At 72.3% G+C, this 228,987-nt stretch carries 200 protein-coding genes, 5 tRNA genes, 1 other RNA gene, 2 pseudogenes and 1 riboswitch (2 of these 209 running past the window's edge); of the genes and pseudogenes, 125 read left to right on the forward strand and 83 right to left on the reverse strand.

What is annotated here, in order from left to right; all coding sequences use genetic code 11:
• The 5 genes from Bra3105_RS01560 to Bra3105_RS01580 form a co-directional block, all read left to right on the forward strand.
• Positions 1-87: the end of an HAD family hydrolase gene (locus Bra3105_RS01560; RefSeq protein WP_228358336.1), read on the forward strand. 759 nt of this gene lie to the left of the window's left edge; only the last 87 of its 846 coding nucleotides appear in the window; the start codon falls outside the window, past its left edge; the stop codon is at positions 85-87.
• 95 nt (positions 88-182) lie between these two features.
• Entirely contained in the window at positions 183-1,229 is a 1,047-nt protein-coding gene (locus Bra3105_RS01565; protein ID WP_267062059.1) for an FAD-dependent oxidoreductase, read from the forward strand.
• A gap of 185 nt (positions 1,230-1,414) precedes the next feature.
• Positions 1,415-2,188, forward strand: a complete 774-nt coding sequence (locus Bra3105_RS01570) for a siderophore-interacting protein (protein WP_267062061.1) — start codon at positions 1,415-1,417, stop codon at positions 2,186-2,188.
• 9 nt (positions 2,189-2,197) lie between these two features.
• Positions 2,198-2,857, forward strand: a complete 660-nt coding sequence (locus Bra3105_RS01575; protein WP_228358338.1) for a DNA-3-methyladenine glycosylase I — start codon at positions 2,198-2,200, stop codon at positions 2,855-2,857.
• Between the two features lie 236 nt (positions 2,858-3,093).
• On the forward strand, positions 3,094-4,410 hold the full coding sequence (locus Bra3105_RS01580) for an O-acetylhomoserine aminocarboxypropyltransferase/cysteine synthase family protein (RefSeq protein WP_228358339.1): 1,317 nt from the start codon (positions 3,094-3,096) through the stop codon (positions 4,408-4,410).
• Positions 4,411-4,471: 61 nt separating this feature from the next.
• On the opposite strand, the gene Bra3105_RS01585 is transcribed toward Bra3105_RS01580, so the two are convergent.
• Both Bra3105_RS01585 and Bra3105_RS01590 read right to left on the reverse strand, forming a co-directional pair.
• The gene (locus Bra3105_RS01585; RefSeq protein ID WP_152352831.1) at positions 4,472-4,684 is read right to left on the reverse strand and encodes a hypothetical protein; all 213 of its coding nucleotides are present in this window, start codon (positions 4,682-4,684) and stop codon (positions 4,472-4,474) included.
• 92 nt (positions 4,685-4,776) lie between these two features.
• Positions 4,777-6,261 (reverse strand): phytoene desaturase family protein, encoded by a 1,485-nt coding sequence (locus Bra3105_RS01590; RefSeq protein WP_228358340.1) that lies wholly within the window; start codon positions 6,259-6,261, stop codon positions 4,777-4,779.
• Positions 6,262-6,506: 245 nt separating this feature from the next.
• Between Bra3105_RS01590 and Bra3105_RS01595 the strand changes: the two genes are divergently transcribed.
• Genes Bra3105_RS01595 through Bra3105_RS01605 form a run of 3 tightly spaced genes read left to right on the forward strand, consistent with a single transcriptional unit; the run spans position 6,507 to position 8,816 of the window.
• Positions 6,507-6,962 carry a hypothetical protein gene (locus Bra3105_RS01595; RefSeq protein ID WP_200500832.1) on the forward strand — a complete coding sequence of 152 codons (456 nt, stop codon included), beginning with the start codon at positions 6,507-6,509 and terminating at the stop codon, positions 6,960-6,962.
• Positions 6,959-7,996 (forward strand): HTTM domain-containing protein, encoded by a 1,038-nt coding sequence (locus Bra3105_RS01600; protein ID WP_228358341.1) that lies wholly within the window; start codon positions 6,959-6,961, stop codon positions 7,994-7,996. Before Bra3105_RS01595 ends, Bra3105_RS01600 begins: the two co-directional genes overlap by 4 nt.
• 55 nt (positions 7,997-8,051) lie before the next feature.
• Positions 8,052-8,816, forward strand: a complete 765-nt coding sequence (locus tag Bra3105_RS01605; RefSeq protein ID WP_228358342.1) for a PIG-L deacetylase family protein — start codon at positions 8,052-8,054, stop codon at positions 8,814-8,816.
• A gap of 9 nt (positions 8,817-8,825) precedes the next feature.
• On the opposite strand, the gene metG is transcribed toward Bra3105_RS01605, so the two are convergent.
• Positions 8,826-10,619 (reverse strand): methionine--tRNA ligase, encoded by a 1,794-nt coding sequence (gene metG / locus Bra3105_RS01610; RefSeq protein WP_228358343.1) that lies wholly within the window; start codon positions 10,617-10,619, stop codon positions 8,826-8,828.
• A gap of 73 nt (positions 10,620-10,692) precedes the next feature.
• Here metG and Bra3105_RS01615 point away from each other — a divergent pair, with 73 nt between their 5' ends.
• The gene (locus Bra3105_RS01615) at positions 10,693-12,072 is read left to right on the forward strand and encodes a UTP--glucose-1-phosphate uridylyltransferase (RefSeq protein WP_228358344.1); all 1,380 of its coding nucleotides are present in this window, start codon (positions 10,693-10,695) and stop codon (positions 12,070-12,072) included.
• A gap of 209 nt (positions 12,073-12,281) precedes the next feature.
• On the opposite strand, the gene Bra3105_RS01620 is transcribed toward Bra3105_RS01615, so the two are convergent.
• Together Bra3105_RS01620 and Bra3105_RS01625 are read right to left on the reverse strand one after the other, a co-directional pair.
• Complete coding sequence (locus tag Bra3105_RS01620) at positions 12,282-13,523, reverse strand: acyltransferase family protein (RefSeq protein WP_228358345.1); 1,242 nt, start codon at positions 13,521-13,523, stop codon at positions 12,282-12,284.
• 273 nt (positions 13,524-13,796) lie between these two features.
• Positions 13,797-17,252, reverse strand: a complete 3,456-nt coding sequence (locus Bra3105_RS01625; protein ID WP_228358346.1) for a bifunctional proline dehydrogenase/L-glutamate gamma-semialdehyde dehydrogenase — start codon at positions 17,250-17,252, stop codon at positions 13,797-13,799.
• 287 nt (positions 17,253-17,539) lie between these two features.
• On the opposite strand from Bra3105_RS01625, the gene Bra3105_RS01630 reads away from it, so the two are divergent.
• Entirely contained in the window at positions 17,540-17,971 is a 432-nt protein-coding gene (locus Bra3105_RS01630; RefSeq protein ID WP_228358347.1) for a hypothetical protein, read from the forward strand.
• A gap of 199 nt (positions 17,972-18,170) precedes the next feature.
• Here the strand turns inward: Bra3105_RS01630 and Bra3105_RS01635 are convergent, their stop codons facing one another.
• Positions 18,171-18,782, reverse strand: coding sequence for a thymidine kinase (locus tag Bra3105_RS01635; RefSeq protein ID WP_228358348.1), 612 nt, complete (start codon positions 18,780-18,782; stop codon positions 18,171-18,173).
• Positions 18,783-18,861: 79 nt separating this feature from the next.
• Positions 18,862-20,109: a GNAT family N-acetyltransferase gene (locus Bra3105_RS01640; RefSeq protein ID WP_228358349.1), complete on the reverse strand. Its 1,248-nt coding sequence runs from the start codon at positions 20,107-20,109 to the stop codon at positions 18,862-18,864.
• Positions 20,110-20,305: 196 nt separating this feature from the next.
• Here Bra3105_RS01640 and Bra3105_RS01645 point away from each other — a divergent pair, with 196 nt between their 5' ends.
• The 8 genes from Bra3105_RS01645 to holA all read left to right on the forward strand — a co-directional run bounded on the left by Bra3105_RS01645 (position 20,306) and on the right by holA (position 31,675).
• Positions 20,306-21,370 carry a sugar phosphate isomerase/epimerase family protein gene (locus Bra3105_RS01645; protein ID WP_370645972.1) on the forward strand — a complete coding sequence of 355 codons (1,065 nt, stop codon included), beginning with the start codon at positions 20,306-20,308 and terminating at the stop codon, positions 21,368-21,370.
• A 165-nt stretch (positions 21,371-21,535) separates the two neighbouring features.
• Complete coding sequence (locus tag Bra3105_RS01650) at positions 21,536-22,564, forward strand: 3-oxoacyl-ACP synthase III (protein ID WP_200500821.1); 1,029 nt, start codon at positions 21,536-21,538, stop codon at positions 22,562-22,564.
• A complete protein-coding gene (locus Bra3105_RS01655) occupies positions 22,561-25,251 on the forward strand; it encodes an alpha/beta fold hydrolase (RefSeq protein WP_228358350.1) in 2,691 nt (896 codons plus the stop codon). Before Bra3105_RS01650 ends, Bra3105_RS01655 begins: the two co-directional genes overlap by 4 nt.
• Positions 25,248-26,246 carry an NAD-dependent epimerase/dehydratase family protein gene (locus Bra3105_RS01660; RefSeq protein ID WP_228358351.1) on the forward strand — a complete coding sequence of 333 codons (999 nt, stop codon included), beginning with the start codon at positions 25,248-25,250 and terminating at the stop codon, positions 26,244-26,246. Before Bra3105_RS01655 ends, Bra3105_RS01660 begins: the two co-directional genes overlap by 4 nt.
• A 10-nt stretch (positions 26,247-26,256) precedes the next feature.
• Complete coding sequence (locus Bra3105_RS01665) at positions 26,257-26,958, forward strand: vitamin K epoxide reductase family protein (protein WP_200500820.1); 702 nt, start codon at positions 26,257-26,259, stop codon at positions 26,956-26,958.
• 180 nt (positions 26,959-27,138) lie between these two features.
• Positions 27,139-28,206, forward strand: coding sequence for a ComEA family DNA-binding protein (locus Bra3105_RS01670; RefSeq protein WP_228358352.1), 1,068 nt, complete (start codon positions 27,139-27,141; stop codon positions 28,204-28,206).
• A gap of 2 nt (positions 28,207-28,208) precedes the next feature.
• The gene (locus Bra3105_RS01675; RefSeq protein WP_228358353.1) at positions 28,209-30,581 is read left to right on the forward strand and encodes a ComEC/Rec2 family competence protein; all 2,373 of its coding nucleotides are present in this window, start codon (positions 28,209-28,211) and stop codon (positions 30,579-30,581) included.
• A 107-nt stretch (positions 30,582-30,688) separates the two neighbouring features.
• Positions 30,689-31,675 (forward strand): DNA polymerase III subunit delta, encoded by a 987-nt coding sequence (gene holA / locus Bra3105_RS01680; protein WP_228358354.1) that lies wholly within the window; start codon positions 30,689-30,691, stop codon positions 31,673-31,675.
• Positions 31,676-31,738: 63 nt separating this feature from the next.
• On the opposite strand, the gene rpsT is transcribed toward holA, so the two are convergent.
• Positions 31,739-32,005, reverse strand: a complete 267-nt coding sequence (rpsT, locus tag Bra3105_RS01685) for a 30S ribosomal protein S20 (protein WP_200500816.1) — start codon at positions 32,003-32,005, stop codon at positions 31,739-31,741.
• A gap of 295 nt (positions 32,006-32,300) precedes the next feature.
• A complete protein-coding gene (locus Bra3105_RS01690; RefSeq protein WP_228358355.1) occupies positions 32,301-32,966 on the reverse strand; it encodes a type II toxin-antitoxin system PemK/MazF family toxin in 666 nt (221 codons plus the stop codon).
• Positions 32,967-33,207: 241 nt separating this feature from the next.
• On the opposite strand from Bra3105_RS01690, the gene lepA reads away from it, so the two are divergent.
• From lepA to Bra3105_RS01710, 4 genes are all read left to right on the forward strand, one after another.
• Entirely contained in the window at positions 33,208-35,094 is a 1,887-nt protein-coding gene (lepA, locus tag Bra3105_RS01695; RefSeq protein ID WP_228358356.1) for a translation elongation factor 4, read from the forward strand.
• The gene (locus tag Bra3105_RS01700) at positions 35,094-37,124 is read left to right on the forward strand and encodes a hypothetical protein (protein ID WP_228358357.1); all 2,031 of its coding nucleotides are present in this window, start codon (positions 35,094-35,096) and stop codon (positions 37,122-37,124) included. The genes lepA and Bra3105_RS01700 overlap by 1 nt, the downstream gene beginning before the upstream one ends.
• Complete coding sequence (gene hemW / locus Bra3105_RS01705) at positions 37,121-38,317, forward strand: radical SAM family heme chaperone HemW (protein WP_228358358.1); 1,197 nt, start codon at positions 37,121-37,123, stop codon at positions 38,315-38,317. The genes Bra3105_RS01700 and hemW overlap by 4 nt, the downstream gene beginning before the upstream one ends.
• An 86-nt stretch (positions 38,318-38,403) precedes the next feature.
• Entirely contained in the window at positions 38,404-38,787 is a 384-nt protein-coding gene (locus Bra3105_RS01710) for an iron chaperone (protein WP_228358359.1), read from the forward strand.
• 108 nt (positions 38,788-38,895) lie between these two features.
• Here the strand turns inward: Bra3105_RS01710 and Bra3105_RS01715 are convergent, their stop codons facing one another.
• Both Bra3105_RS01715 and Bra3105_RS01720 read right to left on the reverse strand, forming a co-directional pair.
• Complete coding sequence (locus Bra3105_RS01715; RefSeq protein WP_228358360.1) at positions 38,896-39,978, reverse strand: DUF4870 domain-containing protein; 1,083 nt, start codon at positions 39,976-39,978, stop codon at positions 38,896-38,898.
• Between the two features lie 149 nt (positions 39,979-40,127).
• Entirely contained in the window at positions 40,128-41,018 is an 891-nt protein-coding gene (locus tag Bra3105_RS01720; RefSeq protein WP_228358361.1) for a DUF3097 domain-containing protein, read from the reverse strand.
• An 82-nt stretch (positions 41,019-41,100) separates the two neighbouring features.
• On the opposite strand from Bra3105_RS01720, the gene hrcA reads away from it, so the two are divergent.
• The 3 genes from hrcA (at position 41,101) to Bra3105_RS01735 (ending at position 44,163) form a co-directional block, all read left to right on the forward strand.
• Positions 41,101-42,129 (forward strand): heat-inducible transcriptional repressor HrcA, encoded by a 1,029-nt coding sequence (gene hrcA / locus Bra3105_RS01725; protein WP_228358362.1) that lies wholly within the window; start codon positions 41,101-41,103, stop codon positions 42,127-42,129.
• 76 nt (positions 42,130-42,205) lie between these two features.
• Positions 42,206-43,336 (forward strand): molecular chaperone DnaJ, encoded by a 1,131-nt coding sequence (gene dnaJ / locus Bra3105_RS01730; RefSeq protein WP_228358363.1) that lies wholly within the window; start codon positions 42,206-42,208, stop codon positions 43,334-43,336.
• 26 nt (positions 43,337-43,362) lie between these two features.
• Positions 43,363-44,163: a 16S rRNA (uracil(1498)-N(3))-methyltransferase gene (locus Bra3105_RS01735; RefSeq protein WP_228358364.1), complete on the forward strand. Its 801-nt coding sequence runs from the start codon at positions 43,363-43,365 to the stop codon at positions 44,161-44,163.
• A 120-nt stretch (positions 44,164-44,283) separates the two neighbouring features.
• On the opposite strand, the gene Bra3105_RS01740 is transcribed toward Bra3105_RS01735, so the two are convergent.
• The gene (locus Bra3105_RS01740) at positions 44,284-44,826 is read right to left on the reverse strand and encodes an NADPH-dependent FMN reductase (protein ID WP_228358365.1); all 543 of its coding nucleotides are present in this window, start codon (positions 44,824-44,826) and stop codon (positions 44,284-44,286) included.
• Positions 44,827-44,974: 148 nt separating this feature from the next.
• On the opposite strand from Bra3105_RS01740, the gene Bra3105_RS01745 reads away from it, so the two are divergent.
• The 7 genes from Bra3105_RS01745 to Bra3105_RS01775 all read left to right on the forward strand — a co-directional run bounded on the left by Bra3105_RS01745 (position 44,975) and on the right by Bra3105_RS01775 (position 52,137).
• A complete protein-coding gene (locus Bra3105_RS01745; RefSeq protein ID WP_228359578.1) occupies positions 44,975-45,367 on the forward strand; it encodes a histidine triad nucleotide-binding protein in 393 nt (130 codons plus the stop codon).
• Positions 45,364-46,479, forward strand: a complete 1,116-nt coding sequence (locus tag Bra3105_RS01750) for a PhoH family protein (protein ID WP_228358366.1) — start codon at positions 45,364-45,366, stop codon at positions 46,477-46,479. Before Bra3105_RS01745 ends, Bra3105_RS01750 begins: the two co-directional genes overlap by 4 nt.
• A complete protein-coding gene (gene ybeY / locus Bra3105_RS01755; RefSeq protein ID WP_228358367.1) occupies positions 46,476-46,943 on the forward strand; it encodes an rRNA maturation RNase YbeY in 468 nt (155 codons plus the stop codon). Before Bra3105_RS01750 ends, ybeY begins: the two co-directional genes overlap by 4 nt.
• A complete protein-coding gene (locus Bra3105_RS01760; protein WP_228358368.1) occupies positions 46,940-48,313 on the forward strand; it encodes a hemolysin family protein in 1,374 nt (457 codons plus the stop codon). Before ybeY ends, Bra3105_RS01760 begins: the two co-directional genes overlap by 4 nt.
• Positions 48,306-49,352 carry a GTPase Era gene (gene era / locus Bra3105_RS01765; protein ID WP_228358369.1) on the forward strand — a complete coding sequence of 349 codons (1,047 nt, stop codon included), beginning with the start codon at positions 48,306-48,308 and terminating at the stop codon, positions 49,350-49,352. The genes Bra3105_RS01760 and era overlap by 8 nt, the downstream gene beginning before the upstream one ends.
• Before the next feature lie 347 nt (positions 49,353-49,699).
• Positions 49,700-51,409, forward strand: a complete 1,710-nt coding sequence (gene leuA / locus Bra3105_RS01770; RefSeq protein ID WP_228359579.1) for a 2-isopropylmalate synthase — start codon at positions 49,700-49,702, stop codon at positions 51,407-51,409.
• A 314-nt stretch (positions 51,410-51,723) separates the two neighbouring features.
• Positions 51,724-52,137, forward strand: coding sequence for a DUF1801 domain-containing protein (locus Bra3105_RS01775; RefSeq protein ID WP_228358370.1), 414 nt, complete (start codon positions 51,724-51,726; stop codon positions 52,135-52,137).
• Positions 52,138-52,164: 27 nt separating this feature from the next.
• Here the strand turns inward: Bra3105_RS01775 and Bra3105_RS01780 are convergent, their stop codons facing one another.
• A complete protein-coding gene (locus Bra3105_RS01780; RefSeq protein WP_323188838.1) occupies positions 52,165-53,298 on the reverse strand; it encodes an EamA family transporter in 1,134 nt (377 codons plus the stop codon).
• Positions 53,299-53,409: 111 nt separating this feature from the next.
• On the opposite strand from Bra3105_RS01780, the gene Bra3105_RS01785 reads away from it, so the two are divergent.
• The 4 genes from Bra3105_RS01785 (at position 53,410) to Bra3105_RS01800 (ending at position 57,041) form a co-directional block, all read left to right on the forward strand.
• Positions 53,410-54,330: a LysR family transcriptional regulator gene (locus Bra3105_RS01785; RefSeq protein ID WP_228358371.1), complete on the forward strand. Its 921-nt coding sequence runs from the start codon at positions 53,410-53,412 to the stop codon at positions 54,328-54,330.
• A gap of 112 nt (positions 54,331-54,442) precedes the next feature.
• A complete protein-coding gene (locus Bra3105_RS01790) occupies positions 54,443-55,228 on the forward strand; it encodes a methyltransferase domain-containing protein (RefSeq protein ID WP_228358372.1) in 786 nt (261 codons plus the stop codon).
• A gap of 127 nt (positions 55,229-55,355) precedes the next feature.
• Complete coding sequence (gene recO, locus Bra3105_RS01795; RefSeq protein ID WP_228358373.1) at positions 55,356-56,087, forward strand: DNA repair protein RecO; 732 nt, start codon at positions 55,356-55,358, stop codon at positions 56,085-56,087.
• A 138-nt stretch (positions 56,088-56,225) separates the two neighbouring features.
• A complete protein-coding gene (locus Bra3105_RS01800; protein WP_228359581.1) occupies positions 56,226-57,041 on the forward strand; it encodes an isoprenyl transferase in 816 nt (271 codons plus the stop codon).
• A 446-nt stretch (positions 57,042-57,487) separates the two neighbouring features.
• Here the strand turns inward: Bra3105_RS01800 and Bra3105_RS01810 are convergent, their stop codons facing one another.
• The 4 genes from Bra3105_RS01810 to Bra3105_RS01825 are packed head-to-tail and all read right to left on the reverse strand — an operon-like array spanning position 57,488 to position 60,694.
• Positions 57,488-57,904, reverse strand: a complete 417-nt coding sequence (locus Bra3105_RS01810; protein WP_228358374.1) for a Fur family transcriptional regulator — start codon at positions 57,902-57,904, stop codon at positions 57,488-57,490.
• Positions 57,905-57,924: 20 nt separating this feature from the next.
• On the reverse strand, positions 57,925-58,836 hold the full coding sequence (locus Bra3105_RS01815) for a metal ABC transporter permease (protein ID WP_228358375.1): 912 nt from the start codon (positions 58,834-58,836) through the stop codon (positions 57,925-57,927).
• Positions 58,833-59,648: a metal ABC transporter ATP-binding protein gene (locus tag Bra3105_RS01820; protein ID WP_228358376.1), complete on the reverse strand. Its 816-nt coding sequence runs from the start codon at positions 59,646-59,648 to the stop codon at positions 58,833-58,835. The genes Bra3105_RS01815 and Bra3105_RS01820 overlap by 4 nt, the downstream gene beginning before the upstream one ends.
• Complete coding sequence (locus tag Bra3105_RS01825) at positions 59,645-60,694, reverse strand: metal ABC transporter substrate-binding protein (RefSeq protein ID WP_228358377.1); 1,050 nt, start codon at positions 60,692-60,694, stop codon at positions 59,645-59,647. Before Bra3105_RS01825 ends, Bra3105_RS01820 begins: the two co-directional genes overlap by 4 nt.
• 309 nt (positions 60,695-61,003) lie before the next feature.
• Between Bra3105_RS01825 and Bra3105_RS01830 the strand changes: the two genes are divergently transcribed.
• Positions 61,004-62,395, forward strand: a complete 1,392-nt coding sequence (locus Bra3105_RS01830; protein ID WP_228358378.1) for a glycine--tRNA ligase — start codon at positions 61,004-61,006, stop codon at positions 62,393-62,395.
• On the opposite strand, the gene Bra3105_RS01835 is transcribed toward Bra3105_RS01830, so the two are convergent.
• On the reverse strand, positions 62,349-63,131 hold the full coding sequence (locus tag Bra3105_RS01835) for a potassium channel family protein (protein ID WP_228358379.1): 783 nt from the start codon (positions 63,129-63,131) through the stop codon (positions 62,349-62,351). The two genes, Bra3105_RS01830 and Bra3105_RS01835, sit on opposite strands and share 47 nt — an antisense overlap.
• A 5-nt stretch (positions 63,132-63,136) precedes the next feature.
• Positions 63,137-64,216 (reverse strand): LLM class flavin-dependent oxidoreductase, encoded by a 1,080-nt coding sequence (locus tag Bra3105_RS01840; RefSeq protein WP_228358380.1) that lies wholly within the window; start codon positions 64,214-64,216, stop codon positions 63,137-63,139.
• A gap of 178 nt (positions 64,217-64,394) precedes the next feature.
• Between Bra3105_RS01840 and dusB the strand changes: the two genes are divergently transcribed.
• From dusB to dnaG, 3 genes are read left to right on the forward strand one after another with little or no spacing between them, the layout of a single operon-like run.
• Complete coding sequence (dusB, locus tag Bra3105_RS01845; protein WP_228358381.1) at positions 64,395-65,612, forward strand: tRNA dihydrouridine synthase DusB; 1,218 nt, start codon at positions 64,395-64,397, stop codon at positions 65,610-65,612.
• A gap of 8 nt (positions 65,613-65,620) precedes the next feature.
• On the forward strand, positions 65,621-66,964 hold the full coding sequence (locus tag Bra3105_RS01850; protein WP_228358382.1) for a deoxyguanosinetriphosphate triphosphohydrolase: 1,344 nt from the start codon (positions 65,621-65,623) through the stop codon (positions 66,962-66,964).
• A gap of 57 nt (positions 66,965-67,021) precedes the next feature.
• Entirely contained in the window at positions 67,022-69,040 is a 2,019-nt protein-coding gene (dnaG, locus tag Bra3105_RS01855; protein ID WP_200500785.1) for a DNA primase, read from the forward strand.
• Between the two features lie 22 nt (positions 69,041-69,062).
• On the opposite strand, the gene Bra3105_RS01860 is transcribed toward dnaG, so the two are convergent.
• Positions 69,063-70,490, reverse strand: coding sequence for a M48 family metalloprotease (locus Bra3105_RS01860; protein WP_228358383.1), 1,428 nt, complete (start codon positions 70,488-70,490; stop codon positions 69,063-69,065).
• A gap of 223 nt (positions 70,491-70,713) precedes the next feature.
• Positions 70,714-70,787: transfer RNA gene (locus Bra3105_RS01865), tRNA-Ile, on the reverse strand.
• A 138-nt stretch (positions 70,788-70,925) separates the two neighbouring features.
• Between Bra3105_RS01865 and Bra3105_RS01870 the strand changes: the two genes are divergently transcribed.
• Complete coding sequence (locus tag Bra3105_RS01870) at positions 70,926-72,134, forward strand: NupC/NupG family nucleoside CNT transporter (RefSeq protein WP_228358384.1); 1,209 nt, start codon at positions 70,926-70,928, stop codon at positions 72,132-72,134.
• Positions 72,135-72,165: 31 nt separating this feature from the next.
• Here Bra3105_RS01870 and Bra3105_RS01875 read toward each other — a convergent pair whose 3' ends face one another.
• On the reverse strand, positions 72,166-73,395 hold the full coding sequence (locus Bra3105_RS01875; protein ID WP_407650889.1) for a M20 metallopeptidase family protein: 1,230 nt from the start codon (positions 73,393-73,395) through the stop codon (positions 72,166-72,168).
• A gap of 160 nt (positions 73,396-73,555) precedes the next feature.
• Here Bra3105_RS01875 and Bra3105_RS01880 point away from each other — a divergent pair.
• From Bra3105_RS01880 to Bra3105_RS01895, 4 genes are all read left to right on the forward strand, one after another.
• A tRNA-Asn gene (locus Bra3105_RS01880) sits at positions 73,556-73,631 on the forward strand.
• Between the two features lie 112 nt (positions 73,632-73,743).
• Positions 73,744-74,235, forward strand: a complete 492-nt coding sequence (locus Bra3105_RS01885) for an OsmC family protein (protein WP_228358385.1) — start codon at positions 73,744-73,746, stop codon at positions 74,233-74,235.
• Complete coding sequence (def, locus tag Bra3105_RS01890; protein WP_200500770.1) at positions 74,232-74,735, forward strand: peptide deformylase; 504 nt, start codon at positions 74,232-74,234, stop codon at positions 74,733-74,735. The genes Bra3105_RS01885 and def overlap by 4 nt, the downstream gene beginning before the upstream one ends.
• Positions 74,736-74,822: 87 nt before the next feature.
• A complete protein-coding gene (locus tag Bra3105_RS01895; RefSeq protein WP_200500769.1) occupies positions 74,823-75,314 on the forward strand; it encodes a DUF3145 domain-containing protein in 492 nt (163 codons plus the stop codon).
• A gap of 133 nt (positions 75,315-75,447) precedes the next feature.
• Here Bra3105_RS01895 and Bra3105_RS01900 read toward each other — a convergent pair whose 3' ends face one another.
• The 6 genes from Bra3105_RS01900 to aceE form a co-directional block, all read right to left on the reverse strand.
• Positions 75,448-76,689, reverse strand: a complete 1,242-nt coding sequence (locus Bra3105_RS01900) for a beta-ketoacyl-[acyl-carrier-protein] synthase family protein (protein WP_228358386.1) — start codon at positions 76,687-76,689, stop codon at positions 75,448-75,450.
• A 72-nt stretch (positions 76,690-76,761) separates the two neighbouring features.
• Positions 76,762-77,010: an acyl carrier protein gene (locus Bra3105_RS01905; protein WP_152352887.1), complete on the reverse strand. Its 249-nt coding sequence runs from the start codon at positions 77,008-77,010 to the stop codon at positions 76,762-76,764.
• A gap of 130 nt (positions 77,011-77,140) precedes the next feature.
• Positions 77,141-78,142 (reverse strand): beta-ketoacyl-ACP synthase III, encoded by a 1,002-nt coding sequence (locus tag Bra3105_RS01910; protein ID WP_228358387.1) that lies wholly within the window; start codon positions 78,140-78,142, stop codon positions 77,141-77,143.
• Between the two features lies 1 nt (position 78,143).
• On the reverse strand, positions 78,144-79,151 hold the full coding sequence (locus Bra3105_RS01915; protein ID WP_228358388.1) for an ACP S-malonyltransferase: 1,008 nt from the start codon (positions 79,149-79,151) through the stop codon (positions 78,144-78,146).
• A gap of 91 nt (positions 79,152-79,242) precedes the next feature.
• Complete coding sequence (locus Bra3105_RS01920) at positions 79,243-79,722, reverse strand: GntR family transcriptional regulator (protein ID WP_200500765.1); 480 nt, start codon at positions 79,720-79,722, stop codon at positions 79,243-79,245.
• Between the two features lie 17 nt (positions 79,723-79,739).
• Positions 79,740-82,487 carry a pyruvate dehydrogenase (acetyl-transferring), homodimeric type gene (gene aceE / locus Bra3105_RS01925; protein WP_228358389.1) on the reverse strand — a complete coding sequence of 916 codons (2,748 nt, stop codon included), beginning with the start codon at positions 82,485-82,487 and terminating at the stop codon, positions 79,740-79,742.
• Between the two features lie 364 nt (positions 82,488-82,851).
• Between aceE and Bra3105_RS01930 the strand changes: the two genes are divergently transcribed.
• Both Bra3105_RS01930 and Bra3105_RS01935 read left to right on the forward strand, forming a co-directional pair.
• Positions 82,852-83,271 (forward strand): DUF3052 domain-containing protein, encoded by a 420-nt coding sequence (locus Bra3105_RS01930; protein WP_227488135.1) that lies wholly within the window; start codon positions 82,852-82,854, stop codon positions 83,269-83,271.
• Between the two features lie 93 nt (positions 83,272-83,364).
• A tRNA-Val gene (locus Bra3105_RS01935) sits at positions 83,365-83,438 on the forward strand.
• Positions 83,439-83,528: 90 nt separating this feature from the next.
• Here the strand turns inward: Bra3105_RS01935 and Bra3105_RS01940 are convergent.
• From Bra3105_RS01940 to Bra3105_RS01950, 3 genes are all read right to left on the reverse strand, one after another.
• The gene (locus Bra3105_RS01940; RefSeq protein WP_228358390.1) at positions 83,529-83,738 is read right to left on the reverse strand and encodes a hypothetical protein; all 210 of its coding nucleotides are present in this window, start codon (positions 83,736-83,738) and stop codon (positions 83,529-83,531) included.
• A 344-nt stretch (positions 83,739-84,082) separates the two neighbouring features.
• Positions 84,083-84,931 (reverse strand): putative protein N(5)-glutamine methyltransferase, encoded by an 849-nt coding sequence (locus Bra3105_RS01945; protein ID WP_228358391.1) that lies wholly within the window; start codon positions 84,929-84,931, stop codon positions 84,083-84,085.
• A gap of 7 nt (positions 84,932-84,938) precedes the next feature.
• Entirely contained in the window at positions 84,939-85,169 is a 231-nt protein-coding gene (locus Bra3105_RS01950; protein WP_228358392.1) for a hypothetical protein, read from the reverse strand.
• Between the two features lie 137 nt (positions 85,170-85,306).
• Between Bra3105_RS01950 and Bra3105_RS01955 the strand changes: the two genes are divergently transcribed.
• The 4 genes from Bra3105_RS01955 to Bra3105_RS01970 are packed head-to-tail and all read left to right on the forward strand — an operon-like array spanning position 85,307 to position 88,575.
• Positions 85,307-86,593, forward strand: a complete 1,287-nt coding sequence (locus Bra3105_RS01955) for an aminotransferase class V-fold PLP-dependent enzyme (protein WP_228358393.1) — start codon at positions 85,307-85,309, stop codon at positions 86,591-86,593.
• An 11-nt stretch (positions 86,594-86,604) separates the two neighbouring features.
• Positions 86,605-87,072 (forward strand): Fe-S cluster assembly sulfur transfer protein SufU, encoded by a 468-nt coding sequence (sufU, locus tag Bra3105_RS01960; protein ID WP_228358394.1) that lies wholly within the window; start codon positions 86,605-86,607, stop codon positions 87,070-87,072.
• On the forward strand, positions 87,069-87,995 hold the full coding sequence (locus Bra3105_RS01965; RefSeq protein WP_228358395.1) for a Nif3-like dinuclear metal center hexameric protein: 927 nt from the start codon (positions 87,069-87,071) through the stop codon (positions 87,993-87,995). The genes sufU and Bra3105_RS01965 overlap by 4 nt, the downstream gene beginning before the upstream one ends.
• Positions 87,996-87,999: 4 nt before the next feature.
• The gene (locus tag Bra3105_RS01970; RefSeq protein ID WP_228358396.1) at positions 88,000-88,575 is read left to right on the forward strand and encodes an AAA family ATPase; all 576 of its coding nucleotides are present in this window, start codon (positions 88,000-88,002) and stop codon (positions 88,573-88,575) included.
• Between the two features lie 75 nt (positions 88,576-88,650).
• On the opposite strand, the gene yaaA is transcribed toward Bra3105_RS01970, so the two are convergent.
• On the reverse strand, positions 88,651-89,424 hold the full coding sequence (gene yaaA / locus Bra3105_RS01975; protein WP_228358397.1) for a peroxide stress protein YaaA: 774 nt from the start codon (positions 89,422-89,424) through the stop codon (positions 88,651-88,653).
• Between the two features lie 121 nt (positions 89,425-89,545).
• On the opposite strand from yaaA, the gene rnpB reads away from it, so the two are divergent.
• An RNA gene (rnpB, locus tag Bra3105_RS01980) (RNase P RNA component class A) lies at positions 89,546-89,923 on the forward strand.
• A gap of 56 nt (positions 89,924-89,979) precedes the next feature.
• Here the strand turns inward: rnpB and ppgK are convergent.
• Together ppgK and map are read right to left on the reverse strand one after the other, a co-directional pair.
• On the reverse strand, positions 89,980-90,768 hold the full coding sequence (gene ppgK / locus Bra3105_RS01985) for a polyphosphate--glucose phosphotransferase (RefSeq protein WP_228358398.1): 789 nt from the start codon (positions 90,766-90,768) through the stop codon (positions 89,980-89,982).
• A 171-nt stretch (positions 90,769-90,939) separates the two neighbouring features.
• Positions 90,940-91,827, reverse strand: coding sequence for a type I methionyl aminopeptidase (map, locus tag Bra3105_RS01990; RefSeq protein ID WP_200500754.1), 888 nt, complete (start codon positions 91,825-91,827; stop codon positions 90,940-90,942).
• 36 nt (positions 91,828-91,863) lie between these two features.
• On the opposite strand from map, the gene Bra3105_RS01995 reads away from it, so the two are divergent.
• Positions 91,864-92,046: an SPOR domain-containing protein gene (locus tag Bra3105_RS01995; protein WP_200500753.1), complete on the forward strand. Its 183-nt coding sequence runs from the start codon at positions 91,864-91,866 to the stop codon at positions 92,044-92,046.
• Between the two features lie 33 nt (positions 92,047-92,079).
• Here the strand turns inward: Bra3105_RS01995 and panB are convergent, their stop codons facing one another.
• Entirely contained in the window at positions 92,080-92,898 is an 819-nt protein-coding gene (panB, locus tag Bra3105_RS02000; RefSeq protein ID WP_228359583.1) for a 3-methyl-2-oxobutanoate hydroxymethyltransferase, read from the reverse strand.
• 264 nt (positions 92,899-93,162) lie between these two features.
• On the opposite strand from panB, the gene Bra3105_RS02005 reads away from it, so the two are divergent.
• The 4 genes from Bra3105_RS02005 to Bra3105_RS02020 all read left to right on the forward strand — a co-directional run bounded on the left by Bra3105_RS02005 (position 93,163) and on the right by Bra3105_RS02020 (position 99,511).
• Positions 93,163-93,819, forward strand: coding sequence for a hypothetical protein (locus Bra3105_RS02005; RefSeq protein ID WP_228358399.1), 657 nt, complete (start codon positions 93,163-93,165; stop codon positions 93,817-93,819).
• An 87-nt stretch (positions 93,820-93,906) separates the two neighbouring features.
• Positions 93,907-95,244: a glutamine synthetase family protein gene (locus Bra3105_RS02010; RefSeq protein WP_200500751.1), complete on the forward strand. Its 1,338-nt coding sequence runs from the start codon at positions 93,907-93,909 to the stop codon at positions 95,242-95,244.
• The gene (locus Bra3105_RS02015) at positions 95,241-98,378 is read left to right on the forward strand and encodes a bifunctional [glutamine synthetase] adenylyltransferase/[glutamine synthetase]-adenylyl-L-tyrosine phosphorylase (RefSeq protein WP_228358400.1); all 3,138 of its coding nucleotides are present in this window, start codon (positions 95,241-95,243) and stop codon (positions 98,376-98,378) included. The genes Bra3105_RS02010 and Bra3105_RS02015 overlap by 4 nt, the downstream gene beginning before the upstream one ends.
• A gap of 206 nt (positions 98,379-98,584) precedes the next feature.
• Positions 98,585-99,511, forward strand: a complete 927-nt coding sequence (locus tag Bra3105_RS02020) for a PD-(D/E)XK nuclease family protein (protein WP_152352904.1) — start codon at positions 98,585-98,587, stop codon at positions 99,509-99,511.
• A gap of 46 nt (positions 99,512-99,557) precedes the next feature.
• Here Bra3105_RS02020 and Bra3105_RS02025 read toward each other — a convergent pair whose 3' ends face one another.
• Complete coding sequence (locus tag Bra3105_RS02025; RefSeq protein ID WP_152352905.1) at positions 99,558-100,181, reverse strand: response regulator; 624 nt, start codon at positions 100,179-100,181, stop codon at positions 99,558-99,560.
• On the reverse strand, positions 100,178-101,449 hold the full coding sequence (locus tag Bra3105_RS02030) for a sensor histidine kinase (RefSeq protein WP_228358401.1): 1,272 nt from the start codon (positions 101,447-101,449) through the stop codon (positions 100,178-100,180). The genes Bra3105_RS02025 and Bra3105_RS02030 overlap by 4 nt, the downstream gene beginning before the upstream one ends.
• Before the next feature lie 587 nt (positions 101,450-102,036).
• Between Bra3105_RS02030 and Bra3105_RS02035 the strand changes: the two genes are divergently transcribed.
• The 3 genes and pseudogenes from Bra3105_RS02035 to Bra3105_RS02045 all read left to right on the forward strand — a co-directional run.
• Positions 102,037-103,202 (forward strand): IS3 family transposase gene (locus Bra3105_RS02035; protein ID WP_228358114.1). Its coding sequence is split into 2 segments (ribosomal slippage): positions 102,037-102,309 and positions 102,312-103,202, totalling 1,164 coding nucleotides; the frame shifts between segments, so codons are not numbered across the junction.
• Between the two features lie 111 nt (positions 103,203-103,313).
• Positions 103,314-105,029 carry a D-lactate dehydrogenase gene (gene dld / locus Bra3105_RS02040; RefSeq protein WP_013161533.1) on the forward strand — a complete coding sequence of 572 codons (1,716 nt, stop codon included), beginning with the start codon at positions 103,314-103,316 and terminating at the stop codon, positions 105,027-105,029.
• 164 nt (positions 105,030-105,193) lie between these two features.
• Positions 105,194-105,493, forward strand: a pseudogene (locus Bra3105_RS02045) (integrase core domain-containing protein); the annotation flags it as partial.
• Here Bra3105_RS02045 and Bra3105_RS02050 read toward each other — a convergent pair.
• On the reverse strand, positions 105,477-105,851 hold the full coding sequence (locus Bra3105_RS02050; protein ID WP_228358402.1) for an N-terminal phage integrase SAM-like domain-containing protein: 375 nt from the start codon (positions 105,849-105,851) through the stop codon (positions 105,477-105,479). The pseudogene Bra3105_RS02045 and the gene Bra3105_RS02050 sit on opposite strands and share 17 nt — an antisense overlap.
• A gap of 40 nt (positions 105,852-105,891) precedes the next feature.
• On the opposite strand from Bra3105_RS02050, the gene Bra3105_RS02055 reads away from it, so the two are divergent.
• A protein-coding gene (locus tag Bra3105_RS02055; protein ID WP_407650884.1) for an IS3 family transposase occupies positions 105,892-107,156 on the forward strand; the annotation gives its coding sequence in 2 pieces (ribosomal slippage) (positions 105,892-106,234 and positions 106,234-107,156; 1,266 coding nt in all).
• 333 nt (positions 107,157-107,489) lie between these two features.
• On the opposite strand, the gene glnA is transcribed toward Bra3105_RS02055, so the two are convergent.
• Positions 107,490-108,920: a type I glutamate--ammonia ligase gene (gene glnA, locus Bra3105_RS02060; protein WP_152352907.1), complete on the reverse strand. Its 1,431-nt coding sequence runs from the start codon at positions 108,918-108,920 to the stop codon at positions 107,490-107,492.
• A 328-nt stretch (positions 108,921-109,248) separates the two neighbouring features.
• On the opposite strand from glnA, the gene Bra3105_RS02065 reads away from it, so the two are divergent.
• Positions 109,249-109,683, forward strand: a complete 435-nt coding sequence (locus tag Bra3105_RS02065) for an RDD family protein (protein ID WP_200500745.1) — start codon at positions 109,249-109,251, stop codon at positions 109,681-109,683.
• A 413-nt stretch (positions 109,684-110,096) separates the two neighbouring features.
• Here the strand turns inward: Bra3105_RS02065 and Bra3105_RS02070 are convergent, their stop codons facing one another.
• From Bra3105_RS02070 to lipB, 3 genes are all read right to left on the reverse strand, one after another.
• Positions 110,097-110,831: a DUF4191 domain-containing protein gene (locus Bra3105_RS02070; RefSeq protein ID WP_228358403.1), complete on the reverse strand. Its 735-nt coding sequence runs from the start codon at positions 110,829-110,831 to the stop codon at positions 110,097-110,099.
• A gap of 20 nt (positions 110,832-110,851) precedes the next feature.
• Positions 110,852-111,874: a lipoyl synthase gene (lipA, locus tag Bra3105_RS02075; protein ID WP_200500743.1), complete on the reverse strand. Its 1,023-nt coding sequence runs from the start codon at positions 111,872-111,874 to the stop codon at positions 110,852-110,854.
• Between the two features lie 61 nt (positions 111,875-111,935).
• The gene (lipB, locus tag Bra3105_RS02080) at positions 111,936-112,634 is read right to left on the reverse strand and encodes a lipoyl(octanoyl) transferase LipB (protein WP_228358404.1); all 699 of its coding nucleotides are present in this window, start codon (positions 112,632-112,634) and stop codon (positions 111,936-111,938) included.
• 147 nt (positions 112,635-112,781) lie between these two features.
• Here lipB and Bra3105_RS02085 point away from each other — a divergent pair, with 147 nt between their 5' ends.
• A complete protein-coding gene (locus Bra3105_RS02085) occupies positions 112,782-114,263 on the forward strand; it encodes a hypothetical protein (protein WP_228358405.1) in 1,482 nt (493 codons plus the stop codon).
• 137 nt (positions 114,264-114,400) lie between these two features.
• On the opposite strand, the gene sucB is transcribed toward Bra3105_RS02085, so the two are convergent.
• The 3 genes from sucB to Bra3105_RS02100 all read right to left on the reverse strand — a co-directional run bounded on the left by sucB (position 114,401) and on the right by Bra3105_RS02100 (position 119,331).
• A complete protein-coding gene (gene sucB, locus Bra3105_RS02090) occupies positions 114,401-116,239 on the reverse strand; it encodes a 2-oxoglutarate dehydrogenase, E2 component, dihydrolipoamide succinyltransferase (RefSeq protein ID WP_228358406.1) in 1,839 nt (612 codons plus the stop codon).
• Positions 116,240-116,262: 23 nt separating this feature from the next.
• Positions 116,263-117,666, reverse strand: coding sequence for a dihydrolipoyl dehydrogenase (gene lpdA, locus Bra3105_RS02095; RefSeq protein WP_200500739.1), 1,404 nt, complete (start codon positions 117,664-117,666; stop codon positions 116,263-116,265).
• 195 nt (positions 117,667-117,861) lie between these two features.
• Positions 117,862-119,331, reverse strand: a complete 1,470-nt coding sequence (locus tag Bra3105_RS02100; protein ID WP_228358407.1) for a leucyl aminopeptidase — start codon at positions 119,329-119,331, stop codon at positions 117,862-117,864.
• A gap of 110 nt (positions 119,332-119,441) precedes the next feature.
• Between Bra3105_RS02100 and Bra3105_RS02105 the strand changes: the two genes are divergently transcribed.
• From Bra3105_RS02105 to Bra3105_RS02145, 9 genes are all read left to right on the forward strand, one after another.
• On the forward strand, positions 119,442-119,804 hold the full coding sequence (locus Bra3105_RS02105) for a hypothetical protein (RefSeq protein ID WP_228358408.1): 363 nt from the start codon (positions 119,442-119,444) through the stop codon (positions 119,802-119,804).
• Positions 119,801-120,355: a hypothetical protein gene (locus Bra3105_RS02110; RefSeq protein WP_228358409.1), complete on the forward strand. Its 555-nt coding sequence runs from the start codon at positions 119,801-119,803 to the stop codon at positions 120,353-120,355. Before Bra3105_RS02105 ends, Bra3105_RS02110 begins: the two co-directional genes overlap by 4 nt.
• Positions 120,356-120,426: 71 nt before the next feature.
• Entirely contained in the window at positions 120,427-121,524 is a 1,098-nt protein-coding gene (locus Bra3105_RS02115; protein WP_267062404.1) for a quinone-dependent dihydroorotate dehydrogenase, read from the forward strand.
• A 101-nt stretch (positions 121,525-121,625) separates the two neighbouring features.
• The gene (locus Bra3105_RS02120; protein WP_228358411.1) at positions 121,626-123,002 is read left to right on the forward strand and encodes a replication-associated recombination protein A; all 1,377 of its coding nucleotides are present in this window, start codon (positions 121,626-121,628) and stop codon (positions 123,000-123,002) included.
• A gap of 131 nt (positions 123,003-123,133) precedes the next feature.
• Positions 123,134-123,760, forward strand: a complete 627-nt coding sequence (gene rpsD / locus Bra3105_RS02125; protein WP_228358412.1) for a 30S ribosomal protein S4 — start codon at positions 123,134-123,136, stop codon at positions 123,758-123,760.
• Between the two features lie 188 nt (positions 123,761-123,948).
• Positions 123,949-126,648, forward strand: a complete 2,700-nt coding sequence (gene alaS, locus Bra3105_RS02130) for an alanine--tRNA ligase (protein ID WP_228358413.1) — start codon at positions 123,949-123,951, stop codon at positions 126,646-126,648.
• Positions 126,648-127,160 (forward strand): Holliday junction resolvase RuvX, encoded by a 513-nt coding sequence (gene ruvX, locus Bra3105_RS02135; protein ID WP_228358414.1) that lies wholly within the window; start codon positions 126,648-126,650, stop codon positions 127,158-127,160. Before alaS ends, ruvX begins: the two co-directional genes overlap by 1 nt.
• Complete coding sequence (gene mltG / locus Bra3105_RS02140) at positions 127,157-128,818, forward strand: endolytic transglycosylase MltG (protein WP_228358415.1); 1,662 nt, start codon at positions 127,157-127,159, stop codon at positions 128,816-128,818. The genes ruvX and mltG overlap by 4 nt, the downstream gene beginning before the upstream one ends.
• Positions 128,815-129,690, forward strand: coding sequence for a shikimate dehydrogenase (locus Bra3105_RS02145; RefSeq protein ID WP_228358416.1), 876 nt, complete (start codon positions 128,815-128,817; stop codon positions 129,688-129,690). The genes mltG and Bra3105_RS02145 overlap by 4 nt, the downstream gene beginning before the upstream one ends.
• Positions 129,691-129,802: 112 nt before the next feature.
• Here the strand turns inward: Bra3105_RS02145 and Bra3105_RS02150 are convergent.
• Both Bra3105_RS02150 and Bra3105_RS02155 read right to left on the reverse strand, forming a co-directional pair.
• Positions 129,803-129,888 (reverse strand) — tRNA-Leu (locus tag Bra3105_RS02150).
• A 94-nt stretch (positions 129,889-129,982) separates the two neighbouring features.
• On the reverse strand, positions 129,983-130,531 hold the full coding sequence (locus tag Bra3105_RS02155) for a hypothetical protein (protein WP_228358417.1): 549 nt from the start codon (positions 130,529-130,531) through the stop codon (positions 129,983-129,985).
• Between the two features lie 197 nt (positions 130,532-130,728).
• Here Bra3105_RS02155 and Bra3105_RS02160 point away from each other — a divergent pair, with 197 nt between their 5' ends.
• Entirely contained in the window at positions 130,729-131,193 is a 465-nt protein-coding gene (locus Bra3105_RS02160) for a tRNA (cytidine(34)-2'-O)-methyltransferase (RefSeq protein WP_228358418.1), read from the forward strand.
• Between the two features lie 20 nt (positions 131,194-131,213).
• On the opposite strand, the gene Bra3105_RS02165 is transcribed toward Bra3105_RS02160, so the two are convergent.
• Positions 131,214-131,714: a prepilin peptidase gene (locus tag Bra3105_RS02165; protein WP_228358419.1), complete on the reverse strand. Its 501-nt coding sequence runs from the start codon at positions 131,712-131,714 to the stop codon at positions 131,214-131,216.
• A 103-nt stretch (positions 131,715-131,817) separates the two neighbouring features.
• Positions 131,818-132,111 (reverse strand): DUF5703 family protein, encoded by a 294-nt coding sequence (locus Bra3105_RS02170; protein ID WP_200500727.1) that lies wholly within the window; start codon positions 132,109-132,111, stop codon positions 131,818-131,820.
• A gap of 126 nt (positions 132,112-132,237) precedes the next feature.
• Between Bra3105_RS02170 and Bra3105_RS02175 the strand changes: the two genes are divergently transcribed.
• From Bra3105_RS02175 to mshC, 3 genes are all read left to right on the forward strand, one after another.
• A complete protein-coding gene (locus Bra3105_RS02175) occupies positions 132,238-132,591 on the forward strand; it encodes a DNA primase (RefSeq protein ID WP_200500726.1) in 354 nt (117 codons plus the stop codon).
• A 148-nt stretch (positions 132,592-132,739) separates the two neighbouring features.
• On the forward strand, positions 132,740-133,618 hold the full coding sequence (locus Bra3105_RS02180; protein ID WP_228358420.1) for an undecaprenyl-diphosphate phosphatase: 879 nt from the start codon (positions 132,740-132,742) through the stop codon (positions 133,616-133,618).
• A gap of 103 nt (positions 133,619-133,721) precedes the next feature.
• Positions 133,722-135,050: a cysteine--1-D-myo-inosityl 2-amino-2-deoxy-alpha-D-glucopyranoside ligase gene (gene mshC / locus Bra3105_RS02185; RefSeq protein WP_228358421.1), complete on the forward strand. Its 1,329-nt coding sequence runs from the start codon at positions 133,722-133,724 to the stop codon at positions 135,048-135,050.
• A 13-nt stretch (positions 135,051-135,063) separates the two neighbouring features.
• Here the strand turns inward: mshC and Bra3105_RS02190 are convergent, their stop codons facing one another.
• Positions 135,064-135,870 carry a PAC2 family protein gene (locus Bra3105_RS02190; RefSeq protein WP_228358422.1) on the reverse strand — a complete coding sequence of 269 codons (807 nt, stop codon included), beginning with the start codon at positions 135,868-135,870 and terminating at the stop codon, positions 135,064-135,066.
• 131 nt (positions 135,871-136,001) lie between these two features.
• On the opposite strand from Bra3105_RS02190, the gene Bra3105_RS02195 reads away from it, so the two are divergent.
• The 16 genes from Bra3105_RS02195 to Bra3105_RS02270 all read left to right on the forward strand — a co-directional run bounded on the left by Bra3105_RS02195 (position 136,002) and on the right by Bra3105_RS02270 (position 153,078).
• Complete coding sequence (locus Bra3105_RS02195) at positions 136,002-137,153, forward strand: site-2 protease family protein (protein ID WP_228358423.1); 1,152 nt, start codon at positions 136,002-136,004, stop codon at positions 137,151-137,153.
• 17 nt (positions 137,154-137,170) lie between these two features.
• Positions 137,171-138,277: a tRNA (adenine-N1)-methyltransferase gene (locus Bra3105_RS02200; protein WP_228358424.1), complete on the forward strand. Its 1,107-nt coding sequence runs from the start codon at positions 137,171-137,173 to the stop codon at positions 138,275-138,277.
• 2 nt (positions 138,278-138,279) lie between these two features.
• Complete coding sequence (gene arc / locus Bra3105_RS02205; protein ID WP_228358425.1) at positions 138,280-139,872, forward strand: proteasome ATPase; 1,593 nt, start codon at positions 138,280-138,282, stop codon at positions 139,870-139,872.
• Entirely contained in the window at positions 139,865-141,613 is a 1,749-nt protein-coding gene (dop, locus tag Bra3105_RS02210) for a depupylase/deamidase Dop (RefSeq protein ID WP_228358426.1), read from the forward strand. The genes arc and dop overlap by 8 nt, the downstream gene beginning before the upstream one ends.
• Entirely contained in the window at positions 141,610-141,798 is a 189-nt protein-coding gene (locus Bra3105_RS02215; RefSeq protein WP_200500719.1) for a ubiquitin-like protein Pup, read from the forward strand. The genes dop and Bra3105_RS02215 overlap by 4 nt, the downstream gene beginning before the upstream one ends.
• Before the next feature lie 4 nt (positions 141,799-141,802).
• Positions 141,803-143,188 carry a Pup--protein ligase gene (gene pafA, locus Bra3105_RS02220; RefSeq protein ID WP_228358427.1) on the forward strand — a complete coding sequence of 462 codons (1,386 nt, stop codon included), beginning with the start codon at positions 141,803-141,805 and terminating at the stop codon, positions 143,186-143,188.
• Positions 143,189-143,314: 126 nt separating this feature from the next.
• Positions 143,315-144,277 (forward strand): FKBP-type peptidyl-prolyl cis-trans isomerase, encoded by a 963-nt coding sequence (locus tag Bra3105_RS02225; protein ID WP_228358428.1) that lies wholly within the window; start codon positions 143,315-143,317, stop codon positions 144,275-144,277.
• A gap of 82 nt (positions 144,278-144,359) precedes the next feature.
• Positions 144,360-144,740, forward strand: a complete 381-nt coding sequence (locus Bra3105_RS02230; protein ID WP_200500716.1) for an FKBP-type peptidyl-prolyl cis-trans isomerase — start codon at positions 144,360-144,362, stop codon at positions 144,738-144,740.
• Positions 144,741-144,747: 7 nt separating this feature from the next.
• The gene (locus tag Bra3105_RS02235) at positions 144,748-146,898 is read left to right on the forward strand and encodes a primosomal protein N' family DNA-binding protein (RefSeq protein ID WP_228358429.1); all 2,151 of its coding nucleotides are present in this window, start codon (positions 144,748-144,750) and stop codon (positions 146,896-146,898) included.
• A 25-nt stretch (positions 146,899-146,923) separates the two neighbouring features.
• Positions 146,924-147,928, forward strand: a complete 1,005-nt coding sequence (gene fmt, locus Bra3105_RS02240) for a methionyl-tRNA formyltransferase (protein ID WP_228358430.1) — start codon at positions 146,924-146,926, stop codon at positions 147,926-147,928.
• A complete protein-coding gene (locus Bra3105_RS02245) occupies positions 147,925-149,559 on the forward strand; it encodes an RsmB/NOP family class I SAM-dependent RNA methyltransferase (protein WP_228358431.1) in 1,635 nt (544 codons plus the stop codon). Before fmt ends, Bra3105_RS02245 begins: the two co-directional genes overlap by 4 nt.
• 57 nt (positions 149,560-149,616) lie before the next feature.
• Positions 149,617-150,294 carry a ribulose-phosphate 3-epimerase gene (gene rpe / locus Bra3105_RS02250; RefSeq protein ID WP_228358432.1) on the forward strand — a complete coding sequence of 226 codons (678 nt, stop codon included), beginning with the start codon at positions 149,617-149,619 and terminating at the stop codon, positions 150,292-150,294.
• Between the two features lie 121 nt (positions 150,295-150,415).
• Positions 150,416-150,544: riboswitch (FMN riboswitch) on the forward strand.
• Between the two features lie 90 nt (positions 150,545-150,634).
• Positions 150,635-151,342 carry a nicotinamide riboside transporter PnuC gene (pnuC, locus tag Bra3105_RS02255; protein WP_228358433.1) on the forward strand — a complete coding sequence of 236 codons (708 nt, stop codon included), beginning with the start codon at positions 150,635-150,637 and terminating at the stop codon, positions 151,340-151,342.
• Positions 151,343-151,422: 80 nt separating this feature from the next.
• Complete coding sequence (locus tag Bra3105_RS02260) at positions 151,423-151,686, forward strand: phosphoribosyl-ATP diphosphatase (RefSeq protein WP_152352942.1); 264 nt, start codon at positions 151,423-151,425, stop codon at positions 151,684-151,686.
• Between the two features lie 71 nt (positions 151,687-151,757).
• Positions 151,758-152,615: an ATP phosphoribosyltransferase gene (hisG, locus tag Bra3105_RS02265; protein ID WP_200500712.1), complete on the forward strand. Its 858-nt coding sequence runs from the start codon at positions 151,758-151,760 to the stop codon at positions 152,613-152,615.
• 4 nt (positions 152,616-152,619) lie between these two features.
• The gene (locus tag Bra3105_RS02270; RefSeq protein WP_228358434.1) at positions 152,620-153,078 is read left to right on the forward strand and encodes a PH domain-containing protein; all 459 of its coding nucleotides are present in this window, start codon (positions 152,620-152,622) and stop codon (positions 153,076-153,078) included.
• Between the two features lie 112 nt (positions 153,079-153,190).
• Here Bra3105_RS02270 and Bra3105_RS02275 read toward each other — a convergent pair whose 3' ends face one another.
• Positions 153,191-154,417, reverse strand: a complete 1,227-nt coding sequence (locus Bra3105_RS02275; protein ID WP_228358435.1) for a DUF3866 family protein — start codon at positions 154,415-154,417, stop codon at positions 153,191-153,193.
• Between the two features lie 37 nt (positions 154,418-154,454).
• On the opposite strand from Bra3105_RS02275, the gene Bra3105_RS02280 reads away from it, so the two are divergent.
• The 9 genes from Bra3105_RS02280 to Bra3105_RS02320 all read left to right on the forward strand — a co-directional run bounded on the left by Bra3105_RS02280 (position 154,455) and on the right by Bra3105_RS02320 (position 165,862).
• Positions 154,455-156,512, forward strand: a complete 2,058-nt coding sequence (locus Bra3105_RS02280; protein WP_228358436.1) for a WYL domain-containing transcriptional regulator — start codon at positions 154,455-154,457, stop codon at positions 156,510-156,512.
• 134 nt (positions 156,513-156,646) lie between these two features.
• Entirely contained in the window at positions 156,647-157,003 is a 357-nt protein-coding gene (gene tatA, locus Bra3105_RS02285; protein WP_200500709.1) for a Sec-independent protein translocase subunit TatA, read from the forward strand.
• 119 nt (positions 157,004-157,122) lie between these two features.
• Positions 157,123-158,064 (forward strand): twin-arginine translocase subunit TatC, encoded by a 942-nt coding sequence (tatC, locus tag Bra3105_RS02290; protein ID WP_228358437.1) that lies wholly within the window; start codon positions 157,123-157,125, stop codon positions 158,062-158,064.
• Positions 158,061-159,011, forward strand: a complete 951-nt coding sequence (locus Bra3105_RS02295) for a diacylglycerol/lipid kinase family protein (RefSeq protein WP_228358438.1) — start codon at positions 158,061-158,063, stop codon at positions 159,009-159,011. Before tatC ends, Bra3105_RS02295 begins: the two co-directional genes overlap by 4 nt.
• The gene (locus Bra3105_RS02300) at positions 159,011-161,965 is read left to right on the forward strand and encodes a DEAD/DEAH box helicase (protein WP_228358439.1); all 2,955 of its coding nucleotides are present in this window, start codon (positions 159,011-159,013) and stop codon (positions 161,963-161,965) included. The genes Bra3105_RS02295 and Bra3105_RS02300 overlap by 1 nt, the downstream gene beginning before the upstream one ends.
• 49 nt (positions 161,966-162,014) lie before the next feature.
• Entirely contained in the window at positions 162,015-162,782 is a 768-nt protein-coding gene (locus Bra3105_RS02305; protein ID WP_228358440.1) for an amidohydrolase family protein, read from the forward strand.
• Positions 162,782-164,446, forward strand: a complete 1,665-nt coding sequence (lnt, locus tag Bra3105_RS02310) for an apolipoprotein N-acyltransferase (RefSeq protein WP_228358441.1) — start codon at positions 162,782-162,784, stop codon at positions 164,444-164,446. Before Bra3105_RS02305 ends, lnt begins: the two co-directional genes overlap by 1 nt.
• Positions 164,443-165,228 carry a polyprenol monophosphomannose synthase gene (locus tag Bra3105_RS02315; protein ID WP_228358442.1) on the forward strand — a complete coding sequence of 262 codons (786 nt, stop codon included), beginning with the start codon at positions 164,443-164,445 and terminating at the stop codon, positions 165,226-165,228. The genes lnt and Bra3105_RS02315 overlap by 4 nt, the downstream gene beginning before the upstream one ends.
• A gap of 4 nt (positions 165,229-165,232) precedes the next feature.
• Positions 165,233-165,862: an FxsA family protein gene (locus Bra3105_RS02320; protein ID WP_228358443.1), complete on the forward strand. Its 630-nt coding sequence runs from the start codon at positions 165,233-165,235 to the stop codon at positions 165,860-165,862.
• A gap of 120 nt (positions 165,863-165,982) precedes the next feature.
• Here the strand turns inward: Bra3105_RS02320 and Bra3105_RS02325 are convergent, their stop codons facing one another.
• From Bra3105_RS02325 to Bra3105_RS02345, 5 genes are all read right to left on the reverse strand, one after another.
• Positions 165,983-166,333 (reverse strand): RNA polymerase-binding protein RbpA, encoded by a 351-nt coding sequence (locus Bra3105_RS02325; RefSeq protein WP_228358444.1) that lies wholly within the window; start codon positions 166,331-166,333, stop codon positions 165,983-165,985.
• Positions 166,334-166,443: 110 nt separating this feature from the next.
• Entirely contained in the window at positions 166,444-167,265 is an 822-nt protein-coding gene (locus Bra3105_RS02330; RefSeq protein WP_228358445.1) for a glycerophosphodiester phosphodiesterase family protein, read from the reverse strand.
• Positions 167,237-168,169 carry an SURF1 family cytochrome oxidase biogenesis protein gene (locus Bra3105_RS02335; RefSeq protein WP_228358446.1) on the reverse strand — a complete coding sequence of 311 codons (933 nt, stop codon included), beginning with the start codon at positions 168,167-168,169 and terminating at the stop codon, positions 167,237-167,239. The genes Bra3105_RS02330 and Bra3105_RS02335 overlap by 29 nt, the downstream gene beginning before the upstream one ends.
• A complete protein-coding gene (locus Bra3105_RS02340; RefSeq protein ID WP_228358447.1) occupies positions 168,166-168,687 on the reverse strand; it encodes a hypothetical protein in 522 nt (173 codons plus the stop codon). Before Bra3105_RS02340 ends, Bra3105_RS02335 begins: the two co-directional genes overlap by 4 nt.
• Positions 168,684-170,351, reverse strand: coding sequence for a hypothetical protein (locus Bra3105_RS02345; protein ID WP_228358448.1), 1,668 nt, complete (start codon positions 170,349-170,351; stop codon positions 168,684-168,686). The genes Bra3105_RS02340 and Bra3105_RS02345 overlap by 4 nt, the downstream gene beginning before the upstream one ends.
• 155 nt (positions 170,352-170,506) lie before the next feature.
• On the opposite strand from Bra3105_RS02345, the gene Bra3105_RS02350 reads away from it, so the two are divergent.
• Together Bra3105_RS02350 and Bra3105_RS02355 are read left to right on the forward strand one after the other, a co-directional pair.
• The gene (locus Bra3105_RS02350; protein ID WP_228358449.1) at positions 170,507-171,232 is read left to right on the forward strand and encodes a beta-ketoacyl-ACP reductase; all 726 of its coding nucleotides are present in this window, start codon (positions 170,507-170,509) and stop codon (positions 171,230-171,232) included.
• A gap of 79 nt (positions 171,233-171,311) precedes the next feature.
• Positions 171,312-171,833 (forward strand): SixA phosphatase family protein, encoded by a 522-nt coding sequence (locus tag Bra3105_RS02355; protein ID WP_200500696.1) that lies wholly within the window; start codon positions 171,312-171,314, stop codon positions 171,831-171,833.
• A 25-nt stretch (positions 171,834-171,858) separates the two neighbouring features.
• On the opposite strand, the gene serB is transcribed toward Bra3105_RS02355, so the two are convergent.
• The gene (gene serB, locus Bra3105_RS02360) at positions 171,859-172,575 is read right to left on the reverse strand and encodes a phosphoserine phosphatase SerB (protein ID WP_228358450.1); all 717 of its coding nucleotides are present in this window, start codon (positions 172,573-172,575) and stop codon (positions 171,859-171,861) included.
• 81 nt (positions 172,576-172,656) lie between these two features.
• Positions 172,657-173,895 (reverse strand): glucose-1-phosphate adenylyltransferase, encoded by a 1,239-nt coding sequence (gene glgC / locus Bra3105_RS02365; RefSeq protein ID WP_228358451.1) that lies wholly within the window; start codon positions 173,893-173,895, stop codon positions 172,657-172,659.
• Positions 173,896-174,041: 146 nt separating this feature from the next.
• Here glgC and glgA point away from each other — a divergent pair, with 146 nt between their 5' ends.
• Entirely contained in the window at positions 174,042-175,244 is a 1,203-nt protein-coding gene (glgA, locus tag Bra3105_RS02370) for a glycogen synthase (protein ID WP_228358452.1), read from the forward strand.
• Positions 175,245-175,287: 43 nt separating this feature from the next.
• Here glgA and Bra3105_RS02375 read toward each other — a convergent pair whose 3' ends face one another.
• From Bra3105_RS02375 to Bra3105_RS02385, 3 genes are read right to left on the reverse strand one after another with little or no spacing between them, the layout of a single operon-like run.
• Positions 175,288-176,094, reverse strand: a complete 807-nt coding sequence (locus Bra3105_RS02375) for an Rv1486c family protein (RefSeq protein ID WP_228358453.1) — start codon at positions 176,092-176,094, stop codon at positions 175,288-175,290.
• Positions 176,091-177,677, reverse strand: coding sequence for an RNB domain-containing ribonuclease (locus tag Bra3105_RS02380; RefSeq protein WP_228358454.1), 1,587 nt, complete (start codon positions 177,675-177,677; stop codon positions 176,091-176,093). The genes Bra3105_RS02375 and Bra3105_RS02380 overlap by 4 nt, the downstream gene beginning before the upstream one ends.
• A 43-nt stretch (positions 177,678-177,720) precedes the next feature.
• The gene (locus Bra3105_RS02385; protein ID WP_228358455.1) at positions 177,721-179,115 is read right to left on the reverse strand and encodes a cation:dicarboxylate symporter family transporter; all 1,395 of its coding nucleotides are present in this window, start codon (positions 179,113-179,115) and stop codon (positions 177,721-177,723) included.
• 196 nt (positions 179,116-179,311) lie between these two features.
• On the opposite strand from Bra3105_RS02385, the gene Bra3105_RS02390 reads away from it, so the two are divergent.
• Both Bra3105_RS02390 and Bra3105_RS02395 read left to right on the forward strand, forming a co-directional pair.
• A complete protein-coding gene (locus tag Bra3105_RS02390) occupies positions 179,312-180,103 on the forward strand; it encodes an ABC transporter ATP-binding protein (protein WP_200500690.1) in 792 nt (263 codons plus the stop codon).
• Position 180,104: 1 nt separating this feature from the next.
• The gene (locus Bra3105_RS02395) at positions 180,105-181,007 is read left to right on the forward strand and encodes a TrmH family RNA methyltransferase (protein WP_228358456.1); all 903 of its coding nucleotides are present in this window, start codon (positions 180,105-180,107) and stop codon (positions 181,005-181,007) included.
• 52 nt (positions 181,008-181,059) lie between these two features.
• Here the strand turns inward: Bra3105_RS02395 and Bra3105_RS02400 are convergent, their stop codons facing one another.
• From Bra3105_RS02400 to Bra3105_RS02415, 4 genes are all read right to left on the reverse strand, one after another.
• The gene (locus Bra3105_RS02400; protein ID WP_228358457.1) at positions 181,060-181,842 is read right to left on the reverse strand and encodes a class I SAM-dependent methyltransferase; all 783 of its coding nucleotides are present in this window, start codon (positions 181,840-181,842) and stop codon (positions 181,060-181,062) included.
• Positions 181,843-181,910: 68 nt separating this feature from the next.
• On the reverse strand, positions 181,911-182,576 hold the full coding sequence (locus Bra3105_RS02405) for a hypothetical protein (RefSeq protein ID WP_228358458.1): 666 nt from the start codon (positions 182,574-182,576) through the stop codon (positions 181,911-181,913).
• Between the two features lie 110 nt (positions 182,577-182,686).
• A complete protein-coding gene (locus tag Bra3105_RS02410) occupies positions 182,687-183,718 on the reverse strand; it encodes an NAD(P)-dependent alcohol dehydrogenase (RefSeq protein ID WP_228358459.1) in 1,032 nt (343 codons plus the stop codon).
• A 115-nt stretch (positions 183,719-183,833) separates the two neighbouring features.
• On the reverse strand, positions 183,834-185,684 hold the full coding sequence (locus Bra3105_RS02415) for an HNH endonuclease (RefSeq protein ID WP_228358460.1): 1,851 nt from the start codon (positions 185,682-185,684) through the stop codon (positions 183,834-183,836).
• A 270-nt stretch (positions 185,685-185,954) separates the two neighbouring features.
• On the opposite strand from Bra3105_RS02415, the gene Bra3105_RS02420 reads away from it, so the two are divergent.
• Genes Bra3105_RS02420 through Bra3105_RS02430 form a run of 3 tightly spaced genes read left to right on the forward strand, consistent with a single transcriptional unit; the run spans position 185,955 to position 192,517 of the window.
• Entirely contained in the window at positions 185,955-186,995 is a 1,041-nt protein-coding gene (locus Bra3105_RS02420) for a DnaE2-dependent mutagenesis accessory factor ImuA' (RefSeq protein ID WP_228358461.1), read from the forward strand.
• A complete protein-coding gene (locus Bra3105_RS02425) occupies positions 186,992-188,833 on the forward strand; it encodes a DNA polymerase Y family protein (RefSeq protein ID WP_228358462.1) in 1,842 nt (613 codons plus the stop codon). The genes Bra3105_RS02420 and Bra3105_RS02425 overlap by 4 nt, the downstream gene beginning before the upstream one ends.
• Before the next feature lie 54 nt (positions 188,834-188,887).
• On the forward strand, positions 188,888-192,517 hold the full coding sequence (locus tag Bra3105_RS02430) for an error-prone DNA polymerase (RefSeq protein ID WP_228358463.1): 3,630 nt from the start codon (positions 188,888-188,890) through the stop codon (positions 192,515-192,517).
• 53 nt (positions 192,518-192,570) lie between these two features.
• Here Bra3105_RS02430 and Bra3105_RS02435 read toward each other — a convergent pair whose 3' ends face one another.
• The gene (locus Bra3105_RS02435; protein ID WP_228358464.1) at positions 192,571-195,288 is read right to left on the reverse strand and encodes a YhgE/Pip domain-containing protein; all 2,718 of its coding nucleotides are present in this window, start codon (positions 195,286-195,288) and stop codon (positions 192,571-192,573) included.
• A complete protein-coding gene (locus Bra3105_RS02440; protein WP_228358465.1) occupies positions 195,285-198,113 on the reverse strand; it encodes an MMPL family transporter in 2,829 nt (942 codons plus the stop codon). Before Bra3105_RS02440 ends, Bra3105_RS02435 begins: the two co-directional genes overlap by 4 nt.
• A gap of 142 nt (positions 198,114-198,255) precedes the next feature.
• On the opposite strand from Bra3105_RS02440, the gene Bra3105_RS02445 reads away from it, so the two are divergent.
• The 6 genes from Bra3105_RS02445 to Bra3105_RS02470 all read left to right on the forward strand — a co-directional run bounded on the left by Bra3105_RS02445 (position 198,256) and on the right by Bra3105_RS02470 (position 204,802).
• Positions 198,256-199,047 (forward strand): TetR/AcrR family transcriptional regulator, encoded by a 792-nt coding sequence (locus Bra3105_RS02445; RefSeq protein ID WP_228358466.1) that lies wholly within the window; start codon positions 198,256-198,258, stop codon positions 199,045-199,047.
• A gap of 34 nt (positions 199,048-199,081) precedes the next feature.
• Positions 199,082-199,858 carry a queuosine precursor transporter gene (locus Bra3105_RS02450; RefSeq protein WP_228358467.1) on the forward strand — a complete coding sequence of 259 codons (777 nt, stop codon included), beginning with the start codon at positions 199,082-199,084 and terminating at the stop codon, positions 199,856-199,858.
• The gene (locus tag Bra3105_RS02455) at positions 199,855-201,162 is read left to right on the forward strand and encodes an MFS transporter (protein ID WP_228358468.1); all 1,308 of its coding nucleotides are present in this window, start codon (positions 199,855-199,857) and stop codon (positions 201,160-201,162) included. Before Bra3105_RS02450 ends, Bra3105_RS02455 begins: the two co-directional genes overlap by 4 nt.
• 83 nt (positions 201,163-201,245) lie before the next feature.
• A complete protein-coding gene (locus Bra3105_RS02460; protein WP_228358469.1) occupies positions 201,246-202,628 on the forward strand; it encodes a multidrug effflux MFS transporter in 1,383 nt (460 codons plus the stop codon).
• Between the two features lie 127 nt (positions 202,629-202,755).
• On the forward strand, positions 202,756-203,823 hold the full coding sequence (locus tag Bra3105_RS02465) for a CPBP family intramembrane glutamic endopeptidase (protein ID WP_228358470.1): 1,068 nt from the start codon (positions 202,756-202,758) through the stop codon (positions 203,821-203,823).
• A 145-nt stretch (positions 203,824-203,968) separates the two neighbouring features.
• Complete coding sequence (locus tag Bra3105_RS02470; protein WP_228358471.1) at positions 203,969-204,802, forward strand: GH25 family lysozyme; 834 nt, start codon at positions 203,969-203,971, stop codon at positions 204,800-204,802.
• Between the two features lie 64 nt (positions 204,803-204,866).
• On the opposite strand, the gene Bra3105_RS02475 is transcribed toward Bra3105_RS02470, so the two are convergent.
• The 11 genes from Bra3105_RS02475 to Bra3105_RS02525 all read right to left on the reverse strand — a co-directional run bounded on the left by Bra3105_RS02475 (position 204,867) and on the right by Bra3105_RS02525 (position 215,418).
• Positions 204,867-205,682, reverse strand: coding sequence for an endonuclease/exonuclease/phosphatase family protein (locus Bra3105_RS02475; RefSeq protein ID WP_228358472.1), 816 nt, complete (start codon positions 205,680-205,682; stop codon positions 204,867-204,869).
• Between the two features lie 179 nt (positions 205,683-205,861).
• Positions 205,862-206,455, reverse strand: a complete 594-nt coding sequence (locus tag Bra3105_RS02480; RefSeq protein WP_228358473.1) for a maltokinase N-terminal cap-like domain-containing protein — start codon at positions 206,453-206,455, stop codon at positions 205,862-205,864.
• Positions 206,456-207,439, reverse strand: a complete 984-nt coding sequence (locus tag Bra3105_RS02485) for a GNAT family N-acetyltransferase (RefSeq protein ID WP_228358474.1) — start codon at positions 207,437-207,439, stop codon at positions 206,456-206,458.
• The gene (locus tag Bra3105_RS02490; protein ID WP_228358475.1) at positions 207,436-207,741 is read right to left on the reverse strand and encodes a hypothetical protein; all 306 of its coding nucleotides are present in this window, start codon (positions 207,739-207,741) and stop codon (positions 207,436-207,438) included. The genes Bra3105_RS02485 and Bra3105_RS02490 overlap by 4 nt, the downstream gene beginning before the upstream one ends.
• Positions 207,742-207,793: 52 nt before the next feature.
• A complete protein-coding gene (locus Bra3105_RS02495; protein WP_228358476.1) occupies positions 207,794-208,456 on the reverse strand; it encodes an HAD-IA family hydrolase in 663 nt (220 codons plus the stop codon).
• Positions 208,457-208,515: 59 nt separating this feature from the next.
• Positions 208,516-209,376, reverse strand: coding sequence for an ABC transporter ATP-binding protein (locus Bra3105_RS02500; protein WP_228358477.1), 861 nt, complete (start codon positions 209,374-209,376; stop codon positions 208,516-208,518).
• A gap of 5 nt (positions 209,377-209,381) precedes the next feature.
• A complete protein-coding gene (locus tag Bra3105_RS02505; RefSeq protein ID WP_228358478.1) occupies positions 209,382-210,332 on the reverse strand; it encodes an ATP-binding cassette domain-containing protein in 951 nt (316 codons plus the stop codon).
• Complete coding sequence (locus tag Bra3105_RS02510) at positions 210,329-211,363, reverse strand: ABC transporter permease (RefSeq protein WP_200500670.1); 1,035 nt, start codon at positions 211,361-211,363, stop codon at positions 210,329-210,331. Before Bra3105_RS02510 ends, Bra3105_RS02505 begins: the two co-directional genes overlap by 4 nt.
• A 1-nt stretch (position 211,364) precedes the next feature.
• Positions 211,365-212,375 carry an ABC transporter permease gene (locus Bra3105_RS02515; protein WP_200500669.1) on the reverse strand — a complete coding sequence of 337 codons (1,011 nt, stop codon included), beginning with the start codon at positions 212,373-212,375 and terminating at the stop codon, positions 211,365-211,367.
• A gap of 9 nt (positions 212,376-212,384) precedes the next feature.
• The gene (locus Bra3105_RS02520) at positions 212,385-214,202 is read right to left on the reverse strand and encodes an ABC transporter substrate-binding protein (protein ID WP_200500668.1); all 1,818 of its coding nucleotides are present in this window, start codon (positions 214,200-214,202) and stop codon (positions 212,385-212,387) included.
• A 205-nt stretch (positions 214,203-214,407) separates the two neighbouring features.
• Positions 214,408-215,418, reverse strand: a complete 1,011-nt coding sequence (locus Bra3105_RS02525; protein WP_228358479.1) for a LacI family DNA-binding transcriptional regulator — start codon at positions 215,416-215,418, stop codon at positions 214,408-214,410.
• Between the two features lie 206 nt (positions 215,419-215,624).
• On the opposite strand from Bra3105_RS02525, the gene Bra3105_RS02530 reads away from it, so the two are divergent.
• The 7 genes from Bra3105_RS02530 (at position 215,625) to Bra3105_RS02560 (ending at position 223,091) form a co-directional block, all read left to right on the forward strand.
• A complete protein-coding gene (locus Bra3105_RS02530; RefSeq protein ID WP_228358480.1) occupies positions 215,625-216,872 on the forward strand; it encodes an MFS transporter in 1,248 nt (415 codons plus the stop codon).
• 120 nt (positions 216,873-216,992) lie between these two features.
• On the forward strand, positions 216,993-217,943 hold the full coding sequence (locus tag Bra3105_RS02535) for a PAC2 family protein (protein ID WP_228358481.1): 951 nt from the start codon (positions 216,993-216,995) through the stop codon (positions 217,941-217,943).
• A gap of 113 nt (positions 217,944-218,056) precedes the next feature.
• Entirely contained in the window at positions 218,057-218,794 is a 738-nt protein-coding gene (locus Bra3105_RS02540; RefSeq protein WP_228358482.1) for a sugar phosphate isomerase/epimerase family protein, read from the forward strand.
• 86 nt (positions 218,795-218,880) lie between these two features.
• Complete coding sequence (locus Bra3105_RS02545) at positions 218,881-220,002, forward strand: Gfo/Idh/MocA family protein (protein ID WP_228358483.1); 1,122 nt, start codon at positions 218,881-218,883, stop codon at positions 220,000-220,002.
• A gap of 77 nt (positions 220,003-220,079) precedes the next feature.
• Positions 220,080-221,246: a Gfo/Idh/MocA family protein gene (locus Bra3105_RS02550; protein ID WP_228358484.1), complete on the forward strand. Its 1,167-nt coding sequence runs from the start codon at positions 220,080-220,082 to the stop codon at positions 221,244-221,246.
• A gap of 124 nt (positions 221,247-221,370) precedes the next feature.
• On the forward strand, positions 221,371-222,372 hold the full coding sequence (locus tag Bra3105_RS02555; protein ID WP_228358485.1) for a sugar phosphate isomerase/epimerase family protein: 1,002 nt from the start codon (positions 221,371-221,373) through the stop codon (positions 222,370-222,372).
• 74 nt (positions 222,373-222,446) lie between these two features.
• Positions 222,447-223,091, forward strand: a complete 645-nt coding sequence (locus Bra3105_RS02560) for a TIGR03085 family metal-binding protein (protein WP_228358486.1) — start codon at positions 222,447-222,449, stop codon at positions 223,089-223,091.
• Positions 223,092-223,135: 44 nt separating this feature from the next.
• On the opposite strand, the gene Bra3105_RS02565 is transcribed toward Bra3105_RS02560, so the two are convergent.
• Entirely contained in the window at positions 223,136-224,176 is a 1,041-nt protein-coding gene (locus Bra3105_RS02565; RefSeq protein WP_228358487.1) for a methyltransferase, read from the reverse strand.
• A gap of 122 nt (positions 224,177-224,298) precedes the next feature.
• Between Bra3105_RS02565 and Bra3105_RS02570 the strand changes: the two genes are divergently transcribed.
• On the forward strand, positions 224,299-225,090 hold the full coding sequence (locus Bra3105_RS02570; protein WP_200500658.1) for a ParA family protein: 792 nt from the start codon (positions 224,299-224,301) through the stop codon (positions 225,088-225,090).
• A gap of 144 nt (positions 225,091-225,234) precedes the next feature.
• Here Bra3105_RS02570 and Bra3105_RS02575 read toward each other — a convergent pair whose 3' ends face one another.
• From Bra3105_RS02575 to Bra3105_RS02590, 4 genes are all read right to left on the reverse strand, one after another.
• Positions 225,235-225,816: a MerR family transcriptional regulator gene (locus Bra3105_RS02575; RefSeq protein ID WP_323188839.1), complete on the reverse strand. Its 582-nt coding sequence runs from the start codon at positions 225,814-225,816 to the stop codon at positions 225,235-225,237.
• 190 nt (positions 225,817-226,006) lie between these two features.
• Positions 226,007-226,708: a transcriptional regulator FtsR gene (ftsR, locus tag Bra3105_RS02580; protein WP_200500656.1), complete on the reverse strand. Its 702-nt coding sequence runs from the start codon at positions 226,706-226,708 to the stop codon at positions 226,007-226,009.
• 4 nt (positions 226,709-226,712) lie between these two features.
• On the reverse strand, positions 226,713-227,156 hold the full coding sequence (locus tag Bra3105_RS02585) for an FHA domain-containing protein (protein WP_323188840.1): 444 nt from the start codon (positions 227,154-227,156) through the stop codon (positions 226,713-226,715).
• A gap of 180 nt (positions 227,157-227,336) precedes the next feature.
• A complete protein-coding gene (locus tag Bra3105_RS02590) occupies positions 227,337-228,137 on the reverse strand; it encodes a class I SAM-dependent methyltransferase (protein ID WP_228358488.1) in 801 nt (266 codons plus the stop codon).
• Between the two features lie 166 nt (positions 228,138-228,303).
• Between Bra3105_RS02590 and Bra3105_RS02595 the strand changes: the two genes are divergently transcribed.
• Positions 228,304-228,377 (forward strand) — tRNA-Pro (locus Bra3105_RS02595).
• 516 nt (positions 228,378-228,893) lie between these two features.
• Positions 228,894-228,987, forward strand: a pseudogene (locus tag Bra3105_RS02600) (winged helix DNA-binding domain-containing protein); it runs 905 nt beyond the window's last position.

The raw sequence follows: 228,987 nt of genomic DNA on the forward strand, positions 1-228,987 counted from the left end.
CCCGCCGATCCGCTCGCTCGCCCCGATGCGGTGATCTCCGGGATCAGGGATCTCCCCGCCGCGCTCCGAGCACTGGCGCTCCCGTGAGCGAGCAGCCCGTCCCGTCCGACGGGCCCGTTCGGTCCGCCCCTCTCGCCCGTCCGGTTCAATCCGACGAGCCCTCCCTGCGCGAGGCGGACGTGGTGGTCATCGGCGGGGGACAGGCGGGACTCAGCGCCGGCCACCACCTGCTGCGCCGCGGCGCCGACGTGATCATGCTCGACGCCGAGGACGGGCCCGGTGGCGCCTGGCGACATCGCTGGGACTCGCTGACCATGGCGACGGTCAACCACATCGCCGACCTCCCCGACATGCCGCAGGGCACCGTCGCCGAGTCCGAGAGCGCGAACACCGCGGTCCCCGCCTACTTCGCCGAGTTCGAGCGGCGGGACTCCCTCCCGATCGAGCGGCCCGTCCGCGTGACCTCCGTGCACTCCGAGGATCCGGACGCGGGAATCGACTCCCCGCTGCGCGTCGACAGCGTGGACGGGGAGGGGAGGGCGCTCACGCCGATCCGCACGCGCGCGATCGTGAACGCGACCGGCACCTGGAGCAACCCGTTCGTCCCCTTCGTGCCGGGGATCGGCACCTTCCGCGGCCGCATGCTGCGCACCGTCGACTACCCCGGCGCCGCGGCCCTCGCCGGGCGGCGGGTCGGGATCGTCGGCGGCGGGATCAGCGCCACCGGCTTCCTCGCCGAGCTCAGCGAGGTCGCGACCACCTTCTGGTACACGCGCCGGGAGCCGGTCTTCCGCGAGGGCGGGTTCACCCCCGAGATCGAGGGCCGCGCGGCCGTCGCGATGGTCGAGGAGCGCGTGGCGCAGGGACTCGCCCCGCTCAGCGTGGTCTCCGTGACCGGACTGCCCTGGAGCCCGGCCCTCGCGGCCGCCGACGCCCGGGGAGCTCTCGCGCGCCGACCGATGTTCACGCGCGTCGTGCCCGAGGGCGTGATCGAGGCCGACGGCACCACGACGCCCCTGGACGTCCTGCTCTGGGCGACCGGCTTCCGCGCGGCCCTGGACCACCTGGCGCCGCTGCACCTGCGCGCCCCGGGCGGCGGCATCCGGATGGACGGCACCCAGGTCGCGGACGACCCTCGCATCCACCTCGTCGGCTACGGCCCCAGCTCCTCGACCATCGGCGCCAACCGCGCCGGCCGCGCCGCCGCCCGGCACCTCCTGCGCAGCTGACGTCCCGTCCGGAACCGGCCCCGATTTAACGCAAGGGACGTGTGGCGATAATCCCTCGGCCCTGCAGGGGGTCGGCGGTCTGCCGTACTGTCGGAGGCATGAGCGACGCCACAGGATCCGGGACCGCAGCACCTAACCCCAGGGACCGGGGGAAGCGGCCCCCGCGCCCCCAGGCGGTCCTCCAGGTGATCGGCAAGCAGCGGATCACGCCGAACCTGCTGCGCGTGATCGTCGGCGGAGACCAGGTCAGCGTCCTGAACGACAACGACTCGACGGACAAGTACCTCAAGCTCCTGCTCCCGCAGCCGGGCAGCGGCCTGCAGCCGCCCTACGACATGGAGGGCCTGCGCGAGACCTCGCCCGAGACCCTGCCGTCCCGCCGCACCTACACGGTGCGCTCGTGGGACCGCGAGAAGCAGCTGCTCGCGCTGGACTTCGTGCTCCACGGCGAGGGCACGATCGACGGGATCGCGGCCGCCTGGGCGGACGCCGTCCTGCCCGGCGACGTGGTCGCCGCGAACGGCGCCGGCGGCGGCTACGCCCCCGACCCGGAGACGGGCTTCCACGTGCTGATCGGCGACCACTCGGCGCTGCCCGCCATCGCCTCCGCCCTCGAGACCATGGAGCCCGCGGCCCGCGGCATCGCCCTCGTCCAGCTTGATCGCGCGGAGGACCAGCAGGACCTCGAGCACCCCGAGGGCGTCGAGCTTCGCTGGCTGATCGGCGACCGCGAGCAGCTGGTCACCGAGACCGAGGGCCTGGACCTCCCGGCCGACGGCCTCCAGGTCTTCGCCCATGGGGAGCGCGGCATCATCAAGCGGATCCGTCGGAACCTCGTCAAGGAGCGCGGCATCGACCGCTCCCTCATCTCGATCTCCGCCTACTGGGCCGCCGGCCGCGTCGAGGACCAGTTCCAGGCCGAGAAGCGCGAGCCCGTCGGCCGCATCGACGAGGACTGACCCCACCGCATGAGCGATCCGAGCGAGGACCTCGTCGTCGGCGAGGACGGCCTGGCCCGCCCCGTCTGGGCGAGCCGCCACGAGGACCTGTGCGAGTACTACGACACCGAGTGGGGCATGCCGCGGCGCACCGAGGCCGAGGTGTTCGAGCGCCTCGCGCTCGAGGGGTTCCAGTCCGGCCTCTCCTGGGCCACGATCCTGCGCCGCCGCGCCGGATTCCGCCGCGCCTTCGCGGACTTCGCCCCCGAGGCGGTCGCCCGCTTCGAGGAGGCCGACGTGGAGCGCCTGCTCGCCGACGAGGGCATCATCCGCCACCGCGGCAAGATCGAGGCGACCATCGCCAACGCCCGCGCGACCCTCGCCCTGCGCGAGGCCGAGGGGATCGGCGCCCGCGGCGAGCTGCCGCGCGGCTCGACCCTCGCCGATCTGGTCTGGAGCTACCGGCCGGGGACGAGCCCTGCGCCGCGCACCGCCGCCGAGGTGCCGACGACCTCCGCCGAGTCCCGAGCGCTCGCGAAGGAGCTCAAGGCCCGCGGATTCCGGTTCGTGGGGCCGACCACGATGTTCGCGCTCATGGAGGCGCTCGGCGTGGTCGACACCCACCTGCTGGGCTCCCACCGCCGCGGCAGCTCGGGCCTCTGGGACGAGACTGGCGCGCGTCGAGCCTGACCTGACCGGCGCGCGTCGAGCCTGACCGGCTCAACTCGAGCCTGAACCGCGCGAGACGCGAGTCCTGAGCCCCGCCCGCGCGAGACGCGAGTTCCGAGCCCGACCGCCAGGTCCGGTGCGCGGGGACCGCATGCGCGGTCATACGTGGTCACACTCCTGGGCGCCCGACCCGTGTGCGCGCGAGAGTGGCCGGGAGCGGCGTCCTCGGCCCCGTCGGCCGCTCGGGAGGAGAGGTCATGTCCACGACATCGGTGCACGCGGGCTGGGACGCGCGCGACGCCCACGGCTCGGTCGTCCCCCCGATCTATGCGACCAGCGCCTACGCCCACAGCGGCCACGCCTCTCTCAAGGCCCTCTTCGCCCGGGAGAGCGAGGGCTTCGCCTACTCCCGCTCCGGGAACCCCACCACGGCCGTGCTCGAACAGCGGATCGCCGCTCTCGAGGGCGGGATCGGCGCGATCGCCGTGGCGAGCGGGCAGGCGGCCACCACGATCGCGCTGTGCGCCCTGCTGGAGCCGGGCACCCACGTCGTGGCCTCCTCCCGCCTCTACGGCGGGACCACGGAGTTCCTCGGCGACACCCTCGTCGACCTGCAGGTGAGCTGGAGCGCCGTCGACCCCTGGAACGTCGACGCCTGGCGCGCCGCGATCCGCCCGGAGACCCGCGTCGTCCTCCTCGAGTCGATCGCCAATCCCGGGGCTGAGCTGGCCGACCTCGATGCCATCAGCGCGATCGCCCACGAGCACGGCGCGGTGGTGGTCGTCGACTCGACCCTCGCGAGCCCCGCCCTCTACCGTCCCGGCGAGCACGGGGCCGACGTGGTGGTGCACTCGGCCACCAAGTACCTCGCCGGTCACGGCACCACGATCGCCGGACTCATCGTGGACACCGGCTCCTTCGACCCGCGCCGATGTCCCGAGCGCTGGCCGCGCCTGACCACACCCAACGAGCGCTTCCACGTGACCTTCGCCGACGAGTACGAGGCCGGCGGCGCCGGACTGCTGGGCTTCGCCCGGGCCAAGTACGTCACCGACTTCGGCGCCACCCTTCCCGCCCAGAGCGCCCGCGACGTGCTCGTGGGCATCGAGACCCTCGACCTTCGCCTGGAGCGCATCAGCGCGCACGCCGAGCAGATCGCTCGTAGCCTGCAGGGCGCGGAAGGAATCGCCCGTGTGAACCATCCGTCGGCCCCCGGTCGCGCCGACGCGCACCTCGCCGCGCGCGACTTCCCACGCGGCACCTCGGGAGTGTTCTCGATCGACCTCGAGGGCGGGGAAGCAGCGGCCGCCGCCTTCTGCGATGCCCTGAGCGTCTTCACCCTCGCCGTGAACATCGGCGACGTCCGCTCCCTGGTCTGCCACCCGGCGACCACGACGCACTCGCACCTGAGCATGGAGCAGCGGGCGGCCTGCGGGGTGGGCGAGGGCACGGTGCGCCTCAGCATCGGCCTCGAGGACGTGGACGATCTGCTCTCGGACCTGCAACGGGGCCTCGCCGCCGCGCGGACGGCGCGCGACGCGGGACCGAGCGGCGCGGAACCGGGCGACGCGTAACAGGGAGATGTGGAACCGGGAGACGCAGCACCGACGGACGCGCCGGGTCGCGCCTCGGTGCTCAGCGGCGCGGGCGCTTCCCGCTCGCGAACTGCTTGACGCGCCCGAACCAGCCGCCGCCGCTCACGGCGTGCCCGACCCCGCCGCCTACCGCATGCCCTGCGGAGGCGCCGAGGATCCGGTCGTTGCAGCGCTCGCACAGCACGCGCCCCGTGAACGACCTCCGGGCGCGGCCGCGGATCACTCTCCTGCACTGTTCACATCGCTGAGCCATGCCACGAGTGTGCCCCAGTGGGGCAGATCCGTCGAACGCGCCGCGTGCCTCGACCGGTCGGCTCGCTGGGAGTGCGCAGGGTCCCCGCGCTGTCAGACGCCCGGGCCGATGTCGGGGGCCCGACGGATCCCGAAGCGCTCGTGCAGGACGCGCCGCGCGGCGAAATGGCCGTTGAGGCCATGGACCCCGGGGCCCGGAGGCGTCGCGGACGAGCACAGGAAGTGGCCGTCGTCCGAGAGCCGGTAGGGGTCCCACACCGCGCGGGGCCGCGCGATCATGCGGTACATCGTGATCGTCCCCATCGCGATGTCGCCACCGACGATCGCCCGGTCGTGCTCGCCCATGCGCGCGGCGGGGATGCCCCGCGCGGCGACGATCGTGTCGCGGAATCCGGGGGCGCTCGCCTCGATCTGCGCGATCACGGCCTCGGTGGGATCCTCCATGCCGCCGACGGGCACGTGCGCGTACGCCCAGATCGGCCGCAGACCGCCGACCTCGCGGGAGGGATCGGCGACCGCCGGATCGCTCACGAGCACCACGGGACGCTCGGGGATGCGGCCCGCGAGCACCTGGTTCTCGGCCGCGGCGATCTGCTCCCTGGTGCCGCCCAGGTGCACGGTCCCCGCGCGGCGCACGTTCGGATGCGCCCACGGGATCGGCCCGCTGGTCACCAGATCCACCTTCGCCGCCGCTCCCGCGTGCCCGAGGCCCCGCAGGCCGCGGGCGGTGCGGCGGGGGATCGTGCGGCCGAGGATCCGCGCGGCGTCGTCGGCGCTCGTGTCCAGGAGCACGGCGCGCGCGGGCGGAAGATCCGCGAGCGATCGCACGGGGCGGCCTGCGATCACGCTGCCGCCGTGGGCTCGCAGGTCCTCGAGCAGGGCGTCGGCGATGGCCTGGCTGCCGCCGACTGGGATCGGCCAGCCGCCCGCGTGCGCGAGCGCGGCCAGGAGCAGGGAGACCCCGGCGCCGGCCAGCGAGGGCAGGGGACTGATGCCGTGCGCGGCGACCCCGGTGAGCAGGGCCCGCGCCCTCTCCGTGTGCAGGGGCGCGTCCCAGGCCCGGGTGCCCTGCTGCAGCACCCGCAGCCCGTACCGGGCGCCGGCCACGAGCCCGGCGGGGGAGAGCACCTCCGAAGGGATCGAGCGCTTGTCGCCGAGAGCGAGTGCGGTGACGGCGTCGGCATGTCGGGCGAGGGGCTCGAACATGCGGCGCCACGAGGGTCCGTCGGGCCCGAGCCCCTCGACGGTGCGCTCGAGGTCGTGCCAGGCGATGCCGGCATCACCGCCCGGCAGCGGCTGGGCGTAGGAGACCTCGGGCACGATCGTGCGCACGCCGCGCGCCGCGAGGTCGAACTCGCGCAGGAACGGGCTCGCGAGCGCCATCGGGTGCACGGCCGAGCAGATGTCGTGGACGATCCCGGGGGCCAGGCCGAGGTCGAGCGTGCGGGAGCCGCCGCCCAGGGTCTCCTCGGCCTCGAGGACCTGGACGCTCAGCCCCGCACGGGCGAGGGTGACCGCCGCCGCGAGCCCGTTGGGCCCTGAGCCGACGACCACTGCGTCCAGCGAGGGGGAAGCCATGCTCGAAGCCTAGTGGTCGGGGCAGGGGCGTCGCGCGCGGACCCCGGAGGTCCAGGTCGTGGGGCGTGATCGGCGTGGGGTTCGGCCCGGCCGCGTCCGCGTTCCCTATCGTGGGCGCAATGACCGAAGATCCCGCGTCCCCTCGCGATCGGCCCACCGGGCGGAGCGCCGATCAGCACGATGATCCGGGGATCGGCCCCTCGACGGCCGGGATGCCGGAAGCCCCCGGCGGCACAGTGCCGCGTGTGCGGCGGACGCGTGTGGGGCGCATGGGCCCCGTGGGCCTCGCCTGGCGGATCCTCGCGATGGCTGCGGGACTGGCCGTGCTGACGGCCGCTCAGATCGGACACACCGACGACCTCTTCCCGTTCAGCGCGATGGCCATGTTCGCCCAGCCCCGCGACCCGGACGGCGTCGTCGACGACACCTGCCTCGAGGGCACCCGCGAGGGCAGCGACGAGGTCCTCCCGATCAGCTTCCCCGACGCCGGCATCGCGCGCTCCGACGTGGAGGGGAACCTGCGCGGGATCCGCGAGGACCCCCAGCGCCTCGCCCCGCTCGCCCGGGCCGTCGACGCCCACCACCCGGACGAGCCGCAGCTGACGAGCCTCACCGTCTGCAGCGACCGCTACCACCTGCGTTCAGGCGCGCCCGACGGGCCGCCCGAGCACGTCACCCTGGTCACCTGGGAGGCGCGATGAGCACGGCGACCTCGACGGGCGCGAGCACGCCGCCCCGCGCACGGCGAGGGACAGAACGACTGCTCGATGTCCTCGCCCCTGCGATCCCCCTCGCGCGTCTGGAGGTGATGCGCCGTCTGATCAGCGCGTTCGTCGTCTTCGACGTGCTGCTGGTCTCGAACGACGTGATCGGCCACGCGGCGAACCCCGAGTACTTCCGGCCCACGGCGCTCGCCCGCCTCCTGCACCTGCCCGCGGTGACGCCGGTGCTGGGCTGGGGACTGCTGGTGGTCATCCTCGCCTCCGGGGCTCTGGGCGCCCTGGGGCGCGCGCCGCGCGCGAGCGGAGCGGTGCTCGCCGTGAGCTTCTGGATCTGGATGCTCTACTCCCAGGGCTACGGCTACATCAGCCACGACCACGTGGCGCTCATGGTCGCCGTGGCCGTGCTGCCCACCGCCGGCATCGCGGGGGCACGGGCCGACCGGGTGGACGGGGTCGACGGGTTCGGTGGGGTCGGTGGGGCCGACGCAGGAGTGCTCTCCCGGCAGGCGGGCTGGGCGCTGCGGTGCATCCAGCTCGCCGTGGTGCTCACCTACTTCTATTCGGTGCTCGAGAAGTCGGTGATCTCCGGGTCCCCGGCGACCTGGGCGAACAGCGCAGTGTTCGCCTTCGCGTTCATCCGCCGCGGCGCCCCGTGGGTGCAGTGGATGCTGGACGTGCCCGGGCTGTTCCGTCCGGCCCAATGGGCGCTCATCGCCCTCGAGACCATCTCTCCGCTCGCGCTGTTCCTGCGGGGGAGGAAGCTCTACGCGCTGATCGGCGTCTTCCTCGTCTTCCATCTCGCGACGTTCGTGGCGCTCGGGATCCACTTCCTGCCCACGGTGGTGTGCTGGGCGGCGTTCCTGCCGCTCGAGCGGATCACGGCGCGACTGCGCCGATGGGCCGGGCGCCGTCGCGCTGCGCGAGCCGACGCTGCGCGAGCCAGCGCTGCGCGAGCCGGCGCTGGGCGCGCGGGCGCTCCGGATCCCTCCCGCGCGGGAGTCGAGCCCGAGTAGCCTCGGAGCCCGGGCGGCCCGACGCTTCGCCGCCCGTCGACCGAGGGGAGTCCTCATGCCCAGTCACCAGGCCGACCGCGCCCTGCCGACGCTTCCCGACGAGGACGTGCGCCGTGCGCTCTGCGTGGTCGCGCACCCCGACGACATGGAGTACGGGGCGTCCGCCGCGGTGCACCGCTGGACCGCGCGCGGCGTCGAGGTCACCTACCTCCTGCTCACCGCGGGGGAGGCGGGCATGGCGGAGGCACCGGAGGTCGTCGCCCCGCTGCGCGCCCGCGAGCAGCGGACCGCCTGCACGACGGTGGGCGTCGAGGATCTGCGGATCCTCGCCCATCCCGACGGCATGCTCGAGCCCTCGCTCGACCTGCGGCGCGACGTGGCCCGCACCGTCCGCGACGTGCGCCCGGACCTCGTGCTCACCACGACCTACGAGGTCGAGGCCTACGGCTCCCTGAACCAGGCGGACCACCGCGCGGCCGGGACGGCGGCGGCCGACGGCACGCGCGACGCCGCGAACCCCTGGGTGTTCCGCGAGCTCGGCCACGACGGGTATCGACCGTGGCAGGCCCGCGCCCTGATCGTCGTCGGCCACTCGCGGCCGACCCACGCGATCCCCGTCGGCCCCGACGACGCCGCGGCGTCGATCGCCTCGCTGCGCAGCCACGAGGCGTACCTCGCGCACGTCACCGGGCACCCCGCGCCCGAGGAGCTCATCCCGCGCGCCCTGCAGGAGGGCGGCGCGCAGAGCGAGGGCGGCGGGCTCGCCGTCACCGCCCGCGTCTTCGACCTGGGAGGGCTCGGAGGCTCGACGGGGCAGTGACCCGTCGGGTCAGGCCTCGGGGTCGAGCCGCTCGAGCTCCTCGTCGACGACCTTCGGGTCGAGCTTGGTGAAGATCGGCGAGGGCTTCGCGACCGGGCGACCGGTCTCGACGTCGCGGTGGCCCCATGCGGGCACGTCCGTGTAGTCGCCCGTGATGATCGCGTAGGAGGGGCCGCCGTCCAGGTCCTCGACCTCGCGGGCCTCGGGCAGCGGGGCGATCTGCCGGTCCCCGCCGAGCGCCCGCTCGACCGCGTTCGCGGAGAACGGGAGGAACGGGGCGAGCATGGTGTTGAGGTCGGTGACGGCCTGCGCAAGCACGTGGAGCACCGTGTGCAGGCGCTCCTGCTGCTCGGGGGCCTTGAGCTTGAAGGGCTCCGTCTCCGAGACGTAGCGGTTCGCCTCGCCCACCAGGCGCATGGCCTCGGCGATCGCGGCGCGCTGCCGGTGGGCCTCGATGAGGGAGCCGACGGACCGGAAGCCGCCCTCAATCTGGGACAGCAGCGCTCGGTCGACGTCCTCGAGCTCGCCCGCGGCGGGGATCTCGCCGACGTTCTTCGCGATCATCGCGGCCGTGCGGTTCACGAGGTTGCCCCAGCCGGCGACGAGCTCGTTGTTCGTGCGCGAGACGAACTCGGACCAGGTGAAGTCAGCGTCCTGGTTCTCCGGGCCCGCGGCGGAGATGAAGTAGCGCACCGCGTCGGGCTGATAGCGCTCGAGCATGTCGCGCACGTAGATGACGATGCGCTTGGAGGAGGAGAACTTCCGGCCCTCCATGGTGAGGAACTCGCTCGAGACGACCTCGGTGGGCAGGTTCAGCTTCCCGAAGCGGCCGGGCTCGCCGCCCTTGTCGCCCTCGCCGTTCTGGGCGATGAGCTCCGCCGGCCAGATCTGCGAGTGGAAGACGATGTTGTCCTTGCCCATGAAGTAGTAGGTGAGGGCCTCGGGATCGTTCCACCAGCGGCGCCACGCCTCCGGATCGTCCTGGCGCCGCGCCCATTCGATGGAGGCGGAGAGATAGCCGATCACGGCGTCGAACCACACGTAGAGGCGCTTGGTGGGCTGGTCCTCCCAGCCCGGCACCGGGATGCCCCAGTCGATGTCGCGGGTCATCGCGCGCGGCTTGATGTCCTGGAGGATGTTCTGGCTGAAGCGGATCACGTTCGGACGCCACAGACCGGTCGCCTCGCGCTCGTCGAGCCAGCGGCCGAGCTCCGCCGCGAGCGCGGGCAGGTCCAGGAACCAGTGGGTGGTCTCGATGAACTCCGGGGTCTCGCCGTTGATGCGGGAGACCGGGTCGATGAGGTCCGTCGGATCCAGCTGGTTGCCGCAGGTGTCGCACTGGTCGCCGCGCGCACCGGGCGCGCCGCAGATCGGACACGTGCCCTCGATGTAGCGGTCGGGCAGGGTGCGGCCGGTCGACGGCGAGATGGCGCCGGAGGTGGTCTGTTCGATCATGTAGCCGTTGTCGCGCACGACCTCGAACATCTCCTGCACCACCGCGTAGTGGTTGCGGGTGGTGGTGCGCGTGAACAGGTCGTAGCTGAGGCCCAGGGCGACGAGGTCATCGACGATGATCCGGTTGTTGCGGTCGGCGAGCTCGCGGGCGGTCACGCCCTCCTTGTCGGCCTCGACCAGGATCGGGGTGCCGTGCTCGTCGGTGCCGGAGACCATGAGCACGTCGTGGCCCGCCATGCGCATGAAGCGCGAGAAGACGTCGGAGGGGACGCCGAAGCCGGCGACATGACCGATGTGGCGGGGACCGTTGGCGTACGGCCAGGCGACCGCGGACAGGACTGTGCTCATGGGACGCAAGTCTACGGACACCACGCCCGCACGCGGACCGCGAACGGCCCGCGTCGACCGATACCCTGGCCACATGAGCACCCATGGCCTTTCCGCAGCCCAGCAGAAGATGCGAGACGCCGGCGTCGCCCAGACGGCGATCGACGTGTTCTCCCGCTACTACCAGCAGCTCGAGGAGGGCGTCACCGGGTCGATCCCGGAGGACACCATCTCCCCGTACCTCGACCCGCCCCGGCTCGAGGACGTCACGATCGATCCGTTCCAGGCCAAGGAGGCCTTCGACCGCCTCGCGATCATCAACCTCAACGGGGGCCTGGGCACCTCGATGGGCATGGACCGCGCGAAGTCGCTGCTGCCCGTGCGCGACGGCAGGTCCTTCCTGCAGATCATCGTCGAGCAGGTCCTGGCCGCCCGGAAGGCGACCGGCTCCCCGCTGCCGCTGCTGTTCATGGACTCCTTCCGCACTCGCGAGGACACCCTTGAGGTGCTCGAGCAGTACCCGGACCTGCCCGTGGGCGACCTCCCGCTGGACTTCCTGCAGAACAAGGAGCCCAAGCTGCGGGCCGATGACCTCGAGCCCGTCACCTGGGAGGCCGATCCCGACCTCGAGTGGTGCCCGCCGGGCCACGGCGACCTGTACACGGCGCTGCAGACCTCCGGTGTCCTGCAGAAGCTTCTGGACGCAGGCTTCAAGTACGCGTCCGTGTCGAACTCCGACAACCTCGGCACGCTCCCGAACCCCGTGCTGGCCGGCTGGTTCGCCGCCTCCGGCGCGCCCTACGCGGCCGAGCTGTGCCCGCGCACCCCCGCGGACCGCAAGGGCGGGCACCTCGCGGTGCGGAAGTCCGACGGCCGCCTCATCCTGCGCGACACCGCGCAGACGCCGGAGGAGGAGATGGACTTCTTCACCGACGAGCACCGCCACCCGTTCTTCCACACGAACAACCTGTGGATGGACCTCGAGAAGCTCGACGCGGTGCTGCGCGCCCACGACGGCGTCATGCCGCTGCCCATGATCCGCAATTCCAAGACCGTCGACCCCTCGGACAAGTCGAGCACGCCGGTCTACCAGATCGAGTCCGCGATGGGCGCCGCGATCGAGGTGTTCGAGGGCGCGAGCGCGATCGTCGTCGGCCGCGATCGCTTCCTGCCCGTCAAGGCCACGAGCGACCTGCTGCTGGTGCGCTCGGACGTCTACGACCTCGACCCCAAGAGCGCGCTCGTCCAGCAGGTGCCGTCGGCCCCGACCGTCTCCCTGGACAGTGACCACTACAAGCTGATCGGCGACTTCGACGCCCGCTTCCCGCACGGCGTGCCGTCCCTGCGCGAGGCGACCTCGCTGAGCGTGACGGGCGATCACACCTTCGGTCGTGACGTCGTCGCCCGCGGCGACGCCGTCGTCGGCCCCGAGGACCCCGCCCAGATCCCCGACGGGACCGTCCTCGGCGGCTGAGGACCTGCGGGTGGGGCCCCGCTGCGCGGGGCACCCCCTGCGGATCTGTGGATGGTCGACGCGGTCCATCGGTCATGCAGCGGCGTATGGCGGACGTCTCTGCCATATATGGCAGAGACGTCCGCCATACGCCGGTGCGCGACTGCCGCCCGGGTCGCGCCACTCCGGCGCGGGTCGGGAGGTGCGCGGCGCCGCTGCGAGCCTCGGGCTCAGCGCCGCGCCGGCCCTGCCGCGCCTGCCGCCGGCTCCCGCACGAGCCAGTGGCCGATGGGCGGCGAGGTGATCCACGAGAGCACCTTGACGATCGGTGCGCGCGAGAGGATCAGCACCAGGAGGAGCGCCCCGACCACGAGCATCACCGCGTCGAGGTTCGACGTCATCGTGTCGAACCAGCCCAGGTCGCGGGGGATCTGCAGCAGCAGCGGGTGGATCAGGTAGATCGTCAGGGACTCCACGCCCAGGGCCGTGAACCAGTGGTGGCGACGCGGGGCGACCATGATCATCGCGATCGTGAGGATCGTGCCGCAGATCAGCACGAGCACGCGCGTGACCATGCCGTAGACGTTCCCGAGATCGTTCTCGGAGAAGCTGCGGGACATCGTGAAGATGTCGTTGGAGAACATGTCGTGGGTGATCGCCGCGACCACGAGGGCGCAGGCGAAGGCCGCCGCGCCGATCGCCCGTCCCCAGCGCACGTCGCGGATCCTCGCGAGCATCTCCGGCGTGCACATGAGTCCCAGCACGAAGAACGGCAGGAAGCTCAGCACGCGGCCCCAGGTGAGGACGGTGTCCAAGTCCGCCTCGAGGGGCGCCAGCACGGAGATCGCGACCGCGAACACGAGCGGGTAGCGCAGGGAGCGCAGGATCGGCGAGAACACCCGCCAGAACGTCAGCGCGAGCAGGAACCACAGCGTCCAGGCCGGGTGCCACAGGCTCACGGTGATCGGGTTCCCGTCGAGGAGGTCGCTCTCGATCGAGTGGAAGACCTGGAAGATCAGGTACGGCAGGAGCATGCCCGTGAGCAGGCGCGAGACCTGCCGCGGCTCGTTGCGGTAGGAGCGGCAGAGGAAGCCCGAGATCGCGACGAAGGCGGGCATGTGGAACGAGTAGATCCACGTGTAGAGGATGTCGAGGTACCCGTTGTCGTTGCTCTCGATCGTGTGGCCCACGACCACGAGCGCGATGAGGATCGCGCGCGCGTTGTCCAGCAGCGGATCACGGGGCTTCTTCGCGGGCTTATCGGCCTTCGCCGGCTTCGCGGGGTCCGACGGCGCTGCGCGGGTGTCGAGCGCCGCGGGAGCGGACGTCCCGCGGGCATCGCCGTGGGCGCGGTGCGTGGGCGGGCGCCGTGGCGTGTGCGTCGGAACGGCCGGGGCACTCCCACCGGCCGGGCCCGTGCCGGCCGTCTCGGTGGGGGCTGGCTCCGCGCTCGGATCCTGCTGGCCGGCCATGCGCATGCGCCTCTCGTCGGGGGTGAACGGAACGTGACGAGGCTAGGACCGGAAGGTGACGCGCTCAAGTACCCGCGCCGCGAATGGGACGCATCGCGCCCCGCGCGCGAGGGCGCGTGTGATCAGGTCGACGGGCCGGGTCGTCGGCTGAACGGACATGTCCGACAGGCCGGTCCGACGGGTCGGTCGGACGGACCGGTCCGGCGGGCCGGTCGAACGGACCGATCCGACGGGCCGACCCGACAAGGCCGACGCGCGGCCCGTCGGCCCCCGTCAGTCGCGACCGTGGACGTACCCCTCGCCGCCGGTGACGTCGAGGGTCTCGGGGATGATGTTGCCGTAGCGGTGATCGGTCGCGCTGATGGCCTGCTCGTGCAGGAAGCTCAGCAGCTCGATCCGTCCGCTCGCGGTCACCGGGCCGCGGAACAGGGCCACCTCGACGCGGCGCGAGATCGCGCCCAGCAGGGCGTCGTCGGCCTCTCCGACCAGCCGGATCCGCAGGCGGGACTGCGCGGGGACGGCGGCGGCGAATGCGTCGGCGTCCTCCATCCGCACGGTGGTGCCCGCCGGCAGCTCCTGGGCGGCCGCGGCGCGCAGGGCGCCGGTCGCCACGGAGACCTCGATGTCGGCGCCGACGGTCGCGGCCGCGTGCAGCACGCGACGCAGCTCGACCTCCCGCGCGCCCTCGGCGGCGCGCACCACCGTGGGGATCGGCACGTAGCGCAGCACGTTGATCTCGCCGTGCAGGTCCTGCGGGTCGCGGGCGGCGAAGGTGCTGGTCCAGTGGGCCGCGTCCGAGTGCTTCGCCGTGGTCAGCCAGGTGGCCTCGTCGCGGATGGCTCCCGAGGGAGTGCGCCGGCCCTCGACGTCGGCCGCATCCATGAGGTGGATGAGGTAGTTCGGGCCGCCGGCCTTCGAGGTCTCCCCGATCGCGGAGCGCTTCCAGCCGCCGAAGGCCTGGCGCTCCACGATCGCGCCCGTGATCCCGCGGTTGACGTACAGGTTCCCGGCCTCCACGTGCTGGGTCCACCAGGCGATCTCGCCCAGGTCCAGGGAGTGCAGGCCGGCGGTGAGCCCGTACGAGGTGCCGTTCTGGATCTCGGTCGCCTCCTCGAGGGTGTCGGCGTGGACGATGCCCAGGATCGGCCCGAAGTACTCGGTGAGGTGGTACTCGGAACCCGGCGCCACGCCCTCGCGCACGCCCGGGCTCCACAGGCGGCCGGACTCGTCGAGCTGCTGCGGCTCGGCGAGCCAGCGCTCCCCGGCGCCGAGGCTGCTCAGCCCGTCGGCGAGCTTGCCGGCGGGCTCCTCGATGACCGGGCCCATCTGGGAGGTCGGGTCCGTCGGGTAGCCGACGTGCAGGCTCATCACGGCGTCGGCGAGCTGGGAGGAGAAGCGGCGGGAGCGGGCGACGGAGCCGACGGTGATCACGAGGCTCGCGGCGGAGCACTTCTGGCCGGCGTGGCCGAAGGCGCTCGCGGCGACGTCCTTCGCGGCGAGGTCGAGGTCCGCGTGGGGGGTGACGATGACGGCGTTCTTGCCGCTCGTCTCCGCCTTGATCGGCAGGTCGGGCCTCCAGGAGGCGAACAGCGCCGCCGTGTCGTACGCGCCGGTGAGGACGAGCTGGTCCACCCGCGGGTCGGTGATCAGGGCACGACCCACCTCGTCCTCGGGCACGTCGACGATCTGGACGAGGTCCCGGTCGATCCCGGCCTCGTGGACGAGGGCTCCGATGATCGCGCCGCAGCGGCGGGCCTGCGGGGCGGGCTTCATGACGACCGCGCTGCCGGTGACGAGCGCCGAGAGCACGCCGCCGGTGGGGATCGCGACCGGGAAGTTCCAGGGCGGGGTCACCAGGGTCAGGCGACGGGGCGTGAGGACCGCGTCGTCGAGCTCCTCCAGCAGTTCCGCCTGCTCGGCGTAGTAGAGGGCGAAGTCCATGGCCTCGCTGACCTCGGGATCGCCCTGCTCGAGCACCTTGCCGGTCTCGGCGGCCATCACCTCGAGGAGGTCGGCGCGGTGGGCGGCGAAGACGCGGGCGACCTCGCGGACCGCCTGCGCGCGCTCGCTCGCGCCCTTCCTCGCCCAGGTCTCCTGGGCGGCGAGGGCACGGCGGTAGACGTCGTCGACGCCCTCGCGGGTGGTCACCCGTGCCGCCTCGATCTCCTCGATGCCGATGCGGGAGCCGCGCACGCGGTGGATGATCCCGGCCGCCCACTCCTGGTTCGCGGCCGTGGACATGTCGGTGTCGGGCGTGTTGCGGAAGGCGCCGGGACGGGCGGGGATCACGGCCGAGCCGAGCGCCGGCCGCTCCCCGTGCTCCTCGGCCGCACGGTCCTGGTCGCGGTGGGTGGCCTCCGCCGGGCCCTCGATCGCGCGCGCGAGCGACGCCTCGAAGCGCGCCTGCTCCCGGGCGAACAGCTCCTCGCTGTCGTCGAGCTCGAAGACGGCCGACATGAAGTTCTCGCTCGAGGCGTTCTCCTCGAGGCGCCGCACCAGGTAGGAGACGGCCACGTCGAACTCACGGGGGGAGACCACCGGCACGTACAGGCGCATCGAGCCGACGGCCTCGCGCACCACCTGCTGCTGCCCCGGGGCCATGCCTGCGAGCATCTCGAACTCGACCTCGCCGTCGGCCCCGTCGATCCCGCGCTCGCCCATCAGCAGGTGCGCGAAGGCGACGTCGAAGAGGTTGTGCCCGGCGATGCCCAGGTGCACGGCCTCGAGGTGCTCGGGCTCGAGGGAGTCCAGGAGGATCCGCTTGTACTGGGCGTCGGACTCCTCCTTGGTGTGGAAGGGCGCCTGGTCCAGGCCGTGCAGCGAGGCGTCGACCGTCTCCAGGGCGAGGTTCGCGCCCTTGACCACGCGCACCTTGATGGGCGCGCCGCCACGGGCCACGCGGTCCTTCGCGAAGGCGCGCAGGCGCTGCATCGCGGCGAACGAGTCGGGCAGGTAGGCCTGCAGCACGATGCCCGCGCGCAGCTGCATGAGCTCGGGGCGGTCCAGGAGCTTCTCGAAGACGTCGAGCGTGAGCTCGAGGTCCCGGTACTCCTCCATGTCCATGTTCAGGAAGGTGGGGGAGTCCTGGCGCGAGGCGTCGAGGTAGAGCGGCAGGAGCGTCTCCACGACGTGGTCGACGGTCTCCTCCGCGCCCCACAGCGAGAGATGGTCGACGATCGAGGAGATCTTGATCGACACGTAGTCGACGTCGTCGCGGCCGGCCATCTCGCGCACGGAGGCCAGGCGCCGCCCGGCCTCGCGGGCGCCGAGGACGGCCTCGCCGAGGACGTTGATGTTCAGGTCGGTGCCCTCGGCGCGCAGACGGCGCACCGAACGGGCCAGGTGCGGGTCGCGCGAGTCGAGGATGAGGTGGGAGACCATGCGCCGCATGACGGCCTGCGCGGTCGGGATGACGGCATGGGGCAGCGTGGGCGCGGTGGCGCCGCCGAAGGAGATCACGCGGCGCAGCGGAGCCGGCAGGAACGACGGCGGGTCCGCGGCGAGCCGCTTGAGCTCGGAGGCGGCCGCGCGGGGATCCTCGGTGCGGATCACGCGGTCCACGAAGGCGACGGTGAAGTCCAGGCCCTTCGGATCCTTGAGGAGATCGGCCAGCAGCTGGGCGGAGCGGGGGACGGGCCGCGCTGCGGCCTCGTGGACCCAGTCCCTGACCTGCGATGCGACCTGCTCGGGCGCGATGGACGTGGTGCGGGTCCGCGTGGTCGTGGGCAACGCTGTTCTCCTGATCTGTCGACGGGACGGGACGTCTCGCTGGCGCTGGCTGAAGCTGGATGCGGGGCACGGCCCGCGGTGTCCCGGGGAACGGCGGGGAGGACGGCGGCGCAGGGCCCGCGACGGGTGCGCCGCGGTGGATGGAGGGCGACGGTGCCCTCCTGCCGTCCTCGGGTCCGTGCGCGCGCCCGAGGGACTGCCATCGTACGTCCGGTGATCGGGTGCCTGTGCCACGATGGGGCACCTGCGGCAGTGTCCGAAGCTGCCCCGACGGAAGGCAGAACACCATGAAGAAGGTCATCTTCCTGCTCGGCCTCGTGCTCGGCTTCTTCGCGGGCTCCCGCATGGGCCGCGGACCCTACGAGTCGCTCGAGTCCACCGCCCGCCAGATCGCGGACGACCCGACCGTCCAGCAGAAGGCGGCCGACGCCAAGGACTCTGCGGAAGCCCTGGCCCAGCGCGCGAAGGACCGCGCGCCCGAGGTCGCCGACTCGGTGAAGGGCGCCGCCGCGGGTGCGGCCACGGCGGTCAAGGACCGCGCGACCCACCGCGCCGACGACGCCTCGGGGGACGACGAGGGCGGCGAGAGCGCGAAGGCATCCTCCTCGGCCTCGGGCTCCGGATCGACGTCCGCGACTCCGGACAGCTCCGCGGGCAGCACCCCCGACACCACCTCGGGCGGCGACGGCGAGGTCGGCGACAAGCCCCTCAGCGCCTGAGCCCCGGCGCCGGCGCCTCTGCCGGCTGCACGAGGACCGGCGCACCTGCCGGTGGCACGACGATACGAGCGTGGCGAACCAGGATCCGCGGATCCTGGTTCGCCACGCTCGTTGCATTGCTCCGTGGCCGTGGCCGTGGCCGGGCGCCTAGGGCCCGTCGGTGCGCCGGCGTGCCTCGCCGGCGTCACCGAGGTCGCGGTCAGCCGATGACCCGGACGCCCGCGCGGGCCTGCTCCTCCATGAAGCAGGCGCCGCACAGGGACTCGTAGCGCACCTCGGCGCGGTCCTCGATCTCGACCTGGTCGCCCGCGAAGACGGGACGGCCGTCGACGGTGCGGCAGTTGAACTCCGCCTGCGAGCCGCAGCGGCACATCGTGGGCAGCTTCTTGAAGTTGTCCGCGAGCTCGAAGAGGCGCCGGCTGCCGGGGAACTCACGAGTCGTGAAGTCCGTGCGCAGCCCGTAGCAGATGACGGAGATGCCGTCGGCCTTCGCGACCAGGAACAACTGGTCGATCTGCGCCGGGGTGAGGAACTGGCACTCGTCCACGAGCACGCAGTGCAGGGGGCGCAGCCCCTCGGTGTCCGCGGTCTCGGCGATCCGCGCGCGCAGATCGTCCGCGGGGGAGCACAGCACGTCGACCCGTCGCCGGGCTCCGCCGCGGGCGATCACCCAGTCCTCGCCCTTGGTGTCGATCGCGGGCTTCACGGTGAGCGTCGCGAGACCGCGCTCGGCGTAGTTGAAGGCGGTCTTGATGAGGGTGTCGGACTTCCCGGAGTTCATCGCTCCGTACTTGAAGTGCAGCTTGGACATGGGCGGGCGGCTCCGGGACGGTCGGGAAGAGGCGGGACGACGGGAAGGCAGGGACGGTCGGGACGACGGGGCGGATGCGTCAGAACGCGTCGAGGACGCTCGGGCGCGGACCGCGAAGAAGGGTATCGAGGAACGCCTCTCCTGCGGCGTCGGCCTCCGCCTCCAGGCCCGCCCGCCGCGCATCGACGAGGCTGCGGCCGCCCGTGAGGAAGAGCGCGGCGGCGTGGACGTCGAGGCGGGCCCAGGCCTGCGGGGTCTCGTGGGCGTCGGCCGGAGGCATCGGCTCGTCGCGGGAGATCTGCTCGACGTGCACGACGCCGCCCTCCGCGCGCACGTCCCAGCACCCGTCGGCCCGACAGGCCGTCGCGGACGGCGTCCGGTCCCGGACCTCCAGGCGCACGCTCCCGGTGAGCCCCGCCGGAGCGGGGCGGTCCGCGAGGGCGCGGGCGGTGTCGACGAGGCGCATCATCACCAGCGGCACGATGTCGCCGGTGGTGCGCAGGCCACCGCCGGGCAGCACGTCCAGGATCGGGTCCTCGGCGCGCAGGCGCACGCGCGCCGCCGTGGTCACGGTCGACCAGGAGCCCAGGTGCTGCAGGAGCGCCAGCAGGTCGTTGCGGTCCCGGCCCAGGATCTCGTGGACCTCGAGGCCGGCGCCGTCGGATCCCGGGGCGATCCGGGAGAAGGAGAGATAGCCGCGATCTGCTCCGGCCTCGTCCTCCAGCAGCACGGCGCCCCAGGGCGGGGACGGGAGACCGGCGGGGAACAGCGGGGGCTCGCGGCGCAGCATCGCGTTGTCCTCGGCGGTGAGCTCCGTGTAGAGACGGCGCAGCCGCGGTATGGTCGCCTCGGTGACGGGCACCAGGCGCCGACCCGGCACGCTCCGCAGCCGCTGCAGCTCCCCGAGCGGGACGACGATGCGCTCGGTGCGCGCGACCACCTGGTAGCCGTGGCGGCGGTAGATCGCGGGGTTCGAGGGGTAGAGCATCGAGAAGGCCATGCCCTCGGCGCCGCAGCGGGCGAGGACCCCCGTGAGCAGCTCGCCGAACAGGCCGCCGCCGCGGTGCGCCGGGTGCACGGCGAGCCCGCCGATCCCACCGCACGCCGTGGTCCCGCCGCCCAGTGCGATCACGTCGCGACGGATCCTGGCGCCGGCGGCGAGCACGCCCTCCTGGCCACAGGGCCGAGCGGTCGAGTCGACGCCCAGGGGGATCTCGCCCTCCGGGAAGGGGCCGGGGACCTCCTCGACGGCCCCGCCGCCGAAGGCCTGGGCGGTCAGCCGCCGATAGGCGGGCCGGTCATCGCTGGTCAGCTCTCGCACGGACATGCACAGGAGTCTAGAGGCGGCGGACACAGCCGACGCACGGCGCAGGGGGCTTACAGTGAGGCGGTTCCCGGCATCGAGGAGCGAGAGCCCGCACGGACCCGGACGCGGCGGCCCATCGGCCGATCGACCCGCCGCGCCGACCCCGTCGGACCCCGCCCGTCGGCCGGACCCACGACGCCGCAGCACAGAAGGAGACATCGTGCCCCAGCGCTCCCGGCATTCGACACGGCACTCGACACTGCACCAGCGCGCCCCGCGCAAGCCGATCACGCGCTCCAACCAGGCGCGGGACGGGGCGAGGGACGATCTCACCCGGCGGCTCAGCGCGGGCGCCCCGCTCAGCGAGCAGGAGCCGCAGCGCAGGATCCCCGTCGGCCTCTCGACGTCCTCCGTCTTCCCCCTCGGCGTGGAGGACTGCTTCCGCCTCGCCTCCCACATCGGCTACGACGGCGTCGAGGTCATGGTCTCGGTGGACAGGGCCAGCCGGGACGCGGCGCTGCTGCGCGACTTCGCCCGCGAGTACGACCAGCCGATCCTCTCCCTGCACGCGCCCACGCTGTTCTTCCTGCAGTTCGTCTGGGGGAGGGACCCGTGGGTCAAGCTCGAGCGCACCGTGCAGATGGCGGTGGACGTGGACTGCCCGACGGTCGTCGCCCACCCGCCGTTCCGCTGGCAGGGCTCCTACGCCCGCGAGTTCGTCGAGGGCGTGAAGAACCTCGAGGCCGAGTACGGGATCGCGATCGCCGTGGAGAACATGTACCCCTGGCGGCTCGGCGTGCGCGAGGCCATGGTCTACCTTCCCGACCACGACCCGACCGACGAGGAGTACGACCACGTGACCGTGGACCTCTCCCATGCGGCGACCGCCGGGGACGACGCCCTGGCGATGGTCGACAGGCTCGGCGACCGCCTCGCCCATCTGCACCTGGCCGACGGCACCGGACGCACCACCAAGGACGAGCACCTGCCTCCCGGCGAGGGCAACCAGCCCTGCGCCGAGGTGCTGCGGCGCCTCGCGAACCGTGGCTGGGAGGGATCGGTGCTGCTCGAGATCTCCACCCGCGGCGGCCACGGACGCCCCACCCACCGCGAGGACCTGCTGCGCCAGAGCCTGCTGTTCGCCCGCTACCACCTGGGCCACCACCTCGACGAGAGGCTGCTGCGCAGCGGCCGCGGGCACCTGGACGCCGACGCGGGCGCGGAGGCCGACGGGGCGGGCTCGGAGCCGTCGGCCGACGGGCCCGGCGCGCGACTCCCCTGAACCCCGGCGCCGCGCCCAGGGCCGAGCACCGGGTGGCGTCGGACACGGCTCCCGAGCGGCCCCAGGATCAGGGTGGAAGAATGCCGCGGACGCGCCCCGCACGCCCCCTGGGCGCGGAGGCGGCGCAGAGACTGCGACGAGACGACGACTGCGAAGGTGACCGGTGTGAGCGAGAACTCGGGATTCGTCCATAGGAACACGGCGCTGCTGGCCGTCGAGGCGACCGAAGCCCAGGTGCCCGTGTCCTCCGACGAGATCGACGAGATGCTCGCGCCCGCGCGGCGCCGCCTGCGCCTGCCGCGCGGCATCCTGCAGCGCGTCGCCGGCGTCCAGGAGCGCCGCTGGTGGCGCGACACCGAGTCCGGCTGGAAGCAGGGCATCGTGCTCGCCGCCGAGCGCGCCATGTCCCGAGCGGGCATCACCCGCGACCAGGTGGGCGTGATGATCAACGCCTCCGTCTCCCGCCAGCACCTCGAGCCCGCCGTCTCGGCCTCGGTGCACGACGCCCTCGGGATGCCCCGCAGCTGCCTGAACTTCGACATCACCAACGCGTGCCTGGGCTTCGTGAACGCCATGACCGTGGCCTCCGGGATGATCGAGTCCGGCCAGGTGCAGTACGCGCTGATCGTGGGTGCGGAGGACGTCGAGGAGGTCCAGCGCGGCACCATCGGCCGGCTGAACTCCAAGGGCGCCACGCGCAACGACTTCAACAACCAGTTCGCCTCTCTCACGCTGGGCTCCGGCGCCGCAGCGGCCGTGCTCGGGAAGGCCGACGAGCACCCCGAGGGCCACCGCATCAACCTCACGCAGGCCCGCGCGGGCACCGAGCACCACGACCTGTGCATCGGCGACATGGACGACATGCGCACCGACAGCGAGGGCCTGCTGGAGAACGGGATCGAGCTGATCCTGGAGACCTGGAAGGCCGCGAACGCCGCGGGCCACGACTTCTCGAGCATCGAGCACGTGATCCCGCACCAGGTCTCCATGGTCTACACGCGCAACTTCTCGAAGATCACCGGGGTGGGCATGGACCGGATCCCGATCACCTTCCCGGAGTGGGGGAACGTCGCCGCCGAGGCCGTCCCGATGACGCTCGCGATGCATCAGGACAACATCTCCCGCGGCGAGCGGGTGCTGCTGCTGGGTGTCGGCTCCGGACTGAACACCGCGATGATGGAGGTCACCTGGTGAGCATCGAGCGTCCCCGCGGCTCCCGGGCCGTGGCCGCCCCGGAGCTGCCCGGCGTGGACCCCCGCGCCCATCGGCTCGTCGAGGCCCGCGACCACAGCGGCGAGCTGCGCTCCTGGCATCTCCTGGACTCCGCCCCGCTGCTGGCCGAGCGCGGCGTCGCCCCGCGCGGCACCCTGCTCGCCGTCCACGGGAACCCCACGTACTCGTTCCTGTACCGCTCGCTGATCCGCGAGGACATCCCCTGGCGCGTGATCGCGGTCGACCAGCTCGAGATGGGGTACTCCGAGCGCACCGGTCAGGCGCGAGGCCTGCAGGACCGCATCACCGACCTGTCCCTGCTCACCGACGCGCTCGGCGTGCGCGGCCCCGTGGTCACCGTCGGCCACGACTGGGGCGGCATCGTCTCGGTGGGCTGGGCGCTCGACAACCGCCACGACGTCATCGGCATGATCCTCACCAACACGGGGATCCACCAGGAGCTCGGGGAGTCCCTGCCGAAGGCCCTCCAGCTCGCGACCGCCCCTGCGATGCTGCCGCTCAGCACCTCGGTCACCGACGCCTTCCTCCGCACCACGGTCGCGCTCTCCAGGCCCGCCCTGCCTCGGGAGGTGCAGGAGGCCTACCTCGCGCCCTACCGCGGCCGCGCCCGGCGCCTGGGCATCGAGCAGTTCGTCGCGGACATCCCCGCGAGCGCGAACCACCCCAGCCGTGCGACGCTCGAGCGCCTGGCCGGCGGCATCACCGGCATGGACGTGCCCACGCTGATGGCCTGGGGCCCGCGCGACGTGACCTTCTCGGACCGCTACCTGCGCGATCTCATCGAGCGCGTCCCCCATGCCGACGTCCACCGCTTCGAGGGCGCCTCCCACCTGGTGTGGGAGGACGCCGACGTCGCCGGCCTCGTCGCCACCTGGCTGCGGGACACCTTCGGCGACGCCGAGCACCCGCGCGATGCGGCCGGTGCGGGCGAGGCGCTGCGCCCCGTCTCCTCCTTCGCCGAGCAGGCCCCCGAGATCCACCTCGGCGAGGCGATCACGCGCCGCGCCCAGGACCCCGCGACAGCCGACCTGCCCGCCGTGGTCGAGCTCGGCGCGCGCCCGGGCGAGAGCCGCCGCATCAGCTGGTCCCTGCTCTCCGAGCGCACCGAGGACCTGGCCGCCGGCATGCGCGCCCACGGGATCATGCCCGGGGACCGCGTGAGCGTGCTGGTCACACCGGGTGCGGACCTCACCGCCGTGCTGTACGCCTGCCTGCGCCTGGGCGCCGTCGCCGTGATCGCCGACGCGGGCCTAGGCACCGACGGGCTCACCCGCGCCGTGATCGGCTCCCACCCGGACTGGATCATCGGCATCGAGAAGGCCCTCGTCGGCGCCCGCGCGCTCGGCTGGCCCGGCCGCCGCATCAGCGTCCCGCAGCTGCCCACCGTCGACCGCGCCGCCCTCGACGTCGAGACCTCCGTCGCCGAGCTCGCCGAGGAGGGCCGCCAGATGCGGGCCCTCGGCGCCGGCATCGACGCCCCCTGGCCGGACCAGGACGCCGACGCCGCCGCGCTGTTCACCTCCGGCTCCACGGGCCCCGCCAAGGGCGCGGTGCTCACCCACCGCCAGATGGGCGCCATGTTCGCGGCCGTCGGCGACACCCTCGACCTCGAGGCCGATCGCGGCCTGGTCGCGGGTTTCGCGCCCTTCGCGCTGCTGGGCCCCGCGCTGGGCGCGCCCTCGGTCGTCCCGGACATGGACATCACCCGCCCGGGCGACCTCACCGCACCCGCCCTCGCGGCCGCGGTCGAGGCGCTCGGCGCGCCTGCCGTGTTCACCGCACCCGCCGCGCTGCGCAACATCATCGACACCGCCGACCAGCTCGACGAGACCGGGCGGGCCGCCCTCGCCCGCGTGCCGAGCTTCTTCTCCGCGGGCGCGCCGATCCCCGCCCCGCTGCTGCGCGAGCTGCGCGGCGTGATGCCCGGCGCCCGGGCGCTCACCCCCTACGGGATGACGGAGTGCCTCGCGGTCGCCGCGATCGACCTCGAGGGCATCGAGGCGGCCGGCGACGGACCCGGCGTGTGCGTCGGCACCGCCGTGCCCCGCACCGAGATCGCCATCGCCGTCATGGACGGCGAGGGCGCGACCACCGGCGAGATCACGACCGATCCCGACCGCACCGGCGAGATCCTCGTGCGCGCCCCGCACGTGCGCGACCGCTACCTCATGCTCTGGGGGACCACCGCCCGCGCCAGCCGCTTCGAGGGCTGGCACGCGACCGGCGACGTCGGCCACCTCGACCCCGCCGGCCGCCTCTGGGTCGAGGGCCGCACCGCCCACGTGCTCGCCACGGCCCAGGGCCTGGTCACCCCCGTGCGCGTCGAGTCCGCCGCCGAGTCGGTGCCCACCGTGCGCCGCGCGGGAGCCGCGGCCGTCGGACCCCGCGGCACCCAGCAGGTCGTCGTGATCCTCGAGACCCAGGACGGCTACCGCCCCGGGAAGGCCCGCACGCCGCACCCTGCGGAGACCGTCCTGCAGGAAGCGGTCCGCCAGGCCGTGGCGCAGGCGACGGGGATCGAGGTCGCGGCCGTGTTCACGACCGCGTCGCTGCCCACCGACATCCGCCACAACTCGAAGATCGACCGGGCAGCGCTCTCGGCGTGGTCCGAGGCGACGCTCCAGGGGCGGAAGGCGCCCGCGCTGTGAGCCGCCGCGTCCTGGTCACCGGCGCCTCGGGCATGCTCGGCGGCGCCGTCGCGGCCGCCCTGCGCGACCGCGGGGACGACGTCCGCGCCTTCCAGCGGCGACCCGCAGGACTGCCCGGCGTGCGGGACGTCCAGGGGTCCCTCGCCGACGCCGACGACGTGCGCCGCGCGGCCGACGGAGTCGACGCGATCGTCCACCTCGCCGCGAAGGTCTCCTTCGCGGGCCCCGAGGAGGAGTTCCGGGCCGTCAACGTGGGCGGCACCCGGCACGTCCTGGACGCGCTGCGCGCGCACGGCGGCGGGCGCCTGGTGAACATCTCCTCGCCCTCCGTCGCCCATCTCGGGACCTCCATCGTCGGCCTCGACGCGATGCCCGCGGACCCCGAGCGCGCCCGCGGCAGCTACGCCCGCACCAAGGCCGCCGCGGAGCTCGAGGCGATGGCGGCCGACGGCACGGACGACCTGCTGGTCACCTCGCTGCGCCCGCACATCGTGTGGGGCCCGGGGGACACGCAGCTCGTGGGCAGGATCGTCGACCGCGGTCGGCGCGGAACCCTGCCGATCCTCGACGACGGCATGGCCCTCATCGACACCACCTACGTGGACAACGCCGCCTCGGCGATCGTCGCGGGCCTCGACGCCATCGAGGACGTGCACGGCGAGAGCTTCGTGATCACCAACGGCGAGCCGCGCACCGTGCGCGACGTGCTCGGCGGCTTCTGCGAGGCCGCCGGCGTGCCCCGGCCCACCCGTCGGATCCCCGGCTCGCTCGCACGGCTCGCGGGGCGCGTCGTCGAGAAGGTCTGGGAGATCCGCCCCGGCGAGGACGAGCCGCCGATGACGGAGTTCCTGGCCGAGCAGATGTCCACCGCCCACTGGTTCGACCAGCGCCGCACCCGCGAGCGTCTGCGCTGGACCCCTGCGGTGAGCTTCGACGAGGGCCTCGAGCGCCTCTCGCGATGGTTCGCCGAGCACCCCGTCGTCGGCAGCGCCTGAGGAGGGCCCGATGAACGCACGATCCCGCTCCGAGAACACTCACCGCGGTGCGGCACCGCAGGACGACGAGGCCGCGCTGCGCGCCGAGGTCGAGGCCGAGCTCGCCGCCGAGCGCGCCTCCCGCCGCCGCGCCCCGGACCTGCTGGTGGGGATCGTGCTGCTGATCGGCGGAGCGCTCGGCTGGATCGCCGCGCTCGCGCTGTTCATGGACAAGATCTTCCTCAGCGCGAATCCCGACGCGCAGCTCGGCTGCGACATCAACCCCTTCATCTCCTGCGGCACCGTGATGATGACGTGGCAGGCGAGCGCCCTGGGCATCCCGAACATGGCGATCGGCCTGGGCGGCTTCGCGATCATGGGCGCGATCGGCTCCCTGCTCGTCTCCCGGGCCGCGGTGCCCCGCTGGTTCCGCTGGGCGACGCTCGGCGGGATGGTCTTCGCCTTCGCGATGGTCCACTTCCTCGCGATCTCCGCGATCTTCGTCATCCACGCCCTGTGCCCGTGGTGCCTGGTGGTCTGGGTCGTCACCGCGCCGATGTTCTTCGCCGTGCTCGCCCACACCGTCGAGACCGGCACGCTGGCAGTGCGCGGGGTCCTGGCCGCGCTGCTGCGCCGCTGGGTCGTGCTCACGCTGCTCTGGTACGCCCTGGTCGCCGTGGTCATCGTGATCGCGTTCTGGCCCCAGTGGATGGCGACCTTCGGCCTGAACTGAGGCCCAGGGACCGGGAGAGCGGCCGGATCGTCCGTCTGCACCGCCCGTGCGTTGCCCCGTTCCCCGTGGCCGACCGGTGACCGCTCGGCGGACGGCCCGCCGTTCCTCCCCAGGGCCCGGTTGTCCCCATCAGCGCATCCGACGCTGACCCGCGTCCCCGGCGGACCTAGCGTCAGCGGCATGTCGCACGCATCCCGCTCCGCCCGGACCACTGGCAGGGCACGCTCCCGGACCGACTCCCGGCGTCGCGGAGAGCGCTCGGCCCCTGCACGCCCCCGGGCCGGGCGGCATCGTCGTCGGGAGCAGGACCGAGAGCGCGAGGACGGCGGCGCGCAGGGCCAGGGCGTCCTGGAGGACGCCTGGTGGGAGCCCGAGGAGGACCTCGTCGAGGTCCGCGAGCACCGCGGCGCCGAGCGCCCGCCCTGGTGGCAGCGGATCCCGCGGCCCTCCCCGGCGGCTCTCGCAGGCGTCGCCGTGCTCGTCCTCATCGCCGGCGCCTCCATCCACCTCACGGGCCGCGGCAGCGCGGTCGCCGGCTCCGAGCAGACGGCCCCGCCCGTGGCGACATCCGCGTCCGCAGCGTCCGCGCCCCCTGACGCGACGGCCACCGCGGACGGCGAGCCCGCAGAACAGGGGGCGGCCGACGCGGCGGCGTCACCCGCACCATCCGCCACCGCCTCGCCCTCCGGGGCAGCGGCCGCTGACGGTGCCGACGCCCCCGGGGACGCGGGGGAGGGCACCGTGGTCGTCTACGTCTCGGGCGCCGTGAAGGAGCCCGGGGTGGTGGAGCTCCCGGCCGGCTCCCGCGTCGCCGACGCCCTCGAGAAGGCGGGCGGGACGGTGAAGACCGCGGACCTGACCTCCGTCAACCTCGCGCGCGTCCTCGTCGACGCCGAGCAGATCCACGTCCCCGAGGAAGGGGAGGAGCCCTCCGGGGAGGCGGCGACCGGGAGCACCGGAGGAGCGGGCACCTCCGGGGGAGGGGCCGCGTCCGGGAGCGCGGCCGACGCGGGACAGGGCAGCGGCAGCGCGGCCTCGGCCGACGGCCCAGGTGCAGGCGCCATCGACATCAACACGGCCGACGCCGACCAGCTCGACGAGCTCCCCGGAGTCGGGCCGGGCATCGCCCAGCGCATCATCGACCACCGGGAGCAGAACGGACCCTTCGCGAGCGTCGACGACCTCGCCGAGGTCTCCGGCATCGGCCCGGCGACCCTCGAGAAGATCCGTCCGCAGGCGACGGTCTGAGCGTGCTCACCCGCGCCGACCTGCGCACCGTCCCCGCCGCGGCCGTGCTCTGGACCCTCGCGGTGCTCGGCATCGCCTGCGGCATCCGGGCCGCACTCCTCCTCCTGCTCGCACTCGCCGTGCTCGCCCTGTGCGTCGCCGCCTGCCTGCGGCGCCCCGGGGCGATCACCGCCGTCGGCGCGCACCTCGTGCTCATCGGCCTCGGCGCCGCACTGCTGCTGCCCGGGGTCGATCGCCACGAGACCACGGTCCTCGCCCTCGAGGACGCCTCCGCCACTGGCCGCATCGTGGAGCTCGAGGCGGTGGCCACCGGCGACAGCCAGGAGTCCTCGAGCGCGCTCCCCGGGGCCGAGGATCGCCGCCAGGTGATGGTCCGCCTGCGTCCCGGACCCGCGCGGATCGGATCCGAGGAGGCGGCGCTGCCCGCGTCGACACGCATGCTCGTCACCGGCGGGAAGGAGCTCCTCGGCCCCGTGCACGACCACGACGTGATCCGGGTGCGGGCCCGCGTCGCCCAGACCGACGGCATCGTCATCCTCGCCGCCGCACGCGTGGACGTCCTCGAGGCGGCGCACGGCCCCGGCCAGCACGTCCGCGAGACCGCCCGCGACCTCACGGCGTCGCTGCCGGACGACGAGGCCGCCCTCTCGCGCGGGATGACCACGGGCGACACCAGCGGCATGTCCACCGAGACCGAGGAGATCATGCGCCGGGCCGGCATCTCGCACCTGGTCGCGGTCTCCGGGGCGAACATCGCACTGGTCCTCGGCGCCGTGCTCGTCCCGGCCCTGCTGCTCGGCGTCCCACGGCGCCCCCGTGTGGCGGCCGCGGCGGTCGCCGGCGCCGCATACGTGGCGCTCGTCGGGGACGAGCCGTCGGTGCTGCGCGCGGCGACGATGGCGGCGCCGCTCCTGGCCGCCCGGTTCATGGGCGTGCGCGCCTCCCCGGTCGCCTCGCTCGGCGCGGCGATCGCCCTGTGGTCCTGCCTCGACCCGGCGACGGCCGCCTCCGCCGGCTTCCTGCTCTCCGCCCTCGCGACCGCCGCGATCCTCGTGCTCGCCCCCGCCATGGCGAACGCGGCCGTGAGCATCAGCGGGGAGAGGATCCCACGCACCTGGGCACTGCTCCTCGCCGTGCCCCTCGCCGCGCAGCTCGCATGCACACCCGTGCTCGTGCTCCTCACGCCCGAGGTGTCGGTGTGGGCGGTGCCCGTGAACATGGCGGTCGCCCCGATCGTCGGCCCCGCCACGGTCATCGGGATGATCGCGACGCTCATCGGCCCCGCCGCGCCCGCTCTGGCGACCCCGCTGTGGCACCTCACCGCGGGCGGCGCGCACCTGGTCATCCTCGTGGCGCGCACGGCCGACTCCCTGCCCGGCTCCCGCATCGCCGTGCCCGACGGCGCGTGGGGTGCGGTGCTCGCGCTGCTCGCGATCGCTCTCGTCGTCGCCGGGGTGCTGGGCCACCGTTCGCGGATCGTCCGGTTCGTCCTCGCGGCGGTGCTCGTGGGCGTGCTCGCCCCGCCGCTCGCCCAGCGCCTTCCGGTCCCGGGAGTCGGCGCCGAGGACTGGCGCGTCGCCGCCTGCGCCGTCGGGCAGGGGGACGCGGTGCTGCTGCGCGAGCGCCCCGAGGACGCGGACCTCGCCCTCGGGAGCCCCGGGGACGGCGAGCCCGCGACCGTGCTCGTGGACACGGGCCCCGACTCCGATGCGCTGCGATCGTGCCTCGACCGTCTGCACATCACCCGGATCGATCTGCTCGTCCTCACGCATCCCCATGCCGACCACGTGGGCGGGATCGATGCCCTGACGGGGGAGCGGACGCCGACGGCGCAATGGGTGTGCCCTCTGCCCGAGGCGACGTCCAAGACCGTCCCCGACGTGCCGGTCACCGCCGTCGCCGCCGGCATGACGGAGACGGAGGGATCTCTCGGACTGGACGTCCTCTGGCCGGCATCGGCCGACGACGCCCGCCAGGCCTCCCACCTCGAGACCGGGGGCGAGGGAGACGACTTCAACGACTGCTCGGTCGTCGTGCGCGCCACGTGGCCGGACGGCGTGAGCTACGTGGGGCTCGGGGACCTCGAGCCCGTCGGCCAGGCGCGCCTGCTCGCCACCCGGCCCGGGCCAGCGACCATTGTGAAGACTGCCCATCACGGTTCCAAGCGACAGACGGCGGGACTCTACGACGCGCTGTCACCGCAGGTCATGCTGTTCACCGTCGGCAAGGACAACACCTTCGGCCATCCTTCGCCGCAGACCCTCTCGATCGCGGAGAGGCTCGGGGCGCGCTCCGCGCGCACGGACGTCGACGGCACCGTCCTGCTCCCCGTCGACGACCCGCTGAGTCCGCGGGGCGTCGGCCCGGCCGGATAGGATCGAGCGGGTCCGCCGGCCCGCCCCGGAGGGCAGCCTCGCGCGTCCGCCGCGGCGTGCCGCCTCCTCAGACCCCGCCCGAACCGCCGATCCCGAAGGAGCTGCCGATGGCCGACGTCGCCTGGCACAGCGTCGACCTCGCGCCCGTGGTGCTCGTCCACGGGACGGAGCCGCTGATCGCCGCACGCGCCCTCGAGCGGCTGAAGGCCCTCGCGCGCGAGAGGGATCCGGAGGTCGCGATCCACGAGATCGGCGGCGAGACCGCCGTCGCGGGCGCGCTCGCCCAGGTCACGAGCCCGTCCCTGTTCGGGGAGGGGCGCTTCGTGCTCGTGCCCGACCTGCAGTCCGCGCCCGAGTCGCTCGTCAACGAGGTCAGCAGCTACATCAAGGCCCCGGAGGACGATGTCTCCCTCGTGCTCGTCCACCGCGGCGGCAACCGCGGGAAGAAGCTCCTGGACGCCCTGAAGAAGGCCGGGGTCCAGCGCGTCGCGGCCGATCCGCTCAAGCGCGCCGGCGACAAGCAGACCTTCGTCACCGCCGAGTTCACCCGCGCCGGGCGCCGCATCCAGCCCGACGCCGCAGCCGCCCTCGTCGACGCCTTCGGCACCGACCTCTCCGAGCTCGCGGCCATCAGCCGTCAGCTCATCGAGGACACCACCCCGGAGAACGGGGAGCAGGCGGCGCCCGTCACCCTCGAGCACGTGCGCGGGGTGACGGCAGGACGCGTGGAGACCACCGCCTTCGCCGTCGCCGACGCCACCATCGCCGGACGCGAGGCCGAGGCCCTCGTGCTGCTGCAGCAGGCCCGCCTGGCCGGCGCCGACCCGGTGCCGCTCGTCGCGGCGATGGCCTCGAAGATGCGGGGCCTCGCGAAGGTCTCCACCCCCGGAGCCTCCGCGCGCAGCCTCGGCATGCCCGAGTGGATGGTCAAGAACCTCTCCCGCGACGCGCGCGGGTGGAGCGACCGCTCGCTCGCCCGCGCACTGAACGCCGTGGCCCAGGCGGACCACGAGGTCAAGGGCGCGGGGCGCGATCCCCAGTGGTCCGTGCAGCGCATGATCATCGAGATCTCACGCGCCCGTCGCACCCGCTGACCCCGCATGCACGAGGGCCCCGCACCGAACGGTGCGGGGCCCTCGTGGAAGGCAGGAGCCGTCTCAGGCGGCGACGCCGGCGACGAGCTTCGCGAGACCGGACTTGCGGTTCGCGGCCTGGTTCTTGTGGATGACGCCCTTCGAGGCGGCCTTGTCGAGCTTGCGCGAGGCGACCTGCAGCGCGGACTGCGCGGCATCCGCGTCACCGGCGGCGACGGCGGTGCGCACCTTGCGCGCGTAGGTCTTCAGCTCGCTCTTGTAGGCGCGGTTGCGCAGGCGGGCCTTCTCGTTGGTCTTGTTGCGCTTGATCTGCGACTTGATGTTTGCCACGGGACTCTTCTCTTGCTCTGGGATGTGGTGGAACGTCCGCAGCTGCAGAGGAACGGCCACGACGGGGACGGGCGGTGGGGATCGCCTGGAGACGTCGGTGCCGGGTCGCTGCCGCGGTCACGCACCCGAGACGCTCACTCCGGTCGGCCCTGACACGGCGGGCGACCGGGTGTGCGCACACCGGGCGGTATGTCACACATACAGCAGATGAGGTTACCAGCAACGGCCCTGGAATCCCGCGACCATGTGACGTGTCGCGCCCAGGTCACGCGCCCAGGTCGCGCAGGGGCCTCGGTCAGTCCGACCAGCCGTGCACGCGGCGCGCCTCGGCGACGACCGCGTCGAACCGGTCGCGGTCCACGCGTGCGCCCTCCCGGCGCACCGCGGAGGCGGGGATCCTCAGGAGACGGTCCACCCTCACCTCGGAGGGGCGGTGCTGGGAGTCCCACGAACCGGTGCCGATGTCGACCCAGGTCGCGCCGTGCTCGTCGGTGTGGGTGCCCTGCCCGCGATCGCGGGAGGTGAGCATGAGGGCGACGACCGCCTGCCCGGAGCCGTCGGCGCCGCCCACCGACGCGTCCTCGAGGGCGAGGACGAGCACCGGGCGGTCCTTGCCCTGCGCGATGTCCTCCTCGAAATGGACCCAGGCCCAGACGATCTCGCCGGGATCGGCGTCCCCGTCGGCGCTCGGCGCATAGGAGATGGCCGGGGCGGGGGAGGAGGACCGGTCGCGCAGCACCGTGTGCTCGCCGGCGGAACCGCCGGTCTGCCCGCGGGGCGTCCCGTGGGACTGCTCGGGGGACTGCCCCCGGGATCGATGACCGTCGCCGCGGGAGCCGCCGCCCTCGCCGTTGCGCAGCGCGTCCGCGGCGCTGCGCCCGAGATCGCGTGCGGCCCGGCGCACCGTGCGGGAGCGGGCGGCGCGGGTGAGGATCGAGCCGAGTCGGGAGCCGAGGGACATGCGGGTTCTCCTGTGCGGTCGGTGCGGTCGCTGCGGGGGGGGGTGCGGATCGCGCCCATCGTAGACAGCAGCCCGGCGCGGCAGGGCGGCGTGCACGAACGGAAGGGCGCGGCAGGGCCCGGGTGATGTGCGCCCCCAAGCGGCCCCTCGGCCTCGCGATCCGCGCCCGCCATGAGACCATGGCTGGTGCTGCCAGCGTGCGCCCCGGGAAGTGCCCGTCGGCGCCCCGATGAGAGGACAGATGCCGGTGACCCCGAGGATCCCCGCCGATGCCGCGAGCGACATCCAGCCCGCCTCGACGCCCTCGGAGCGCATCCGGAACTTCTGCATCATCGCGCACATCGACCACGGCAAGTCGACGCTGGCCGACCGCATGCTCCAGCTCACCGGCGTCGTCGACGAGCGGGCGATGCGCGCCCAGTACCTCGACCGGATGGACATCGAGCGCGAGCGCGGCATCACCGTGAAGAGCCAGGCCGTGCGCATGCCCTGGCAGGTCGACGGCACGAACTTCGCGCTGAACATGATCGACACCCCCGGGCACGTGGACTTCACCTACGAGGTCTCCCGCTCCCTCGCCGCCTGCGAGGGCGCGATCCTGCTGGTGGACGCGGCCCAGGGCATCGAGGCGCAGACCCTCGCGAACCTCTACCTGGCGATGGAGAACGACCTCACCATCATCCCGGTGCTCAACAAGATCGACCTCCCCGGCGCCGAGCCCGAGAAGTACGCGGCCGAGATCGGCCAGCTCGTAGGCGTCGATCCCGACGACGTGCTGCGCGTCTCCGGCAAGACCGGCGTGGGCGTGCCCGAGCTGCTCGACCACGTGGTGCGCACCCTGCCCGCCCCGACGGGCGACGCGGACGGCCCCTGCCGCGCGATGATCTTCGACTCCGTGTACGACACCTACCGGGGCGTCGTCACCTACGTGCGCGTCTTCGACGGCCGGCTCTCGGCCCGCGAGCGCATCGAGATGCTCTCGACGCGCGCCGAGCACGACCTGCTCGAGCTCGGCGTGATCTCCCCGGAGCCGATCCCCACCCAGGGCCTGGGCCCCGGCGAGGTCGGCTATCTCATCACCGGCGTGAAGGACGTGCGCCAGTCGAAGGTCGGCGACACCGTCACCTCCGCGCGCCACGGCGCCACCGAGCCCCTCGCCGGCTATTCGGATCCCAAGCCGATGGTGTTCTCGGGCCTGTTCCCGATCGACGGCTCGGACTACCCCAACCTGCGCGACGCGCTGGACAAGCTCAAGCTCAACGACGCTGCCCTGAACTACGAGCCCGAGACCTCGACGGCGCTCGGATTCGGCTTCCGCGTGGGCTTCCTGGGGCTGCTGCACCTCGAGATCATCCGCGAGCGCCTCGAGCGCGAGTTCGACCTCGACCTCATCGCGACCGCCCCGAGCGTGATCTACCACGTGACCATGGAGGACGGCACCGAGGTGGACGTGCTCAACCCCTCGGACTTCCCCGAGGGCAAGGTGCGCGAGATCCGCGAGCCGATCACCCGGGCCACGCTGCTGGCCCCTAGCGAGTTCATCGGCGCGATCATGGACCTGTGCCAGTCCAAGCGCGGCAGCCTGCTGGGCATGGACTACCTCTCGGAGGATCGCGTCGAGCTCCGCTACACGCTGCCGCTCGCCGAGATCGTCTTCGACTTCTTCGACCAGCTGAAGTCTCGGACCAAGGGCTATGCGTCCCTGGACTACGACGTCGAGGGCGAGCAGGCCGCCGATCTCGTGAAGGTCGACATGTTGCTGCAGGGAGAACCGGTCGACGCCTTCAGCGCCGTCGTGCACCGCGAGCAGGCCTACCACTACGGCGTCGAGATGGCCGGCAAGCTCAAGAACCTCATCCCTCGCCAGCAGTTCGAGGTGCCCATCCAGGCCGCCATCGGCTCCCGCATCATCGCTCGCGAGAACATCCGCGCCATGCGCAAGGACGTGCTGTCCAAGTGCTACGGCGGCGACATCTCGCGCAAGCGCAAGCTGCTGGAGAAGCAGAAGGAGGGCAAGAAGCGCATGAAGAACATCGGCTCCGTCGAAGTGCCGCAGGAGGCCTTCATCGCCGCGCTCTCCTCGGACGGCGGCGGCGACAGCGGTAGCAAGGACGCGAAGAAGAAGTGATGGCCGCGGCCCCGCAGTCCCCGGGCCGGTCCACGCCATCGTGCCCGGTCGCGGGGACCTGGGCCCTCACGGGCGCGACGGACCCGGTCCTGCTCGGCACCGGCCAGGAGGGGCACAGCCCCGCTCTCGCGAAGCGCTGGGTGCACGAGGATCCCTCGGCGCCCCCGTCGGGATTCGCCACGGCGGCAGGTGCGAAGCTCGGGATCTCCTCGGACGGCGTCTTCACCGAGACCGTCGACGGCGCGACGTCGACCGCATGGTGGGAGCTCGACGGCACCCTGCTGGACACGCCGGCCCCGAGCGAGGGCCGCGTCATCGCCGAGGGGGATGCGCTCCACCTGGTGCCCCGCGCCGGGATCGGGCGGGTCTCCTACGAGGTCGACGGAGTGCTCCACGGAGCCGACACGACCACGGTCTCCGACCGCCTCACCCTCGATCGCGACGGCACCCTCCTGCGCACGGTCTCGGTCTCCCAGGACGCGGGGGACGTGCTGGGGCGCACCTGGTACAGGTACGTACGGACGACGAGCGGGTCGCACCCGTCGGCGACCGCCGCAGCAGCGGGCTCCGACTCCGCACCGACGTCCGGGCCGCGCGAGGTGCGCGACGTCCCCGGTCTCGAGGACGGCCTGCGGCTCGAGATCCCGACCGATCTGGCCGCTGCGATCCTCGCTGACCACGCGCGGGCCGAGCGGCTGGACCGGGAGAACACCGTGGCGCGGGCGCAGGGTGCCTCCGGAGCCGCGGCATGGTCGTCGGCCGATGGAATCGCGGACCTGCGACTGCTCCTCCTGGATGCCCTCGCGCCGCAGTCGGTGCGGCAGATCAGCGGCGGCTCCGTGCGCATGAGCGACGGGAAGGTGCTGCGCGGCCCGGCCCCGTCGGCCGACGGGAGGGATGACCTCAGGCCCGCTCCGGAGCGGAGCATGCTCCCCGTGCTCAAGGATCGACTGGCCCCGCTGCTGGCCGGATGCCTGCCCCGTCCCGGTCGGCCGCGCGCAGAGATCGGATCGCTCCTGGTCGCGGATCCGGCGCGCCAGGAGGTCCGCTGGGTGCTGTTCATGGGCAGGGCGGCGGCGCTGTGGAACGAGGCGATCCGGGACGGCTTCCCATATCGTCGCTGCCTCGACCTCGCCCGCGAGCTGCGCGACATCGATCCGGAGCGGCTGCGCCGGCGCCTCCCGGCGCTGCCCGCCGTGCTGCTCGATGAGACCGTCTCCCGCGCCCACCCGGACGTCATCCTCGAGGTCGCCGCCGCCCTCGCCGCACCGACGGACGAGAGCCATCTGCGCGCGCTGTATGCCGAGGACGAGCCGGCGCCGTCCGAGGAAGCAGACAGTGCGCCTGTTTCGCCCACGCTGTGGAACGCCGTCCGCCTGGACCTTCCGGCCGATCGCGCCGCGGTCATCCGCGACCAGCAGCGCGAGGCGCTGCGCGTGGACGCCGAGCACTCGCTGCAGACGCATGTGGAGCGAGGGACCCGGTTCACGTCCCCGGAGAAGCGGGGCATCGCGAAAATGCAGACGATCTCCCTCGAGCGCAGGAACGGCGAGGCCCGCATGGGCACGCGCACGGGCCTCGTCCACCGGCTGCGCGACTGCCGGGGCCTTGCCCGGCCCGGGCGTCGCGGGTTCCGACGGCACGTGCCCCACGGATGGCCCCGGCCGGGGGAGTTCGCCGACTTCGTCCTCGAGTTCGAGGTGGCGCCGGCCCTCGCCGAGATCGCCCTCGGCCCCGCCGACGGCTCGGTCGCCGACTTCGGCTCATTGCAGGTGCTGGACCTGCGCACGGGCGAGGTGCGATGGGTGCTGTTCCTGGGCGAAGCGGCCGAGGGCTGGGAGCGTGCCGTCCGCGCGGCCATGCTCGAGGACACGGCCATCGAGCTCGGCAGGGAGCTGCAGGCCATGAGCGCGGAGGAGTTCGCACGCCGGATCCCGCCGCTCCCGATCACACTGCACGACGCCCTGACGGATCTGGAGCCCCTGCCCGGCATCGAGATCCCCGGCCGCAGCGAGGAGAATCCCGGATGAGCACCACGACAGCCTTCGCGCCCGAGGCGGACCAGACCGGGGGATCGCGCGACCTCTCGGTCTACATCCACGTGCCGTTCTGCGCGGTGCGCTGCGGATACTGCGACTTCAACACCTACACCGCGACCGAGCTGGGCGGCGGCGGGTCCCAGCGCGAGTACCCAGCCAACGCCATGCGCGAGATGGACCTGACCCTCGCGGACGACGCGGCCCACGGCATCGACTACGACCGGGTCTCCACGGTGTTCTTCGGCGGCGGCACACCCACCCTGCTTCCCGCCGACGATCTCGTCGCGATGCTCTCCCATCTGCGCTCGCTCGTGCCCTTCGCGCCGGACGTCGAGGTCACGACCGAGGCGAACCCGGACTCCGTCACCCCCGAGTCGCTGCGCACCCTGGTCGAGGGCGGCATCACCCGCGTCTCCTTCGGCATGCAGTCCGCGGTGCGCAGCGTGCTCGCGACGCTCGACCGCACGCATGATCCCGAGCGGGTCCCGCAGGCCGTCGCCTGGGCGAAGGACGCGGGGCTCTCGGTGAGCCTCGATCTGATCTACGGGACGCCGGGGGAGACCGTCGCCGACGTCGAGACGTCGGTGCGCGCGGCCCTGGCCTGCGACGTCGACCATCTCTCCGCCTACTCGCTGATCATCGAGGGGAACACGGCGATGGCCCGTCGGCTGCGCCACGGTGAGATCTCCGAGCCCGATCCGGACGACATGGCCGACAAGTACGAGCTCATCGACGACCTCACCAGCGCGCACGGACTGCAGTGGTACGAGGTCTCGAACTTCGCCCGCACCACCGCTGAGCGCTGCCGTCACAACCTCGCCTACTGGCGCGGTGCGGACTGGTGGGGGATCGGCCCCGGTGCGCACAGGCATCGGCGCGGCATGCGCGCCTGGAACGTCAAGCACCCCAGCCGTTACGCCGGCATGCTCGCCCAGGGCGTCCTGCCCGTGCAGGAGTCCGAGCAGCTGACCGAGCAGGATCGTCTCCTCGAGCGGATCATGCTCGAGCTGCGCATCGCCGACGGGCTCCCGGTCGAGGAGGTGCCCGGGCAGACCCGCGGGATGCTCGCCGTCCACCGGGATCGCGGCCACCTCGATCCCCACGCCCTCGCCGAGGGCAGGGCGGTGCTCACGCGGGAGGGCCGTCTGCTGGCCGACGCCGTCATCCGCGACCTCGTGCCCTGACGTCAGGGGCCACCAGCGCTGCGTCCTCCGGGTGCGGATGCACGGGATCCCGTGCACGGGCGCGGGGCCGGTGCCAGACTGTCCGCATGACCGCGCGCACCGAGAAGCCGAAGACCGTCGAGGAGTACTTCGCCGGGCTGGACGGTCCCGCCCTCGAGCTCGCCCAGCAGCTGCGCGAGCTCGCGCGCGAGGTCGTCCCCGAGGCGAGCGAGCAGCTGAAATGGGGCAACGTCGCCTGGGTGCACCCGCAGGGCATGATCCTGTTCGTGGTCAGCACCCACGCGAAGCACGCGAACGCGGCCTTCACGCCCAGCACCCGCGAGGCCTTCGATGCGCAGCTGGAGGACTTCGAGACCGGCAAGGGCACCGTGAAGCTCCCGTACGGGCGGCCGGCCCCGGTGGACCTGCTGCGCGAGATGATGCGCCATCGTCTCCGCGAGTACGAGGTGGACGGCGTCACCTGGAGGTAGGGCACGCCGGCACCTGCATCGTGCGGACAACGGGAGGGCCCGGGATCAAGCAGATGATCCCGGGCCCTCCCGTCGTCCGATGCGGCGACCGCTCGCGCGGCCACCCGCTCACTTCACGAGGCGGATGTTCATGGGGTAGTTCCACCACTGGCGGTCGTTCGCCTTCACGGCGCCCATGATCGCGAAGATGATGTGCAGGACCGCGGGGACGGCGACCACCACGAAGAGGAACGAGAGGATCCCCAGGGAGATCAGGGCGAGGATCCCGCACACGATCGTCAGCACGATCTCCGCGATGATCACGGCGATCGCCGCGTTCAGCGCCTCGGCCGCGTTGAAGCGGATGAAGCGGTTGCGGTCCTTGAAGACCAGGAAGATGATCAGCGGCCCGAGCCAGCCGAGCGTTCCGAAGCTGATGAGGTACCCGATCACCACGGCGAGCTGCGCGAGCATCGACCACAGCTTCACGTCGGACTCGGCCGTCGGCTGTCCGGTGAGCGGCCCCGGGTACACGCCCTTGATGTGCGGAGGGGGAGTGTTCGACCAGTCGCCCGCGGGGGTCGGGCCCGGGATCTGCTGGTAGGCGCCCTGCTGTCCGCCTGCGCCCTGCTGCCCACTCGCACCCTGCGGGTATCCGGTGTTCTGCGCGTACCCGGAGTTCTCCTGGTATCCGCCCTGCCCATCGGCGGGGTTCTGGTGAGCCGCGCCCTGGGGACCTGCCTGCCCGGAGCTCTGCGCGGACCCGCCGTGGCCGTAGCCGTAGCCGCTCTGCTCGCCGCTCGGAGGCGCGCCCGCGGCGGACGACTGGGACGCGTCACCCGCGCCGTAGGGCGATGCCTGCCCGTAGGGAGTGGCCTGCCCATAGGGGGAGGCCTGCCCATACGCAGTGGTCTGACCGTCGTCCGTCGGTCGGGGAGCGGAGAACTCGTTGTCCACGCTGAACGACCCGCCGCCGTCGACGGACGCGTGGTCCGCGACATCCGCCGTGTCCCCGGCGCCCGCCGATTCTGCACCGTCCACGGCGGCGTTCTCGGCGGATGCGCTGCCACCGGGCGCGTCCGTCCCCTCGGCACCGGGGACGCCCTCGGGTGCGGCGCCGGCCTGCGAAGGGTCGGCCGCCCACCCGGTCCGGTCCGTGCCGTCGTCCTGCGTCGGCCGATACGGGTCGACGGGTCCGTTGTTCTCGCTCATGGGATCGCTCCTCGTCCGGTTCGATCGCTCCGCAGCGCGGTCGCGCAGGCCGAGCGGGTTCACGTGCGCCACGAGCCTATCGGGCGCATCACGCCCGCGCGCGGGGGAGTTCCGCTGCGCGTCCCGGGGGAAAGCCCCCGTCGCACGGCTCAGGACTCGGTGGTCACCCAGTCGATGAGCTCCTCGATGCGTCCGGAGAGGGTGGGCTCCACGTCGGCGTAGGAGCGGACCGTCGCGAGGATCCGCTGCCAGCCCTCGGCGATGTCGGCCTGCTCGGCGTGCGGCCAGCCCAGCGCCCGCAGCGTCCCGACCTTGATGTCGGTGCCGCGGGGCACTTGGGGCCACGCCTGGAGTCCGACGCGCGCGGGGCGCACGGCCTGCCAGACGTCGACGTACGGGTGGCCGAGGATCAGCACGTTCCCGCGTGCGCCGGGAAGGTGCATGGTGTCCTCGGCAAGTCGCGTCTCCTTCGAGCCCTTGACGAGGTGGTCGACCAGCACGCCCAGGCGTCGGCCCGGGCCGGGGGCGAAGTCGCGCACGCGCTCGGCGAGGTTGTCGGCGCCGTCGAGCATCTCGACGACCACGCCCTCGATGCGCAGGTCGTGTCCCCACACCTTCTGCACCAGCTCGGCGTCGTGCTTGCCCTCGACCCAGATCCGCGAGGCGCGGGCGGTGCGGGCCTTCGCGCCCTGCACGTAGACGGAGCCGGAGGCGGAGCGCTGCCGGGCGGGAGCGGCGGCCGCGGCGCGCTGCGGCGGCACCAGGCGCACCGGCCTGCCGTCGATCATGAAGCCGGGGCCCATCGGGAAGCCGCGGCGCCGACCGCGTCCGTCCTCGAGCTCGACGACGAGCTCGCCGGCGATCTTCTCGAGGCGCACGATCGCGCCGGTGAAGCCCGTGGACGCCTCCTCGACGACGAGATCCCGCTGCGCGGGCACGTCGGCGGCCTGCGGGGCGCGGCGGTGGTGGGAGGGCGCGGGCGAGGAGAGGACGTCCTGGCCGTAGCGGTCGGGGAAGGATCGCGGTGACACGGCCGACACCGTACACCGGTGGCGAACACCTCTCGTGGAGCGGCGTCGGCGACGCGTAGGATTGGCACTCGGAAGCGAACAGTGCCAGCGCATGGGAGGTGAGCACGTGGAGGAGCGCAGGCTGCAGATCCTGGGCGCGATCGTCGAGGACTACGTCGCCACTCGCGAGCCCGTGGGCTCGAAATCCCTGCTGGACCGCCACGATCTGGGGGTCTCGGCGGCCACGGTCCGCAACGACATGTCGCTGCTCGAGGAGGAGGGGCTGATCACCCAGCCCCACACCTCCGCCGGCCGGGTCCCCACCGACAAGGGCTATCGCGCCTTCGTCGACCACGTCGCCGCGATCAAGCCGCTGTCCTCGCCGGAGAAGCGGGCGATCCGCTCCTTCCTCGACGACGCCGGCGATCTCGACGAGCTGCTGACGCGCACCGTCCGTCTGCTCGCCCAGCTCACCCACCAGGTCGCGCTCGTGCAGTACCCGGCGGTGCGGCAGGCCCGGGTGCGCCACGTCGAGCTCGTGAAGGTGGCCGACGCGCTCCTGCTCGTCGTCCTCATCACCGAGTCCGGCCAGGTCGACCAGCGCACCATCCCTCTGCTCGCAGGGCGCTCCGTCGAGTTCGACACGGACTTCTACGCGGACCTGCGCGCGCGCATGAACCAGGCCGTCGTCGGCCGCGAAGTCACCGACCTCCACGATCCGCTCGCCGAGCTCGTCACCCGCAGCCCCGCCGCGGTGCAAGAGGCGTGCCGCGAGGTCGTCGACGCCCTGCTGGGCCTCGCCGACAGCCGCACCGAGGACCGCATCATCATGGCCGGCGCCGCGAACCTCGCCCGCTCGGCCGGCGACTTCACCACGCAGGTCGAGCCGCTCCTGGACGTGCTCGAGGAGCAGCTCGTGCTGCTGCGCCTGCTGGGCTCGATGCGCGCAGAGCCCGGAGCCGTGGAGGTCCGCATCGGCCAGGAGATCCCCGAGCACGCGCTCACCCAGGCGTCCCTCGTGGGCGCCGGGTACCGTGACGGCTCGCACCTGGCGATCCTCGGCCCCACCCGGATGGACTACGTGACCGGCATCTCCACCGTCCAGGCCCTCGCGCGCTACGTCTCCCGCTTCCTGGGCTGATGCTCGTCCCCGAGATGAGGCACCCGACGCTTCCGCCCGCGCCCCACCGAACCACCGCCACAGCAAGGACCCCTTCGTGAACGACGACTACTACGAGCTGCTCGGCGTCAGCCGCGAGGCCTCGACCGACGAGATCAAGAAGGCCTACCGCAAGCTCGCCCGCACCCTGCACCCGGACGTCAACCCCGACCCCGAGGCGCAGGAGAAGTTCAAGCGGGTCTCCCAGGCCTACGAGACCCTCTCGAACCCCGACCGCCGCCGCCAGTACGACATGGGCGGCGGCCCCGGCATGGGCGGGTTCCCCGGCGGGGCGTCCTTCGACTTCTCGGACATCTTCGACATGTTCGCCGGCGCCTCGGGCATGCGCGGCCGCGGACAGGGCCCCACCCCGCGCCAGCGCCGCGGAGGCGACGTGCTGCGGCGCACCGAGGTGAGCCTGCGCGACGTCGTCTTCGGCACCGAACAGGACGTCACCTTCCGCACCGCCGTCGCCTGCGATCGCTGCCAGGGCTCCTGCTGCGAGCCCGGCACGAGCCCCACCCGCTGCACCAACTGCAGCGGCAGCGGCCACGTCCAGCGCGTCGCGCAGTCGCTGCTCGGCCAGATGGTGACGATGGCGCCGTGCCCCGTCTGCGGCGGCCACGGCGACGTCATCGAGTCCCCCTGCACCCAGTGCTCCGGCCACGGCCGCACCCCCAGCGAGCGCACCGTGACGGTGCGCATCCCCGCGGGCGTCGAGGACGGCACCCGCATCCAGCTGCGCGGAGAGGGCGAGGTCGGCGAGGCCGGAGGTCCCGCGGGCGACCTCTTCGTCGAGCTCTCCGTCGCCGAGCACGACGTCTTCGTGCGCGAGGGCTCGGACCTCGTCACCCGCCTGCGGGTCCCGATGACCGCCGCCGCGCTCGGCGCGAGCATCCCCCTGGAGACCTTCGACGGCGAGCGCACCGTGGAGATCCAGGCGGGCAGCCAGCCCGAGGAGGAGATCGTCCTCAAGGGCCTCGGCGTCACCCCGCTGCGCCGCAGCACCCGCGGCGACATCCGCGTCGAGCTCGACGTGCAGATCCCCACCCGGCTCGACGACGAGCAGCGCGAACTGCTCGAGAAGCTCGCGAGCGTCCGCGACGAGGAGAAGCCCGCCGCCACCTCCGGCCGGCGCGGATCGCACGGCATGTTCGGCAAGCTGCGCGACCGCCTCCGCGAGCGCTGAGACCCGATCCGCCGAGGAGCAACCCCGTGCCCGACACCCCCGCCGCCTTCCTGGTGCTCGACGACGCCCTCGCATCGCTCGGCGAGGGATCGCGCTACGACCTCGCGGGCGAGGAGGGCAGGCACGCGGCCAAGGTCGCGCGCATCCGCGCGGGGGAGCGGATCCTGCTGAGCGACGCGGACGGCCGTCAGGCCCGCGCCGAGGTGACCGAGGCCCGCAAGGAGGAGCTCTCCCTGTGTCTCCTCGAGGCGCCCTCGGATCCGGTCGCCCGCTCACCGCGCCTCTCCCTCGTGCAGGCGCTGGCCACCGGCGGACGCGACGAGCAGGCGATCGAGTCGGCGACCGAGCTGGGCGTCGACCGGGTGACCCCCTGGATCGCGCACCGATCGGTGTCCGTCTGGAAGGGCGAGAAGCTGCGGAAGGGCCGTGCGCGCTGGGAGAGCACCGTGCGCGCGGCCGTCAAGCAGTGCCGTCGGCGCGGCATCCCCGCGGTCGACGAGGCCCGGACCAGCGCCCAGCTCGTCGAGGATCTGCGCGAGCGCAACGCGGCGGGGGCCATGGTCCTCGTGCTGCACGAGCAGGAGTCGGTGGGTCTTATGGGACTCGCCGAGCAGCTGCGCGCCCTGCGGGCCGACGAGGTGCCTGCCGGGGTGCCTGAGATCGTGGTGGTCGTCGGGCCCGAGGGCGGGATCTCTCCGGAGGAGCTCGCGCAGCTGAAGGAGGCTGGGGCGCGATCCGTGCTGCTGGGCCCTGAGGTTCTGCGCTCCTCGACCGCCGGCCCCGCGGCCATCGCCGTGATCAGCGCACTCGTCGGCCGGTGGGGCTGAGAGCAGTGCACTGAGCGGGACAGCGAACGGAGAGGGCCCGGGACCCCTGGGGTCCCGGGCCCTCCCGGTGTTCGATGGTGCTCCGCACCAGCGCGCGTTTCCCAGCGCGCGTCGCGCGCGTCAGGCGGCCGGCTGCAGCGCCTTTTCCTCGAGGGAGGCGAGGTCCGCGGCCAGACGGGCCACCTTCTCCTCGGCGACGAACAGCTCGCCCTCGAGCGAGAGGTCCTCGCGGAAGCCCAGACCGAGCGTGTCGACGACGTCGGCGCCGACGCGGCTCATGAGGGTCTCCAGGAGGGGCAGCACCTCGTTCGCGGCGTTCCAGCCGTAGCCGATGAGCAGCAGCGGCAGGCCGCTCCACTCGCCGTAGAGGAAGTCGACGGCGTTCTTCAGGGCGCCGGGGTACGAGCCGTTGTACTGGGGGGTGAGGATTACGGCGGCATCGAGGGCGGCGATGCGCTCGCCCCAGGTCCGGCCGTGGTCGGTGGTCTTGTCGGCCCCGGACTTCGGGGACTGCGGCTCGTCGAAGGCGGGCAGCGCGACCTCGCGCAGGTCGATCAGGTCCACCTCGAAGCGGTCGTCGACCGCATCGGCGACCCAGCGCGCCACATGGTCGGCGACGCGTTTCGGGCGGGCGCTGGAGAGGATGATTCCGAGCTTGGGCATTCCGGGGACCTCACGAAAGTAGTTGACAACTGAACCAGTCGGGGACAGTCAACTCCTTGGGACCCTCGAAAGCCAGGATCATGAACCAGCTGTGGTCGACCCCACGCGCACGCCCGGTCGGCCCGTGGCCCGTAGAATCGGGACCATGATGAGCACCGAGCCCGCCAGCGCCCCGACGCCCGGGTCCGCGGCCGCGATCCGCGTCGACCCCGAGTGCGTCTTCTGCAGGATCGTCGCGGGGGAGATCCCCTCCGAGCGCGTCCACGAGGACGAGTCGGTGATCGCCTTCAAGGACCTCTCGCCGAAGGCCCCTGTCCACGTCCTCGTCGTGCCGCGCACCCACCTGCGCGACGTCCGCGAGCTCGCGTCCGAGCCGTCCCTGCTGGCCCACGTGGCCTCCGTGGCCGGCGACCTCGCCGCCGATCTCGCGGACGGCGACTTCCGCCTCGTCTTCAACACCGGCGCCCACGCCGGCCAGACCGTCTTCCACGTGCACGCGCACGTGCTCGCGGGCGGAGAGCTCGCAGAAGGAGAGATGTGAGCGACCCCGCCACTCCCGCACCGGGCCCCGAGCCCTCCGTCACCGAGAGGCACCTCTCGATCCCCGACCACCTCAGCCCCCTGCAGGTGCTCGGCGAGTCCGACAGCGCCCTGGACGCCCTCGAGGGGGCGGTCCCGGAGGCCGACATCGTCGTGCGCGGGCACCGGGTCACGCTGCGCGGCACCGCCGACGCGGTGCGCCGCGGCGAGCACATCGTGCGCTCGCTGATCCAGATCGCGCAGCAGGGCCAGACCGTCACCCCCGAGGCCGTCGGCCGCGCGGCCGCCCTCTACGGCGACGAGCGCGCCGCCGGCGAGCGCATCGACACCGTCCTCTCGCAGGCCGTGCTGTCCTCGCGCGGGCGCACGATCCGCCCCAAGACCCTGGGTCAGAAGCAGTACATCGACGCCGTCGAGAACTCGACGGTGACCTTCGGCATCGGCCCCGCCGGCACCGGCAAGACCTACCTCGCGGTCGCCGTCGCGGTGCGCATGCTCCTGAGCAAGCAGGTCGAGCGCATCATCCTCACTCGGCCCGCGGTCGAGGCGGGGGAGCGGCTCGGATTCCTCCCGGGCGGGCTCAACGAGAAGATCGACCCCTACCTGCGCCCGCTCTACGATGCCCTGCACGACATGCTCGACCCCGAGTCGATCCCGCGGCTGATGGGCGCCGGCACCATCGAGGTGGCGCCGCTGGCGTACATGCGAGGGCGTACCCTGAACGACGCCTTCATCATTCTCGACGAGGCCCAGAACACCAGCCCCGAGCAGATGAAGATGTTCCTCACGCGTCTCGGCTTCAACTCGACGATGGTCGTCACCGGCGACGTCACCCAGGTCGACCTCCCCGGCGGCCAGCCCAGCGGCCTCAAGGTCGTCGAGCAGGTCCTGCAGGGGATCGACGACATCTCCTTCTGCCGCCTCACACCGCAGGACGTCGTGCGCCACCGCCTGGTCTCCGAGATCGTCGAGGCCTACGGCCGCTGGGAGATCGGCGGCCGCGACGGGCGCGGCGGTCCCGGTGGCGCGGGCGGACGCACGAGCAGGGGCTCCTCCGGGGGCCGCGGAGGATCCGGCCAGCGCCGGCACGAGAGCAGGAGCACCGGCCGATGAGCATCGAGGTCCGCAACGAGACCACCACCCGCATCGACGAGCGCGAGTTCGTCGATCTCGCGCGCTTCGTGCTCGAGAAGATGCGGATGCACCCGCTCACCGAGCTCTCGATCCTCTTCGTGGACGAGTCGGCCATGGAGCAGCTCCACATCCAGTGGATGGATGAGCCGGGGCCGACGGACGTGCTGAGCTTCCCCATGGACGAGCTCACGCCGGGCACCGAGGACCAGGCCGCCCCCGAGGGCCTCCTCGGCGACATCGCGATCTGCCCGAGCGTCGCCGCCAAGCAGGCCGCCTCCTCCGGGCACAGCGCGGTCGAGGAGATGCTGCTGCTGGCCACGCACGGCATGCTCCATCTCATGGGCTACGACCACGCCGAGGAGGACGAGAAGAAGGTCATGTTCGACCTCCAGCGCCGTCTGCTGCTGACCTTCCTCTCCACGCGCGGCCAGGACGCCGAGTGACGGCGCTGCTCCTCGTCCTCATCCCCCTGGCCGTGCTCGGCATGGTCTGCGGCGGTCTGCTCTCCGCGGCCGACGCCGCGCTGCTGGGCACGTCCCGCGCGGCGCTCGAGCGCCACCTCGAGGAGGCCGAGGCTCCCGAGCGCGTGCGCCGCCGCGTGCTGCACCAGCACGAGGACGCCCCGCACACCCTCGCCGCGATCAGCCTGGGCCGCGTGATCTCCGAGTCGATCATGGCCGTCGCGATCACCGCGATCGTGTTCGAGACCATGGACGGCTGGGTGCTGCCCACCCTGATCTCCGTGGCGATCGCCGTCGTCGGCTCCTTCCTCGTGGTCTCGGTGTCCCCGCGCACGGTGGGACGGCGCCGGCCCGAGCGGTTCTCCACGCTGCTCTCGGGCCTGATCGGCGTGGTGCGCAGTCTCCTCGGCCCGCTCGCGCGCCTCATGATCCATGTGGGCTCGGCCTTCACGCCGGGCGGCAAGATCTCCGGCGGCCCGTACGCGACCGAGGCGGAGCTGCGCCAGTACGTGGACCGGGCCATGGAGAACGAGGAGCTCGAGGACTCCGAGCGCGACATGATCCAGGGCGTCTTCGACCTCGGGGACACGCTGGTGCGCGAGATCATGGTGCCGCGCACGGACATCGTCACGGTCACCGCGGACACCACCGCGGAGAAGGCCATGCGGCTGTTCGTCCGCTCCGGGTACTCCCGGATCCCCGTGGTCGGCGAGACGGTCGACGACCTCCAGGGCGTGCTCTACGTCAAGGACGTCATGCGCACGATCCACTCCCCGTGGGATCCCCGCCCCGAGCGGCCCGTCGCCGAGATCATGCGCGCACCGATGGTGCTGCCCGAGTTCCTCGGGGCCGACGAGGTGCTGCACGCGATGCAGACCCGCCGCGTGCACATCGCGATCCTCGTCGACGAGTACGGCGGCGTCTCCGGGATGGTCACCATCGAGGACGTCCTCGAGGAGATCGTGGGCGAGATCGCGGACGAGCACGACCGCGCCGAGCTGCGCATCGAGGAGTTCGGTGAGGGCGTGTTCCGCGTCCCGGCGCGGGAGAGCATCGGGGCCGCCGGCGAGCTCTTCGGCCTCGACATCGAGGACGAGGACGTCGACACCGTGGGCGGCCTTCTCGCCAAGGCGCTCGGGCGCATCCCGATCCTCGGCGCGGAGGCCGACGCACTGGGTCTGCACCTGGAGGCCGACCGCACCGGCGGGCGCCGCAAGCAGCTCGCGACCGTGCTCGTCAGCCGCACACCCAAGGACGAGCGCGAGGACACCCGCACCGGCGCGGTGCCCGTCGTCGCCGCGCACGAGGACGAGGGCGGCGCCGCCGCCTCCGAGGAGGAGCACCATGCCTGAGAGCGTCATCGGGAGCGGCGAGGCCGACGGGGCCGAAGGGGCCGACAGGACGGACGGGGACGACAGGACGGACGGGGCCCGCGGGCCCGGCGAGGCGGGCGGCGCCGCGGAGCATCGCGCCGGGTTCGTCGCGCTCGTCGGCCGGCCGAACGTCGGCAAGTCGACGCTCACCAACGCCCTGGTGGGGGAGAAGGTCGCGATCACCTCCTCCAAGCCGCAGACCACGCGCCGTGCGATCCGCGGCATCCTCACCCGCGAGGACGCCCAGATCATCCTCGTGGACACCCCCGGCGTGCACCGCCCGCGCACGCTGCTGGGGGAGCGCCTGAACGACCTGGTGCGCGAGACGCTCACCGAGGTCGACGTGGTGGGCTTCTGCCTACCCGCCGATCAGAAGATCGGCCCCGGCGACCGCTTCATCGCGGAGGACCTCGCCGAGATGCGCCAGGGCCGGCGCGGCCCGAAGGTGGTCGCGATCGTCACCAAGTGCGACCTGGTGCGGCCCGAGCGGATCGCCGAGCACCTCATGGACGTCGACCAGCTGCTCGACGTCGACGCGATCGTCCCGATCAGCGCCGTCACCGGACGCCAGATCGACGACCTCGTGGGCGTGATCGCCGGCCTCCTGCCGGAGAGCCCGCAGCTGTACCCCGACGGGCAGCTCACCGAGGAGAGCGACGAGGACCGCATCGCCGAGCTCATCCGCGAGGCGGCCCTCGAGGGCGTGCGCGACGAGCTCCCGCACTCGATCGCCGTGGTGGTCGAGGAGATCGCCGAGACCGATCCCGACGGCGACCCCTTCGCCGAGATCGCCCCCGGAGAGGGGCGCCTGGTGGTGCGGGCGAGCCTCTTCGTCGAGCGCGACAGCCAGAAGGGCATCATCATCGGCCGCGGCGGCTCCCGGCTGCGGGAGGTCGGCTCCCACGCACGCGCCGGCATCAATCAGCTGCTCGGCCGCACGGTGCACCTGGACCTGCGTGTGAAGGTCGCCAAGGACTGGCAGCGCGACCCTCGCCAGCTCGGGCGGCTCGGATTCTGAGACGGGGATCGGGCGCGCGGCACCGGGTGTACGGTGACTCACGTGCTGGGAACGATCCTCCTGCTTAGCCGCCGCGTCGAGGCCTGATACGCCGGGACCTCGCCGCGGCTGCTCCTCTGCCCACCCGGCGACCCGCATCAGCAGACGAAGGATCTTCCGTGAACACCACTGCGACCAGCACCTCCCAGCCCTCCGCCTCCGGCGCGAGCGCCCCGTCGGCCCCCGCTGATCCCCGCACCGACGCGCACACCGGCGAGGTTCCCCCGGTACCGGCCCGCGCCGCGACCGCCGACCCGTCGCTCCCCGTCGTCGGCTCCGACGGCGAGACGCCCCAGCAGCCCTCGGGCATGCCGATCCACAAGTACCTGCCCTTCCACGAGCAGATCCGCGCGGAGCTGCCCGATCGCACCTGGCCCGACGTGCGCATCACCCGCGCCCCGCGCTGGTGCGCGGTCGACCTGCGCGACGGCAACCAGGCGCTCATCGACCCCATGAACGCCGAGCGCAAGCTGCGGATGTTCGAGCTGCTCGTGCGCATGGGGTACAAGGAGATCGAGGTCGGGTTCCCTGCCGCGAGCCAGACCGACTTCGACTTCGTGCGCACGCTGATCGAGGAGGACCGGATCCCCGAGGACGTCTCGATCCAGGTGCTCACCCAGTCGCGCGAGCACCTCATCGAGCGCACCTACGAGGCGATCGCCGGGGCGAAGCGGGCCGTCGTCCACCTGTACAACTCGACCTCGATCGTGCAGCGCGACGTGGTCTTCCGCTCCGACGAGGACGGCGTGCTCGACATCGCCGTGCAGGGCGCCCTGCTCTGCAAGAAGTACGAGGAGACCGTCCCGGACACGCAGATCACCTACCAGTACTCGCCGGAGTCCTTCACGGGCACCGAGCTCGAGTACGCCGTGCGCGTGTGCAACGCGGTCGCCGAGATCATCAAGCCCACCCCCGAGCGCAAGATGATCGTGAACCTGCCGGCGACCGTCGAGATGGCGACCCCGAACGTCTACGCCGACTCGATCGAGTGGATGAGCCGCCACCTGGAGCCCCGCGAGGCCATCGTGCTGTCCCTGCACCCCCACAACGACCGCGGCACCGGCGTCGCCGCCGCCGAGCTCGGCTACATGGCCGGCGCCGACCGCATCGAGGGGTGCCTGTTCGGCAACGGCGAGCGCACCGGCAACGTGGACCTGGTGACCCTGGGCCTGAACCTGTTCAGCCAGGGCGTGGACCCGCAGATCGACTTCAGCGACCTCGACGAGGTGCGCCGCACCGTCGAGCACTGCAACCAGATGCGCGTGCCGGAGCGCGTCCCCTACGGCGGCGACCTCGTGTTCACGGCCTTCTCGGGCTCCCACCAGGACGCCATCAAGAAGGGCCTGGACCGGATGGGCTCCGACGCCGAGGCCGTCGGCAAGGAGATCGACGACATGGTCTGGCGGGTGCCCTACCTGCCCGTCGACCCCAAGGACATCGGCCGCTCCTACGAGGCCGTGATCCGCGTGAACTCGCAGTCCGGCAAGGGCGGCATGGCCTACCTGCTGCGCACCGAGCACGGCCTGGACCTGCCGCGACGTCTGCAGATCGAGTTCTCCGGCATCGTCCAGAACATCACCGATTCCGAGGGCGGCGAGGTCTCCGCGGCCTCTCTGTGGGACTGCTTCACCGACGAGTACCTGCCCGCGCAGGACCCGGCCCGCACCTGGGGACGCTTCGGCTTCCACGGAGTGCACCAGGAGTCGGCCGGCGAGGGCTCGGACCGCATCACCGTCGAGCTGCGCGTGGACGACCACGAGGAGACCGTCGAAGGGTACGGCAACGGCCCGCTCGACGGCTTCGTCAAGGCCCTGGCGGGCCAGGGCGTGCAGCTGCGCATCCTCGACTACGCCGAGCACGCGCTGACCGAGGGCGACGACTCCCTGGCCGCCTCGTACATCGAGTGCGAGATCGGGGAGCGGATCTTCTGGGGCGTCGGCATCGACGGCTCGATCACCCGCGCCTCGCTGCAGGCCATCGTGTCGGCGCTGAACCGGGCCGAGCGCGCGAAGGGCTGACCGGGCGCTGCATCGTGCCGTGGAAGGGGCCGACGGGGGCATTCCCGTCGGCCCCTTCGCGTCCCCTCGTGAGACGGACTTCTCGGCCCGACGTGTCCTCCACGGCCCGACGACGTGTCATCCACGGGCCGATATGTCTTCCACCGGCCGACGTGTCCTCGACGGGCCACTGGTGGGGAGCCGTGGCATATATGGCACGGTTCCCCACCCACGGCCCTTCCAAGACACCGCACTGCCGGCGCACGGCGACCGACCTCTGGCAGGCCGCCGCTCCGCGTGCCCTCCAGCTCCTGGCGTCTGAGTAGGCTCGCGCCATGGCCCACGAGGTGAAGACGCAGCCGACGCAGGAGGATCCCGTCGCCTACTGCGCACAGCTCCCGACGCCGCGCCGCCGTGAGGAGGGCGCCCGCCTGCTCGACCTGTTCGGCGAGGTGACCGGGGTGACTCCCGTCATGTGGGGCCCGAGCATGATCGGCTACGGCGAGATGGAGTACCATGGCCGCACCTCGCACGGCACTTGGTTCCGGGTCGGCTTCAGCCCCCGGAAGGCCGCGATCTCCCTGTACGGCCTGCAGGGCGATGTCGGGGCGTCGGCGCTGCTCGAGACGCTCGGCAGGCACCGACGCGGCGCGGGCTGCGTGTACGTCAACGGCCTCAAGGACATCGACGGGGACGTGCTGCGCGAGCTCGTCGCACGGGGCTGGAGCAGCGGCATCGCGGGCTGCTGACCCGGAGCGATCCGGGCCCGGCGACCGTCAGGGGCGACCGGAGGGACCGCCGACGTCGTCGGCCTCGCCCTCCTGAGGGTCGAGGACCGGGAACTGCCCGGTGATGGCCTCCGGCTCGGCGATCGCCTGCACGGACAGCGCGGCGGGATACTCGTCGGCCGGGAGCGTCTCGAGCTCGCCGTCGCTGGGCGCTGGGCGGCCTTCCGCCCGGTCCGCATCGTCCGCGCCGCGGGCCTGGGCGCGCCGGGCGGTGATCGTGGTCCCTGCGCTCGCGGCGACCACGAGCACCACGGCGAGCAGCCCGTACACGCTGGGCACCTGTGCGAGCAGGAGCAGGCCGGCGATCGTGGCGATCGCGGGCTCGAGGCTCAGCAGGATCCCGAACACGTGCCGGGGCAGTCGACGCAGCGCCGCGAGCTCGAGGGTGTAGGGGATGACCGAGGCGAGCAGGGCGGTGGCCACGGCGAGCAGCAGGAGTCCGGGGCGGGTGACGGCGGTGAGGACGCCGCCGGTACCGAGCGGGAGCAGGGCGAGCGCTCCGATCGCGAGCGCGACCGCGAGTCCGCCCTGGCCGGGGACGTGCCTGCCCACGTGCGCGCTCGCGAGCACGTAGAACCCCCAGAACACGGCGGCGATCAGCGCGAACAGGACCCCGACGGGATCGAGGGCCCCGGCACCCGCGAGGCTCTCGAGTCCGAACATTCCGATGCCCGCGAGGGCGAGCAGCACGCAGGCCAGGTCGGCGAGGCGGCGCGAGAGGATCGCGGAGAGCACGAGCGGTCCCAGGAACTCGATCGCGACCGCGGTGCCCAGCGGGATCCGCTCGATCGCCGCGTAGAAGCTTCCGTTCATCGCACCCAGGGCGAAACCGAAGGCGACTACCGCCCGCCACTGCCCGCCGCTCCAGCCGCGCACTGCGGGGCGCACGATGACCAGCAGGATGATCGCCGCGATCCCGAGGCGCAGGCACGTCACGCCCCACGAGCCGAGCGCGGGGAACAGCTGCGCGGCGAGCGCCGCCCCGAACTGCAGTGAGGTGCACGAGCCCAGGATCATGAGCACCGCGGGAGCGACGGGGGACGAGGGGGCGGGCTGCGCGGATGCGGTCGGCGCCGTGCCGGGCTGCGCAGCGGCGGTGGAGTGCACGGACGAGGAGGTCACGGATCGATTCTCCGCTCGATCTCCCGCTCGTGGAAGATCAGCAGCGCGAGGATCCGTGCGCGATATCGTGAAGCGTTGCTGAATGGTCGGTCGAAGGCTCCAGGAGACCCGATGCTCCACCTCTCCCGGCTGCGCACGCTGCACGAGCTCGCACGCCTCGGCACCGTCGGCGCGGTCGCGCGCAGCCTCTCGTACTCGCCGTCGGCCGTCTCCCAACAGCTGGCCCAGCTCGAGAAGGGGACCGGCACGAGCCTCACCGAGCAGGTGGGCAGGCGCCTCGTGCTCACCGACGCGGGACGCGTCCTCGCCGAGCACGCCGCCGTGCTCCTGGAGGGCGTCGAGCGCGCCGAGTCCGATCTCGCCGCGACCCGGCCCGCGCTCTCGGGCGTGCTGCGGGTCGCCTCGTTCCAGTCGGTGATGCTCTCGCTCATCCCGCCCGCGCTCACGGTGCTCTCGGCCGAGCATCCCGATCTGCAGATCGAGGTCCACCAGCGGGAGGTAGAGCCCGCCTACGAGGGGCTCCTCGCCCATGAGTTCGATCTGGTGCTGGGGGAGGAGTATCTCGGGCTCGACGAGCCGCACAGACCGGGCGTCCAGCGGGAGCCGCTGCTCGAGGACCCGCTCCTGCTGGCCGTCCCGTCGTCGGGCCCATGGTGCGACCCGGAAGGAATCGAGGACCTCGCCGACGCCAGTTGGACGGCGGACCCGGAGACCGTCATGCCGGGCGTCTGGGTGCGCAACCACCTGCGCGGGCTCGGCGTCGAGCCGCGCGTGCGCTTCGAGACCATCGACCTTCTCCTGCAGGCGCATCTGGTGCGCTCGGGACACGCGGTCGCGATCATCCCCGGACTCGTGGCGCGCGAGCACCTGGGGTCGGCGAGGCTCCTCGAGCTCGCCGGTGCGCCCCGTCGGCGGGTCCATACGGCGGTGCGCAGCGGCCGCCGTGATCACCCGGCCACACGGGCGCTGCGCACGGCCCTCGCGGAGGCCGCCGCCTCGCTGGATTCCGCGGTCCCGCCGAAACTCTCTTGAGATCAAGATAAAGTGGGTGTGCGCCGTGCCGCACTGCGCAGGGTCGCCCTGCACCGGACCGCACCGCACCGCACAGGCCCGCAACAGCCCCGCACCCACAGATGGAGTCCCGATGACGCCCCCAGCTCCCGTCCCGCCGCACACCTGGAGCCCCTCGCAGTACCTCGCCTTCGGCGACGAGCGCGGCCGGCCGTTCCTCGACCTCACCTCGCGCATCGGCGCGCAGGCGCCGGGCCTCGTCGTCGACCTCGGCGCCGGGCCCGCGACGCTCACCGCCCTGCTCGCCCGGCGCTGGCCCGAGGCGGAGGTGGTCGCCGTGGACTCGAGCCCCGCGATGATCGAGCTCGCCGCGACGGTCGACGGAGTGCGCGCCGAGCTCGCGGACCTCAGCACCTGGCGCGCCCCGCGGCCGGTCGACGTCCTGGTGACCAACGCCGCCCTGCAGTGGGTCCCCGGCCACCCCGACCTGCTCCCGCAGCTGATCGACCAGGTCGCCCCCGGCGGCTGGTTCGCCATGCAGGTGCCCGGCAACTTCGACGAGCCCAGCCACACGATCCGCCGCGATCTCGCCTCGCAGCATCCCTTCGCCGAGCACCTCGAGGGCATCGCGAGCCCCGCCTCCCACGACGCCGCGACCTATCTGCGCGTGCTCCAGGGAGCCGGCTGCGAGGTCGACGCCTGGGAGACGACCTACCTGCACGTCCTGCACGGCGAGGACCCGGTCTTCGAGTGGGTCAGCGGCACGGGGGCGCGGCCCACGCTGCAGGCCCTGCCTCCCGATCTGCGAGAGCGCTTCGTCGCCGCGTTCAAGGAGCGGCTGCGCGAGGCCTACCCCGACGACGGCCACGGGGTCGTGCTCCCGTTCCGCAGGATCTTCGCCGTCGCGCGCCGGGCCTGATCCTGCACCATCCGACGGGGCACGGGCCGACGAGATGCGGGCCGACGAGGCGCGCACCGACGGGGCACGGGCCGACGGGGCGCGGCGGCCGCCGCCCGTCGGCCCCCGGCGGTAGATTCGACCCATCATGCAGAAGCTCTACCGGGACGACGCGATCGTCCTGCGCACCCACCCGCTCGGCGAGGCCGACCGCATCATCACCCTGCTGACGCGACGCCACGGGAAGGTGCGCGCCGTGGCGAAGGGCGTGCGGCGCACCGGCAGCCGCTTCGGGGCGCGCCTGGAGCCCTTCACCCTCGTGGACCTGCAGCTGCACGCGGGACGGAACCTGCACACCGTCACCCAGGCCGTGACCATCGAGGGCTTCGCAGGCCCCATCGCCGCGGACTACTCGCGCTACACCGCCGCCACCGCCATGCTCGAGACCACGGACCGCCTCACCGACGACGTCGTGGATCCCTCCCAGCGCGGATTCCTGCTGCTCGTGGGGGCGATGCGGACCGTCGCCGCAGGAGCGATCCCCGCCTCGCTCGTGCTCGACTCGTTCCTGCTGCGCACCCTGGCGCTGGCCGGCTGGTCGCCCGAGCTGCGCGTGTGCGCGACCTGCGGGGCCGACGGGCCCCACCACGCCTTCGACGTCTCGGCGGGCGGCCTCGTATGCACCGCGTGCCGCCGTCCCGGCGCCGTCGCGATCCGGCAGGCGGCGATCGAGCACATGATCTTCCTCATGGCGGGCGACTGGGAGAACGTCCTGGACTCCGAGCAGACTACGCGCGAGGAGGCCAGCCGCCTGATCGCCGATACGATCACCTGGCACCTGGAGCGATCGGTCCGCTCCCTGGGGTACGTCGAGCGCTGAGGAGCAGTCGTGGCACGCAGGAGCACGCAGCGGAGGGAACGGCCCGGCGCGGAGCGCGCCGCGCGCGGTGACGCCGGACGCCGGCAGGCCGATGCCCCGCGCCGTCCCGAGGAGCCCTTCGCGCATCCCAGCGGAGCGCTGCCCCCGCAGCTGCCGCCGCAGACCATCCCCGGGCACGTCGCTGTCGTCATGGACGGCAACGGGCGCTGGGCGAACCAGCGCGGACTGCCGCGCACCGCGGGCCACGAGGCCGGAGAGGCGGCGCTGCTCGACGTTGTCGCGGGCGCCCTGCAGATCGGCGTCACCCACCTCTCGGCCTACGCATTCTCCACCGAGAACTGGAAGCGCTCCCCGGACGAGGTCCGCTTCCTCATGGGCTTCTCCCGCGACGTGCTGCGCCGCCAGCGCGACACCCTGCACTCCTGGGGGGTGCGCATCCGCTGGATCGGCCGCGAGCAGCGGCTGTGGAGCTCTGTCATCAAGGAGCTCAAGGAGGCCGAGCGACTCACCGCCGGCAACACCCGCATGACCCTGTACATGTGCGTGAACCACGGCGGCCGCGCCGAGATCGTCGACGGCATCCGCGAGGTCGCGGCGCTGGCCAGGGAGGGCCGCCTGAGCCCGCGCGCGATCACGGAGTCCTCGTTCCGCCGGTACCTCGACGACCCCGAGATGCCCGACGTCGACCTCTTCCTGCGCACGAGCGGCGAGCAGCGCACGTCGAACTTCCTGCTCTGGGAGGCCGCCTACGCGGAGCTCGTGTTCGTCCCCGAGCTGTGGCCGGACGTGGATCGCCGCGTGCTGTGGCGCGCGGTCACCGAGTACGCGCGGAGGGATCGTCGCTACGGGGGAGCGGTGGACGCTCCGACTCCCGAGGCTCCGGGGGGAGCGTCTCCCGACGCTCCGGCGCCGGGGTCTCCCGCGCCCGACGCTCGCGCGACCGGCGGCGTCTGAGCACGAGCACGACCACCATCGCGATGACGAGCGCGAGCACCAGGATCGCGACCCAGGGGCTCAGCAGGAACAGCTCGATCCAGGTGATCACGACGGCCAGTCCAATCGTCGCGTAGATGACGGCCCAGGCGAGGCCGCCGATGAGCAGTGCCGGGACGTAGCGCACCGCCGGCATGCGGGTGAGGCCGGCCGAGAGGTTCGCCGCGGTCTGGAAGCCGACGGTGAGGAAGCTCAGCGCCACGACGGGCGCGCCCCACCGGTTCACGATCGTGATCGCACGATCCACCGACGGGCTCTCGATCATCCTCGCGAGCCGCCCCCGGTGCGCGAGCCGGTGCGCACCGCGCCCCAGCAGGTACGTGCCGCCCGCGCGGCACAGCACGATCACCCAGAGCAGGCCGACGGCCGGAAGCAGCGGGAGCGAGCCGATCCAGTCGAGCACCCCGTCACGCCCCGGAGGAGGAGGCGTCGTCGGACGGGGCGCTCGAGTGCTCGGGGCACAGACCGAAGATCTCCATGGTGTGGTCGACGTCGGTGAAGCCGTGCTCGCGGGCCACACGGCGCGCCCAGTCCTCGACCTGCGGCGCCTGGAACTCGACGGTGCGCCCGCACTCCCGGCACACGAGGTGGTGATGGTGGCCGCTCTGCGCGCACTGGCGGTAGATGGACTCGCCGTCGTCGGTCACGAGCACGTCGACCTGGCCGCCGTGGGCCATGGTCTGCAGGTTCCGGTACACGGTGGCCAGGCCCACGGTCTCGCCGTCGGCCCGCATCTGCTCGTGGATCTGCTGCGCGCTGCGGAAGTCGTCCTGACGGCCGAGCGCGTCGAGGATCGCGGTGCGCTGCCTCGTGTTTCGCTGCATGCTCACCATCATCCCAGGACTCAGCGGTCCGCGGGCATCGGTTCGCTCACGCCTGAACGGCTCTCGGCCTCGGTCCGTCGTGCGCGCAGGCGCTGGACGATCGGACGCAGGATCAGGCTCACGGCGTAGCAGGCGATCGTGAGCAGCACGATCACGCCTCCGGGCGGCAGGTCCACGTAGGCGGTGAGCACGAGCCCGCCCAGCGCGCACACGACCGCGACGGCCATCGCGGTGCGCATCGTGCGGGTGAAGCCCACGACCACGCTCTGGGCGGCGGCGACCGGGACGACCATGAGGGCGGAGACCATGAGCGCGCCGACGATCCGCATCGCGAGGGTCACGGTGAGCGCCGCGATCACGGCGATGAGGATGTTCATCGCCCGCACGGGCAGGCCCGAGGCGCGCGCGAACTCCTCGTCGCCCGTCACCGTGTACAGCACGCGGCTGAGCCCGATGCCGATCACCATGACGATCACGGCGAGGACCACCGCGATCACGAGGTCGGTCGCGGTGACCGTCGCGAGCGAGCCGAAGAGGTAGCCGACGAGGCTCTGCGAGCCGCCGCCCGCGAGCTGGATGATGACGACGCCGCCCGCGATGCCGCCGTAGAAGAGGATCGCGAGGGCGACATCGCGGCTCGTGTGCCCGACCTCGCGCACGATCTCGATGACGACGGCACCGATCACGGAGGCGACGAGCGCTCCGGGTATCGCGAGCAGGTCCTGCGGGGAGGCGCTGATCCAGGCGCCGACGAGCCAGCCGACGGCCACTCCCGTGAGCGCCACGTGCCCGAGGCCGTCGCCGAGCAGCGAGAGGTTCTTCTGGACGAGGTACGTGCCCACGATCGGCGCGGTGAGGCCGATGAGCACGGCGATGATCAGCGGGTAGCGCATGATGTCGCTCGTCAGCAGGTCCCAGGGTGCGATGGTCATGGGTGGATCTCCTGTCCCAGGCACTCCTCGTGCAGCGCCTGGTGGTCGTGTCCGGGGTCGAACAGCGGGCGATCCTCGGGCGCTCCGTCGTGGACGACGCGACCTCGGTCCAGGACCACGGCGCGACGCACGTCCTCGCTCAGCGGGCCGAGCTCGTGCAGCACCACGACCACCGTGGTGCCGCGCTGGGAGAGACGGCGGAAGATCGCGGCGATCGCGTCCTGCGTCGCGACGTCGACGCCCGAGAAGGGCTCGTCGAGCACGAGCAGCTGCGGGGAGCGCACCAGGGCGCGCGCGATCATCACGCGCTGTCGCTGTCCGCCGGACATCTGGGTGATCGGCCGGTCGGCCATTCCGGAGAGGCCGACGTCCGAGAGCAGCGAGTCCACGCGCGGGTCGTGGAGCCGGGAGAACCAGCGGCCCGGCCCGAGCAGCCCGGTGGCGACGGTCTCCCGGGCGGTCGCCGGGATCGATCCGCCGCCCGCGGCGAACTGCGGGACGTAGCCGACCTTCGCATGGACCCTCCGGTCCTTCACGGGGCGGCCGAAGAGGCTGATCGTGCCGGCGCTCGCGGCCTGGACGCCGACCATCGCGCGCAGCAGCGTCGACTTGCCGGAGCCGTTCGCCCCGAGCAGGCCCACGAGCTCGCCGGCGGCGACCTCGAGGGACACGTCGTGCAGCACCGGGGCGCCGCCGAGGTCCACGTCCAGGTGCTCGACCCGGACCGCCGGGGGCGCGGCGGGGGAGGCGGACGCGGGTGGTGTGGAGGATCGGGGCGTGGGGGAGGCGGACGTGGAGGGGGCCGGCGTCATGACCAGCTCGCCACGAGCTTCGTGCAGTTCTCGCGCATGACGGCAGGGTAGTCCGCGTCCTCGGAGAGCTGGGTCTCGAGGTTGTCGAGCTCCTCGGCCTTCGCCCCCACGTTATCCGCGAGCGTCTCGGCGACCTTCGGCGACGCGGTCGTCTCGAAGAAGACCGTCGTCACGTGCTGGTCCTTGATGACCTTCTGCAGCTGCAGGAGGCGCTTGGGGGAGGGCTCGACCTCGGGATCGATCCCGGTGATGCCGATCTGCTCGAGGCCGTAGCGGTCGGCGAGGTAGGCGAAGGCGGTGTGGCTGGTGACGAAGGGCTTGTCGCCCTTCACGGCGTCGAACTCCTTCTTCAGCTCGGCGTCCAGGTCCTCGAGGGCGCTGCGGGCGCTCGCGCCGTTCTCCCGGAACGTCGAGGCATTGTCCGGATCGGCCTTCGCGAGGTGCTCGCCGATGGCCTCGGCGACCTTCCCGAGGCGCACGGGATCGTTCCAGAAGTGCGGGTCGAGGGCGCCGTGGTCGTGGCCCTCGTGTCCGCCCTCGTCGGACGCGCCCTCCTCGGACTCCTCGTCGCCGTGATCGTGCTCGTCCTCCTCGCCGCTGCCGGAGAGCATGGTGACGACGGTGGACACGTCCAGCGTGGCGTCCGAGAGGTCCTTCGAGGAGATCGCGTCGTCGAGGGAGGCCTGGAAGCCGGGGATCTGCACGATCAGCGCCGCCTCCTGGACCTGCGCGACCTGGGCGACGGAGAGCTCGAGGTCGTGGGGGTCGACGCCGGGCTGGGCGAGGCTCACCACCTCGGCGAGGTCGCCGGCCACCTGCTGCGCGGCGTAGGTGAGGCCGTAGCAGCCCGTGATGACGACGGGCTTCCCGGAGGATCCGGACGTCCCTCCGCACGCGCTCAGCGCGAGACCGGCCGCGCCGATGCCTGCGAGGCCCAGCAGCGATCGTCGCGTGGTCGTCGTCGAGCGCAGGAGTGCGGGCGCTGCGGCGGCGTCGGACGGGTGCGTGCGCGAGGGGCGGCGGGGGGAGCGGGGCGTGGCGAACATGAGAGTGATTATCAGAGTTGACCTCGTCCGAGTGCAAGCTCGCGGCGCTCGAGGAGGTGGCGGATGTGGCGCGCATCGCGCCTCGTCGGCCGACGGGGGAGCGGACCCCCGGCGGCGCGCCGGGTCGGTCCTGGCGCGCGCCGACGCCGGGCGCGTTCGTCGATATGCTGGACGCTCGTCCCGGCGCTCCGCCCGCCGTCGCGGCCCACGCCGCACCTGGATCCGTCGCACCCCTCCGCGTCCTCGCGCAGGGCCGGCCTCCAGGGCCTCCGCGGAGCGCCACCACCGCCGCATCGCAGGAGTCACACCGTGGCCAAGGCCCCCGCCAGCACCCTGGACAACGTCATCGCCCTCGCCAAGAAGCGCGGGTTCGTGTTCCCCTCGGGCGACATCTACGGCGGCACCCGCTCCGCCTGGGACTACGGTCCCCTCGGCGTCGAGCTCAAGGAGAACATCCGCAAGCAGTGGTGGCGCACCTTCGTGCAGGGCCGTGAGGACATGGTCGGCCTGGACTCGGCCATCATCCTGCCCACGCGCGTGTGGGAGGCCTCCGAGCACGTCAAGACCTTCACCGACCCGCTGGTGGAGTGCCGCAGCTGCCACAGCCGGTTCCGCGAGGACCACCTCCTCGAGGCCTTCGAAGAGAAGAAGGGCCGCGCCCCCGAGGGCGGGCTGGCCGAGGTGCCGTGCCCGAACTGCGGCACCCGCGGCGAGTACACCGAGCCGCAGCAGTTCTCGGGGCTCATGAAGACCTACCTGGGCGCCGTGGACAACGAGTCCGGGCTGCACTACCTGCGGCCCGAGACCGCGCAGGGCATCTTCGTGAACTTCCTGAACGTGGTGACCGCCGCGCGCCAGAAGCCGCCCTTCGGCATCGGCCAGGTCGGCAAGGCGTTCCGCAACGAGATCACGCCCGGCAACTTCATCTTCCGCACCCGCGAGTTCGAGCAGATGGAGATCGAGTTCTTCACCCCGCCCGAGCAGGCCCAGGAGTGGTTCGACCGCTGGGTCGAGGACTGCTGGAACTGGTTCGTGGACCTGGGCATCGACCCCGACCACATGCGCCGCTTCGACGTCCCAGAGGCGGATCGCGCCCACTACTCCGACGGCACCATCGACATCGAGTACAGCTTCGGCTTCCAGGGCGGGCAGTGGGGCGAGCTCATGGGCATCGCCAACCGCACGGACTTCGACCTGGGGCGCCACACGGAGGTCTCCGGCACGAAGATGCAGTACTTCGACCAGGCCTCGGGCGAGCGGTACACGCCGTACGTCATCGAGCCCAGCTTCGGGCTCACGCGTTCGATGATGGCCTTCCTGGTCGACGCCTATCGCGAGGACGAGGCCCCCAACACCAAGGGCGGCGTCGACACCCGGACCGTGCTGGGCCTCGACCCGCGCCTCGCGCCCGTCAAGGTCGCCGTGCTGCCGCTGTCCAAGAGCGAGGACCTGGTCCCGCGCGCCCGGGCCCTGGCCGACGAGCTGCGCCCGCTGTGGAACGTCGAGATGGACGTCTCGCAGGCGATCGGCCGCCGCTACCGCCGCCAGGACGAGATCGGCACGCCCTTCTGCATCACGGTCGACTTCGACACCGCCGAGGACCAGGCCGTGACCATCCGCGAGCGCGACTCGATGGAGCAGACCCGCGTGGCCCTCACCGATGTGAAGGGCTACCTGGCGCAGCGTCTGATCGGGGCCTGACGGAGGACCGGTCGGCGTCGGCCGGGGGCTGCGGGGCGTCGTGCCCCGTGGCCCCCGTCCCGGCGGTCGCCGGGGTGCGGACCTGGCCGATGAGCCAGCTCGCGAAGGTCGCGGTGATGACGCCGACGAGGGCGATCCCGCAGATCATGAGGCCGACGGCGATCAGCCGACCCGGCAGCGTCACCGGGGTGTAGTCGCCGTAGCCGACGGTCGTGATGGTCGCGATCGCCCACCAGAGCGAGTCGCCGATGGTCTCGATGTTCCCTCCGGGCGCGCCCCGTTCGACGTCGAGCACGCCCACGGCGGCCACCCACGTCACCAGGGAGGACGCACCGACCACGTAGGTGACCACGCGCCCGCGCACGAGGGCGCCCGCGTGCCGCTGCAGCAGCACCACCAGCGAGATGAACCGCGCCAGACGCAGCATGGCGAGGCCCGGGAAGATCACCAGCGCGAGGTCGAGCGGATGGCGCACGATCCAGCGCAGACGGTGCTGCGCGAGGACGAGGCTGACCACGTAGTCGACGGCGAAGGCCGCCCACACCACCCAGGTGATCCCGTTGAGAAGATGTCGCACGAGCCCGTCCGGCTGCGCGATCACCTGCACGGAGTAGGACGCGAGGAACAGCAGCGAGATCGAGAGCAGCGGCCAGCGCGTGGTCCGCTCCCAGCGCGCCGCCCGATCCCCGCGAGCCGTGCGCGTGCCGTGCGGGGCGTCCCCGGCTCCCGGATCCATGCGCCTCAGGCCCATGCCTGCCGCAGCGACGGCGCCACCTGCTCGGCGAAGACCGTGGTGAGCCGGCGGACCACGTCGTAGGGATGGCCGAAGGGGAGCGCGAGGATCGCCTCGTCGGCCGCCTGCAGGGCGACGTCGTCGGCGAGGAAGCGCGCAACCTCCTCGGGGGAGTCCGCGACGACGCGTCCGAAGGCGGCCGGCCGGCCGCCGATCATCGCCGTGCCCTCGCGCATCGCCGCCTGCCGCTCCCGGTCCCGCTCGATGAGGTGCGCGAAATCGTCCAGATCCGACCGGCGCGTGACCGGAAGCACCTGCCGACTCGCGGAGACGTGCCCCTCTCCGTGGCCGGATGTCCGGCTCGCGACGCGGTAGGCCTCGATCAGCTCCCTCTGCAGCTCCTCGAAGGAACGGCCCGTGCCGTCGGCCGGCTGCAGGGTCGAGACCTGTAGGCCGATCCCGAGCCGGCCCGCCCTCTCGGCGCTCGCGATCGAGCCGGCGCCGTAGGCGATGCGCGAGCGGAGGCCGGGGGCCTGCGGGCGCACGCGCAGCGGTGTGCCGGCGTCCTCGGTCTCGAAGAACTCGTCCGCGGTCGCGACCACCTCGCCGTCGACGAAGGCGAGCAGGTCCTCGAGCACCTGGTCGACCCGTGCGCGCACGTCGCCGTCGACCGGGCCGAAGGCGCGCTCGTTCACGGCGTCCTGCTTCGCGTACCCGGATCCCACGCCCAGACGCAGGCGGCCGCCGGCGAGCAGATCCGTGGTCGCGGCGTCCTCGGCGAGACGGCCCGCCTGCTCGAAGCGCAGAGGGATCAGCGCGGTGCCGAGCGCCATCGTGCGCGTGCGCTCGGCGGCGGCCGCGAGGAAGGGGAGCGGCGCGGAGAGGAAGTCCTGGAGATGACGGTGCCGGACGTATCCCGCGTCGATCCCCATGCCCTCGGCCCGCTCGAAGAGGTCGAGGCCGTCGTCGAGACCCTGGGAGCGCCCGCCCGCCGTGCGCGCGGGCTCGATGCCCGTGTGGTCGACGAAGGCGAGGAAGCCCAGACTCCGGGGCCGACGTCGATCGGGGGAGTGCGTCTGCGTGGTCATCGGTCCTCCGTGGGGGAGTCGAGTGGGGCCGCGGGTACGCGCTGCTGGTCGCTCACCTGGGGCATAGCCGCATCGTAGGCGCGCAGGCCCTCTCACGGGTCCTCCCCCTGCCCCTCCGATGCACATCACCCTTCCCGGGCCTCCCGGTGCGGCACAGGGGATGGGACAATCGGCGGTGATGACCACCCTCGACGCCCCCACCGCACCGAGCTCCCCGGCGTCCCCGTCCGCGGAGCCGCAGCGGCGCACCCTCGCCATCGGCCCGCACACCGTCGACACGCCCGTCGTGCTCGCGCCGATGGCCGGCATCACGAACATGGCCTTCCGCCTGCTGTGCCGCGAGTTCGGCGCGCTGCACTCGGAGGACGACGGCGGTCTGTTCGTCTCCGAGATGGTGACCTCTCGCGCCCTCGTCGAGGACCACGCGGAGTCATGGCGCCTGGTGACGATGGGGGAGCGCGAGACGCCGCGCTCGGTCCAGCTCTACGGCGTGGACCCGACCACCGTGCGCCGCGCGGTCGAGATGCTCGTCGAGCGCGACCGCGCCGACCACATCGACCTGAACTTCGGCTGCCCGGTGCCCAAGGTGACGCGCCGCGGCGGGGGCGGCATCCTGCCCTGGAAGACCGAGCTGTTCACGCGCATCGTCCGCGGGGCCGTCGAGGCCGCCGGGGACGTCCCGGTCACCGTGAAGACCCGCATGGGCATCGACGAGGACCATCTGACGTACCGCGACGCCGGCCTGATCGCCCAGGAGGTCGGCGCGTCCGCGATCGCGCTGCACGGGCGCACCGTCGTCCAGCACTACAGCGGCCAGGCGCACTGGGAGGCCATCGCGGACCTCAAGCAGCTGGTCACCGACATCCCCGTCCTCGGCAACGGCGACATCTGGTCGGCCGAGGACGCCCTGCGCATGGTCGAGGAGACCGGCGCCGACGGCGTCGTCGTCGGCCGCGGCTGCCAGGGCCGCCCGTGGCTGTTCGCAGACCTCGCCGCCGGCTTCGCGGGCCGTCCCGAGCGCATCCGTCCCACCCTCGGCGACGTCGCCCGCACCATGCGCCGCCACGGCGAGCTCCTCGTGGAGTTCTTCGAGGACGAGGGCCGCGGCATGCGCGACCTGCGCAAGCACGTCGCGTGGTACTTCAAGGGGTATCCCGTCGGCGGCGAGATGCGGCACCGGCTCGCGACCATGGAGTCGCTCGCCGACCTCGACGCGAAGCTCGCCGAGCTGGATCTCGACTCGCCCTACCCCGGGGCCGACGCCGAAGGGCCCCGCGGCCGCGCCGGCACCCCCAAGCGAGCGGTCTGCCCCGAGGGATGGATGGATTCCCGGGAGCTGAGCGACGAGCACCGCGCCCGCCTCCACGAGGCCGAGCTGGACACCTCGGGAGGATGAGCGCCCGCATGGAGCACCTGACGCAGCGGGGCACCTCCGCGGACTCCCCGCTGGTCGCCCTCCCGCCGGGGTACACGGCCTCCGACCAGGAGCGCTGGGGCGAGGAGCCTCCCAAGTCGCACACCCGCACGCCCTTCCAGAGGGACCGCGCGCGCGTCCTGCACTCCTCGGCGCTGCGTCGCCTCGGTGCGAAGACCCAGGTCCTGGGCGCCGGCGCCAACGACTTCGTGCGCACCCGCCTCACCCACTCCCTCGAGGTCGCCCAGGTGGGCCGCGACATCGGCGCGGCCCTCGGCTGCGATCCCGACGTGGTCGACGCCGCCTGCCTCTCGCACGATCTCGGCCACCCGCCGTTCGGCCACAACGGCGAGAAGGTGCTCGACGAGCTCGCATCCGGCATCGGCGGCTTCGAGGGCAACGCGCAGACCCTGCGCCTGCTCACGCGGCTCGAGCCCAAGCTCATCGGGGCCGACCGCCCCTTCGGGCTGAACCTCACCCGCGCCACGGTGGACGCCGCGATCAAGTACCCGTGGCGCCGCGGCGAGGGACCGGACCCCGCTTCCTCGAAGTTCGGCGTCTACCCCGATGACCAGGGCGTCTTCGACTGGGCGCGGGACGGCGCTCCGGGCATCCGCAAGTGCTCCGAGGCGCAGGTCATGGACATCAGCGACGACATCGCCTACTCGGTGCACGACATCGAGGACTCGGTCACCGGCGGCGCCCTCGACCTCGCAGTCCTGGCGGACCCGATGGAGCGCGCCGCCGCGCTGTACGTCGTCCAGGACTGGTACACGCCGACCGACCCGATCGACGTGCTCGACGCGGCCCTCGCCCGTCTCGAGGACCAGCCCTGGTGGGTGCTGCGCTACACCGGCTCGATGCGGGACGCCGCCGCGCTCAAGGACATGGCCAGCCAGCTCATCGGCCGCTTCACCCACGCCGTCGTCGAGGCGACGCGCGAGCGCCACGGAGACGGCCCGATCGCGCGCTTCGCCGGGGAGGTCGTCGTCCCCGAGGAGACGCGGCTGGAGATCTCGGTGCTCAAGGGGCTCGCGGCCGCCTACGTCATGAGCTCCGCGGCCCAGCGGCCCGTCTACACGCAGCAGGAGCAGATCCTGCGGGATCTCTACGCGCATCTCTGGAACACCGGCAGCGTGCATCTCAGCCCGATCTTCTCCGAGCTCTGGGAGGATGCCCAGGACGATGCCGGAAGGGCCCGCGTCGTCATCGACCAGATCGCCTCGTTCACCGACGTCACCGCGCGTCGCCTGCACGAGACGCTCTACCGCGGCGGCACCACGCACGTGACCGCCGCGGACACGCCGCTCCCGGGACTCGGTTCGGACCTGTAGCGGCGGGGGAGCGCCCGCAGCACCACGAGAAGGACCGAAGGAGGGGACGAGGAGCCGATGAGCCAGGGCAGGATCCGCCGCGAGGACGTCGAGAAGGTCCGGGGCACCGCACGCCTGGACGAGGTCATCGGCGAGCACGTCACCCTGCGCAGCGGGGGCATCGGCTCGATGAAGGGCCTGTGCCCCTTCCACGACGAGAAGACTCCCAGCTTCAACGTCCGTCCGCAGCTGGGCCACTGGCACTGCTTCGGCTGCGGGGAGGGCGGGGACGTCATCTCCTTCGTGCAGAAGATCGACAACCTCAGCTTCGTCGAAGCCGTGGAGATGCTCGCCGGCCGCTACGGCGTCGAGCTGCACTACGAGGACGTCGGCCGCGGAGGCGGCGATCGCCCCGACTTCGGCACCCGCCAGCGCCTGCTGGACGCCCACGCGATCGCCGAGGAGTACTTCCGCGAGCAGCTCGCGACCGCGAGCGCGCAGGTGGGTAGGCGTTTCCTCGCAGAGCGCGGCTTCGACCGCGAGGCCGCCGAGCGCTTCGGCGTCGGTTTCGCCCCGGAGGGCTGGGACAGCCTGCTGGGACATCTGCGCGGGCGCGGCTTCACCGAGCCCGAGCTCACCGCGAGCGGCCTCGTCTCCCAGGGCCAGCGCGGGGTCTACGACCGCTTCCGCGGCCGGCTCGTCTGGCCCATCCGCGACGTCACCGGCAAGACCATCGGCTTCGGCGCCCGCCGGCTGCTCGAGAGCGACCAGGGCCCCAAGTACCTCAACACGCCCGAGTCGCCGATCTACCACAAGTCCCAGGTGCTCTACGGCCTCGACCTCGCCCGCAAGGAGATCTCCTCCCAGCACCGCGTGGTCGTCGTCGAGGGATACACCGACGTCATGGCCGCGCACCTCGCGGGCGTGACCACGGCCGTCGCGAGCTGCGGCACCGCCTTCGGCGCCGACCACGTGAAGGTGGTGCGCCGCATCATGGGGGACACGAACCCCTCGGCCGGACTGCGCCTGAACGCCGACGGGCGCGGGCTCGGCGGAGAGGTCATCTTCACCTTCGACGGCGACGCCGCCGGCCAGAAGGCGGCGCTGCGCGCCTTCGAGGAGGACCAGCGCTTCGTCGCCCAGACCTTCGTGGCCGTCGAGCCCGGCGGCATGGATCCCTGCGAGCTGAGGATCGCCCAGGGCGATGCGGCGGTGCGCGATCTGGTGGACTCCCGCAAGCCGCTCTTCGAGTTCGCCATCCGCTCCGTCCTCGCCCAGGTCGACCTGGACACCGTCGAGGGCCAGGTCTCCGGCCTGCGGATGGCCGCACCGGTGATCGCCCGCATCCGCGACCGCGCCATGCGCCCCGAGTACGCTCGGCGCCTCGCCGGCTGGCTCGGGATGGACGAGCGCACGGTGCTGCGCGCGGTCCACGACGCCGCCCGCACCGCCCCGCAGCAGGGCCGGCACGCCGAGCGCCCCGGGGAGACGGCGCCGCAGGGCGGAGCCGGACAGGGCACCGGCTCTCAGGGCTCCTCGGCCGACGGGGCCCGCGCCGGCGCCGACGACGCCGCGGCCGGCATCCCGATCATGCGCCTCGCGGACGTCGTGAACCGCCGGGACCCCGTGGGCCAGGTCGAGCTGCAGTCCCTCGCCGTGATGCTGCAGGTGCCGCGGATGCTCGACGTCGAGCGCGTCGGCTCCCTGCCCGATGACTCCTTCCACGTCCCCGCCCTGCAGGGGGTGTGGGACGTGATCCTGGCGACCGGCACCCTGCTCGACGCGGTCGAGGGCACGCTCGAGGCGGCCCGCTTCATCGATCAGGTGCTCGAGATCGCGGGGGAGACGGTGCGCCCGCTCATCATCGAGATCGCCAACGTCGAGCTCCCCGCGCGCGACGAGCAGGATCTCCAGCGCCTCGCGACCTCGCTGCTCGACAGGCTCACCGAGCTCTCGATCACCCGCGAGTTCTCTGTGCTGCGCCAGCGGCTGCAGCGCACCGATGCCGGTGCGGACCCCGAGGAGTACCAGCGCATCCTCGGCCAGCTCACCGCCGCCCAGGAACGCCGACGGGCCCTGCACTCGCGGGACGAGTGAGAGCCCGAGGGGCGGGAGCCGATCAGATGACGGGCGAGGCCGTCTGCACCTCCCGCACGCTCGGCTGGCGGGCGTAGTCGACGCCGGGGAACCGCCCGAACTGGTCGGTGCGTCCCGAGGCGTGCTGCGCCTCGGCCCGCTCGAGCAGGGACAGGGCCTGATCGGGCGTCGGGTAGCGGTCGCTGAACGAGCTCCCCGCGGGCAGGACCGGCGGGTACCAGGCGCCCGCGCCGCCGCCGAACAGCCCGGGCCGGAACCACAGGTGGCCCGGTCGGGTGCGGTCGCGCAGCGCATGGGCGCGCCAGGTGTTGATCGGGTGGCTCGCCTGCCAGTTGGCGATGTGCAGCCAGAGCCCCTTCTCGGTCGCGGCGCGGTCGGCGAGCTCGTTGACGTTGACATCGGCGTTGAGGTACTTGCCGGCACCCAGCACGGCCATCACGCCCGGGGCGCCCTGCGGGCAGAAGGCGTAGCCGAAGTTGTCCGCCGTGTACTCCTGCGTGCGCGAGTAGGCGGCGCCCAGGAGGGGGATCTGCGCCAGGAGATTGCTGAACAGCAGACGGAAGTAGGACACGTGGCCCGCGGCCAGGTGACCCACCTCGTGCCCGATCACGAACCGCAGTGCCTCCGGGTCGCGGACAGCCCCGCCGACCTCGAACAGGTCCGAGTAGACGACGACGAATCGCCGGAACCCGTGACCCGAGGCGAAGGCGTTGATCAGACCGTTGCCCAGGACCACGTAGGCATCGGGCACGCGCCGCAGACCGTGGTGGGCCGCCGCCTCGGCCACCATGCGGTAGCCCTCCGGGAACTGGGTGGGCGACATCCGGATGCCTGAGGCGCGCTGCTGCGCGTACAGCAGCGCACGGGAGATCCAGAGGATGAGCGGCAGCAGCATCACGATCGCGAACAGCTGGATCACGAGCGATCCGAAGGGGCCGGTCTGCAGGTCGAGCAGGGTCGGTCCCTCGCCGCGGATCGCGTTGACGATGCTCATCACCACGAGGATCGTCCACAGCAGGTAGGCGCTCAGGGTGACGACGATGCCCACGATCAGCAGCGGGATCTCCCACGGGTGGCGGATGCCCCGCTGGCCGAGGATCCCGTGCGTCGTCGCGCCGTTGACGAGGTTGGGTGCCGACGGCCCGCCGGGCGACGCGCCGCCACCGGGACCGAAGCCCCCGCCCGACGGCGGCTCACCGGGGATGCCAGGGCCACCGGGCGTTCCCGGTCCGCCCGGGGAGCCTGGGCCACCGGTGGACCCGGGGCCGCCGGGGTACCCGGGGGAGCCGGTGCCGCCGGGGTACTCGGTGCCGCCGGGGTACCCGGGCGCTCCAGCGGAGGCCGGGCCGGCGGGATACCCGGGCGCGCCGGAACCGCCGTTGACGGACGGGTCGCCGGCGGTATCGCCGGCGGACGGCTGCCCCAGCGGGGAGGACGGGGGATACGTCATGGAGGGCTCCTCGGAGGTCGACGGTGCGATCACACGGTAGCGCTCGGAACGTTCCATGCGACATCGACCTCGGTCGATGACCCGATCAGCCGTGTGGACGACTGGACGGGTGGACGAGGGGCCCTCGCAGGGTCGGGGGCGGGTCGTCCCCGTCGTCCTCGCGAGGCACTCGCGCACTCCGGACTACCCGTAGGCGTCCGCGTCAGCATCCTCGCTGGTGAAGTAGGCCAGGCGGGGCTTGAACCCGCGACCGACGGATTATGAGTCCGCTGCTCTGACCGGCTGAGCTACTGGCCCCTGACAACGGGAGCGAGCATATCGTCTCCGCGCCGCGCGCCCGTCCACCGTCCCAGCGCCTCGATTCCTGGAATGCCGCTCCGCGCGCGGTGCGAGTAGGGTGCCTGGCGGCCACCGCCTCCCAGGGATCGGACCCTCATGCACGTCCTCGTCGGCATCGCCGGACTCATCGTCTTCCTCGCGCTCGCCTTCCTGCCCTCCCGCGACGTGGGGATGCTGAAGAAGAAGGCCCCCTACATCGGGATCATGCTCGCGCTGCAGTTCGTGCTCGGTCTGCTGATGCTCCGCACCGGCGTGGGGCAGGCGGTCATCTCCGTGATCGCCGCGGTCTTCGAGACCCTGCTCGGATATGCGCGCGAGGGCGTGAGCTTCGTGTTCGGCGGGCTCGTCGACGTAGAGGCCGACGGCAGCGGCCCCTTCATCTTCACCTCGCTCATGCCCATCATCGTGATCTCCGCGCTCATCGGCATCCTGCAGTACCTGCGGATCCTGCCGCTGGTGATCCGGGGCGTCGGCCTGGTCCTGTCGAAGGTGACGGGCCTGGGCAAGCTCGAGTCGTTCAACGCGGTCTCCTCGGCGATGATCGGGCAGTCGGAGAACCTCATCGCGATCAAGCGCATCCTGCCCACGCTGCCCGAGCACCGCCTCTACACGATCGCGGCCTCGGCGATGTCCACGGTGTCGATGTCGATCGTCGGCGCGTACATGACGATGATCGAGCCGCGGTACGTGGTCGCCGCGATCGTGCTCAACCTCTTCGGGGCCTTCATCATCGTCTCGCTCCTGAACCCCTACACGCTCACCGACGAGGAGGACGTGATCGTCGAGCCCGAGCACTCGAAGCAGTCCTTCTTCCAGGTGCTGGGGGAGTACATCACCGACGGCGGCAAGGTCGTGCTGTCGGTCGTCGCCATGCTCGTGGGCTTCGTGGCGCTGATGGCGATCCTCAACGGGATCTTCGACTCCGTCCTGGGCATCAGCTTCCAGCAGCTGCTCGGCTACGTCTTCGCGCCACTGGCCGTGCTCACGGGCGTGCCGGTCTCGGAGTCGGTGGACGTCGGCCGGCTGATGGCCACGAAGCTCATCTCCAACGAGTTCGTGGCCATGCTCTCGTTCACCGACGCGAACCCCGGCGGCAAGCTCGAGCTGTCCGCCCGGGCCACGGCCATCGCCCAGACCTTCCTCGTCTCCTTCGCGAACTTCAGCTCGATCGGCATCATCGCCGGAGCCGCGAAGTCGCTGGCTCCCGAGCAGGGCGAGACGATCGCCCGCTTCGGTCTGCGCCTCCTCTACGGCGCGACCCTGGTGTCCTTCGTGAGCGCCACGGTGGTAGGGATCATCGTCTGATCCCGACCACCGCGGAGGCCCTGTCGCCGGTTCAGGAGCCGGCGACGGCCTTCCGCAGCCGGCCGTGAGCGAGAGAGGCGAGCGCCGCCGACTGGTCGGCCAGCACCGAGTCGTCGAAGAACACCTCCGGGGAGTGGTTGACCGCGAGCTCCCCCTCGGGCAGGTCGTCCGGGGAGCACAGCAGGAACACGAAGCACCCGGGCACCTCCTGCAGCACGTAGGAGAAGTCCTCGGAGCCCATCAACGGCTGGGGCGACTCGTGCACGCGCGCCGGGCCGAAGGCCTCGCGCAGCTCCGCGACGGCGAACGCCTCCTCCGCATCGTCGTTGACCGTCGCCGGGTAGAGGATCTGCCAGTCGACCTCGGCGCGCGCTCCGTGGGCGCGGGCGATGTTCTCCGCGAACTGCCGCACGAGCTCCCCGAAGCGATCGGCGGACTCCGCCGTCATCGTGCGCACGGTCGCCCCGAGGGCGGCGGAGTCCGGGATGACGTTGATGGCCGTTCCCGCCTCGAGCGTGGTCACCGATGCCACCACGGGATCCGCGGAGGAGAAGCGTCGCGAGATCCTCGTCTGCAGGGAGCCGGCGATCTCGACGAGCGGCGCGACCGGGTCGATCGCCCGCATGGGCTGGGATCCGTGCCCTCCGGCGCCGTGCACGCGCACGCGCAGGTTCGCGGCGCCCGCCATGACCGTGCCCGCACGCGTGATGAAGGTGCCACGGGGCCCCGGGCCCACATGGATGCCGTAGGCGGCGATCGGACGCTCGCCCGCGGCCTCGAGCACTCCCTCGCGGATCATCGGCTCGGCCCCGCCGGGCCCTTCCTCGCCGGGCTGGAACATGAACACGATCCGGCCGGGGATCTCCTCGCGATGGGCGGCGAGGAGGCGGGCGGCGCCGACGAGCGCCGAGGTGTGCAGGTCGTGCCCGCAGGCGTGCATCCGACCCGTGGCGGAGGCGAAGGGGAGGCCCGTGCGCTCCTGCAGGGGGAGCGCGTCCATGTCCGCGCGCAGCAGCACGACGGGGCCGGGGCGACCTCCCTCGAGGACGGCCACGATGCTGCTGAGGGACGCGCCGGTGGTGATGCGCAGCCCCAGATCCTGCAGGGCCGCGAGCACGCGCTCCTGGGTGCGGGGGAGGTCCAGGCCCAGCTCGGGGTCCTGGTGCAGGGTGCGCCGCAGGGCGACGAGGTCCGGGAGGTGCTCGATCGCCTCCTGCGCGTAGGAGGGGATCGATGCGGGGGTTTTCTCCGAAGTGGTCACCGGCGCACGCTACGCCCGCGATCCCTGCCCGTGCACACCGTGTCGGCGTGGCCCGCTCGGCAGCCTCGGAGCGAACGTGGACTGCGTCATAATCCCCGCGTGGAGCCCCTTTCCGGGGTGCGAGTCGGGGCGTGCTTTGCTAGAGTCGTCCAGGTCGCGATCCCGCGTAGCTCAATCGGCAGAGCATTCGACTGTTAATCGAACGGTTACTGGTTCAAGTCCAGTCGCGGGAGCCAGAAGGAACAGGTCAGCCCCGGTCACGGCCGGGGCTGACCTGTTTCCTGCGCGCGGCGGGGACGGACCTCGGCGCGGAGGCGGTCACCCACCGCCGGCAGACCGGAGGCGATCATGACCAGCGTTCCCGAGGCGACGTTCCCGCTCCCCGACGAGTTCGGCGAGGGCAGCGTGTGGGTGGATCGCGTGGGCGAGCGCTCGCTCGTCGGCCGCAACCGCCGCGGGGTCGAGATCCCCATCGGCAAGGGCGAGGGCCAGGTCGATCCGGGGGAGCTGCTGAAGATCGCACTGATCGGCTGCGCGGGGATGAGCATGGACATCCCCACCTCGCGCCGGCTCGGCGAGGATTTCGCCCTGCGGCTCTGGGCCCACGGCACGTCCGACGAGGGCTCCAACCGCTACGAGGCGATCCACGAGCAGATCCAGCTGGACCTCGACGGGCTCTCGGCCGACGAGCTCCGCCGGCTCCGCGCGGTCATCGACCGATCCATCGAGGCGTCGTGCACGGTGCAGCGCACCGTGGTCCCGGGCGTCGGGGTCGACCACGAGATCCTCGGCCTGGACTCCGCTCTCGAGGACGACGAGCGCGAGGAGCAGCAGCGATGACGGTCCGGCCCATCCGCGTGATCGGCGACCCCGTGTTGCGGACGGTGTGCGATCCCGTCCGCGAGATCACCGACGGGGTACGCACTCTGGTCGCCGACCTCCTGGACACCGTGGACGACGAGGGCCGTGCCGGCGTCGCCGCCAACCAGATCGGCGTCACCCTGCGCGCCTTCTCCTGGCGCCTGGACGACGAGGAGGGCTCGCGCAGCCTCGGCTACGTCCTGAACCCCGAGATCACCGAGCTCTCCGAGGAGCTCCAGGAGGACGGGGAGGAGGGCTGCCTCTCGGTGCCCGGTCTCTGGTACCCCCGCACCCGCGCCGTCTTCGCCCGCTGCGAGGGCACGGACCTCGACGGACGCCCCGTGGTCCTCGAGGGCGAGGACATCGTCGCGCGGCTCATCCAGCACGAGGTCGGTCACCTCGACGGGCAGCTCTTCATCGACGGCCTCGAGCGTCCTGTGAAGAAGCGGGCATTGCGCGACATCCGCGAGAGGCTCTAGGCTCTACCCTGCACGACCAGGGACAGCACACCTTCTGCTGAGCGCCGATTCGTTGGGGAAGACGCATCGGACATCGGAAGGGGCGTCATGACCCAGGGTGTGCTCTTCATACACTCCGCTCCGCGAGCCCTCGCACCGCATATCGAATGGGCCGCGCAGGGGGTACTCGGCGTGCCCGCACGCCTGCGCTGGGAGGATCAGCCCGCACATCGCGGCCTCGTGCGCGCCGAGCTCGGCTGGCGCGGCCGTGAGGACACAGGCGCACGCCTCGTGAGCGCTCTGCGCAGCATGGGCGACGTGCGCTTCGAGGTGACCCAGGAGGCGACCACGCAGGCCGACGGGGCTCGCTGGAGCTTCACCCCGGACCTCGGCGCCCATCACGCCGTCACCGACCGTGCGGGCAACACCGTGCTCACCGAGGACCATCTGCGCGGATGCATGGAGCGCGCGGGCATGGACCCGCAGCGCATGCGCCACGAGATCGGGGTCGCCCTCGGCGAGCCCTGGGACGAGGATCTCGAGATCTACCGCTACGGCGGCGAGGGTGTGCCGATGCGCTGGCTCCACCGCGTGAGCTGACCGCGGCGCACAGCGCTGACCGCGGCGCCCAGCGACGCTCCCCGATGCAGGAAGGGCCCCGCACCACCTCGACGGTGGTGCGGGGCCCTTCCTCTGCGCTCCGGGGAGCCCGGGACCGTTGCGGGCCGTCGGCTCAGGAGTTCGTGAACACCACGGCGACGTCGTGGCCGCCGAAGCCGAAGGCGTTGTTCAGCACGGCGATGTCCCCCTCGGGGAGGGCCACGGGGGCGTTCTGGGCGATCTCCATCGGCGTCTCGGGGTCGAGGTTCTCGATGTTGATCGTCGGCGGAGCGAGGCGCTCGCGCAGCGCGAGCACGCTGAACAGCGACTCGAGCGCGCCGGCACCGCCCAGCAGGTGACCGGTCATCGACTTCGTGGAGCTCACGACGATCTGGTCGGTCTCGTCCTCGAGGGCCTGGCGCACGGCCTGCAGCTCGCCGATGTCGCCGAGCGGGGTCGAGGTGCCGTGGGAGTTCACGTGGCGGATGTCCGCGGCGGCGATCCCCGCGTCCTCCACGGCCTCGCTGATCGCGTGCGCCTGTCCATCCTGCAGGGGAGCGGAGATGTGGTGCGCGTCCGAGGCCATGCCGCGGCCGGCCACGTACGCGTGGACCTTCGCGCCGCGCGCCTTCGCGTGTTCCTCGGACTCGAGGACCAGGATCGCGGCGCCCTCGCCGAGGACGAAGCCGTCGCGGTCCACGTCGTAGGGCCGCGAGGCGTGCTCGGGGTCGTCGGTCCGCGTGGACAGCGCGCGGATGTTCGCGAAGCCGGCGAGGGGCAGCGGATGCACGCACGCCTCGGTGCCGCCGCAGACGACCACGTCGGCACGGCCGGAGCGGATCATGTCGAAGGCCTGGGCGACGGCCTCGGAGCCCGAGGCGCAGGCGGAGACGGGCGTGTGGGCGCCGGCGCGGGCGCCCAGGTCCATCTCGATGTGCGCGCTCGAGGAGTTCGCCATGAGCATCGGGACGGTGAAGGGGTTCACGCGGCGCGCGCCGCGCTCCTTGACGACGTCCCACTGGTCGAGGATCGTCCAGACGCCCCCGATGCCCGTGCCGACGACCACGCCGAGGCGGTAGGGGTCGACGTCGGGCGTGCCCGCGTCGGCCCATGCCTCGCGGGCCGCGATCATGGCGTACTGCCCGGAGGGGTCGAGCTTCTTGGCCTCGGGGCGCGAGAGGATCGAGAGGGGGTCGATCGCGACCGTGCAGGCGAAGTCGACGGAGAGGCCGTAGCGCTCTTTCCAGTCGTTGTCGAGTGTGTGCGCCGTCGAGGTGCCCGCGAGTGCGGCCTCCCAGGTCGAGGCGACGTCCCCGCCCAGCGGGTTGACGGTGCCCAGACCGGTGATGGCGACGCGGGTGCGATCAGCTGACATGCGGGATGTCCTCCGGGAAGGTGGGGATGACGAGGGACGCCCGGAGCATCCGCTCCGGGCGTCCGAGGTGGGTCAGGCCTGGGCGCCGGCGATGTACTTCACGGCGTCGCCGACGGTGACGAGGTTCTTGACCTCCTCGTCGGGGATGCGCACCTCGAACTTCTCCTCGGCGTTCACCACGATGGTCATCATCGAGATCGAGTCGATGTCGAGGTCGTCCGTGAACGACTTCTCGGGCTGGACGTCCGAGGTCTCGACACCGGTCTCCTCGTTGACGATCTCAGCGAGGCCCGCGAGGATCTCGTCTTCGGTGTGAGCCATGGGGTTCTCCTTCGGTCTGGGTACTGCTGGCAGGGAAAGACTACCCGGGACGGCGTCGGCGCATGCGCACCTGCGTGACGCGACGCGCAGGGCCTTGATCACCTGCGTGCGCGGACCCGGAGCGTCGGGGTCAGGGCAGGACGAGCACCTGGCCGGCGAAGGCGAGGCCGGCGCCGAAGCCGAATTGCACGAGGACGTCGCCGCTGCGCGCCGCGCCCTCCTGGATCAGCCGGTGCGTGGCCAGGGGGATGGAGGCGGCCGAGGTGTTGCCGGTCTCGGCGATGTCGCGTCCGACGACGACGCTCTCGGGCAGCTTGAGCTGCTTGGCGAGCTCGTCGATGATCCGCATGTTCGCCTGATGGGGGACGAACACGTCGACGTCGTCGACCGTGAGTCCTGCCTCGGAGAGCATCTGGCGGATCCGCTCGGCGGTGTGCCACACGGCCCAGCGGAAGACGGTCCGGCCGTCCTGCTCCATCGTCGGCCACGGGGTCCTGCCGTCGCGGAAGTCCGTGAGCGAGCCGGTCATCCGGATCGTGCTCCAGTTCTCGCCGTCGCTGCCCCACACGGTGGGGCCGACGAGGGGGACGTCCGAGGCGCCGAGCACGGCCGCGCCGGCCCCGTCCCCGAGCAGGAACGAGATCGAGCGGTCGGCGGGATCTACGAAGTCGGAGAGCTTCTCGGCGCCGATCACGAGGACGTGGCGGGCGCCGCCGGAGCGGATGAGGGCGTCGGCCTGGCCGATCCCATAGCAGAAGCCCGCGCAGGCCGCGGAGATGTCGTAGGCGATCGCGTGGGGGCTGCCGAGCTTCGCGCCCAGCAGCGTCGCGAGCGACGGGGTCGCGTACGGGAAGGAGATCGTGGAGACGATGATCGCGTCGATCTGCGAGGCGTCGAGCCCGCTGGCCTCGATCGCCTCGCGGCCGGCCTGCTCGGCGAGTTCGGCGACGCCGACCTCGGCGCTCGCGCGGCGACGGGTGACGATGCCCGTGCGCTGCCGGATCCACTCGTCCGAGGAGTCGATGGGGCCGACGAGCTCCTCGTTGGGCACCGTGCGGTCGCCGCGGGCGGCGCCGTAGGCGAGCACCTTCGAGCCCGCGACGATGGGATGCGGACGCAGGGAGATCGTCACGTCAGCGCTCCGCGCCGTCGGACGCGGATCCGTCGGTCGCGGCGCCCGCGTGCTCGGCGACGAACGCGCGCGCGGCCTCGAGGTCCTCGGGGGAGTTGAGGTTCTGCAGGCCCACGCCCTTGAGCTCGCGCTTGGCGAGTCCTGTGAGGGTGCCGGCGGGGTTGACCTCGAGGATGCCGGTGACGCCGCGGGCGGCGAAGGTGGCCATGCAGGCCTGCCAGTCCACGGGGGAGGCGACCTGCTGGACGATGAGCTCGAGGTAGCGGGCGCCGTCGGTGATGCTCTCGCCGCCGGCGTTGCTCACGAGCGGCCGCGACGGGTCCGCAGGGGAGAGCTGCGGGGCGAAGGCGGCGAGCTCCTCGCGCGCGCCCGCCATGTACGGGGTGTGGAAGGCACCTGCGACCTGCAGCGGGATCACCCGAGCGCGGGCCGGCGGGTTCTCGCCGAGCGCGGCCACGCCCGCGGCGCTGCCCGCGGCGACGACCTGGGCTGCCGAGTTGATGTTGGCGGGGGTGAGGCCCGCGGCCTCGATCGCGGCCAGGACCTCCTCGCGCACGCCGCCGACGACCGCCGCCATCGACGTCTCCTCCGCGGCGGCCGCGGTCGCCATGGCGCGCGAGCGCACGGCGACCAGGCGCATGGCATCGGCCGCGGAGAGCACGCCCGCCAGGGCGCTCGCGGTCACCTCGCCGACGCTGTGGCCGGCCAGAAGGTCAGCGGGCGTCGCCGCAGCGAAGGCTCCCGGTGCGACGGCGCCCGCGGCGGACTCGTCTGTGGGCTGCGCCGCGAGGGCGTCCGCGGCGAGGATCCCGGCGGCGACCAGCAGCGGCTGGGCGATCGCGGTGTCCCGGATGGTGTCGGCGTCGGAGACGGTGCCGTGGGTCTCCAGGTCGACCTCGCCGGCCTCGCTGAGGGCGCCGAGCGCCTCGCGGGCGCCGGGCAGCTCGAGCCACGGGCTGAGGAATCCGGGTTTCTGGGCGCCCTGACCGGGGCAGACGATGGCGAGCACGGGAGGACCTCCAGGGTGCGGATGGGGGACGGTGGATGCGCAGGATGCGCAGGATGCGGCGGACGGTGCGGGCGAGCAGCGCCCGGGGCGACTATTCGCGGCCGACGGCCGACGCGGTCTCGGCGAAGACGGCGGCGAGGAGCTTCGCGGCGGCCTCGGCGTCGTAGCCGAGCTCGGAGACCGCCGCCGCGTACTCGCGGGCGGCCCGCTCGGCGCGGGAGCCGGCGGTGTCCAGCGGCGCGACGACGGTGCCGGCACGACCACGGGTGATCACGAGCCCCGCCTCGCCGAGGCGGCGGAAGGCCTTGGCGACCGTGTTGACCGCGACCTCGACGTCGGCCGCGAGGGCCCGCACGGTGGGCAGGCGCGTGCCGGGGACGAGCCTGCCGTCCTGGATCGCGCGCGCGATGCACTGGTAGATCTGCTGGGCGGGGGAGTCGAGCGAGGTCCGGTCGACGCGGACGATCCCGGTGAGGACTGTCCGCGTCGACGCGGACCCGGCATCGTCGCCGACCGGGGCGGCATCCTCCGCCCGGGTCGCTGCGACGGCGTCGGACAGGGTGTCGGACACGGTGTCGGCGGCGGAGATCAGGACTCGCCCCCGAACGAGCCGGACTCGCCCGCGTTGGTGTTCAGCAGGTCGTACTTGGCGATGGCCTGGGACACGACCGCCGGGTCGACCTTGCCGTCCTTGGCGAGCAGCTGGAGGGCCTTGACGACCATCGAGTGCGCGTCGATCTTCAGGAAGCGGCGGGCGGCCGGGCGGGTGTCGGAGAAGCCGAAGCCGTCGGCGCCGAGCACGCCGTAGCGACCCGGGATCCACTCGCGGATCATGTCGGGCACGAGGTAGTCGTAGTCGCTCGTGGCGACGAAGGGACCCTCCGTGTCCTGCAGGCGCTGCGAGATCCACGGGACCTGCGGCTCCTCCTCGGGGTGGAGGAAGTTGTGGTCCTCCGCCTCGATCGCGTCCTTGCGCATCTCCGTCCACGAGGTCACCGACCAGACGGCGGCGCGCACGCCCCAGTCCTCGGCGAGGATCTCGCGGGCGTGACGGGCCCACGGCACGCCGACGCCGGAGGCGAGCAGCTGGACCGTCGGGCCGTCGCCCTCGGCCACCGGCTCGAGCTTGTACATGCCCTTCAGCAGGCCGTCGACGTCGAGCCCCTCGGGCTCCGCCGGCTGCACGATCGGCTCGTTGTAGACGGTGATGTAGTAGAAGACCTCCTGCAGGCGGTCGTCGTCCCCGTACATGCGCTTCAGGCCGTCGCGGATGATGTGCCCGATCTCGTACCCGTAGGCCGGGTCGTAGATGACGGTGCCGGGGTTCGTGTAGGCGAGGATCGGCGAGTGGCCGTCCATGTGCTGCAGGCCCTCACCGGCGAGCGTCGTCTTGCCGGCGGTTGCGCCGATCACGAAGCCCTTGGCCATCTGGTCGCCCGCGGCCCAGAAGAAGTCGCCGGTGCGCTGGAACCCGAACATCGAGTAGAAGATGTAGAACGGGATCATGGGCAGGTCGTGCGTGGAGTACGAGGTGCCCGCGGCCGTGAAGGCCGAGGTCGAGCTGATCTCGTTGATGCCCATGTGCTTGATCTGGCCCTGGGCCGACTCCTTGTACGCGAGCAGCAGGTCGCGGTCCACGGAGATGTAGTTCTGGCCGTCGGGGTTGTAGATCTTCGCCGTGGGGAACAGCGAGTCCATGCCGAAGGTGCGGGCCTCGTCGGGGATGATCGGGACCCAGCGCTTGCCGGTCTCCTTGTCCCGCATGAGGTCCTTGAGCAGCCGGACGAGCGCCATCGTGGTGGCGATCTCCTGCTTGCCCGAACCGCGCTTGACGACCTCGTAGGCCTTGTCGCCCGGGAGCTCCAGGGCCTTGTGGACGTTGTTGCGCTGGGGCACGCCGCCGCCCAGGACGTCGCGGCGCTTCTCCATGTAGCGCATGGCGGGGGAGTCGGCCGGCGGCATGTAGAAGGGCGCGTCGTAGACGCTGCCCGACTCGAGCTGCTCGTCGTCGATCGGGATCTGCAGGGTGTCGCGCAGGGCCTTGAGGTCCTCGAGGGTGAACTTCTTCATCTGGTGGGTCGCGTTGCGGCCCGCGAAGCTCTTGCCCAGGCGGTAGCCCTTGATGGTCTGCGCGAGGATCACGGTGGGCTGGCCCTTGTGATCGATGGCCTCCTGGAAGGCCGCGAAGATCTTCTCCGGGTCGTGGCCGCCGCGGTTGAGCTTCCACCAGATGTCGTCGTCGCTCATCGACTCCACGAGCGCCTTCGTGCGCGGATCGCGGCCGAAGAAGTTGTCGCGGATGAAGCCGCCGTTCTCGGCGCGGTAGGTCTGGAAGTCGCCGTCGGGCGTGGCGTTCATGAGGTCCACGAGCGCGCCGTCGTCATCGGCCTGGAACAGCGGGTCCCAGCCCGAGCCCCAGACGACCTTGATGACGTTCCAGCCGGCGCCGCGGAACTGGGCCTCGAGCTCCTGGATGATCTTGCCGTTGCCGCGCACCGGCCCGTCCAGGCGCTGCAGGTTGCAGTTGACCACGAAGGTGAGGTTGTCCAGGTGCTCCTTGGCGGCGATGTGGAGCGCGCCCCGGGACTCGACCTCGTCCATCTCGCCGTCGCCGAGGAATGCCCAGGTGTGCTGCTGGGAGGTGTCCTTGAGGCCGCGGTTCTGGAGGTACCTGTCGAAGGAGGCCTGCTCAATCGCGTTGACCGGGCCGATGCCCATGGACACGGTGGGGAACTCCCAGAAGTCCGGCATCGCGCGCGGGTGCGGGTAGGAGGGCATGCCCGTGGAGCTGGACTTCTCCTGGCGGAAGCCGTCGAGCTGCTCCTCGGTCAGGCGGCCCTCGAGGTAGGCACGGGCGTAGATGCCGGGGGAGGCGTGGCCCTGGAAGAAGACGTGGTCGCCGCCGCCCTCGTGCTTGCGGCCGCGGAAGAAGTGGTTGAAGCCGACCTCGTACATCGAGGCGATCGACGCGTAGGAGGAGAGGTGCCCGCCGACGCCCACGCCCGGACGCTGCGCGCGGTGCACGATCATCGCCGCGTTCCAGCGGATGATGTTGCGGATCTCCTTCTCGAGCGCGAGATCACCGGGGTACTCCGGCTGGTCCTCGACCTCGATCGTGTTGACGTAGTCCGTCATCAGCGAGTCGGGGAGGTGGAGATCGGCCTGGCGCGCGTGCTGGATCACGTGCTGGAGGACGTCGGTCGCCCGGTCGTCGCCGCGATGCTCGATGAGCTCGTCGACCGAGTCGAGCCACTCCCTGGTCTCCTCGGGATCCGGGTCCTCCGCGTGCGCGGGGAGGTTGATGCCGATGGGACGCGGGGTGTCGTTCGTGGTCACGCTGTCCTTCTCTCTTCCGAAGCAGGGCGTGGATCCGGGGGTCGCGCCGATGCGATTCGCGAATCGGGGACCAGACCCCGGACCTCGTCTTCCGACAGCGTACCCGCGGGGTGCGGACCGGAAGGCCCCGGCGGGACGGGTGTGGGTGATGACTCGCTCACGTCGGGCGCGCGGCGGGGACATGGTCGGGGCGGCGGTCGGGGAGCGGTCCAGATCCTCCGACATGAGTGCCGATCACCTCCGATCGGCCCCGATCGGCGCCGACGATGTGACCGGCGCGATGTCCTGGCATAGACTCGGCGCGAGCAGGAGGGGGCCCATGTCCTCCTCCCATCGTTGTCCCCAGCTGAGAAGGAGCATTTCGTTGTCACCGTCGGCAGACGCCACCGCGTCCGGTCCCACCGCAGAGGGCCTCGGGCTGAGCAAGGGCCAGGTGGTCCAGGAGTTCGGCTACGACGACGACGTCGACCTCGAGCTGCGTGATGCGATCGAGGACCTCATCGACGCGGACCTCGAGGACGAGGACAGCCAGGAGATGGTCGACGCGGTCGTGCTGTGGTGGCGCGAGGGCGACGGCGATCTCACCGATGCCCTCGTGGACTGCCTCGGGATGCTGTCCCCGGGCGGACCGATCTGGGTGATCACCCCGAAGGCCGGCCGCGACGGCCACGTGCTGCCCGCGGAGATCGACGAGGCGGCGAGCACCTCGGGCCTGCGCACCATGGGCAATCAGAACCTCGCCCCCGAGTGGTCGGGCACGCGGCTCGCGAGCCGCCAGGCCTGAACGGCCGACGGGCGTCCGGGGCCGTTCCGACGGCTCCCGCGTCCGCGCCGACGGTTCCCGTGTCCGCACCGACGGGCCCACGGGTCCGTTCCCGGGTCAATAGCTCAGCTGGTCAGAGCGCCACGTTTACACCGTGGATGTCGGGGGTTCGAGTCCCTCTTGACCCACAGAGAGAAGGCCCCCGAGCCGCGCTGATGCGCGGCTCGGGGGCCTTCGTGCGTGGACGCTCAGTGCATGAACGCTGAGTGTGTGAGCGCTCAGACCAGCTCGGGCTGGGGCTCCGGGCGGTGCTCGGAGGAGAGGTCCACCTCGATGACGGGGTAGACCTTGCCGTCCTTCCACGTGGTGGAGAGGTCGGTGTGCCGGTCCGAGAGGCTCAGGTAGCGCAGGCCCGCGCTCTGGTCGCGCAGGACGACGGGTCGCTGGGCGCTGCGGGGCATTCGGCGCATGGTGGTCGTGGTGTGCATGTGTTCTCCTTCGGCGCCGGCAGGGCCGACGCATGACGGCGTCGGCTGGGCCGACGCGAGGTCCGGTGAGCCGCCGGGGGTGCCCGGCGGCGGGTGGCGGGTGCGCGACGCGATCTGCGCGTCAGCTGCACATCTGGGCGGTGCGTGTGCTCCGTGGTCTCCTCCACGAGAGGCGGAGCTCGCACATCTGCCCGTTGCCGCAGCGCCTCATGCCGGTCCCGCTCGCGCGCCGCGGACGGCTCGCTGCGTGACGGCCCCGTGGGAACGGTCCATCGGGCGGCACTGCGCCACCACGATCCCCTACAACGCCCCGGAATGCACGCCTATTCCCTCTGAGGGCGTGTTCACGCAGGTGACGGGGTGACCTCGCACACCGCGGTGCGGCCGTCGGCCCCGGGATGCAGCCGCAGGACCGACGCGGCCGCCCTGCCGGTCTCCGCCGTCCACGCCCTCTCGGACGTCCCGGTCGCCGCGTGCTCCCGCACCAGCGTCCGCGCCTGGTCCACGTGCATCTCGAGCAGGATCCGGCCTCCCGGTGCGAGCCAGTCCGGTCCCTGCGCGAGGATCCTGCGGGCCACGTCCAGTCCGTCGGCCCCGCCGCGCAGCGCCCGGGAGGGCTCGTGCTCGCGCGCCTCGCGGGGGAGCAGCGCGAGCGCATCGTCCGGGACATAGGGAGGGACGGCCGCGATCACATCGATCGAGCCGCGCAGGGCGTCGGGCAGCGCCGCGAAGAGGTCCCCGAGGTGGAGCTGTGCGCTCGGAGGGAGGTTCGCCCGGGCGCACTCGAGCGGGAGAGGGTCGACGTCGGCGGCATGCACCTGGATCCCGGGCACGCGCGCGGCGCTCAGGCTCGCGATCGGCGCGATCCCCGCGCACAGCTCGAGCAGTACGGCGGAGTGACCCGACCGGCTTGCGGACGAGCAGGCCGCGGCCACGGCCAGGCGCGCGAGCAGGCGGGTGCGTCGGCGCGGGACGAAGCATCCCGGGGCCACCCGCAGCCGCAGCCCGCAGAAGTCGACCTCTCCGAGCACGTGCTCGAGCATCTCGCCGGCGATGCGCCGGGACGCGGACTCCTCGAGGTGGTGGGCGTCCCGTGCATGCGCACGCAGGAGCGAGGCCTCCTCCTCGGCGAAGACGCTCCCGGCCGCGCGCAGCCGCGCCACGAGCTCGTCGCCCTCGGGCAGCTCGTCCATCGACCGGTCAGCTGGGAAGGCGCGTGAGCGCGTAGGCCGCGAGCAGCACGGCGATCAGCACCACGAGCACCACGACCCAGATCACGGCCGTGCGGGCGTCGTGCTGCTTCTCGGCCGGGGTGCGGGGCTGCTGCGGCGCGGCGGCGTCGGACCGCAGGCGCTGGACCATGCGGATGATCACGGCGACGAGCGCGCCGAGGATGACGACGCCGAAGACCAGGTACATGAACGTGGGCACGGCCACACCCTCTCACGGCTCGCCCCTGCCGCGACGCACCCCTCGTTCCTATACTGAAGGGCCAGGCAGCGGGCCGCGCGCGTGCTCCTTCCGAGGGGTCGTCCTCCCGCTGCTCCTTTCGCGTCGGAAGGCTCCGTATGCTCGCGCCCCAGGCGCCCACCGCTGTTGCACCGCTCGACGTCGCCGCGATCCGCGGGGACTTCCCGATCCTCGACCGGATGCTCGACGGGACGACCCCGCTCGTCTACCTCGACTCGGGAGCGACCTCCCAGCGCCCCCGGCAGGTCATCGACGCCGAGGTCGACTTCCTCACCCGCGACAACGCCGCCGTCAAACGCGGCGCGCACCGCCTCGCCGAGGCCGCGACCGACGCCTACGAGGGCGCCCGCGACCGGATCGCCGCGTTCGTCGGCGTGACCCGTCCCGAGCAGATCGCCTTCACGAAGAACGCGACCGAGGCGCTGAACGTGCTCGCCCTCGCACTCGGCGACCCCACCGCCCCCGAGCATCTGCGCGTGCGCGAGGGCGACGAGATCCTCGTGACAGAGATGGAGCACCACGCGAACCTCGTCCCCTGGCAGGAGCTCGCCCGCCGCACCGGCGCCACCCTGCGCTGGATCCCCCTGGGCGAGGACTTCCGCCTGGACCTCTCCGGGCTCGAATCGCTGCTCACCGAGCGCACGAAGGTGCTGGCACTGACCCACCAGTCGAACGTGCTGGGAACGGTGAACCCGGTCGCCGAGCTCGCGGCGAAGGCCCACGCCGTCGGCGCGCTCGTGGTGCTCGACGCCTGCCAGTCGGTGCCGCACATGCCGATCGACCTCCCCGCACTGGGCGTGGATGCGGCGGCGTTCTCGGGGCACAAGATGCTGGGCCCCACGGGCATCGGCGTGCTCTGGGGCGCCGGCGAGCTGCTCGAGGAGCTGCCCCCGGTCCTCACGGGCGGCTCGATGATCGAGACCGTCACGATGGAGCGCACCACCTTCGCCGAGCCGCCCGCCCGCTTCGAGGCCGGCACCCCGCCGATCAGCCAGGCCGTCGGGCTCGCCGCAGCATGCGACTACCTCGAGGCGCTCGGCATGGAGAACGTCGCCGCGCACGAGCGGGATCTCACCCGCCGCGCGATCGAGGGACTCGAGCAGCTGCCCGGCGTGCGCATCATCGGGCCGGCGCTCGACGCCGAGCGCGCCGGAGCCGTCTCCTTCGACCTCGCGGGCCGCCACCCCCACGACGTCGGCCAGGTGCTCGACGCCCGCGGCGTCGAGGTGCGCGTCGGCCACCACTGCGCCTGGCCCCTGCACCGCAGGTACGGGCTCGCCGGGACCACCCGCGCGACCTTCTCCGTGTACACGACGCCCGCGGAGGTCGACGCGCTCGTCGAGGGCATGGGCGCCGTCATCGACTTCTTCGCCCGCTTCGAGTGAGAGGAGCTCCCATGGATCTCACCTCCCTGTACACCGACATCGTCTTCGAGCACGACAAGCGCCCCCTGCACGCGGGCCTGCGCGAGCCGTACGAGGCCGAGGTGCACCACGTGAACCCCACCTGCGGGGACGAGATCACCCTGCGGGTGCACCTCGCGGGCGACCCCGAGGACCCGCGCATCGAGGACGTCTCGTACGACGCGACCGGGTGCGCGATGAGCCGCGCCTCGGCCTCGACGATGAGCGACCTCGTGATCGGCCGGACCCTGCGGGAGATCGAGCCGGTCTCCGCGCACATGGACGCCGTGATGCACGCCCGCGGCCGCGTGGAGGGGGACGAGGACCTGCTGGGCGATGCGGTCGCCCTGGTCGGGGCCTCCAAGTTCCCCAACCGCGTGAAGTGCGTCCTCATGTCCTGGAAGGCGCTGCACGCCGCGGTCATCGAGGCCGGAGGGCCCGTCGAGGGGGCCACCGCATGAACGGCGGCGACTCCGGCCGCCCCCTCGCCGAGGTGCTCGAGGTCCTCGAGGGCGCCTACCCGCTGCGCTGGGCGGAGGACTGGGACCGGCCCGGGCTCGTGATCGGCGACCGCCGGGACGCCGACCCCTCCGTGGACCGCGTGCACCTGGCCGTCGACCCGACCCTCGCCGTCGTGCGCGAGGCGCGCGCGGCGGGCGCGCAGCTGCTGGTGACCCATCACCCGCTGCTGCTGCGCGGCGCGTCCTTCCTGCCGGCCGACACCGGCAAGGGGGCGGTCGTCACCGAACTCGTCCGCGTCGGCATGTCCCTGTGGTGCGGGCACACGAACGTGGACCGCTCGAGCCTCGGCACCGTCGGCGCCTGGATCCGCGCGCTCGGTCTCGAGGACGTGCGGCCCCTCGCCGCGGGCCCGACGGACGGCGAGACCGCGCAGGCGGCGCGCGGCTCGGAGCTCATCGGCCTCGGCGTCGTCGGCTCGCCGGCGGACGAGGTCACCGAGGGGGCGCTCACCGTCGGATCCCTCGCCGAGCGCATCGCCGCTGTGGTCCCCGAGACCGCACAGGGGGTGCGCTTCACCGGCGACCCGGAGCGCCCCGTGCGGCGCGTGGCCGTCTGCCCGGGTGCCGGCGACTCCCTGCTGGAGGCGGCGGCCGCGAGCGGCGCGGACGTCTTCATCACCTCGGACCTGCGCCATCACCCGGCGCTCGAGCACCTCGAGGCCGCCGCCGACGAGCGGGCGGTGCCCGCGCTCATCGATGTCGCGCATGCGGCGAGCGAGGCGCTCTGGCTGCCGCTCGCCCGCGACCTGCTGACCGCCGCACTGCCGGGGATCGCCGTGGGCATCTCCGATCTGTCCACCGATCCCTGGACAGGCCGCGTCGACCCCGCTGCCCTTGGCGCACCCAGCGGCCGCGCACACTGAGACCATGCCTCCCACCGCGCCCGGTCGCCCGCCCCGCCTCATCCTGCTGAACGGTGCGCCCGGCGTCGGCAAGTCGACGCTCGCGAGGCTCCTCGCCGAGGACCGTCCGCTCACCCTCGCCCTGGACGTCGACCAGCTCAAGCACTCGCTCGGCGGCTGGGAGGAGGACGCTGCGGTCTCCGGGCAGCGCGCCCGGGAGCTCGCACTCGCCCTCATCGACGTCCAGCTCGAGGCGGGGGAGGACGTGGTCCTCGGCCAGTACCTCGCCCGCACCGCGTTCCCCGAGCAGCTCGACGCGGCGGCCGCCCGCGCGGGCGCCGAGTTCCGGGAGTTCCTCCTGGAGGTCGACGAGCGGACCCTCGCCGCGCGCCTGGCCGCCCGCGTCGCCGAGCCCGAGACGCCCGAGCAGGCGGTCAACGCCCGTCTCGTCGGCCCGGACGATGCCGAGCGTCTGCTCGCGTCCCTCGACGCGATGCGCAGCGCCCGACCGGACATGCAGAGCGTCGACGCGCGCGGCGGCCTCGAGGAGACCGCCGATGCCGTGCGCGCACTCCTCGAAGGGCACACCGAGCGGCGCTGACGGGCCCGTCCGATCCATCCCGGCCGGGCCGACCGGATCGCGCGCAGGGCTAGAGCAGCTGCGCCGTCCCTGCCGCTACTCCGAGCGGTCCACGAGCACCAGACGACTGCCCTCGATCTCGATCCCGAGCTGTCCCGCGAAGACCTCCTCGAGGAAGGCGATGAGCGTCGCCTCGTCGGGCAGGGGACGCGGATCCTCGAGCAGGACACGGGTCAGCAGGCCGCGGAAGCGCTTGGCGTCGTGCGAGATCACGGTGCGCTTCCCGCCCGCCTCCTTCACGGGCGCGACCTCGAGAACGTGCACCCCCGCGCGTGTCTTCACCGGCATCATCGTGCGATAGGAGCCGGACCGGCAGTCCAGCACGAAGGGCGAGGGCGAGGCCGTGACCTCCTCGAGGATCCCGGGCACGAGCGGCGAGAGATGGGCGCGCCACCAGGAGGCCGCCTTCCCGAGCCGGTGCACGCGCGAGCCGGCGGAGAGCCGGTAGGCCGGGATCCGATCGATGCCGGCGTCGACGAGTCCCAGCAGGGCGCTCTGCACGAGCACACGGCGGTCCGGTCCGGGACGGGCATCACCGAGCTGGTCGAAGAGCACCCCGGAGTAGACGGAGAGCGGGGCGGCCGCGGGCTCCTCGTCGACCGAGGCCATGCGCTCGACGAGCTCCGGGGCGCTCGCGGGGACGCCGAGGTCCTCCGCGGCCGTGCGGCCCCGTGCGGTCGCGCGCGCGGCGCGGAGCATGCGCTCGCGGGGGACCTGCAGCGGGGGATGGGCCAGTTCGTCGAGAGCCAGGGGAGGGGCGGATGCTTCCGGTCGGGTCTTGGTCTCCGACGGCGGCAGCAGGATGAGCACCGGGCGGTCCTTCCGAGGGTTGTTGTGGTGTTGGTGTTGGTGATGGTGATGGTGGGGGAGAGGACGAGACGGATCCCGTGGTGCGGGGCAGCCCCCGCGGGGGATTAGGATCGTGGGCGGACCAGTCGGCCGGGCAGTCGCGTCTTCGTGCGCATCCTCCGGGATGCGCCGCGGAGCCGAGGAAAGTCCGGGCTCCTTCCGGCACGGTGGTGGGCAACACCCACCCGGAGCGATCCGCGGGACAGTGCCACAGAGAGCAGACCGCCTGCCCGCAGCCTCGTGCTGCGGGCCGGTAAGGGTGAAAGGGTGGTGCAAGAGACCACCGCGGTCCTGGTGACAGGGCCGGCACGGTAAACCCCACCGGGAGCAAGGCCAGACAGGGGACGCTCGCAGGTCGCCGGACCGAGTCCCCGGGTAGGCCGCTGGAGGTCGTCGGCAACGGCGATCCGAGAGGGATGACTGCCGATCACAGAACCCGGCTTACAGGCCGGCTGGTCCGCCCCGGCGCCCCACCGCACGGATGCCCCGTGCGGCTGCTTCCCTCGGTCATGCAGGTCAGCCCTTCTTCTTGTCCTTCTTGTCCTTCTTGAGCTTCTTGCGCTCCTTGCGGGCGAGCACGGCCGCGCCGATGATGCCGGCCTCGTTGCGCAGCCCCGCGGGGACGATCGGGGCCTTCAGGTCCAGGAGCGGCAGGAACTTCTCGTGCTTCTTCGAGACCCCGCCGCCGACGATGATCAGATCGGGCGTGAACAGGAACTCGAGCAGCTCGTAGTAGCCCTGCAGACGCTCGGCCCACTCCGCCCAGCTCAGGTGGCTGCGCTCGCGCGCCGAGTCGGCCATGTACTTCTCGTAGCTCTCGCCCTTGTAGAGGATGTGGCCCAGCTCGGTGTTCGGCACGAGCTCGCCGTCGTTGAACAGCGCGCTGCCCACGCCCGTGCCGAGCGTGGTCATCAGCACGACGCCCTTCTGCCCGGCGCCCGCCCCGAACTCCATCTCGGCGATCCCGGCGGCGTCCGCGTCGTTGACCACGAACACGTCGTGGCCGGTGCGCTCGGTCAGCAGCGCGTCCACGTCGGTCCCGATCCAGGAGTCGTCGACGTTCGCCGCGGTCTTGGCGACGCCGTGCTGGATGACCGCGGGGAAGGTGACGCCCACCGGCATGTCCTCGTCGATGTCGAAGGAGCCGATGAGCTGGGCGACGGTGTCGGCGACCGCGTCGGGCACCGAGGGCTGCGGGGTGGGGATGCGCAGCCGGTCGTCGGCGAGCCTGCCCTTCTTGAGGTTCACCGGGGCGCCCTTGATGCCGCTGCCGCCGATGTCGATGCCGAATGCTTCCTTGCTCATGGTCTCTCCTCGCACGGGCCGCGAACCGAGCAGCGCGGGCCCTCCGATGGCGCTCCGTCCGGGCCGGTGCCCGCGAGCTGGTGACAGTGTGACAGAGCGGACGGGATCAACCGGACATCGCCCGCGTGCAGGACATGTCCGCGGTCGACGGTGTGCCGCGCCCCGGGATGGTCAGACGACGGTCAGCAGTTCGAAGCCGTCGTCCGTGATCACGAGCGTGTGCTCGAACTGGGCGGTGAAGGAGCGGTCCTTCGTGACCACCGTCCAGCCGTCGTCCCACTGCTCCCAGTCCTGGGAGCCGAGAGTGACCATCGGCTCGACCGTGAACGTCATGCGCTGCTCGATCACGTCGTCGAACATCGGCGCGGAGTCGTAGTGGGGGATCACCAGGCCGTTGTGGAAGCCCTCGGCGACGCCGTGGCCCGTGAAGTCGTGCACGGACTCGTAGCCGAAGCGGCCCACGTACTTCTCGATGACGCGGCCGATCACGTTGACCTGCCTCCCGGCGCGGCCGGCGCGGATCCCGCGCATCATCGCCTCCTCGCTGCGCTCGACGAGCTCGGCGACGCGCGGGTCGACCTCGCCGACGAGGAAGGTGGCATTGGTGTCGCCGTGCACGCCGTTCTTGAAGGCGGTGACGTCGACGTTGAGGATGTCGCCGGACTGCATGACGGTCGAGTCGGGGATGCCATGGCAGACGACCTCGTTCAGGCTCGTGCAGCAGGACTTCGGGAAGCCCAGGTAGCCGAGCGTCGACGGATAGGCGCCGTGGGAGACCATCACGTCATGGACGACGGCGTCGATGTCGTCGGTCGTGGCGCCGGGGACGGCCGCCTCGCCCGCGGCCTGCAGCGCGAGAGCGGCGATCCGGGAGGGCTCGCGCATGCGCTCGATGATGTCCTGGCTCTGCACGTGGGGGCCGGAATCGGAGGCCGCCTCGTCCTTGCCCACGTACTCCGGTCGCTCGATCGAGGCCGGCACCGCCCGCGAAGGGCCGACCCTCCCGGGGACCAGGGCCTCGCGGCCCTCCGGACGGATCCATCGCTGCTCTACAGTCATGGGGGCAGTCTCTCACCGCACAGTCAGGAGCAGTCGATGAGCCAGAGCGAGTTCTACTACAACATGGACACCGGCGAGGTCGAGGAGGGCAAGCAGTCCTCGGGCAGCGAGCTCATGGGCCCCTACCCGACCCGCGAGAAGGCGGCGTCCGCGCTGAGGACCGCCGCCCAGCGGAACGAGGCCTGGGAGGGCGAGGACGAGGACTGGGACGAGGAGTGAGACCTCCCCGCGGCCGTCACTCGAACGAGGACATCACTCGAAGGAGTGCTCGGCCGTGGGGTACTCCCGGCTCTCCACGGCGGTGCGGTAGTCGCTCGCCGCGCGCAGCAGCTCGCCCCGCAGATCGGCGAAGCGCCGCACGAAGCGACCCTCGAAGCCGGACAGACCCGCCATGTCCTGCCACACGAGCACCTGCCCGTCGCAGTCCGGTCCCGCGCCGATCCCGATCGTGGGGATCTCGAGGAACTCGGTGATGCGTCCGGCGACCTCGCTCGGGACGAGCTCGAGGACGACCGCGAAGGCGCCCGCCTCCTGCAGGGCCTGGGCGTCCTCGGCGAGGCTGTCGGCGGCGGCATGATCGCGACCCTGCACGCGGTGCCCGGAGAGCGCGTTGACCGACTGGGGCGTGAAGCCAAGGTGGCCCATGACCGGGATCCCGGCGTCGACGAGCGCCCGCACGGTGTCGGCCCGCGCGGCGCCGCCCTCGAGCTTCACGGCCTCGGCGCCCGCGCGCAGGAGCTCGACGCCGTGGCGCACGGCCTCGGCGGCGTCGACCTGGTAGGTGCCGAAGGCGAGGTCCGCGACCACCAGGGGGCGACGCACCGCACGGGAGACGGCGCCGGTGAAGGTCAGCATGTCCTGGTGGGTGGTGTGCACCGTAGAGTCGTAGCCCAGCACGGTGGTGCCCGCGGAGTCGCCCACCAGCAGCACGTCGATCCCCGCCTCCTCGAAGACCTGCGCGCTGAGCGCGTCGTACGAGGTGAGCATCGAGAACGTGCGTCCTGCCTCCTTCGCCTCCTGCAGATGGCGCAGGCGCACCTTCGCGGGGCGGTGGGACCGCTCGGCGGGCATCGGGATGGCAGACGTGTTCACGGGGATCCTCCACGGGGCGGCGACGGATGCGGGGCCTGCCGGCGGCGGCAGGGCCGTCCCAGCCTAGCCGCCGCGGGGCTCCTCGGCGGGCGGCGGAGGCATGGGTGTGCGGCATCGACGCGTGCGCTGTCCCGTCCCATGGGCAGTTCTCCCCATGGCGGGCTCCCAGGGTCCATGCAAGTATTCAGGCACTCGGCGGTCACGACCGTGGCCGGCACTCACCGAATCACGAGGGGTAGAACGATGAAGACCAGGATCCGCGGAATCGCCAAGGGCCTCGCCGTGGGGACCGGCTCGCTCGCGCTGGCGCTCTCGCTCGCCGCGTGCGGCGGCAGCAGCTCCGACGACGCGTCCGGTGACGACGGCGGCAAGGTGAAGGCCGGGGAGTCCACGGACTCCGACAGCAGCAGCGACGACTCGTCCTCGAGCGAGGACACGAGCTCGGACGAGGCCACCGACGACTCCTCGAGCGATGACGCCGCCTCCGACGACTCGTCGGCGGCGGACGACAGCACGTCGGACGACAGCTCCTCGGACGAGAAGTCCGATGATTCGGGCTCGAAGGACGACGTCACGGACGCGGACCTCAAGGCGGCCAAGTCCCGGTACATCGATTTCATGAATGCTCTCGCGGACAAGGACGCGAAGAAGGCCTGCGGCTTCGCCATGGACCCGACCACGAAGAAGCCGATCGACGGGGCCGCGCTCAAGGTCTGCGCCAAACAGATCGAGGACTCCGGAATGATGGACACCTTCACTCCCGAGCTCGTCGATGCGGTGGACGAGTCCATGCTCGACGCGAAGGCCGAGGACGACGGCACCATCACGCTGAGCATCGAGGGCTCGAACGAGACCCCGATGGAGAAGGCCACCGACGGCAAGTGGTACTTCAAGATGTGAGCACCCGTTCCGAGACGCCGCTCCAGCGCATCGTGCTGGGGCGGCGTCCGCGCGTCTGGGGTCATCGCCATGCGGCACACTGGTGCCATGGAACGCCACCACGATGCTGTCCTGCGCACGGTCGCCGAGAAGGACGTGCGGTTCATCCGCCTCTGGTTCTGCGACGTGGTGGGGACGCTGAAGTCCATCGCGATCTCGCCGGAGGACCTCGAGACCGCCTTCGACGAGGGCATCGGCATCGACGGCTCCACGATCGAGGGTTTCACCCGGGCCTACGAGTCCGACATGCTGCTGCGTCCGGACCCCGCGACCTTCCAGATGCTGCCGTGGCGCGGCGAGGTCGAGGGCACGGGCAGGATGATGTGCGACGTCCTCACGCCCGACGGCGAGCCCGCGGCGTCCGATCCGCGGCGCGTGCTGCGCCAGGTCGCCGACCGGGCCGCGGCCCAGGGGCTCGACCTCTACGCGCACCCCGAGATCGAGTTCTACCTGTTCAAGGAGCCGTGGGCGCCGGGGCGCCCGCTGCAGCCCGTCGACAACGCCGGCTACTTCGACCACGTCCACAAGGGGCAGGGCCAGGACTTCCGCCGCACGGTCATCAAGTACCTCGAGCAGATGAACATCCAGGTCGAGTTCTCCCACCACGAGAACGGGCCCGGGCAGAACGAGATCGACCTGCGCTACGCGGACGCGCTCACCACGGCGGACAACATCCTCAGCTTCCGCACCGTGGTCAAGGAGGTCGCGCTGGGCATGGACCAGGTCGCGACCTTCATGCCGAAGCCGATGATCGAGCACCCCGGCTCGGGCATGCACACGCATCTGTCGATGTTCCAGGGCGGCCGCAACGCCTTCCACGAGCCCGGCGCCGAGTACGGACTCTCGCGCACCGGCCGCCAGTTCATCGCCGGCCTGCTGCGCCACGCCTCCGAGTACTGCGCCGTCACCAACCAGTTCGTGAACTCCTACAAGCGCCTCTGGGGTGCGCAGGAGGCGCCGAGCTTCATCACCTGGGGGCACAACAACCGTTCGGCGCTGGTCCGCGTGCCGTTCCACAAGCCCACCAAGGGCACCAGCTCGCGCGTCGAGTTCCGCGGCACCGACTCGTCGTGCAATCCCTACCTGGCCTTCGCGGTGCTCTTCGCGGCCGGGCTGAAGGGCGTCGAGGAGGAGTACGAGCTGCCCGAGGGCGCGGAGGACACCGTCTGGGAGCTCACCGACCGCGAGCGCCGCACGATGGGCATCGAGCCGCTGCCCACCGACCTCTACCGTGCGCTCGAGGTGTTCGAGAGCAGCGAGCTGATGGCTGAGACCCTCGGTGAGCAGGTCTTCGAGTTCTTCCTGCGCAACAAGCACGACGAGTGGCGGCGCTACCGCGAACAGGTGACCTCGCGGGAGCTCGAGACCTCCTTCTTCGCAGGATGACCCCGCAGCCCCCGTCCCCCTCGCCGTCGTCGTCGGCCGCGTCCTCGTCGGCCGAGCCGCCGAGCACGACGGGCGCCCTCGCGCGCCTCGGCTTCACCCGCACCGACCGCGTCCAGCGCTTCCTCGCCGAGCCCGCCCTCGCGGGCCTCGGCCCCCGGGCGGCAGAGGCGATCGGGCGCGTCCCCGACCCCGACGAGGCCGTCCTCGGCCTGCTCCGCTTCGCGGAGGCCTCCCTCGAGGCGGGCCGCGAGCGCGAGCTCGGCGAGCTGCTCGGCAGCGTCGGGGAGCCCGGCGGGCCGGGGGAGCGGCTGATCCGGGTGCTGGGCACCTCGGTCGCCCTCGGCGACTTCCTCACCCGCCACCCCGATCGGGCCGTCGCCCTCCACAGCGATGAGGACACGCTGACGCTCGACGCGGCGGACGTGCGTGCGCGCATGCTCGGCGCGGTCGGCGCGGTCGCGGGCGCCGAGATCCCCCTCGCCTCGCTCAGCGGCCGCGAGGGACGCGACGCCCTGCGCATCGCGTACCACGAGCGGCTCCTGCAGATCGCCGCGGCCGACGTCACGGCGCCCGATCCCGTCGCCATCCAGCCCTTCGTCTCCGCCTCCCTCGCGGACCTCGCCGGGGCGTCCCTCGAGGCCGCGCTCGCGATCGCCCGCACCGCCGTCGACGACCAGGAGACCGTGCGCCTCGCGGTGCTCGCGATGGGCAAGACCGGGGCCCGCGAGCTCAACTTCATCTCCGACGTGGACGTCGTCTACGTCGCGGCGCCCGCCGCCGAGGACGTGGATGAGCAGACCATGACGGCCGTCGGCTCCGCCCTCTGCCGCGAGCTCGCCCGGGTGTGCGCGGACCGTACGGGGGAGGGATCCCTCTGGCAGGTCGACGCGAACCTGCGGCCCGAGGGGAAGGACGGCGAGCTCGTGCGCTCGCTGGACTCCTACCGCCGCTACTACCAGCGCTGGGCGGAGTCCTGGGAGTTCCAGGCGCTGCTGAAGGCCCGCTTCGTCGCCGGCGACGCGGAGCTCGGCCACGCCTTCGAGGAGATGGTCGAGCCCTGGATCTGGCAGGCCTCCACCCGCGACGGCTTCGTCGAGGACACCCGCGCCATGCGCCGACGGGTCATCGCCCACATCCCGCACGCGGAGGCCGACCGCAACATCAAGCTCGGCCCCGGGGGCCTGCGCGACGTCGAGTTCACCGTGCAGCTGCTGCAGATGGTCCACGGCCGCACCGACGAGTCTCTGCACGTGCGCGGCACCCTGCCGGCTCTCGAGCGCCTGGGCACCGGCGGATACATCTCGCGTCGCCACGTCGTCGAGCTCGACGGCGCCTACCGCTTCCTGCGCACGGTCGAGCACCGTCTGCAGCTGCATCGCATGCGCCGCACCCAGGTGCTGCCCACGGCGGAGGCCGACCTGCGCCGCCTCGCGCGCAGCGTCCGCGTCGCGCCGCAGGACTTCCGGGGCGTCTACGAGCGCACCCGGCGACGCGTGCGGCAGCTGCACGAGGAGATCTTCTACCGGCCGCTGCTGCTGACCTCCTCCCAGCTCAGCGACGACGAGGTGCGGCTCTCGGCCGTGTCCGCGCGGGCCCGGCTCGCGGCGATCGGCTATCGGGACCCGCGCCGCGCCGTCGATCACATCCGGGCGCTCACCGAGGGCATCTCCCGGCGCGCCGCGATCCAGCGCCAGCTGCTGCCGGCGCTGCTCGAATGGTTCGCCGACGGGATCGACCCCGACCTGGGCCTGCTCGCCTTCCGCCGTCTGTCCGACACCATCGGCTCCGCGCACTGGTACCTCGCCCTGCTGCGGGACAGCGGCGTCGCCGCCCGGCGCCTGACCCGCGTGCTCTCGAGCTCCCGCTTCGTCGGCGAGCAGCTCGAGAAGGTCCCCGAGGCCGTGCGCTGGCTGGGCCGCGACGACACCCTGCGGCCGCTGAGCCGCGAGAAGCTGCACGAGGAGTTCCTCGCCGTCATCCGCCGCGTCGATTCCATCGAATCCGCACAGGACCTGCTGCGACGCGCCCGCCTGCGCGAGCTGCTGCGGATCTCCATGGCCCACCTGCTGGGGCTGCTCGACGCGCGCGCCGCCGCCCGCGGCCTCACCGACCTCGCCGAGGCCGTCCTCGAGGCGGGCCTCCTGGTCGCCTACCACGCGGTCGCGCGCGAGCGCGGGGCGATCGGCGAGGACGTCGCCCCGGTGCGCGACGACCTCGAGCTCAGCGCCCGCGACCTGCGCGAGAGGCGCTCGGACCCCTCGCGGGCGCTCGGCGTGGAGATGGCCCTCGTGGCGATGGGCAGCTTCGGGGCCCGCGAGATGGGCTACGCCTCCGACGCCGACGTCCAGTTCGTCTTCGCCGACCGCGGCGCGGGGGAGCAGGCCGGCACGATCGCCGTCGCGATCGCGACCCAGGTGCAGCGGATCCTCAACGCGCCCTCGGCCGGTGCGGACATGAAGGTCAACGCCGATCTGCGGCCCGAGGGGCGCAACGGGCTGCTCGCCCGCAGCCTCGACGCCTGGCGCGACTACTACCGGCGCGACGCCCTGACCTGGGAGAAGCAGGCCCTCGTGCGCGCACGCGTCGTGGTCGCCTCGCGAGATCTGCAGGAGCAGATCGAGGCCGCCATGGACCTCCACCGCTATCCCCGCGGCGGCCTCGGGGCGTCGGCCCGACGGGAGATCGCGACCATGAAGGCGCGCGTGGAGTCCGAGCGCCTGCCCCGCGGCACGGATCCGGCCCGTCATCTCAAGCTCGGCCGCGGCAGCATGACCGACGTCGAGTGGGTGGCCCAGCTGCTCGTGCTCGAGCACGGGCACGAGGTCCCCGAGCTGCGCAGCCCCACGACCCTGCGGATCCTCGAGGAGGCCCGACGCGCGGAACTGCTCACGCCGCGGCAGCAGGAGGACCTCACGGGGGCCTGGACCCTCGCCTGGCAGATGCGCCGCGCGATCTTCCTGTGGCGCGGCCGCGAGGGCGACGTGCTCCCCGCCGACCGCATCGATCTCTACGCGGTCGCGGTGCTCGTGGACGGCGATGAGGGCAGCGCCTCCGAGCTCGAGGAGAACTATCTGCGCGCCACCCGCCACGCGCGCACCGTCGCCGAGGAGATCATCTTCGGCGACGGCGACTGATCGGCCCCGGTTCGTCGGGCATCGCGAGCGGCCGGCGGGGCTGTGGTCGGATGAGGACGTGGACGGACGGAACCCCGAGGGATGAGGACGCCGACGGGAGAGCGAGCACACATCCGTCGCCCGCCCGTCCACAGCGTCCCGCCCGGGGGCGGCCGATCGCCGTACCCTGAGCAGGGCCGTCCCGTCCGTCGTCCCTCCGAGGAGCCATGACCACACCCAAGCTGAGCGAGCAGACCGCGCGCGGGCGCATGTACCGCATCGAGCCGGACGGCAAGCCGGTCTATCCCTCGATCACCACGGTCGCCGGGATGCGCGCGAAGGACCACCTGCAGGGCTGGTACGCGACCATGGCCTCCAAGCGCGCGCTGGACATGTACGCGTGGCTGGACCGCAATCCCGATCGCGCCGCCTCGGAGATCACCCGCGTCTCGCGCGATCGCTGGGGGACGCAGAAGCGCATCGCCGCGGCGGCCGAGGAGCACACCCGGATCGCCTCCGAGTTCGGCACCCTCGTGCACGCCGCCTGCGAGGACTGGGGGCGCAGCGGTGAGCGGCCGACGCCCGACCAGGTCTCCGCGATCGCCGAGGACATGCGCCGTGAGGGCGGCGCCTTCGCGCGGGAGCCGAGCGCCGAGGATCTCCTCGCACGCGCCGCGGTGCGCCTGGACGGGTACGGGAGGTTCCTCGAGGAGTTCCAGCCCGAGTTCGTCGAGGTCGAGCAGACCGTCGTGAACCACACCGTGGGCTATGCGGGTACCACGGACTGCATCGTCCGGATCGGCGGCGCGCTGCTGAGCGGCGACATCAAGACCTCGAAGAAGGTGCGCGGCGACTACGCGCTGCAGGGCGTCGCGGTGGTCAACGCCGAGGCGCTGCTCGACGAGGACGGCACCGTCCGCGAGATGCCCGAGCTCACGGGCGCCTTCATCATCCATCTCCCCGAGGCCGGCGGGTACTCCGTGGTCCCGCTGAAGACGGGCCCCGAGGAGTTCGAGGCATTCACCGCGCTGCGCCGCATCTGGGCCTTCGAGGCCGACGACTGCGTGCTCGAGACCTGCAGCCAGCCCCAGCAGCTGCTGGTCTCGCTGCTGAAGTCCAAGGGCGGGCTCGGCGGGATCGACGCGCTCGGCTGATCCGCCCGGTCTCCGGCCGACGGGGCCCTGCACTCCTGCACCGGGCTCAGGCGTCGGGCCTGAGGATCCCGCGTGCCCGCGCCCGGGCGACCGCGTCGGTGCGGCTGCCGGCGCCGAGTTTGTCGAAGACGTGCACGAGGTGCGTCTTGACCGTGGCCTGGGAGAGGAAGAGCTCGGCGGCGATCTGCGCGTTCGTGCGACCGGCGGCCACCATCAGCAGCACCTCCCGCTCCCTCTCGCTGAGCGCCTCGGGACCCGTGGGGTCCAGGCGCGAGCGCACCCGGGCGTCGACGACCCGGGATCCGAGCGCGGCGCGCCGCACGGCGGCCACCAGCTCCTCGGGAGCGGAGTCCTTGAGCAGGTAGCCCGAGGCGCCCGCCTCCATCGCCTCGAGCACGTCCTGGTCGTTGTCGTAGGTGGTGAGCACGACGACGGCCGGTGGGTCCTCCGCTGCGCGCAGGTCGGGGATCACGGCGCTGCCCCGCAGGCTGCTCGTCGTGAACTGGAGGTCCAGGAGCACCACGTCGACGTCTCCGCGCCGGGCACGGTCGCGGGCGGCCTCGGGGGAGTCGGCCTCGGCGACCACCTGCAGGTCCTCCTGGGCGTCGAGCACCCAGACCAGACCGCGGCGCACGATCGCATGGTCGTCGACCACCAGGATCCGGATCATCGCTGCTCTCCCTCCTCGTCCGTCGTCCTCGTCTCCTCCCCGGCGGGCGGAGGTGCGCCGAGCGGCACGCGGACCTGCACCGCCGTCCCCTGACCCGGGGAGCTCTCGATCGCCATGCCGCCTCCGAGCGCCCGGGCGCGCGCCCTCACCGTGCGCAGCCCGAAGCCCTCGGCGGCGCCCTCGGGGCTCTCCGGTGCCATCCCCACGCCGTCGTCGACCACGTCGAGGACCAGGTCGCCGTCCTGCGCCGAGAGCGTCGCGACGGCCCGCGCGGCGTCGGCGTGCTGGAGGACGTTGCCCAGCAGCGAGCGCAGGATCCGCTCGAGTCCGCTCGCGGTCCGCGCCGGCACGAGGGCCGGCGTGCCGGGGGCGAGCTCGCAGCGGAGGGACACATCGGGGGAGGCCTCCGCCGCGGGCGCCATCTCCGCGATCACGCCGCGCAGGCGCTCGACGAGGTCCATGCCCTCGCGCTCGTCGGTCGCGTCCTGGTCGACGAAGGAGCGGGTCTGCCGGCTCGTGAGCGCGGCGGTCCTCCGGGCCTCGCCCAGGTGCCCGAGGGCTGTGGGGGAGTCCCCGGCCTCGAGCGAGGTGCGCGAGGCGTCGAGCAGCATCTGGATGGACAGGGCCGACTGCGCGACGGTGTCGTGCAGCTCGCGGGCGATGCGGGTGCGCTCCTCGGCGCGGGCCGCGTCGCGCTGGGTGCGCGCGAGGTCCTCCTGCGCGGCGAGGAGGTCGCGCGCGAGGCGGGTCCGCTCGTCGATCTCCTCCTGGAGTGCGCGCACCGCGAGCACCACCGCGAGCGCGACGAGCGCACCGATCACCGGCCCCACGACGCCGGCGACGGGCAGAGCGCCCTGCCAGGCCGCGAAGCCGCCGACGGCGATCCCCGTGACCAGGGCCAGCCCCACGATGCCGCCGGCGAGCGGCAGCGCGTAGAGGACGGCGAAGTCGAGACCGAAGGCGATCCACGTCGCGTCCGGGGTGAGTGCGAGGCACGCCGCCCAGGCGAGGACCGCGGGCAGCAGGTGGCCGAGCGCGCGCCACGACCCGCGGTGGTCGGCGCCGCGCCCGGCGGCACGGCGCGCCCCGATCGAGTACACGCTCACGAGCAGGACCAGGAGCGCCAGACGGGCCAGGGCGCTCGCGGAGGGCAGATCGCCCAGGGTGCGCAGGGCGACGACCACCACGAGCAGGTAGAGGAGCACGTGCACGAGCCAGCGCAGGGCGAGCGCGTACGGGGTGCGTGAGGGCAGGGCACGCGCGGGCATGGAGCGATCGTATCCAGTGCGCGCCCCGCTCATCGCGTCCTGCCCAGCGCGCCCGGACGCGGCTCATCGCGCCCGGACGCGAAGAACCGGCCCCCGACACGCGTCACCGCAGGTCGAGGGCCGGTTCGTCGGATCTTCGTCAGATCACCGGGGAGTCGGCTCAGATGTCGTAGGTCTGAGCGAACTCCGCATATTACCTGGTCAGAGGCTGCAGCCTTCGGCGTGTGCAGCTAGCGTGCAATAGCACCTGACTGACTTGCTCCGCCGAACTATCGTCAGCAGGTGGCTTCACCAGAGCGCTTCAAGAGGTTCACCGATCGCGAGCGTCCCGTCATCGCGGCCCTGCTCGATAGTCCGCAGCGCTCTCAATATTGGCTCCCACCCCTTCTGCTGGGCCGCTGACCCGTGCAAGATGTAGCGACCCCGCTGCCGGAGCCGCTCACCCCGTTCAACGTCGCCGTGGATCAAGAGCCCGTACATCAGGTCGTACGCCAAGTCTGGTCCTTCAGCCGCCGTTCGGGACTGCCGCACGGATAGGTGACATCTGATCTGGCTTGCCCGTAGGGCGGCCTGGAAGGATGTGCACCATGCCCGCTCCTTACCCCCGAGAGTTCCGCGACGATGTCGTGCGAGTGGCCCGGTCCCGTGAGGACGGCGTCACCATCGCGCAGATCGCGAAGGACTTCGGCGTCCACGAGATGACGCTGCACAAATGGCTCCGCCAAGCCGATGTCGAGGCAGGGGTCCGCACCGGGACGACCCGCGAGGACGCCGCCGAGACACGAGAGCTCAAGCGCCGTGTTCGCCTGCTGGAGCAGGAGAACGAGGTCCTCCGCCGTGCCGCGGCTTACCTCTCCCAGGCGAACTTGCCGGGAAAAAGTTCTACCCGCTCGTGAGCGAGCTCGCCGCTGACGGGATCCCCGTCGCGATGTCCCTGCGGGTTCTCAAGCTCTCCCGCCAGCCCTACTACCGCTGGCTCAAACAGCAGGTCACCGACGCCGAGCTGATCGAGGCATACCGCGCCAACGCCCTGGTGGACGCCCATCGCGACGACCCCGAGTACGGGTACCGGTTCCTGGTCGACGAGGCCGCCGAGGCCGGCGAGGTGATGTGCGAGCGGACCGCGTGGAAGATCTGCCGGGACAACCAGTGGTGGTCCGCGTTCGGGAAGAAGCGGGCCAAGAACGGGAAACGGCCCGGGCCACCAGTCCACGATGATCTCGTGAAGCGGGACTTCTCCACCGATGACGTCAACGAGCTGTGGCTGACCGACATCACCGAGCACTGGACCGACGAGGGCAAGCTCTACCTCTGCGCCATCAAGGACGTGTTCTCCGGCCGCATCGTGGGCTACTCGATCAGCGACCGGATGAGGGCCCGTCTCGCAGTGAACGCCCTGGACAACGCGGTGACTCGTCGTCGCGATGCTGCCGGATGCATCGTGCACTCGGACCGCGGGAGCCAATTCCGGTCACGGAAATTCGTGCACGCCCTGAACCGTCATCACCTCATCGGATCGATGGGGAAAGTCGGCGCCGCCGGGGACAACGCCGCGATGGAGTCCTTCTTCGCGCTTCTCCAGAAGAACGTCCTGGATCGCCAGCGCTGGAGGAACCGAGAAGAGCTCCGCATCGCGATCATCACCTGGATCGAGAGGACCTACCACCGACGACGCCGACAGGCTCGCCTGGGCCGATTGACCCCCATCGAATACGAGACCATCATGAACCCCACCGCGACCCTCGCGGCCTGACACCACAACTGTCACCTGATCGTGCGGCAGTGCCGACTAGCTCGGATCAAGGCGACATCCCCTCAGCATCATGACGCGCTTGTGATGCAACTGAATATAGGAAGCTTAGAGATGACGCAACCAGGACAGACCACCACGACTTCGCACGAAGCGATCGATGCGTTCAAGAGAATCGTCGGCGACGAACATGTACTGACCTCTGAGCGTGCCACGATGCCATTCAGCAAAGGCTATCGATTCGGCGGAGGACCAGTCTTCGCCGTGGTGCGCCCCGGCACGCTGGTCGAGATGTGGCGGGCGCTGCAGGTATCCGTCGACAACAACCTCATCGTCATCCCGCAGGCATCGAACACGGGCCTGACTGGTGGATCCGGCCCCGGCTTCCAAGACTACGATCGCCCCATTGTGATCATCTCGACTCACCGCATCGATGAGGTGCACCTCATCAACGACGCGCGCGAGGCGATCTCGCTCGCGGGCACCCCGCTGACACACCTGACCGACGCGCTCGCCAAGCACCAGCGCGAGCCGCACTCGGTGATCGGGTCGACATCAATCGGCGCCTCGGTCATCGGCGGCATCGCGAACAACTCGGGCGGCAGCCAGATTCGCAAGGGTCCGGCATTCACGCGCGAAGCGATCTTCGCCCGCGTCAACGACGACGGCAAGGTCGAGCTGGTCAATCACCTGGGCATCTCGCTCGGAGACGACCCTGAGGTCGCACTCGACCGTCTACAGCGCGGCGAGTGGTCTCCCGAGGATGTCACCCCAGCTCCCGAAGACTCGAACGAGACCGAGTACGCCGAGCACTTGCGCAAGATCGTGCCTTCGCCTGCTCGCTACAATGCGAACCCCGAGTACCTGTTCGAGGCATCCGGCTCGGCCGGCAAGCTGATGGTGTTCGCGGTGCGCACCCGCACCTTCCCTCGCGAAGTGCACCCGACCGTGTTTTACATCGGCACGAACAACACGCACGAGCTCGAAGAGATCCGTCGGTTGTTCCTCGAAGCCGACATGCCGCTGCCTATCTCTGGTGAGTACATGGGCCGCAGTGCCTTCGACTTGGCCGAGAAGTACGGCAAAGACACCTTCGTCTTCCTGAAGTTCATGAGTCCAGCGCTGCAGACGCGCATGTTCTCGTTCAAGACGTGGGCCAACGGCTTGTTCTCGAAGATTCCCGGCATTGGTCCGACCTTCGCCGACACGGTATCGCAAGCCATGTTCAGCGTGCTGCCCAACCAGCTGCCCAAGCGCATGATGGAGTACCGCAACCGTTTCGAGCATCACCTGCTGCTCACCGTCAGCGAGTCGCAGAAGGCCGCGAGCGAGAAGATGCTCAAGGAGTTCTTCGCAGAGCCCGAGCACACTGGTGAGTTCTTCATCTGCACGTCTGATGAAGAAAAGAGCGCGTCGCTCAACCGGTTCGGCGCGGCCAGTGCCGCCACTCGCTACGCCGCGTTGAAGCGCCGGCACATCGCAGGGCTCATCCCCATCGATGTGGCCCTGCGTCGCGACGATTGGAACTGGCTCGAGGTGCTGCCGGAGGAGATCGACGACCAGCTTGAGGTCAAGGCGTATTACGGGCACTTCTTCTGCCATGTGATGCACCAGGACTATGTCGCCAAGCAGGGCGTGGATCCCGAGGCGCTGCACGACCGCATCCAGCACCTGCTGGAGGAGCGCGGCGCGAAGCTGCCCGCCGAGCACAACTACGGTCGTATCTACAAGCTGCCGGAGTCCATGGAAGAGCACTTCAAGGAGCTCGATCCGACGAATACGTTCAACGCCGGTATCGGCGGCACGTCGCCGCACAAGGACTGGGCCTAAGTCCCCAAGGTAGCGCGACGCCGTGAGAGCCTGAGCGATGTCTTATCCATCTCGGGTGGACCTAGGGCTCGACTCCCTAGGTCCACCGGGACGGATGAGTCGAGACATCGGTCAGAGGCTGGGCAGGCCAAAGAATCGCGTGGCGGCGAGGGCCGCGCCCGGTCCGCGGGAGCCAATTCCGGTCACGGAAATTCGTGCACGCCCTGAACCGTCATCACCTCATCGGATCGATGGGGAAAGTCGGCGCCGCCGGGGACAACGCCGCGATGGAGTCCTTCTTCGCCCTGCTCCAGAAGAACGTCCTGAACCGCAAGCGGTGGCGGACCCGACAAGAGCTGCGGATCGCGATCATCACCTGGATCGAGCGGACCTACCATCGACGCCGACGACAGGCTCGCCTGGGCCGATTGACCCCCATCGAATTCGAGACCATCATGAACCCGACCGTCAGCCTGGCGGCCTAACCACAGCTGACACCTGATCGCGCATCAGTCCCTCTTCCACTGCTGCGCGGAACACCTGCGAGAGAACCCTGTATGCGTTCGCGCGTGCCGCTGGCGTGTCCGGCGGGAAACCACCGACCCACGTCCGCACCATCGCCGGCGTGACAGCACTCAGCGGAGTCGTGCCGAAGGTCGGCTTGATCCACTTATCCAGATTCACCTTGTAGTGGTAGCGCGTACGGTCTCGCACTTGGAGGGCTTTGACCCACTCGTCCGCGAACTCGCCGACCGTCGTGCGATCGTCCCTTCCGCGCCACGATCCGCTCTCGATCGCGGCACGCTGCATCGCGAGCGGGGCCTGACCCTTGTTCGTGGACACGCTGATTCCAGCATTTGCTGGGGAAGCGAGATCATGAACTATGGCTAGGAAGCACTACTCCGAGGAGTTCCGCCAGCAGGCGGTTGACCTGTATGAGTCGACCCCGGGAGCGACGGTCCGCGGTATCGCGGAGGATCTCGGGATCGTCCGGGGCACGCTGCGGCAGTGGCTGGAGACCCACGGGTCCGGGAAGAAGACCGCGGCTGACGGCACGCTGACCGACAGTCCGTTGCGATCCGCGCCGATCGCTGCAACGCCGGATCCCGATGAGCCGCTCGAGCAGCGCGTGGCCCGGTTGGAAGCGGAGAACGCCCAGCTCAGAGCGGAGACGACAAAGCTCACCACGGAGCGGGAGATCCTCCAGAAGGCGGCTAAGTATTTCGCCGGGGAGACGCGCTGGTGAGTCGCTTCCAGTTCGTCGCCGAGAACTCCACCACCTACCCGGTGAAGCGACTGTGCGAGCTCGTCGAGATCGAGCGCTCCTCCTACTACGCCTGGCAGACAGGTGCCGCGGGAAGAGCCGCGAGAGCGGAGTCCGATGCTGGTCTGCTGGAGCGGATCCGCGTCATCCACGCCAAGGACGATGCTCAAGGCGTCCCGCGGATCACGGTCGAGCTCAACGACGCGGTCTCGCCCGAGGACCGGGTCAACCACAAGCGAGTCGCCCGCGTGATGCGCGAGGCCGGACTCAGTGGCTTCGTCAAGAAGCGCAAGCACCGCACGACGGTGCCGGAGCCAGCCGACCAGGTCGTCCCCGACCTGCTGGGTCGGGACTTCACCGCCGAGGCGCCGAACCAGCGCTACGTCGGAGACATCACCTACCTGCCGCTGTCCGAGGCTGGCGGGGGCGGGAACCTCTATCTCGCCACCGTGATCGACTGCTACAGCCGCCGCCTGGTGGGCTGGGCTCTGGCCGATCACATGCGCACCGACCTTGTCGCCGACGCGCTCAAGGCCGCCGCCGCGACCCGCGGATCATTGGCCGGGGCGATCTTCCACAGCGACCACGGGTCGGTCTATACCTCCAAGGCATACGCCGAGCTCTGCCAGCGGCTCGGCGTGGTCCAGTCGATGGGGGCTGTCGGCTCCAGCGCCGACAACGCGATGGCCGAATCGTTCAACGCGACCGCGAAGCGCGAGGTCCTCCGCGACGCCGCGTGCTTCACCGACGAGCTCACCGCCCACCGCAAGATGTTCCGGTGGCTGACCCGCTACAACACCAAGCGCCGCCATTCCTGGTGCCGCTACCTGTCCCCCAACGCCTACGAGAGCGCCTACACCGCTAAGCTAGCGCTCGCAGCGTAAACGACCCCCGCGTCCACGAACCGGGGGTAGGCCCCAGCCAACCATCGGCGTCCAACTTTGCCGTGAACGTTTCCGGGGCGGTACGGCGCCTCCCTGAAGGGTCCAGGTAGCTCGCCTGGTACCTGCCTGCCACTGGGAAGCTTCCGTACCGCCCCGAACGAACGACGTCCGCGCCGTCGCCTAGCTGTCACGCTCTGACCTCCAAGTCATGCGACAACCGTGCGTTAGCGCGGTTGCACTCAGTATGACTTGATCTTACTGCACGCGTGCGACAGCCGGACTTCGTGCACTAGTGAAACACCTGGTCAAACACCAAAACCGACCTCGTTTGGCTCAGATGTCGTAGTAGAGCTCGAACTCGAAGGGGTGGGGACGGAAGCGGAACGGGTCGATCTCGTTCTCGCGCTTGTAGGAGATCCAGGTCTCGATGAGGTCCTGGGGGAACACGTCGCCCTCGGTGAGGTACTCGTGATCCGCCTCGAGCGCGTCCAGGGCGGCGCCGAGGGACTCGGGCAGCTGCTTGATCTGCGCGTGCTCCTCCGGGGGCAGCTCGTATAGGTCCTTGTCGATCGGCTCCGGCGGCTCGATGCGGTTGCGGATGCCGTCCAGGCCCGCCATCAGCTGCGCGGCGAAGGACAGGTACGGGTTCGCCGACGGGTCGGGAGCGCGGAACTCCAGGCGCTTGGCCTTCGGGGACGTGCCGGTCACCGGGATGCGGATCGCCGCGGAGCGGTTGCGCGCCGAGTAGACCATGTTCACGGGCGCCTCGAAGCCGGGCACCAGGCGCTTGAAGGAGTTCACCGTGGGGTTGGTGAAGGCCACGAGCGAGGGGGCGTGCTCGATGAGGCCGCCGATGTACCAGCGGGCGAGGTCCGAGAGGCCGCCGTAGCCGCGCTCGTCGTAGAACAGCGGCTCGCCGTCCTTCCAGAGCGACTGGTGGGTGTGCATGCCCGATCCGTTGTCGCCGAACAGGGGCTTGGGCATGAAGGTGGCGGTCTTGCCGTTCTCCCAGGCCGAGTTCTTGATGACGTACTTGAACTTCATGACGTCGTCGGCGGCCTTGCGCAGCGTGTCGAAGGTGTAGTTGACCTCCTGCTGGCCGGCGGTGCCCACCTCGTGATGCGCGCGCTCGACGTTCAGGCCGACCTCGTGCAGGCGCACGACCATCTCGTCGCGCAGGTCCGCCATCTGGTCGTTGGGGGAGACCGGGAAGTACCCGCCCTTGACGCGGGTCTTGTAGCCCTGGTTGCCGCCGAAGTCCGACTCGTCGCGGTCGGAGTTCCACGAGGCCTCGTCCGAGTCGATGTGGTAACTCGCGCCCTGCATCTCGGTCTTGAAGCGGATGTCGTCGAAGATGTAGAACTCCGCCTCGGCCGCGAAGAACGCGGTGTCGGCGATGCCCGTCGAGCGCATGTACTCCTCGGCCTTGGTGGCGACGGTGCGCGGGTCGCGCGAGTACGGCTCGTCGGTGAACGGATCGACGATCGAGAAGTTGATGACGAGCGTCTTGCGCTCGCGGAAGGGATCCACGTACGCGGTGTCGAGGTCCGGGACGAGCTTCATGTCCGACTCGTGGATCGCCTGGAAGCCGCGGATCGACGAGCCGTCGAAGAGCTGACCGGTCGCGATGGCGTCCTCGTCGAAGGTGCTCGCCGGCACGTTGAAGTGCTGCATCACACCGGGGAGGTCGCAGAAGCGGATGTCGACGAACTCGACGCCCTCCTCCTCGATGAACTTGATGGCCTCACTGGGATTGCTGAACACGTCTCCTCCATCCGCATGCTCCCGCATGCGCTGCTGAACCCCTGGGGGCGGTCACTCGGCGGCGGGGACCCGGGTCCGTCCGCCGCCCGGGGTCGCGGCGCGCCGCGACCCTGCTCCCGGAAGTCTAGGACGCCCGGATGGACGCCTCCGACGACCGACGCCGACGGGCGGCATCCTCCCGCGTCCCCGCCGGAGCTCCGCGGGCGTCCCCGCCGGACGCCGACGCGGGCCCGGGCGGAGTCCTCGGATGCGGTCTGGTGGCGGCTCTCACGGCGCCCGGGGCCACCGCGAGCGGACCGCGCGGGCGCGCCTTCAGTACCCTGGAGCGGTGATCGACCGCAAGGATCTGGGCGCCTGGCTCGAGGGCCCGCCCGTGGACGAGGAGTACGTGCCCGGATCGCGTCTCGGCCTGCCCGCCGAGGGGTCCGGATCCGTGGCCCCGTTCGGGCGCCGCGTGCTCTCCCTGCTCATCGACTGGGGGCTGTGCCTGCTCGTCTCGCAACTCGCCGCGAAGGGCGATCCGATGGCGACGCTGGCGCTCTTCGCCGCGGAGAACATCGTGCTCATCAGCCTTTTCGGTCTCACGATCGGCCAGTTCGCGATGCGCCTGCGCGTCGCCCCCGTCTCCGGGCGGATGCCCATCCTGGTGCGCGCCGTGCTGCGCACCGCGCTCCTGCTGCTCGTCGTCCCGGGGATCATCTGGAACCGCGACCGCCAGCCCCTCCACGACGTCGCCGCGGCGACCGCCGTGGTCCGCATCTGAGGCCGTCGTCCGTATCTGAGAAGGCCCGCGGGGGAAGCCCTCGGTCGCACGATCCGGGCGCGCCCCGCCGCCCGCGCCCCGAACTCGTCCCCATCCGTGACGGGCTCACCTCGTCCTCCCGAGCAGCCCGGATCCGAGCCTTTCCTCGACCCCCATGAGGGCTCTCTGACCTGCGGCTCCATTGAGGTCACGTTTGGGTAACGAATATTACGGAATGGTCACGGCTTTGCTCTCGGTCCCTGGCGGCATGCGGTCGGCGCGCGGCGGGAGCCGGGGTCGGAATCGGCGGCAGCGGCCCCGGGCGCACATGCGAGCGCCCCCGCCGTCCGGGCCGATCGGGTCGGCAGGACGGCGGGGGCGCCGGGTGCATCGTGCGCGGGGGGGGGACCCGAGGATCCCCCCGGGAAACCGGCTCAGCGGCCTCCGCGCATCATGGCCTTCTTGCTCACGCCGCGGGTGCGCGTGGGATCGATGCCCTTGGGGACCGCGGTGCGCAGTGACGGCGTGAGCGCCGCGAGGCGCTTGCCCACGGCTGCCGACTCGTCCTTGGTGAGCGTCTTCTTCATGCGCGTCATGTAGGAGGGGAGCTTGTGCAGCGGGGTCTGGTCCTCGCCGTCGCCCACGACGATCCGATGGATCGGGATCGGCTCGTTGTTCAGCACGCGCTTGACCCGTCGGGTCTCCTTGTCGAGCATCTTCATCGAGGGGCCGGTGCCGTCCTCGGCGACGATCGCGACGCCCGCGCGGCCCGAGGCGCGGAAGATCATCTTCTGCGAGCGCGGATCCATCTGCACCGGCTCCTCGTCGACGTTCCAGCCGCGGCGGATGGACTGCATGGCCGCGAGCGGGGCGCCGGACTGGCCCTTGATCCTGTTGAACGCGGCGGACTCCGCCTTGCGCGCGAGGATGAACATCGCGGCGAGCAGGCCCACGGCGATGCCCAGGAAGATGCCGTACCAGATCATGCCCAGGATGACCTTGCTGAGGATCGTCAGCACGAGGATCGAGACGACCAGCGCGCCGATCATCCAGGGCAGGGTCGAGCGGTCGGCCTCCTGGGTGACCTTGAAGACCTCCACCATCTGCTTGATGCGGCCCTGCTTCTTGGGCTTCGCCGCGGTGGCATCCGTGTCCTTGGTGCGTGCCATGGTTCTTCCTAAATGAGGTGTCAGCCCGCCTGCGCGGCGGACATGCGAGCGACCACGCTCGCCGCCTCCTGCCGGGCGGGGGTGTCCTGGTCGAGGTGCCGGAGGTTCTCGGGGATCTCGCGGCCGAGCTTCTTCATCGCCTGCGCCCACAGTCGGCCCGAGCGGTACGAGGAGCGGACCATCGGTCCCGCCATGACGCCGAGGAAACCCATGTCCTCGGCGATCTCGGACAGCTCGACGAACTCCTGGGGCTTGAGCCAGCGATCGATGGGGTGGTGCAGCTTCGAGGGACGCAGGTACTGCGTGATCGTGATGATGTCGCAGCCGGCGTCGTGCAGGCTCTGCAGGGAGTCGATGACCTCGTCGGGCGTCTCGCCCATGCCGAGGATCAGGTTCGACTTCGTGATCATGCCGGCCGACTTCGCCATCGAGAGCACCGAGAGACTGCGCTCGTATCGGAAGGCGGGGCGGATCTGCTTGAAGATCCGCGGCACGGTCTCGAGGTTGTGCGCGAAGACCTCGGGGCGCGCGTCGAAGACCTGCTGCAGCGCCGTGTCCGAGCCCTTGATGTCGTCGATGAGGAGCTCGACCCCGCAGCCGGGGTTCAGCGCGTGCACCTGCTTGCAGGTCTCGGCGAACAGCCCGGCGGCGCCGTCGGGCAGGTCATCGCGGGCCACACCCGTGATCGTCGAGTAGCGCAGGCCCATCTCCTTGACGGACTCGGCGACCTTGAAGGGCTCCATCGGATCCAGCGGATCGGGCTTGCCGGTCGCGATGTCGCAGAAGTCGCAGCGCCTCGTGCAGCGATCACCTCCGATGAGGAACGAGGCCTCGCGGTCCTCCCAGCACTCGAAGATGTTGGGGCAGCCCGCCTCCTCGCACACGGTGTGCAGGCCGCGGCCGTGCACCCGCTTCTTCATGGCGGTGTACTCCGGGCCCATCACGGCGCGGGTCTTGATCCACTCGGGCTTGCGCTCGATGGGGGTCTCGGCATTGCGAGCCTCGACGCGGAGCATTCGGCGTCCCTCGGGAGCGATCGTCACGCGTTCCTCCTCCGTTCGCGGTGTCGGTTCAGTCTAGTGGCGCACGCGCCGCGCGGCCGCGTCAGCGTGAGCGCGGCGACGTGCGCTCCGCCACGAGATCGGTCATGGCGCCCTCGGCGACGTCGATGACCTCGGCGACCGGCACCCTCCGGCCGAGCTCCGCACTCAGGCTCGTCACCCCCGCGTCGTCGATCCCGCAGGGGATGACGTTCTCGGCCCAGGTGAGGTCGTTCGCGCAGTTCAGGGCGAAGCCGTGCATCGTGGTGCGCTTGGAGACGCGCATGCCGATCGCCGCGAGCTTGCGGTCCTCCTCGCCCTCGCGCACCACCCAGACGCCGCTGCGGCCCTCGACCGGCTCCGTCTCGAGCGAGAAGGTCGACGCCACGCCGATGAGGGCCTGCTCGAGCGCCCTCACGAAGCCGACGACGTCGATCGGCGCGGGGAGCGTGACGATCGGGTATCCGACGAGCTGCTGGGGCCCGTGCCAGGTGATCTTGCCGCCGCGATCGATGTCGACCACGGGGGCGCCGTCGCGGGGGCGCTCGTTCTCGGCGGTGAGCTTGCCCGCGGTGAAGACGCTCTGGTGCTCGAGCAGGATCAGCGAGTTCGGCCGACGGCCGGCGACGACGTCGGCGTGGACCTGCCTCTGCACGTCCCAGGCGGCGTGGTACTCGACGGGGCCCGGCGGGAGCCCGAACTCCTCGTGCTGGTCCCCTCCGGGGAGGTCTTCGCTGAAACCGAGGCGGATGACGTCAAGCACGCCCTCCAGCCTACCGCCGCGGGCCCCGTCGGACCGACGCGTCCAGGGCCCTTCCGCGCGGGCGTCGAGGCGCCAGGCCCCGGCCCGCTGCCTGCGGATTGTGGATGACGAGGAGGGGACGACCGGACGCAGGTGTTCACTGTGCCCATGACTGCGCATGAGGAGCCCGCGACCGGAGGCGAGGAGCCGGCAGAGTCCGTGCTGGCCGTCGTCTCCTCGCACGGCGACCAGGAGGTGCTGCTGGTCGAGCGGGAGGGGCGGCGCATGTGCCGGGTGCGCGCCACGACGCGCGAGGAGAGGACGCGTCTGCGGGACGTCGCACGCCTTCTGACCGCTCTCGGTGGGGACGGGGTGCGGGCGGCTCCGCGTCTGCTCGGCGAGGACGCGGCCGGGCTGCTCCTGGAGCCGCACGCTCCGCTGCGGCTCGGCGGAGGACGGCGCCGGGCCCAGCCGGAGGAGGCGACACCGCCCACGCTCGAGCGCCATGCGCTGCACGATGCGCGCGAGGATCTCGAGGCCCTCGTGAGCGCTCTGCACGCGCGCGGCTGGGTCGTCGGCCTCGCGCCCGGCGCAGGACTGGGGGCGAGGCCCGACGGCACGGTGGTGATCTCGGATCTCCGATCCCTCCGATCGGACGGATCGGTGGGCGCCCGGATGCAGGATCAGCACTGGCTCGATTCCGTGCTCGAGGACCAGGGGCGCACGCTGCGCCGGCGGCTCGACACGCTTCCGGGACTCCCGTCGGCGCCGACGCCGGGGAAGGCCGCCTCTGCTGCGCCGGCTCCCTCCTCTCCGTCGGTCCCGCTCGCCGCCCCGCCCCCTGCGTGGTCCGAGGGGTGGCGGGCGCGCCTCGCGCGCGGCACGGACCCGACGGAGGCGCTCGCGTCCGACGAGGGGATCCTCGGCGCCGAGGCCCTTGAGCATGCGTCTCGGAGGCTCTCCGCGAGATCCGCACGAGGGCGGCGTCCCGCACGCGGGCGGGGCGGGTTCACCCGGCATCGGGGCCCGCGCTGGTCGGTCCCTCGACTCCCTCGTCGCGGCATGGTGCTGGCGGCCGCGGCCACGGTGCTCGTGCTCGGCGGCGGCGCGGCTGCAGTCGGAGCCGCCCTGGTGCACCGCGAGGCACCGACACCGGTCGCGACCGGGACGCCGCCCGAGACCCTGACGCCCACGGACGTGGCGCCCTCCGACGGTGCGCCCTACGAGACGGCGTCGTCCCCCTCCGCGGACGCACCCGCCGCGGCGTGGGCCGTGATCGAGGACCCCAGGGCCCTCGTGCAGGAGCTCGCGCTCGGCCGCCACCACTACGTGACGGGACGGACGGAGACGACCGTGTGCGCCCAGGGCAGTCCCGCCGCCGCGCAGGACGATGCCCTCCGCGACGCCTACCAGGACGTCGAGGTCGAGGGAGAAGGACCGGTGGTGACGAGCGCGCAGATCGAGCAGCTCGACGAGCAGGGCGGGACCGCCCGCGTCCGCGCCGCGCTCGACCAGGGCGAGCTTCGACTCACCACGAGCGACGGCGCGATCGTGGTCCGCCCCGCGGCGGGGGAGCAGGAGGTCCTCCTCGACCTCATCCGCGAGGACGGCAGCTGGCGGGTGCGCGCCGCGAGCGCCGTCGAGGCGTAGCCCCGGACCGCCCCGAGGGAGGGGTGGGGTGCCCCGGACGCACGGGAGCCCGGCACCGATCACGGTGCCGGGCTCCCGCGGTGCGGATCCGCTGCGGCGGATCAGCCGCAGCGGATCAGCCGCAGCGGATCAGACCGTCACAGGCCGAGCTCCGAGCCGAAGGCCCCGCCCTCGAGGCGCTGCTTCATGAAGGTCAGGAAGCGCGCGGCGTCCCCGCCGTCGATCAGGCGGTGGTCGTAGGAGAGGAACAGGTACATCATCGAGCGGACGGCGATGACCTCGTCGCCCTCCTCGGTGGTGATCACCGCGGGGCGCTTGACGATGGTGCCGCAGCCCAGGATGCCGACCTGCGGGTTCGGCACGATCGGGGTGTCGAACAGGGCGCCGCCGGAGCCGGTGTTCGTGATCGTGAAGGTCGCGCCCTGCAGATCGTCCGGGCCGAGCTTGTTGCCCTTGGCCTTCGCGCCGAGCTCGCCGATCTGGCGGGCGAGCCCCGCGAGGTTCAGGTCGCCGGCGTTCTTGATGACCGGGACCACGAGTCCGCGATCGGTGTCCGCGGCCATGCCGATGTTCTCGGAGCCGTGGTACTTGATGACGTCGCCGTCGATCTCCGCGTTCAGCTTCGGGTACGTCTTCAGCGCCTCGACGGCCGCCTGCATGATGAAGGGCAGGAAGGTCAGCTTGGCGCCCTCGCGCTGGGCGAAGGAGTCCTTGGCCTGCGTGCGCAGCTTCGCGATGCGGGTCATGTCGACCTCGACCGCCGTGGTCAGCTGCGCCTGCGTCTGCAGGGACTCGACCATCCGCGAGGCGACGATCTTGCGCAGGCGCGACATCTTCTCCTCGGTGCCGCGCAGCGGGGAGACCTCGACCTTGGGAGCCTGACCGGACGGAGCCGCCGACGCCGGAGCAGCGGCGGGCGCCGCGGCCGGGGCGGAGGCCGCCTTCTGCGCATCGATCGCCTTCTGGACGTCCTGCTTGCGGATGCGGCCGCCCAGACCGGAACCGGTCACGGTCGACAGGTCGACGCCGGCATCGGCCGCCATCTTCCGCACGAGGGGCGTCACGTACCCGGAGGCCTCGGCACCGGAGACGGCATCAGCGGCCTTCGGGGCCGGGCTCGAGGACGCGGCGGGCGCGGCGGCGGGTGCCGGAGCGGGCTCGGGAGCCTTCTCCGCGGGCTTCGACTCCGCCGTCTCCGCGGGCTTCGGCTCGGTCTTCTCCGCCGGCTTCTCCTCGGCCTTCGGAGCCGGCTCCTCCTGGGGAGCGGCTGCCGGGGCGGCCGGGGCGGAGGAGGCGCCGGAGGAGTCGCCGATGACGGCGATCACGGAGCCGACCTCGGCGTCCTCGTCCTCCTGGACGCGGATCTCGAGCAGCGTGCCGCCGACGGGCGAGGGGATCTCGGTGTCGACCTTGTCGGTCGAGACCTCGAGCAGCGGCTCGTCCTCGTCGACGCTGTCGCCGACCGCCTTGAGCCAGCGGGTCACCGTGCCCTCGGTGACGGACTCGCCGAGCGCGGGCATGGAGACCTCGGTGCCGCTCGCGGAGCCGCCGGCCGGGGCCTGATCCGCCGATCCCTCGTCCTGCGTGGACTCGGAGTCGCCGGAGGAGGCGGGCTGCTCAGAGGCGGACTGCTCGGTCGAGGGGGCGGCGGTCTCGTCGGAGGCGAGGTCCTCGCCACCGTCCTGCGACGCGTCCTCGCTCGCACCCGAGTCCCCGGAGTCGGAGTCCCCGGAGCCCGAGTCGTCGCCGATCAGGACGAGATCGGCGCCGACCTCGGCGTCCTCGTCCTCCTCGACCAGGATCTTCTCGATGGTCCCGGCGACGGGGGAGGGGATCTCGGTGTCGACCTTGTCGGTCGAGACCTCGAGCAGGGGCTCGTCGACCTCGACGGTGTCACCGACGGACTTGAGCCACCGGGTGACGGTGCCCTCGGTGACGGACTCGCCGAGTGCCGGCATCTTCACGGTTTCGGACATGTTCTTCTCCTCCTGGGGGCGGCTCAGGCGTGGGCGTGCAGAGGCTTGCCGGCGAGCGCGAGATGCGCCTCGCCCAGGGCCTCGTTCTGCGTCGGGTGGGCGTGGATGAGGGAGGCGACGTCCTCGGGGTAGGCCTCCCAGTTGACGATGAGCTGCGCCTCACCGATCTGCTCGGACATGTTGGTGCCGATCATGTGGACGCCCACGACCGGGCCGTCCTTCTCCCGGACGAGCTTGACGAAGCCCGTGGTGCCCAGGATCTGGGACTTGCCGTTGCCGCCGAGACCGTACTCGTAGGTCTCGACGCCCTCGTCGCCGAACTGCTCCTTGGCCTGCTTCTCGGTGAGGCCGACGGACCCCAGCTGCGGCTCGCAGTAGGTCACGCGCGGGATGCCGGACTCGATGATCGGGGCGGGGTTCAGGCCGGCGATGCGCTCGGCCACGAAGATGCCCTGCTGGAAGCCGCGGTGGGCGAGCTGGAGGCCGGGCACGATGTCGCCGACGGCGTAGACGCCGGGGACGTTCGTCTCGAGGGTCTCCTTGTTCGCGAGCACGAAGCCGCGGTCCATCTCGATGCCCTGCTCCTCGTAGCCGAGGTCCTTGGTGCTGGGGCCGCGGCCGACGGCCACCAGGAGGTAGTCGCCCTCGTAGACGGTGCCGTCCGCCAGGGACACCTTCACGCCGGTGTCGGTCTGCTCGCACTTCTCGAAGAAGATGCCGAGGGAGAAGGCGATGCCGCGCTTCTTGAAGGCGCGCTCGAGGGCCTTGGAGAGCGACTCGTCCTCGTTCGCCGCGAGGTGGGGGAGGCCCTCCACGATCGTCACGGACTCGGCCCCGAGGGACTTCCACACCGAGGCGAACTCGACGCCGATCACGCCACCGCCCAGGATGATGGGGTTCTTCGGGATCTCGGGCAGCTGCAGCGCCGCCTCGGAGTCCAGCACGCGGCCGCCGAGCTCGAGGCCGGGCAGCGACTTCGAGTAGGATCCGGAGGCGAGCACGATGTTCTCGCCGGTCAGGGTGCGGGTGCCGTTCTCGGTCTCGACCGTGATGGTCTTCGGGCCGGTGAGGCGGCCGAAGCCCTCGACGTACTCGACCTTGCGGCTCTTCACGAGGCCCTGGAGGCCCTTGTACAGGCGGCCGATGACCTTGTCCTTGAAGCCGAGCATCTGCGGGACGTCCACGCCCTTGACGTCGATGTCGAGGCCGAAGGTGCCGCCCTCCTTGGCGTTGTCGGCGACCTCGCCGACGTGCAGGAGGGCCTTGGTGGGCACGCAGCCGCGGTGCAGGCAGGTGCCGCCGAGCTTGTCCTTCTCGACGAGCGCGACGCTCTTTCCGAGCTCCGCGCCGCGCAGCGCGGCCGCGTAGCCGCCGCTGCCGCCTCCGAGGATGACGATGTCGAACTGGTCAGTGGGTGATTCCGTCACCGGTGAGCTCCCTCGGGTCGTCCGAACCGGCACAGGCCGTGGCGGCCGTGCCCATACCCCACCATGCTAGGCCACCCCACAGCCCGGGGTGGGCAGGAATCGGCGGCCGAGCACGGTGGGGTCGGGCACGTCTCACCGGCACCGGGCGCCGCCCCGGCGCCGGATGCGCCGGGGCGGGGTCAGCCGGGCCGGGGATCAGCGGGCGCGCGCCTCGAGCACCGCGAGCACGGTCCGCACGCTCATGCCGGTCGCGCCCTTGCCCATGTACCCCTGCGGGGAGTCGGCGAAGCCGGGGCCGGCGATGTCCAGGTGGGCCCACGGCGTGCCGCCCACGAACTCCCGCAGGAAGATCCCCGCGGTGAGCGCGCCGCCGGCGCGGCCGGCACCGATGTTGCGGAGGTCGGCGACGCGGCCGTCGATCCCCGCTCGCAGCTCCTCGGGGAAGGGCAGCGGCCAGAACGGCTCGCCGGCGGCGTCGGCGGCGGCGAGCACCTCCGTGCGCGCCTCGTCCGTGCCCATGACGGCGGCGGTGCGGTCGCCGAGCGCGACCACGGCCGCGCCCGTGAGGGTGGCGACGTCCATCACCAGGTCGGGCTGCTCGGCGACGGCGTCGACGAGGGCGTCGGCCATCACCATGCGGCCCTCGGCGTCGGTGTTGAGGACCTCGACGGTGCGGCCGTTGCGCATGGTCACCACGTCGCCGGGGCGCTGGGCGCCGCCGCCGGGCATGTTCTCGGCGATGGCGAGGAAGGCCGTGACCTTCACGGGCAGGTTCAGGCGCGCCGCGCCGACGGCGGCGGCGAGGACAGTCGCCGCGCCGGTCATGTCGGACGTCATGTCGTCCATCCCGGGACCGGGCTTCAGCGAGATGCCGCCGGTGTCGAAGGTGATGCCCTTGCCCACGAGCGCCACGTGGCCCGTCGCCCCCTCGGGTGCGTACCGGACGCGCACGAGCCGCGGCGGGCGGGCCGAGCCCTGGCCCACGCCGACGATGCCGCCGTAGCCGCCGGCGGCGAGCTGCTCCTCGTCGAGCACCGTGACCTCGAGCGGGAGCCCGTCGGCGATCTCGCCCACCCGCTGCGCGAAGGACTCGGGGTAGAGCAGGTTCGGGGGAGTGTTGACGAGGTCGCGGGTCACGTTGACCACGTCGGCGAGGATCCCGGCGCGCTCGGAGGCGGCCACGGCGCCGTCTCCGGTCGTGCTCTCGTCGGCGACGAGCACGATCTCCTGCAGGGGCGCGGTCGCCGAGGACGCGTCCGACTTGTGCGCGGTGAAGGAGTAGGCGCCGAGGGCCGCTCCCTCGGCAGCGGCGGCGAGCTGCTCGCCCGTCCCGCCCGGCACGGCCACGGCCGCGCTGCCCACGCCGGTCAGCGAGCGGGTCGCGCCGCCGAGGGCGCGCCGCAGGACCACGGCGTCGGCGTCATCGAGGCTGCGCCGGCCCAGGCCCGCGAGGAGCACCGTGGAGGCGGTGACGCCCTCGGGGGCGGGAAGTCGGGTGAGCTCGTCCTGCGCGCCGGAGGCGCCGACGGCGGCGAGCACGGGGGAGAGCTCGGGGAGACCGAGGACGGCAGGGCCCGCGCCCTCCTCTCCCGAGAGGACGGGGAGGATCAGGACGTCGGCCGTGACGGACTGAACTGTGCTGGGGGATGTGGTGATGGAGACCATTCCTCTATCGTATGCGGAGGTCCGCGGCCCTTCGACCGGTCGGCGCCCGGACCTCGTATCCGTCGGCGGCAGGCGATCGCGCACCATGCGATCGCGGAACAGGAGTGGGCGTGGGCGTGCTCGCCGTCGCGGTGTACGCGCTCTCCGGCCTCACCGCCGCGCTGGCCCTGCTGTACGTCGCCAAGTCGCTCGCCGCGGACTTCCTGCTGCTCGCCGGCCCCGCCGAGATCATGCTCGTCTGGTTGATCGAGGGTCTGGTGTGGGCCTACCAGGACATGACGGTCGGCCCCGCGCCGGATCGGATCACCCTGTACGGCTACCTGCTGACCGGTCTCGTGATGCCGCTGGGTGCCGCCTGGCTGGGAGCGACCGAGCGCACCCGCTGGGGCAGCGCCGGGATCGCCCTGGCCGCGATCACCCAGCTCGTCCTGCAGATGCGTCTGCCCCAGATCTGGCCCGGAGGCCCCGCATGAGTTCCGATCCCACGTCCACCGGACCCACGTCCGCCGCCCCCGACCCCGCCGGCAGCGCGCCCGGCGCGGGACCGGAGAGCCCAGCCCCGTCCCGCCGGGACGCCGTCGACCCCACGGGGTCGGTGCGCCGGCGCGAACGGGGCTTCGCGACGCTGCTCATCGTCGTCTACGGGATCCTCGCCCTCGCGGCGACCGGCCGCGCGACCTACGAGCTCGCCACGAAGTTCACCGAGGCGCCCCTGCCGTACGCCCTCTCGCTGGTCTCGGCCCTCACGTACGTCGTGGTGACAGTGCTTCTGGTCCGACGGGCCGCGCGCTCCCGCGCCGCGCTCTGGGTGTGCGGGATCGAGCTGGTCGGCATCCTCGTGGTCGGCTCGCTGACGACCTTCGCCCCGGGCCTCTTCGAGGTCTCGACGGTCTGGTCGCACTTCGGATCGGGCTACGGGTTCGTGCCGCTGCTGCTGCCGGTGGTCGCGATCGTCTACCTACTCGTGCACCGCCGCGCCGCCGCGCGCGGGACGTCCGACGCAGGACGTACGGTGAGCGCGTGACCTCCTCGACCCCGGACCCCCGCTCTCGCACGTCGGCCCGCCCCGTCCCGGCCGGCACGCCGCCCCGCGCCGTGCGCCCCTACGCGGTGCTCTTCGACCACGTGCTGACGCGCATGGACCCCGAGCGCGCGCACCGCCTCACCGTGCAGGCGCTGCGGCTCGCGCAGGCGATCCCCGGCGGCCATCTCGCGCTGCGCACCCTGTTCGGGACCCCGCGCCCCCTGGGACGCGGTCACGCCCCCGTGCACGCGCTCGGCCACGAGCACCCGACGCCCTTCGGGCTCGCCGCGGGCTTCGACAAGGATGCCGAGGTCCCGCTCGGCCTGCTGGACCTGGGCTTCGGGCACGTCGAGGTCGGCACCGTCACGGCGAAGCCGCAGCCGGGCAATCCGCGCCCGCGCTCCTTCCGCCTGCTCGCGGACCGCGCGCTGGTCAACCGCATGGGATTCAACAACCACGGGGCGGCAGCCGCCGCCAAGCGCCTCGCCCTGGTGCGCCGCACGGAGCGCGGGCAGCGCGCCGTGATCGGCGTGAACATCGGCAAGACCAAGGCGACGCTGCTCGCCGACGCGGCAGAGGACTACCGCTTCAGCGCCCGCACCCTCGCGCCCTACGCCTCGTACCTCGCGATCAACGTGTCCAGCCCCAACACGCCGGGGCTGCGCGACCTGCAGTCGACCGATGCGCTGCGCCCGATCCTCGCCGCGGTGCTCGAGGAGGCCGGCGCCGTGGGCTCGCGGCTCGGCCGGGACGTGCCCGTGCTCGTGAAGATCGCCCCCGATCTGCACGACGAGGACGTGCGCGCCGTCGCCGCCCTCGCGCGGGACCTGGGCCTCGCGGGCGTGATCGCGACCAACACGACCATCGACCGGCCTCGGGACCTGCGCACGGCCCGTCACCGGATCGAGCGCATCGGCGCCGGGGGGCTCTCGGGGCCCGTCCTCGCCCACCGCTCGCGGGAGGTCCTCACGATCCTCCGCGAGCAGCTGCCCGAGGAGATGACGATCATCAGCTGCGGAGGCGTCGTCACCGCCGAGGATGTCCAGGAGCGGCTCGACGCCGGCGCCGACCTGGTCCAGGGCTACACGTCCCTCATCTACGAGGGCCCGGCCTGGCCCGGGCGGATCGGCCGCGCACTCGGACGCGGGCGCCGGGGCCGCCGCGCCTGACCCCTCGGCGCTCGACGGCCGAGGCACGACGATCGACCCCCGACGGCCGAAGCCCTGCAGCGCGGAGCAGACCAGCATCCTGGAGAGAAGGGAGCGGAGCGATGGAGGAGGACCTCTTCACGCTCTCGGGCGATGCGCCCGCACCGCGCACGCTCTCCGAGGGCAACCGGGACCACCGCGCACCGCTCGCCGTGCGCATGCGCCCGCGCAGCCTCGAGGAGGTCGTGGGACAGCACAAGGTGCTCGATCCCGGCAGTCCGCTTCGGCGGCTCGTCGCGGCCGACGACGCCCGCACAGCCCCCGCCTCGGTGATCCTCTGGGGGCCGCCCGGCACCGGCAAGACCACTCTCGCCTACGTCGTCGCGACCTCCGGCGACCGCGAGTTCGTCGAGGTCAGCGCCGTGCTCGCGGGCGTCAAAGAGCTCCGTGAGGTGATCGACCGGGCGCGCTCGCGCCTGCGCACCACGGGACGCGAGACCGTCCTGTTCGTCGACGAGGTGCACCGCTTCTCGAAGTCCCAGCAGGACGCCCTGCTCCCGAGCGTCGAGAACCGCTGGGTCACGCTCATCGCCGCGACCACGGAGAATCCCTTCTTCTCCGTGATCTCGCCGCTGCTGTCGCGCTCGATCGTGCTGACGCTCGAGTCGCTCGCGACGGAGGACCTCGAGGAGCTCGTAGAGCGCGCCCTCACCGACGAGCGCGGGCTCGGCGGCGAGATCACGCTGACCGACGAGGCCCGCTCGGCCCTGCTGCGCCTCGGCGGGGGCGACGCCCGCAAGATCCTCACCTCCCTGGAGGCGGCGGCCGGGGCGGCCCTCATGAAGGGCGCCCACGAGGTCGACGCCGACACCCTCGCCCAGGCGGTCGATCGCGCCGCCCTGCGCTACGACCGCGACGGCGACCAGCACTACGACGTCACCAGCGCCTTCATCAAGTCCATGCGCGGCTCGGACCCCGACGCCGCGCTGCACTACCTGGCACGGATGATCGAGGCGGGGGAGGACCCCCGCTTCATCGCCCGGCGGGTCGTGATCGCCGCGAGCGAGGAGGTCGGCATGGCCGACCCCCAGGCCCTGCAGGTCGCCGTCGCGGCGATGCAGGCGGTCCAGATGCTCGGCATGCCCGAGGGGCGCATCCCCCTCGCCCAGGCTGTCGTGCACATCGCGACCGCTCCGAAGTCCAACCGCTCCTACCAGGCGCTCGACGCCGCGATCGCCGACGTGCGGGCGGGGAAGGGCGCCTCGGTCCCCGCGCACCTGCGCGACGCCCACTACGGGGGAGCGAAGTCGCTGGGCCACGGCGAGGGCTACCGGTACGCGCACGACGCCCCGCACGGCGTGGCGCGTCAGCAGTACCTGCCCGACGACCTGGCCGACGCCCATTACTACGAGCCGACCGCGCGCGGGGCGGAGGGCCAGATCGCCCGCAGCCTCCCCGAGCTGCGACGCATCGTGCGCGGCGAGGAGCCCTCCTCGTGACCGACTCCACAGCTCTCAGGGCGTGACATCGGCGCAGGTGAGTTGAGGGCGGGTCGGGGCGCGGATAGACTCGGCTGCTGAATCCGCGGCTGCCTTACTGGATTCACACCACGCGAACAGAGGTATACCTCGTGACCAACGTCACCCGCGCGCGTCGCCAGGCGCGCCTGTCCCGAGCCCTCGGGCTCCCGCTGACCCCGAAGTCCGTCAAGTACTTCGAGAAGCGCCCGTACCCCCCGGGCGAGCACGGCCGTGCTCGCCGACGCACCGAGTCCGACTACGCGGTGCGTCTGAAGGAGAAGCAGCGTCTGCGCGCTCAGTACGCGCTGCGCGAGAAGCAGCTGCACCGCATCTACCTCGATGCGCGCAAGGAGGCCGGTCTGACCGGTGAGAGCATGGTCGAGCTGCTCGAGATGCGCCTGGACGCGCTCGTCCTGCGCTCCGGCTTCGCCCGCACCATCCTGCAGGCCCGCCAGGCAGTCACCCACCGTCACATCCTCGTGGACGGCAAGATCGTGGACCGCCCCTCCTACCGCGTGAAGGTCGGGCAGACCATCCAGGTCAAGCCGCGCTCGCAGGCCGTCGAGGGCTTCCAGATCGCCGCCGAGGGGGGCAACAGCGACGTCCTCGCCACGACGCCCTCCTACCTGTCGGTCGAGCTGGACCAGCTCAAGTCGAAGCTCGTGGCGCGCCCCAAGCGCTCCGAGGTCCCCGTGACCTGCGAGGTCCAGATGGTCGTCGAGTACTACGCTCGCTGACCCTTCGCGACGACGTCGTCCCGGGCGGGCCCAGGCCCGCCCGGAACGTGCCCCGGCAGGTGTGCTTCACGTACCCTGACCGGGGCTTCGTCGTCCTCGGGCAGACTCCCGACGATCCTGCCCGCGCGACATCCCGCGCCCCACGCCCATCCCGCCCCCGCGGCGGCCCAGGAAGGACCCCGACCTCCATGCGCACCTCCGAGATCCATCGCCGCTGGCTCGACTTCTTCGCGAAGAAGCAGCACGAGGTCGTGCCCAGCGCATCGCTGGTCTCCTCCGACCCGTCGATCCTCTTCACGATCGCCGGCATGGTCCCCTTCATCCCGTACATCGTCGGGACCGAGAAGGCCCCGTACGCGCGGGCCGTGAGCGTGCAGAAGTGCATCCGCACCAATGACATCGAGAACGTCGGGCGCACCACCCGCCACGGCACCTTCTTCCAGATGGCCGGGAACTTCTCCTTCGGCGACTATTTCAAGAAGGGCGCGATCGACTTCTCCTGGGAGCTGCTGACCGGCGCGCAGGACGAGGGCGGGTACGGGCTGGATCCCGAGCGCCTGTGGATCACCCTCTGGGAGGAGGACCAGGAGTCCTTCGACCACCTGGTGGAGGTCATCGGGTTCCCCGCCGAGCGCATCGTGCGCCTGCCGTGGGAGGAGAGCTGCTGGGACACCGGACAGCCCGGCCCGGCGGGATCCACGGGGGAGTGGCACTACGATCGCGGCCCCGAGTTCGGCCCCGACGCGCCGCACGGCGTCCTGCCCGAGTGGCCCGGATCCCCGGAGGCCGAGGACCGCTACATCGAGATCTGGAACCTGGTCTTCGACCAGTTCCTGCGCGGCGAGGGCAAGGGCAAGGACTACCCGCTGCTGGGCGAGCTCGACCAGAAGTCGATCGACACGGGGCTCGGCGTCGAGCGCCTCGCGTACATCCTGCAGGGCAGGAACAACATGTACGAGGTCGACCAGGTCTTCCCCGTCATCGAGAAGGCGCAGGAGCTCTCGGGGCGCGTCTACGGCGCGGACGACGAGGACGACGTGCGCCTGCGCGTGGTCGCCGACCACGTGCGCAGCGCCCTCATGCTCGTGGCCGACGGCGTGAAGCCCGGCAACGAGGGCCGCGGCTACGTGCTGCGCCGCCTCATCCGCCGCGCGGTCCGCTCGATGCGCCTGCTCGGGTACGACGACCCCTCGATGCCGGCTCTGCTGCCGGTCTCCAAGGACGTCATGAAGGAGTCCTACTCGCAGCTGGAGAGCGACTTCTCGCGCATCAGCGACGTCGTCTACGCGGAGGAGGAGGCGTTCCGCCGCACCCTCGCCTCGGGCACCACGATCTTCGATCAGCTGGCGGGCGGGGTCCGCGAGCAGGGCGGCCGGAGCATCGCGGGCGAGGACGCCTTCCGCCTGCACGACACCTTCGGCTTCCCCATCGACCTGACGCTCGAGATGGCGCAGGAGGTGGGCCTCAGCGTGGACGAGGAGGGCTTCCGCTCGGCCATGTCCGAGCAGCGCGAGCGCGCCCGCGCCGACGCCGCGGCGAAGAAGACCGGCCACACCGACACCGCGCTCTACAACCGGATCCTCGGCCAGCGCGGCGAGGCCGTGCCCTTCCTCGGGTACACCGAGTCCTCGGTCGCGACCACCCTCGAGTCCGTCCTGGTCGACGGGGCGCTCGTCGACACCGTCCAGGCCCCGGCCGACATCGAGGTCGTGCTCGCCTCCACGCCGTTCTACGCGGAGATGGGCGGCCAGCTCGCCGACCAGGGACGCATCGCCCTCACCGGCGGCGGCATCATCGAGGTCGACGACGTGCAGGCGCCCGTCAAGGGCCTGCCCGTGCACCGCGGCCGGCTCGTCGAGGGCGAGGCGCACCCCGGGGAGAGCGCGATCGCGACGATCGACCTCGAGCGCCGCGGGGCGATCGCCCGCGCGCACACCGCGACGCACATGGTCCACCAGGCGCTGCGCGAGGAGCTCGGCGAGGGCGCGACCCAGGCCGGCTCCGAGAACTCGCCCGGGCGCATGCGCTTCGACTTCCGCTTCGGCCAGGCCGTGCCGAAGTCCAGCCTCGAGGAGGTCGAGGGCCGCGTGAACACCCTGCTGCAGCAGGAGCTCGAGGTCACCGACGCCCAGATGCCCATCGACGAGGCGAAGGCGCTGGGCGCCCAGGCCCTGTTCGGCGAGAAGTACGGCGACATCGTGCGCGTGGTCTCGATCGGCGGCGACTGGTCGCGGGAGCTCTGCGGCGGCACGCACGTGCCCACGACCGGTGCCCTGGGCTCCGTCAACCTGGTCGGGGAGTCCTCGATCGGCTCGGGCGTGCGCCGCGTGGACGCGCTCGTGGGGCTGAACGCCTACCGCCACCAGGCCAAGGAGAAGGCGCTGGTCTCCCAGCTCTCGGAGATCATGAACGTCGGCGCCGACGATCTGCCCGAGCGCGTCCGCTCGCTGACCCAGCGCCTGCGGGAGACCGAGAAGCAGCTCGCCGCCATGCGCGGCGCCCAGCTGCAGGCCGAGGCCGGGCGGCTCGTGGAGAGCGCCCGCACCATCGGCGGCACCCGCGTGCTCCTGCACGACGCGGGGGAGGGCATCGCCGCGGGCGACCTGCGCACCCTGGTCCAGGATCTGCGCAACCGTCTCGGCGAGGACTCCCCGGCCGTGGTCGCGGTCGTCGGGGCCGACGGGGCGAAGGCCGCGCTCGTGGTCGCGACGAACGCGGCCGCGCGCGAGGCCGGCCGACGCGCCGGAGCGCTGCTGAAGGCCGGAGCGGAGGCGATGGGCGGCCGCGGCGGCGGCAAGGACGACATGGCCCAGGGCGGGGGCGGAGATCCGCAGCGCACCTCGCAGACCCTGGACGCGATCGCCGCCGCGCTGGGCGCCGACGCCTGATGCCCGAGGATCCGCAGGAGACCCCCCGGCGGTTCGTCCGGCTCGGGGTCGACGTCGGAGACGTGCGGGTGGGCCTCGCCCGGAGCGATCTGGACGGGCTGCTCGCCACGCCCGTCGAGACCCTGCCGCGGGACGGCGCGGTCGCGGGCGTCGTGTCGCATGCCCGCGAGCTCGAGGCCCGTGCCATCATGGTCGGGCTTCCGCGCTCGCTGAGCGGGCAGGAGGGGCCGGCCGCCGCGAAGGCGCGTGCTTTCGCGGACGAGCTCGCCGATGCACTGCAGGCGCAGGGCGTCGAGGCCGAGATCCGCTTCGTCGACGAGCGTCTGACGACGGTCACGGCGCACCAGGCCCTCCATCGCTCCGGACGGAAGGGCCGCCGGCACAGGTCCGTCGTGGACCAGGTGGCGGCGGTGATGATCCTGCAGCAGGCGCTGGAGGTCGAGCGCAGCACGGGGCGCGCCCCCGGCGAGCTGCTCGAGACCGCGCCGGACACCGAGGGAGAGGGCCGATGAGCGAGGACGACCGCGAGGCGCCGGACCAGCCCTCGGGCTCACGCCACGTGCGTCGGCCGCGCCCTCATGGCCGGCGCGCCCGCCGGATCGATCCCGCCGCCGAGCCGGGTGCGGATCCCGCCGCAGAGCCCGGCGCCCCGAGTGTCGGCGCCGTCCCGGCGCGATCGGACGAACAGCGGCGCGCGCTCGAGGAGGCCCGTCACGCGCTCCGCGTGCGTCGGGGCGAGGACACCTTCCCGGCCGCCCCCTCCGAGACCGGGTCCTCGACCTCGGCCGACGCAGACCTCCCGCGCACCCATCGCGCAGCCGCCCCCCGGTCGGGATCCGAGCCCGCGCCCGAGCCGCCGCCCGCGCCGCAGCCGCAGGAGCTGGGGCCCGCGGACGCGCACGAGAGCGCCGACCACCGGCACGAGGCCTTCCATCCCGCAGGGCACGAGGCGCGAATCGACGTGGTCGACGACCACGACGACCACGAGCGCGTCGACGCCATCCGCGAGGACGACGAGGAGGTCGTCGACGACGAGCGCGACGACGAGGACGATGCCCACCCCTTCGCCGGCTTCGAGCACGAGCAGAAGCGCCGCTCGCCCCTGCACATCCTGCCGATCCTGCTGGTGCTCGTGGTCGTCCTGGCCGTGGGAGCCGGCGCGGTGTACGGCTACTCCTGGCTGCGCGGGAACGTGAACGTGGACCAGGCGCAGGACGACGACTACACGGGCACGGGCAGCGACGAGGAGGTCGTCATCGAGATCGCCGAGGGCGATACAGGGTCCGACATCGCCTCGACCCTCGTGGACAAGGGAGTCATCAAGTCCGCACCGCCCTTCGTGCGCCTGTTCGGCACCAGCCAGGAGGCCAGCAAGATCCAGCCGGGCTCGTACCGGGTGAACACGAAGATGTCCTCGGCCTCGGCGCTCGAGGCGCTCCTGGACCCGTCCAGTCAGACCGGCCTGCGCGTCACCATCCCCGAGGGGATGCGCATGAAGGACATCTTCGAGCGGATCTCCAAGACCACCGGCATCCCGGAGAAGGACTTCGAGAAGGCCGCCAAGAACTACACCGATTACGGGATCCCGAAGAACAGGGCGAACAGTCCCGAGGGATACCTGTGGCCGGGTCGCTACGACATCCCCGAGGATGCCTCCGCGGGAGACGTCCTCACCATGATGTGGGAGCGGATGGAGACCGAGCTCGACGACCTCGGCGTCGCCCCCGAGGACCGCGAGAAGGTGCTCACCCTCGCGTCGATCGCCGAGAAGGAGGCACGCGACCCCGACGACTACGGCCGTGTGGTGCGCACTCTCGAGAACCGCCTCGACGGGGCGGGCGATGCCCATGGCAAGCCCATGAAGCTGCAGCTCGACTCCACGGTCGCCTACTTCTCGGGCAGCGATTCGATCTCCACGACCCCGAAGCAGCGCGAGACCGACAGTCCGTACAACACCTACCTGCACGAGGGGCTGCCGGTCGGCCCGATCTCGAACCCCGGGAAGGCGACCCTCGAGGCGGCGGCCGATCCGCCCCAGGGCGAGTGGCTGTACTGGGTGACCGTCGACACCAGCACGGGCGAGACGAAGTTCGCCGACACCTACGCCGAGCACGAGAAGAACGTGGCCGAGTGGAAGAAGCGGGCGGCGACGAAGGACGCGGACGGATGAGCGCGCCCGAGCACGGGCCCAGACGCTTCGCCGTGGTCGGCTCGCCGATCGCTCACTCGCTCTCGCCGGTGCTCCACACGGCCGCCTATCGCGCGCTGGGCATCGAGGACGCGCAGTACGGCCGCTTCGAGGTCCCCTCCGGGCAGCTGCGGGCGTTCCTGAGCACCGAGGAGGGCGCGCGCCTGCAGGGGCTGAGCGTGACCATGCCCGGCAAGGTCGAGGCGCACGATCTCGCGTCCTCGCGCGACACCACGGCCCGGATGCTGGGGATCGCGAACACGCTCGTGCGCACCCCGGCCGGCGCGTGGCGAGCGGAGAACCACGACGTCCACGGGATCGTCGCTGCCCTCGGCGACCATTCCCTGAGCGCCTGCCGCTCGGTGGGCGTCCTGGGATCCGGGGCGACGGCGGTCTCGGCGCTCGCGGCGGCCTCCCGTCTCGGCGCCTCCGAGGTGCTGCTCACGGCCCGCAGTCCCGAGAAGCTCGCGCCGCTGCGCGCCCTCGCCCGCGACCTCGGCATGGACAGCCGTGAGGTGCCCTTCTCCCGCAGCCGGGAGGTGCTGGGCGCCGATGCGGTGATCAGCGCTCTCGCGATCGACGGCGCCCGTCGCGTCGCCGAGGACTGGCGGAGGCAGGGCGTCGACTCCGTGCCGCCGGTGTTCCTCGACGCGCTCTACGATCCCTGGCCGGCTCCGCTCGCCGCGGTCGTGGCCGAGCACGGGGGAGAGGTCGCCAGCGGGCTCGAGATGCTCGTGCACCAGGCGGACATGCAGCTGCGCTCGATGCTGGGGATCCCCGGAGTGCCTCTGGAGGCGATGCGCGAGGCCGCGCGGAACGCGCTCGCACAGCAGGCCGGTCCCGCGCAGTCCTGAGCAGTCCGGATCCGACGCAGGTCGCCGCGGACGCTCGACGGCCCTCGAGGATCCGACCCCGCGCACGCAGAAGGCCCCCGATCTGCAGTGCAGATCAGGGGCCTTCGGTGGGTGTCCGAGGGGGGACTTGAACCCCCACGACCTAATACGGCCACTAGCACCTCAAGCTAGCGCGTCTACCAATTCCGCCACCCGGACAGGTGGTCACCGTGTCGGCCACATGGAGACTCTAGCACGGGGAAAGGGCCGTGCCACCTCCGCATACGCTCATTCGGCCGGTTCGTGAACAGAGTCACTCGGCAGCAGTGCCGATGCCCTGGAGAAGGCCGAGCGCACGGTCGATCTCGCCGAGCGCCCGCGCGGCCGACGGGTCCTCGGACTGCTGGTCGAGCTGGTGCCGGAGGTCCTCGAGCGCCGCCGCGGCCAGGCAGGGGAGCGGAGCGCGAGGAGGCGTCTCCCCGGAGGCGACGGCGACATGGATCTCGGCGAGCACCTCGCGCAGCTCGTGCAGGCTCGTCGCCTCGAGATCCGTGATCGCGTCGACGCGGGCACGTGCCGCGAGCGACGCGCAGCGGCGCAGCAGCTCGTCGGACCGCGCGGGGCGGGGCCGGGAGACGAGCGCCGGGTCGGCCGCGACGTCTGCGACGGCGTCCGCTGCGGCGATGGCGGGGGTGGGCGGCGAAGGCTGCGTGGCGGAGATCCCGCGCACCGCGGCGAGCTCAGGGGCCTCGATGCCCGGATCCCCGGGCAGCAGATCGCCGTCGTCGAGCACGTCGTGCTCAGCGGGGGCAGGGGCGACGGGTCGGAACGAGCCCTTGTGGGTCGTCGCGATCGCGGACATGTCCACCTCCATGTGGGTCCTCGGTGTGCCTGCTGTCCGCCGGCCCCTGTGCGGGGCGCTGCGGCGGATGCGGGGCATCGCCACCAGGACAGAACTTTACTCATCCTTTACTGGGAAGTCCATGAGTGGGCCACGGTGCGGGACGACGGACGGGCGTGTGGCCGCAGCGGGTGCGCAGGGGTGGAAGGATCCTCCCCATGGTCCATGTCTTCTTCCACGAGCCGCGCATCGCGGGCAACACGGGCAGCGCGATCCGGCTCTCCGCGGTCACCGGCGCCCCGCTGCATCTCATCGAGCCCCTCGGCTTCGACCTCGAGGACTCCAAGCTGCGTCGCGCCGGCCTCGACTACCACGATCTCGCCACGACGACGGTGCACCCGGACATCGAGGAGGCTTTCGCCGCGCTCCCTGAGTCGCGCGTCTTCGCCTTCACCTCCCATACCGAGCATTCCTTCGCCGACGTCGAGTACCGGGACGAGGACGTGCTGCTGTTCGGCGCGGAGCCGACGGGCCTGCCCGAGGAGGTCCTGGCCCATCCGCGCATCACCGGTCAGGTGCGCATCCCCATGCTCCCCGCCCGGCGCTCGCTCAACCTCGCCGCCGCCGCGTCCATCGCGGTCTACGAGGCGTGGCGTCAGCAGGGGTATCCCGGCGGCGCCTGATCCGCACGGTCGCAGGCGGCTCACATCCCGAGCGCGGACCGCACGAGCGGCGCGCCCAGCAGCCCCAGGAAGGGGCCGGCGAGCAGCACGGGGCCGAAGGCGAAGCGCGATCCGCCCGAACCGGTCGCGATCATCACCGCGATCCCGATGATCCCGCCCAGCAGGGCGGTGCCGAGCGCGCCCGCCACGAGGACGTCGGGCCCGAGCGCCGTGCTCATGAGCACGACGGCCGGGGCCGTCTTCGCGTCGCCCATGCCGATCAGCTGCGGTGCGAGCAGGGCGACCCCGATCCCCGCCGCGGCCACGACGAGGGCGAGGACCGCGGCCGCGCCGACCAGGGGACGCAGAGCCGGCTCGAGAAGCGCGAGCACGCCCAGGACGAGCGCGAGCAGGAGCGTGAGCGAGGCGACCCAGCGGTTGGGCAGGCGGTGCTGGGCGCCGTCGATCGCGCTCAGCACGACGGCGTGGGGGAGGTACACCGCGAGCAGCGGGACCAGGAGAATCTCGGGGACGGCGCTCACGCGCTCATTCCAGCAGATGCGCGGTGCGCGGGCACGGGCCCGTCGGCGCGTTGTGGACGGAGCGCCCGTGGGGAGGACCCGTCCTCCCCTCCCGAAGGAGGCGTCAGCCCGCGGCGGCGGGGAGCGTCGAGGAGACGCGGATGATGCGGCGTCGCATCCACACCCGCTTCTCGCCGCCGTAGTAATGGCGCGTGCGCACGAGGTCCCAGCGTCCGTACTCCGACTCGGCCGCGAGCGCCGTGCGCACGCTCCGGATCGAGGTCCCGCGCGGGACGGCGAGCACCTGGAACTCGTAGTCCTCGGGGGAGCGGCCCTTCTCGACGGGAAGATCGCGGGCGCCGCGCGGCGGGGGCGCGGGCAGGCGGCGGAACGGCGGGGGACCCTGCGGACGGGGCACGAGCACTCTCCTCACGGGATGCGGATCGGTGCGGCGCCGAGCGACGGGGCGCGAGGTCGCGTCCGAGCGCCGTCCGGTGTCGACGGGGACTGTCCATTCTGCCCGGCGACGGGGTACGGTCCAACCATGAACACGGACCCGCGTTCGGCCCTGGCCGCACTCATCGCCGCTCTGGAACGACACTACGAGGCCGCCGCCTCCTCGCGCGGCGACGACGACCCCGCCCTTGAGGCGGCCACGGAGGGCCTGACCACGGCCTTCGACGCGTACGACGATGCCCTGTTCGACGCCTACGACGTGGCGACGCCGCTCATCGTCTTCGACGGGGACGACGAGGACGACGACTACGAGGACGACGACGACTACGACGACCTCGATGACGACGATCTGGACGACGACGGCTTCGAGGACGACGAGGACGGCGAGGAGGGTCCCGACGGCGAGGGCGAGTTCGACGGCGCCCAGGATCTGGAGCGCTGAGAGCACGTCCCCCACCGGCTGACGGGGAGACGTTCCCTACTCCTTCGCCACCCACGGCGCGCGGCGCCCGCCCCAGAGGCGGGCGCCGCGTACTGTGTGCGGGGCGCTGAGCGCCCGGCCTCCGTCCCCGAGCACTGCAGGAGAACGCGTGTCCATCCTCGATGCGATCATCCTCGGCATCGTCCAGGGGCTCACCGAGTTCCTGCCCGTCTCCTCGAGCGCGCACCTGCGCGTGGTCGGCGAGCTGCTCATGCCCGGCCAGGATCCCGGTGCCGCCTTCACCGCGATCGTGCAGCTCGGCACCGAGACCGCCGTCCTGCTGTACTTCTGGAAGGACATCACGCGGATCATCGGCCGCTGGTTCCGCGCCCTGGTCGGCCGGCTCCCGCAGTCGGACCCCGACGTGCGCATGGGCTGGCTGGTGATCATCGGCTCGATCCCGATCGGCGTGCTCGGCCTGGCCTTCGAGGGGCAGATCGACAGCGGCCTGCGGAACCTGTACATCACCGCCGCGATGCTCATCCTGTTCGGCGTGCTCCTCGCCGCCGCGGACCGCCTCGGCCCCCAGCGCAAGCAGCTCACCGAGCTCAGCTGGCGGGACGGCATCCTCTTCGGCCTCGCCCAGGCGCTCGCGCTGATCCCCGGCGTCTCCCGATCGGGCGGCACCATCACCGCGGGCCTCGCCATGGGCTACACCCGCAAGGCCTCCGCGCGCTACGCCTTCCTGCTCGCGGTGCCCGCGGTCTTCGCCTCGGGCCTCTACAAGGCCGCGAAGGAGGTGCCGCCGCTGCTGAGCGCCGACGGCCGCGCCGCAGCGGCCGCCGCGGGACAGCCCTCGCTGCTCGCGATCATCATCGCCACCGTGGTCGCCTTCGGCATCGGCTACGCGGTCATCGTCTGGTTCATGAAGCTCATCGAGAACCGCTCCTACCTGCCGTTCGTGGCCTACCGCATCGCCGCTGGCGTGCTGCTGCTGGTGCTGCTGACCACGGGCGTGCTCGACCCGCTCGCGGGATCGACCGCGTGACTCACCGCGGCTCCCGTCGGCCGTCGTCCGCGCCCCCGACGCGCCGTGTGGTCCATCCCTCCCGCCCCGCCGGGCCGGGGGACCAGGTCCGTATGATCGTCGGGTGCGCTCCTGGAACTCGCCCTTGATCAGCCCGCTTCCCGCCTCCGGGCTCCCGCCGCGGCTGCACGACTCCCGCACTGGTCGCGTCGGGCCCGTGCCCGTGCTGACGCCGGGTCGCGCGCGCCTGTACGTCTGCGGCATCACCCCGTACGACGCGACCCACCTGGGCCATGCCGCCACCTACCACGCGGCCGACCTCATGCGGCGCGCCTTCCTCGACCAGGGCCTCGAGGTCGAGCTCGCCCAGAACGTCACGGACGTCGACGACCCGCTGCTCGAGCGCGCCGACCGCGACGGCATCGACTGGCGCGTCCTCGCCCAGCGCGAGACCGACCTCTTCCGCGAGGACATGGCGCACCTGCGCATCCTCGCCCCGCAGACCTACCGCTCGGTGAGCGAGTCGATGGACGGGATCATCGACCTCGTCGACGAGATCCGGCGCGCCGGCCGCGCCTACCAGGTCCCCACTCCCGACGCCGAGGGCGAGGACTGGTACCTCGACCTGGCGATGGACGGCTCCCTCGGCGCCGTCAGCGACTGGAGCGAGGAGCAGATGCTCGAGGTCTTCGCCGACCGCGGGGGAGACCCCGAGCGTCCCGGCAAGCGCGGCGTCTTCGACCCGCTGCTGTGGCGCGCCGAGCGCGAGGGCGAGCCCGCCTGGGACGCCGGCGAGCTGGGCCGCGGCCGGCCCGGCTGGCACGTGGAGTGCGTGTGCATCTCCCGCGACGCCCTGGGCCTGCCCTTCGACGTGCAGACCGGCGGACGCGATCTCGTCTTCCCCCACCACGACATGTGCGCGGCCCACGCCACGGCGCTCGGCCGCCCCTTCGCGAGCGTCTACCCGCACACCGGGATGGTCGCCTACGAGGGCGAGAAGATGAGCAAGTCGCTGGGCAACCTCGTCTTCGTCTCCAAGCTCGTCGAGGCGGGCACGGACCCGATGGCGATCCGCCTGGTCCTCATGGCCCACCACTACCGCTCCGACTGGGAGTGGACCGACGCCGAGCTGGCCGCGGCCGAGGAGCGCCTGGCCGCCTATCGCGCCGCCGCGACCCGCGACGCCGACCGGGCCGGGTCCGCCGGATCGACCGGTGCGGAGATCGTCGCCGCGCTGCGCCGCGCGCTGCGCGAGGACCTCGACACCCCGACCGCGCTCTCGGTGCTCGACGACTGGGCCGCGGACCGCGCGCTCGCATCCCGCCTCACCGCGCCGGCCGAGGACGCCGAGGCCGCCCCGGCGCACTCCGCGGACCAGGGCGGACCAGCACCCGAGCAGCCGTCCGACGTCCCCGCGGCGCTCGACGCGCTGTTCGGGATCGTCCTGGACTGATCTCCCGGAGCCCTCAGTCCTCGCCCTCGCGGCGACGAAGGAAGCGCTCGAACTCCTTGGCGATCGCGTCGCCCGAGGCCGCCGGGAGGTCCTCGGCGTCCTGCGCCTCCTCGAGCCGCGCGACGTACTCGGAGATGTCCGGGTCGTTGCGCGAGAGCTCCTCGACCCCGCGCTCCCAGGCCTCGGCGTCCTCCTCGAGCTCCTGCATCGGTACGGGTGCGCTCACATGGTCCTGGAGCGCCCGCACCAGGGCGAGCACGGCCTTGGGCGAGGCGTTCTGCGAGACGTAGTGGGGGACCTGCACCCAGATGCTCGAGGTCCGCACGCCCAGGCTCACGGCCGCGCGCGCGAGCACGGTGGGGATGCCGATCGGGCCCTCGTAGGACTCGGCGTCGGCCTGCTCGGCGGTGCCCGGCTCGATCTGGTCGCTCACCGGCAGCGGCCGCGTGTGCGGGGCGTCGGCCAGGAGCGCGCCCAGGGAGATCAGCCGGGTGGCGTCGGCCCCCAGCAGGCGGTCGAGCACCTGGCGGCAGAACGCTCCCCAGCGCATGGACGGCTCGGCGCCGTGGACGAGCAGCAGCTCGGGTCCGCGGGGAGGGGTCACCAACTCGATCCGGGTGTCCGGCCAGTCGATGACCTTGCGGCCGTCGGCGTCCAGCCGCAGCTCGGGGCGGTGCACCTGGAAGTCGACGTACTCCTCGGCCGGGATCCGGGCGATGGTGCGGGAGGGCCAGGCCGACAGCAGGTGCTCGATGGCCCCGGTCGCCGCTTCGCCGGCGTCGTTCCAGCCGCTGAAGGCACAGATCGCGATGCGGGTCATCCCCGCAGTCTAGGACCCTCCAGGTCGCCCGCGTAGGGTGCGGTGACGTGGCCGTTACCTGCGACGCCACCCGGATGCCGGTCGCCCGCGCGGCCCGTCCGCCGCCCGAATGCGACCACGCCGGAGGATCGATGCCCGCGCCCAGCCTGCGCCTGCCCGGACTGCCGCCGATCCGGATCTCCGGCGCGACCCTGGTGATGGTCGCGGTGATCACCCTGCTCGTCGCCCCGGGCTTCCGCATCATCCCCGGCATGACCTCGGCCGGCGTGCTCGTGCTCTCCCTCGCCGTCGGCGTCTCCCTCGTCGTCTCCGTGGCCCTGCACGAGATCGGCCATGCGATCGTGGCGCGCGCCTCCGGCGCGCACGTCGACCACATCGCGCTCACCCTGTGGGGAGGGCACACCACCTACCGGGCCCGACGGGTGGGCGCTCTGCCCTCGGTGCTCATCTCCCTCGCCGGTCCCGCCGTGAACCTCGTCATCGCGGTCGCGGCGGCGCTGGCCGAGCACGCGGCCCCCGGTGCCGGCAGCTCCCACCTGCTCACGATGATCTCGAGCCTGAACTGGGCGCTCGCGGTGTTCAACGTGCTGCCCGGGCTGCCGATGGACGGCGGCCGGGCGCTCGAGTCCCTGCTCGGCGCGCTCCTGCGCAGCCCCCGCACGGCCACCCGCATCACCGCCTGGATCGGGCGGGTCATCGCGATCGTGGTCGTCGCGGGACCGCTGCTCGCAGCGCTCCGGTTCCCCGGCAGCACGAGCGTGATCCTCGTGCTGTGGGGCGTGATGATCGGGATGATGCTCTGGCGCGGAGCCGGCGACGCCCTGCGCGAGGCGGGCCTGCGCGAGCGCGTGCTCGCCCTGCGCGCCGGGGACCTCATGGTCCGCATCCCCCTCGTGCGGGCCGACGCGCCGCTGACCACGCTGCCCTCCGGAACCGAGGACGCTCCCGGAGCCCAGCGCGCTCCGAGAGCCGCGGACACCGCACGGCCCGAAGACCGCGGAGTCCCGCGCCTGCTCGTGCTGGACCCGTCGCACGGCGTCGGCGTCCTCGACGAGGAAGCCCTCGCCTCCGTGCCCGGGACGCAGCGCCCCGCCGTCCCTGTGGGGGCGGTGACCACCTGGCTCGGCGCCCCCGGACGCCTCGCCGAGGACCTCGCGGGGGAGGATCTCGTGGAGGCGGTGCAGACCCAGCGCCGGGCCGTGCACCTGGTGACGGAGGAGGGCGGGGAGATCGTCGGCGTCGTCACCACGGCGATGATCGATCGCGCCCTCCAGCAGGGCTGACGCCTAGACTGGTGTGCATGACCTCAGCCGCCGATGAGACCCCCCTGCACGGGGCCCCGCAGGAGACTGCGCAGAGCTCCCCGCAGCCGCAGTCCCCGCAGCCCGCCCCCCGGGCGGAGCGCCCAGGACTGGACCGCACGGGGCCCTTCGTCCTCGGCGACAAGGTGCAGCTCGCCGATGCGAAGAACCGTCTGCACACGATCACCCTGCGCGAGGGCGGCGAGTTCCACACCCATCGCGGGGTGCTGCGCCACGCCGATCTGATCGGCGCCGAGGACGGCGTGGTCGTCGAGGACTCCCAGGGCAATCCGTTCCAGGCCCTGCGTCCGCTGTACTCCGACTACATGCTCTCGATGCCGCGCGGCGCCGCGATCATCTACCCCAAGGACTCCGCCCAGATCCTCATGTGGGGAGACATCTTCCCCGGTGCCCGCGTGCTCGAGGCCGGTGTCGGATCGGGCGGGCTCACCACGGCGCTGCTGCGCGCGATCGGCGAGCACGGGAGCCTGCGCTCGATCGAGCGCCGCGAGGAGTTCGCACAGGTCGCCCGCGAGAACGTCGAGACCTTCTTCGGCGGCGCGCCCTCGACCTGGGACCTGCAGATCGGGGACTTCCAGGACGTCGCCGCGCAGATGGCCCGCGAGGGGGAGAGCGCGGACCGCGTGGTCCTGGACATGCTCGCGCCCTGGGAGTGCGTGGACGCCGCCGCCGAGGTGCTCGTCTCCGGCGGCGTGTACCTCGCGTACGTCGCGACCGTCACCCAGCTCTCGCGCACCGCCGAGGCGCTGCGCGACCACGGCGAGTTCACCGAGCCCTCCGCGTGGGAGAGCTTCGTGCGGCCGTGGCACCTCGAGGGCCTCGCCGTGCGCCCCGAGCACCGCATGAACGCCCACACGGGCTTCCTGCTCACGGCCCGCCGCACGGCGCACGGCACCCAGGCCCTGCGGCGCACGCGTCGGCCCGCGCCGGGCTCGCAGGACGAGGCCGAGCTGAACCATCCGGACAACGAGGGCTTCGGCGGCTCCACCACCGAGTGGAGCGGCGAGGACCTGGGGGAGCGCGGCATCGCACCCCGCAAGATCAAGCGAGCCCTGCGGGACATCCGCCAGGGCAGGGACCGGTGAGGATGAAGACCTACCAGGAGATGACCGAGGAGCTCGAGCGCTTCGCGGCCCAGAACGATCGTCTGGTGACGAGCCTGCGCTCCGCGCGCGCCCAGATCGTCGACCTCAAGAGCGACCTGGAGCGCGTGGGCGATCCGCCGAACTCGTACGCGACCTTCCTGCGCCGTGCCGAGGGCACCACCGTGGACGTCCTCCACAACGGCCGCCGCCTGCGCGTGGCGACCAGCGCGGACATCGACCTCGAGGCGCTCCGTCCCGGCGCCGAGCTGCGGCTGAACGAGGGCCTCGCGGTGGTCGAGGTGGTCGACGCCCAGGAGACCGGCAGCGTGATCGTCGTCGAGGAGGCTCTCGCCGACGGCCGCGTGCTCGTGCAGGTCGGACCCGACGACCTGCGTGCCTTCCGGCGCTCGGGCGCCGTCGCGGAGACCACCCTGGACGCGGGCGACCACGTGCTCGCGGACCTGCGCGCCCAGCTCGTCCTCGAGCGCATCGACCGCGCGGAGATCACCGACCTCGTCCTCGAGCAGGTGCCCGACACCTCCTTCTCGCGCATCGGCGGCCTCGGCGAGCAGATCGAGGCGATCCGCGACGCCGTCGAGCTGCCCTTCCTCCAGCAGGACCTCTACCGCGAGTACGGTCTGCGCCCGCCCAAGGGCGTGCTGCTGTACGGCCCTCCCGGCTGCGGCAAGACGATGATCGCCAAGGCCGTCGCCCACGAGCTCGCCGTGCGCTCGGCCGAGGCCCGCGGGGTGAGCGTCCAGGAGGCGCTTCAGCGCTCCTTCTTCCTCAACGTCAAGGGCCCCGAGCTGCTGAACAAGTACGTGGGGGAGACCGAGCGCTCGATCCGCCTGGTCTTCGAGCGCGCTCGCGAGCACGCCGAGTCCGGTCATCCCGTGGTCGTGTTCTTCGACGAGATGGAGTCCCTGTTCCGCACCCGCGGCACGGGGCTCTCGAGCGACGTCGAGACCACGATCGTCCCCCAGCTGCTCGCCGAGATCGACGGCGTCGAGTCCCTCGAGAACGTCATCGTCATCGGCGCCTCGAACCGCGAGGACATGATCGACCCGGCGATCCTCCGCCCGGGCCGCCTGGACGTGAAGATCCGCATCCGCCGTCCCGACGCGGACGCGGCCCGCGAGATCCTCGGCCTGTACCTCGACGCGGGCGTGCCGCTGCGCGAGGACCGCGACGCGCTGCTGGACCTCACGGTCTCCGAGATCTACGCCGAGGGTGAGCACACCGCCTTCGTGCGCCTGGAGTACTCCGACGGCAGCGCCGAGACCCTCCACTTCCGGGACTTCGTCTCCGGGGCGACCCTGCGCAACATCGTGGACCGTGCGAAGAAGTACGCCGTCAAGGACTACCTGGAGACGGGCGTGCCCGGGATCGGCACCGCGCATCTCAGCGCCGCCGTCGCCCAGGAGTTCGCGGAGAACGAGGACCTGCCCTCCGGTGCGCACCCCGATGACTGGGCCCGCATCTCCGGTCGCCGCGGCCGCCGCGTGGAGCACGTGGTGCCGTTGCGCGCGGGCGGGGCACCGGCCGCGCAGGACGGGGCCGACGCGCCGACGGGAGAGGAGCCCCGCGATGCATGAGGCCACCGACCCCAGCGGAGCCGCCCGCCCCCTCGTCACCGAGCGCGTGATGGGCATCGAGACCGAGTTCGGCATCCTGCACGCGGACCTGGGCGAGCGCAGCGGCGAGGCCTCGAGCTCGATCGCGCTCAGCCATCTCGTGGTCGGCGCGTACGCCCTCCTGCACCCCGACCAGGGCGCACGGGGCCGGCGCGTGCGCTGGGACTACGGCGACGAGTCGCCCCTGCAGGATGCGCGCGGCTTCGAGATTCGCCGCGCCGCCGCGCATCCCAGCCAGCTCACCGACCAGGTCCACGACGCGCACCTGCCCAGCATCGACCTCGACATGCCGCTGCCCGCGCCCGAGGTCGCGCCCGAGGGATCGGACGCGGATGTCCTCGCCTGGGCGGGGCGCCGCTCGATCGGCAACAGCGTGCTCGTCAACGCCGCCCGCCTCTACGTCGACCACGCCCACCCCGAGTACTCGTCGCCCGAGGTGACCACGGCGCGCGAGGCCGTGGTCTGGGACCGCGCCGGGGAGATCGTCGCCCAGCGCGCCATGGACGTGCTGCGCGCCGCCGAGGGCGCCCCGGACGTCGCCCTGTACAAGAACAACACCGACGGCAAGGGCGCCTCCTACGGCACCCACGAGAACTTCCTGCTGGAGCGGGCCGTGCCCTTCGACCGCGTGGTCGAGGCGCTGCTGCCGTTCTTCGCCACCCGTCAGATCCTCGTCGGCGCCGGACGCGTGGGACTGGGCACCCGCGGCGGCGAGCCCGGCTTCCAGATCTCCTCGCGCGCCGACTTCTTCGAGGAGGAGGTCGGCCTCGAGACCACGCTGGACCGCCCGATCGTCAACACGCGCGACGAGCCCCATGCGGACGCCTCGCGGCATCGCCGGCTGCACGTGATCATCGGCGACGCGAACATGCTCGAGGTCTCCACCTTCCTGAAGATGGGCATGACGAGCCTCGTGCTCGCGGCCCTCGAGGCCGAGCACGCGAGCGGCGAGAGGATCCTGCCCGAGATCGCGCTCGCGGACCCGGTGCAGGCGCTGCGCTCGATCAGCCACGACCCCTCCCTGCGCACCACGGTGATGACGGCCGAGGGCGACGAGGTCACGGCGCTGCAGATCCAGCGCGCGTACCTCGAGGCGGTCTCGGAGCGGGCCGACCGCGCCGACCGCGAGACCGCCGAGGTCCTGGACCTATGGCGCGACCTCCTGGACGCCCTGGAGACAGACCCCGCGCGCGCCGCGGACCGCATCGAGTGGGTGGCCAAGCACCAGCTACTCGAGAGCTACCGCGCCCGCGGGGGGCTCGCCTGGGACGACGCGCGCCTGCGCGCGATCGACCTCCAGTTCACCGATCTGCGCCCGGAGCGCGGCCTCTTCGCGAAGCTGCGCGCGGCCGGCCGCGTGCGCACCCTCGTCGGCGAGCAGGAGGTGCTGGACGCCGTCCTCGCCCCGCCCGCCTCCACGCGCGCCCATCTGCGCGGCGGCCTCGTGCGCCACCACCAGGCGCAGGTGCCGTCGGCGGGATGGGACGTGATCACGCTCGCGGGCGAGGCGTCCGGCTCCGGCGCCTCGACGACCTCGCGCGTGCGGCTCGCCGATCCCCGCGCCGGATCCCGGGCCTGGTGCGAGGCGCGCGATCTCGATCCCGCCGCGCCGCTGCCCGAGGTGCTCGAGGCCCTCGCGCGCGCGGCCGACGCACCGTCGGACCCGACCCCAGCACCCACCCCCACGGAGGAGACGAGATGACACAGCAGAGCCTCAGCGGTTCCGGCCCGTCGGACGACGAGCAGAACGACGACGAGACCCTGGCCGGCGGCCAGGTCTTCGCCTCCGCGCAGGGCGCGGACGACCTCCTGGACGAGATCGACTCCGTTCTCGAGTCGAACTCCGAGGAGTTCGTGCGCTCCTTCGTCCAGAAGGGCGGTCAGTGAGCTGATGGAGCGCCGCATCGGGGGACTGGAGACCGAGTTCGGGCTCGTGTGCGTGCGGTCCGACGGCACGCGCGCCCTCGAGCCCGAGGCGGCCGCGCGCGAGCTGTTCCGGCCCGTCGTCGCCCAGGGCCGCTCCTCGAACGTGTTCCTGCGCAATGCTGCCCGGCTGTACCTCGACGTCGGCTCGCACCCCGAGTACGCGACGGCCGAGTGCGACGACTGGTGGGAGCTCGTCGCGCAGGACAAGGCGGGGGAGCGGATCCTCGCCGACCTCATGGCGCGCGCGAACGCGGCCCTCGCCGAGCGCGGAGAGGACGCCCGCATCCACCTGTTCAAGAACAACGTGGACCACGAGGGCAACTCCTTCGGCAGCCACGAGAACTACCTCGTGGACCGTCGCGGCGAGTTCACCCGCCTGCCCCGGATCCTGCTGCCCTTCCTCGCCACCCGCCAGATCGTCACCGGTGCGGGCGGCGTGGTCACCGAGGAGGACGGCGGCTCCCGCTTCGTCTTCTCCCGGCGCAGCGACCACATGTGGGAGGCCGTGTCCTCGGCGACCACGCGCACCCGGCCGCTGATCAACACGCGCGACGAGCCCCACGGGGACCCTTCGCGCTTCCGCCGCCTGCACGTGATCGTGGGCGATTCGACCATGTCCGAGGTCTCGACGTGGCTGCGCTTCGCGACCACCGATCTCGTGCTGCGCCTCATCGAGTCCGGCCGCGCGGTCGACGTCCCCGAGCTCGAGGACACGATCTCCGCGATCCGCGTCGTCGCCCGCGACCTCCCCGGCACCGAGCCGCTGCCGCTCGCGAGCGGTCGCACCTCGAGCGCCCTGCAGATCCAGCAGCGCTATCTCGACCTCGTCGCGCCTCTCGCCCGCGAGGACGAGCACGACGTCCTGGAGACCTGGCAGCGCGCCCTGGACGCGGTCCTCACCGGCGACCGGTCCTGGGCCTCGCGCACGCTGGACTGGGCGATCAAGGAGAGACTGTTCACCCAGGTCGCCGCCCGCCACGGTCTGGACCTGGGGGATCCGCGCATCGAGCGCCTCGACCTCGCCTACCACGACATCGACCCGGAGAAGGGCCTCACGAGCTCGCTGCGCCGGCGAGGACAGGCGCCCGCCGTGCTGTCCGAGACCGCGATCGGATCCGCGTGCGCGACGGCGCCCACGACGACCCGCGCCCACCTGCGCGGCCGCTTCGTCACCGCGTCCGAGGAGGCGCACGTGGACCACGTCGCCGACTGGACGACGATGCGGCTCGTGCGCCAGGGCGCCATGCCCGTGAGCATCATGGACCCCTTCCAGACGGAGTCGGAGCAGGTGGACTCGCTCATCGCCCAGGTGCGGGCGCTCGGCTCCGCGGACGGGGCACCTCCCGCCTGAGCCCTTCCGTGGGCGCCTCCCGCCGGGCCCGTCGGCCCGGTCGCCTTCCAGCCCGGCCCCACCTCGACCCCGTACTCTGAGGGCATCGGCCGCCGCCGCGGCCTCCCCGACACGAAAGGCCCCCTGGTGATCTCTCGCCGCTCCCTGCTCAGCTCCGCCCTCGCGGCGTCCGCCGCGATCGGCCTCGCCGCCTGCTCCGACGACCAGGACGGCTCGGGCTCCTCGGACGGCGGCGGCGCGTCCGACAGCGCGACCCCCGCGCTCGACGGAGTCACCATCAGCAAGGACCTGAAGAAGGCGCCGAAGGTCGAGTTCAAGGCGCCGCTGAGCATCGATCAGCCGGATGCCCGCACGGTCGTCGCCGGCAAGGGCACGCAGATCGCCGAGGGCGACACGGTCATCTGGCGCCCCCTCTACGTGGACGCGAGCAGCGGCAAGACCAAGCAGTCCTGGTGGGAGGGCGGCCCCGCCGGCAGCGTCACCGTCACCACCGACCAGATCGGCGAGAAGGCCGCGGACTTCCTGGTCACGGCGACCGTGGGCTCGCGCGTCGCCCTCGCCGGCTGGCAGCAGGACGCGAGCGGCTCGATGATCTCGCTGATCCAGGTGGCCGACATCGACCGCGTCGTCTCCCCGCTGCGCGCGAAGGGCAAGGTCCAGAAGACCTCGGGCGACCTGCCCGCCGTCAAGCTCGGCAAGGACGGCGCCCCGTCGCTCGAGGGCAAGCCCGAGGGCGATCCGCCGTCGAAGACCACCCGCGAGGTGCTCATCGAGGGCGAGGGGGACAAGACGCAGAAGGGCGACCACCTGGTGATGCAGTACACCGGGTGGACCTGGGACGACGGCAAGCAGTTCGACTCCTCGTGGGAGCGGAAGGTGCCGTTCGGCTTCACCCAGGGCCAGGGCGACGTCATCACCGGCTGGGACGAGCACCTCACCGGACTGCCCATCGGCAGCCAGGTGATGCTCGTGATCCCGCCCAAGGACGCCTACGGCACCGACGAGAAGTCCGGCGGCGAGCTCGCCGGCAAGACACTCGTGTTCGTCATCGACATCCTCGACGCGGCGCCCACGCAGAAGAACTCCTGAGCGCACGCTCCGCATCGCGCCGCTCTCCCGACACCGACGAGCACATCCCCACCCCGCCGTTCCCACCGACCAGGAGGACACCATGGACCGCAGCAAGCCCGAGATCGAGTTCCCCGGCACCGAGGCGCCCACCGAGCTGGTGATCGTCGACGAGATCGAGGGCGAGGGCCCCGAGGCCAAGGCCGGCGACGTCGTCGACGTGCACTACGTGGGCGTCTCCCACGGAACCGGCGACGAGTTCGACGCCTCCTGGAACCGCGGCGAGCCGCTGCGCTTCCAGCTCGGGGTGGGCCAGGTCATCAGCGGCTGGGACCAGGGCGTGCAGGGGATGCGCGTGGGCGGCCGTCGCCGCCTCGAGATCCCCGCCTCGCTCGCCTACGGCGACCGCGGCGCGCCGCCCGTGATCGCGCCCGGGGAGTCGCTGATCTTCGTGTGCGACCTGGTGGCCGTCCACTCGCGCTGACGCCCTCGTGACCCGTGACGCCCAGGAGGGCCTGTTCGAGGCGCCCGCACCCGCCCCCGGACCCGCCCCGGCCTCGTCGTCGCGCCCGCGCACCACGGCAGGGTTCGAGGTCGCCGCGCACGATCCCGTCGCCTCGGTCCGGCTGATCGGCGTCCTGCCCCATCTGGACCGTCCCTTCGACTACGCGGTGCCGGCGACCCTGGACGCGGCGGGCCCGGGCATGCGCGTGAAGGTCCGCTTCTCGGGACGCGAGCACGACGGCATCGTGCTCGCACGCAGCGCGCGGGCGAGCACGGACCGCCCCCTCGCGCCCCTGGCCCGCCTCGTCTCCGAGGACGTGGTGATCTCCCCGGACATGCTGCGCGTGTGCGGGGAGGTCGCCGAGCGGTGCGCCGGGAGCGTCGGGGACGTGCTGCGTCTGGCGATCCCCCCGCGCCACGCCCGCGCCGAGAAGGCCGACCGCGCGGCCGAGGAGAAGGAGCGCACGGAGCAGCCCGAGCCTGCAGAGGAGCCCGAGTCGGCGGGGGAGTCCGCGCCTGCGGGGGAGTCCGAGGCCGGCGACGGATCCGCCGCGGAGGACGAGGCGTCGGCCGCTCCCGCCGATGGCCTGCTCACCGCCTACGCGGGACTCCCCGCACTGCTCTCCCGCGCCGGCGCCCCGCAGGGCCCCGTGCCGCGCGCCGCCGTCGTCCTGGAGCCCGCGCACTCCTGGGACGAGCTGACGGCCCAGGCGATCGGGGCGCTCCCGGACGGGGCCGGAGCGCTCGCCATCGCGCCCGATCAGCGCGATGTGCAGCGTCTGCATCGCTGCCTCGAGGCGCATGGGATCCCCCATGAGGTGCTCACGAGCGCCGACGGGCCCGAGAAGCGCTACCGCGCCTTCCGCCGGATCCTGCGCGGCGCCTCGCGGGTGGTGATCGGGAACCGCTCGGCCGCCTTCGCCCCCGTCGCGGACCTCGCCCTGGCGATCTGCCTCGATCCGGCCGACGACCTGCTCGTCGAGCCGCGTGCGCCGTACCCGCACCTGCGCACGATCCTGCAGTCCCGATCCGCCCAGGAGCACTGCGCCCTGCTCCTGGTCAGCCGCTCCCTGGACCCGCAGACCCTGTTCCTGGCGGAGAGCGGCTACCTGCACCTGCTGCCGCCCGTGCCCGCGCCGCTCACCGCAGTGCGCCCGCACATCGAGGCCATGGACGAGTACCTGCGCGAGAGGGAGGGCCCCAGCGGCCGCTCCCGCATGCCCCAGCAGGCCATGCGGGTGCTGCGCGAGGGGATGGCTCGCGGTCCCGTGCTCGTGCAGGTGCCCCGCTCCGGCTACGTCCCCGCGGTCGCCTGCACGTTCTGCGGCACCCGCTGCCGCTGCCCCCAGTGCTCCGCGCCGCTCGTGCTGCGCGGGCGCGCCGGCGGCCTCCAGTGCACCGTGTGCGGTCGACGCGAGGACGCCTACCGCTGCCCGGAGTGCTCGCGCACGCAGGTGAAGGCCCTCGTCGTCGGCTCGGCCCGCACCGCCGAGGAGCTGCGGCGCGCCTTCCCCGACGCCCCCTTCCGCGTCGCCGGCGGGGCCCAGGGCCCGGTCCCCGACGACGACGTGCCCGACGGGGCGATCGTCGTCGCGACCCCCGGCGCCGAGCCCGCACCGAGCGGGGGATTCGCGGCCGCCCTCCTGCTCGACGCCGACGCGATGCTCGCCCGCGCCGCCTACGACGCCGACGTCGAGGCCGTGCGCCGCTGGTCCAACGCGATCGCCCTCGTGCGACCCCAGGCGGAGGGAGGACGCGTGCTGATCGTCGGCACCGCGACCCTGCCCGCGATCCGCGATCTCGTCGCCCACCGCTCGCGCGTCTTCCTCGACCGGGTCATGGAGGACCGCCGCGCCCTGGACCTCCCGCCGATCTCGAAGGTCGCCGAGGTCGTGGGCGACCGGCCCGCCGTGCGCTCCTTCCTGGGCCAGGCCACACTGCCCGACGCCACGGACGTCTTCGGACCCGTCGACGTCCCCGAGGAGGACGACCGCATCCGCTCGCGCGCGGTGCTGCGCCTCCCGGTCGAGCGCTCGCGCGAGCTCGCCGACGCCCTCCGCGCCGGCATCGCTGCCCGCAGCGCGCACAAGGACCCCGGCTCCCTGCGCGTGCGCCTCGATCCGCCCGACGTGTTCTGAGCCCCCGCCCGTAGAATGGCTGATCATGCGCATCCTCTTCGCCGGCACCCCTGAGGTCGCCGTCCCCTCGCTCCGCGCGCTCCTCGACTCACCCCACGAGGTCGTCGCCGTGCTCACGCGCCCCGACGCCCGCTCGGGACGCGGCCGGACCCTGCGGCCGAGCCCCGTCCGCGTCCTCGCCGAGGAGGAGGGCGTCCCCGTCCTCACCCCGGACTCGCTGCGCGGGGAGGACGTCCTCTCGCAGCTGCGCGCCCTGGACGTCGAGGCGGCGGCCGTCGTCGCCTACGGGAACCTGGTCCCGCCTGCCGCGCTCGCGATCCCTCCGCACGGCTGGGTGAACCTGCACTTCTCGCTCCTCCCCGCCTGGCGCGGAGCGGCCCCCGCCCAGCGCGCGGTGCTCGCCGGGCAGGAGAGCACCGGCATGACCACCTTCCTGCTCGAGAAGGGCATGGACACCGGCCCCGTGCTCGCGACCCGGGACGTCGCCATCGACCCCTTCGAGACCGCTGGATCCCTCCTGGACCGGATGGCGGTCGACGGCGCTCCGCTCCTGGTGGAGACCCTCGACGCCCTCGCCGACGGCACCGCCCGCCCGGTCCCGCAGGACGACGGGGGCGCGACCCGGGCGGCGAAGCTCACGCCCGCCGAGGCGGAGCTCGACCTCGGCCTGCCCGCTCCCGAGGTCTCCGCCCGCATCCGCGGGATGAGCCCGCACCCCGGCGCGTGGACCACCTGGGAGGGGCAGCGGATGAAGGTGCTGGGCGTCGAGCCCGTGCGCTCGGAGGCCCCGCCCCTTTCCCCCGGCCGCCTGCACGCCACGCGCACGCAGCTGCTGATCGGCACCGGCAGCGAACCCCTCGCCCTCGACCGGATCGCGCCCGCCGGCCGGCGCCCCATGCGCGCGGCCGACTGGGCCCGCGGCGCGGGCCTCACCGAGGACTCCTCCTTCGGCGCCGCCGACCGCTGCGCCGACGATCCCGCCGACAGCCCCGCAGACCGTCCCGTCGACGAGCAGGAGACCACACGATGAACGCGCACCAGGACCAGGGACGGGGCCGGCCCGACCATCGCGACCGGCGTGACCACGGCGATCGCAGGGATGACCGGCGCGAGGGTCGACACGGCGCCGGCCGCGACGCCAAGGGCCGCGAGCGCTCCGGGTCCCGCGGTCGGGGAGGCCCGCGCCGCGGGTGGTCCCAGGAGCGCCCGTCCGAGCGCCGTCGCAGCACCACGAGCTCGCGCACCGTCGCCTACGACGCCCTGCGCGCCGTCCACGAGGACGACGCCTACGCGAACCTCACCCTCCCGCACCAGCTGCGCCGCGCCCGCCTGCACGGCCGCGACGCCGCGTTCACGACCGAGCTGTTCTACGGCACCCTGCGCGCCCAGGGCCGCCTGGACGCGATCCTCGCGCTGTGCATCGACCGTCCCCTCGACGACGTCGAGGAGGCGGTGCGCGATGTGCTGCGGCTCGGCGCGTACCAGCTGCTGGACATGGGCGTCGCCCCGCACGCCGCGACCTCCGAGACCGTGGCCCTCGCCCGCTCCCGGGTGGGCGCTGGCGCCGCGAGCTTCGTCAACGCCGTGCTGCGCCGGGTGGGGGAGAAGGACCTGCCGACCTGGGTCGCCGAGGCCGCCCCTGACCGTGAGCAGGACGAGATCGGGCACCTGGCCGTCGCCCATTCGCATCCCGCATGGATGGTGCGCGCCCTCTCCGACGCCCTGGCCGCCCACGGTCGCGACCGCTCGGAGATCGACGACCTGCTCGCCGCGCAGAACGCCGCCCCCTCGGTCTCCCTGGTCATGCGCCCGGGCCTCACCGACCCCGAGGAGCTCGCCGCCGCGGGCGCCGAGCCCGGCCGCCTCAGCGTCTTCGCCGCCTCCTGGCCGGGCGGCGACCCGGGCGGGGCCGAGCCGGTCGCCGAAGGGCGCGCCGCCGTGCAGGACGAGGGCTCCCAGCTGATGGCCCTCGCCCTCGGACTCGGCGCCGACGACCTCTTGGAGGGGCCCGACCACCACTGGCTCGATCTCTGCTCGGGACCCGGCGGCAAGACCGCCCTGCTCGCGGGGCTCGCCCTCGAGCGCGACGCCGACCTCCTCGCCATCGAGCTGCAGCCCCACCGCGTCGACCTCGTGCGCCGCGCGATCGCGACGCTCGTCGAGGCCGGCGCCGAGACCGGGGTCCGCGAGGGCGACGGCACGAGGATCGGCGCCGAGATGCCCGGTCGCTTCTCGCGCGTGCTGGCCGACGTGCCGTGCACCGGCATGGGAGCGCTCCGCCGTCGGCCGGAGTCCCGCTGGCGCCGCAGTCCCGGGGACGTCGGCGCGATGGGCCGGACGCAGCGGGACCTGCTGTCCAGCGCCCTGGACGCGGCCGGGCCCGGGGGAGTGATCGCCTACGTGACCTGCTCCCCGCACGTCGCCGAGACCCTGCTCGTGGTCAAGGACGTGCTGCGCCGCCGCGACGACGTCGAGCAGCTCGACGCCCGCCCCGCCGTCCGCGCGGGGCTGTTGCCCGAGGCGCTCGAGGGGACGGAGCTCGGCGAGGGCCCGAGCGTGCAGCTGTGGCCGCACGTGCACGGCACCGACGCGATGTTCCTCGCCCTCCTGCGCCGCCTGCCCGAGACCTCTGAGTCGGCCCAGAGCCCTGAGCCCGCCTGACCCCTGAGCCCGCCTGGCCCCTGAGCCCGCCGTCACCCCCGAGGAGAGGACGCACCCGTGACCTACTCGACCGATTCCGCCTTCATCCACCCCAGCATCCTCAACGCCGACTTCATGCGCATCGGCGAGGAGCTCGACCGCATCGCGAGCGCCGACAGCGTGCACGTCGACATCATGGACGGCCACTTCGTCCCGAACATCACCTTCGGCGTGGACATGGTCTCCCAGATCGTCCGCCACGGTCCGATCCCGGTGGACGCCCACCTCATGATCGAGGACGCCGACCGTGAAGCCCCCGCCTACGCCGAGGCCGGAGCCGATTCGGTGACCTTCCACCTCGAGGCCGCGAGCGCCCCCATCCGCCTGGCCCGCGAGCTGCGGGCGAAGAACGCCCGCGCCGGGGTCGCCCTGCGCCCGGCCACGCCCGTCGAGCCGCTGCTGGACATCATCGGCGAGTTCGACATGCTCCTGCTGATGACCGTCGAGCCCGGCTTCGGCGGCCAGAGCTTCCTGGAGACCATGCTCGCGAAGATCCGCCGTGCCCGGAAGGCGATCAGCGACGCGCACCTGGAGGTCTCGATCCAGGTCGACGGGGGAGTGAACCGCGAGACGATCGAGCGCTGCGCGGAGGCAGGGGTCAACGTCTTCGTCGCCGGCTCCGCCATCTACCGCGCCCAGGACGCGGCCGCCGAGATTGACGCGCTGCGCACGCTGGCGAGCGGCCACACCCACTGAGCTCCGCACGCCGCTGCGCACCCGGAGATCCGACGCCGACGCATGAACGCGGATGTCCTCCGGGCCACACCGGAACCCGTCGTGACCTGCGAACGGGCTAGAGTCTCCTCGTCACCACGGTGACGTGCTCCGGGGTCGGTGGAAATCCGAGCCGGCGGTCATAGTCCGCGACCCGTCCTGCCCGCGCAGGACGGTGGAGCCGGTGGAACTCCGGCACCGACAGTCACAGCCTGGATGAGAGGCGCACGTCCTGCATGCCGCGGCCCGGCGCATCCGGGTGCGCGCCCGCCTGCCGGACTCCGCCCCCCGCGCTCGTCGCCCCGAGCGGAAGGCAGTGGTCATGGGAGTCATCGAGTGGCTCTTCAACGCGAAGATCGAATTCGCCGGAGGGCAGTTCCTGCTCTGGCGCGAGGTCGTGGGCAACGTGTTCGGCCTCCTCAGCGCCCTCGGCGGCATGCGCCGCAAGGTCTGGGCGTGGCCCATCGGCATCATCGGCAACCTGCTGCTGCTCACCGTGTTCCTCGGCACCGTGTTCGGCACCCCGAACCCCGTCGACCTCCTGGGCCAGGCCGGCAGACAGGTGATGTTCATCGTCACCAGCATCTACGGCTGGTGGCGCTGGCACTCCGCGCGCACCGGCGGGGGCACCGCCGTCGAGCCCCGCTGGGCCGGATGGGGCACCCGCGCCCTGCTCGTCGTGGTCCTCGTCGGCGGCACCGCCGCCCTCACCCCGCTGTTCCGCGCGCTCGGGTCCTACGAGCCCGTCTGGGCCGACGCCTGGATCTTCATGGGCAGTCTCCTGGCGACCTTCGGCATGGCCAAGGGCTGGGTCGAGTTCTGGCTGATCTGGGTCGCGGTCGACGTCGTGGGCGTGCCCCTGCTGTTCTCCGCCGGCTACTACGCGAGCGGGCTCATGTACGTCTTCTACGGACTGTTCACGCTCACCGGGTTCTTCGTCTGGTGGCGGGTGCGGACCCGGGAGGACCGCGCCGTGACCGTCGAGACCGCGCACCTGGATCCGACCGTCGGCCGACGTCCCCGTCCGTGACCGCGCACCCGAGGCCGCACCCCGCCGCCCCCGCTGAGATGGCGCGCCCTGGCACCGCTATCGACCGATACCCTGGTGCCGTGAAGGATTTCGAGTCGCTGCACGCCGAGCTGACCCAGAAGGCCGCCGATCGCCCCGAGGGGTCCGGCACGGTCGCCGAGCTGGACGCCGGCGTGCATGCCATCGGCAAGAAGATCGTCGAGGAGGCCGCCGAGGTCTGGATGGCCTGCGAGCACGAGTCGCACGAGGCCGCCGCCGAGGAGATCTCCCAGCTCCTCTACCACCTCCAGGTGATGATGATCGCCAAGGACATCACGCTCGAGGACGTCTACCGACATCTGTGAGGGTCTGCCCCCGCAGATCCGTCCCGCAGACCGTCCCGTCCTCCCGCCGCCCCTCCGCCGAAGGGAATCCCGTGCTCCGCATCGCCGTGCCCAACAAGGGCGCCCTGTCCGAACCCGCCGCCGCCCTGCTCTCCGAGGCGGGCTACCGCCGTCGCGGCACCGCCAAGGAGCTCGTCCTGGTCGACGAGCCCAACAACGTCGAGCTGTTCTTCCTGCGCCCCCGCGACATCGCGGTGTACGTCGGATCGGGGACGGTGGACGTCGGCATCACCGGGCAGGACATGCTCGCCGACTCCCGCACCGCGGCCGAGGTCATCCTGCCCCTGGGCTTCGCGCACTCCACCTTCCGCTTCGCCGCGCAGGCGGGCGAGGAGCGCGACCTCGGGGGACTCGCGGGCGCTCGCATCGCGACCTCGTACGAGAACCTCGTCGAGGACCACCTCGCCGAGCACGGCGTGGAGGCCACGGTCGTCCACCTCGACGGCGCCGTGGAGAGCTCGATCCGCCTGGGCGTCGCAGACGTCATCGCGGACGTGGTCGAGACCGGCACCACCCTGCGCCAGGCCGGGCTCTCCGTCTTCGGCGACCCCATCATGACCAGCCAGGCCGTGCTCTTCTCCCGGCCCGAGCTCACCCTGGACGACGACGCCGCGCACACCCTCGAGGTGCTCGTGCGCCGGGTCCGCGGCGTCCTCGTCGCGCGGGAGTACGTGCTCATCGACTACGACATCCCCACCGAGAAGCTCGAGGGCGCGGTCGCGGTCACCCCGGGCTTCGAGGCGCCCACGGTGTCCGAGCTGCACCGCAGCGGATGGTCCGCCGTGCGCTCGATGGTCGCGGTCTCCGAGACCAACCAGGTCATGGACGCGCTGTACGAGGCGGGCGCTCGCGCGATCCTCGTCACCGCGATCCAGGCCTGCCGGATGTGAGCGCATGAGCATCAGCGCGCCCGACGGGCCCGGCGGCACGGTGGTCCTGCGGCCGCGGGTGACGCGCGTCGTCGCCTACGTGATCGGCTCCGTGGTGATGCTCGCCGCGATCGCCCTCTCCCTGCTCACCCACTTCGGCTTCGCGGACACCGTGGGCTTCCTCGCCTTCGGCCTGGCCGTGCTGTGGTTCTGCCACCGGGAGGGCTCCGTGCGCGCGACCGCGCACGCCGATCGCCTCGTGGTCCGGAACCTCATGGCCACCCGCGAGCTCGAGTGGGCGGAGATCATCGGCGTGGTCTTCCCTCCCGGGGACCCCTGGGCGAAGCTCGATCTGGCAGACGGCGACACCCTCTCGGTGATGGCCGTGCAGCGCACCGACGGCGAGAGGGGCATGACGGCGGCGCGCCGTCTGGCCGGCATGATCGCCGAGCGCTCGGGCACTCCGGGCTCCACGACGGACTGACCCGCGACGGTCCGATACGGGCCGGTCCGACACGTGAAAGTCCGACCCGCGACGGTCCGATCGCGGCCCGGCGCATACGCGGCGGCCTGATCCGCACCTGCCGCGCTGGGGCTCAGCTCTGCGCGAGCTGCGCCGCGCGGCGACCGGCCGCCGCCGCGTAGAGGAACGGCCAGGGATCCTCCTCGAGGCCGCGTCCCATCGTCCGCAGGCCGACGGGGCAGGCCTCGAGGGCCTCCCGCAGACCGGCGCTCGCGACGTCCACGATCCGGTGCTCGACCCCTCGTGCAGCCGCGGGTTCAACCACAGCTGTTTTCACCTGTTCTGTGACATATCGTGTAAAGGTGCTGTCGGCATGGTCTGGGTCGTGGTCGTGGACGCCGTCGACGATTCCGTCGCCGGGACCATCGCCATGGCCGCCGCGGCTGCTGAGCCCGGCGGGCTCGAGCACCGGCACGTCGGCCGCGGCCAGCGCCGCACGGCCCAGCAGCGTGAGGCTGTGATGGGAGACGCCGTAGTGGCGCGCGCGGGCGTCGGCCCCCGAGACCCGCAGCGCGGCGATGGGCCGGCCGCCGAGCACCGCGGTCGCATGGAGACCCTCGGCGGCCTGGATCCCGGAGAAGCCCCAGGCGGTGCCGGTCCCGAGGTTCCCCGGACCCTGCGCGAGCACCACCACGTCGGCTCCGCACACGGCCTTCGCGCCGAGCAGGGCGGTGTGCACGGTGACGGCCTCGAGGTCCCCGCCGAAGGCCTGGCCCGCACTGATGCAGGTGACGAGCTCCCCGGTCTCGCGCAGACGCGCGATCGTGCGCGAGTAGGCGGCGGGCAGCGCCGCGCCGTCGCTCATCACATAGGCGATCCGGGCCTGCGGCGCCTCGGCGCGCACGCCGGCGACGACGGCGGGAAGAGCGGAGTGGAGGTCCGCGAGCACCACGGGCATGCCGCCGAGGTCGTCGGCCCCCTCGAGGGCGGCGCGATGCGGGGATCCGGGGTCGTCGAGCGCATCGACGAGGGTCTGCATCGGGGTGTAGCGGGCCTTGACCATATGGCCCGTCGGCTGCTCTGTCTGCGGGAGCTCGCCGGTGCGGGCGACCACGAGCGCCTGTCCGCCGGTGCCGAGCCCGCGCCGCAGCGCATTGGCGTTCAGCAGCACCACCTCGCCCGGGACGATCTCCCCCACGAGCTCGGGATAGGACAGCGCCGGCACAGCATCCTCCGCAGCGGGCGCGGCCCCGTCGGCCCCCGCCGATGTCGGCGACTGGCTCCGGGCGACCCGGAGCACCTGGACGCCCCGCCAGGGCGCGCTCACCTCGAGGACACGCCCTCGCTCCCACTGCAGCATGCGGCCAGCGTAGCGAGTGTGCGGATACGGTGGTGCGGTGGCTGCTCGAGGTGTGGAACGACTGCTCAACGTCATCATGACCATCGGGTCGCGGTCCCGGATCGACCGCGCCCAGCTCTTCGACGTCATCCCCGACTACGCGAACGCCGAGAGCGTCGACGCGGCGGAGAAGATGTTCGAGCGCGACAAGGCCGCGATCCTCGATCTCGGCCTGCCGCTGGTCTCGGAACGCGACCCCTGGGACGAGTCGCGCGTGCTCTACCGGATCGCGGGCGGCGAGGGCGGCGCGCTGGACGTGACTCCGGAGGAGTACACGGTGCTGCTCGCCGCGAGCCGCGCCTGGGACGACGCCGCCGCCGGGGGAGCGGCGCGCCGGGTGCGCGCGAAGCTGCTGAGCCTGGGCATCGAGGCCGACCCCGACCTGCTGCGGCGCACGCCCCGCGGCGCCCTCGAGTCCCTTCCCGTGCTCACCCCGCTGCTCGAGGCCGTCACCCAGCGTCGACGGGTCACCTTCTCCTACCGCACGGCCGACGGCCGCCTCGCCGAGCGCACCGTCGAGCCGTGGGTCGTCGCCGTCCACGAGGGCCGCTGGTACCTGTGGGGGCACGACGCCGACCGCGACGCGCCGCGGCTTTTCCGCGCTTCGCGCATCGAGACCTATCCGCGCCTGAAGGGCCGGGCGCAGGCGGAGCGCCCCGCGCACACCTCGATCGAGGAGGCCCTGCACCGCTCGGACTCCGCGAGCGAGCAGGCCGAGGCCCGCCTCGCCGTCGAGCCGTTCAAGGCCCTCGCGCTGCGCGACCGCCTCGACGCCCCGCTCGATGCCCCCGAGCTCGTCCTGCCCGAGGCCGCCCGCACCCAGGTGCGGCGGCTGGTCCTCGCCGAGTCCCGCTGGATCGCCCTGCGCGCCCCCGAGCCCTGGCGCCGCGAGCTCGCGGGGATCTTCGCGCAGATCGCCCGCGACCATGAGGCCGCACCCGACCTCGACGTCCTCGAGCGCGCGAGCGTGCGCCGCGAGCCGCGCATCCGCGTGAGCCCCAGCGGCACCGACCATCTCTCGCGCCTCATCGGGGAGGCCTCCTATGTGCTCAGCCGCGGTGAGGTCGAGCTCGAGCAGGTCGCCCGGGAGTTCGCCGTCTCCACCGAGCAGATCATCGAGGACCTGCAGGTGCTGTTCGTGTGCGGTGACCTCGGCACCGGTTGGGAGGACCTCATCGAGGCCGAGTGGGACTCGGGGCTCGTGCGCGTGCGCAACGCCGACGCGCTGCGTCGGCCCCTGCGGCTCAGCGCGCCCGAGACCACCGCCCTGCTCGCGGGACTGGCCACCCTGGATCCTGCGGCGGGCCGTGAGGCGGCCCTCGTCGAGTCCGCACGCCGCAAGCTCTCCGCCCATCTGGGGGAGGAGAGCGGGCAGGCCGACGGCGCCGTCGCCGATCCCGCCGCGGCGGGCGCCTTCCCGCAGCCCGATGCCCCCGCGCCGCTGGGCGACCCGGCCGGACCCGGATCGGCCCGGCGCACCGCCGTCCTCGACGCCGTGCAGGACGCGATCGGCGCCCAGTCCGCTCTGGTGATCCGCTATTCGCCGCCCGCCGCACCCGGCACGACCGTGCGCCGCATCCATCCGCTCGAGCTGCTCACCATCGGCGCGCGCAGCTATGTGCGCGCGGACTGCGAGCTCGCGGGGGAGGAGCGCCGCTTCCGCATCGATCGCATCGTCGAGATCCTCGATGCGGACGCGTCCCTCACCCGGCCCGGCTCAGGGGGCACCCACGCGGACGGCGCTCCGTCCGCCGCCCGCACCGATCCTGCAGCTCCCGTCGGTGGCGCCGGTCGGGTCGAGGGGGACGTCTGGCTGCGCCTGGGGGCCGGCGGCCTCTGGATCGCGGAGGCCTTCGAGGCCCAGGAGATCCGCGATCTCGAGGGGGAGGGCGTCCTCGCGCGCCTGACCCGGCCCGTCCGGGCGGCCCTCGCGGACGCGGTCATCGAGGCGGCCGGCGCCGCCGAGGTGCTCTCGCCGCGCGAGGTGAGAGATGAGATCGTGACCATTTCCTGGGGCGGTGCTGAGCGTCACGCCGAGGGGCAGTCGGTAGGCTGACTCCTCGAGCGTGCGCAGCGCCCAGGCGGCGTCGCCGCGGACCGCGCGTCCCCGCTCCACGGACTCCCATCCAGTCCCGCTGTGGGACGATACTGAGGCCGCCTCCCGCCGCGGCCCCGACGAAAGGAAAGACCATGGGTGCGATCAAGCCCTGGCACATCATCATCCTCGTCCTGGTGGTGCTGCTCCTCTTCGGTGCGGGCAAGCTCCCGAGCCTGGCCCGCAACGTGGGCAAGTCGATGCGCATCTTCAAGAGCGAGGTCGACGAGCTGCGCGGGGACGAGTCCGACGAGGAGCAGGACGAGGAGCCCCGCGACCGCCGCGACCGCTCGAGCCGCGATCGTCGGGACGAGCGGGATGCTCGCGACACCCGCGACGGGCGGGACGAGCGCTCCGGCCGCGATGACCGTGCCTACGATCCGCGCGACGAGCGCGATCGCGACACCGTGCGCGCGCAGGACCGGCCCGAGGACGATTACCGTCGCGACTGAGCTCCTGCTCTCCTCGCTGTCTCCCGCGGCTCCCGTCCCCAGTGCGCGAGCCCGCATGATCTGACGGGTCCGGGCGTCCCAGGCGCCCGGACCCTCGATGCCGGAAGGACGAATCGCCCGTGGCGCAGAACCAGACCTCCGACGAGGCCGCCGAGCCCGCGAAGGCTCGCCGGGGCCGCGGCTCGTCGAAGTCGTCGACGAAGAAGAGGCGTCGTCGCGATCCCGAGGGCCGCATGGCCCTCAACGAGCACCTCATCGAGCTGCGCAACCGGCTGGTGGTCTGCGCGGTCGCGATCCTGCTCCTCTCCGTCGTCGGCTGGTTCGCCTTCGATTTCGTGTATTCGTTCCTGCAGCGGCCGTTCAACGCGGCGAAGGTGCTGAACCCGAACCTCGACGCGCGGATCAGCTACACGAAGGCCGGCGACTTCCTGAGCACGAAGCTCCAGATCTCGGCGTACATCGGCCTGATCCTCTCCGCTCCCGTGGTGATCTACGAGATCTGGATGTTCCTGGTCCCGGGTCTGCACAAGACGGAGCGCCGCTACGCGATCGGCTTCTTCGGCTCCGCGATCCCGCTGTTCTTCATCGGCTGCGTGGCCGGCTACTGGATCATGGACAAGGCGATCCCGATCCTCCTGAGCTTCGCCCCGAACAGCGAGGCCGTCACCGCCAACCTGAACTTCGGCGACTACCTCAAGCTGTTCATCAAGACGATGCTGGCCTTCGGAGTCGCCTTCGACCTGCCCGTGGTGCTCGTGCTCCTGAACTTCCTCGGGATCCTCTCGGGCCGCAGCATGCTCAAGGCCTGGCGCTGGGTGGTCTTCCTGTGCTTCGCCTTCACGGCGGTCATGGTGCCCACGCCCGATCCGTTCACGATGATCGGGATGACCCTGCCGATGGTGGCCCTCTACTTCGCCGCTGTCGCCGTCAGCTTCTGGAACGACAGACGCCGCCGGAAGGCCGAGGGCGCCGAGCTCGACGACGAGCAGGCGAGCAGCATCGACGACGCCCCCGAGGCGATCGACGGGCCGTCGTCCCTCGACGAGGACGACGACCGGTGAGCCGCCTGCGGATCGGATTGCTGACGAATCCGTCCGCCGCCCACGGCGCCGCCCAGCGCACGGGGCGCCAGGTCGCCCACCTCCTGCGGATCGCCGGCATCTCCGTCGTCGAGCTCACCGCGTCCAGCGCGGCCGTCGCCCGCGCCCGCGCCATGGAGATCCGCGAGACCCTCACGGCGCTCGTGGTCGTGGGCGGGGACGGCACGGTCGCGCTCGGCGCCCAGATCGTCGCGAACACGGCGGTGCGCCTCGGCGTCGTCCCCGCGGGGAGCGGCAACGACTTCGCACGCGCCCTGGGTCTCGATGAGACCGACGTCGAGGCGTCCGTGCGCAACCTCCTGCACGCGCTCTCGCGGCCCGTGGTGACGATCGACGCCATCGAGCTGCGGGCCGACGTCGAGGACGGCCATCCGGCCGGCGCCCCGTCGATCGCCGTGGGCAACGTGTCGCTCGGCTTCGACGCGCTCGTCAACGCGCGCGCGAACTCCTCGCGGCTCTCGCCCCGGCTGCGCTACACGGGCGCCGTCATGCGCGAGCTGGCCTCGTTCCGGCCCTACCCGTACTGGATCGAGGTCGACGGAGGCCCCCGGGAGGAGATCGACGCGAGCCTGGTGACCCTGTGCAGCACGGGGATCTTCGGCGGCGGGATGCGCCTGGTGCCCGACGCCCGCGTCGACGACGGCCTGCTCGATCTCGCGATCGTCTCCGGCCTCGGCCGCGGCGGGCTCGTGCGCTTCTTCCCGCGGGTCTTCCGCGGCACCCACACGGACCTCTCCGTCTTCTCGGTACGGCAGGTCCGCGAGATCCGGCTGGGTCTGCGGGAGCCGATGCTCCTGCGCGCCTTCGCGGACGGCGAGCCGCGCAGCCAGCTCCCCGTGCGCGCCCGGGTCCTCCCGGGGGCGGTGCGCATCCTCGCCGACCTCCCCCACGCGGACGGGAGGGAATGATGACCTCGCCCTCGGAGGCCTACGCCCGGTTCCGCGCGGAGCAGCGGCGCCAGGGGACCGAGCTCGCCGTCTTCCGCGAGCGCTTCGACTTCGCCCTCGACCCCTTCCAGGTCGACGGCTGCGAGGCCCTCGAGCACGGCGAGTCCGTCCTCGTGGCGGCGCCCACGGGCGCCGGCAAGACCATCGTCGGCGAGTTCGCGATCCATCTCGCCCTCTCCCAGGGGCGCAAGGTGTTCTACACGACGCCGATCAAGGCGCTGTCGAACCAGAAGCACGACGAGCTGCGCGCGTGGCTCGGCCACGAGAGGGTCGGCCTGCTCACCGGGGACGTGAGCCTGCACCCCGAGGCCGACGTGGTCGTCATGACCACCGAGGTGCTGCGCAACATGCTCTACGCGGGCTCACCGCTGCTCGACGGCCTCGGCTTCGTCGTGATGGACGAGGTCCATTACCTCGCGGACCGGCTGCGCGGACCGGTCTGGGAGGAGGTCATCATCCACCTCGACCGCTCCGTGCAGCTCGTCGCCCTCTCGGCCACCGTCTCGAACGCCGAGGAGTTCGGGACCTGGCTGCAGGAGGTGCGCGGGAGCACGGCGATCATCGTCTCGGAGACCCGCCCCGTGCCGCTGTGGCAGCACGTGCTCGTGGGGACCGAGCTCATGGACCTCTTCGTCGACGAGGACGGCGAGAGGGTGGTCTCCCACGGCCCGGGAGCACGCGGCCGCAGCGAGATCAACCCCGACCTCGAGCAGGTCTCCTCGCTCTCGGCCCCGATCGACGGTCGGCGTGGGGGAGCGCGCGGCGGCGCCGGCGGCCAGGGAGCACGCGGCGGCAGGGGCCACGGAGGCCGCGGGCGCAGCGACCGCCGCGGCACCCGCGGACGCCACCGCCCGCGCGGCCACGACCGGCACAGCGGCGACGGGCGGCACGGCGGGGACGGCCGTCATGGCGGGGACAGGCACCGCGGCAGCAGCCGCGGCGAGACAGGCCACGCCCCGCACCTGCCGCGGCCGCCCCGGCAGTCGGAGATCATCGCGATCCTGGACGACGAGGGCCTGCTGCCGGCGATCTTCTTCATCTTCTCGCGCGCCGGCTGCGACGCCTCCGTGCGCCGACTCGACCAGTCGCGCGTGCGCCTGACCACCGACACCGAGCGGGCGCGCATCCGCGCGTTCCTCGACGAGCGCCTGTCCGTGATCGGTGCCGAGGACGAGCAGGTCCTGCACCTGGCCCAGTTCCGCCGCGCCGCCGAGAACGGCTTCGCCGCCCACCACGCCGGCATGCTCCCGCTGCTCAAGGCGTGCGTCGAGGACCTCTTCGAGGAGGCCCTGATCAAGGTCGTCTTCGCCACCGAGACCCTCGCGCTCGGCATCAACATGCCCGCGCGCTCCGTCGTCCTGGACAAGCTCACGAAGTTCAACGGCGTCGAGCACGCCGATCTCACGCCGGGTGAGTTCACGCAGCTCACCGGGCGGGCGGGTCGCCGCGGCATCGACGTCGAGGGCCACGCGATCGTCGTCGCCGGCCCCGGGTTCGACGCCTCCGCGGTGGCCTCCCTCGCCTCCCGGCGCACCTTCCCGCTGCGCTCGGCCTTCCACCCGACGGCGAACATGGCCGTGAACCTGCTGAGCCGCTTCGATCTCGAGCAGGCCCGCGAGACCCTCGAGATGAGCTTCGCCCAGTTCCAGAGCGACCGCAGCGTCGTGGGCCTCGCCCGCCGCGCCCGCGAGCTCGAGGACACCGTCTCCTCCTACCGCGAGGCGGCGGTCTGCGAGCGCGGCGACCTGGACGAGTACGCGGAGATCCGGCGCCGCATCACCGAGCGCGAGAAGACCCTGTCCCAGCGCCGCTCCGCGGGCGACCGCGATCGCACCCTGAAGGCGCTGCGCGCGCTGCGCCGCGGAGAGGTGATCGCCCTCCCGGGCGGCCGGCGACAGGGGTACGCGGTCGTGCTCGACGTGGACCGCGAGGTCCTGGGCGGTCCGCAGGTCGAGGTGCTCACGACGGAGGGCCGCGCCCGCAGCCTCCGTCCCGGGGACGTGCCCAGCCCTCCTGCCGTGATCGACACCCTGCGCCTGCCGCGGCCCGACCGCATGGGCGCGGCGAAGGTCCGCAAGGACACCGCCGCCGCCCTGCGCGAGCGCCTGGCCGGGCACGATCAGGACGCGCGCGCAGAGGTCCGTCGTCTCGCCGGGCGCACCCCGTCGACCGCCGCCGAGGATCCCGAGCTCATCGAGCTGCGCGAGCGGATGCGCGCCCATCCCTGCCACACCTGCCCCGAGCTCGAGGCCCACGAGCGGTGGCTGCAGCGCCTCGGCCGCGCCGAGAAGGACCTCGCCTCCGTGCAGCGGCGCATCGAGGGCCGCACCTCGTCGCTGGCCCGCCAGTTCGATCGCCTGATCGCCCTGCTCACCGAGCTCGGGCACCTCGCCGAGGATCCCGACGGCGCCCTGCGGCCGACGGAGCGCGGTCTGCGCCTGCGCCGACTGTTCTCCGACCGCGACCTCCTGGTCGCCGAGTGCCTCGAGCGCGGCGCCTGGGACGACCTGCGCCCGGCGGAGCTCGCGGCGATGGTCTCCGCCTGCACCTACGAGGCACGGCGCGACTCCCCGCAGGCGCCCGAGCTGCCTCCCGGCGCCCGCTTCGATGCGGCCCTGGCCGCGACCGAGCGCGTGGCGAAGGACCTGCGCTCCGCCGAGGAGCGCCACGGCGTCGACCCGACGGCGGCGCCCGATCCCGCGATCAGCGCGATCATGCACCGCTGGGCGAGCGGCGAGCACCTCGCCGCCGCCCTCCAGGACGCGGATCTCACCCCGGGGGACTTCGTCCGCCACTGCCGCCAGGTGGTGGATCTGCTCGAGCAGCTCACCGACTCGCCGCACGTCTCCCTCTCAGCCAGGGATGCCATAGTCGGCGTGCGCCGCGGACTCGTCGCCCAGGAGATGGAGCGATGACCACCGCGAGCACCCCTCTCTCACCACGTCCGCAAGGAGGACCCCGGTCATGACCGCGCCCGGCACCGATGCCCCGTCGACCTCCGCGCAGGACGATGTGCTCTTCACCGGCGTCGTCGTCTACTCCACGCAGGATCCGGAGGCCTCCGCCGTCCTCGTCTCCGGGGGAGTGGTGGCCTGGATCGGGCCGACGGAGACCGCCGAGGGACTCCACCCCGGTGCGCGCCGCATCGACGCGACCGGCTGCCTGCTCACGCCCGGATTCGTCGACTGCCTGCCCACGGCCGACGGCGCCGCCGTCGACGATGCCTGGCGCGCGTCCGCGGCCTCCCGCGGCATCACCGGAGCGGCCCCCGGGAGCGCGGGGATCCGCGAGGGCATGCGCGTGCTGAGCCCCGTCGCCGAGCCGCTGCCCCTCAAGGACCTCAGCGCGCAGGGCGTCCCGCTCGCCTTCGGCTCGCTCGGGGCCGAGGACACCCTGGACCCGTGGAGCTGGGTGCGCGCCGCCGCCCACGGCGGGGATCCCGCCCAGCGCATCAGCGACCGGGCGGCGTTCCTCGCCTCCACGCGCGCCGGCCTGCGGCTGCTGGACGTGCCCCATCCCGGCGCTCTGAACCTCGGCGTCGAGGCGACGCTCGTGGTGTGGGAGCCCTGGGACTTCACCGTCCATTCCTCGGACATCCGCACCAACGCCTGGTCCGTCGACCCCCGCTCGCGCACCCCCATGCTCCCCGACCTCACCGCGGGCGCACCGCGGGCGCTGCGCACGCTCGTGCGCGGGGAGATCGTCCACGACGTGCCGGGGGCCCTCGGCTGATGACACGGACCACGAGCGGGGCCCGCGGCGCCCAGCCGGCGGTGCGGCGCGGAGCGCGCACCCCGCGGGACCAGGTGGCGCCCACGCCCGTGCTCGCAGCGCTCGTGCTGGGGGTCCTCGGCGGCGTCGGCGCCCTCGCCGCCTTCCCGCCCCACGACCTGTGGATGCTGCTGCCCTTCGCGATCGCGGCCCTGAACGCGTGCGTGCTCACGCGGCGCTGGCACGTCGCGGCCCTGGCCTCCCTGCTCTGGGGCCTGGCCTTCTTCGTCCCCCTCACCATCTGGGCGAAGACCTACGCCGGCTCCGCCCCGTGGCTCGCCCTCGGCGCCTTCGAGGCCCTGTACATCGTCGTCTACGGGCTCGCCGCGCGCGCCGTGCTCGTGCGCCGCGGCATCGGCCTCGGCTCCGGGATCGTGCTGGCCGCACTCTGGGTGGCCGTCGAGACCCTGCGCTCGACCTTCCCCTGGGGCGGACTGTCCTGGGGCTCGGTCGCCTTCGCCCTCAGCGACTCGCCGCTGCTGAACCTCGGCCCGTGGATCGGCACCGCGGGCCTGTCCTTCGTGGTCGCCCTGCTCGGGCAGTTCCTGTGCGGGGGAGCGCTCGCCCTGCTGGGACGGCGCCATCGCGGCGTGCGAGGGCTCAGCGGGGTGTGGCCGATGGCGACCGTCGTCGGCGTCGTCATCGGCACCATGGTGGTCCCGCTGCCCAAGAACCCCGCCCCGTCGGACGACGGCTCGATGACCGTCGCGGGCGTCCAGGGCAATGTGCCGCCCATCGACCCGGAGAGCCTCGCCATGCCCTCCGAGATCTTCCCGAACCAGCTCACGGCGACGGCCGACGCCGTCCAGCAGGTGCGCGAGGACGGCGGGCAGCTGGACCTCGTGGTCTGGCCCGAGGACTCCACCGGCTGGGACCCGCGCGCGGACGCCTCCCGCGGCCAGGCGATCACCGCCGCCGCGCAGGACGCCCAGGCGCCGATCATCGTCGGCACCCAGACCCCCACGGACGACGGCGGCCGGTACAACAACTCCCTGCTGTGGACCACGGACGGCACCGTCGCCGGCGTCTACGCCAAGCGCCACCCGGTGCCCTTCGGCGAGTACATCCCCTACCGCTCGTTCTTCCGCACCCTGAGCGACAAGGTCGACCTCGTCTCCTCGGACATGAAGGCGGGCACGCAGCCGGGCGTCTTCGACGTCGACGGCCACGGCGTGGGCGTGCTCATCTGCTTCGAGATCGCCTACCAGAACCTCGTGGACGACGTCGTGGACGACGGCGCCCAGATGATCGTCGTGCAGTCCAACAACGCCCTGTTCGGCGACTCCGACGAGGCGATCCAGCAGGTCGCCGAGGCGAAGGTGTTCGCGGTCGTCAGCGGCCGCAGCGTCGTGCACGTCTCGACCGTCGGCCAGAGCGCGATCTTCACCCCCGAGGGCCGCACCCTGGACTACCAGGACCACTGGACGCAGGGATCGGTGATCGGCGAGGTGCCGCTGCGCACCGGGATCACGCCCGCCGTCGCGGCCGGCCGCTGGCCCGAGATCGTGCCCTCCGCCCTCGCGGTCGCCGGGCTCCTGTTCGCGGGTGCCGGCGGACGCCGGGCCGTCGCCCCCGCGGTCCGTCGGCGAGACCGCGTCGCCGCCCGCGGCGGAGGCTCCCGATGACCCCCCGCGTCCTCGTCGTGATCCCGACCTACGACGAGCGCGAGACGCTCCCCTCGACCCTCGCGCGCCTGCGCGCGGCCGTCCCGGACGCGCACGTGCTCGTGGTCGACGACGCCTCCCCGGACGGCACCGGCGAACTCGCCGAGTCCCTCGCGCAGGACGATCCGCAGGTCGACGTCCTCCACCGCGCAGGCAAGGAGGGCCTCGGCCCCGCCTACCTCGCGGGGTTCCGCTGGGGGCTCGAGCGCGGCACCGAGGTGCTCGTGGAGATGGACGCCGACGCCTCCCACCGTCCCGAGCAGCTCCCGCGCCTTCTCGACGCGGTCGAGGGCGGGGCGGACCTCGCGATCGGCTCGCGCTGGGTGCCGGGCGGACGCGTCCACGACTGGCCGCTGCGCCGCCTGCTGCTCTCGCGCGCCGCGAACGTCTACACGCGCCTCGCCCTGGGGCTGCGGGTGCACGACGCCACCGCGGGCTTCCGCGCCTATCGCGCCCCGCTCGCGCGGGTCCTGGTCGATGCCGGGCCGGCGTCCCAGGGCTACTGCTTCCAGGTCGACATGACGCGGCGCTCCGTCGCGCGCGGTGCGGTCGTCCGCGAGGTCCCGATCGACTTCGACGAGCGCACCGAGGGCGCGAGCAAGATGAGCTCGGCGATCGTGCGCGAGGCGCTCGTGAGGGTCACCTGGTGGGGAGCGCAGCGACGTTCCCAGCAGCTCCTCACCCTGCTCCGATACCCTGGTCACCACGCATCACGTGAGAGTTCGCTCCCGTCCGGCAGGTGATCCCATGAGCTCCACCTTCTCGTCTCCCAGCAGTTCCTCGTCCAGCGGCCGCTCGTCCAGCGGGGCCTCGTCCGCCGGCTCGTCGACCGGCGCATCGCAGGGCCGTCCGCCGTCGGGCCGGCGCTCTCGGCTCGCCCCGCTGCTGCCCTACGCGGCGCTCGCGCTGGGCATCGTGGAGATCGCGCTGCTGATCCTCATCGGCGTGAGGTCCTCGCTGTGGTGGTCGCTGCTCATCATCGTCGTCGGCTGGATCGTGGGCGTCGCCCTCCTGATCGCGGCGGGCCAGCAGTCCTTCTCCCGCGCGCGCTCCCTGTGGCGGGCCCTGCGCGGCACGGGGGACGTGCAGAAGCACCTCAGCCGCCCGGCGTTCACGATGCTGGCCGCCGCCTGCTTCTTCTTCCCGGGCATCCTCACGGACATCGTCGGGATCATCCTGCTGCTGACGCCCGTCCAGCGCCGCACGGTCGAGGGACTGGGGCTCTCCGGGGGAGGGGACGCCGCGCATCGCGTCCTCTTCCGGCGCAGCTCGGGAGGGGTGATCGACGGCGAGATCGTGGTGACGCCGCAGAAGCCCTCCGGCGGCTCCTCGTCGGGCCAGTCTCCGGACGGACCGCCGCTGATCACCCAGGACTGAGGCGCCGCAGCGCCGCACCGCACAGGAGAAGGGCCCCGCAGCCGTCGATGACGGTCGCGGGGCCCTTCTCATGCGGTGCCGGCTGGGTGATCGCAGCCGCCGGGCGCGCAGGCCCGTGGGTCAGAGGTTCCGGCGCTGGTGCAGCTTGCCGGCGTGCAGGAGATCGAGGCGCTGGTCGAGGAGCACCTGCAGGTCCTCCTCGCTGCGGCGCTCGAGGAGCATGTCCCAGTGGGTGCGCTGGGGCTTGCCCGGCTTCTCCTCGGGCTTCTCGTGGTCGCGCAGGACGGCTGTGTTGCCGCAGCGGCACTCCCAGATCGCCGGGACGTCGGCCTCGACGGAGAAGGGGAGGATGATCGTGTGGCCATTGGGGCAGTCGTAGACGGCGTCCTGGCGCGGGGCGGCGAGGACGTTCTCGTCGGTCTCCATGCTGAAGGATCCGAGGCGGGTTCCTCGCAGGCTGCGGCTGTTCATCCGATGGTGCCTTCCTGACGGTTCCGGGGGCGGCGGTCGCGCGCGCACTGCGGCGCGACAGTGACCAGAACGTCCCGTGCGCACGGAACATTCCCGAGCCGCGGCGTGGGTCACATCACGTCGCCGGCCGGCGGCTCCGTCCCGTCGAGCAGGGCGCTCAGGCGATCGACGCGATTGGTGATGATGCCGTCGACGCCGATCGCGAGCAGCTCCCGCATCCGGGCGGTCCCGTCGATCGTCCACACCTGCACCTCGCAGCCGGCGCGGTGGGCGGCGGCGACGTTCGCGGGGGTGACGATGCGCAGCACCGACTGGGAGACGGGCACCTGCAGGGCGCCATAGGGGCGCAGCAGGGCACGCAGCGCGGGATCGGGCAGCTCGAGCGCCCGGGCGAGGACGAAGCCCGCGATCACCTCGCGCGACGGGCTGCGCACGGGAGTCACCCCGGTCGCGCTCCGCACCGCGCGCACGGCGTGCGAGGCGACGGAGCCGCGGAAGCTCGTCACGCACACGCGCCCCGCGGCGCCGGTGCGGGCGATCGCCTCGACCGCGGGGCCGACGGCCGCCTCGTCCTTGACGTCGATGTTCACCGGGACGTCCGGGAAGCTCCCGAGCACGTCCTCGAGGCGGGCGAGCGGCTCCTCCCCGGCCACCCTGATGCCCTCGAGGTCGCTCTCGTGCAGGACGTCGATGCTCCGGGGGTCGCCCGCGATGCGCGTGAGGTCGGGGTCGTGCACGGCGAGGGCGATCCCGTCGGCCGTGGCCCGGGTGTCGGTCTCGAGCATGTCGGCGCCGGCATCGAGCGCGTCGGAGAACGAGCGCAGGGTGTTCTCCGCGCCGTCGAGCGCGAGCCCGCGGTGGGCGATGCGCCGCGGCCGCGGCCCCGGCAGGAACCGTCCGTGCTCAGCGGCGTCCGTGATCCAGGAGCTCATCCTCTTCCTCCTCGTCCTGTGTGCGCGGGCGCGCCCTGCGCAGCTCGGCGGAGGCGGCGCGCGGGGCGACGGGCGCTGCCTCCCGTGTGGTCTCCGCACTCCCGCTCCGGGTCCCGTCCGTCGCCTCGTCGTCGGCCTCCCCGCCGTCCTCGTCGAGGATCTGGCGGCGCGTGCGCACCACGAGTGCGATGGGGAAGAAGGCCGCGAACAGCCACCACTGCACGGCGTAGGACAGATGCGGGCCGAGGCTCGTATCGGGCTCCTCGAGGACGTGCGGCATCGGGCTGACCGACGGGTCCTCCGAGACCAGCTCGCCGAAGGCCCCCGTGTAGACGCTGCCGCCGAGATCTGGGAGCTCGGGCGCGATCGCGCTGGGGGTGACGGTCTGGACCTGGCCCGGGGGATTTCGCCGGTTCGCCAGGGTCGGCTCGACCACGCGCATGCGCACCACGATGGTGGTGCGGCCCTCGGGCACGGGGGGTTGGCTCGCGGGCGTGGACGAGGTCTCGGCCCCGTCCACCCACCCGCGCACGACGAGCAGCGTGCCCTGGTCGGTCGTGAAGGGGACGAGCTGCCAGAAGCCCACGGAGTCCGAGAGCGGGCGGTTGCGCACCCAGAGCAGGCAGTCGGGCTCGGTGCAGTACTTGCCGGTCAGCTCGACCTGCTTCCAGCGGTCGGAGGAGGCCAGCGGCGTGCCGGGGGAGGGGAGCACCTGGTCCAGTCCCACGGGCGAGGCGCTGTAGTTGGTCTCGATGACGTCGGCGTTCTCGCGCTTGCCCTCGAAGCGGTGCCACTGCCAGAAGCCGAGGCCGATGCAGACGGCGGCGGCGAGGACGACGCCGAGCACGGCGCCCAGGGCGTCGCGAGTGCAGAGGCGACGCAAGATCTTCAGGGCCATTCTCATGCGGCGGTCGTGACCTCGGCGAGGGACGTCGGGGCCGTGGGGGCGGCCGGCGCGGCGGACAGGGACGACGCAGGCAGGGACGTCGCGGGCAGGGAATCGGTCGCGTACTGCATGAGCTGCACGAAGAGCACCGCAGTGCCGGCGGCGATCAGCAGTCCGACCACGGTCGCCACGATCGTCATGCCCAGGCGCAGGCGGGGCCGTGCGCGGCGCTCGGCCGGCTCCGGGAAGCCGTAGTCCTCGTGCTCGAGCTGGTTCTCCGACCAGATCCCGGGGTTCATGACGGTCACGGGGTAGCTGGGGATGCGGCGACGCACGCGGGCGCCGCTCGCGGGGACGTCCTCGGACAGGAGCAGAGGGCCGTCCTCGGCGCCCCCGGCCCGCGCCCGGTCCATCCAGACCCGCCAGCCGGCGGGGACCCGGCCCCAGCGGGGGTCGGGGCGCCACCCCTCCGGCGGGAGCCAGCCGTCCTCGGGCGGCTCCGGCCAGTGGGGTGGCGGATTGAAGGACGAGGTCACTTCTTGATGTCCCAGCTGTAGGTGTCGCTTCCGGAGTCCATGACGAGCTTGTTGCCGCCCGCGCGCTTCACCGCGAAGAGCATCGTCATGGAGTACTCGTCCCCTTCGGAGAACTCGTACGGGCTGTTGCCCTCGATCCCGGAGTTCTTGAGTGAGTAGGTGTTCGAGTCGGACTGGACCTTCCCGCCGTACGGGGTCTCCACGGAGTAGTCCCAGTTCGCCCAGTCCATCGTGCCCTCGGTGACCTCCAGATGTGTGGTCACCACGAGGTACGGGCCGTACTTCGCGTCATCGATCTCATACTTCGCGTCCAGGTCCTCGGCGTTCTTCCACTCCATGGACACCTGGACCTTGCCCTTGCCCTCGGGGCCGACGACGTCGATCTCCTTCGCCGACGGGTCGACGGTGGGCAGCACGGACGGGGTGACGGTGGGCTCGGCGTCCTCGCTCGCGGACTCGGACTGCGAGGGATCCTCGGAGGTCGCGTCCTGGCTGGTGGTCGCGCCGGCCGAGGGGCTCGGATCGTCCGAGCCGCCGAGCGCGCGGACCGCGAAGATGCCTGCGAGGACGACTACGATCGCGAGCACGACCAGCACGATGCAGCCGATCCACCAGAAGCGCGCGATGACGCCCTTCTTCGCGGGCTCCGCGGCGCTCGGCACCGTGGACCACTGGGCCTGCGGATCGCTCGCGGGGCCCGGATCCGGCGATCCGTAGGCCCCGGCCGACGCGGGCCCGTAGGCCGGCGACCCCTGGCCCTGAGCCGCGCCTCCCTGGTCGTACGCCGGCGCGGCCTGGGAGCCGTATCCCTGCTCGCCGTACCCCTGGGCCTCGTATCCCTGGGCCGCGTATCCCTGGCCCTGCTGATCCTGAGCGCCATATCCCTGCGAGCCATAGCCCTGAGCCTGCTGGTCCTGGGCACCGTAGCCCTGTGCGGGCGACGCCTGGCTGTACCCTTGCGTGTCCTGACCGTAGCCCTGCGCGGGCGACGCCGGGCCGTACCCCTGCTCCGCATGGTCCTGGGCGCCATAGGCCTGCGCCGCCGGGGAGGCCTGGCCGTCCTGGGCGGCCTCCCCGTACGCGGGGGCGGCCGGCGGCTGCTGGCCGTCCGCGGATCCCGGCTGCTCGGTGGCAGGGTCCTGAGTCTCGGGCGCAGAGGGCGCAGAGGGCGCGGAGGGCTCTCCGGCGTCCGCCGGGGCCTGATCAGCCGCGTCGTTCTCGCGCTCGGCGCTCTCGTACGGCGCCGAGCTGGCGAGCGCTGCCGAGGTCTCCTCCTCGCTCGGACCCGTGTACACGGCGGTCTCGGGGGACGACGCGGCCTCGGGCTCCGTGCCCGCAGTCCTGTCGTCGCCCTGCTCCGGGGCAGCATCCTGCTCCGGCACGGCACCCTGCTCCGGCGCGGCACCCTGCTCCGGATCCGCGCCCCGCTCCGACGGGAGGTCCGACGCGGACGACGTGCCCGAGACCCGCGTCGCGTCGTCGTCGAGCGCGGACTGCTCCGGGGCGTCCTGACCGGTCGGGGTCTGCGGCGCATCGTCGGCGACCCAGAAGTTCCAGCCCTCGGGAGCCGGCCCCCAGGCGGGGTCGGGCTGCCATCCCGGCGGCGGCGTCCAGCCCTCCTCGTCGATCGGCCAGTTCGGCGGGGGGTTGAAGCGGTAAGCCATCAGGGAGGAACCTTCCGGAAGGGATGCTGTACGTCCTGCCGGGACCGCGTGTGGCGGATCCCCGTGCACTGGTCCCTACGTATGCTAGAGCACCGGCCGTCCTCGGCCGCCCCGCGCATCCGCAGAGCATCCCAGCACAGCAAGGAGCACCACGCATGTCCCTCGAGAGCACGGAACCCCGCAGCGTCCTCATCACCGGCGGGAACCGCGGCATCGGCCGCGCGATCGCCGAGGAGTTCGTGCGCCGCGGAGACCGCGTGGCGATCACCTCGCGCTCGGGCCAGGAGGGCCCCGAGGGCACGCTCACCGTGACCGCGGACATCACCGACGGCGACTCGCTCGACGCCGCCGTGAAGCAGGCCGAGACCGAGCACGGCCCCATCGAGGTGCTCGTGGCGAACGCCGGCATGACCGACGACCAGCTGCTGCTGCGCATGAGCGACGAGTCCTTCGAGAAGGTCATCGACACGAACCTCACGGGCTCCTTCCGCACCGTGAAGCGCGTCATCAAGTCGATGATGCGCAGGAAGAAGGGCCGCATCGTCCTCATCAGCTCCGTGGTCGCTCAGCTCGGCTCGCCGGGACAGGTGAACTACGCGGCGTCCAAGGCCGGCCTGCTGGGCATCGCCCGCTCGATCACGCGCGAGCTCGGTTCGCGCGGGATCACGGCGAACGTCGTCGCCCCCGGGTACATCGCGACCGACATGACCGACGCGCTGCCCGAGGACCTGCAGAAGAACTACCTCTCGCAGATCCCCGCCGGGCGCTTCGCCGAGCCCGCCGAGGTCGCCCGCGTGACCGCCTTCCTCGCGAGCGACGACGCGTCCTACATCTCCGGCGCCGTCGTGCCTGTCGACGGCGGCCTGGGCATGGGACACTGAGTCCCGCAGCGACCGTGCGTCCGGCGCCCCTGCGACCCCTGCCACCGGACACCCCAGACAGAAGGCGTGACTCGACCCGATGCCCTCCGACCCCGACAGTCGCCTGCTCCTGCTCATGCGCCACGGCAAAGCGGACAGCGCGCAGGATCCGGATCATGAGCGGGAGCTGACAGACCGCGGCCGCACGCAGGCCCGGATGACCGGCGAGTACCTCGAGTCGCAGGGCGTGCGGCCCACGCGCGTGCTCGTCTCCGACGCGGTCCGCACGCGGGAGACCTGGGAGTGCGTGCTCGCCTCGATGCCCGGCTTCGACGGCACCGTGGACTTCCTCCCGGAGATCTACGAGGGCGGGCCTGCGGAGGTGCTGGACCTCGTCCGCGCCACCGACGACGCCGAGCACGTGGTGATGGTCATCGGCCACGAGCCGACCATGGCCTCGCTCACGCACGGCCTGGCCGCGGAGGACTCCGACCCCGGATCCGTCGCCCAGACGAGGATCGGCCTTCCCACCGGCGCGCTCTGCGTGCTCTCGGGCAGCGTCCCGCACTGGTCGGACCTGGGGGAGGAGTCCCTCACGCTGCACACCGTCGTCCGCAGCTGAGGAGCCGGGAGCCGCACCGGGCCGTTCAGGCGCGCTCGAGGACCCTCTCGAGGTGCGGCCACACGTCGAGCAGGCTCTCACCCTCCAGGTGGACGTCGGCGACCTCGACGAGGGCGGGCTTGCCCCGGAAGGCGATGCCGATGCCGGCGGCGCGCACCATGGGCGCGTCGTTCGCGCCGTCGCCGACGGCGACCGTCCGCTCGATCGGGACGCCGTGGCGCGCCGCGAGCTCCTCGAGGGTGCGGCGCTTGGTCTGCGCGTCGACGATCGGCCCGCTCACGCCTCCGGTGAGGCGGCCGTCGCGGATCTCGAAGCGGTTCGCGAGCACGTGGTCGATCCCGGCCGAGGCGGCGAGCTCGTCGATCGCCTCGTGGAATCCGCCGGAGACGAGCGCCGTCACCACGCCCGCCGCGCGGCAGCGCTCCACCAGCTCGAGCGCGCCGGGGGTGGGCACGAGCGCGGCGCGGACCTCGGCGAGCACGCTCACGGGGAGCCCGGCGAGCGTCGCGACGCGCGCGTGCAGGGACTGGGTGAAGTCCATCTCGCCGCGCATCGCGCGCGTGGTGACCTCCGCGACCTGCGCGCGGGTGCCGGCGTGCTCGGCCACCAGCTCGATGACCTCCTGGGTGAGGAAGGTCGAGTCGACGTCGCTGACCAGCAGCGCCCGCGCGGGCGCGTGCTGGTCAGGGCCCTGGTCAGCGGGGGCCGACGGGGTCGTGGGGATCTCGGGGGACTCGTTCAACGCTCTCCTCGGTCTCGTCGGGCTCGGTCCCGTCGGCCGCTCCATGCGACCCCGGCCGGCGCTCGGCGCGGACCGTCGGGATCACGACGGGGTGATGACGACTCCCTTGCCGATCACGGTGAGACCGGACTCGGTGACGTGGAAGCCGCGGGCGCGGTCCTTCTCGGCGTCCAGCCCGATCTGCGTGCGGGGCGGGATCACCACATTCTTGTCGATGATCGCCCGGTGGACCTGGCAGTGCCTGCCCACCGAGACGCCGTCCATGAGCACCGAGTCGGAGACGCTCGACCACGAGTGCAGGCGCACCCCGGGGGAGAGCACCGAGTTCGAGACCTGGGCACCGGAGACGACCACCCCGGGCGAGACGATCGAGTCGACCGCCGAGCCCACGCGGCCCGGCCCGGCGTGCACGAACTTGGCCGGCGGCACGTTGCGGGTGCCCGCGAAGGTCGCCCACTTCTCGTTGTAGAGGTTGAAGACCGGGTGGATCGAGATGAGGTCCATGTGGGCCTCGTAGAAGGCATCGAGCGTGCCGACGTCGCGCCAGTAGTCGCGGTCGCGGTCGGTCGAGCCGGGCACGTCGTTGCGGATGAAGTCGTAGACGCCCGCCTCGCCCTGGTCGACGAAGAAGGGGACGATGTCCCCACCCATGTCATGGGCCGAATCGGGGTTCTCCGAGTCCTTGGTCACGGCCTCCACGAGCGCATCGGCCGTGAAGACGTAGTTGCCCATGGAGGCCAGGACCTGGCTGGGGTCGTCGGCGAGCCCGGCGGTCTCCTTCGGCTTCTCGACGAAGCGGGAGATGACCTCGGGCGAGGCCGGATCGGTCTCGATCACGCCGAACTGGTCCGACTCCTCGAGGGGCTGGCGGATCGCGGCGACCGTGCAGGCCTTCCCGGAGGCGATGTGGGCATCGACCATCTGCGAGAAGTCCATGCGGTACACGTGGTCCGCGCCCACGACCACCACGTAGTCCGGCTTCTCCTCCTCGATGAGGTTCAGGGACTGGTAGATCGCGTCGGCGCTGCCGCGGTACCAGTGCTTGCCCATGCGCTGCTGGGCGGGCACCGGCGCCACGTAGTTCCCCAGCAGGGAGCTCATCCGCCAGGTCGAGGCGATGTGCTTGTCGAGCGAGTGCGACTTGTACTGGGTGAGCACGACGATGCGCAGGTACCCGGAGTTGACGATGTTGGACAGGGCGAAATCGATGAGCCGGTAGATGCCCCCGAACGGGACGGCCGGCTTCGCACGATCGAGGGTCAGCGGCATCAGCCGCTTGCCCTCGCCCCCGGCAAGAACGATGGCGAGCACGGTAGACATGAACCGAGCATAATGCCCATGTGGGGGCACTCACACACCGGACCGCCGATCGTCCCGTCGCCCCCGGTCGGAACGTCCCACGGACCACTGCGTCCCACCGACCGACCCGCCCTGCAGACCATCGCCCCGCAGACCAGGAGGAGCCCATGCGCGTCGACCTGTTGACCAAGGAGTACCCGCCGGAGATCTACGGGGGAGCGGGCGTGCACGTCGCCGAGCTCACCCGGGTGCTGCGCGAGCACGTCGAGGTCCAGGTGCGCTGCTTCGGCGCGCCGCGCGAGGAGGCGGACACCACCGCCTACGAGGCGCCCGCGGACCTCGAGGGAGCGAACTCGGCTCTGCGAACGATGGGCACGGACCTGCCGATGGCCTCGGACTGCGCGGGCACGGACCTCGTGCACTCCCACACCTGGTACGCGAACTTCGCGGGCCACCTCGCCTCCCTGCTCCACGGGGTGCCCCACGTGCTGAGCGCCCACTCGCTCGAGCCGCTGCGCCCGTGGAAGGCCGAGCAGCTGGGCGGCGGCTACGCGCTGAGCTCCTTCGTCGAGCGCACGGCCTACGAGGGCGCCGCCGGCATCATCGCGGTCTCCGCCGGCATGCGCGCGGACATCCTCCGCTCCTACCCCGGCGTCGATCCCGCGAAGGTCCACGTCGTGCACAACGGGATCGACATCGACACCTGGCAGCCGAATCCCTCGACAGACGCCCTGACCTCCCGGGGGATCGACCCCGAGGCGCCGACGATCGTGTTCGTGGGCCGGATCACCCGCCAGAAGGGCCTGCCGTACTTCCTGCGCGCGGTGCGCGAGCTGCCGCCGGAGGCCCAGGTCGTGCTGTGCGCGGGGGCTCCGGACACCCCGGAGATCTCCGCCGAGGTCGACTCCCTGGTCTCCGAGCTGCAGTCCACCCGCGAGGGCGTGCACCTGATCTCCGAGATGCTCCCGCGCGACGAGCTCACCCAGATCCTCAGCCACGCGACGACCTTCGTGTGCCCGAGCATCTACGAGCCGCTGGGCATCGTGAACCTCGAGGCGATGGCCTGCGGGATCCCGGTGGTCGCGAGCGCGACGGGCGGCATCCCCGAGGTCGTGGTCGACGGGGAGACCGGGTACCTGGTGCCCCTCGAGCAGGTGCAGGACGGCACCGGCACGCCGCTCGACCCCGAGCGCTTCGTCGCCGACCTCGCGGCCACCCTCACCCGCATGATCGGCGACCCCGAGCGCGCCCGTGAGATGGGTGCGGCCTCGCGCCGCCGCGCGGCGGAGCACTTCTCCTGGACGGCGATCGCCGAGCGCACCCTCGAGGTCTACGAGACGGTGCTCCGGGAGCACGCGGCGCGGAGCTGATCCGCCGTCCCGGCCGTGCCCGTCGTCTCCGTCGGGCGGCGGCTCAGCCGAGCTCGTCGGCGATCACGAGGCCGACGGTCTCCGTGAGCGCCTCGCGCGCCCCGTCTCGCAGATCGCGCAGCACCTCGCGGCGCTCGGACTCCTCGCCGAGGCCGCGGGCGAGCACGGATCCGGTCTCGAGCTCCTGATCGGCCAGCAGCAGGGTGCGCGCGGCGAGCGTCAGCAGATGCTCGGCCGCGGGCCCGACGTGCCGCGGCAGGGGCACGGAGGTCCAGGTCGCCGGCACCGCCTGCAGCGCGATCGCCTCCTCGGGCACCAGGTCGAGCTCGACCGTGCCCGAGGCCGCGCGCTGCAGGGACCGCAGGAACTGGTCGCGCGCGCCACCGGCGCTCGGCACCGGTGCCGGGGCGCCCCCGCGCGCGGGGATCCGCCGCCAGGAGACGAGGGTCCCGCGCGTGCCGTCCGGTCCGAGCGCATCGGTGAGCGGCACGAGCGTGTGGTCGGCCATCCCGGCCGCGCTCACCACGATCGCCTGCTCCGCCTCGAGGGCTGAGGCGACGGCCTCGGGCGGGCCGACGAGCCCCGCGATCCGCCCGGCCACCGGGAGCACGAGGTGGACCTGGGCGAGCGGCAGGCGGCGCAGAGACGTCATCCAGTCGAAGAGGTCCTCGCCGCCCCCGGTGGTCTGCCGGTGCCCGCTGCCCTGGGAGAGCACCGCGGCGTCGTCGGGGCCGATGTCCCCGCGCAGGTAGGCGGCGCTCCACAGCACGAGCGCCGCGGCGCGCGGCAGGGCGAGGGCGTCGGGATCGGGGCGCGCGCCGGTCTCGTCGTGCTCGGGCAGGGAGCTCATGACGCGGACTCCTCGACGGGCACGAACCGCGCGCCGGCTCCCGCCACGTCGACCGACTCGAGCCGGACGCGCAGGGAACCGCCGAGCTCGCCGTCGGCCTCGACCCAGGCCGTGACGGGCGGATCCAGCAGCTGCACCTCGACGCGGACCGGGGACGTCCCGCCGCCCTTCTTCTCGTCGTCCTTCTTCGCGTCGTCCGTCTTCTCGTCGTCCGTCTTCTCGCCCCCGCGGCGGTCGATGATCGTCCCCTCGAAGGTCTCGCCGACGAGCCCGGCGAGCGCCGTGCGCTCGACGAGGTCCAGGGCGCGGCGCTCGAGGCTTCCCGCGACCGACCCCGTGGTCTGCATGATCTCGGGGAGCTGGGGGAGCGCCGCCGCGAGCGCGGGCGGCACCTCCTCGCCGCGCGCATGGTGCAGGCAGGTCAGCAGCACGAAGCGGTCGACGAGCCGGCGCAGGGGCGCGGTCGAGTGGGCATAGGGCGCGCCGAGCGCCGCCTGCTCGGTGTCCTCCGGGAGCTCGCCGGCGTGGGTGAAGGCCGCGTAGGCGGCGCCGCGGAACAGCGACGCGGCCTGGTTGAGCAGGGCGAGATGGCGGGGATCGTGCCAGTCGAGGGTGCGGAGGAAGGCGCCGTAGTCGAGGGCCTCGGACCAGGGCACGCCGAGCGCCGCGGCCTGCCGGCGGAAGCGCCCGACGTTCTCCTCGGGGGCCGGCGGCATCGTGCGCAGGATGCCCGCGCCCCCGCGGATCATGAGGTCGGCCGCGGCCATGCCGGTCATCAGCGAGATCTGCGCGTTCGCGTCCTCGATGGGCAGGATGCTGCGCCAGGCGAGGTGCACGCGGTCCCCGTCGGCCTCGACGTCCTGCTCGGGGATGTTCAGGCTCGCGCCGCCGCGCTCGGCCTCCTTCCGGGTGCGCAGGGCGCCGATCTCCTGCAGCAGGAGCATCATCGGGTGGCCGTCCCCGGCGTCGATCCCGTCCTGCACGGCCTCGTAGGCGAGCTTCTCGCGCGAGCGGACGACCGCCCGGCCCAGCGACGTCCCCGTGACCGTGCCGCTGCCGTCCAGGCGCAGGTCCCATACGAACGCGGGGGCCGCCTGGTCCGGCAGCAGCGAGGCGGCGCCCTCGGAGATCGTCGTCGGATGCAGGGGGATCCTGCGGTCGGGGAGGTAGACGGTCTCGCCGCGACGGCGGGCCTCGGCGTCGAGCACCGAGTCCAGGGCGACGAACAGGGGCACGTCGGCGATCGCGTAGCGCACCCGATAGCCGTCCTCCGTGCGCTCGAGGTGCATGGCCTGGTCGAGATCGGTCGAGGACGCCGGGTCGAGCGTCACGAAGGGGACGTCCGTCGCGTCCTCGTGGGCGTCGGCGCCCTCGCGCCAGGCGCCGGCGGCCGCCTCGGCCGCCGCGAGCACCTCGGCGGCCGAGGCGGCCGCCTCGGCCGCCGCGAGCACCTCGGCGGGGAACTCGACGCTCGGCGCGCCGTCGGCCGCGGCCTCGGCGAGCAGCCCGTCGATCGCGGCCGCGATCTCCGAGGCGGCGACGGAGCCCTTCGGGGCACGCAGGGACACGGGACGGTGGGGCACGGCGGCCTCCTGTTTCGCAGGGCCGGGATCGGGCCCGGTCAGTCTACGAGCGCCCGCCCTCCTCGGCGACGACGTGCTGGGCGTCCTCCGGCTCGATCTCGTCGGCCGAGACGAAGGGGATCCGGCCCGAGAGCACCTCGGTGACGCGCTCGCGGTCGATCGTCCGGGTGAGCGTGCCGATCACGACGGTCGCGATCGCGTTGCCCGCGAAGTTCGTGATCGCACGCGCCTCGGACATGAAGCGGTCGATGCCCACGATCACGGCGACGCCCGGCACCAGGTCCGCCCGGTGCGCCGCGAGGCCGCCCGCGAGCGTCGCGAGGCCGGCCCCCGAGACGCCGGCGGCGCCCTTCGAGGCGATGATCATGAACACCAGCAGGCCGATCTGCTGGGGGATCGTCATCGGCATCTTCATGGCGTCGGCCACGAAGATCGACGCCATGGTCAGGTAGATCGCGGTGCCGTCGAGGTTGAAGGAGTAGCCGGTGGGCACGACGATGCCGACGGTCGACTTCTTCACGCCCATGTGCTCCATCTTCGCCATCAGCGTGGGCAGCGCGGACTCCGAGGAGCTCGTGGCGACGATGAGGATGAACTCCTGGACCAGGTACTTCAGCAGCGAGAACACGTTCACGCGCGCCACGGCGAACAGCACCAGGCCGAGGATGCCGACCACGAAGATGATGCACGTGATGTAGAAGCCGATCATGAGCTTCACGAGCTCCCACACGGCGCCCACGCCCGAGGAGCCCACCACGGCCGACATCGCGCCGAACGCTCCGATCGGGGCGAGCCAGAGGATCATCATCAGCACGCGGAAGATGACGCGGCGCGCGATCTCGACGGCCTCGAGGGCGACCTCTGCGGTGCGCCCGCCCACGCCCTGGATGCCGAAGCCCACGAGCAGGGCCACGAGCAGCGCCTGCAGCACGGAGCCGTCGGTGAGGGAGCTGGCGAGGGTCTCGGGGATGATCGAGGCGACGAAGTCGGCGAGCCCGCCGGCCTCCTCGGCGTCCTTCACGTACTTGCTGACGTCGCCGTCGGTGGGGATCGTGAGTCCCTGGCCGGGCTGCAGGATGTTGCCCACGACCAGTCCGATCGCGAGGGCGAACGTGGACATGACGAGGAAGTAGACGAGGGCGAGGATGCCGATGCGGCCGACCGTCGCCGCGCTGCGCACCGAGCCGATCCCCAGCACGATCGTGCAGAAGATGATCGGCGCGATCATCATCTTGATGAGGGAGACGAAGAGGTCGCCGAGGATCTTGAACGAGGCGGCCGTGTCCGGCGCGATGAGACCGAAGGCGATGCCCGCGAGCACCGCGACGATCACGGCGATGTAGAGGAAGTGCGGGCTGACCCGTCGGCGCTTCGGAGCCGACGACTCCTGGCGGGGCATCGGGGCCGACGGGTCGGCGGCCGGGTCGGGATGTGCCATGGTGGCGCTCCTTCGCGTCGAGGGGGAGAGAGGGGTCGAGGGGATCGGCGCCGCGCACGGCGCCGCGACCCCGGGCACCCTACCGTCCCCCTCGCCGTGGCGCGCGGCTTCCCCGGAGATCGGGAAGGCGATCGGGCCGACGGCAGGGTCGGGTCGCTGCACGGGAGACGGCCCCGGAGCCGATAGGCTTTCAGCCATGTCCGAGGCTGCTGCACTCACCGATGTCGTCGTCCGCCGTGGCGGGAGGAACCTGCTGGACGGGCTCACCGTCAGCATCGGGGAGGGCGAGCGCTGGGTGGTGCTGGGCCCCAACGGGGCCGGCAAGTCGACGATGATCCGCCTGCTCGCCTCCCGCATGCACCCCACGTCCGGCACGGTCGAGCTGCTCGCCGAGCGCCTGGGCAGGATCGACGTCTTCGAGCTGCGCCCCCTCATCGGCCTCGCGAGCCAGGAGCTCGCCGACACCGTCCCCGGGCACGAGAAGGTGCTCGACGTGGTGGTGACCGCCGGCTACGGGGTCGTCGGCCGCTGGCGCGAGGAGTACGAGGACCTCGACCTCGACCGCGCGCGCACCCTTCTCGACGCCTTCGGCGTCCTCGACCTCGAGGGCCGCGCCTTCGGCACCCTCTCCACCGGGGAGCGCAAGCGCGTACTCTCCGCGCGCGCCCTCATGACCGACCCCGAGCTGCTGCTCCTGGACGAGCCCGCCTCGGGACTGGACCTGGGCGGCCGCGAGGAGCTCGTGCGGAACCTCGCGCGCCTCGCGAAGGACCCTGCGACCCCGGTGACCGTGCTGGTCACCCACCACGTCGAGGAGATCCCGCCCGGGTACACGCACGCCCTGCTGCTGCGCGACGGGAAGGCCGTCGCCGCCGGGCCGATCGACGAGACCCTCACCTCGCAGAACCTCACGCGCACCTTCGGGCTGCCGCTGGTGGTCGAGCGCCACGGCGAGCGCTTCAGCGCCCGTTCCGTGCAGCTGGACTGAGATGGAAGCACCGGCACCGGAGGGCCCCGGGACCACCGAGGCCCCCGGCCCGCAGATCGTCCCGATCACGACGCTCGAGGACCCGCGGCTCGACGACTACCTGCGCATGACCGACGTGCGGCTGCGCGCGAGCATGGAGGTCGAGCGCGGGCTGTTCATGGCGGAGAGCTTCCACGTGATCGAGCGGGCGATGGACGCCGGCTGCGTCCCGCGCTCCTTCCTCATGTCCTCCCGCTGGGTGGAGCAGTTCGCACCGCTGTTCACGCGCTTCCCCGAGGTGCCCGTGTTCGTGGGCGAGGAGTCCCTGCTCGAGTCGCTCACGGGATTCCATCTGCACCGGGGAGCGCTCGCGGCCATGCAGCGGCCCGTCCTGCCCTCCGCCGCCGACCTGCTGCGCACGGCGCGCACGGTCGCGGTGCTCGAGAACATCGTGGACCACACGAACGTGGGCGCCATGTTCCGCTCGGCCGCCGCGCTCGACGTCGACGCCGTGCTCGTCACCCCGCGCTGCGCCGACCCGCTGTACCGCCGCTCCCTCCGCGTCTCGATGGGCACCGTCTTCCAGGTGCCGTGGACCCGGCTCGGCGCCTGGCCGCACGCGCCGCATCCTCCGGGCGAGGACACCGCGCACGACGGCGTGGACCTGCTGCACGACGCCGGCTTCGACGTGCTCGCCCTGGCCCTCACCGAGCAGGCCACGGCGCTCGACGAGGTGGACCTGGGGGCCGACCGCAAGGTCGCGCTGGTCCTCGGCGCCGAGGGCCACGGCCTCGAGCCGTCCACCCTGAAGGCGGTCGACGAGCACGTGGTCATCCCCATGAGCGGCGTGGTCGACTCGCTCAACGTCGCCGCCGCGAGCGCCGTGGTGTTCTGGCAGCGACGGGCGGCGGTGCGGGCAGGCTGAGTCCGTCCGGTCGGCACTCGCTGCTCAGCCCCCGCCGCTCAGTTCCCGCGGCTCAGCTCCCGCGGCGCGCGAGCAGGCTGAAGCTGTTGGGGAGGCGACCGTCCCAGGCCGCCGCGGGCTCCGCGTCGTCGGGCCGCCAGAACGGCTCGGGATGCTCTTCGAGCTGCTCGAGGACGAAGCCCGCCCGCACGATCGCCATCACGGTCCCGGCGAGCGTGCGCTGGTGCTCGGTGGCCCCGCGAGCGGGGAAGGTGTCGTTGGCGTGGCGGGACGCGAAGTAGCCGCGGTCCTCCCGCACGCGCGGCTCGTCGGCGTCCCATGTCCACAGCGGCACGAGCGGATGCGCCTCGTGGACGAACAGGTGACCGCCGGGCCGCAGCAGCCGGTGCATCTCCGCCGCCCAGGCGTCGAGGTCCTCGTTCCAGATCAGTGCTCCCTTGCCCGTGTAGACGAGGTCGGCGGACGCCGGATCGAGGCCCGTGTCCGGGAGCTCCGCCACGATGTAATGCGCAGCGGCGCCCAACTCGTCGGCACGCCGCTGCGCCGCCGTCACCGCGGTCGACGAGTAGTCCACGCCCAGCACCGAGGCGGCCCCGAGTCGCAGCAGCGCGTGATCGTCGATGCCGTGCCCACTCTGCGGGTGGATCACCTCGGCGTGCTCGACGAACCCGGCGAGGAGACGCTCCTCGCACGGAAGCAGCCGTGCGGTGCACGCCTCGGCGAGCAGGCTCCCGTACTCGCGCACGTGCTTGCGGGAGGCGGCGTCCCAGGCGCGCCGGGTCTCCTCGTAGGTGCCCGTGAGGTCGTGGGTGCCCGCGGGTTCGCTCGTGTCCATGGAGCGAGGCAAGCACTCGTCGAGCGCGCTGTCCAGGCGTTTCGACGACGGTCGGGTGAGCTGCCGGTTCAGAACAGCGGCCGCGCCGCGGCGCGCTGGGGGATCACGACGCCGTGCAGCCCGAGCGCCTCCTGCGCGCGCTCGGGTCCGTCGCACACACGAGCGACGGGGGAGTAGGCGGCGCGCTCGAGGGCGAGGAAGTCTCGCGTCTCTCCTCCGGTCCCCCTCCTGAGAGGTCCGCCCGTCGGGACGTCGTCGCTCTCCTCCCGGGCGAGGAACGGGGGCAGCACGTCCGGATGCGGATGCTGCTCCCCGGGCGCGGCGCCCGGGCGGCGGTCGGGGAGGATCCTGTGCTGGACGAGGTCGAAGGCGTTGATGTCGAGCGATGCGGCGAGCTCCGCGAGGTCGTCCCGGGCGATCTCGGCGCCCAGTCCGGTGAGGTTCGCGTGGAATGCCTGACCTGCGGCGCACGCCTCGACGTCGGTGTACTTCCAGATGGGGATGCCCTGCGCGCCGTCCTCGCCGTCGACGTCCGGGGCCTCCTCGCCCTCGTCGAGGGGATATCGCCGCAGCGCCTCCTGCACGAAGGCGGCGATCCGCGGCACCGGCGGCACCGCCGTGCCCGTCTCGCCCCAGGCGTGATCCGCGGCGAAGATGTGCTGGTTGAGGGCGGCGCAGGCGTCGATGGGATCAGAGGGTGTCGGTCCGAGCCAGAATCCGAGTCGATAGAGCATGCGGCAAGCATGGCCCCGCGCTCCCCGCGCCCCTTCCGATCATCCACACCGCCGTTCCTCCACAAGGATCAGCGCTGGTCGGAGCGATTCCGGTCAGGGAGCGATTCCGGTCAGAAGGCGATCTGCAGCTTCACGTCCGTCGGCCGACCCTCGAGGAAGCGCTCGAAGGCCTTCTCCGAGTCATCGAACGCGAACGTCTCGGTGACGAAGCGGCCCAGGTCCACGGCATCGCTCGCGGCGAGATCGATGGCCTTCTGGTGGACGTTGGCGTAGCGGAAGATCGTCTCGATCGAGATCCCGCGGCTCTGCGCCGTGGCGACGTCGAAGGCCACGGGCTCGACGGGCATGCCGACGAGCACCACGCGTCCGCCCGGCGCGGGGACTGTCCACAGCCTTTTGTACGCGGGAGCGGCGCCCGAGGCCTCGATCACGACCTGCGGGCCCCATCCCGAGGTCTCCGCGCGCACCCGCTCGCCGAGGTCTTCCTGGGTCGCGTCGACCGGGATGATGCCCGTGAGTCCGTCGAGCAGTCCGAGCTTCGCGCTCTGCACGTCGCTGATGTACACCCGGCTCGCCCCGCCGGCGCGTGCGGCCAGTGCGGTCATGATGCCGATCGTCCCGGTGCCGATCACGGCGACGACGTCCCCGGGGCTGATCTGCGCCTTCGTCGCGGCGAACATGCCGACGGCGAAGGGCTCGATGAGCGCGCCCTCGGCGAAGCTCAGGGCGTCGGGCAGGCGGTAGGTGAAGGCGGCGGGGTGGACGACCTCCTCGGCGAGGCAGCCGTCGATCGGCGGGGTCGCCCAGAAGCGCACGGCCGGGTCGACGTTGTAGCGGCCCTCGAGCGTCGCCCGCGAGGCGGGATCGGGGACGCCCGGCTCCATCGCGACGCGATCGCCGACGGTCAGGCCGGTGACGCCCTCGCCGATCTCGACCACGGTGCCCGCGCCCTCGTGCCCGAGGATCATCGGCGCCTCGACGACGAAGGGACCGATGCGGCCTTCGGTCCAGTAGTGGACGTCGGAGGCGCAGATCCCGACCGTGTGCATCGCGATCCGGACTTCTCCGGGCCCCGGGGCGCCGGGGGAGGGGACGTCCTCGATCCCCATCCGGCCTTTCTCCTGCAGCACCAGTGCACGCATGTCTCGCTCCTCCTCGGAATGGCTCCGGCCAGGTTACGGGGCGGGCGGGCACGGGGACAGGGAGGTTCGCGCGATGGATCCGGGCGCTGCGGGAACGCGTCCGCGCGCGGATTGCTCACGCACTGCGTGTGCCGGGCCGCCGCTCCTCGTCACGGATTCCCGCGGCGCGTCGGCGGTCGCGCTCCCAGCGCAGGTCCTCGATCCGGTGGATCGGCGGGAGCAGGGCCGGTTCCCCGTCGGACGCATCGTCCGCGAGTGCGGTCTTGGCTGTCGCGGGCTTGGCCGATGACGGCATGGCCGATGGTGGCGTGCCCGAAGGGGTCATGCCGGATGGAGCGGCCTCGACGGGCGGGCCGCCCGGCGGGAGCCCTGCCAGGGGGCTCGGGGACACGGTCGCGGTGCGTCCGAGCTTCGATCTCCAGTGCACGCGGTGCGGCTCCGTCTCCTCACCGATCCGCTCGGCCGTCCCGAGGAACTCCTTGGTGCTGTTGCAGTAGGCGCACAGACCCTGTCCGTCGTCGGCGCTGGTCGCGCCGCCCTGCGCGTGGGGCTGGATGTGGTCGATCTGGCGGATCGAGGATGCGCAGTAGGGCCCCGCGCAGCGGAAGTCCCGGAGCCGGACGAGGTACCCGAGCCTGGCGGGGAACGCGCGGGCACGCGATTCCATGGCGATCAGCTCGCCGGAAGCGGGATGGGTGAACAGACGCCGGAGCGTCAGCCGGGACTCCTCGTCGAGGGGGCCCGCCGCGATGGTCTCCGCGGGCTCCTGCGGCGGGAGCAGGTCGTCGTCGGTGAGCGTCCGACCCTCTTCCGGCATCGCGCCGGCCGTGACGGGCGCGTCCTGCGCGGGGTCGTTCTCTGCGGGGGCGTCGTCTGCAGGAGCGTTCTGCGTGAGAGCGCGGTGCGCGGCCTCGTGCTCGGGGTGGGGGAGTCGCTGGACGATCTCGTCGCGCACGGCCCGCGGCGGCACCACTCCGTAGCCCTCGATCATCGCCGGGTCGCCGTGGACCGGTGCGATCAGAGTGCGCTCCGTGATGACGACGCCGACCTCCAGGTGCACGGGGTCCATCTGCTCATCGCGCCCCAGCAGGGTGTCGGAGAAGAGGTCCGCCATGATCTGCGCGTGCGCGCGTGCGTCGCCCTGAGCCGTGAGCGATTGCGCCTCGATGGTCAGCTTGCGCTGGATCGCCGCGCAGTCGAGCGCGGAGAGGTGCGCGTGGACGTGCCCCATGCCGTGCGCCCCCGGCGTGACACTCACTCCGCGCTGCATGCGCGCCCGCACATGTCGTCCGTCCTCGCCGCGGGGATCGAGCTGTTGGGCGAGGGCCGAGACCTCCCGGCCCCACTGAGCGGGCGAGGCGCCGTCGAGATCAGGCTCGCGCGAGGCGATGATCCGATCGACCTCTCGCCGCTGCTCCGGCTGGAGCGGACCGCTGCTGCGCCCGATCGCATGGGCGGCATCGAGTCCGATGCGCCCGTCGGCCAGGGCCTCGAACATGCGCGGCATGTCCCGCACGAGCCGCTTGCCGGAGTGCAGCCGCGCCGAGGCGATGGCGGGGGAGACCCGGGAGGCCATCCGGATCTCGCCGGCGACGCGGCGTCCGTGATCGCGCTCGGGGACGCCCTGCGCCGAGTCCTCCTCGCGCAGACGCTCGTCGAGGGCTGTGGTCACCCGGATCTCGAGCGCGCCGAGGGCCGAGCGCAGCTGCTCGAAGGCGGCGAGGGTGTCGGAGAGCTCGAAGGCGGTGAGATCGGTGTCCGCGGCGCCGAAGGGGCCGCCCGGATTCTTCGCGAGGTCTCCCAGCGCGTGGGCGATGTCGAGGACCTCCAGCCCGTTCCCGGGTGCCGCATCGACCGCGACCATCTCGCACACGCGCTCCGTTCCTGCGGGCGCATCGCGCAGCACGAGCTGACGTGCGCGACCAGGGATGCGGCGGGGGTCGTCCCCGCCGTCCCTCATCGGCATGCACCGCATCGTGCCCGAAATGTCCATACCTCTATGCAACACCATCGCTCGCCCGAGCACCAGTGCTCGAACGCACGTCCTAGTGTGATATGCATCACTGGATAGGAAGATCGCTCCAGCTCAGATGTCGGTCCGGTGATCAAGACTCCTCGGCGACCCCGCAGTGCGAGGTCCGCACGACCGTCGGGCCCGCCCCGATGCATCGGGGCGGGCGTAGAATTCGAACGCGTGTTCGATCTTGGGTGACGGCCGAACAGGAGGAGGTGGAGCATGAGCACGCATCTGCAGATGCACGAGGCGCCGACGCAGGGGAAGGCATCGGCGCCGCACGAGGAGAGGACGCCGCCGCGGACGGCGGGACGAGGCACTCAGGAGGAGCGGCTCGCCCGCGCTCGCGCCGCGCTCGGCGCCGCCGAGCGCACCACCGCGCGCCATGGCGGGAGAATCGACCGCACCGCGTTCTCCGCCGTCAGGACAACGGGTCCCGGCGAGCCCGCGCGGCTCGGCGGACCGACCAGTCCCGACGCTCCGGTCGGCCTCGGCGGGCCGACGGGGATCGTCGGCTCCGCCGGCCCCGGGGGACCGTCCCGTCGGACACCTGCGCCCGATGCGGGCGCGGGAACCGCGCGGGTCCGGGCAGCCGACGAGCACAGCCGTGTGCCCCTGCCCCCGCCGCTCGCCCCGCTCGCTCCCTACGGATCCCTGCGCGCGGGGAGCACGGTCGCGGTCGACGGCTCCTGCTCGGTCTCCCTGATGCTCGCGATGGCCGCCGCGGCGGCGGGGGAGGACGGCTGGTGCGCGCTCGCGGGCATGCCGGACCTCGGCCTGCGCGCCGCGCGCGACGCCGGGCTCGATCTCGAGCGCCTCGCGATCGCCCCGGCCACCGCCGTCGAGGAGATGCCGCAGCTGCCGCAGCTGCTGTCCGCGCTCGTGGACGGGGTCGGCGTGCTCGTGCTCGGCCCGCGACTGCGGTTGACGGCCTCCCTCTGGCGCAGCCTGACCGATCGCGCACGGGCGCACGACACCCTGGTCCTCGCCGCCGCCCCCGTCGCCCGCGCTGACCTGCACCTGCGCGCCGAGGCGGAGTCGTGGGAGGGGCTGGGACGGGGCACCGGCCGTCTGCGCCGGCGCACCCTGCGGGTGAGCGCCGCCGGACGCGGGATCCCCGAGGGCCGCGCCGTGGACGTGGTGCTGCCCGAGGTGCACGGCCTCCTCGCCGAGGTCGCCGTGCCCGATCAGGCCGTTCCCGGCCGGGTCGTGCCCGACCAGGCCGCTCCCGCCCCGCTGCGCGTGATCCGGAGGGCGGGATGAGCGGGAACGAGCTCCTGCTGCCCGGGGTCATGCCCACGGGTGAGAAGGCTCAGGTCGACGAGAAGGAGCAGGTCGACGGGGAGGACCAGGCCGGCGGGGAGGATCACGCCGACGCCCCGCCCGCGACGCGCATCGCGGCCGTCGTCGTCCCCGCCTGGCCGCTCCTCGCCGCGCGCGAGAAGCTCGCCCGGGAGAAGGTCGCCAGGGCGGGGAGCGGGGCCGGGGCCGCGGCCGGGGCCCCGGCGGAGGGGGCGTCGGCTCCCGTCGTGGTCATGGACCGCCACCGGGTCTCCCATGCCGATGCCGCCGCCCTCGCGGTGGGCGTCGGGATCGGGATGCGCCGCCGCGCCGCGCAGGCCGCGTGTCCCGAGGCCGTCGTGGTCGAGGCCGACGTCGAGCACGAGAGCGCCCTGTTCGAGCTGGTCGCGGCCGCCGTGGACACCGTCGCCGCGGGTGTGGACGTGCTGCGCCCGGGGGTGCTGCTGATGTCCGCACGCGGACCCGCCCGCCACCGCGGCGGGGAGGATGCCCTCGCCGAGGCGATCGTCGACGCGGTCGCCGAGCTCACCGGCTGGGACGCCGTCGTCGGCATCGCCGACGGCCCCTTCGCCGCGCTCCTGGCCGCGCGCTCGGGCAGGATCGTGCGCCCCGGTCGCAGCCGGGACTACCTGGGCCCGCACGCGATCTCCGCCCTGCGCGACGCGCCCGTCGGCCCCGGATGGGGACACCGCGACCAGCCCGCGGCAGACGCCGACCGCACCCGCCGCGTGGACCTCGCCGAGGTCATCGACCTGCTCGAGCGCCTGGGCATCCGCACTCTCGGGGACTTCGCGGACCTTCCCGCGACCTCGGTCGCCGCACGTTTCGGGCCCGATGTCGCCCAGCTGCACCTGCTCGCGCGCGGGGGCGAGCCCACTCCGCCCCAGGCGCACCATCCCACGCAGCCCCTCGAGGTCGCTCGTACCCTGGACCCGCCGCTCGTGCGCGTGGACCAGGCGGCCTTCGCGGCCCGGCCGATGGCCGAGGAGCTGCACGGCATGCTCGTCGCGCGCGGACTGATCTGCACGCGTCTGCGGATCCTCGCGCTCACCGCCTCGGGCGAGGAGATGGAGCGCACCTGGCGCCACGACGGTGCCCTGTCCCCGGCCGACGTCGTGGACCGCATCCGCTGGCAGTGCGACGGCTGGATCACCCGGGCGCGGCTGCGCGGAGAGCAGACCGGGCAGATCACGCGGCTCGCCCTCCAGCCCGTGCAGCTGCTCCCCGCGGGCGAGGGCGCGCCGGCGCTGTGGGGGAGCGCGGGGGAGGCCGCGCAGCGGGCCGGCCGCGCCTTCGCCCGCGCCCAGGGCCTCGCGGGGGAGGAGGCGGTGCTCGTCCCCGTCGAGGTCGGGGGCCGTCTGCTCGCCGAGCAGGTGGCGCTGGTGCCCTGGCGCAGCGAGCGGCCGACGGCGCGGCCCGGGCCGTGGCCGGGGTCGTTGCCGCGCCCGCTGCCGTCGGTCGTGCTGCGCACCCCGCCGCTCGTGGTGCTGCGGGACGCGGAGGGCGCGGAGGTCGTGGTCACCGCCCGCGCCCTGCTGAGCGCCCCGCCCGCGGTCCTCGAGGTGCCGCGGGCGGGGAGCGCGGGGGCCGACGGGATCGAGGCGCTCGTGAGCCACGGCGTCGCCGCGGGCAGGGCCCACCGCGTGCTCGCCCACGGGGCGCCCACGGTCCTCGACGAGCGCTGGTGGCGGCCCGACGGTCGACGCGCCGCCCGCCTCGCCGTCGTCATCGAGCCCGGGCGCGCCCTCGTGCTGCTCAGCCGCGAGGGCGCCTGGACCGTGGAGGGGATCCATGACTAGGGGATCCAAGACGAGGGGATCCATGACGAGGAGATCGATGGCGGAGGAGTCCCGATGAGCCGCTGGTTCCTGGGGCCGCCCTCCTGGAACGACCTCGAGGCGCTGCTCTCGGACCGCCCCGTGCCGTCCGAGCGCGCGCTGCCGCCGCAGCATGCGCCGGCGGGGGAGCCGGCGGAGGGGGAGACCGGTCAATCGACCCCGTCGACCGATGGCGGCCCCCGCACCGACATCGCCTATGCCGAGCTGCACGCGCACTCGCACTTCAGCTTCCTCGACGGCGCCTCGAGCCCCGAGGACATGGTCGCCGAGGCCGCGCGGCTCGGGCTGCGCGCGCTCGCCCTCGTCGACCACGACGGGCTGCCCGGTGCGGTCCGCTTCTCGCGCGCCGCGCGCGAGGCGGGCCTCGCGACCGTGCTCGGCGCCGAGCTGACCCTGGGCAGCGAGCCCGGCAGCGAGCGCGCGAGCAGCACCCCCGTGCTCTCGCCCGAGCGCACCGGCGTCCCCGACCCCGAGGGCGAGCACCTGCTGGTCCTCGTGCGCGACGAGCAGGGGTACCGCGCGCTGTCGGCCGCGATCGCGCGCGCCCACCTCGACAGCAGGAAGAAGGCCACGCCCCGCTACCGCCTCGCCGAGCTCTCCCGGATCGCCCGCGAGGGGCACTGGCTCGTGCTCACCGGCTGCCGCAAGGGGGCGGTGCTGCGGGCGGTGCGCCCGCTCGTGGCCGACGGAGATCGCGAGGGCGCGGCCTGCGCGGCGCAGCGCGAGATCGCCCGGCTGCTCGAGCTGTACGGGCACGGGAACGTCGCCGTCGAGCTCATGGTCGGCGGGGACGAGCTCGACGACGAGATCCACGACGCCCTCGCCCAGGGCGCGCGCCTCGTGCGCGAGGAGACCGGTCTGGACGAGCTCACCCTGCCGCTCGTGGCGACCACGAACGCGCACTGCGCCCGCCCCGCGGACACGCGCCTCGTGGACGTCCACGCCGCCCTGCGCGCGGGCACGTCCCTCGCCGAGGCCGATGCGCACCTCCCCTCGCGACCCGGTCACCTGCGCAGCGGCGAGGAGATGGCGCAGCTGCTCCCGCGCCATCCCGGTGCGGTCGCGGCCGCGGCGCGGATGGCCGAGGAGTGCGCGCTGGACCTGCAGCTGCTCGCTCCCGACCTGCCTCCCTTCCCCGTGCCCGCGGGGCACACCGAGGACAGCTGGCTGCGCGAGCTCGTCGAGCAGGGCGGGCGCGAGCGCTACGGCCCGCGGCCCGGGTCGGGCGGGATGGACAGGACGGGCAGGGCCGACGCGGCCGACGCACCGGCCGAGGAGGAGCGGGTCCCCGGGGCGTGGGCGCAGATCGACCGGGAGCTGCAGATCATCTCCGGCCTGCACTTCCCCGGCTACTTCCTCATCGTCCACGAGATCGTCGCCTTCTGCGAGAAGGAGGAGATCCTGTGCCAGGGCCGGGGCTCGGCCGCCAACAGCGCCGTCTGCTACGCGCTCGGGATCACGGCCGTCGAGCCCGTCGGCCATCATCTGCTCTTCGAGCGCTTCCTCGCGCCCGAGCGGGACGGGCCGCCGGACATCGACCTCGACATCGCCTCCGACCGCCGCGAGGAGGTCATCCAGCACGTCTACGATCGCCACGGCCGCGAGTGCGCCGCGCAGGTCGCCAACGTCATCAGCTATCGGGCGAAGCTCGCGGTGCGCGATGCGGCCCGCGCGCTGGGCTACGACGTCGGCACGCAGGACGCGTGGTCCAAGCGGATCGAGCGCTCCTTCCGCTCCCTCGCGGATGCCGACATCCCCGCCGACGTCGTCGAGCTCGCCCACCGTCTGCGCGACGCCCCGCGCCACCTGGGCATCCACTCCGGCGGCATGGTGCTCGCCGACCGCCCGGTGATCGAGATCTGCCCCGTGCAGTGGGCGGCGATGGAGGACCGCAGCGTGCTGCAGTGGGACAAGGACGACTGCGCCGACGCGGGCCTGGTCAAGTTCGACCTGCTGGGCCTCGGGATGCTCACCGCGATCGACCACTGCCTGCGCCTCGTGGCCGAGCACCACGGGGAGCGCCACGGCCTGCGCACCCTCCCGCAGGAGGACCCGGCGGTCTACGACATGCTGTGCGCGGGCGACAGCGTGGGCGTCTTCCAGGTCGAGTCGCGCGCGCAGATCGCGACCCTGCCGCGGCTGCGTCCCGAGTGCTTCTACGACCTCGTCGTCGAGGTCGCCCTGATCCGTCCCGGCCCCATCCAGGGCGGCTCCGTGCACCCCTACATCCGCCGTCGGACGGGGGAGGAGGAGACCACCTACCTGCATCCGCTGCTCGAGAAGTCCCTGGGCCGCACCTACGGGGTGCCGCTGTTCCAGGAGCAGCTCATGCAGATGGCGGTCGACGTCGCCGACTTCACCCCGGCGCTCGCGGACCAGCTGCGCCGCGCCATGGGCTCCAAGCGGTCCACGGAGAAGATGCTCGCGCTCTCGGACCAGCTGTTCGCGGGCATGGCGCGCCACGGGATCACGGGGGAGGACGCCGAGGCGATCCAGCGCAAGCTGCTGGCCTTCGCGAACTACGGCTTCCCCGAGTCCCACGCCTACTCCTTCGCCTACATCGTGTACGCGAGCGCCTACCTCAAGTGCCACTACCCGGCCGCGTTCACCGCGGCGCTGCTGCGCTCCCAGCCGATGGGCTTCTACTCCCCGCAGTCCCTCGTGGCCGACGCCCGCCGCCACAGCGTCCTCACCCGCGGGGTCGACGTCACCGTCTCCGAGGTGCAGACCGGGCTCGAGACCGACACGGGAGGGACGGGGGACACGGGGGACACGGGAGGCGCAGGGGACGGGACAGGGCATCGCGCGTACACGCTGCCCGGCAACGAGGACGTCCTGGGCCCGGCCGCGCGGCACCGGGGCCCGGAGGGCTGGACGGACCCGGAGAAGGACGCCCTGCGCGCCGCGCGCCCGCAGGTCACGGGGGAGGCGGCGCGACGAGGACCGGTGATCCGGCTGGGGCTGACGCAGGTGCGCGGGATCGGGGAGGACAAGGCTGAGGAGATCGTGAGCGCCCGCGAGAAGGAGGGGCCCTTCGCCTCCATCAGCGACCTCGCGCGGCGGGTGCGCCTCAGCGCCCGTCAGCTCGAGGCGCTCGCGACCGCCGGGGCGCTCGACGCCCTCGCGCCCTCGCGCCGACAGGCCCTGTGGGCCGCGGGCGCTGCGGCGCAGGAGTCGCCCGACGTGCTGCCGCACCTGGCCATCGGGGCCGACGCGCCGATGCTGCCCGGGCTCAGCGACACCGAGATCGCCGCCTCCGACTCCTGGGCCACGGGCATCACGCTCGCCGACCACCCGATGGTGCTCGTGCGCGAGGAGATGGAGGAGGCGGGCGTGCTCTCCATCCGCGGGGCGCGCGCGGCCGAGGACTCCACGCGCATCCGCGTGGGCGGGGTGATCACGCACCGCCAGCGGCCCGCGACGGCCAGCGGCATCACCTTCCTCAGCCTCGAGGACGAGACCGGGATCCTCAACGTGGTCTGCTCGAAGGGGTTCTGGTCACGACACCGGGCGGTGCTGCGCACCTCGCGCTCGGTGGTGGTCCGCGGGATCGTCGAGAACCTCACCGGGGCCGTGAACCTCGTGGCCGACGGGGTCGAGGTGCTCGAGCTCGCCGGCGCCGGGAGGTCCCGGGACTTCCACTGAGCGCGGAGGTCCCGGGACTTCCACTGAGCGCGGAGGTCCCGGGACGGGCCGACTCAGGCGGCCGCGTGGGCGCCGCCGCGCGCGTGCTTCGGCGGTTTCGCGGGTTTCACCGTGCGCGCGTTCCGGGAGGCCACCAGGGTGACGAGCACCGAGACCGCGAACCAGGCGGCGATCGAGAGCAGCGTCGCGGTCGTCGAGGTGAGGGACCCTCCGAGCGAGGCGTGCACGAGGCCGCGGCTGACGATCGTGATCGGCATCAGCCCGCTCACCGACTGCAGCAGCTCCGGGGCCGTCTGCAGCGGCAGGATGCCCACGAGCACCACCACCTGGAGCACCATCAGCACGATCGAGAGGATCCTGCCGATCCGGTCCCCGAGCAGGGCGAGCAGCGCCTGGTGGAAGGCCGCGAACATCACCGCCCCCGCCAGGCACACGAGCCCCACCGCGAGCGGCGAGACCGGCGAGATCCCGATCGCCGTGATCACCGCGAGCACCGCGACGGTCTGCACGATGGCCAGCAGCAGGCCGGGCACGAGCGAGCGCAGCACGACCTTCCACATGGGCACCGCGCCGTCCAGCAGGCGCTTGGAGAGCGCGGGCATCAGCAGGAAGGTGCCGAAGGCGCCCAGCCACAGGGCGAGCGCCACCACGAACGGGAACGTCGCGGTGGCCGCGCCCGAGGCCTCGTTCGCCCGCGAGGAGAACGTCGAGATGGGCTGGGCGCCCATCGTCGACATCTTCTCGCGCTCGCCCTTGGTGTAGCTCGGGATCTGGTCGGCGCCCTTCGCGAGGCCGTCCGAGAGCTTCCCGGTGCCGTCGGAGAGCTGGTCAGCGCCGTCGGCGAGCTTGTCGTTGCCGTCGGCGAGCTTCTCGGTGCCGTCGGCCAGCCCGGAGGCGCCGTCGGCGAGGCCCTGGGTGCCGGTGACCAGCTGGTCGGTGCCGTCGGCGAGCTTCGAGGAGCCGTCCGCGAGGGTGTCCGCGCCGTCCGCGCTCGAGCGCGCGCCGTCGGCGAGGTCGGAGGCGCCGTCCGCGAGGGAGTGCGCGCCCTTCGCGCTCTTGCCGGTGCCGTCGGCGAGCTTCGTGGCGCCGTCGGAGAGGTCCGAGGCGCCCTCGGCGCTCGACGCCGTGCCGTCGGCGACCTTGGTCGCGCCGTCGGAGAGGTCGTCGACGCCGCCCGCGAAGCCGTGCAGGCCCTTGTCGAACTCCTGCAGCCCGTCGACGAGATCGGGCACCTGGGTGCTGAAGGTGTCCGCGCCCTCGGCGACCTGCTTCGCGCCCGCCGCCAGGCCCGGGTTCTTCGCGGTGCCGTCGCCCTCGAAGACCTGGGAGACGCCCGAGGTGTACTGGTCGATGCCGTCGGAGGTCTGCTGTGCCGCCGATTTCAGATCGGTCGTGCCATCGCCGGCCAGAGCCGTGTCGAGTCCCTCGGTCTGCTTCTGCAGCGCCGCGGACGCGGTGGCGCACTTCTCCGCGTCGACCTGATCGACGCAGTACTTCTGCACGTCCTTCGAGACCTGATCCAGGCTCTGCTCGGGGTTCGCCTCCGTGCCCTTCACGACCGTGTCGATCGCCGTGACGCCCTCGGAGACGCCCGCCGATCCCTTGCCCAGATCATCGCCCGAGCCCTTCAGGCCGGGGTTCTGCGCGGTGCCGTCTCCGTTCCAGGCCGTGTCCGCGCCGTCGCCCACCTGCTCGGCGCCGTCCGCGAGCTGCTTCGCGCCCTCGGCGAGGCCGGGATTCTTCGCCGTGCCGTCGCCGGCGATGCCCTCGGTGATCGCGTCGGCCGCGGGGACCAGCCCAGGGTTCTTCTCGGTGCCGTCGCCGCGCAGTCCGGTCTTCAGGGCGCCCACGCCGTCGGCCACGCCCTGGGAGCCGTCGGCGAGGTCGTCGAGGCCGCCGGAGAGCTTCTTCGTGCCGTCCGCGAGTCCGTCGGCCCCGTCCGAGAGGTCGTCGAGGCCGTCGGCCAGATCGCTCGTGCCGCTCGACAGCGAGTCGGCGCCGTCGGCGAGGGTGCCGAGCCCCGTCGCGAGGCTTTTGTTGCCGTCGGCGACGCCGTGCGCGCCCTCGGCGAGCTCGGGCGTGGAGTCGGCGAGCTCCTGGGAGCCGTCCGAGAGGTCGCCCGCGCCGTCGGCGAGGTCGTGGGTGCCGTCGGCGGACTTCTTCACACCGTCGTCGAGCTGGTCGGCGCCGTCGGAGAGATCCGCCGAACTGTCGGCCACGTCCTTGAAGTTGTCGTGCATGTCGTTGAAGCCGACGTACAGCTGATCGAGGTACTGCTCGGTGAACTGGCTGCCCATCGACTGCGAGGCGGCCGTGGCGACCGCGTTGCCGATGAGTCCGTCGAGCATCCCGGAGGAGTCGTCGGTGAGCACCTGCACCTGCGCCTTCGCCGCGTCGGTCGAGCCGATCGAGGCGAGGTTCTTCGAGAAGTCCTTCGGGATCACGATGATCGCCGAGTAGGAGCCGTCCTTGAGCCCGTCCTTCGCATCGTCCTGCGAGGTCAGCTGCCAGTCGAAGCCGGTCTGCTGGTCCGAGCCCTTCGCGGTCGAGGGCTGGGTGAGCGCGCCCGCGAGCGTGCGGCCGAGCGGCACCTTCTGGTCCTTGCCGTCGACCTTCATGGTGGCGCCCTCGTCGAGGTTCACCACGGCGGCCGGCACCCGGTCGATGTTGTCCACGCGGCCGGTCAGCGCCCACATGCCGATGCCCGCCACCAGCAGCGGCAGCAGCAGGACGATCACCAGGGAGGGGATGTGGCGGGAGAGAGTTCTCATGCGTGGGCTCCTTCCACGACGGGGGTGGAGTGGGAATGCGCGGAAGCGGCAGAGGCGGGGGAGGCGCTGCGGTGCACGCGCAGGGCCACGTGCCGGGAGGGGTCCTCGAGGGCGTCGACGACGGTCTGCTCGGGCTGCGAGGACTCGAGGCCGAGGTCCACTCGGGATCCCGTGACCACGGCGATGCCCTGGCGCATGAGCTCCTCGAGCCGGCGCACGGCGCGTCCCTGGGTGATCACGCTCGCGTGGGCGAGGTCGGTGACGAGGTCGATCACCACGATCTCCCGCGCGGCGCGGCGCGGGCTGATCTCCGCGATGCGCCCGGCGACGTCCTCGCCGGGGCCGATGCGGTGCACGCGCGCCTGGATCGCGCCGACGTCTGCGGGGGAGAGGCGATCGTGCACGGCGAAGACGCCCGAGCTGGGCGCGATGCGCCCGGAGACGAGGTCGAGGAAGGTCTCGCGGGCGGCGTCGTCCGAGCTGCGCGCGACCAGCAGCGCGCCCGGGTCGACCGCTCCGGTCAGCGGGCCGAGCACCCCCGGCTCGCCGACGAGAGGGACGATCGTGTCCTCCATGCGCAGCGCCATGTCGCCGTGCTCCTCGGTCCAGCGGCGGTGCTCGAGCACCGCGCCCAGGCCCTCGCCCTCGGTGTCGACCACCGGGAGCAGGCGGTCCAGCCACTTGGGCAGCCACCAGGCGTAGCGGCCCAGCAGGGCCAGGACGGCGGGCACGAGCGTCATGCGCACCACGAAGGCGTCCACGAGCACGCCGACGGCGAGCGCGACCGCGATCGGCTGCAGCATGTACGCGCCGCCGGGCACGAAGGACGCGAAGACGGAGAACATGATGAGGGCCGCGGCGACGACCACGGGCGCGCTCGCGGAGAAGCCGCGCTCGATCGCTCCATGGGCGTCCCCGGTGCGCACGTACTCCTCGCGCATGCGGGAGACGAGGAAGACCTCGTAGTCCATGGCGAGCCCGAACAGCACGCCCATGCACATGATCGGCATGAACGCGATCACCGGGCCCACGACGTGGATGTCGAGCGCCTCGTTGCCCCATCCGTACTCGAAGACCATCGAGACCACGCCGAATGCCGCGCCGACGCTCAGCAGGTAGCCGAGCGAGGCCTTGATCGGCACCCAGATCGAGCGGAACACGACCATCAGCAGGATCAGGGAGAGCCCCACCACGAACACCGCGAAGGGCAGCAGCGCCTCGGAGAGGCGATCGGTGATGTCGATCGCGACGGCCGTCTGACCGGTGACGCGGACGTCGGAGATGTCGAGGTCCTTCTCCCACGTCGAGGAGTCGGAGCGCAGGGTCCGTACGAGCTCGGAGGTCGACTCGTCGGTCTGGGAGCCCTGGGGGATCACGACGACCACGGCCATGTCCGCGCCCTCGTTCGGGGTCGCGAGCTGGATCTCCTCGACGTCCGGCAGATCGGCGATGCGCTTCTTCAGGTCGTCGACCACGCCCAGGGGGTCGTCGGAGTTGATGATGTCGGCGGTGACCAGCAGCGGGCCGTTGTACCCGGCGCCGAACTCGTCCGCGACCAGGTCATAGGTCTGTCGGGCCTGGGTGTCGGGCTTCTCGGTGCCCAGGTCCGGGAGACCCAGGCGCAGATCCTTGATCGGGATCGCGAGGGAGCCCACCACGAGGATCACCACGATGATCGTGAGCGCCGGGACCTTGGTGACGATGCGGACCCAGCGGCTGCCGCCGGCGCGCTTCGCGGCGGATCCCGCGCCCTCGTCCTCGCCCTCCTCGGGCTCCGGGAGCGCGCCGCCGTTCTCCGCCATCAGGCGGCGCACGCGGCGGGGGCGCAGGTTCTCGCCCAGCAGGCCCATGATCGCCGGCAGCAGGGTGAGGGCCACGACCACGGAGAGCGCGACCGTCGCCGCCGCGGCGATGCCCATGATGGTGAGGAAGGGGATGCGCGTGACGAAGAGTCCGACGAGGGCGATCACCACGGTGAGGCCCGCGAAGATCACGGCGCTGCCGGAGGTCGCGATCGCCTCGCCGATCGATTCGACGACGTCCATCCCGCGTCTGAGCTGCCCGCGGTGGCGGGAGAGGATGAACAGGGCGTAGTCGATGCCCACGGCCAGGCCAAGCATCGCGCCGAGCGAGATGGTCACCGAGGGGATCTCCATCCCCGCCGAGAGCGCCATCACCGCGAGCATCGAAACCCCGACGCCCACCACGGCGCTCACGATCGGCACGAAGGCGGGAACCACGGACCGGAAGGTCACCGCGAGGATGATGAGCGCGGCGAGCAGGCCGATGATCTCGCTCGAGCCCATCGGGATGTCCGAGCTCTGCAGGATCTGCCCGCCGAGCTCGACGCGCAGGCCGCCGGAGTTCCCGTCGTCGGAGATCTTCTGGAGCTTCTCCAGGGCGCCGTCGGCGAATCCGCCGGGACTGCCCGAGAGCTGCACGGTACCGATGATCGCGGTGTCGCCGTCGTTGCGGGTGCCAGGGCTGTTCTCGTCGAAGGGAGAGGGCGCCGCCTCGACCCCGTCGACGTCGGCCGCCTTGTCCATCACCCGGTCGATCTGCGCCTCGTGGTCGTCGATCTTCGTGCCGTCCTCGCTGAGGAAGACGAGCTGGCCGCTCGTGCCGCTCATCTGCGGGAAGCGGTCGGCGAGCTCGTCGAGCCCCTCCTGGCCCTGGGTGCCGGGGATCTCGAACTGGCTCGAGAAGGAGCCGCCGAGGCCGACGGCGAGCCCGCCGAGGACCACCAGCAGGAGGGCCCAGACGCCCACGGCCTTCCAGCGGGCATGGGCCATCGCGCGTCCGAGGCGGTACAGGGTGGAGGACACGGAGGGATCTCCTGACGTTCGGCGGCGGGGAGAGGGTGGACGGGGCCGACGGGCAGTGTCGACGGAGAGGGCCGACGGGCCGCGCCCGTGAGGTGCGCAGAGAGTCCGCTCGATACACGAATGTATCGGTAGGATGCTACCCATGGAAGCTGGACATCCGGAAGTGGTCGACCCCGTGCCGGACCTCCTGGGGAACGTGCCCGCAGGGGACGAGACCCGCCGCAAGGAGAACACCCGGTCACGACTGGTCCGCGCCTCCGTGCAGGTGTTCGCGGAGAAGGGCCTGGACGGGGCGACGATCGACGACCTCGTGCGCGCCGCGGGATTCACGCGCGGCGCGTTCTACTCGAACTTCTCGAGCAAGGACGAGGTGTTCCGGGCCGCCTTCGCGCTCGCGACCCAGCAGGTGATCCAGATCATGCACGAGCGCGTGGACGAGGCGCGCGCCGCGCACGGCCCGCTCGGATCCGTGGTCCCGGGCAGCGCTTCCGGCGGCGCGGCCGACGAGGGCGCGCGCACCGAGGAGGCCGCGCTCATGCTCGACCTGTTCGAGGCGATGCGCCCCTTCGGCCGTCAGTGGTGCCTGCTGCACACCGAGGCCGTCACCCATTCCCTGCGCTCCCAGGCCGATCGCGACGAGCTGGTCTCCCAGCGCCGCCTGCTGCGCTCGACGGTCGCGGGGGTGCTCGCCTCGACCGCCCCCGGCGTCGGCCCGCGCGAGGGGCTGGACTTCGAGGACCTCGCCCAGCTGCTGATCGGCGTGTTCATCGACCTCATCACACGCGAGCAGCTCGAGGGCGAGGACGTCTCCGCCCTCGCCTCGACGACGATCCTGGGCACGCTGCGGGCGTTCCTGCAGCCGGGTGAGGAGGGCGCGGCGGGCGCTGTCTGCGCCGGGGCCGCCGACAGGGGAGAATGCCGGACGGCCGACTGATCCGTCGGCCCCGCACCGACCCCGGAGGGACCGCATGAGCACCGCCCCGACCCCGCGCGCCGAGAGCGCGCAGACCCGCGAGAAGCCCGAGCACTCTGGACGCCCGGCCGGCGTGGCCTACGCCGACCGGGGCTCCTCGCACTACGACATCCTCGCCATGATCATGTGCGCGGTGGTGATTCTCTCGGGGATCGGCGCCGCGAAGGGCGTCTTCTTCGGGACGATCCCGGGCATCGGCTTCGACATCATCACCGACGGCGGCTTCTTCCTCTTCCCCCTGGCGTACATCGTCGGGGACATCATCACCGAGCTCTACGGGGTGCGCGCGGCGCGGCGCGCGATCATCATGGGCTTCGTCGTGAACATCCTCGCCGCGATCTGCTACCAGGTGATCATCGCCCTGCCGCCGTTCCCCGACGACTACGGTCTGGCCAAGCAGGAGGCCATCGAGATGGCGCTCGGCCCGGTGTGGATCGTGGTCCTCGCGGGTCTCGTGGGCTTCGCCGCCGGGCAGAGCGTGAACTCCCTGATCATGAGCCGCATGAAGCGACGAGCGGGTGAGCGGGGCCTCATCGGCCGCCTGTTCTCCGCGAGCGGCGCCGGCGAGCTCGTGGACACCATCCTCTTCTGCACGATCGCGGCCGCCGCGATCGGCATCACCAGCGTGGGCGACTGGGCCGAGTACACGGTGCTCGGCTTCGTCTACAAGGTGGCCGTGCAGTACGCGGTCATCCCGATCACCGCCGCGGTCATCCGTTTCCTCAAGCGCGTGGACCCGACCTACCAGGCGGCGCTGGCAGCCGCCTCATGACCTCTGCCGACACCGCCTCCTCCCCGTCCGCTCCCTACCCCCAGGGATCGCCCGGCTACCGCCGCGTGGTGGGCGCCGTGTTCCTCGCCGGCTTCGCGGTCTTCCTCGTCATGTACGACACGCAGGGCCTGCTCCCGCAGATCGGCGCGGGCTTCGGCGCAGGGGAGGCCGCGACCGGCTGGAGCGTCGCCGCGACCACGCTCGGCATGGCGCTCGGGATGATCCCGCTCAGCACGGTCGGCCTGCGCCGGGGGCTCTTCCACCGGATGCTCGTGTTCCTCGTCCTCTCCGGGGTGATCGGCCTGGCCTGCGCGCTCATGCCCTCGCTCTGGTCGCTGGTGGCGGCGAGGTTCCTGCAGGGCGTCGCCGTGTCCCTGGTGCCCGCGAGCGCGCTCGCCCTGATCGGCGAGCGGATCGCGCCCGAGGCCATCACCGCCGCGACGGGCATCTACCTGGCCGGCAACACCGTGGGCGGGCTCTGCTCGCGACTGATCCCCGGCGCCGTCGCCGAGTTCGCGTCCTGGCGCTGGGCGATGGGCGTGATGGCCGTGCTGTGCCTCGCGTGCGGGCTGGGCGTCGCACTGCTGCGTCCTCGCGGAGCGGCGGCGAGCGCGGGCTCGACCTCGGCCGGGGCGCGGAGACGGCCGGCGGTGGGGGAGCGGAAGACGGGGGAGCGGGCCGTCGGCCGCACGCTCCGCGCCGCGCGGGAGTCGCTCTCGATCCCCGGGGTGCTCGCGGCCTGCGTGATCGGGGCCGCGCTGATGGCGGCCTTCAACAGCGCGTACACCGTGGTCGGCTTCCGGCTCCAGGGGCCCGAGCTCGGCCTGGGTCCCGCCGCGGCGAACGCCGTGTTCCTGCTCTACCTGCTCGGCACGTTCACCTCGGCCCGGGCCGGCAGGATCGTCGGCCGGATCGGGCTGGTGCCCGCGCTGCTGGCCTCGGCCCTCGCGGTGGCCGCGGGCTACTGGATCGCCCTGCCCTCCCAGCTGCTGTGGGTCGTCGTGGGCCTCGGCCTGATGACGGCCCTGTTCTTCCTCGGCCACTCGAGCGCCTCGGCCACGGTCGCCCGTCTCGCCCCGACCTCGGCCCGCTCGACCGCGTCGGCCCTCTACCTCACCGCCTACTACGTGGGGGCGACGGCCGGATCGGCGCTGGGCTCCGTCGGCTACGAGCACAGCGGATGGCTCGCGGCGGCGGGGCTCGGGACCCTGTACGCGGCGATCGCGGCGATCGCCGCCCAGCTCGGTGCCCGAGCGATGAGACGACGCCGCGCGGAGGATGCGCGCGAGGAACGGCGCGACTAGGCTTCTCGGACACTCCCACGTGGGATGTGCGGTCGCAGACTCCTTCCCCTCCCCGCCTCCTCATGCCCTTCGAAAGGCCCTCCGTGTCCTCGCGCCCCGGCGACCCCGAATACACGTGCACCGCCACCGGCGGACTGCCCACGCTCACCGGCGACGTGCCGACCATCACCGGCGCGGTCCCCACCATCACCTCCGGCATCCCCGTCCTCGAGGATGCGGCGGACCGCGAGCTCGCCCACCTGCCCAGCTCCGAGGAGCTCGCCGGGACCCGCGGGCGCGTCACCGCGCTCGTGATCCTCGTGCTCACCACGCTGAGCGCCATCGGCCCCCTCGCGACCGACATGTACATCCCCGCCTTCCCCGAGGTCACGGGCGACCTGGGGACGACGGCCTCGCGCATGCAGCTCACGATCACCGCGTTCTTCCTGGGCACGGCGAGCGGTCAGATCATCGCCGGCCCGCTCTCGGACCGCGTGGGGCGACGGATCCCGCTGCTCCTCGGCATCTCCCTGTGCCTGACGGCCTCGATCGTCTGCGCCCTCGCCCCGAACGTCGGCGTGCTGCTGGCCTTCCGGGTGCTCCAGGGCTTCGGGGGCGGCTTCGGCATGGTGCTCGGGCGCGCGGTCCTCATCGACCTCACCGACGGGCCGGAGCTGTTCCGGGTCATGAACATCATGCAGGGCGTGGGCGGCATCGCCCCGATCGTCGCGCCGCTGCTGGGCGGGATCATCCTGCTCTTCGGGCAGTGGCGCGAGGTGTTCTGGGTGATCGCCGCGATGTCGCTGCTCTCGCTCGTGGGCACGCTGCTGCTGATCCCCGAGTCGCTCCCGGCCTCGCGGCGCCACAGCGGGGGACTGCGCACCTTCGCCCGCAACTGCGCGATGCTGCTGAGACGCCGTCAGTTCGTCGCCTATATGCTCGTCAACGCCTTCTCGGCCTTCGCGCTCATGGCCTACGTGTCGGCCTCCTCGTTCGTCGTGCAGAACATGCTGGACTTCTCCTCGTCCGCGTACTCGGTGAGCTTCGCGATCAATTCGATGGGGATGATGGCCATGTCCTTCCTCTCGGCGCGCCTGACCCGCAGCATCCATCCGCGCCCGCTGATCCGGATCGGGCTGAGCGTGGTCGTGTGCGCGTCCTTCGCCCTGCTCATCGGCAGCCTCTTCCTCGACACGCCCGCATGGATCGTGCTGCCCGCCTTCTTCCTCACCGTCGCCCCTCAGGGCATGATCTTCGGCAACGGCGGCGCCCTCGCCTCGCGCGCCGCCCTCGAGGTCGCCGGCACGGGCTCGGCGATGCTGGGCCTGGGCTTCTCGATCGCAGCCTCCCTCGCCGCGCCCCTCGTGGGCCTGGGCGGCACCGAGTCCTCACTGCCGATGGCGATCGTGATGGTGATCGGCTCGCTGATCTCCGTGACGTGCTTCGTGATCGCGGGACGGGGGAGCGGGGGCGAGCAGACCAGCTGAGGCGCGCCTCGGACCCGGCACCGTGCGACGAAAGTCGCGGACGGACCCCGGCACGGGTCACGATCGGTCGACGGCGCCTGGCCGAGAGGCGGATGCCGGAGGGGACGAGCTCCGGAAGGGTGGAGCCATGACCTCCTCCGATGCACCGCACACCCTTCCTCCGACAGACCGAGCACCCGCCCCGTCGGCCGGGCAGAGCCCGCCGGCCCCGCAGGCGCCGCCGGCACCGGCGGCACCGCAGGCCCCGGCGGCACCCCAGGCGCCGCCTCGGGGCTCGGTGCTCCCGGACCGGCCGTTCGGGGCGCACGTCCGCACGCGCTGGTGGGCGCCGATCGCCGTGCTGGTCGCTCTCGTGGTCATCATGTTCTCCACGCAGATCGTCGCCGGCATCCTCTGGGCGATCGGGACGATGGCACTGCAGGGCACGGCGCCGACGGGGGTCGGACTGTCCCCGTCCCTGATGCTGCTGACGAACCTCTGCCTCGCGCTGCTGATCCCCGTCTCGCTGCTCGCCCTGCGCTGGATCGCGGGCGTGCCGTGGCGCGCGGCCCTGACCGTCTCGCGCCCCTTCTCGTGGGGCCGAGTGCTGCGCAGCGCGCTGATCGTGCTGCTCGTGATCGCGCTCGCCCTGGGCGCCGCCCTCCTCGCGAGCCCGGACCTGCGCGCCGCGGGCACCGTGCAGATCGGAGCCTCGACGCTGCCGCTGGTGCTCATCGCCCTGCTCACCACACCGCTGCAGGCGGCGGGCGAGGAGGTCATGTTCCGGGGGACCCTGCTCCCGCTGCTGGGCTCCTGGATCCGACGGCGCCCGCTGGGGGCGATCATCCTGGGCACCGCGCTCTCGACCGTGCTGTTCGGCCTGGTCCACGGCGCCACCGATCCCTGGCTCGCGCTCTACTACACAGGCTTCGGGCTGTGCGGGGCGCTGCTCGCGATCGCCACGGGAGGCATCGAGGCCTCCATCGCCTTCCACATCGGCAACAACATGGTGTTCATGCTCTTCGCAGCGCTCACGGTCGGCGACGGCGGGATCGTCATCGACCGCTCCGCAGAGGGCGGCGCCGGCGGACCCTGGGTGCTCGGGATACTGGGGCTCGACCTCCTCGTGGTCGCGGTCCTCGCGGTGCTCGGCCGTCGTCGCACACGGCGTGAACTGCGTGGACGGGAGGGCGAACAGCCCGCGACGAGCGCGTGACGACGACCCCGGATCGTCGTCCCGAGGTTCCGGCGAATCCGGCGACACGGGCGCCAGGGGAGTGACCTGGGCCTCCATGGCCGCTACGGTGGCCGGGCGCGGCTCGCTCCGCAGTCGCGACTTCCCCCACCACAGGAGCATCCCCGTGACCCGCTACCTTCCCCGGCACGCGCGTGCCGCCGGCGCCACAGGCCCCTCCCGTTCCCTCCCGTCCTCCGACTCCCGACACCCCGCCTCCCGCCGCGCCCTGCTGCGCGGGGGAGCGGTCGGCGTCTCCGCCCTGACCGTTGGCGGACTCGCGACCGCCCCGGCGCTCGCCGCCTCGATCCCCGCCGGCATCCCCGGCCAGGACGTCTCCACCTACCAGGGCAGCATCGACTGGAAGGCGCAGATGTCCAAGGGCTCGCGCTACGCCCTCATCAAGGCGACCGAGGGCAACACCTGGCACTCGAGCACCTTCAGCCAGCAGTACAGCTCAGCGACGAAGGCCGGGATCATCCGCGGCGCCTACCACTTCGCGCGCCCTGACTCCGGCGGTCCGGAGAAGCAGGTCGACGCCTTCCTGAACGGCGGGGGAGGCTGGTCGGCCGATGGTCGGACGCTGCCGGGCATGCTCGATCTCGAGTCCGTCTCCGGCGTGCCCGCGAACTTCGGGCTCAGCCAGAAGGAGCTGCAGACGTGGATCTCCGGCTTCATCTCGGCATACAGGAGCGCCGTGGGCCGTCGGCCGATGATCTACACCAACGCCAACTGGTGGGACAAGTACGTCGGGGACTTCGCGCCCGCGCACACGCCGATGCAGATCGCGTACTACAGCTCGAAGAAGCCGACGAACCTGCCCGGACGCTGGTGGGACTGGGACATGTGGCAGTTCTCCGACTCCGCGCCCTTCGCGGGCGACTCGAGCGTCTTCCAGGGCTCGGAGAGCGCGTTCACCTCGTTCGTCTCCGACAAGGACTACGCGCCGCGCGGGATCTGACCCGATCGCCGCTCCGGGCGCCCGACGGGCGTCCGACCCTGATCCGCCCGGGCCGCCGCGAGGCTCAGCCCAGGCGGATCAGTGCGTGCAGGGGCGCATGGTCCGAGGGCGCGGGGCGCCCGGCGGGGACCGCGCCGATGCCGATCTTCTCCGCGTGGACGTCCGGGGAGGCGAGCATCCAGTCGATGCGCTCGGCGCCCTCGACCGGAGGCCCGTAGTCGGGGAAGGATCCCCAGGCGGGCGTGACCCGGCGGTCGGCGGACTCCCAGAGGTCGACGAGCGGGCCCAGGGCGACGAGCGTCTGCCAGGCAGGGGAGAGCGCGGGGGAGTTGAAGTCCCCCGTCACCAGGATCGGCAGCTCGGCGAGCTCCGGGCTCGTCATGAGGCCCGCGAGGAGCCCCGCGCTGCGCACGCGCGCCTCCTCCACCTCGTGGTCGAAATGCGTGTTGACGTGCACGAACACGGTTCCAGTGTTGGCATCGCGGAAGCGCGCCCAGGTGAGGATCCGAGTGACCTGGTTGCCCCAGGTGCGCGAGCCGACGAGGCGCGGCGTGTCCGAGAGCCACAGCTGGTCCCAGGCCTCGAGGCGCAGGCGCTCCGCATCGAAGAAGATCGCCGCGTGCTCGCCGGCGCTCCCGCCCTCGCGTCCGGAGCCGACCATCCGATGGCCGGGCAGCGCGCGCTGGATCACGGGCAGCTGAGGGAACGTCCCTTCCTGGACGCCCAGGAGCGTGGGCTGCTCGGTGCGCAGCAGGGCGTCCAGCAGCGGCGCACGGTCCGGCCAGTGGTCGCTGTCGCCCGGACGCGTGTCGTCGGACGCCATGCGGATGTTGAAGGACATCAGGTGCAGGTGCTTCGGGTCGGTCGGGCCGAACAGCATGCGGAGTCTCCTCGTCGAGGTCTGCGGGTTCTGCGTGTGCGGGGTCTGCGTCTGAGGGTTTTGCGGTGGGTTCCCATGCGCGGGCGTGCGGAAGAGCCTACGTGGCGAGCGTCGTGCGTAACGCCGATAATGCACGTTATGTAAAGTAGACCGGAAGAGCCGCGACGGACGTTCGCTGCTCAGTCCCCGTCGTACGCGGCGATCACCCCGCCGCCCTCTCCCCAGTCGGCGACCAGACGGACGGCGCCGTCGAGCCCGCCGATGCTCTGCGCGATCGTGAACGACGCACCGTCGTCCTCGAGCTGCCCGAGCCGCGGCACCTGCGCGCCCGCATCGATCTCCAGTCGCAGATCGACGGACTGGGCGCGATGCTCCACGAGCCGGTCACCCTCGTACACATCGAGCTCCGCCTGCTGCTGCTCGCCGCACAGCGCGCGCCAGAACGCGTCGAGCGCGACCTCGTCGTCGAGGGCGTCGAAGACGAAGCGCGTACCGAGCACCGAGTGCTCCATGGTCGCGACCGGCTCGGCGGCCTCGCCATCGTCCCCGAAGGTGTCGATCGGCGCGCTGCGGTACGTGAGCGGCAGATGGTAGACCGTCTCCCCCGTGCGCACCAGATGACACTCGATACCCACCTGACCTGCAGGATCATCAAATCGATAGGCCCCGATCACCGTGAGGTCCTCGCCCTCGAGCCAGCCGAGGGAGGCCAGCAGGTCGCGCAGGATCTCGGTCTTCGAGGGCGTCAGCTGCGCCCTGTGGATGATCGCCATCTACACAGCCTCTTTCTGCAGATCTCTACTGTACAGCGTGAATTCTTTGTCCCGAGTGAAGCCGAGACGCTCGTAGAGCCGCCCTGCCCCGGTGAGGCTCGCGCCGTCGACCTCGAGCTGGACGTCGTCGAACTCCCCCGACGCCGCCGCGAGGCGCAGGGTGCGGGCGAGCACGGCGGTGCCGATTCCCCGCCCGCGGGCCTCGGGCCGGGTGCCGACCAGCGCGATGTAGAGACGGCGGTCCTCCCACACGTCGGTCATCACGTAGGCGAGGACGCGCCCCTCTCCGTCCACTGCGAGCGAGGAGAACTCGGGACGACGGGTCGAGGCGCTCCACATGTGCGCCCAGCGCTGCGGGGACGAGGGCGCCGAGCCCCAGTGGTCGGCGAAAGCGGCCACGTGCGCGGCGTGCACGGAGTCGGCGTCCGCGTCACCGGGAGTGCGCAGATCGACGCCCGCGATCGACGGCGAGGGGGCCACCTGCTCCCCCGGCAGCTCGCGCAGCATCTCCAGGAAGGAGCGCACGGGCGCGAAGCCGCGCGCGGTGAGCAGCGGGCGCACATCCGCTCCCTCGAGCCCTCCGCCGACGTGCATGTGACCGGCCCGGCCGGGGTGCTCGGCCGCCGCCAGGCGCTCGGCGATCTCCTGCTGGGCGTCGAGGATCCGGCCGCCGATCCCCCGGCCGCGGTGGGACGGGTGCACTCCTCCCGGCAGACGGCAGCGCGCACGCCCCTCGCGATCGGGCTGCGCGGCGACGTCGACGCAGCCGTAGGCGATCAGGCGGTCGCCCTCGCGCACCGCGATCGACTCGCGGTCCAGATCCGTGCCCGGCGTCCCGAGGAACTCGCGCGTCGACGCGAGGGAGATGGTCTCGCCGGTGCCGTCGGCCTCGCCGATGGCGTTCATCAGCGAGCACAGCTGCTCGACGTCCTCGAGGCGCAGCGTGTCCCAGGTCAGGTGATCGATCTCGGAGTTCGCGGTCATGGATTCCTTCCGTTCTCGGCGTCGAGGATCCGACGGAGTCGCGCGTGCTCCTCGGGGCCGATCTCACCGAGGGCCAGGCGCCGATCGACGATCGCCCGGGGGTCCTCCGACGCGGCACCGGGTGCAGGGGCCGTACTCCCCTGCCGCGGAGGCGACCACGAAGCCTGCGGCGCGGCCGACGGCCCGGAGCGGGAACGTCTCATCAAGACGAGGACGAGGGCGACGACCGCCGCGATCACCAGCAGGGGCAGGATCACGAAGACGACGAGGGCGATGAGGTGCCATGGTTTGATCGCGCCCACGGTGCGACTCCTCTCCCCCGGTCCGACGCCCGACGCGGGCGCCTCGCCCAGCCTATCGGCGTGCGCTCAGCGGCGGCATGTCGAGGAGCTGGACGAGACGGGTGATCCTCGGGGCGGTGCTCATCGGCTGGCGGATGCCCGGGGTCTCGAGCAGGACCACGGGGACACCGGCGGCGCGGGCGGCGTCGACGTCGACCGGCAGGTCGCCCACAGCGAGCACCCGGGCGGGATCAGGGCGGTGACGCGCGATGAGCACCCGCAGCATCTGCGGGTCGGGCTTGCGCGCGAAGCCGTCGGGCGCGCAGACGAGGTCCTCGACCTCGAGTCCTGCCGCGTCGAGAAGCATGCGCGCGCCGGCCGCGTCGCGATGCGTCGCCACGAGATTCACGCCCCCGTCCGCCCGCACGGCGTCCATGACCTCTCGGGCGCCGGCCATGGCGGGCGGGGGATGCTCCCGCCACTGCACGGCGACCTGGCCATATGCCGTCTGCAGCACCTGGCGCGGGACGCCGTGGCGGGCACTGAGCACATCGAGCGCGTGGGCGCTCGAGACCCGGGTGAGCTGGGCGACCTCGGCGATCTGCCGCGGTGAGACCTCCGTACGGTCACGGAATGCCGCACGGGCCAGAGCGCGGTCGACGTCCGGGTAGGTGTCCAGAAGCGTGCCGCCGAGGTCCCAGATGATGCTCGCGCCGTTCCCGCCCCGATCCGACATGCTCCGATGCTCCCACTCGAGCCGGCGTGCGGTCCGGCGCCGCGCCCGGCCGCAGGTCCTCAGGCGCTGCGCTTGAGGCTGCCCTTGAGGTCGGGGACGTCCGCGAGCAGTCGCTTGGTGTAGTCGCCGTGGGGGTCGAAGATGACCTCCTCCGTCGTGCCGCGTTCGACGACCCGGCCGTGCTCCATCACCGCGACGCGGTCCGCGAGGTAGCAGGCCTGGCCGATGTCGTGGGTGATGAACAGGACCGTGAGCCCGAGGTCGTGCTTGAGGTCGTGCAGGACGTTGAGGACGTTCACGCGCAGGGTCGCGTCGAGCATGCTCGTCGCCTCGTCGGCCAGCAGCACGGTGGGCTTCATCATCAGCGCGCGGGCGATCATCACGCGCTGGCGCTGCCCGCCGGAGAGCTGGTGCGGGAACTTGCCCATCGCCTGGTCGGGCGTGAGGTCGACATAGCCCAGGCACTGCTCGATGAGGTCGTCGGCCTCGTCCTTGGGGACCTCCGCCAGGTGCAGGCTGCGCCGCAGCAGCGAGCCGACGGTGAAGAACTGGTTGAAGGAGGCGAACGGGTCCTGGAACACCGCCTGCACCTCGCGCCAGTACCCGCGCAGGTGACGGCCGTGCAGTCGCGTGACGTCCTGGTCGCGGAAGGTGATCGTGCCCGAGGTGACGGGCATCAGCCGCAGCAGCATCCGGGCGAGCGTCGACTTGCCCGACCCGGACTCCCCCACCACCGCGAGCACGCTGCCGGCGGGGAACTGCAAGGAGACGTCGTCGACCGCGACGACCTTCCCGCCCGCCACGCTGAACTCCTTGGTGACGTTCTCGCAGGCCAGCACGGCCTCCCCCGTCACCACGCTGTGGCTGAACATGTCATCGGTCCGGTCGCCGGCGGCTTCGGCCGTCGTGATCTGCTCCATGGCGCTCACGCCTCTCGCTCGGGGGTCGGGGACGGCGCGGGGCTCGGGGTCGCAGCGGTCGACGGCGCGGACCCGCGCGCCCTGGCCTGCCCGCGCTGCCGGGTCTCCTCGGTGGGGTCGAGCACCGAGGAGAGCAGCTTCTTCGTGTAGGGGTGCTGCGGGTCGTGGACAAGCTGCTCCGTCGGCCCGGTCTCGACGATCCTGCCGGCGTTCATGATCGCGAGCCTGTCGGAGACCTGGGAGAGCACCGGGAGGTCGTGCGTCACGAAGACGACGCCGGACATGATGCCCTCCTCGACCATCGCGAGCAGCATCTCCACGAGCATGCGCTGGCTGGAGACGTCGAGCGCGGAGGTCGGCTCGTCGGCGATCAGCAGGCGCGGGTTCAGCAGGGTCGAGATCACGGTGATCACGCGCTGCTTCATGCCGCCGGAGAGCTGGTGGGCGTAGGAGTCGAGCACTCGCACGGGCAGCTCGAGCATCTTCAGCCTGTCGCGTGCGAGGTCGAGCGCCTGGTCCTTGGTGACCGAGTGGTCGTGCGCGCGCATCACGTCGTGCACGAGGGAGCGGATCCTCACCGTCGGGCTGATGGCGTTCATCGCGCCCTGCGGGAGCATCGAGACGGTGCCGCCGCGGTACGGGCGCTGGCGCTTGACGTCGGCCGCGCCGTGAACGGTGGTGAGGTCGATGTCCTGCCCGTCGATCTCGAGTCGTCCGCCGAGGACGTACAGCGGCGGGGTCGCGATCATCGCGAGCGAGTTGCCGAGCGTGGTCTTCCCGCAGCCGGACTCGCCCGCGAGCCCGAGGATCTGCCCCTCCCCCAGCTCGAGGGAGACGGCGTCCACGGCGGTGAAGTCCTTCTCGCCGCCGCCGTAGACGGCGGTGACGTCGATGGCGCGGGCGAGGATCCCCTCGTGGCGGGAGGGGGTCTCGGGGGCCGGTGCGGCGACGCTCATGCGACGCCTCCTTCCTGGATGCCGCGGCCGGCGGCCGGGACCGCCGCGCCCTCGGGGTCCTGTGCGTCGTCGTCCTGCTCGCTGCGGGAGGCTGCGAGCGCACGCGCGTCCGCCGCGCGGCGGGCGGCGGCCTGCTTCATCTGCCGGCGCTTGCCGCGGCGCAGACGCGGGTTGAAGACCTCGTCCAGGCTCGCCTGCAGCAGCAGGAAGCCGAAGGACACGAGGGTGAGGATGATGGTCGGCGGCAGGAACGCCCACCAGGCGCCGCTCGCGACGGCCTGGAAGGCCAGCGCCCAGTGCAGCTGGGTGCCCAAGGAGTTCGCGCCCGACGGGCCGAGCCCCAGCATCGACAGCGCGGCCTCGGCGAGGATCGCGCCGGAGACCTGCAGCACGAAGGCCATCACCGTGTACGACAGGATGTAGGGCAGCACATCCCGCAGCAGGATCGAGGGCAGTCGTGAACCGGACAGCCGGGCCACGTCGATGTGCTCACGGGTCGCGACGCTGCTGGCCTGCGCGCGCACGGCGCGCGCCGTCCAGGGCCACGAGGTGATGCCGATGACGATCGCGAGCGACCAGATGGTGCTCTGGGGCAGCGAGATCGAGATCAGGATCAGCACGATGATCGACGGGATCGCGAGCACCACGTTGGTGACGCCCATCAGGAGCTCCTCGAGCCAGCCGCCCACGAAGCCGGAGATCAGCCCGATGGCCACGCCGATCGTGGTCGCGACGATGCCGGCGACCAGTCCGATGATCAGCGAGGTCCGGGTTCCCGCCATGAGCACCGAGACCACGTCGTGCCCGAAGTTGTCGGTGCCGAAGAGCAGACCGTTGCCGGGCGGGTCGTAGAGGGACCCGACCTTCTCGCCCGGCCCCGTCGGGTAGACCCACCCGGCCATGCCCAGGACCACCACGAAGGCCACGAGGACCAGGGCGACCCAGAACCGGGTGGAGAGGTTGATGCTGCGGAACGGATTGGACCGCGGCGCGGCCTTCTCGTCGGTGAGGGGAGCGTTCGGTGCGGACATGTCACTTCTCCCCTGTGGCCGCCGCGCGGATGCGCGGGTCGACGATGCCGTAGACGATCTCGACGCAGAAGTTCGCCACCAGCACGGCCACCGTGATGATCAGGGTGATCGCCTGGATCACCGGGTAGTCATTGTTGGAGATCGCCGTGAACAGCAGCGTCCCGACGCCCGGGTAGTTGAACACCAGCTCGGTGATCAGGGCGCCGCCCACGAGCGTGCCGATCGACAGGGCGAGGCCCGTGATCTGCGGGAGCATCGCGTTGCGGAAGATGTACTGGGTGATCTTGTTGTCGCCGATGCCCATCGCTCGGGCGTAGTTCACGTAGTCCCCGCCCAGCTCGTAGATCGCCATCGAGCGCATGCCCACCGCCTGGCCGCCGATGAAGACGACCACGAGCGAGAGGAACGGCAGCCAGTAGTAGCTGAGCGCGTCCATGAGGAACGACGGACTGAGCGAGGGCGTCTCTCCGAGCGAGTACGCGCCGCCCACGGGGAACACGCCCGCGACCACGGCGAGGCCGTAGAGCAGCAGGATCGACAGGCAGTAGTACGGCATGGCCGAGAGGAACAGCGAGGAGGTGAACACGCTGCGGTCCCAGTTGCCGCCCCGGAAGGCCGCGACGGCGCCGACCAGGTTGCCCAGCAGCCAGCCGATGATGATCGCGGGCAGCTGCACGGCGATCGACCACGGCAGGGCGTCGCCGATCAGCGTGTTCACCGAGGTCGGGTACGAGCCGAAGGACGTGCCCAGATCGCCGCTGAACACCTTGCCGAGGTAGGTGAGGAACTGCTGCCACAGGGGCTGGTCCAGACCGAACTCGGTGACGAAGCTGTCGTAGATCTGCTTCTGCTGCTCACCCGTGATGGAGCCGCCGCGGGTGAGGTTGGAGACGATGACGTCGACGGGGTTGCCCGGGACGAGCCGGGGCAGCAGGAAGTTCAGGGACACTGCTGCCACCAGCGCGACCAGGTACCACATCGTCTTGCGTGCGATGTAGCGTCCGAGCTTCACGGCGGTGCCTCAGCCGCCGATCTTCTGGATCTTGAAGATCCACTCGTTGCCCGCGCCGCGGAACATCGGCGGCGCGTAGTCGTTCTTCTCGGTGGGCCAGTTCGACCAGTTGCTCGCGTTGAACTCGAAGAACTCGTCCGGCCGGTACATGAGCGGGAACGCCGGGACCTCCTTGCGGAAGAGGTCGTCGAGCGCCGTCAGCGCCTTCTTCTTGGTGTCGTCGTCCGCGGCTGCGGCGGCGGCCTCGAGAAGGTCGTTGACCTCGTCGTTCTCCCAGCGTCCATAGTTGCGATAGGCGGTCTTGCCCAGGTCGGCGAGCTCCACGTTGCTCATCACGTCGCTGAAGCGCTGCCAGGGCGTGGCCGGGTTCGCGCCGGCGACGTACCAGCAGGCGAGGTCGAAGTCGCCGTTCTGGATGGACGTCGTCACCTGCGCCTGCTGCGGGAAGTTCGTGGCCGCGGAGATGCCGACGGCCGTGAAGCTCTTGGCCACGATCTCGAGCGCCGCGTTCCAGTCGGTCCAGCCCTGCGGGGTGATGAGCTTCCAGGGGCCCAGCTTCACGCCGTCCTTGGCGTAGATGCCGTCCGAGCCCTTCGCGTAGCCGGCGTCGGTGAGGATCTGCTCGGCCTTCTTCGGGTCGTAGCTCCAGCCGTCGGCCTTGGCCTTGTCCTTGTCGATCCACTCCGACTCGGCACCCTCGGGCAGGATCAGCGAGGCGACGACGTCGGGCGAGTAGCCGGACATGGCGGTCTCGGCGATGGAGGCGTAGTCCACGGCGTAGGCCATGGCGCGGCGCACCTCGGGATCCTTGAGGCCGTCCTTCGTGGTGTTGATGAGGAACATCGGCATCGAGCCGGCCACGAAGTAGGGCTCCTCCTGGAGGTAGGTGCCGACGGGCTTGCCGGAGTCCCACATCTTCGAGATCTGTGGGATGAACTGCTGCATCACGTCGAGCTCGCCGTTCTGGAACTTCAGGTTGCCGTCCTCGTTGGACTTGAAGATCGGGTGGATGACCTTCGTCGGCGCAGGCAGGCCGCCGTAGAAGTCCTTGCCCCAGTACTTCTCGTTGCGCGCGAGGATGATCTGGGTCTGATCGGCCTTCTCGAGCGTGTACGGGCCCGTGCCCATGCACTCCTTGGTCTCCCAGGAGGCGAGCTTGTTGCCGGTCTCCTTCGCGGCCTTCTCGAAGACGGCCTTGGGCACGATGAACTGCTGGGCGAGGGTCGCGAGCACCATGCCGACGTTCTTGCGGTCCTTGTTGACCGCGATGCTGATCGTGCTGCCGTCGGCGGTCATCTCGTCCACCTCGACCCAGAAGGAGGCGACGCCCAGGCTCTCGTCGATCTTGCCGAGCTCGAAGGTGTACAGGACGTCGTCCGTCGTGAACTCGGTGCCGTCGTGCCAGGTGATGCCGTCCTGGAGCGTGAGCGTGATCGAGGAGGTGCCGTCGACCTCGTACTTCGCCGCCAGGCCGGGCTTCAGATCACCGGAGACGATGTCGTAGCGCAGCAGGGTCTCGTAGACGTACTGGGCGACGTTGCCGGAGGCGGGCCATGCCGGGGCTCCGGCGAAGGTGTTGAAGTTCGTGGGCGGGCTCCACTGGAAGCCGGCGATGAACAGCTGGTCGGCGGCGTCGCCGCTGCGGCCCTTGCCGGCCATGCCGTTGTTGCCGACGCCGACGAGCTCGTCGGAGCCGCCGGACCCTCCCCCGCTCTTGCCGCCGCAGGCGGCCAGGGCGAGGACGCCGCCGGCCGCGCCGGAGGCGGCGAGGAACCCGCGACGGGTGGAGCCGGACAGGGTGCGCTGGGATGAATCGAGGTGGGACATGGTGACCGTGGCCTCTCAAGGATCGGCCCCGCCGTTGGAGCCGCGGATCCGCCTTGATCCGATGGCTCCAGAATCTAGGCTGTGCCGTCGGTCACCGCACCGAATCCGGGGTCACGAACTAATAACGATCGCAACCGGTTTCCGTGACCTGCGCGACTCTGCGCGTTCCACCGCTCGCGAGCGCACGGGCGCTCAGCGGATCCGCTCAGCTGCTTCCGCGCTCCACGACCGCTCCCGGATCCGCGACCACGACGCCCGCCGGCCCCTGCTCGGCGAGCTCCACGAGCAGGCGCGCGAGCTGCCTGCCGTTCTCGCCCACGTCCCGGCCGAGAGCCGTGAGCGGCGGATCGGTGACCGTGCACAGGATCGAGTCCTCGAGCGCGGTGACCGCGAGATCGCGCGGCACGGCGAGGTCGGCCCCGCGGAGCTGCGCGAGCAGCTGCGCGGCCAGCAGCTCGTTGTCGACGATGACGGCGCGGCAGCCCTCGTCCTCGTGCAGGGCGAGGATCTCGCGACCCCAGCGCGCGACGGACGCGCGCCGATAGTCCGAGGTGAGCACGCTCGCCCCGATCCCGCGGGTCGCGCAGATCTCCTCGAAGGCGCGACGACGGCGCGCCACGTGCAGGAACTCAGGGGGGCCCGCGATGTAGGCGATGCGCTCATGGCCGCCCCCGGCGCGGGAGGCGAGGTGCTCGAGCATCGTGCGCATCCGCTCCTCCTCGTCCACGAGCAGCATCGCGATGCCCGCCCCCAGGTCCTCGCAGGCCATCGCCGCCGTCGGCACTCCCGCGTCCGCGATGACCGGGATCCGGGGGTCGTCCACCCGCGCGTCCATGAGCACGATCCCGTCCACGCGCCGCTCGGCCGCCCAGCGCTCGAGCAGCGCCGCCTCGGCGCCCACGTCGGGCACGATCTGCATGAGCAGCGCGCGGTCGCTGTGGGAAAGCTCCTCCTCCATCCCGGCGACGAACGCCATGAAGAAGTTCTCCGCGCCCACGGTCTCGCTCGAGCGCGCGATCGCGAGACCGAACACCCCGGTCGCCGAGCGCGAGAGCGCCCGCGCGGCGTACGACGGCTTCCACCCGAGGTCCTCCGCGGCGGCGACCACCCGCTCCCGCGTGGCCGCGGAGACTCCGGACCGGCCGTTGAGAGCCTTGGAGGCCGTCCCCTTGGAGACTCCTGCCTCCCGTGCCACATCGCTCAGCGTCGAGCTCATCGAGATCGCCTCCTCCCCGTCCCCTCGTCCGTGGCGCCCGGAGGGCACCGCTCGGGGGTTACCGTATGCGCTCGCGCGCCACGAGGGGGTCCGGATCGGTCAGGTGAGCGGTGTCCTGGCCACCGGGGCACCGCGGACGGGGACAGCGGCGGTGCCCCTGTCAGCCGGGCCTCGACCCGGACGGAGCGCTCCGTATCGTTCTCGGTGTGAGCCGCTGCCTGATCCCCGCCTCCGCCCTCGTCGGCGGACTGCAGCTCGCCCTGCTGAACCCGGTGATCGCACTCCTGCTCTCCGCGCTGTTCGGCGCGGATCCCGGACAGGTGGGCCTCGTGCTCGCGATCATGAACGCGAGCGGCTTCCTCGCAGCGCTCGTGATCCCCGCGTGGGCGGATCGTCGGCGCGACTACGCGGGACCGATGATCCTGTGCGCCGCGCTCACGCTCGCCACCGTGCTCAGCCTCGCCGCGACCACGAGCCTCACCGTGGCGGGCATCGTGCTCGTGGTGCTCGCCGGGCCCGCCGGCGTGTGGTCGGGGATGCTCTTCGCGCTGCAGCGCTCCGAGGGGTCGAGCGCCGAGCAGGTGGTGCGCACCCGCGCCGTGTTCTCGGTGGCATGGGTCGCCGGTCCCCCGCTCGCCACGGGCGTGATGACCGGCTTCGGGGATCGCGCGGTGCTGCTGCTGATCGCCGCCGTCGCTCTCGGGTCGCTCGCCCTCAGCATCGCGATCCGGACGAGCCTGCGGCGCGCCGCCGCGCGCACGGAGCCCGCGGAGGGCGAGGGAGTGACGGGGCGGGCCGGCGGCACGGGGCCCGGCCACGGACCGGCCGGGCGCGGGTCCGCCGACGACGGGCGGGCCGACGAGGGGGCCGCAGCGGCGCGGAGGCCGGGCCGACGTCTCGAGCTGGTCGTCGTGGTGCTCGCGATCACCGCGCTGCAGGCGGGGAACGCAGGATCCGTCACGGCGATGCCGCTGCTGGTCACCGAGCACCTGCACCTCGCCACGGTCTGGGCCGGCGTCGCGCTCGGGGTCTGCGCCGCGCTGGAGGCGCCCGCGCTGCTGCTGCTCGGCCGACTCACCCGCACGGTTCGGCCGACGACGCTCCTGGCCGCCGGCGCCCTTCTCGCCGCTCTCTACTATGCGCTCGTGCCGCTGCTCGCCTCTCCCCTGGCGCTCGTGGCGCTGCAGATCCCCAATGCGCTGGGAATCGCGGCGCTCACCGGCGTCGGACTGGCGTGGATGCAGGAGGCGATCGACCGGCCCGGCCTCGCCTCGGGCGTCTACCTGAACTCGCGTCGCGCGGGCGCGATCCTCACCGGTCCGCTGCTCGCCCTGGCCGCGCTCGGCGCGAGCGGGTACGGACTCACGTTCTGGGCCTTCGCGCTGCTCGCGGCGGTCGCCGCGCTCGCGATCCGGCTCGTGGGCGGCCGCGAGGCGGCGCCGTCGGCCCGATGACTCCCGTCTCACACCCCGCGGGCCGCGGGACCGGAATACGGGATCCGCCGAGGACGTTGACCCGGACATCCGCATCGACCGCGCCGGCATCGACCGAGCGGCAGGACCAGGAGGCGCACCATGGACCCGACAGCACTGTTCAGCTACGAACGCCATGTCGACTCGCGCGCGCTGCGCGGCCGCACGCTCGTGGTCACCCTGGGTGCGTTCGGCGACGCCGGCCATGCCCAGCGGCTGGTCGACGACCACCTGCTGAACACCCTGGAGAACAGGGTCGTGGGCCGTCTCGACATGGACCAGGTCCACGACTACACGGGGCGCCGGCCCTCGATCACTCTCGAGCGCGACGAGTTCGCCGAGTACGACAAGCCGGAGATCCTGCTGCACGAGGTCACGGACCCCAGCGGCGAGACGTTCTTCCTGCTCACCGGGCCCGAGCCGTCGTTCCAGTGGGAGCGGGTCGCCTCGTCCCTGCGGATCGTCGTCGAGCAGCTCGGCGTCGAGCGCACCCTGGTCGCCCAGAGCTTCCCCGCGCCCGTGCCCCATACGCGCGCCCTGCAGGTCAGCCGCTTCGCCGGCGATCGCGCCGACATCTCCCGCCCGCACCCCGTGCCCGCGACCTTCCGGCTGCGCGCCCCGTTCACGGCGCTGCTGACGATGCGTCTGCACGAGGCGGGTCATACGGTGGTCGGGATCGCCGTGCAGGTCCCCCAGTACCTGCACGAGCTCGAGTACCCGGATGCCGCGATCTCCCTGCTGCGCGCCGTCGGCGAGGAGGGCGGGCCGCTGCTGCCGGCCGGCGCCCTCGAGCCGATGGCCGAGACCGTGCGCGAGTCGATCGCCCAGCAGGTCGAGGCGTCCCCGCAGCTCCAGGAGATGGTCTCCTCCCTCGAGGAGAACGTGGATCGCATGGGGATCTCGGGCGCGCTCGACGAGACCGACGTCCCCGATGCCGAGGAGATCGCCGCCGAGGTCGAGAAGTTCCTGCAGGGGCTCGACGACGACGGCGACGGCGCCACCGGCGAGGGCCCCGCGGACGGCGACCCCGGGCACGACGCGCCCGAGGCCTGAGGACCGCGTCGCGGGCGGTCGTTGTGGCATGCCCCTCGACCTCGTAGGCTGGTGACGCGGCGCACAGGAAACCGGTTGCTGCCGCGTCACCGCACCGCGTCGAAGGAGCCCCCGTGCAGATCTCCGTCCAGCTCTACAGCGTGCGCGAGGCCCTCGCCGCCGATCCGGCCGGGACCCTCGCGTGTCTTCGCGACCTGGGCCTGACCCGCGTCGAGCCCTTCGGCCTCGCCGAGCACGCGGACATGCTGCGGGAGCACCTCGGCGCACTCGGCCTGAGCGCGCCGACGACGCACGCCGATGTCCTCGGCGCCGAGGACCAGCGGGCGCTGTTCGCGACCGCCGCCGAGCTCGGCATCGGCACCGTCATCCAGCCGCACCGCGATCCCGCGCTGTGGACGCAGGAGGCCGACATCCGGCGCACGGCCGAGCTGCTCGACGCCGCGGCCGAGGTCGGGCGCTCCGAGGGCGTGGCCGTCGGCTATCACAACCACGGCTTCGAGGCCGAGCCCGTCTTCGCGGGCCGCACGGGCCTCGAGGTCCTCGACGAGGCGCTCGGAGCGGACGTCGTGCTCGAGGTCGACACGTACTGGGCGGCCGTCGGCGGATCGGATCCCGTCGCGCTGCTCGCCGCGCTCGGCGACCGCGTGCGCGCCGTCCACCTCAAGGACGGCCCGCGCGACGGGCGCAAGGACGCCCAGCAGCCGCTGGGCCGCGGCGAGATCGACGTCGACTCGATCATCGCCGCCTCGCAGGAGGCCGGGCACCTGGGCGTCATCGAGTTCGACGACTATGCGGGCGACATCTTCGAGGGCATCGCCGCCTCGCTCGCGCATCTCGACCAGCGGCCCTGACCCTCCCCGCCGCACTCGCAGGACCCGCAGCACCCACCACCCATCAGCACGGCCGACCGGCCGGCAGAACCGAGGAGAGAACGAGCATGAGCGGAACCGGACGCGTCGGAGTCGGGATCATCGGAGCGGGCACCATCTCCGCCCAGTACCTCGAGCACCTGGGATCCTTCCCCGACCTGGACGTGCGGGCGATCGGGGACATCGTCCCCGAGGCCGCCGCGCAGCGCGCCGAGGAGTTCGGCGTCCCCGCCTTCGGCGGGCCCGACGTCGTCCTGGACGATCCGGAGATCGAGATCGTCGTGAACCTGACGATCCCCGCCGCCCACTTCGAGGTCTCCGAGCAGATCCTCGCCGCCGGCAAGCACGTGTGGAGCGAGAAGCCCCTGACCACGGACAGGGAGAGCGCCGCCGCACTGCTCACGAGCGCGAAGCAGAAGGGGCTGCGTGTGGGCGGCGCCCCGGACACGGTGCTCGGCGCCGGGATCCAGTCGACCCTGCGGCAGATCGCCGACGGCGCGATCGGCGAGCCCCGCTTCGGCCTCGCCCTGTTCCGCGTGCCCGGCCCCGAGTCCTGGCACCCGAACCCCGCCTTCCTCTTCGCGCTCGGCGCGGGCCCGCTGTTCGACATCGGCCCCTACTACCTCACCTCGCTCGTGCTCGCCCAGGGCCCCGTCGCGTCGGTGACGGCCGTCGGCACGCAGGCCGTCCCGGCGCGCACCATCGGCTCGGGCCCGAAGGCCGGCCAGGACTTCCCCGTCGAGGTCCCCACCCAGGTCAGCGCTCTGCTCTCCTTCGAGAACGGCACCACCGCGACCGTCATGCTCACCTTCGACTCCGGCGCCGCCTACCCGGCCGAGCTCGACCTCACGGGCTCGCTCGGGACGATCGCCGCACCCGACCCGAACGTCTTCGAGGGCGCGAGCATGCTCTCGCTGCGCGAGGAGGCGGGCGCGGGCGGAGACACCTGGAAGCCGCGGCCCGAGAGCGGCCCGGCCACCGGGCGAGGGCTCGGCACCCTCGAGATGGCGCGCGCAATCCGCGCGGGCGTCCCCCACCGCCTCACCGGCGAGCTCGCCGCGCACGTGCTGGACGTGATGGTGTCGATCGACGAGGCCGTGGCCACGGCGCAGCCCGTCGCCGTCGCCTCCACGACCGTCGTCCCCGAGCCGCTTCCCGCCGACTTCGACCCGAGCGCCGCAACGCTCTGAGCCGAGCCGGGCGGCGCACGGCAGCGCTCGGACGGGCACCAGCGACCATCAGCGAGCACCAGCGGAGGAGAGCACGCATGACCACCCCTGACCAGGATCCTCGAGCGGACGGGGAGCGCCCGCTCGGCATCGCCCTGATCGGCTACGAGTTCATGGGGCGCGCCCACTCGCAGGCCTGGCGCACACTGGGCGCCGCCTTCGACGGCCCCCCGGTCGCCCGCCGGGTGATCGTGGGGCGCGACGAGCGGAAGGTCTCCGAAGCGGCGCGCCGCCTGGACTGGGAGGGGTACGAGACCGACTGGCGGCGCGCGATCTCGCGGGACGACGTCGACATCGTCGACATCTGCACCCCGGGCTTCCTGCACGCGGAGATCGCGATCGCCGCGCTCGAGGCCGGCAAGCACGTCCTCTGCGAGAAGCCCATCGCGAACGACACCGGCGAGGCCGAGCGGATGGTCGCCGCTGCCGACGCCGCCCGGCAGCGCGGCCAGGTCGCGGCGCTCGGCCACACCTACCGCCGGGTGCCGGCTCTTGCCCAGGCGCGACGTCTCGTCGAGGACGGGCGCCTGGGCAGGATCCTGCAGGCCCGCGCGAGCTACCTGCAGGACTGGCTGGTCGACGAGAGCGCCCCGATGAGCTGGCGGCTGCGCCGTGAGACCGCCGGGTCGGGTGCCCTCGGGGACATCGGCTCCCACGCGATCGACCAGATCCAGTTCCTCACCGGGATGCGCGCGACCTCGGTGCGCGGGCGCCTCACCACCGCGGTCCCCGAGAGGCCCGGGGAGGACGGCGCTCTCGAGCCGGTGACGGTCGACGACGCGGCGTGGGCGACCCTCGAGCTCGAGGGCGGGGCGATCGCCTCGATCGAGGCCAGCCGCCTCGCGACGGGCCGCAAGAACGAGCTGGTCGTGGAGCTCTACGGGACCGACGGTGCGCTGCGCTTCGACCTCGAGGCGCTCAACGAGCTCTGGTTCCTGGACCGGACCCTCCCGGTCGCCGAGCAGGGCTTCACGCGCATCCTCGTCACCGAGCCCGAGCACCCCTACCTCGAGGGCTGGTGGCCGCAGGGCCATGCGCTGGGATGGGAGAACGCCTTCACGAACCAGGCGCACGACCTGCTGCGCGCGATCTCCGGCGGCGCGCCCTTCTCCCCCGACTTCGCCGAGGGCCTCGCCCTCCAGCGCGTGCTCGACGCGGTCATCGCCTCCGACGCGGCCGACGGGGCGAGCACGCCCGTCGGCTGATCCCCGCCGGCCGATCCCCGCCGGCGAATCCCCGACGGCCGACATCGCCCCAGCATCATCGGCCCGAAGCACGGCCCCACCATCCACCGAAGAACGCACCGTCCGATCCGAAGGAGCATCAGACATGCCTCAGCCGCACACCCTGTTCACCGGCCAGTGGGTCGACCTCACGCTCGAGGAGGTCGCGCGGCTCGCCTCCGGCTGGGGCTACGACGGCCTGGAGATCGCGATCTCCGGCGAGCACCTCGACGCCTCCCGCTGGGACGACGAGGGGTACATCGCCGAGCGCAAGGAGATCCTCGACCGCTACGGGCTGAAGGTCTGGACGATCTCCCACCATCTCGTGGGGCAGGCCGTCTGCGACGATCCGATCGATTTCCGCCACCAGGGGATCGTGCCCTCGCGCGTGTGGGGGGACGGCGACCCCGAGGGCGTGCGTCAGCGCGCCGCCGAGGACATGAAGGACGCCGCGCGGCTCGCGAGAGCGCTCGGCGCGAACACGGTGACGGGCTTCACCGGATCCAGCATCTGGAAGTACGTGGCGATGTTCCCGCCTGTCGGCGCGGACGTCATCGAGAAGGGCTACGAGGACTTCGCCGAGCGCTGGAACCCGATCCTCGACGTCTTCGAGGAGTGCGGCGTGCGCTTCGCCCTCGAGGTCCACCCCTCCGAGATCGCCTACGACTACTGGACCACCGAGCGCACCCTCGAGGCGATCGGGCACCGGGAGTCCTTCGGACTGAACTGGGATCCCTCGCACATGATGTGGCAGCAGATCGACCCGGTCTCCTTCATCACCGATTTCGGCGACCGGATCTACCACGCCCACTGCAAGGACGTGCGCGTGCGCATCACCGGGCGCAACACGCGCCTGTCCTCCCACCTGCCCTGGGGCGACCCGCGCCGCGGCTGGGACTTCGTCTCCTTCGGGCGCGGCGACGTGCCCTTCGACGCGTGCCTGCGGGCACTGCGGTCCGTCGGCTACGACGGACCGCTCTCCGTCGAGTGGGAGGACGCGGGCATGGACCGCCTGCACGGCGCCGCCGAGGCCATCGAGCATCTGAAGTCCCTGGACTACCCGGTCTCCGACGCCGCCTTCGACGCCGCGTTCAGCAACCAGGAGTGAGGACGCCGCGCGCGGTCGGCGGACACACAGGGCGCACCCGGCGTCCGCCGATCCGCCGCGCCTATCATGGCGGCATGTCCCCCCACTCCGAGCCCCTGGCCCGCCACGAGCGCGCGGCCCTGGCCGACGACCTCGTCTCCTTCGGGCCCGACGCCCCCACCGTGATCGACGAGTGGGACGCGTCCGCGCTCCTCGAGCACCTGATTCTGCGCGAGCAGCGCCAGGACCTCATGATCGGCCCGAAGCTGCCCGTCGGCCCGATCGCCGACCGCTCGTACGCCGCCCTGCGCCGGCTCCAGGAGCGCACCTGGGCCGACCGCGTCGAGATGCTGCGCAGCGGCCCGCCGCGCTTCTCCCCGTTCCGTTTCGTCGACTCGCTCGCCAACACCATCGAGTACCTCGTCCACCACGAGGACCTCCTGCGCGCACGCCCGGGATGGGAGCCGCGCACGCTCTCCGAGACCCATGACCAGGAGCTGTGGACGCACCTGAAGCGCATGGCGCGCCCGCTCGTGCGCACCGACGTCGACGTCACCCTCGTCTCGCCGCTCGGCGGAGTGCGCGTGCCGTCGAAGGATCCCATCGGCTCCGTGCGCGTGCACGGCAGCCCGACCGAGCTGACCCTGTGGGCCTTCGGGCGTGATCGCGTCTCCCGCGTGCGCATCGAGGGCGACCCCGAGGCGCTGCTCGTGCTGCGTCGCGGCGACCGCGGGTTCTGAGCCCGGCGCACAGGCCCCTCGGGGTCCGTGAGCGCCCGGCCCGCTCAGCCCCGGTCGAGCAGGAACAGCCGGGGATGGTGCCCCTTCTGGAAGAAGCGGTGCTCGTCCGCGAGGCGCCAGTCCGTGCGGTCCTCGAGGGCCGCGTGCATGCGCCGGATCTCATGGGTGAGGATCGCGAGGCGCGCCCGGGGCGCCGCGAGCTCCGCGGCGCGTGACATGAGGTCCCCGAGAAGCTGCTCGTTTCTCTCGTGCTCCCCGTGCAGGGTGCCCCAGGGCGGATTCGACACCAGGCGCGTGAAGCCGCCCTCGAGCGGCGTCCCGAGGACGTCCCCGTGCACCCAGTCGATCCGGCCGCGGCGCCTCGCCGCCCGCTGATGACCGCGCGCGAGCTCGAGCGCCTGCTCGGAGAGGTCGACGCCCACGGCCCGACGGGGCGCGACCTCGTGCAGCTGCTCGATGAGGAAGGTGCCGGAGCCGCAGGTCATGTCCAGCAGTGAGTCCTGCGCGCCGACGCCGAGCAGATCGAGGCAGCTCGCGGCGATCGTCGCGTTCACGGCGCCGGGATAGTCGCCCGTGCGCCAGGACCGGGTCGAGAGCGGTCGCGGGGTGAGGCGCACGAGCAGCTCCCACTCCCCCGCCGCCGGGGCCCGGCGGACCCGGATCACGAGGTCGCCGTCGTCCGCGACGGGGAGCCCGGCGCGCTCCGCGATCTCCGCGGACAGCCGGCGCATGTCGGGGGTGTCGGCGCCGGCCGCGCGCAGGCGCAGCGCGTCGAAGCGCTGGCGCGGCTTCGCGCGCCGCACCTGCTCGATCAGCTCGCCGATGCGCTGCTGCGCGGAGGTCTCCAGGAGCTCCCGCGGTCGGCGGGCGGGCAGGGCGAGCACCGCGGAGGCGGACACGACCCGGCGCCAGGAGCGCGCGAGGGGGATGGCGGCGGGCAGATCCGGGACCGTGAGCCGCAGCTCCGTCGGCCCCTCGGAGACCACGGTGCCGAGCTGCTCCGCCTCGCGCCGGGCGAAGGGGCCGCAGCCCTCGAGGACCTCGAGGACGAGCTCGCCTGCGGGGTCCTGGCGATCGGCTGTCATGGGCCCCTCCTGGTGCGGGTGAGACGGCGGGTGCGGCGACGGGCGGCCACTCACGGTAACCCGAGGCACATCGTCGGTGCGCCGGTGCGGGCCGAGCGGCCCGGGATCGGTAGACTCGTCGTGTGTTCACTGTGAGCGTCTGTTCCCTCAAGGGTGGCGTCGGCAAGACGTCCGTGACCCTGGGCCTCGCGTCCGCGGCCCTCCATCAGGGGGTGAACGCGCTCGTCATCGATCTGGACCCGCAGGCGGACGCGACCCTGGGCCTGCTCGGCGAGCCGGGCACCACGACCGACGTCGCCGAGGTGCTGTCCTCGCCGCGCACCGAGACCGTGGACCGCGCGATCATCCCGGCCCCGTGGTCCAAGGACTCCTCCTCGCACCTGGACATCATCCCCGGCAGCCACCGCTCGGTGCTCGTGGACTCCCCCGCCCCCAAGGGCCGGGAGGTGCGGCGCCTGCGCGACGCGCTGGACCGCCGCACGCACCGCTACGACCTCGTCATCGTGGACTGCCCGCCCTCGCTCAACGGGCTCACGCAGATGGCCCTGTCCGCCTCGGACCGGTCGCTCGTGGTCTGCGAGCCGGGCTTCTTCGCGGTCACCGCAGCCGACCGCGCGCTCAAGCTCGCCCAGGAGATGCGCGAGGGCGATCTCGCGCCGCGCCTGCAGCCGCTGGGCCTCGTCGTGAACCGCTACCGGCCGCGCTCCGTCGAGCACCAGTACCGCCTGGCGGAGCTGCGCGACCTGTTCGGCGACCTCGTGCTCGACCCCGTGATCGAGGAGCGCGTGGGCCTGCAGCAGGCGCAGGGCGGCGCGGTCCCCCTGCACGAGTACCACGGCGCGAGCGGCGCGCGGCTCACCGAGGACTTCGACGCCCTGCTCAAGCGCGTGATGGACTCCCGCCAGGACAGCTGACCGGGACAGCGGGGAGGCGCCTCCCACGGCTCCGTCGATCCGCTCCGCGCGCGGACGCGCACAGACAGAGAGGGCGGGCACCCTTCCCGGGTGCCCGCCCTCTTCTGTGCGTGGTCTGCTGCGGCGGTGCCGCTGGCGGTCCTCTCAGCCCGCGTGGCGCCGCCGGCGCGCGGCGAGCTCGTCGTGCAGGGCGATCTCGGCGTCATCGGCCGGGTCGACGCTCGGCAGCACGGAGAGCTCGCTCTCGACCTCGCGCCACACGCGGCCCACGGCGATGCCGAAGACGCCCTGACCGCCCTGGACCAGGTCGAAGACATCCTGCGCGGACGTGCACTCGTAGACCGAGGCGCCGTCGCTCATGAGGGTGATCTGGGCGAGATCGTCGATGCCGCGCTCGCGCAGGGCGCTGACCGCCACACGGATCTGCTGGAGGGAGACGCCGGTGTCGAGGAGCCGCTTGACGACCTTGAGGACGAGCACGTCGCGGAAGCCGTAGAGACGCTGGCTGCCCGAGCCGCTCGCGGCGCGCACGCCGGGCTCGACGAGGCCGGTGCGGGCCCAGTAGTCGAGCTGGCGGTAGGTGATGCCGGCGGCCTTGCAGGCGGCGGGCCCGCGGTAGCCGAACTCGCCGGGCGCATCCACGAGCTCGTCGAAGAGCACGCCCTGCGCGTCCTCGGCGGGCACTGTCGACTGCGTCGTGCGGTCCGCGCTCTGATCGCTGTTCACATTCGCCTCCGGTAGCGGCTCTCCTATGGGGAAGGGTAAGAGCACGCTGACAGCCTAGCGTCTCCTCGCGCGGGCGTCCTCCCCGTCCCGCGCGTGTCGCGGACGAATCGGGGCGCGCGCGGAGGATCCGGACACGGCCGGGGCCGGCGGCGGATCCGCGTCGCCGGGAGGGGCCGGAGGCCGACGGGGCTCACCCGCCGCGGTGGATCTGCTTCCTGAGCAGGGCGTTGTGCAGGGAGTTCAGGGATTCGCCGAGCTCCTCGGCGAGGCTCTGGGCCTGACCGCGGGCGGCGGCGTCCGTCGGCCGCGAATGGGGCTGGGCGACCGAGCGCAGCATGTGCGCCTGCCGCTCGACGGACGTGCGGACCATCACGAGGTGGCGCGGGTGCAGCCCCTCGTCGGCGAGGACACGGGCCGCGCGCACGATCTCGAGCTCCGAGGCCCCGTAGAAGACGAGGCCCTCCTCGAGCATCCCGTAGCTCTCGAGCTCCTCGAGGAGCTCCTCGTCGACCTGCGTCTCGCGCAGCAGCCCGCGCCGGTCGAGGCGGACGGGCTGGATCTGGGAGGTGGGTCCCGGGCGCGAGGCGATCGACGTGACGTCGCCGTCGCCGTCGACGCCGTGCTCGAGCAGGTGCTCCTTGATGACCTTGAGCGGCCAGAAGCGGTCGCGCTGGGCGCGCAGGACGAACAACAGACGGTCCACATCGGCCCGCGAGTACTTGCGGTAGCCGCTCGCGGTGCGCTCGGGGGAGATCAGCTCCTCCGCCTCGAGGTAGTGGAGCTTGGAGTGGCTGAGATCGGGGAATTCCTCGTGCAGGAGGTCCAGGACCTGTCCGATGCTCAGGCGCGCACTGCCGGACGGGGTCGGCCTGCGCGAGGCCGATGCCGCCACGAGGTCAGTCCTTCCCGGGCTTGAGGTGGAAGGTCAGCCGGTATTTGCCGATCTGGACCTCCTGGCCGTTGCGCAGGACGACCTCGTCCACGCGCTCCATGCCGACATAGGTGCCGTTGAGCGAGCCGAGATCGCGGATCACGAAGTCCGCGCCCTGCTGCAGGAAGGCGGCGTGCTTGCGGGAGACGGTGACGTCGTCCAGGAAGATCTCGCTGTTGGGATGACGGCCGGCGACCGTCTTCTCCGCATCCAGGAGGAAGCGCGCACCGAGGTTCGGACCCTTGCGGACGATCAGCAGGGCGCTGCCGTCGGGAAGGTTCTCGATCGCCGCACGGTCCTGCTGGTTGAGGCCGTGCTCCGGCTCCTCGAGCGCATCCTGCGTGGGGATGGCGTGCAGCGTCGAGGTCTTGTCGAGGCTGTCGTAGGTGCCGTCGGCGTTCTCGGTCACTGAAGCTCCCCTTCCCTAGGTCGCACCATCCTCCCATGTGGATCAGCGCTCCCGGGAGGTGCAAGGACAATGCTGTGGAGATTTGACGAACACTTGACCGAGGCGGGTTGCGCGGCTGGTCCGCGAAAACGGGCATCGCGGGCACAGGTGCCATCGGTCGTGGTCAGACGCGGAGCCGCGTCAGATGCGCGGGACCTCGAGAGGGTCGTCGAGCATCTCGGCGAAGTCGGTGCGCGCCGGAGCGGGCCGGCTCGGGCGACGCGCCTGGACCAGGTACCGGGAGAGCGTGATCCGCAGCGGCAGAGCGTCGGCCGTGCAGGTCGGCGGGACCAGGAGACCCTCTCCCTCGCACAGGGCGCGCAGACCCTCGGGCGTCTCGATCCGCCCCTCGCCGTGGAAGGTGTCCGAGTGCTCGGTCTCGAGCCCCGCCTCGGTGACCCGGCGCAGGTGATCGGCGAGAGAGTCCGCGGCGCCGCCCGAATCGTCGGAGTCGTCGGTGCCCTCGGAGCCCAGCTCGGCGAGATCGCCGGGGCCCCGCTGCTGGGCGAGGAGCAGCCCCTCGGGCGCGAGGACGCGATGGACCTCGCGCGGGTCGTAGGGGGCATCGACCACGAGGACCAGGTCGAAGCGCTCGGGCGGGAACGGCAGCGTCGCGCCGACGTCGGACGGATCATGGTCGAGGACCTCCAGACCCAGGGACCCCAGGCGCTCACGGGTCCAGGAGTGGGCGGGGCCGACAGGCAGAGCCGCGACGCCTTCCTCGGCGAGCGTCCCCCGCAGTCGGGCGAGCAGGCGGGCGGCGCGCGGCCCGATCGCGAGCACGTGATGGGAGAGCTGGGCGAGGGCGCTCGCGCTCTGCGCGACGCGCCACGGCAGCTCGGGCAGGTCGAGGCCGGAACTCTGCTCGAACAGATCGGGCACGGGCGCGCCGGGGATCTCCTCGCGCGGCACCGAGGGGCTCTCGCTGTGCTGCTGATCCATCCTCGGACCTCCTGCCGACGGGGCTGGCCTCACTATCGCATGCACGCCCGCGACGCGCGCAACGGCGGGGCGTCGGCCGGGGTGCCGCAGGTCACGCGCTCGCGGATTCGCTCTCGACGCATCTTCCGGGGTAGCATCTATCCCGGTCCTCCCGCCGCGGAGGTTCCGGGCTGTGGCGCAGTTTGGTAGCGCACTTGACTGGGGGTCAAGGGGTCGCAGGTTCAAATCCTGTCAGCCCGACCGAGAGAATCGGTCGCCGGAAACAACGGTGAACTGCATAGATGGACCGAGAGGCCCGCACCCGGCCAGCGCCGGGGCGGGCCTCTCGCTCTGCCGTGGCACAGGGCCGTGTCACGAGACCGCGCTGCGCGACCGTGCACCCCCGCGCGGCGACGGCGTGCTCTGCGCGCAGTTCGTGAGCACGCACCGGTCGAAGAGGTAATGTCTCGAACCGAGCCGAACGTCGGCGTGGTGGAGGTCATCGATGAGCACACGTCGACACCGGCACCAGGGCGCGCAGGGATGCGAACCGTTCGCCGTGCGGCTCAGGATGCCGGGCCTCGATCGCACGGTGAGTGATCCGCCCGAGATCATCGGGCACCTCCACGTTCTCGCAGGGCGCTGCCGCGCCGTCGTCGAAACAATGGTGCGATGAGCATCGCCATCACGACCGCACAGCTCCGCGCCCTTCGGCTGCGAAGTCACGGTCTCGTGGCACACGGCGCGGGCCCCTCGATCGGCGAGGTCGCCACCAGGATGCTGGCCGTGCAGGCCCAGGACCTCGCGCAGGGCACATGGGCGCTCGGCATCCGCGCTCGCGGATCGACCCTTCACGACGTGGACCGCGCGC

The sequence above is a fragment of the Brachybacterium halotolerans subsp. kimchii genome (assembly GCF_020792675.1).
Classification (GTDB): domain Bacteria; phylum Actinomycetota; class Actinomycetes; order Actinomycetales; family Dermabacteraceae; genus Brachybacterium; species Brachybacterium halotolerans.

Coding starts and splice junctions, on each gene's coding strand:
- Bra3105_RS01575 (WP_228358338.1), top strand. CDS start 2,198: ATGAGCGATCCGAGCGAGGACCTCGTCGTCGGCGAGGACGGCCTGGCC.
- Bra3105_RS01580 (WP_228358339.1), top strand. CDS start 3,094: ATGTCCACGACATCGGTGCACGCGGGCTGGGACGCGCGCGACGCCCAC.
- Bra3105_RS01585 (WP_152352831.1), bottom strand. CDS start 4,684: ATGGCTCAGCGATGTGAACAGTGCAGGAGAGTGATCCGCGGCCGCGCC.
- Bra3105_RS01590 (WP_228358340.1), bottom strand. CDS start 6,261: ATGGCTTCCCCCTCGCTGGACGCAGTGGTCGTCGGCTCAGGGCCCAAC.
- Bra3105_RS01600 (WP_228358341.1), top strand. CDS start 6,959: ATGAGCACGGCGACCTCGACGGGCGCGAGCACGCCGCCCCGCGCACGG.
- Bra3105_RS01605 (WP_228358342.1), top strand. CDS start 8,052: ATGCCCAGTCACCAGGCCGACCGCGCCCTGCCGACGCTTCCCGACGAG.
- metG (WP_228358343.1), bottom strand. CDS start 10,619: ATGAGCACAGTCCTGTCCGCGGTCGCCTGGCCGTACGCCAACGGTCCC.
- Bra3105_RS01615 (WP_228358344.1), top strand. CDS start 10,693: ATGAGCACCCATGGCCTTTCCGCAGCCCAGCAGAAGATGCGAGACGCC.
- Bra3105_RS01620 (WP_228358345.1), bottom strand. CDS start 13,523: ATGGCCGGCCAGCAGGATCCGAGCGCGGAGCCAGCCCCCACCGAGACG.
- Bra3105_RS01630 (WP_228358347.1), top strand. CDS start 17,540: ATGAAGAAGGTCATCTTCCTGCTCGGCCTCGTGCTCGGCTTCTTCGCG.
- Bra3105_RS01635 (WP_228358348.1), bottom strand. CDS start 18,782: ATGTCCAAGCTGCACTTCAAGTACGGAGCGATGAACTCCGGGAAGTCC.
- Bra3105_RS01640 (WP_228358349.1), bottom strand. CDS start 20,109: ATGTCCGTGCGAGAGCTGACCAGCGATGACCGGCCCGCCTATCGGCGG.
- Bra3105_RS01665 (WP_200500820.1), top strand. CDS start 26,257: ATGAACGCACGATCCCGCTCCGAGAACACTCACCGCGGTGCGGCACCG.
- Bra3105_RS01670 (WP_228358352.1), top strand. CDS start 27,139: ATGTCGCACGCATCCCGCTCCGCCCGGACCACTGGCAGGGCACGCTCC.
- holA (WP_228358354.1), top strand. CDS start 30,689: ATGGCCGACGTCGCCTGGCACAGCGTCGACCTCGCGCCCGTGGTGCTC.
- Bra3105_RS01690 (WP_228358355.1), bottom strand. CDS start 32,966: ATGTCCCTCGGCTCCCGACTCGGCTCGATCCTCACCCGCGCCGCCCGC.
- lepA (WP_228358356.1), top strand. CDS start 33,208: ATGCCGGTGACCCCGAGGATCCCCGCCGATGCCGCGAGCGACATCCAG.
- Bra3105_RS01700 (WP_228358357.1), top strand. CDS start 35,094: ATGGCCGCGGCCCCGCAGTCCCCGGGCCGGTCCACGCCATCGTGCCCG.
- hemW (WP_228358358.1), top strand. CDS start 37,121: ATGAGCACCACGACAGCCTTCGCGCCCGAGGCGGACCAGACCGGGGGA.
- Bra3105_RS01710 (WP_228358359.1), top strand. CDS start 38,404: ATGACCGCGCGCACCGAGAAGCCGAAGACCGTCGAGGAGTACTTCGCC.
- Bra3105_RS01715 (WP_228358360.1), bottom strand. CDS start 39,978: ATGAGCGAGAACAACGGACCCGTCGACCCGTATCGGCCGACGCAGGAC.
- hrcA (WP_228358362.1), top strand. CDS start 41,101: ATGGGAGGTGAGCACGTGGAGGAGCGCAGGCTGCAGATCCTGGGCGCG.
- Bra3105_RS01740 (WP_228358365.1), bottom strand. CDS start 44,826: ATGCCCAAGCTCGGAATCATCCTCTCCAGCGCCCGCCCGAAACGCGTC.
- Bra3105_RS01745 (WP_228359578.1), top strand. CDS start 44,975: ATGAGCACCGAGCCCGCCAGCGCCCCGACGCCCGGGTCCGCGGCCGCG.
- ybeY (WP_228358367.1), top strand. CDS start 46,476: ATGAGCATCGAGGTCCGCAACGAGACCACCACCCGCATCGACGAGCGC.
- era (WP_228358369.1), top strand. CDS start 48,306: ATGCCTGAGAGCGTCATCGGGAGCGGCGAGGCCGACGGGGCCGAAGGG.
- leuA (WP_228359579.1), top strand. CDS start 49,700: ATGCCGATCCACAAGTACCTGCCCTTCCACGAGCAGATCCGCGCGGAG.
- Bra3105_RS01775 (WP_228358370.1), top strand. CDS start 51,724: ATGGCCCACGAGGTGAAGACGCAGCCGACGCAGGAGGATCCCGTCGCC.
- Bra3105_RS01785 (WP_228358371.1), top strand. CDS start 53,410: ATGCTCCACCTCTCCCGGCTGCGCACGCTGCACGAGCTCGCACGCCTC.
- Bra3105_RS01790 (WP_228358372.1), top strand. CDS start 54,443: ATGACGCCCCCAGCTCCCGTCCCGCCGCACACCTGGAGCCCCTCGCAG.
- recO (WP_228358373.1), top strand. CDS start 55,356: ATGCAGAAGCTCTACCGGGACGACGCGATCGTCCTGCGCACCCACCCG.
- Bra3105_RS01810 (WP_228358374.1), bottom strand. CDS start 57,904: ATGCAGCGAAACACGAGGCAGCGCACCGCGATCCTCGACGCGCTCGGC.
- Bra3105_RS01815 (WP_228358375.1), bottom strand. CDS start 58,836: ATGACCATCGCACCCTGGGACCTGCTGACGAGCGACATCATGCGCTAC.
- Bra3105_RS01820 (WP_228358376.1), bottom strand. CDS start 59,648: ATGACGCCGGCCCCCTCCACGTCCGCCTCCCCCACGCCCCGATCCTCC.
- Bra3105_RS01825 (WP_228358377.1), bottom strand. CDS start 60,694: ATGTTCGCCACGCCCCGCTCCCCCCGCCGCCCCTCGCGCACGCACCCG.
- Bra3105_RS01835 (WP_228358379.1), bottom strand. CDS start 63,131: ATGGATCCGGGAGCCGGGGACGCCCCGCACGGCACGCGCACGGCTCGC.
- Bra3105_RS01840 (WP_228358380.1), bottom strand. CDS start 64,216: ATGACCACGCAGACGCACTCCCCCGATCGACGTCGGCCCCGGAGTCTG.
- dusB (WP_228358381.1), top strand. CDS start 64,395: ATGACCACCCTCGACGCCCCCACCGCACCGAGCTCCCCGGCGTCCCCG.
- Bra3105_RS01850 (WP_228358382.1), top strand. CDS start 65,621: ATGGAGCACCTGACGCAGCGGGGCACCTCCGCGGACTCCCCGCTGGTC.
- dnaG (WP_200500785.1), top strand. CDS start 67,022: ATGAGCCAGGGCAGGATCCGCCGCGAGGACGTCGAGAAGGTCCGGGGC.
- Bra3105_RS01860 (WP_228358383.1), bottom strand. CDS start 70,490: ATGACGTATCCCCCGTCCTCCCCGCTGGGGCAGCCGTCCGCCGGCGAT.
- Bra3105_RS01870 (WP_228358384.1), top strand. CDS start 70,926: ATGCACGTCCTCGTCGGCATCGCCGGACTCATCGTCTTCCTCGCGCTC.
- Bra3105_RS01885 (WP_228358385.1), top strand. CDS start 73,744: ATGACCAGCGTTCCCGAGGCGACGTTCCCGCTCCCCGACGAGTTCGGC.
- def (WP_200500770.1), top strand. CDS start 74,232: ATGACGGTCCGGCCCATCCGCGTGATCGGCGACCCCGTGTTGCGGACG.
- Bra3105_RS01895 (WP_200500769.1), top strand. CDS start 74,823: ATGACCCAGGGTGTGCTCTTCATACACTCCGCTCCGCGAGCCCTCGCA.
- Bra3105_RS01900 (WP_228358386.1), bottom strand. CDS start 76,689: ATGTCAGCTGATCGCACCCGCGTCGCCATCACCGGTCTGGGCACCGTC.
- Bra3105_RS01905 (WP_152352887.1), bottom strand. CDS start 77,010: ATGGCTCACACCGAAGACGAGATCCTCGCGGGCCTCGCTGAGATCGTC.
- Bra3105_RS01940 (WP_228358390.1), bottom strand. CDS start 83,738: ATGCACACCACGACCACCATGCGCCGAATGCCCCGCAGCGCCCAGCGA.
- Bra3105_RS01945 (WP_228358391.1), bottom strand. CDS start 84,931: ATGGACGAGCTGCCCGAGGGCGACGAGCTCGTGGCGCGGCTGCGCGCG.
- Bra3105_RS01955 (WP_228358393.1), top strand. CDS start 85,307: ATGCTCGCGCCCCAGGCGCCCACCGCTGTTGCACCGCTCGACGTCGCC.
- sufU (WP_228358394.1), top strand. CDS start 86,605: ATGGATCTCACCTCCCTGTACACCGACATCGTCTTCGAGCACGACAAG.
- Bra3105_RS01965 (WP_228358395.1), top strand. CDS start 87,069: ATGAACGGCGGCGACTCCGGCCGCCCCCTCGCCGAGGTGCTCGAGGTC.
- Bra3105_RS01970 (WP_228358396.1), top strand. CDS start 88,000: ATGCCTCCCACCGCGCCCGGTCGCCCGCCCCGCCTCATCCTGCTGAAC.
- ppgK (WP_228358398.1), bottom strand. CDS start 90,768: ATGAGCAAGGAAGCATTCGGCATCGACATCGGCGGCAGCGGCATCAAG.
- map (WP_200500754.1), bottom strand. CDS start 91,827: ATGACTGTAGAGCAGCGATGGATCCGTCCGGAGGGCCGCGAGGCCCTG.
- Bra3105_RS01995 (WP_200500753.1), top strand. CDS start 91,864: ATGAGCCAGAGCGAGTTCTACTACAACATGGACACCGGCGAGGTCGAG.
- panB (WP_228359583.1), bottom strand. CDS start 92,898: ATGCCCGCCGAGCGGTCCCACCGCCCCGCGAAGGTGCGCCTGCGCCAT.
- Bra3105_RS02005 (WP_228358399.1), top strand. CDS start 93,163: ATGAAGACCAGGATCCGCGGAATCGCCAAGGGCCTCGCCGTGGGGACC.
- Bra3105_RS02010 (WP_200500751.1), top strand. CDS start 93,907: ATGGAACGCCACCACGATGCTGTCCTGCGCACGGTCGCCGAGAAGGAC.
- Bra3105_RS02015 (WP_228358400.1), top strand. CDS start 95,241: ATGACCCCGCAGCCCCCGTCCCCCTCGCCGTCGTCGTCGGCCGCGTCC.
- Bra3105_RS02020 (WP_152352904.1), top strand. CDS start 98,585: ATGACCACACCCAAGCTGAGCGAGCAGACCGCGCGCGGGCGCATGTAC.
- Bra3105_RS02025 (WP_152352905.1), bottom strand. CDS start 100,181: ATGATCCGGATCCTGGTGGTCGACGACCATGCGATCGTGCGCCGCGGT.
- Bra3105_RS02030 (WP_228358401.1), bottom strand. CDS start 101,449: ATGCCCGCGCGTGCCCTGCCCTCACGCACCCCGTACGCGCTCGCCCTG.
- dld (WP_013161533.1), top strand. CDS start 103,314: ATGACGCAACCAGGACAGACCACCACGACTTCGCACGAAGCGATCGAT.
- Bra3105_RS02070 (WP_228358403.1), bottom strand. CDS start 110,831: ATGGCACGCACCAAGGACACGGATGCCACCGCGGCGAAGCCCAAGAAG.
- Bra3105_RS02085 (WP_228358405.1), top strand. CDS start 112,782: ATGACTGCGCATGAGGAGCCCGCGACCGGAGGCGAGGAGCCGGCAGAG.
- sucB (WP_228358406.1), bottom strand. CDS start 116,239: ATGTCCGAAACCGTGAAGATGCCGGCACTCGGCGAGTCCGTCACCGAG.
- Bra3105_RS02100 (WP_228358407.1), bottom strand. CDS start 119,331: ATGGTCTCCATCACCACATCCCCCAGCACAGTTCAGTCCGTCACGGCC.
- Bra3105_RS02110 (WP_228358409.1), top strand. CDS start 119,801: ATGAGTTCCGATCCCACGTCCACCGGACCCACGTCCGCCGCCCCCGAC.
- Bra3105_RS02120 (WP_228358411.1), top strand. CDS start 121,626: ATGGAGGAGGACCTCTTCACGCTCTCGGGCGATGCGCCCGCACCGCGC.
- alaS (WP_228358413.1), top strand. CDS start 123,949: ATGCGCACCTCCGAGATCCATCGCCGCTGGCTCGACTTCTTCGCGAAG.
- ruvX (WP_228358414.1), top strand. CDS start 126,648: ATGCCCGAGGATCCGCAGGAGACCCCCCGGCGGTTCGTCCGGCTCGGG.
- mltG (WP_228358415.1), top strand. CDS start 127,157: ATGAGCGAGGACGACCGCGAGGCGCCGGACCAGCCCTCGGGCTCACGC.
- Bra3105_RS02145 (WP_228358416.1), top strand. CDS start 128,815: ATGAGCGCGCCCGAGCACGGGCCCAGACGCTTCGCCGTGGTCGGCTCG.
- Bra3105_RS02155 (WP_228358417.1), bottom strand. CDS start 130,531: ATGTCCGCGATCGCGACGACCCACAAGGGCTCGTTCCGACCCGTCGCC.
- Bra3105_RS02160 (WP_228358418.1), top strand. CDS start 130,729: ATGGTCCATGTCTTCTTCCACGAGCCGCGCATCGCGGGCAACACGGGC.
- Bra3105_RS02175 (WP_200500726.1), top strand. CDS start 132,238: ATGAACACGGACCCGCGTTCGGCCCTGGCCGCACTCATCGCCGCTCTG.
- Bra3105_RS02190 (WP_228358422.1), bottom strand. CDS start 135,870: ATGACCCGCATCGCGATCTGTGCCTTCAGCGGCTGGAACGACGCCGGC.
- Bra3105_RS02195 (WP_228358423.1), top strand. CDS start 136,002: ATGCCCGCGCCCAGCCTGCGCCTGCCCGGACTGCCGCCGATCCGGATC.
- Bra3105_RS02200 (WP_228358424.1), top strand. CDS start 137,171: ATGACCTCAGCCGCCGATGAGACCCCCCTGCACGGGGCCCCGCAGGAG.
- arc (WP_228358425.1), top strand. CDS start 138,280: ATGAAGACCTACCAGGAGATGACCGAGGAGCTCGAGCGCTTCGCGGCC.
- dop (WP_228358426.1), top strand. CDS start 139,865: ATGCATGAGGCCACCGACCCCAGCGGAGCCGCCCGCCCCCTCGTCACC.
- Bra3105_RS02215 (WP_200500719.1), top strand. CDS start 141,610: ATGACACAGCAGAGCCTCAGCGGTTCCGGCCCGTCGGACGACGAGCAG.
- pafA (WP_228358427.1), top strand. CDS start 141,803: ATGGAGCGCCGCATCGGGGGACTGGAGACCGAGTTCGGGCTCGTGTGC.
- Bra3105_RS02230 (WP_200500716.1), top strand. CDS start 144,360: ATGGACCGCAGCAAGCCCGAGATCGAGTTCCCCGGCACCGAGGCGCCC.
- fmt (WP_228358430.1), top strand. CDS start 146,924: ATGCGCATCCTCTTCGCCGGCACCCCTGAGGTCGCCGTCCCCTCGCTC.
- Bra3105_RS02245 (WP_228358431.1), top strand. CDS start 147,925: ATGAACGCGCACCAGGACCAGGGACGGGGCCGGCCCGACCATCGCGAC.
- pnuC (WP_228358433.1), top strand. CDS start 150,635: ATGGGAGTCATCGAGTGGCTCTTCAACGCGAAGATCGAATTCGCCGGA.
- Bra3105_RS02270 (WP_228358434.1), top strand. CDS start 152,620: ATGAGCATCAGCGCGCCCGACGGGCCCGGCGGCACGGTGGTCCTGCGG.
- Bra3105_RS02275 (WP_228358435.1), bottom strand. CDS start 154,417: ATGCTGCAGTGGGAGCGAGGGCGTGTCCTCGAGGTGAGCGCGCCCTGG.
- tatA (WP_200500709.1), top strand. CDS start 156,647: ATGGGTGCGATCAAGCCCTGGCACATCATCATCCTCGTCCTGGTGGTG.
- Bra3105_RS02300 (WP_228358439.1), top strand. CDS start 159,011: ATGACCTCGCCCTCGGAGGCCTACGCCCGGTTCCGCGCGGAGCAGCGG.
- Bra3105_RS02305 (WP_228358440.1), top strand. CDS start 162,015: ATGACCGCGCCCGGCACCGATGCCCCGTCGACCTCCGCGCAGGACGAT.
- lnt (WP_228358441.1), top strand. CDS start 162,782: ATGACACGGACCACGAGCGGGGCCCGCGGCGCCCAGCCGGCGGTGCGG.
- Bra3105_RS02315 (WP_228358442.1), top strand. CDS start 164,443: ATGACCCCCCGCGTCCTCGTCGTGATCCCGACCTACGACGAGCGCGAG.
- Bra3105_RS02320 (WP_228358443.1), top strand. CDS start 165,233: ATGAGCTCCACCTTCTCGTCTCCCAGCAGTTCCTCGTCCAGCGGCCGC.
- Bra3105_RS02325 (WP_228358444.1), bottom strand. CDS start 166,333: ATGAACAGCCGCAGCCTGCGAGGAACCCGCCTCGGATCCTTCAGCATG.
- Bra3105_RS02330 (WP_228358445.1), bottom strand. CDS start 167,265: ATGAGCTCCTGGATCACGGACGCCGCTGAGCACGGACGGTTCCTGCCG.
- Bra3105_RS02335 (WP_228358446.1), bottom strand. CDS start 168,169: ATGAGAATGGCCCTGAAGATCTTGCGTCGCCTCTGCACTCGCGACGCC.
- Bra3105_RS02345 (WP_228358448.1), bottom strand. CDS start 170,351: ATGGCTTACCGCTTCAACCCCCCGCCGAACTGGCCGATCGACGAGGAG.
- Bra3105_RS02350 (WP_228358449.1), top strand. CDS start 170,507: ATGTCCCTCGAGAGCACGGAACCCCGCAGCGTCCTCATCACCGGCGGG.
- Bra3105_RS02355 (WP_200500696.1), top strand. CDS start 171,312: ATGCCCTCCGACCCCGACAGTCGCCTGCTCCTGCTCATGCGCCACGGC.
- glgC (WP_228358451.1), bottom strand. CDS start 173,895: ATGTCTACCGTGCTCGCCATCGTTCTTGCCGGGGGCGAGGGCAAGCGG.
- glgA (WP_228358452.1), top strand. CDS start 174,042: ATGCGCGTCGACCTGTTGACCAAGGAGTACCCGCCGGAGATCTACGGG.
- Bra3105_RS02375 (WP_228358453.1), bottom strand. CDS start 176,094: ATGAGCTCCCTGCCCGAGCACGACGAGACCGGCGCGCGCCCCGATCCC.
- Bra3105_RS02385 (WP_228358455.1), bottom strand. CDS start 179,115: ATGGCACATCCCGACCCGGCCGCCGACCCGTCGGCCCCGATGCCCCGC.
- Bra3105_RS02390 (WP_200500690.1), top strand. CDS start 179,312: ATGTCCGAGGCTGCTGCACTCACCGATGTCGTCGTCCGCCGTGGCGGG.
- Bra3105_RS02395 (WP_228358456.1), top strand. CDS start 180,105: ATGGAAGCACCGGCACCGGAGGGCCCCGGGACCACCGAGGCCCCCGGC.
- Bra3105_RS02400 (WP_228358457.1), bottom strand. CDS start 181,842: ATGGACACGAGCGAACCCGCGGGCACCCACGACCTCACGGGCACCTAC.
- Bra3105_RS02405 (WP_228358458.1), bottom strand. CDS start 182,576: ATGCTCTATCGACTCGGATTCTGGCTCGGACCGACACCCTCTGATCCC.
- Bra3105_RS02410 (WP_228358459.1), bottom strand. CDS start 183,718: ATGCGTGCACTGGTGCTGCAGGAGAAAGGCCGGATGGGGATCGAGGAC.
- Bra3105_RS02415 (WP_228358460.1), bottom strand. CDS start 185,684: ATGCCGATGAGGGACGGCGGGGACGACCCCCGCCGCATCCCTGGTCGC.
- Bra3105_RS02420 (WP_228358461.1), top strand. CDS start 185,955: ATGAGCACGCATCTGCAGATGCACGAGGCGCCGACGCAGGGGAAGGCA.
- Bra3105_RS02425 (WP_228358462.1), top strand. CDS start 186,992: ATGAGCGGGAACGAGCTCCTGCTGCCCGGGGTCATGCCCACGGGTGAG.
- Bra3105_RS02430 (WP_228358463.1), top strand. CDS start 188,888: ATGAGCCGCTGGTTCCTGGGGCCGCCCTCCTGGAACGACCTCGAGGCG.
- Bra3105_RS02435 (WP_228358464.1), bottom strand. CDS start 195,288: ATGAGAACTCTCTCCCGCCACATCCCCTCCCTGGTGATCGTCCTGCTG.
- Bra3105_RS02445 (WP_228358466.1), top strand. CDS start 198,256: ATGGAAGCTGGACATCCGGAAGTGGTCGACCCCGTGCCGGACCTCCTG.
- Bra3105_RS02450 (WP_228358467.1), top strand. CDS start 199,082: ATGAGCACCGCCCCGACCCCGCGCGCCGAGAGCGCGCAGACCCGCGAG.
- Bra3105_RS02455 (WP_228358468.1), top strand. CDS start 199,855: ATGACCTCTGCCGACACCGCCTCCTCCCCGTCCGCTCCCTACCCCCAG.
- Bra3105_RS02465 (WP_228358470.1), top strand. CDS start 202,756: ATGACCTCCTCCGATGCACCGCACACCCTTCCTCCGACAGACCGAGCA.
- Bra3105_RS02475 (WP_228358472.1), bottom strand. CDS start 205,682: ATGCTGTTCGGCCCGACCGACCCGAAGCACCTGCACCTGATGTCCTTC.
- Bra3105_RS02480 (WP_228358473.1), bottom strand. CDS start 206,455: ATGGCGATCATCCACAGGGCGCAGCTGACGCCCTCGAAGACCGAGATC.
- Bra3105_RS02485 (WP_228358474.1), bottom strand. CDS start 207,439: ATGACCGCGAACTCCGAGATCGATCACCTGACCTGGGACACGCTGCGC.
- Bra3105_RS02495 (WP_228358476.1), bottom strand. CDS start 208,456: ATGTCGGATCGGGGCGGGAACGGCGCGAGCATCATCTGGGACCTCGGC.
- Bra3105_RS02500 (WP_228358477.1), bottom strand. CDS start 209,376: ATGGAGCAGATCACGACGGCCGAAGCCGCCGGCGACCGGACCGATGAC.
- Bra3105_RS02505 (WP_228358478.1), bottom strand. CDS start 210,332: ATGAGCGTCGCCGCACCGGCCCCCGAGACCCCCTCCCGCCACGAGGGG.
- Bra3105_RS02510 (WP_200500670.1), bottom strand. CDS start 211,363: ATGTCCGCACCGAACGCTCCCCTCACCGACGAGAAGGCCGCGCCGCGG.
- Bra3105_RS02520 (WP_200500668.1), bottom strand. CDS start 214,202: ATGTCCCACCTCGATTCATCCCAGCGCACCCTGTCCGGCTCCACCCGT.
- Bra3105_RS02525 (WP_228358479.1), bottom strand. CDS start 215,418: ATGAGCTCGACGCTGAGCGATGTGGCACGGGAGGCAGGAGTCTCCAAG.
- Bra3105_RS02535 (WP_228358481.1), top strand. CDS start 216,993: ATGGACCCGACAGCACTGTTCAGCTACGAACGCCATGTCGACTCGCGC.
- Bra3105_RS02545 (WP_228358483.1), top strand. CDS start 218,881: ATGAGCGGAACCGGACGCGTCGGAGTCGGGATCATCGGAGCGGGCACC.
- Bra3105_RS02550 (WP_228358484.1), top strand. CDS start 220,080: ATGACCACCCCTGACCAGGATCCTCGAGCGGACGGGGAGCGCCCGCTC.
- Bra3105_RS02555 (WP_228358485.1), top strand. CDS start 221,371: ATGCCTCAGCCGCACACCCTGTTCACCGGCCAGTGGGTCGACCTCACG.
- Bra3105_RS02560 (WP_228358486.1), top strand. CDS start 222,447: ATGTCCCCCCACTCCGAGCCCCTGGCCCGCCACGAGCGCGCGGCCCTG.
- Bra3105_RS02565 (WP_228358487.1), bottom strand. CDS start 224,176: ATGACAGCCGATCGCCAGGACCCCGCAGGCGAGCTCGTCCTCGAGGTC.
- Bra3105_RS02590 (WP_228358488.1), bottom strand. CDS start 228,137: ATGGATCAGCAGCACAGCGAGAGCCCCTCGGTGCCGCGCGAGGAGATC.